The organism is Buttiauxella sp. 3AFRM03 (genome assembly GCF_003675305.1).
Lineage (GTDB): Bacteria > Pseudomonadota > Gammaproteobacteria > Enterobacterales > Enterobacteriaceae > Buttiauxella > Buttiauxella ferragutiae.
Window position 1 is genome coordinate 1,031,421 of the sequence record NZ_CP033076.1, and the last position, 230,686, is coordinate 1,262,106.

Consider the following 230,686-nt stretch of genomic DNA (forward strand, 5'->3'; position numbering starts at 1 on the left):
CTCGTAGGTCGCTTCCAGGTGATTGAGCATTTCGATGAGCAGCTCGAGTGTTTCGCTCTGCGTCACAATTTTTTGTGGTACAAGCGAAAGTGCCCAACGATTAAATGTCTCCATAGAGAAGTCACTGTCTGAATCAGTACGGCTGCGGGCCATCGTGGATTGATGTTCCTGAAGGAGCACTTTTTGCCAGTGGTCCAGCGAGCTTTCTGGCTGCCCGAGTAACGGATAACTGTTCAACATCAGCGCCAGTTGGCGATCCAGACGATTCAGAATGCTGTGGCGAATAACCGCACCGTCTTCATCCAGCTCAGGCCAGGCGGTTTGCCAATAGCGTTCGAGAAACGCTGCCAGAAACTGCGTTCCCTCCAGTAAACCCGCCAGGCCGTTTTGCTGAGTTAAACCCTCAACAAACCAGCAGGCGACCTGGAGATCTTTACTCTCCTTTTTCAAGACTTCGCGGCTCAGACGGATGACTTTGAGCCAGTCGGCCTTGCGTAATTCGGTTGCCCATTCACCCTGCGGCAAATAATCAGGATCGCTTTCGCGCGCCTGGCGAATATCGTCATAAATTTGTTGATATTCAACGTTGCGACCAGCGGGTTGCTCTTCACCGATCGGCACCAACAGTTCATCAAAATTTGTTTTCATTGCATCACACTCTAAGAAATCAAAACTGTTGGGCAGCCAACAACGATAGTGCCGCCGTGAGCCGTGCTGTCTCCCATCCGTGCGGCTGGCTTGCCACCAATCAGCACTTTGGTGCTGCCTTTAACCACTGAATCAGGAGGCCCGGCGCACACCGCCATTGAACCGACTGTTGCGGCAGGAACCCCGCCAATCAGCACCGTCGGAGAGCCCGGCGTGGTGATTGGCCCACCGACGTGGGGGATGGGCGGCAAACCGGGGGTGACCATCGGGCAAACGTGCATGTCACCGACTCGTGCAGCGGGCTGGCCCATTAATGACCCCCTTGCACGGTGTGCCATTGGGCAAGCAGGTTTTGTGCACCGATAAGCGGGGCGTTATCTGCCGCCAGCAGGACACTCAACTGTTTCAGCGCGCAGTGCAGCATCAACGGGGCTAAATGTGCTTCGGGATAAACAGCCTCAAATTCGTCGGGTGTCATGCTGCCCTGCATCCAGAACAGCGCCAGCCCTGCCGCACCGACTGGGGTATCAAAACCGAGGTTTTCCGCCTGCAGGAAAATATCCCGACGCAGCCCTTCATCGTGGGTTTTCAGCCACTGATTGATGTCGGCCACACACTGGAGAGCCGGTGGATTTAATGGCAACTGTGTGACTTGTTGCACCACCCAGCCGAGCACTTTTTCTGGCGTTTTATCAAGTACCAGGCTGGCAAGCGCATCTTCCCATTGGCCGGAAACCATCAGATTGAGTGCATTTTCATAGCCACTGTCAGCACTGCGATAACCGGCAAAAGCTTCTGGAGTCATTAATTTTTCTTTCATCATCATCGCCTTAACCAATCATGGTCACGCCACCCTTAATTTGCGTCATACCGCTGCCTTTAACTGTCACCATCGCGCCTTTCAGCTCTGCGGTTCCGCTGCCTTCAACCTTGATAGTGGTCGCGCTCAATGTGATGCCAGAAGGGGTGATAGATATCTTGCTGCTGCCCACTTTAAGTTCGATGCTTTGCGTCGATTCAATCACGCAGGCTTTATCGGCTTTCACCTTGCTGCCACCGCCGCTGATATCCATCTGATGTTCGCCACCACTGAGGCTGGCTTTTAAATTACCTTTGATATCAAGCGCGTAATCGCCACTTTTCAGCGTGGTATTGTGGTTGCCTTTTTCCAGCGTCAACGCACGATCGCCCTGTTTCAGGGTTAACGTTTCATTGCCTTTGGTAATTTCAGTTGCACGGCCTTCGCCGATGGTTTCGGTGACTTGTTTGGTGATTTCAGTGATGACGTTATTTTTCACCGTCAACAGCAGATCTTTTTGTGAGGTAATCACCAGGCGTTCTTCGCCTTTTTTATCGTCGAATCGCAGTTGATGGCTCTCTTCAACGCTGCCATCAAGCGAACTACGGGAAACGAATCCGCTGTGATTTTTTTCATCCGGCAGCGTCAGTGGCGGTTTGTTTTGCCCGTTAAATACCGTGCCGGTAACCAGCGGATAATCCGGGTTGCCATGAACAAAACTAACGATCACCTCGCTGTTAACCCGCGGCAGGAACATCGCGCCAAAACGGCCACCCGCCCAGGGTTGCGACACGCGAACCCAGCATGAACTACCGTCGTCTTTTTTGTTTTCGTTATCCCAGGGGAACTGGATTTTGATACGCCCGTATTCATCGGTATGAATTTCTTCCGATTTAGGGCCAACCACCGTGGCGGTCAAAATACCGGGAATATAAGGTTGAGGCGTGGTGTGCTCAGGCCTCCATGACACGCTGTCTTTCAGCAAATGAATCTGACAATGGAAATCCGGGGTGCTGTCATCAATACTGCTGCTTACCCGCAGATGAACCGATTTAATGCGGTAGTCGCCGTGGCATGACGGATGGTCAGTCAGAGTGAATTTTTCACCACAGTGCACCCAGAAAGCTGAAGTCTCTGCCAGATATTGCTGACTGTCGGCTTCCAGTTGCTCCATCTTAAGCCTGGCCTGCGCCTCAAGCAGAGAGCGGTTGTCGTGACCGTTGGCATCAACGTAACTGACCCCCTGAACCGCGTAATCCTGGTCGGCCACCTTCGACTCCCCTTCAATACTGGCTGCCTGCTCCATGTTGAAGCCTTTTAACAGCACGGAAGAAGCAGCGAGTGATGAGTGCGCCGACCAGCTTAAAATGCCGTTCCCCTCCCCCAAATCCGTCTGCGGCATAAAAGGCAGTTGCGCCGGTGCCGTGGAATGGTGGCAGGATGGATGGTCAGCCAGCACTAGTTGGTGCTGCCCCGCGGTATGGCTGAAGAAGTAGTAAATCCCCTCTTGTTCCAGCAAGCGGCTGATGAAGTCAAAATCTGACTCGCGGTATTGAATGCAATATTCACGAGGTTTATAGGTTGCACGCAGGCGTAACTCGATCTGGTTGATATTCTGCTGGCGCAACAGCTGGCACACTAAATCAGGCACCGTAATATTCTGGAACACTGCCAGATTACGACCCAGACGCAAGAAAGCCATACGTGGCTCGAGGCGGCCAACAAACGTGCTGATACCATCGGTATTATTCATTTCCACAATATGGGTGATGACGCCATGCACATAACGCTTGCGGCTATTGCGCCCAATCTCACAGGCGACTTCTTTACCGAGGAAACGCCCCATCTGCGCACTGCTTAATTCCGTACGAAACTGGATTTGGTAGCGGAAAGTGGATGAGAGTTGTTCCTCACCTTCAATGCTCATTAATGTCAGTGAATTAGCCGCATCCCCAACAAAGCGGATGAATCTATTGTTCTGCCCTAATACATTTGGCATGTCTTATTTTCCTTCCCGATAGACGGGTAATCGAATGGTGTGCTGGCCCGCTTCAGAGGCGCGCCCAAGACAAATATCCAGGCCAATTTGCCCCGTCCCCAGTTCAGTCATGCCGTTTGAGGTATTTTGGATGAGGATGTCGATATCAAAATCCAGCCCTGCGCCTACATAGTCGCGAATATGAGTCCACAGATTTTTGTAATGTCTGCCTTTTGACAGGAACAGACCGACATCCCGCAACGGCACAGGCCCAAGAGAGACGGTAAAATGCGATTGCCGATCCCAGTAGACACGCCCCAGCATCGGTGCTGAACCCAACGTTTGCGACGGTTGCCCAAGGCAGCAGCACAACGCCGGTTCCATCGATCGCCATTCCGCGGTAAACGGGGTAATTTTTGCCGGCACGGAGAAGCTATGTTTTAGCCACGTTTCTAAATTGAGCATCGAGCGAACCGAATGGGCGAACAAATCGGCATAGCGTAGTTGCTGAAAAGAAGATGGGCTTTGCATCACTCCCGCCAGCGCCTGAACCGCGTCGCTTAAAGGCAGCGTCGCCGAGAATTCGGCCATCGCGTAGTAGTGGTACTTTTGCCAGGCGAGGTAACGCAGGGTGTGCAGGCGGTGGTTAAAAATATCGAGAAACGCTTTAGCGGTTTTATCGCCATAGCGGTAATGTCGTTCAATCAACCATTCGGTGTAAACCGTCGGCAATGCGCCGAGCGCCCCGGTTAACCCAAAAGCCGCGACCTCCACCTGCCACTGATTTTTAGCTAATTGTTTAATCTCGCCGATTTCGCCTGACGGTGTATCAAGCGAAAGTGGGGAAATAAAACGCAGGTTATTTTCCAGTGCTTGCTTGCTTTCAAGCCCCTGTTTTTTCGTCAGATGGCGCAGCATGATGCGCACCTGCTGGAAAAAATTATGCGGGCTAAAACAGATATTCAGAGCCATGACAAGCGACCCGCACGAATCGGCCAGACACGCTGAGACTCCTCTTTGGATTCAATGGCCGTGACCACACGCGTAAAGCTGTTAACCGGTGCATACAACGCCAAAAAACAATCGATAAAGCGGCAAAACAGGAAGTATTCCGCTTCGGTGCTGGCTTCGCTGGCAAACGTAATGCGTATCTCAATACCGCGTGAAAGGGATTGCGGATCCTGCGGGACTAACCTTGCGACGACAGGGGCAGACTCAACGCGCAACAGCAGATTGATCAGACGGGCGATCCCTGGATTATCAACAAAGTTATATAACGCCAGCGTCTCTTTGAGCACGCGTACCCCTTCCGGCCCGCCGATCAGCATATGATTGAGCGAAAGTTGCGAGATTAAACGCCAGCGTGCAGCCTGTTTTAACGGCGGCCTGACCGGAATAGTCGGGCGCGTTAATGCGGTGATTTTCATCCCGGCAATCGGCAATTCCGACTCAAAATCGCCGTCTGGATCGCCGTTACGCATCGTCGAAGGAAGTTCACGATTCGTGCAGGTGAGATTCAGGCTGACGACGTCACTTCCTGGCGTCAAAGGCTGCTCACTGCGGTCGGAAAATGCGATAAACAACGCCGGGACACTTCCCTCGCAGCTGTCAGTTTCGCGGTGCATGCATTGCCAAAAAAGTCCGGGTTCACCATCTTGTGCAGAATGGTCTAAACCAAATAATGGATAAATGGGGCGGGAAAGCGTTTCATTACCTTGTTTACGCATCGCCGAAACGCTATCCACTGACCAGATTTCCATGGCGTTCTGATGGCGAATATCAGGGATCACCAGATACTCCGCAATTTCATGGTCTGGCGTGATGGGTTCAGCGCGATGCTCAAACAAATTAATCGCTGGCGTACAGTTCAACAAAAATAAATTCTCGTTGACCATGGCCGCCATTTTTTCCAGCTGATTGGCAATCGTGCAGCGGTTGAAGGCTATTTTCAGGGTAAATTCACTTTTGCTGCCCGCGACAAAACCGTCAGGTAACGGAATATCAATAAAATGAAATTTCTGAGGAAAGAAGAAATAATCCTGCAACAGGCTATGTGTCGGTGAAATTCTCGAGTCACCCGCGAGCAGATTTTGATTCTCACCAAAACCGATACCACAAATATGCTGGGCAGAAAGCTCATAGCGCTGTTCATCCTGCTGCAAATGAATCGACAGCACTTCACTGCATAACAGCGTGTAGAGAATGTTAACGATATTGTTAGCGCCACTCAGATGGACACGCAGAGAATTCGCGCTTAATGTCGCACCTGGCCAGGTTGTCAGTTTTATATTGAGGTTCCAGCATAACGTTACCTCATCGAGATTCAGATGAGCTTTTGTCAAACTAACCGGTTGAATCATCACTGGATAAACGGTGCGAAAACGACAACTTTGATTCTCACCATGACGAGAGAATAAATACGTTTTGGCCTCGATTAAGTTGCCAGAAGTCAGCGCACTGACTTTGACGTCAGGAGACATTTGTACGATACACACTGAGGGAAACGGCCTCAGCAATTGCGGAGCCAACACATTAAGCAACGCGTGGGTCACTTCAGGCATATCTTCATCAAGACGCTGCTGGATTTGCGCAGTCACCAGCGCGAAAGATTCGATTAATCTTTCGATGTGCGGATCTTCCGACATTCCTTCAGAAATACCTAAACGGCGAGCAACTTTAGGGAAATGACGAGCAAAAGCTTTTCCCTGGATTTTAAGGTAGCCAAGTTCTTTTTGATAATATGAAATGAGTTTATTAGCTAACATGATTAATGCTCTTTAATCCCGAAGGAAAAACTGATTCAACACGTCGTCCCACATGAGGTGATAACGGACATTACCTAAAAAACCTTCTGCTTCAATAACAAAGGAGTTGATATGTTTCTGCGTTTCACCAGGATAAACATTAATACTTTTAAGCCTTGGTTCAAATCGTTGTAATGCGAGTGTAATTCGCGCCTGCATAATAGATATTTTCTCAAGGCGTGAGGTATCGCTGGTGAACACATCACTGACCCCATAATTAATGATTGACTCATTAATTAATCGAATGTTCTCAACATGGTAATTCAGAGGGCGTGAAGACAAAAGAAGCAGTATTTCAGAAACTAATACATCGCTTTTGTCTTCACCCTCCGCATCGTCATATTGATCATTCGGATTATCATCCGCCAGGCGCTGTAGTAAAGAGTTCATATTTTCATCTCAGTAAAACAGTGTGCTTTGCACACTGTTTAATTTATTACAGCTTGGTATTTTCAGTGATATTCCAACCCACTGGACCATATTTCTTGGTTTTACCACCAGGATCGACCATCTGAGTTTCAAATTTAAAGCTGCTAAATACGAAGCTCAGAGTTTCTTGTGGAATATCCCCTGCACTCTGCGCACCGATACTATGACTGGTCAGAATGCAGTTTTCATAGGTCCAGCGAACCATTTCATTATCTTTGTCGTCAGTTTTAACGTTCATCGCAACAATGATTTTTTTAATATTGGTGCCCTGGGCAACCATATTAACCAAATCAGTTGAAGTTGCATCTAGCTCTTTAGAGAAAGAAACAGAATCAAAATTAACGCCATCGCTATTCAACTGACCTGAACCATTGCTAATTTTAGCTGTACTATAAACACCATTATTAACATGACCGATTGAAATCCAACCGTCATATTTTTTATCACTCACACAACCTTTAACACCGTCAATTTGCATGAATAGATTATCAGCACTTGCCATTGATATATTTCCTTTTAACTAATGATTATGCACCTGTAGATGCAGGGAGTTCTGCTACCAGACGCAGTGACATACTGAGTCCTTCCAGCTGAAAATGGGGTTTAAGATAAACCACCGCGCGGTAACTTCCTGGGCTACCAGGAACATCAACGACCTCTACTGTTGCCTCACGCAATGGATGGCTGGCTTTAATATGAGCACCAACATTATCGGAACCGACAACATATTGGTTAATCCATGTTTGCAGGAAATCCTGGCATTCGGATTTGGACATAAAGCTACCCACTTTATCGCGCACAATAGATTTCATATAATGTGCAAAACGCGATGTCGTCATAATATATTGCAGCTGACTTGAAAGTTTGGCATTGGCATTAGCCAATTCAGAATCATATTTACGGGGTTTATTGACTGATTGCACCGCAAAGAATGCGGCGTAATCGGTACCCTTACAATGAACTAATGGAATAAAGCCAAGGTCGGCGAGTTCTTTCTCACGGCGATCGGAAATAGCCACTTCTGTTGGGCACTGCATCACTTTTTCACCGGTTTGTGAAACAAAGCTATGTGTTGCCAGGGATTTCACCAGCCCACCGCCTTCTACACCACGAATTGCTGCGCACCAGCCATGTTCTTCAAAGGCTTCCACCATACGACCGGCTAACTCATAAGCGGCATTGATCCACAAATAGCTGGAGCCATCATTATTTTCGATAACTTTTTCTTCGAAATTAAACATCTCTACCGGAACTGTTTTCGCCCCATAAGGCAAACGACCGATAACACGCGGAAGTGTCAATCCAACATAGCGGGAATCATCGCTCTGGCGGAAGGACTTCCAGCGAGCATAATCTGAGGTATCAAACAATTTGCCGAGATCGCGTGGACGAGGCATCTCGGAGAAACTGCCCATTGAGAACATTCCCGGGTTAGCGGCCGTCAGGAAAGGTGCATGTGCAGCGGCTGCAACATGAGAAATCTGCTCCAGTAACAGAATATCTTCTGGCATTGCCTCAAATTCAAAATCACCGACAAATGCAGAATACGGTTCACCACCGAAGGTGCCATATTCGCTTTCGTAGATACTTTTAAATAATGACGACTGATCAAAATCTGAAGCTGATTTGAAATCACGTAACAGCTCTTTTTTAGTACAGTTGAAAACACGCACTTTGGTGTTTTCAGTCACGCTACTTTGTACCAGTTTGTGTAGACCACGCCAGGAAGACTCCATTTTCTGGAATTCTGGAGCCTGAATAATATTACTGACCTGCGCGGAAAGCAGTGCATCTATTGCGGCAATACGCATTTCAATGCTGCCGACTAAATCGCTGGAAATAACAACAGCACCAGAGGCAACTTCTGACAATAAGTTGTCCATCTGAACCTTAACTTTATTACGATCTGACTCACGGCGAATCGCCTGAGTATTATCAATAATTTGATCGAGGAAATCGCTTGTTTGTGCAACTTCTGCGGCATTGATGACTTGAATATCACTCATTCTGCCTCTCCTTCGTCAGAAGTTACTGCACCAGAAGCCGTATTTTGCTGCTGTATTAATTCAAGCAATTGCTCTTTCAGGCGATCATTACTGGCAGTACGGTTGCGCAAGTCACTTAATTGCTCACGCATTTCCAAAAGCTTACGTAACGGCTCTACCTGCATTGCGATATTTTCAGGAGAAAAATCATCAATAGAATTAAATTTAAGCGAAACCGCCAGTTGACCTTCTTTTTGAGGTAAAGCACTTTCAATTAACATGTCAACAGAGGGGTTCATCCCTTCCATAACATCATTAAAATTATCTTTATCGATATGAGTGAAGCGGCGTTCACGTAACGGTGCTTCGTCACTGGCAAAACTACCGACAACACCGATGACTAGAGGCAATTCTTTTTGGATTTGTGCACCACCTACTTCCACATCATAGGTTATTTGCACGCGTGGGGGGCGAGACTTACTTAATTTATGTTGAGTGTTACTCATGTGGTTAATTTACCGTTTGATATTAGTGCAGCAACTAGTAATCCACATACTAAGCGAGATAAACACAACACATCTACTTAATGAGTTATTAACTGTTTATAAAAATCACCTTCATTTCATACATCACCAAATGCCCCCTTACCATCAACACTCCTGCACTTATATTTACTAAGCAGGCAATCCTTGAACAGAAATTAAAAACAGCTTAACTATTTATTAAGCCAGCATTCATTCATGACAAATAATTAATGTCATTGATTAATATCTCCTGATTCAAGTTGTTGGTGCGCCTTAGTACTGGCGCACCAACAGAATACGGGTTTATAGATTTCTCAACATAGATGTGGGTATCGCTGACGCTAATCCACCCGACAACGGCTGATTATTTATCCTGACCAGTAACGGCAAGCTTTATGACTGGCTCAAGCAGTTTAGCGACCGCCGCAAAAGCAGGCACCACCACTGAATTACCAAACTGCCGATAGGCCTGAGTATCAGATACTGGAATACGGAACTTACTCCCCTGCACTGCCTCAAAACCCATTAAGCGCGCGCATTCACGCGGTGTTAAACGGCGTGGGCGACATTGCTGATTTTCCGCATTATCAAAATCTGCCTCTCCCAGCGATTTATCCCAACCACGATCCACGAGGATTTCTGCCCCGTCTTTGTAATAACGCGCGGATAACGTACGTGCCACGCTCACTGGGTTATTAGGATCAACCAGACCGTAGCCAAAACCATTACCCTTCGCCTGGTGTTTTTTCGCGTAATTATAGAGGTACTTCCAGAGTGTTGGCGTGAGAATATATTTCGCATCCACCGTCGGTTCCAGCAATTCACCAAACGTCGGGCGGCGTTGCGGATAACATTCGCTGAGTTTGCGCAGTGTAAAATCTTTATGCACATTGAGATCACGACGGAAACCGACCAGCACAATACGTTCGCGATGTTGAGGAAGAAAGTTTTTACCATCGATAATTTTAGGGTCACCCGCCCCCATGATTGCGGCATCAGAGACTTCATAACCCAGGCTATCCAGTGTTTCCATGATGACGCGGAAGGTGTTGCCTTTATCGTGACTTTTTAGATTTTTCACGTTTTCCAGCACAAAGATAGCTGGGCGTTTCGCGTCAATAATGCGTGCGACATCGAAAAACAGTGTGCCCTGAGTTTCACAGGCAAAGCCATGAGCACGGCCTAAAGCATTTTTCTTCGACACGCCTGCCAGGGAAAAGGGCTGGCATGGAAAACCGGCCAACAGTACGTCGTGATCCGGCATGATAGCCTGAATATGTGCAGTGGCCTGTTCATCGCTGACGTCAACACGGTGGCTGAGAGTAACATCGCGGATATCCTGATTGAACTGATGATTTTCAGGGCAACAGTACCAATTGGCTTTATAAGTGCGCACCGCGTATTTATTCCACTCGCTGGTAAAAACGCATTGCCCGCCAATGGCTTCAAACCCGCTACGAATGCCGCCAATACCGGCAAATAAATCGACGAATTTAAAGGCGTATTTCCCGTGGTGTGCAGGTAACTGCGGCAACATATTTTGCAGCATGGCGCTTTCTGCTGGTGTCAGCGTGCGAGGCGAAGATTTACGGTTATACCAGCGGTTTAGCGATTCACGTGTCCAGTCGCCGCTGACCTGGCGCAAATGATGGGCCACTGTTTTCTGGTCATAGATTTCCAGAATTCGGCTCACTAGCGCAAAGTCTTCTTCTAGTTGCTGTTGTTGCAGGCGTTGGGATTGTTGTGAGAGTTGCTCGGCAATGGCGTCGAAGTCGTTCATCATGAACCAGTTTAGGGAAAATAGAGTGCAACTCTATCACTGATTTGACCCAGAGAAAAACAGAACAGCCCGCAACCAATGCGGGCATCATTTTAGTTTTAGAACGAAATTTATGAGGACTGTTTGGGGGAGGCGAATTGCTCGACAACACCACGATCGATACCGCAATAATCGCCCTTCAGTTCTGCACACAGCTTGGCCATGTAGTTAACCAAAAAATCAGCATTGAGCCAGGCCAGTTTACGCCCTGCCTCAGTTTGCATGGATTCAGGGAGCTTCAGCAGTTTTTTCTGGAAATGGTCAAGTGCATATGTGGAGTCATCCAACTCACGCCCACACGCTAACGGATCTTCGCTATCAAACAATGGTCGCCCCAGCGAACCTGAAATATAAAACACTCTCGCCAGGCCAATTGCACCAAGTGATTCCAGGCGATCTGCATCCTGCACAATTTTCGCTTCAAGAGTTTGCGGCGCAATTTGAGCACTGAAACTGTGAGCACGCACCGCATGAGCAATCGCATCGTATAACGTGCGAGGGAAATCGGGAAAATGAGCGTCAAGAATACGTAATGTTTCTTGTGCCGCCTGTGTAGAAGCGAGATGCCGTTCGGGATGGTTCTTTGGCAAATTGACGATGTCATGGAAATAACAGGCGGTGAGTACCACCAGCCAGTCGGCTTCGGTTGTTTCCATGATCTGTTGCGCGGTTTTCCATACGCGTCTGAAGTGGGCCACATCGTGGGCTTTATCGTCCTGCAACCAGTTATGGTGCAAGTACTCTTCGAAACGCTCTTGCCAGTGGGCTATTGGCATACGTGCTCCTTACTTCACAGCGGGATCCGGTACTTAATATGAGTACAAGATCACAAAATTAGCAAGTATCACCGTGACAACAACCCACTTTGGCACGATTTATTCACCTGGCCCGCGTGTACCAGGCGAGCCCACCTAATAATGCGGCTACCGCTCCCAGAACCAGCAACCCCATTAATGCCCCGAGCAGTTTTCCAGCCATCGAACCCATGTCCCCGCTGGTGACATTGCTCACCACCCAGAAGTAACGCAGAACTGCCCAAACCATGTACAGGCAAAATCCATAAAACAACCATAATGCCAATTTCCCACCTGGTGTGCGGGCGGGTTTCGCGTCCATAACGTCTGACATAACTCTCTCAACTGTTTAGTTTGTGTAATGCGATGGATACCCATCCGCTGCATGTGATTTTTATCACATTTATGCCGTTTTATGACAGCCTAAAACCTCTCTATTTAATCCGGAAGATTCTCAAATTGGCAATATATCAGGCCACCCCTCATAATTTTAACAATAAAATTACATTTGTGTATTTATCAACCATTCCCACGTTATTTATTTTATACACCCTTAATATAAAATTTAGTGATAATTAAATACAAAAATAAAAAAACTTATTTTCTAAATGCCAATTCTATCACTCACAAAGACTCATCGATAAAAATGCATTGTGTTTTGATATAAAAAATAGCAAACACATACTCACAATGCATTGGAAATATCCTAAAAATTAATAATTTACTTATTTTTCAATAATATAACTTAAGAATACACTGAAATATTTAGTCAAATTTCAACCAATACAGTTACATGTTTATTTATAAATAAACTGAACTAAGTGTAATAAGATTGCTGTGGATGTTGAGGACGAAATATAAGTAATCATTCATAATAATTATGACTTAAAGGAATATATAAATGAAAAGAACAGCATTGGCATTAGTGATCCCTGCTTTATTGGCAATGGGTTCTGCGCACGCTGCGGAAGTTTATAATAAAGACGGTAATAAACTGGACCTGTACGGCAAAGTTGATGCTCGTCATGTGTTCTCTGATGATTCAGGTCAGGATGGCGATGACACTTATATTCGCCTGGGCTTTAAAGGTGAAACTCAGATTACTTCCGAACTGACAGGTTATGGTCAGTGGGAATATAACATTCAGGCAGACAGCACTGAAGGCGATAGCCAATCATGGACTCGTCTGGGCTTCGCTGGCCTGAAATTTGGTGACTACGGTTCATTCGATTATGGCCGTAACTACGGCGTAGTTTACGACATTGAAGCCTGGACCGATATGCTGCCAGTGTTCGGTGGCGACTCTTACACCTATAGCGATAACTTCATGACTGGCCGTGGCAATGGCATGGCGACTTACCGCAACACCGATTTCTTCGGTCAGGTTGAAGGCCTGAACTTTGCTCTGCAATATCAGGGCGCGAATGAAGGATCTAACGGAGCCTTTGATCAGGAAGGCACTAACAACGGTCACAATGACATCAATTCACAAAATGGTGATGGCTGGGGCTTGTCCACCACATATGATTTCGGCATGGGCTTCAGCGCAGGTGCAGCATACGCCTCATCTGACCGTACCAACGAACAGCAAACCGGCTCAACTGCTGGCGGTGAAGATGCAGATGTCTGGACTGTTGGCCTGAAATACGACGCCAACAATATCTATCTGGCCACCATGTATTCGGAAACCCGCAACATGACGCCGTTTGGTGATGTTGATGGGTTTATCGCCAACAAAACTCAAAACTTTGAAGTCACTGCACAATATCAGTTCGACTTCGGTCTGCGTCCAGAAATATCTTACCTGCAATCTAAAGGTAAAGACCTGGCACAAGACTACGCACCAAACAGCGACTGGAACGACAAAGACCTGGTTAAATACGTTTCTGTTGGCGCGAACTACTACTTCAACAAAAACTTCTCCACCTACGTTGATTACAAAATCAACCTGCTGGATGGCGATGACGATTTCTACGCTGCAACAGGCATCTCTACCGATGACGTTGTGGGTGTAGGCATGGTTTACCAGTTCTAATCTGATCTAACCCGTTATTGCTTTACCTCAAGGCTCGCGCAAGCGGGCCTTGCTCTTTTAATTCCCCCGCCTCGCACTCATTTCAATTAGCTACACTTCTACTGAAATTATTGATATATGAAATAATTTCTACCTCACCGCACAAGCTGTGACACTCGTCGTTGAATGGTGAACGGGTAAATGTTTGAATAATGTCACAGAGAATACACATACTCGTCTTCTCGCCAGCGCTGTTCAGATCGCTGGTCTGGTATTACAGTCACGGTATAGTAGTTTTCCGTTCAAGAGATGACTTTGCGAGCGAGTAACATGATTAAGTGGCCCTGGAAAGCAAGTGATTCATCTGCTGTCGCAGCACTGCCGTGGGAGCAGGCTTTATCTATTCCTGTTCTGGCGACACTCACGCCAGCTGAGCAAGAAAAGTTGACCCGTCTTGCGGATCGTTTTTTACAGCAAAAACGCCTGGTACCTTTGCAAGGTTTTGAACTTGATGAGCTAAAAAGTGCGCGTATTGCATTACTGTTCTGTTTGCCCATTCTGGAGCTGGGCATTGAATGGCTTGATGGTTTTCATGAGGTGCTTATCTACCCTGCCCCGTTTGTTGTAGACGACGAGTGGCAAGATGATATTGGCCTTGTGCATCATCAGCGCGTCGTACAGTCCGGGCAAAGTTGGCAGCAAGGCCCTATTGTCCTTAACTGGCTCGATGTGCAGGACTCTTTTGATGCCTCTGGTTTTAATCTGGTGGTCCATGAAGTGGCCCATAAACTGGATATGCGCAACGGCGACCGTGCCAGTGGAATTCCACTGATTGCCCTGCGCGATGTCGCAGGCTGGGAACATGACCTCCATGCGGCAATGAGCAACATTCAGGATGAAATCGACATGGTCGGTGAAAACGCCGCCAGCATTGATGCCTATGCCGCTTCGGAACCGGCAGAATGTTTTGCGGTGCTTTCAGAGTATTTCTTCAGTGCACCCGAGCTTTTCGCTCCTCGTTTCCCCTCACTTTATCAACGGTTTTGCCAGTTTTATTGCCAAAATCCATTGTTACGCTTGCGTGAGAGTGAAAACAGCCCGACATCTCACGGAAACACGGTGCATTAATTCAACAAGTTGAGCTTAATTTAATCATCTGAATCAAGGTGTTATTTTTGTTATTGACTCTTTTTGAACGTGACGTTACTATTTGCCTCGTTCAAACGATTCCTCTGTAGTTCAGTCGGTAGAACGGCGGACTGTTAATCCGTATGTCACTGGTTCGAGTCCAGTCAGAGGAGCCAAATTTAAGAAGCCTGCTTAGGAAACTAAGCAGGCTTTTTGCTTTTGTGACTTATTACTTTGAGAATCGCCCCCCTCTCCTGTAAGCCCTGCCACATCTGCCTGTGTGACACATCTAACCCTTCCAGTTAAAGTTGTGTAAATGTCGATATTCCACCCTCGCTCGCGATTGCAAACAATAGTGATTATCATTTATCTTGCGCCAGCCCGCAGGGATGCCTCTGCGCACTGAACCCCATTAGTTCAAATCACTCAGGGATACACAACGATGAATGAGTTTGTTCTGCCTCGCACTGGACTGCGCCGTATCACGCTTGCATCCGCACTGGTTTTCTCCGTCAGCCTGCCGGTTTTTGCACAAGACTCACTGACTCTCTACACCACCCGCGAACCGGGTCTGATTCAGCCATTGCTGGATAGCTGGACACAATCCAGCGGCGTGAAAGTCAACACGGTGTATATCAAAGACGGCATGCTTGAGCGCGTCAAAGCGGAAGGTAAAAATTCACCTGCCGACCTGCTGATGACCGTCGATGCAGGTAATCTCATTGATTTAGTTGAAGCAGGTGTGACACAGCCTGTGGATTCTGCGATGCTCAAAACCGCGATCCCAGCCAACCTGCGTGGTGAAGATAACCAGTGGTTCGCGCTATCAATGCGCGCACGCGTACTCTATGCAGACAAATCCCTGCCGATTGATAACTGGCATTACGAACAACTTTCCAGCCCGGAATACAAAGGCAAAGTGTGTATTCGTTCCGGACAACATCCGTATAACACCGCGCTGATCGCGGCGATGATTGCTCACCACGGTGAAGCGAAAACCGAAGAATGGTTGCGTGGCGTGAAAGCGAACCTGGCACGTAAAGCCACCGGTGGCGACCGCGATGTTGCCCGTGACATCCTCGGCGGCATTTGCGATATCGGCCTGGCGAACTCCTACTACATTGGCCATATGAAAAACGCCAAAGAAGGCAGCGATGCGCGTAAATGGGGCGATGCGATTAAAGTCGTGAAACCAACCTTCGAACAAGGCGGCACCCACGTCAACATCAGCGGTGCTGCGGTTGCCCGCTTTGCACCGAACAAAGCTGAAGCCGTGAAATTGATGGAATACCTGGTCTCCGCACCCGCCCAGCAGCTTTACGCCCAAGCCAACTTTGAATATCCGGTACTGAAAGGCGTCCAGCTTGATCCGGTAATTAGTGCGACTATCGGTGAAATTGACGTCGATAAAGTCCCGTTAACTGAAATTGTTAAATACCGTAAACAAGCGAGCCTGTTGGTAGATAAAGTTGGATTCGATCAATAAATCACTTCGTCTTCCGACGTTGCGCGGCCTGGTTTCCGGGCCGCAGTCATTATTAACACCGCTCCATCTTGCTGCGTTGTGTGTCGCATTAGGCGTGCTAATGCCTGTCGTTGCGCTTATCTGGCAGGCGACGCAGGCTGATTTTTCGCACTGGGATAATCTGGTCACATTTGTCCTGCCTTCGGTGCTAAAAAATACCGTTTTGCTGCTGGCAGGCGTGGCCGTGATAGTCGGCGTGATTGGTGTTGGCAGCGCCTGGGCGGTGACCGCCTGGGATTTCCCCGGGCGTAAAATTCTCAGTTGGGCGCTGTTACTTCCGTTGGCTATGCCGACCTACATCGTGGCCTTCGCCTGGCTCGATCTGCTGCACCCTATCGGCCCGCTGCAAACTTTCATCCGCTTCTTACTGGGCTTCGACAGCCCGCGCCAGTTCCGGCTTCCCGACTTACGCTCATTGCCTGGTGCGATTATTCTGCTGGGTCTGGTGCTCTATCCTTACGTTTACCTGACGACCCGCGCTATGTTTATCAGCCAGCCAGCACATTTGCTGGAAGCGGCACGTACACTGGGTTGCAGCGCTGCGGGGACCTTCTTTCGTGTCGCGTTGCCGATGGCTCGCCCGGCGCTGGCAGTGGGTATCAGCCTGGCGCTTCTGGAAACGCTCAATGATATTGGGGCGTCGGAATTTCTCGGCGTACAAACCTTAACCGTCACGGTTTACACCACCTGGATTTCACGGTCTGATTTGGCTGCCGCCGCGCAAATCGCCTGCATGATGTTGATGTTTATTTTCTGCATCCTGACGCTGGAATTTTATGGCCGTAAAAAGCAGGGGTTCAGCAGCCGTAGCCTGCGTGAGATTCAACCAACAGCAATACGCGGCTGGTGTGGTTGGCTGCTTGCCAGCGTTATCGCTCTGCCGGTCATTCTGGGCTTTGTCGCGCCCGTGATATTTCTGGCCTGGGAGAGCATGAAACGTTTTGGCGAAGAAAACCCACTCTCACCGGCGTTGCTTTCGGCATTGCAAAATACCTTGTTACTGGCGGCGGGAACCACACTAGTGGTGGTTTGTGTCAGTTTGCTGGTGGCGTGGAGTGCACGCCACAGTGCCGCAGACAACGCGCTGCCAGGTTTTCGCCGTGGCGTGATGCGCCTTGCGTCATTAGGCTATGCGGTGCCAGGTACGATTCTGGCAATTGGTTTTCTCACACCCGCCATGGCCGTAGACCGCTGGCTGGCAGATTTGCTGGAGGTGCGTGGCTTGCCGCTGATGTCTGCCGGGGTCTTGCTGGTTATCTGCTGCGCCATGCGTTTTCAGGCCATTGCCATTGGTGCGCTGGATTCCGGCCTGAGCCGCATTCCGCCCTCACTGGAACAAGCCTCCCGTTTGCTTGGCGAAAATGGTGCAGGGACGTTTGCGCGGATTCATCTCCCGTTGCTGCGCCCGGCACTAGTCAGCAGTGCGTTACTGGTCTTCGCCGATGCCATGAAAGAGCTGCCGACGACCCTACTTTTGCGCCCGGTGAATTTCGAAACGCTGGCGACACTGCTTTACGCTGAAGCCGCGCGCGGAACCTATGAAGAAGGCGCCATCGCTGCGTTGATGATTGTTCTCGCAGGCACGCTACCGGTTATTTTGCTGGTTCGTCACCAGATGACTCGCACAGGTTAAAGGAAATATTTATGTCAGAAATTGCGTTACGCCTTCAGGATGTGCGTGTGGCTTACGGCAACAGTCAGCAGCCGGTGCTGAAAGGGTTTTCGATGTCAGTACGCAAAGGCGAGCTGGCATGTTTGTTGGGGGCATCTGGCTGCGGGAAAACGACGGTATTGCGTGCAGTGGCAGGTTTTGAACGGCTGCAAAGTGGTGAGATTTATGTATCGCAACAGCGTGTTGCCGCAGCGGGTGTTCATCTGCCACCAGAAAAACGCAAGGTCGGGATGGTATTTCAGGAGTACGCGTTATTCCCGCATCTGACTGCCCAACAAAACGTGGCCTTTGGCCTGCGCCGCCTGCCGCGCGAGGAGCAACAAGCCCGCGTGACTCAACTGCTCAAAATGGTGGAACTGCATAGCCATGCCAGCCGTTATCCGCATGAACTCTCTGGCGGGCAACAACAGCGCATCGCTTTAGCGCGTGCGCTGGCGCCGAATCCTGAAATCCTGTTGCTGGATGAACCATTTTCCAGTCTGGATAAACAAACACGTGAACGGCTTGGGCGCGAGGTACGCGATATCTTACGCGAGGCCGGGCAAACAGCGTTGTTAGTGACGCACAGCGAGCACGAAGCGCAACTGATGGCTGACCATATCGGTTATGTGCAACAAGGTGAGTTTCGGGCGGGAGAAAAAACGGTGAGGGTCGAAAGCGTTTAACGCTAATCGCCCTCACGGGAGTTACGCTTCTACGGCATTCAAACGCACTAGCTGCAAAGGCTCAGCCAGCAACTCATCCATCTGCTGCACAAACGCCTGGAAATGCGGTAGCGCGATGTGTGCATCCAGCGCTTCCTGCCCTTTCCAGGATTCACGCATGTAAAACACATCTGGCGTATCTTCAAGCTGGAACAAGGCGTAATCCAGGCAGCCTTCTTCCTTGCGAGTCGGTGAAATCAGCGCCTGCAACGCAGATTTTAATTGCTCGCGTTGCCCGGCTTTCGCTTTCAGCACCGCAATAATCGACAGCGTATTATCAGCCACGTTTAGCACTCCGTTAAAATTTCGCTGAATTCGAGACGCGATTTTGGCAATGCGGCGTTGAAGTCTTCCACGCTGCGATAACCAATCGGCACGATAACCAGGCTGGTGAAACCTTTTTCACGCAGGCCAAATTCTTCGTCCAGAATGCGCGCGTCAAAACCTTCGATTGGCACCGCGTCGATATTCAGCGTGGAAACACCCAGCAAGAAGTTACCGACGTTGAGATAAACCTGCTTTTCCATCCAGTGCTGCGCATCTTTATAATCAAAGCGATGCATATTCACAAAATAGGAACGCCCTTTGTGCTGCCCCTCCATCGCCTGCTGGCTGGCAAAACGGCCATCGGCATTTTCCTGGTCCAACAGTTTAGAAAGATGCGTTTCATCAATCGCCGTTTTCGCGCAGAACACCACCACATGTGAAGCATCAAGTACTTTGCGCTCGTTGAACACATAGAAACCAGACGTTGCTTTGGCAATACGCGCTTTGGCTTCAGGTGTGCTGGCCAGAATAAAATGCCACGGCTGCGAGTTGGTGCTGGACGGGCTGAGGCGCAGCAAATCCTTCACTTTTTCGATGTTTTCAGCGGTGATTTTTTTGCTCGGATCAAACGCTTTAGTTGAGTAACGTGAAGCTGCTGATTGAATGATATCCATGATGTTTTCTCTATGATTTTTATGTAATTAGAAGCCTTCAAGCACGATTTTACCGACCGCTCGATTGCTTTCAATCAATTCATGGGCACGACGTAAGTTTGCCGCGTTAATCGTTCCGAAATGTTCGCCCAGCGTGGTTTGCAGCACGCGCTGGTCAATTAAATCGGCCACACGAGTTAACAGGCGGTGTTGCTCAATCATGTCGCGGGTTTCAAACATCGAACGGGTGAACATAAATTCCCAGTGCAGAGAAATGCTTTTCACCTTCAACGGACGCGCATCCAGCGTTTCCGGGTCGTCAATCAACGCCAGTTTTCCTTGCGGTGCCAGCACTTCAATCAGTTGGCTGTAGTGTTGTTCGGTTTGGTTAAGGCTGGCAACGTGAGTCACCTGCTTCACGCCAATCCGCGTCAGCTCTTCCGCCAGCGGCTTGCTGTGGTCGATAACATGATGCGCCCCTAAATCTGTCACCCATTTTTGGCTTTGCGGGCGTGAGGCGGTGCCGATAACCGTAATGTTGGTCAGCTTGCGCGCTAACTGAGTGAGGATAGAACCCACGCCACCCGCCGCGCCGACAATCAGCAGCACATCGTTTTCATTGCCCTTTTCTTTCACACCCAGGCGGTCAAACAACAGTTCCCAGGCAGTGATCGCGGTTAAAGGCAATGCAGCAGCAGAGGCGTTATCAATCGTTTTGGGTTTCAGAGCCACGATGCGCTCATCCACCAACTGGAATTCGCTATTGCTGCCAGGGCGCGTCAACGAACCGGCGTACCACACTTCATCGCCAGGCTTAAACAAGCTAACCGCTTCGCCCGTTGCCACCACTACCCCGACGGCATCCCAACCCAATACCCGTGGCTGGTCGGCTTTAAAACCGGCGCGAACTTTGGTATCTACCGGGTTCACCGAAATCGCTTTCACCTCGACCAGCAAATCATGGCCTGACGCGACCGGCGTCGGTACAGTTATCTCGTTCAGAAAGTCCAGATTGCTGCCATCCTGTGCGGCTTGGGTTATCGCGATTGCTTTCATGGGTGCTCCAGAGATTAAAGGGTTCATCGTGTGAATGAACTCATGGTACAAGGTGTGCTGCTGGCGAAAAACAGCCGTTAGAAAACAACACTTATACTCGGAGAGTTAAAATGCTCAGGTTGGAAGACCTCACTTTGTTTGTCAGGGCCGCCGCCTTAAACAGTTTTAGCGACACCGCGCGTGAAGCCGGCTTGCAGCCAGCACAGGTTAGCACCGCGATTAAACGCCTTGAACAAACGCTGAATATCCGCCTGTTTGCCCGTTCTACTCGCAGCCTGCGGTTAACGCCCGAAGGCGAAACCTGGCTGCCGTATGCCATTACCGCGCTGCAAACCCTGGAAACCGGATTTGAACAAATCCAGCCTGCGAGCGATGAAGTACGCGGCGTGTTGCAAATTGCGGTGCCGTCCGATCTCGGGCGTAATATGCTGCTGGGCGTATTTCAGGCATTTCGCCGTGAGCATCCGGCACTGCATCTGAAAATTCTGTTTTCCGACCAACTGACTGACGTATTTAAAGATCCAGTGGATGTCGCGTTTCGTTACGGCAATAACGACGATGCCTCATATGTGGCGCTGCCACTGGCACCGGATAACCATCGCGTGGTGGTGGCATCTCCGTCGTATCTTGAACGTTGTGGCGAGCCGAAAACCATCAGCGAACTGGTGCAGCATGAAGCCCTGACCTATGCGATTCGCGGGCGGGTTTATGACAAATGGACATTAAACCTGGATGGCGATGCGCATCATGTGGCGGTTAAAAGCGCGATGATCAGCGATGATGCCGAAGTGATACGCCGTTTAGCGGTTGCGGGGGAAGGGATTGCTTATAAATCATGGCTGGATGTCAGCGAAGATGTCAACGCAGGCCGTTTGAAGATTATTCTGCCGCAGTATCAGGGCGATAGTGTGCCGCTGAATTTGATTTGCCCGCATCGTAAACAGCTTTCAACCACAGTGCGGTTGTTACATCAGGCGGTGAAACAGCGTTGCGACGAGTTACAGATTTCGTCGCGAAAAGTGTAACTCGTCGGGTGGATAAGCGCTGTGTATGACCGGCCACATAGGTAACACATTCTGCCTAATCTATCCGGATGATACTTTGCTTACGTCTGTCGTAGTAAGCAAGGTCCATCTGGTTAAATATTATCGCTTCAAGCCCGTCGCTACGCTCTTCCAGCATCACATATTCCCCTCTCAGCGCCTGATTCAGGAACACTCGTTTCCCGATGTGTATCACCCCTTTGGGACCCACTCGGTACACTCTTGCCCCTTCCGGATAGCTCACCTCCGGTATTTTCCCGTCCCATCGCCTCGGCGACGGTACCCAGATACCGCCCGGCGTCAGGCCGCCCAGCGCTTCGTGCGGCCGCTCCTGATTAAACTCCCGGCGATAACTGTCGAACCAGGCCTGTTGTGCTTCGAGCGAAGCCCTCCGGTTACCGAAGCTCAGGCTGTGTTTCAGGGAGCGGTGCATGCGCTCATGGCGACCGTTCTCTTCAGGATGACCCTTACGGATGCGTTCCGGCCGGATACCGAGCTTAATCAGCCAGACTGCGAGGCGACTCAGCCCAGCGATACCGGTGCCGGCAAAAGGCTGACCGTTATCGGTTTTCAGTACCTCCGGCAGGCCGTATTCAAGGAACGCCCGCTCCAGGCAGCCCCGGACAAAGGACTCGCTTTCCCGGAACGTTCCCTCGCAGGACAGCAGATACCGGCTGTGGTTATCGGTCAGGGTGAAGGGGTGACAGTACTGCTGGCTTAGCAGGCGGAACTTGCCCTTGAAGTCGGCACTCCAGACCTGATTGACCTCGCTGATGGTCGTCAGTGGCTGCCGGTTTCCGGGTGTACGGCGACGATGAGTGCGGGGGATGACAAGCCCCTCACGCTTCAGGGTATCGCCGATAGTGCTGGCGGCTGGCACATCAAACGGCACCTGGTGATTAATCAGCCAGGCGCGGACTTTTTTAGGTCCCCAGTCGGGGTGTTTTACGCGAACATCGATAAGCTGCTGAATAATCTCAGGCGGCAGGCGTTCAGGATGTGTGAGCCGGGTACGGGGCTGGTCAAAAAGAGAGGCCGGGTCATCAGGGTTAAAGCGCTGCAGCCATTTATAGCCAGTTTTGCGGCTGATGCCGAAGCGGCGGCACAGAGTGGAGAAAGGCTCCGTGCCAGTCTGGCTGGCACGGATGAAATCAAGACGTTGCATGGGTCGGGTCTCAGTCCAGGGCATAGTGAGTCTCCTCTGCTATACCGTTTATAACTGTTACCCATGTGTCCGGTCTAAAGTGTTACCCATGTGCCCGGTTTGTACCCTAACGCTTACCCACCCTACAAAACACATTTATCACCCTTTGTCAGCAATCTGAGGCCCTGTTTTCCAACAGGGCCTTTTTTTTAGATTCGGAGTTAATGCTCAGAGGGCAGCGTCTTATTTATAAATAACCGCGGTACCGTGCAAAGTGTTTGGACCGGTGACTGAAGTAATACGGTATGAGCTTGCACCCATTTGATCTGCTTTTTCTGCCAGTTGATCTTCCAGAGAACCCAGGTTTGTCCCCCCAGTTGCCGTGATGGTACCGACTTTCTGTTGGCCATTTGGTGTTGCCTGAACTTCAACAGCGGCAAAGCTTGCGAAAGAGATTGAACTAAGAACCACAGCAGCGATGAGAGTTTTAACGTTTTTCATGATTTTTTACCTTGAGCAGATGATTTGTAAGGTCGTTAAGTTATTTACTTAACGATCGATAGGTAAATCATAAACGTGATCTTCATCACACGTCAAATTATTTTTATAACGCTCGTTAATTATTTTATAAACATACTATTTTTCATTACGATAGGATTAATTTATTTTTATCCTAAATGCCTATAGCTACTGAGTGTTATTATTTTTATAATGATCGTTCATTAAACAGACAAAGGTTAAACGGCACATATGTCATCTGATATAAGTTGCATCAAAAAAAGCCGTGGCCGTCCGAAGGTGTTTGACAGGGAAGCAGCACTCGACAAGGCCATGGCTTTGTTCTGGCAACACGGCTACGAAGCCACTTCTATGGCGCATTTAGTGGAAGCTACCGGCGCGAAAGCCCCGACGCTGTACGCCGAATTCACCAATAAAGAGGGGTTATTTCGCGCCGTGCTGGATCGTTATATCGCCCGTTTTGCGCAAAAACACGAAGCGTGTTTATTCTGCGAAGAACGCAGTCTCGAAGAGGCTCTGGAAGATTATCTGTCTCATGTTGCGAAGCTTTTCACCGACAAAGACACACCTGCGGGCTGCTTTATCATCTGTACTTCATCAGTGCTGGCGACCTCTTCGGATGATATTTCAGCCGTGATCAAAGCCCGCCATGCCATGCAGGAAGAAACGCTGATACGTTTTCTGAGCAAACGCCAGGCAAGAGGCGAGATTCCGTCTGAAAGCTGTGTCCGAAAACTGGCGAAGTATCTGTGTTGTATCGTTCAGGGGATGTCAGTCAGTGCGCGTGAAAATGCCAGTTATGAAGAGCTGTTGCAGATAGTGAATACCACGATGCGGCTGCTGCCAGAATTGAAGAAAGTTTAAACTGCGCTAAGGCGGATAACGCAAACTTATCCGCCTTAGCTAAAACACTGCTTTACCGTTGCCGCCCTTTACTCCAGTAAGCCATAAAGTTGATAGCATCATGGTTCACGCCACATTCTCCTATCAAATATCGCCGCAGCATTTTCACCACCGTCGACTCTGCCGCAACCCAGCCATAAAACGTATTGCTGGCGGTCGTGGCTTTATCCCACAGTAATTCACCTTCGGCTTCCTCATTGACCGTTTCAGCAACGCCCGCCGTTTTAGGCAGTTGTGCGTCGGTTCTGACTGCTTTTAGCAAGCACTCCCCGTGTCTCGCGTTAGAGGTTTTACGCGGCAACCAGTGAATGCTGGCAAAGCTATATGCGCTTAAATCCACACAATCGCCCTGCTCTGGCACCTCGAAAAATGCCTGTATTTGTGGTGGATTTGGCTGCGTCGCCAGCAGTTCAAGAATGCCTCGTGCCGCAGGCAATGCGGTTTCATCGGCAATAATCAGTGCCTGACGCAGGCCCTCAGGCGGCGTCCATTCATATCCACCACTGTCACCAGAATAAGCAGCATTCGGGGCGACAATTTGTATTTTGTCGCCAGCTTCAGCGGCAATCGCCCACGCAGAAGCCGGGCCTTCGGTACCATGGCTGACGAATTCAACCGTCACTTCCTGGCGCGCAGCATCGACGTGGCGCAAGGTATAAGTGCGCACAATAGGCCGCTTCTCTTTGGGCAATTCTTGCAGTAGCTGATACCACTGTGCTTGCTCTGGCAACGTTGGGATTGAACCGTCCTCTGACGGAAAAAGCATTTTGATGCGCTGATCGGGTGCATCACATTTCATGTTTGCAATGTCCGGACCGCCAAACACCAGGCTCAACAACGAAGGTGAAACTTGTGATTTATGCACTAGCTGCACATTAAACAATCGATAGCCTTGCCCCCCTGCCATTTCGACTCCTCTGCCGTCTCCGGCTACATCCACAAAAAGTAAACCACAGAAATCATGTGATTATTCATGAGATTAATTTGAGAAATACTATCAATTGAGATTGATAATGAGAACCGTTATCGGCAAAATCCAGCTCGTTCTTATTTCAAAACATTTATAAATGTTAATATTTTCCATCTAAGGAATGATGATGATGCATAAAAACGCGCGCTGGGTGCTTAACCCGTTGCTTCTGGCGATGATGGCTCCGGCTGTCGCGCAGCAAACTTCCGAAGAAAACATTCTGGTTTCTGCCAACCGTACACACCGTACTGTGGCTGAAATGGCACAGACCACCTGGGTCATAGAAGGCGCTGAGCTTGAACAGCAGATTCAGGGAGGAAAGGAGCTGAAAGACGCACTTGCACAGTTAATTCCCGGTCTGGATGTCAGCAGCCAAAGCCGCACCAACTACGGCATGAATATGCGTGGCCGCTCTATCGTGGTGTTAGTGGATGGCGTGCGCATGAACTCGTCCCGTACCGATAGCCGCCAGCTAGATTCCATTGACCCGTTTAACATCGAGCATATTGAAGTGATCTCCGGTGCGACATCACTGTATGGCGGCGGCAGTACCGGCGGCTTGATTAATATCGTGACGAAGAAAGGCCAGCCTGAAACCCAGCTGGAATTTGAAAGCGGGATTAAATCAGGTTTCAACAGTAGCAAAGATCACGACGAGCGCGTCGCAGGCGCGATTTCTGGCGGTAACGATCATGCATCAGGGCGTTTATCGGTGGCGTATCAAAAATTTGGTGGCTGGTATGACGGCAACGGCGACCAAACCCTGCTCGACAATACACAGACCGGTTTGCAGTATTCTGACCGTCTGGATGTCATGGGTACGGGCACATTAAATATTGATGAAACCCAACAGCTGCAACTGGTGACACAGTATTACAAAAGCCAGGGTGATGATGATTACGGCCTGGATTTAGGGAATAATTTCTCGGCGGTAACCGGCAATGGCAAGGCGTATGTCAGTGACCAGCTTAATTCAGACCGTATTCCTGGCACCGAGCGCCATCTCATTAGCCTGCAATATTCCAACAGCGATTTCCTCGGGCAGGAATTGGTGGGGCAGATTTATTATCGCGATGAGTCCCTGACGTTCTATCCGTTCCCGACGCTGACACGTAACACAGTCACCAGTTTCTCCGCCTCGCAACAAGATACCGATCAGTACGGTGCGAAACTGGCAATGACCAGCCAACCGCTCGACGGCTGGCAGATTACCTATGGTGTGGACGCCGATCACGAGAGCTTTACCTCGAACCAAATGTTCTTTGATTTAGCAAAAGCGAACGCCTCAGGTGGCCTGAATAACCAAAGCATTTACACCACCGGTCGCTACCCTGGCTACACCATTACTAACCTCGCGCCGTTCTTGCAAACCAGCTATGACATCAACGACCTGTTTACCGTAAGCGGCGGTGTGCGCTACCAGTGGACCGAGAATAAAGTTGATGACTTTGTTGGATTTACTCAGCAGCAAGGTATAGCGAACGGTATCGCAAAATCGGCCGATGCCATCCCTGGTGGCAGCACCGATTACGACAACGCGTTATTCAATGCTGGCTTACTGATGCACATTACCGAGCGCCAACAAGCGTGGTTCAACTTCTCGCAAGGCGTTGAATTGCCTGACCCTGGCAAATATTACGGCAACGGGACTTACCGCCTGGTTAATGGCCATTACCAGCTCGTGAACAGCGTTAACGTTGGGCAGTCTAAACTTCAGGGCATTAAGGTCGATTCTTATGAGTTAGGCTGGCGCTATACCGGTGATAGCCTGCGCAGCCAGATTGCGGCGTATTACTCGTTGTCCGATAAATCTATCGCCATCAACCGTGCAGATATGACCATCAATGTTCAGGATGATAAGCGTCGTATTTACGGTGTTGAAGGTGCGGTGGATTACTTCATTCCGGATTCAACCTGGAGCACCGGGATTAACTTCAACGTGCTGAAATCCGAAACCAAAGTTGACGGAAAATGGCAGAAATGGGACGTGATTTACGCCAGCCCATCGAAAGCCACCGCCTACGTTGGCTGGGCGCCAGATCCATGGAGCCTGCGTGTTCAAAGCCAGCAGACGTTTGATTTGACTGATGCCAGCGACAATAAAATCAACGGTTACAACACTATCGACTTTATTGGTAGCTATGCGTTACCCGTGGGTAAACTCAGCTTCAGCATCGAAAACTTACTGGATAAAGATTACACCACCGTATGGGGCCAGCGCGCACCACTGCTGTATAGCCCAACTTACGGCAGCCCATCGCTGTATGAATACAAGGGCCGTGGACGCACTTACGGTGTGAACTACTCTCTGCTGTTCTAAGGTGGTTTCTACAGGCCGGTCAAAAACCGGTCTGTTTTTACGCCCACAAACAAATTGGTACTCGACCCGAAATCGATAGTCATTTAAAACATAGGGACTCTAATTATAGGTACTATGAATATGTTGGCAGGTATCATTGGTTTAGGTTCGGTCATCGAAACCGCTTATCTTCCGGCTTTACGCCGTATGTCCCTTCCCGCTCTCGAACTTTATGGTTATGACGCTGACCCAGCGCGCCAGCTTGAGGGAATTAGCCGTTGTGATTCGCTTGATACGCTGCTGGCTAAACCGCTCGACGTGGTGCTAATCACCACTTCTTCGCTTCATCATTTACCCGTGCTCGAAAGGGTTTTGCAAAGCCGTGTTCCCGCAATCGTCGTTGAAAAGCCGGTTGCCGCCACGCTCACGCAACTTAAGAAACTCGAAACATTACTCGAGCAACCGCAAGCTGCCGCTCGTGTTCTGGCGCTGGATCACTGGATGATTCGCACTCAAGCTAGCGACTGCATTCACAACATCAGTGAAATAAGCCGCATCGAAGGTTTTTTGCAGGAACCCAGTGGGTTTAATGCCGCTGGTGAGCCTGCCGCGTTGAATTTTGCCACCGGTGAGGCGGATACCCGCCAGCTACGTCATCCTGACGGCGTGATTGTTGATATCGGCACGCATGTCCTCGCCATGATGCGCGAAACACTCTATCAGTTAGGTGGTAACCATCGGTTAGAGATTGAGTTGAGCTACGCACGTGACCGTCTGGGAAATGAGATTGCAGCAGGCGATTTTACCACCGCAGAAGGTGAAGCCCTGCTGACCGGCACCCTCAGCGATATTCCGTTCACTCTCCATCTTAATAAATATGCTGGCCCTGCGGGTGGGCAAAAAGGCATGCGTATCTATCTGCATGATGGGCGAGTCATCAATATCGACCGTGAAGGCCAGAATGAAGTGATTGAACGGACGACTGAGCACGAAACCAGGCGTCAAACCCTTGCAGGGCCGTTATATGACCGTTGTTTACATGACGTGGTGTTTGGTGAGAACAGGCTGTTTTTACGCTTACCCGAGGAGATCCCTGCTTACACTCAGCGACGGATAGCCGAAGTGACGGCGCTGCTGGAATTACAGCAGCAGTTACGTGGCCGCCATTAACAAAAAACCCATCTTTGCAGATGGGTTTACATTTTTTGGTGGATGACGCTATCGCTTATCCACCCTATGATACCGGCATGTTATCGGTTAGATTTTAGTCAAAACCAACTGGCCATTGTTATCCAGCGGGATCTGGTTGCCAGGGTCTTTATCCATGCGGATTTTCCCTTGCTGATCGCCGATGCGGTATGTGACGTCATAACCGAGCATTTTTTCTGACTTGTCGTACACGGTTTTACATTTTTGCTGTGTCGTGGTGTAGGTGTCGCGGTCCTGCATATTGCCTTGCACCTGGTTACCTGCGTAACCCCCACCTAATGCGCCCACCACTGTGGCAACATCTTTACCGCGTCCGCCGCCAAACTGATGACCAATCACGCCACCGGCAACCGCACCCAGTGCTGAACCGATGATGCGGTTTTCATCTTGTACCGGTCGGCGATGAGTCACCGCGACGTTCTGGCACTCTTTACGTGGCGTTTTTACCGTTTCCTTGATAGGTGTCGCTGACACCACCTGTGCGAACTGAGGACCACGGTCGAAAACGTTCATGCTGGCAACCGCCGCCACACCCAGTGCTGCGGCCACACCGATACCTATACCCGCTAACATTGATTTATTCACAGGACATCCTCCTGACTTTGCTATTGCTTACAATTTTGCAACCAGAGTAGGACCAGGCAAATCAGACAACGGATGAAAAACGCAGATTCTTACGGAGAAAACAGCTGTTTGAGAGAATTCCTAAGCAAGAAAAACCCGACAAGTGGTCGGGTTTGAATTTCATGCTGGCCAGACGATTAGTGCAGTTTCAGACGCGGACGGATCACGCGGTTGATGCTACCCACCAGCATCATCAGGCCGGTTTTGAAGTAACCATGAAGTGCAACCTGGTGCATACGGTACAGCGAGATATAGACGAAACGCGCCATGCGCCCTTCTACCATCATCGAGCCGCGCATCAGGTTACCCATCAGGCTGCCAACGGTGGAAAACTTAGACAGCGACACCAGCGAACCGTGGTCTTTATAGATGTAAGATTTCAGAGGCTTATCTTTCATCTGCGCAAGAATGTTGGTTAAAACCAGTGACGCCATCTGGTGCGCCGCTTGCGCACGTGGCGGCACAAAGCCACCTTCAGGGCGCGCACATGAAGCACAATCGCCAATCGCGTAAATATCAGGGTCACGCGTGGTTTGCAGCGTAGGCTCAGTCACTAACTGATTGATACGGTTAGTTTCAAGGCCACCGATATCTTTCATAAAGTCGGGTGCTTTAATCCCTGCCGCCCAGACCATCAAATCCGCTGCGATGTATTCGCCGTCTTTGGTATTCAGGCCGCCCGCGTCTGCGGAAGTCACCATGGTTTGCGTCAGAACACGCACGCCCAGTTTGGTCAGCTCGCTGTGTGCCGCCGCAGAAATACGTGGCGGCAATGCAGGCAGAATACGTTCACCGGCTTCGACCAGCGTTACGTTTAGCGCTTCGTTAGTCAGGCCTTTGTAACCGTAGCTGTGCAGTTGTTTCACCGCGTTATGCAGCTCAGCAGACAGCTCAACCCCCGTCGCCCCACCGCCAACAATAGCGATGTTAACTTTGCCGCTGGCACCGAGGTTTGCAGAATACTTGAGGAACAGATTCAGCATTTCGGAATGGAAACGGCGCGCCTGATGCGGGTTATCGAGGAAGATACAGTTGTCTTTAACGCCTGGGGTGTTGAAGTCGTTGGAGGTACTACCCAACGCCATCACCAGCGTGTCATAAGGAATTTTACGTTCAGGGACCAGCAGCTCGCCTTTGTCGTCACGCAGTTCTGCGAGCGTCAGAGTTTTGCTTTCGCGGTTAATGTCGACCACGGAACCAAGCTGGAACTGGAAATGATGGTTACGTGCATGTGCCAGATAGCTCAGCGCGTCTACACCTTCATCCAGTGAACCGGTTGCCACTTCGTGCAGCAGCGGTTTCCATAAATGGCTGTGGTTACGGTCGATAAGCGTAACCTTAGCTTTTTTACCACGACCCAGTTTTTTACCTAACTGAGTGGCCAGTTCAAGTCCGCCAGCACCACCACCGACAATGACAATCTTTCTTAATGGCGTAGTCAAAGTGACCCCCTTAAAATATTAACCAATTGTTAATTAAAGGTTATGTAAATAGCATTTAATTAACAACAAGTTAGCTAAACAAACTCACGAATATGACCAAAGAATAACATGGATGGTGTATTGGTCATACCAAAATTGATGTGCGTCAAATTTTTATGCCGAAAAGATAAACAAAAAGGGCCAGCACCTGGCTGACCCTTTCACTTTTTGCTTATTTAGCCCGCGGCTAGCCGAGAGTCTTGAACGCTTTAATCCGCTGCAAATGTGGTGAGATATTTTTGAATTTATGGGTCTGTTCCTGATCCCATACGATCTCATAGTAATGGTGCAGCAGTTCTGCGGCTCGTGCGTTATCCAGCGCTTCGTCATTACGCGACAAAATGGTCAGGCAACGGTCACGGTTTTTCTCGCGGAAATTCTGCACGCACTTGGTGGCAATATCGGTGTATTCCTCAGGACGGTCGATTTTCCCTTCCATATTCTCTTGCGGGAACAGATTTGGGTTAAAAATCACCTGGCGAATATCACACAAGAAACCAATACGCTCGGCCCAGAAACCGCCAAGCCCGACACCGCAAATCAGTGGCCGCTCATCGACACTGAGTTGCAACATTTTGTCTACTTCTTTGAGCAGATGCTGCATATCGTGTTTCGGATGCCGCGTGCTGTAACTGATAAGGCGGACGTCCGGATCGATAAACTGGAGTTGCAGCACCTTTTCATGGTTACCAGGACTATTAGAGTCGAAACCGTGTAAATAGATAATCATTGCATCCTCACCACACGAATTCAGGCCATTTGGCCTGATGAGTTAAAGACCCGCCTTGTGGGCTTCCCACTGCTCATGCAGCGCCTCAAGTTGCTGGTTTGCTTGCTTCCAGCGCGCTGACGACATCAGCTCCTGGCGGGTAAATGAACCTTTATGATACAAACCTGTAACACGCTCTGCTTTGACCGGAGACAGGTTATCTAACACGCTAACCGCACCATTACGATTATTGCAGACCAGGATCATATCGCAACCTGCATCCAAAGAAGCTTGCCCGCGTTCAGCGTAGCTCCCCATGATGGCAGCGCCTTCCATTGATAAATCATCCGAGAAAATAACGCCATTAAAGCCCAGCTCGCCACGCAAAACGGTTTTCAGCCAGTGCGGAGAACCACTCGCCGGAAGCGGATCGACGTCGGTATAGATAACGTGCGCCGGCATAATGGCGTCGAGTTTGTTATCAGTAATCAGACTGCGGAAAATCTGCATGTCGTGTTCACGGATCAGCGCTTCATCACGCGGGTCACGCGGGGTTTCTTTATGGGAATCAGCCGTTACCGCACCGTGGCCAGGGAAGTGTTTACCGGTGGTTTTCATACCTGCGGCGTGCATGCCGTCGATAAAGCGAGTCGCCATCGCCAGCGCTTTACGCGGTTCTTCATGGTAGGAACGCTCACCAATGGCGGCACTGATATGGCCGATATCCAATACTGGCGCGAAACTGATGTCGATATCCATGGCAATCATTTCGCTTGCCATCAACCAGCCTGCTTCTTGTGCCAGTTTCCCACCCAACTCCAGGCCATGTATTGCGGCAAAAGATTGTGCTGCTGGCAAACGGGTAAAGCCTTCACGGAAACGTTGAACTCGCCCACCTTCCTGGTCAACCGCAACCACCAGACGATTGTGAGAAGCTTCACGGATTTGACGAACCAGCTCACGGAGTTGCTCAGGATCGTGATAGTTGCGGGTAAAAATAATCAGCCCACCGACCAGTGGGTGCTTTAGAATTTCACGCTCTTCGGCATCCAGCTCAAAGCCTGCCACATCTAACATTACCGGACCCACATCAACCTCTCTTAATTAATCAAACGCTCGCAGACGGCACCATGCTTCGTCTGCAAGGGTTATAAATGTTCTGTCTTGCGTTTGTTGCCAGCGGCATTCATACCAGGATGCCATCAGCAAAATAACCCACGGTTGCCAGCGGCTGACCTGTCGGCGTAATTTATCCACCTGAATATGGTTCAATTGAGCATAAGCGCGAACCAAAGACTCGCCATCAATATTATTGGCCGCAATAATAGCCGCCAGCTCCAGCGCCACATCCCCATCACCGGCGTATTCCCAGTCGATGAGTTTGATACTTTGCACCTGATGCACCAGGTTACCGGCATGAATATCCATATGCAGCGCAGCAAGGCGCAGCGGTTTTGGCTCACCCTGCTTGTTCATCTTTTTAAGCCAACGCAACCAGGCCAGGCTTCTTCGCTCAGGCCCGGCCATTTGCCAATAGTGTTCCAGTAAAGGCAACAAATTGATTCGCCAGCCGAAACAAGGTTGATGATGTAAATCATACAGTAAGGAATTGAGCGAATGCAGTGAGGGTAGTTCCGATTTTACCTCCCCAGCCAGCCATTCAACGATTAACCAGCCATTCGCGAGGCAAACTGGACGTGACCCAATTTCGTGAGAAATTCGAGTTAACGCTCGATATTGCCGGGCGAGAGAAACACCCGGCATCGGGGTTTCAAGCTGTTGTCGCGCGACATACTCCCGCGTGCCAATGGTGAAATGCAGGCTCCCGCCGCTCAATCCTTCAAGAGGAGAAAAGCAACCGGCGGCCTGAGCCGCCGGAAGATACTTTTCAATCACACTTTGCAGTGTCGAATTATTGGGTTTGTTGAACAGCACTGCTGCCTGACCAAATAATTTCGCCGGTCTGTACCAGCATCAACTGCATTTTCAGCGTTGGTGCATTCACGTTGCCACTGGCATTGCTATACAGCACATATTGCGCACCAACGTTACGGGCAATACCAATCGCTTTAGTACGAGAACCCAGGCTGTCTTGTGGCGATAACCCGAGTTGTTGTTTTGCCAGCGAAAGCTGTTGTGGCGACACAAGGGTAAATTTGCCGTTGTTTGCCAACGCACCGTGCAGCGCTTCGGTCGCTTTACCAGTTTGCAGCGAACCATTGGTGTGATTGTTCACGCTATCCACCAGCAGAACGCCGCCGGCTGTCACGCCATCGGCTTGTAACATTTTGCCAACCATCGGCTGCATCGCGCTGCCCCAATCGTAGCTACGAACTTTAGGTGTGGCAGGAATAGTCGGCTGTGGCTGTTCAATTGGGCCTGGCTGAGTTGGCACAGTCGGCACCGTTGGAACAGTCGGTGGCGGTTCAACTGGCTGCTGCGGAACTGGCTTCACTTCTTCCACAGGAGCAGGAGCTTCACCACGGTTAATACACCCGGATAAAATCATCGCCGCGGCGATAATTACCAGGTAACGATGGATTCCCTTAATCAAAATTCACCCCTTATAAAGAGAGAGATAGACGAACTTGACGTGCGTCTGGATAACTGGCTATGGATGACACCGAAACGCTAGATTTTGCAGGTATCGTAATCGTGCGCGGCTGCTCGAGAGGATGAATTTCCAGCCCTTTGTCGTCATACCAATAAAAACGATAGCTGATGATGACTGGTTTAGACTGCTCATTATACAACTGGCTACGTGAAACAGTGGCACCGCTATCACTTGAAATATCAGGTTTTTCAGCACTAATCCCCGCCGCAAGCACCGAGGTTTCCATCACCAGCGTTTGATCATCGCTGACAGGAATCGCGGGTTTGGAACTGCATCCCACCATAAAAATGATGGCCAGTAGCGTTAACAGCGAGTTCGCTTTCATCAATTTATCCTTTATGCGCCAGCATCGGCCCAAGCACACGGCCACCCAGCAGGTGCATGTGAATGTGGTAAACCTCCTGTCCACCATGGCGATTGCAGTTCATGATCAGACGATAGCCGTCTTCTGCAATCCCTTCTTGTTCAGCAATTTTTGCTGCTGCGATCAACATGCGCCCTAGTGCCAGTTCATGCTCAGTAGTTACGTCGTTAACCGTTGGGATCAGCACATTAGGAATGATAAGGATGTGGGTTGGAGCCTGTGGCGATATGTCACGGAATGCAGTGACTAACTCATCTTGATAAACGATATCAGCCGGAATTTCCCGGCGGATAATTTTACTGAAAATGGTTTCTTCGGCCATGACGTTACCTTTTATTCATGTGTGGCGAACTTTATGTGACATAGCCCAAGAGTATGAGCGAGTTACACCTACTCTTTCAACCTTAACCTGTGAATTGTAGACGTAAAAAAGGGAGGCCAATGGCCTCCCTCAGTCTCCCCAACTTCTTATTAGCTGTTACGGATCCACTCATCCATTTCAGTTTTCAGGTTATCGGATTTAGTACCGAAGATTGCCTGAACACCTGAACCAGCTACAACTACACCTGCTGCACCCAATTTCTTCAGGCCAGCCTGGTCGACTTTAGAAATGTCGGCCACGCTAACACGCAGACGGGTAATACACGCATCCAGGTTAGTGATGTTTTCTTTACCGCCGAAAGCGCTAACCAGAGCTGGTGCCATTTCGCTTGTGGAAGTGGTAGTCGTCTCAGATGTTGCGTCTTCACGACCTGGAGTTTTCAGGTCAAGCGCTTTAATCAGCACACGGAACACGGTGTAGTAAATCGCCGCGTAGCACAGGCCAACAATTGGGAACAACCACAATTTGCTGCTGTTACCGCTCAGCACGATGAAGTCAATCAGACCGTGAGAGAAGGAAGTACCGTCACGCATACCCAGAAGGATACAGATTGGGAATGCCAGGCCTGCCAACACCGCGTGGATGATGTACAGGATTGGAGCAACGAACATGAAGGAGAACTCGATTGGCTCGGTAATACCGGTCAGGAACGAGGTCAACGCAGCGGAGATCATGATACCGCCGACTTTTGCACGGTTCTCAGGTTTAGCTGAGTGCCAGATTGCGATAGCCGCAGCAGGCAGACCGTACATTTTAAACAGGAAGCCACCAGACAGTTTGCCCGCAGTTGGGTCACCTGCCATGTAACGTGGGATATCGCCGTGGAAGACCTGACCTGCAGCGTTGGTGTATTCACCAATTTGCATCTGGAATGGAACGTTCCAGATGTGGTGCAGACCGAATGGTACCAGGCAGCGCTCTACGAAACCGTAGATGCCGAATGCCACAACCGGGTTCTGGTAAGCAGCCCACTGAGAGAAGGTCTGAATAGCCGTACCGATTGGAGGCCAGATGAAGGACAGCACAACACCCATGAAGATCGCAGCCAGACCGGAGATGATCGGTACGAAACGTTTACCCGCGAAGAAGCCCAGGTATTCTGGCAACTTGATGCGGTAGAAACGGTTAAACATGTAGGCTGCAATGGCACCAGAGATGATACCGCCCAGAACACCGGTATCAGCCAGGTGTTTTGCCGCGATCTCTTCAGCAGGAATATGCAGAACCAAAGGTGCAACAACCGCCATGGTCTTAACCATGATGCCGTATGCAACCACAGAGGCTAATGCAGAAACGCCATCGTTATTCGTGAAGCCTAATGCCACACCGATAGCAAAAATCAGCGGCATATTGGCGAATACTGAACCGCCAGCTTCCGCCATTACATGAGAAACGACTGCTGGCAGCCAGCTGAAGTTTGCAGAACCGACGCCCAGCAGGATACCTGCGATTGGCAGTACGGATACTGGCAGCATCAGCGATTTACCCACCTTTTGCAGGTTAGCAAATGCATTCTTAAACATATTGAGAGTGCTCCTGAGTATTTGTGCTTTTTTTTACGCGTTATGCGCATCGGACTGGGGGGAGATCCGGTCCATATACAGGCATCTTAAGTGCCCTTTGATTTATTACGCAGAGTAAAATAAATCGAAGATTTTTTGTTTGACGGCTATCACGTTTCTCTAAAAGCCATATGAAAAACTTTCATTAATTTACAAAACACGTTTCTAAACGTTACAAAAAGAGTCTGCACCACCCTTTTTGGGGTGGTGCACTGTACTCGCTTCGATCATTAATTACGAGCTTTAAAATAACTTAGACTTATCAAACGGATTGCAGGCGGGAGTCAGGAATATGGAACAAAGTGGCGAAGTTTTTTGTCGTCACAACGGCCAATTCCTCAAGTGAAACACCTTTCAGTACCGCCATATATTCCGCAACATCGCGCGTCATTGCCGGTTGATTTTCCTTACCACGATGCGGCACCGGAGCAAGATAAGGTGAGTCGGTTTCCACCAATATGCGATCCAGTGGCACATAGCGCGCCGCTTCCCTGAGTTGTTCGGCATTGCGGAAAGTCACAATACCGGAGAAAGAGATGTAAAAACCCATATCGAGCAATTTTGCAGCAGTTTCTCTGTCTTCTGTAAAACAGTGTAGTACCCCACCGCAGTCTGTCACTTTCTCTTCATGCAGAATGGCCAGGGTATCGGCGCGTGCATCTCGGGTATGAACAATCACCGGCTTGTTAAGTTCACGGCCAATCTGGATATGATGGCGGAAAGATTCCTGCTGGCGGGGTTTGGTTTCCGGGGTATAGAAGTAATCTAATCCCGTTTCCCCCAGCGCAACGACGCCAGGATCGGCGGCTAGGCGGCGAAGTTCCTCGACGTCATATTCTTCGTCCTGATTCAGCGGGTGTACACCGCATGAATAAGCGACATTGTGACGCTCACCAACTAATTGGCGCATATTGCGATAACCGTCGAGCGTAGTGGCAACCGCAAGGCAGAATTTCACATCACGTGCCGCCGCTTTTTCCAGGACGTCATCGACGCTTTTATGCAGGGATTGATAATCCAGGCCATCAAGATGGCAATGTGAGTCAACCAGGAACATACAGATACTCTTAAAGATGGAAGGAAGGAAGGACAGCACCTGGTTGCATTAAACGCTCCCAGGTGAGCAATTGTTCAGTCAGCAATAATTCGCGGTTCACACCTACGACACTCAGCAATGCTTCGCGGCAGGAAAACCAGCTATGCAAAATAGCTTGTAGCATCGCGGGGCTTGCGCTGTTGGCAATATTTGCCACCAATGTATGTTGATCATCATTGGTCAACCACGGCGTAGCACCCTGCTGCCATTTTAGTGCATCAACCAGCAGTGAGCATAACCAATGGACGCGAACGGTCGCATCATCACTGTTCAAAGCAGGCAATAACGCCAGCATGTTCTTTGTGGCGCAAGCTTCGTTGAGTTTCTCGCACAGTGTCTGGCGGTGCTTCCACTGTTCAGGTTGCAACAGAGCCAGCGCACCGGCGGGAGCGCCAGAACTCAGGCGCAATGCGGCGCGCAGCTGCGCGTTATCCAGCGTGATTTCCCGGGCCAGCCAGGCGAGAGCAAAGTTTTCGTCTGGGGGAGTCAGATACCAGTACAGGCAGCGACTACGCAGTGTGGCGGGTAAACGCGCAGGTTCACGGCACCCCAGAAAGAACCAGGTATTGGATGGCGGTTCTTCGAGTGTTTTCAACAACGCATTGGCCGCCGCCTCGGTAAGTAAACCGGCATCTTCCAGCCAGACCACTTTTGCTCCACCCTGCTGAGCGTGGCTGTAAAGCTTTTCAGTTATTTCACGAATAGCATCAATACCAAGACTGGATTTGCCCTTTTCTGGCGCGACCACGTAGCTGTCAGGATGTGTTCCCGCCTGCATCAACTGGCAACTGCGGCACTGGCCACAGCTTTTCGTTCCTTGCGGTTTCTGGCACATCAACCAGCGTGTGAGAGCGTAGATTAATGCGTCGTCCCCCATGCCAGACAATGAATGTAACAACAGTGCATGGTGCCCGCGCCCAGCCTGATACTGGCTGAGGATTTGCTCAAACGGCGCGCGTAACCATGGATACCATTTCATTACGCCAGCCCCTTAGCCCACTCAAGCACGGCGTTACGCACGTCTAGTGAAACTTTATCCAGGGTTTGTGTCGCATCAATGGTACGGATACGGCTGTCGCTTGCAGCAAGTTCCAGATAACGGGCGCGGGTGCGGTTAAAGAAGTCGATAGACTCCTGTTCGATGCGATCCAGTTCACCACGCGCACGGGCGCGAGTCAGGCCAACTTCCGGCGTGACATCAAGATAAATGGTCAGATCAGGATAGAAATCACCCAGCACGGTATTACGCAGTGCCATCAGTAATTGCTGGTCAATACAACGGCCACCGCCCTGATATGCTTGCGTCGAGAGGTCATGACGGTCACCAATAACCCATGCTCCGCGTGACAGCGCCGGTTTGATGACCGTTTCAACAAGCTGTACGCGTGCTGCGTAGAACATCAACACTTCAGCTTTATCCGTTACGATCTCATCGCCGATACCTTTGTTGTTCAGCGTCAACTCACGCAATCTTTCCGCAAGAGGCGTGCCGCCGGGTTCACGCGTGAAGACCAGATCGGTCACCCCCAGCTCTTTTAAAGTCGCAACCACCACATTATGTGCGTTAGTTTTCCCTGCCCCTTCGAGCCCTTCGATGACGATAAATTTACTGACCATTCTTGTCCTTCAGTGCTTTGAGATACACCTGCACAGCCTGATTATGACCTGCAAGGTTGGTATTAAATGTATGACCGCCCTTTCCATCAGCGACAAAATAGAGATACGGTGTTTTCGCGGGGTTTGCCGCGGCTTGCAACGAAGCGTTACCAGGAATCGCGATTGGGCCTGGCGGCATGCCACTAATCACATAGGTGTTATATGGCGTCGGCGTTTCCAGATCTTTGCGCGACAGCTTACCATTATAGCTCTCACCCATACCGTAAATTACCGTTGGGTCGGTTTGCAAACGCATGCCGATGCGTAAACGGTTGATGAACACCGAGGCGACTTGATCTCTTTCTGCTGCCACAGCGGTTTCTTTCTCGATTATCGAGGCCATGGTGACCAAATCGTTTTGCGTTTTGTACGGCAATCCGTCTTTTTTGCCATCCCATGCAGTCTGAACGGCTTTGACCATGCGCTCATGGGCGCGTTTTAACAGCGCAATATCGGTGGTGTTAGCAGTGTAAAGCCAGGTATCGGGGAAGAACCACCCTTCAACCCAATCTGGATGCTCAAGCTTTAAAACTTCGGCAACGGTGGCGTAGTTATCATCTTTAAGGGTGTGCTGAATGAACGGTGCTTCGCGCAATTGTTTTAGCCAGTCACTTAAACGAGTCCCTTCGACAAATCGAATAGGAAATTGAGCTTCTTTGCCACTGGCTAACAGTTTGAGCATATCTCGAACCGTCATTTGCGGGGTAAAGCGATAAGTGCCCGCTTTAAATTTAGCGAGGTCTGGCTCAACTTTTAACAGCCACTGGAATACTCGTGGGCGATTCAGTAATTTTTCTTCATATAACTGCTTACCCAACGCCAGGCGACCCGTGCCCGGCTTGAGCATAAATATGGTGTCTTGCTTGATGGTCAGATGGCTGTCGGCGAGTTGACGGACTTTATATAAGCCAACACCTGCCGCCACGCCAAGCACCACTAACAACAGCAGGAAGAAACGTAGCATCTTTTTCATTGATAATTGGTTACTCACAAAGTGGTGCTAAAAATTGATAAAGCTCATGCGATTTATATTGCCAGGATTCAGCCTGGTTCACAGGGATAATCGGCATCAATGCGTTGCAAATTAGCACTTCATCAGCCGTCGCCAGGCTGTCTAATCTTTCGCGCACTTCAGTCACCTGCCATGATGAATCAGCCAGACAGGCGATAATATGCTGACGCATGGTGCCGTTCACACCAGATTTATCTACATACGGCGTAAATACCTGTGTTCCTTTACGCCAGAATAAATTAGCGGCACAGCATTCCGTAAGCCACCCATCGCTGTCAAGAACCAGCGCCTCCTGGGCTGGCATCTGTTCAAGATGCGTACGAATCATTACTTGTTCGAGCCGATTCAGGTGTTTAATTCCGGCGAGATGTGGGTTGATACCCATCCGAATTGGGCTAAGCGCCAGGGAGATACCGTGTGCGCGCCACTGAGGATAAAAAGCAGGGTAAGCAGAAACCGACAATAAGCGAGTCGGCTGCACGCAATTTGCGGCGCTATAACCACGCCCACCGCTGCCTCTGGTTATGATCACCTTCAACACGGCTTGTTGTTCAACCGCCGCCATTTGCTGCATTTCATTTTCCAGCAGTGACCAATCGACAAATGGAATCAGGAGTTTTTCACAGGCTTGCTGCAATCGAGCGAGGTGTTGTTCTAAAAAACGAATGCTGCCGTTGCAAGCACGCGCCGTGGTGAAGCAGCCATCACCGAACTGCACAGCGCGATCGTTCGCCGCCAGATTTTCCGTTAACTCACCATTGATTAAATACATTACAACTCCTCAATGTTCTGTGAGTTAAGAGTGCCAGTGCGAAGGGTTTGCAGCAAGAGGGGACATTTCAGATGTATAAAGGGCCCGCAAGCGAGCCCTTTATAAGTAACGACTTAGATCTTTTTAAAGATCAATGAGCCGTTGGTACCACCAAACCCGAATGAATTACACAGAGTGTATTCCATTCCTTTCACCTGGCGAGCAACATGAGGAACAAAGTCCAAATCGCAACCTTCGTCAGGGTTATCAAGGTTAATTGTTGGTGGAATCGCCTGATCGCGCAGTGCGAGGACGGAGTAGATTGACTCTACAGCCCCTGCAGCACCTAACAGGTGACCGGTCATAGACTTAGTTGAGCTCACCAGAACACGCCTGGCATCTTCACCAAAAATAGTCTTAACCGCTTGTGTTTCAGCTTTATCGCCAGCTGGCGTTGAAGTGCCATGCGCATTCACATAGCCCACCATACCAGGGGTAATACCTGCATCACGCAGAGCATTTTCCATCGCCAGTGCAGCACCTGCACCTGACTCCGGCGGAGAAGTCATGTGATAAGCATCGCTGCTCATACCAAAACCAACGACTTCTGCATAGATTTTCGCGCCACGTTTCTTAGCATGTTCGTACTCTTCGAGTACCATCATGCCTGCGCCATCACCCAGTACAAAACCATCACGGTCTTTATCCCACGGACGGCTTGCCGCTTGTGGGTTTTCGTTACGGGTAGAAAGTGCACGTGCCGCACCAAAGCCACCCACGCCCAGCGGAGTACTCGCCTTCTCTGCGCCACCTGCCAGCATAGCGTCTGCATCGCCGTAGGCGATCATACGTGCTGCCTGACCGATGTTATGCACACCAGAAGTACAAGCTGTAGCAATGGAAATGCTTGGGCCGCGCAGGCCAAACATAATGGTCAAATGACCTGCTACCATATTCACAATAGTGGATGGTACAAAGAATGGGCTGATCTTACGTGGACCACCGTTGACCAACGAGGAGTGGTTCTCTTCGATAAGACCCAGACCACCAATACCAGAACCAATTGCGGCACCGATACGGATTGCATTCTCTTCTGTTACTTCCAGACCAGAATCCAGCATGGCCTGGTGGCCAGCAACAATTCCATATTGAATGAAGGCATCCATTTTGCGCTGTTCTTTGCGCGAAATGATGTCGTCACAGTTAAAATCCTTTACTAAGCCAGCAAATTTCGTTGCATAGGCGGTAGTATCGAAATGGTCGATTAGGCTGATGCCACTCTGACCGGCAAGGAGAGCTTTCCAGCTAGACTCTACGGTATTGCCGACAGGAGACAACATGCCCAGTCCGGTCACAACTACACGACGCTTAGACACGTTTGTCCTCCAGGGAGGGAAAAAATAATACTAGTGGGACAATTAGATAAAACTCAGGCGGTCGAATGACCGCCTGGAGATGTTCACTTACGCCTGGTGACCGTTGATGTAATCAATGGCAGCCTGAACAGTGGTGATTTTCTCAGCTTCTTCGTCCGGAATCTCAGTATCAAACTCTTCTTCCAGAGCCATTACCAGCTCAACGGTGTCAAGAGAATCAGCGCCCAGGTCCTCTACGAAGGAAGCGGAGTTGATAACTTCTTCCTGCTTAACGCCCAGTTGTTCGCCAATAATTTTCTTAACGCGTTCTTCGATAGTGCTCATACTCTTAAATTTCCTATCAAAACTCGCTTTCGCGATGGTTTTCGTAGTGTATAAAATGTTGAAAAAGATGCAACTAAATCCCGGCAGGTCATACCACGATTTTACGCTATTTTGCGGGCATTCGCCCAAATAACGCAAATATTTTGTATCGTGGTTAAACCATATACATTCCGCCATTGACGTGCAGGGTTTCACCAGAGATGTAACCCGCCTCGTCAGAGGCTAAAAATGCAACAGCACTGGCGATTTCTTTTGCGTCGCCTAAACGACCCGCTGGAACTTCCGCCAGTATACCCGCACGCTGTTCTTCAGAAAGCGCACGCGTCATGTCCGTTTCAATAAAGCCCGGAGCAACAACGTTTACAGTAATACCACGAGACGCAACTTCACGTGCCAGTGATTTACTGAAACCAATCAGACCCGCTTTCGCCGCAGCGTAGTTTGCCTGACCAGCATTTCCCATGGTACCAACCACGGAACCAATAGTGATAATACGACCATGACGCTTTTTCATCATAGCGCGCATTACCGCTTTTGACAGACGGAAAACTGATGACAGATTGGTTTCGATGATATCGTTCCATTCGTCATCTTTCATGCGCATTAACAGATTATCACGAGTGATACCGGCATTATTGACCAGAATGTCAACTTCACCAAATTCTGCGCGAATATTTCCTAAAACAGCTTCAATCGAAGCAGGATCGGTCACATTCAGCATATAGCCTTTGCCGTTATCGCCCAGATAATCACTGATCGCCTGCGCACCGCTTTCGCTGGTCGCAGTACCGATAACTTTCGCACCACGGGCCACTAGGGTTTCCGCGATTGCGCGGCCAATACCGCGGCTTGCACCGGTTACCAGCGCAATTTTTCCTTCAAAACTCATGGTCATCCTCGTCTTATTGCTCGAGCGCCGCTGACAGAGCTACCGGCTCGTTAATCGCCGATGCTGTCAGTGTGTCAACAATACGCTTTGTCAGGCCAGTCAATACTTTACCAGGCCCTACTTCCAGCAACTGGGTCACACCCTGTGCTGCCATAAATTCAACTGATTTAGTCCATTGTACTGGGCTGTACAATTGGCGCACCAGCGCGCTACGAATAGCTTCTGGTGATGTTTCGCACTTCACGTCCACATTGTTCACAACCGGAACAGTTGGCGCATTGAAAGTAATATTTTCCAGCGCGACTGCCAGTTTATCTGCCGCTGGTTTCATCAGCGCACAGTGAGAAGGCACACTGACAGGCAATGGCAGTGCACGTTTTGCACCGGCGGCTTTACAAGCTGCACCTGCACGCTCAACTGCGTCTTTATTACCCGCGATCACGACCTGGCCTGGTGAGTTATAGTTCACCGGAGAGACTACTTCGCCTTGAGCCGCTTCTTCACAAGCTTTGGCAATTGATGCATCATCAAGACCGATGATGGCATACATTGCACCTGTGCCAGCAGGAACCGCTTCCTGCATCAATTTGCCACGTAATTCAACCAGACGCACCGCGTCAGCAAAATCAATCACACCAGCACAAACCAGAGCAGAATATTCGCCCAGACTGTGGCCTGCCATCATAACAGGCGTTTTGCCACCTTGCTGCTGCCAGACACGCCATAAAGCAACAGATGCGGTAAGCAAAGCAGGCTGAGTCTGCCAGGTTTTGTTCAACTCTTCCGCAGGACCTTGTTGGGTCAATGCCCACAAATCATAGCCCAGAGCAGCAGAAGCTTCACGGAAGGTCGCTTCTACAACAGGGTTTGCTGCTGCGATTTCTGCCAGCATACCTGGTGCTTGCGAACCCTGGCCTGGGAAAACAAAAGCAAATTGAGTCATGGTTAAATCCCTAATAATCAAAAACGAACCAGTGCTGAACCCCAGGTAAAGCCGCCACCGAAGGCTTCGAGCAATACCAGTTGGCCACGTTGAATTCGACCATCACGAACAGCTTCGTCAAACGCTGCCGGTACAGAGGCCGCAGAGGTGTTGCCGTGGCGATCAAGAGTCACAACCACATTATCTAATGACATGCCAAGTTTCTTGGCCGTGGCACTGATAATGCGTAAGTTAGCCTGATGCGGCACCAACCAATCGAGATCCGAACGATCCAGATTATTCGCCTCAAGGGTCTCATCAACAATGTGTGCAAGCTCTGTAACCGCGACTTTAAAGACTTCATTACCGGCCATCGACAGGTGAATCGAATTTTCAGGATTCACGCGATCGACATTCGGTAGCATCAGCAGTTCACCATAGCGACCGTCAGCATGCAGGTGGGTTGAAATGATACCAGGCTCTTCAGAAGCACTCAGTACAACCGCCCCTGCACCATCACCAAAAATAATAATTGTGCCACGATCGGTAGGATCGCAAGTACGAGCCAGCACATCAGAACCAATAACCAGCGCATGTTTTACTGCACCAGACTTCACATATAGGTCTGCCACGCTCAGGGCGTAGGTAAAACCTGCGCAAGCGGCTGCAACATCAAATGCAGGGCAGCCTTTAATCCCTAACATTGCCTGCACCTGGCAGGCAGCACTTGGGAAAGCGTGCGTTGAAGAAGTTGTGGCAACGATAATCAGCCCAATTTCAGACTTATCGATTTCTGCCATTTCAAGCGCACGCGTAGCCGCAGCAAAAGCCATTGTTGCAACGGTTTCATCTGGCCCAGCAATTCGACGTTCACGAATACCTGTACGGGTGACAATCCACTCGTCAGAAGTATCCACCATTTTTTCCAGGTCGGCGTTGGTACGCACGTGTTCGGGCAAATAGCTGCCCGTACCAATAATCTTCGTATACATGTACGTCAGTCACTCTTGGGTAATACAGATTCCAGGCGGGCAGCAATCCGTGTAGGGACTTGCCGCGCCACCGCCTGCACTGCCTGTTCAATAGCGACAACAAACGCTCGCTGATTGGCCGCTCCGTGACTCTTAATCACTGTGCCGCGCAATCCTAACAGACAGGCGCCATTATACTGGTCGGGGTTGAGGTGACTGAATCGCCTGGTCAGGCTCTTTTGTAACCAATGCTTCAATATTATTAGCCACCACGACCTTTTTTTCCCTTCACCTTGAGATTTCAAAAGCGAAAGGAACATTCTGGCAACCCCTTCCATCGTCTTGAGGGTGACGTTACCGACAAAGCCATCACACACCAGCACATCGGTTTTTCCCGTCAACAGCTCGTTCGCTTCAAGATAGCCAATATAGTTGATAGAAGGCATTGTTTTTAATAAAGCTGAGGCATCACGAATACTATCGAGACCTTTAGTCTCCTCTTCGCCGATGTTCAGCAAAGCGACTCGCGGGGAGTTGATGCCGAGTACTTCTTCAGCCATCACAGAACCCATTATCGCGAATTGCACCAACATATTACTGTCACAATCAACGTTCGCACCGAGATCCAGCACGACAGTTTTACCCTTTTGTTGATGCGGTAAAACCGTCATCAACGCTGGGCGCTCAATCCCTTCAATCGGTTTGAGCAATAATTTAGCCAGGCCCATCAGCGCACCAGTATTTCCTGCACTGACACAAGCCTCCGCTCGCCCTTCTTTTACTAACTCAAGCGCCACTCGCATTGAGGTTCCGCGACTGTTACGAATCGCTTGCGAAACTCTTGCATCACTGGCAATAACCGATTCCGCAGGAACTATCTGCGCTCGTGAACGTTTTTCAAAATCAGCTTTGGCAAGTAATGGCGTGATGGCGTCGGGGTCGCCGACTAATAGAAGGTTTAGCTGAGAGTTAGAGTCCAGTGCCTGCAAAGCTGCAGGCACTGTCACGGAAGGACCGAAGTCCCCACCCATGGCATCTAACGCAAGGGTTAGACGTCTCAAGGTATCGCCAATTACTTAGCGATAACCTTGCGACCGCGGTAGAAACCGTCGGCGGTGATGTGGTGACGCAGATGAGTTTCGCCAGAAACTTTGTCCACGGACACTGCTGCTGTGGTCAGCGCGTCATGGGAACGACGCATGCCACGTTTAGAACGGGTTGGTTTATTCTGTTGTACGGCCATGGACCTTACTCCTCAATTACTTATGCTTTAAACTGGCTAATACGGCAAATGGGTTTGGTTTCTCCGCCTCGGAAGGCAGTTTGCCAAATACCATGTCCGCCTCGGACACTTCACAGTGTTCAGAATCATGCACCGGAACAACTGGCAAGGAGAGGATAATTTCATCTTCAACCAACGCCAGAAGATCGATTTCACCAAATTCGTTGACCTGAACTGGTTCATATCCTTCCGGGAGTGCTTCAGCCTGCTCGTCTTTGACGATCGGGCTAAAACAATACTGTGTGTAGACCTGATGGGCAAACGGCTTTCCGCAACGCTGACATGCCAATGTTACCGAAACCTTCGCATCACCGGTAAGAACCGCGAGGCGTTGGTTATCGATGGCAAATGACATATCGCATTCCACATCACTGTCTACACTGACTACAAATTCGGCGACACGCTCAACCTGAATAGGGGTGTAAACACCCGTGTAATCAAGGCGTTTTTGAGCCGTACGAACCGGATCGAGAGTCAGGGGTAATTTTACTTTTTGCATAGGGCGCGCATATTAACTTTGTAACGTCATAGAGTCAAAGAAAAAGCCTGTAAACAGCGCCTTTTCTACTTATTCGCACACATTGCGGTGGCATAGTTTAAAATGCCTTTTCTCGGATCGCTATCATTAATGAAAAAAATATGACGCAAATTGTTCTGGCTTCAACTTCGCCATACCGTCGAGAGCTACTAGAAAAGCTCGGTATCCCCTTTACTACCGCGTCTCCACAGGTCGATGAAACGCCGATTCCCGGTGAGAATGCCCGCCAGCTGGTCGTGCGACTGGCGCAAGCAAAAGCACAGGCGTTGAGCAAGGAATATCCAAATCATCTGATTATCGGTTCAGATCAGGTCTGCGTTTTAGAGGGAAAAATCGTCGGAAAGCCGCACACCGAAGAAAAAGCAGTGGAACAATTGCTTACTGCCCGCAACAGTATTGTCACTTTTTATACCGGGTTGGCGCTTTATAATTCAGCATCCGGAAATTTACAGGTGATTTGCGAACCTTTTGATGTTCATTTTCGTCATCTGAGTGAACAAGAAATCCGCAATTACGTGCGAAAAGAACAGCCGTTACAGTGCGCTGGAAGTTTTAAGAGTGAAGGTTTGGGGATCACATTATTCGACAGACTGTCCGGTAAGGATCCGAACACCCTGGTTGGGCTGCCGTTAATTAGCTTGTGCGAGATGCTCAACAACGAGGGATGTAACCCTTTACTCATATAGCTGACTTAGAGTGGAGACACCTTCGCGCCTCCACTCTAAACGGTTAGCCCGCGTTGCGTAACACCGTAAGACAGCGTTTCAATTGCTCATCCAGCGGCGCTTCAACACGCATAACTTCACCGGTATTGGGATGGGTGAAACGCAATGCTGCGGCATGCAAGAACAAACGATTCAGGCCAGTGCCTGCGAGTTGCTTATCAAATTCGCGATCGCCATAGCGATCATCGAACGCAATGGGGTGCCCGGCATGCAGCGTGTGCACGCGAATCTGATGGGTTCGCCCGGTGATTGGGCTGCAACGTACTAATGTGGCGAAAGCATAACGCTCTTCCACTTTAAAACGTGTTTCTGACGGTTTGCCTTCACTGTTGACGCGTACAATACGCTCACCGCTCTGCAAAATATTTTTTAGCAACGGAGCCTGCACCGCTTTGACATGCGACTGCCATTGGCCACGTACCAGCGCCAGGTAATCCTTCTGCATACCCTTTTCACGCAACTGCTCGTGCAGTGAACGCAGGGCGGAGCGTTTCTTCGCCACCAGCAAAATGCCCGATGTATCACGGTCAAGACGATGCACAAGTTCAAGGAAACGCGCTTCCGGGCGCAACGCACGCAAGCCTTCAATCACACCAAAGCTCAAGCCACTGCCACCGTGAACCGCAGTACCTGAAGGTTTATTCAATACCAGGATGTGATCATCTTCATAAATAATCGCATCCGTCAGCGCGGCGACTTTTTGTAGATGTGGCGATACGGCTTGTTCTTCACGTTCGGCGACGCGAACCGGCGGAATACGAATTTCGTCGCCATCCTGGATTTTATATTCAGGCTTAATGCGTTTTTTATTCACGCGCACTTCGCCTTTACGCAAAATGCGATAAATCATACTTTTCGGCACGCCCTTCAGGCGGGAGAGCAAAAAGTTATCGATACGCTGCCCAGCTTCATCAGAAGAAATGGCAACGATTTGTACTGAAGGTGTCGGAGTTTTCATGGTCGGCGATTCTAAATAGCGTGCGCGCATAGCGCCACTCATTTTTATGTGCTTAACTGAGAATCTGCCTGGTTTTAAGTCGCCTGACTGCCCTTTTTCAGATTTCTGCGACATGCAGCGAAAAAGTGAGTTAAAAAACTGTAAGAAACGAGGCATCAAAGGCAAAAGTCATCTTGCTATAATAAGGTTAGCAATGGAATAATGTTGCGGTTTTCCGTGTTGATACTTGTTAGAACAAGGAATTTTGCGGAATTACCAGTTTTGCCTGAACGTCCATCCACGCAGCAATGGCGTAAGACGTATTGTACCTTCAGGCAGTTAGCGGGCTGCGGGTTGCAGCCTGACCGGTAAATTGGAATCAACTCTTAAGAAATATTCTAAGGTTATTCCCACGATAATTGCGCTGTATTTCCGTATGAAATACAGGCTACCGACACTTTGCGCCTCTCAGCAAGCGACAACCGTGAGGTTGGCGACTTAGCGTTTAGTCACGAGGCCATCGGTTCACTCCCGGTCAGCGTCACCATGCCCGTAGCTTTGTCACCAATGTAAGAATAATGAGTAAGTTACGATGAAAAGAATGCTAATAAACGCGACTCAGCAAGAAGAGTTGCGTGTCGCCCTTGTAGATGGGCAACGTCTGTACGATCTGGATATTGAAAGTCCTGGACACGAACAGAAAAAAGCCAACATCTATAAAGGCAAAATCACCCGTATTGAACCAAGTCTGGAAGCGGCATTTGTAGATTACGGCGCGGAACGTCATGGTTTCCTTCCTCTTAAAGAAATTGCCCGCGAATACTTCCCGTCTAATTATTCATCACATGGTCGTCCGAACATTAAAGATGTTCTGCGTGAAGGCCAGGAAGTGATTGTCCAGATTGATAAAGAAGAACGTGGTAATAAAGGCGCAGCCTTAACCACCTTTATTAGTCTGGCAGGAAGTTATTTAGTACTGATGCCAAATAACCCACGTGCTGGTGGTATTTCCCGCCGCATCGAAGGTGACGATCGTACTGAATTGAAAGAAGCCCTTTCCTCTCTGGAACTACCAGATGGCATGGGTCTGATTGTACGTACTGCTGGCGTGGGTAAATCCGCTGAAGCACTGCAATGGGATTTAAGCTTCCGTCTGAAGCACTGGGAAGCGATTCAAAAAGCGGCAGAAAATCGCCCTGCTCCATTCCTTATCCATCAGGAAAGCAACGTTATTGTACGTGCTTTCCGCGATTACCTGCGTCAGGACATCGGTGAAATTCTTATCGATAACCCGAAAGTACTCGAACTGGCTCGCCAGCATATCGGTGCTCTGGGTCGCCCTGATTTCAGCAGCAAAATTAAGCTCTACACCGGTGAAATCCCGCTGTTTAGCCACTACCAAATTGAGTCGCAGATTGAATCCGCTTTCCAGCGCGAAGTTCGTCTGCCATCCGGTGGTTCGATTGTTATCGACTCCACTGAAGCGTTAACCGCCATCGACATCAACTCCGCGCGCGCAACTCGCGGTGGTGACATCGAAGAAACGGCGTTCAATACCAACCTTGAAGCGGCTGATGAAATCGCGCGCCAACTGCGTCTGCGTGACCTCGGTGGTTTGATTGTTATCGACTTCATCGACATGACCCCTGTGCGCCACCAGCGTGCGGTAGAAAACCGTCTGCGTGAAGCTGTCCGTCAGGACAGAGCTCGTATCCAGATTAGCCATATCTCTCGCTTTGGCCTGCTGGAAATGTCTCGTCAGCGTCTCTCCCCTTCTTTGGGCGAGTCCAGCCACCACGTCTGCCCGCGCTGTAGCGGTACAGGCACGGTGCGTGACAACGAATCCATGGCACTCTCCATTCTGCGTCTGATTGAAGAAGAAGCGCTGAAAGAGAATACCCAGGAAGTTCATGCGATTGTTCCGGTGCCGATTGCGTCTTACCTGCTGAACGAAAAACGTGATGCAGTTAGCGCGATTGAAACCCGTCAGGGCGGCGTGAAAGCCATCATCGTTCCTAACGATCAGATGGAAACACCACACTACTCCGTACTGCGCGTGCGCAAAGGCGAAGAAACTAAAACGCTGAGCTACATGCTGCCTAAGCTGCATGAAGAAGAGATGGCGATGCCTTCTGATGAAGAGTACGCCGAGCGTAAACGCCCAGAGCAACCTGCGCTCGCGACCTTCGTGATGCCAGACGTGCCGCCAGCACCGCCAGAATCTGCACCGGTAGCCACACCAGCTCCTGCTGCTAAACCTGCGGTCGCGAAAACGGCAACAGCTGAGCAACCTGGCTTGATTAGCCGCTTCTTCGGTGCGCTGAAAAACCTGTTCGCAGGCGAAGCGACTACTGAAAGCAAAGAAGTTCAGGAAGCGAAACCGGCTGAGACTGAAGGCCAGCGTCAGGGTCAGGGTCAGGATCGTCGTAATAACCGTCGCCAGAACAACCGTCGTGACCGTAACGATCGTGGCGATCGCAACAACCGCGATCGTGATAACCGTGGCGAAAGCCGTGGTGAAAATCGCAGCGAAAATCGTGATAATCGTGATAATCGTGAGCCGCGCGAAAACCGCGATCGCGACGATAACCGCCGTAATCGCCGCCAGGGTCAGCAGCAAAATGCTGAAGTCCGTGAAAACCGCCCGGCCGTTGCTGAAGAAGCTGAAAAGCCTAAAGCACGCGACGAGCAGCAGCCACGTCGTGAACGCAACCGTCGTCGTAGCGATGACAAACGCCAGGCACAGCAGGAAGTTAAAGTTCTGCAGCGCGATGAACCGGTAGAAGTTGAAGCTGATACCGAGCAGGAAGAACGCGTCCAGGTGATGCCTCGCCGTAAGCAACGTCAATTGAGCCAGAAAATTCGTTTCGAATCTGCAGCAGATTCCGTAACTGAAACTGTGACAACTCCAGACGTAGCCGAAGTGACCGCTGCACCTGCTGCACGTACCGAACTGGCGACGATTCCGTTACCAGCAGTTATCGAGAAACCCGTTGTTGAGCATGATGACAACAACGATTCACGTAACGATTCTAACGGTATGCCGCGTCGCTCTCGCCGTTCCCCACGTCACTTGCGTGTCAGTGGTCAACGTCGCCGTCGTTATCGTGATGAACGTTACCCAACGCAGTCACCGATGCCATTGATCGTTGCTTGTGCTTCTCCTGAACTTGCTTCTGGTAAAGCCTGGATCAGCTACCCGGTTGCCCGTTCCCAGGAAGATTCGCAGTACGAGAATCACGTTGATCATGCTCCAGTCTTTGTTTCTCACGAGCAAGAGCCTGTAGAAGTGATTATTGTTCCGCCAGTCGTTCAGGCAGCAGCGCAACCTGTAGCGGTTGAACCGGCACACGTTGAAACCACGCATCCAGAAGTGATTGCGGCTTCTGTCACTGAGCAGCCACATCTGATTGCCACTGAAGACGACGTTGTTGCTGAACAAGTGATTGACGAAGTTACGCCAGCTCAGGATGACGTTGCAGTTGAAACGCATCAACAGCAGGCAGCAGCAGTGGCTGAAGTTGCTCCAGTCGTAGTTGAAGAAACTACGCCAGAGGCTCCGGTAGAAGAAGTTAAGCCGGCAGTGACAGAGACTAAAGCTGAAGAGACTCCGGTTGCAGAAACCAAAGCTGAAGAGACGCCAGTTGAGAAAACTGTTGTAGCAGAAACTGTGGTTCCTGAAGTGAAAGCTGCACAGCCTGTTGTTGCTCATGTGACTAAACATGCAGCCGCGCCGATGACTAAAGCTCCGGCACCGGAATATACTCCGGAAGCACCACGCCAGAGCGATTGGGTACGCCCAACATATGAGTTCAGTGGCCGCGGTTCTGCTGGTGGAAACAGCGCAACTCACCAGGCAACAGCTCCAGCTACACGCCCGCAAAGCGCTGAATAATCGCTAAGCGTTGCGAAAAAGCCGGTCAGGAAACTGACTGGCTTTTTTATTTCTGAGAGTCTTGTGGGATAAGGCAAAAAAAAGCCCACTTCGGGGTAATGAAGTGGGCACATAAAGCGCACCCAGTTTCATGGCACGCCCCAAACGGTAAAGCTACTATTTATTCAGCTGGAACAAAGACATCCCCTGCATATCACTGAATGCTTTGTAAGACGCCTGAAGTGCTGCCTGCTGCATCACATAGGAAGATATCGCCGAGTTCCAGTCTACATCCACCAAATCACTCATTTGCTGCGACTGTCCCAACGCACGGTCATTACCTAAATCATCAAGCTTATCCAGCTCATTAAGCTGTGTGCCTAACTCTGCACGCACGGTCAGAACGTTATTAAGGGAGTTTTTCAGCCCACGGTTGGTTTTATCGATAGCCGCGGTTAAAAGATCTTTGTCGGCATCATCCAGGCCTTCAGCGGGTTTTCTCAGGGTGGCAATCGCAGAATCAAGCATGTTGAACAGATTGGTTTCCGAGTCACTGCCATCGGGTTCCGGCACCGCATTACTGGTCAGCGAGTTGAACACTTGCGTGCCTGTGTGGCCAATCGTCATGCTGCGTGCGGCATCAACAGACTGGGTCACAGCAGTACCACCGCCCGTATAAACGATGCTGTTTGCCCCACCGCTAAACGGTGCAGAATCCGTTTTATAGCCTGCAAAAATAAAACGCCCGTTGCCATCTGTGCTGTTGGCAAGGTTGAGGATCTGATTGCGGACACCTTCCAGATCGGTAGCCAGTGAAGCACGATCGTCATCGCTTAACGTACCGTTACCGGCGTTAACGATTTTCTCCTGCGCAGACTGAATCGCCGTGGTCACCTGCCCCAGTACGTTCTCTTCCAGCGACACTTTCTGTGTCGCAAAAGTACGAGCCAGCGCGTACTGGCTGTTTTGAGCCTGAGCCTGAGACAACACCACCGCTTGCGATGCGGCAATCGGGTCATCAGAAGGTTTAGTGACACGTTTACCCGTCGACATTTGCTCGCCGTAGCGCAGCCACTCACTTTGTGCGTTGGTCACGCCACGCATGTTTTGCTGGTACATCATTGCGGTACTGATACGCATACGCCAGATTCCTTAATTAACGGATGGACAGTAACGCATCAAACAGAGTTGATGCCGTCTGAAGAACCTGGGCATTCGCCAGGTAATACTGTTGGAAACGCTGCAAGTTACCGTACTCTTCGTCAAGGTTGACACCAGAGATGGACTGCTGTTGGTTACTCAACTGCGTGACCACATTATCTTGCGTGGTACTGGTGACTTTCAGCGTGCTGGTTTTGTTACCCACATCACTCACCAGGCTGGCATAGGCATCGTTAAACGATTTGTTGCCGTTGACGACTTTACTGCTCTGCAAATCCAACAGCGCCTGAGCATTACGGTTGTCGCTATCGCCACCCGAAGGATTGGCCGCTAATGCCAATTCACTTTCGTCGCTAATTAAGACGTTCATATTCACCACAACATCTGAAACCGGCTTAATAACGAAACTGTCATTCTTGGTCGCTGGCGTACCGCTAATGTCGATTTTTAAGCCGTCGAAACTCAGGCTCTTGTTGCCACTGCCATCAACGGCCTCGGTTGCGGTGAATTTCTTATTGTCCGACAAGCGAGTGATTTCCCAGTCAGGATCGTTAAACACAGCTTTATAGTCGCTGGCCTGAACCGCTTTGCTGTCAGTGACTTGTGCAGTCAGTACTGTCGATTGAGAGGCATTTTTACTGTTGCTTAAAACAGACGGGCCGCCGTAATCAAAGAAATCTTTCCCCACCGCGCCATTGGCATCAATGCCCGCGCTGTGCTGCTGATTAATCGCATCAGAGAACGCTAAAGCTAACTGCCCGAGGCGGTTACGCGCGCTGTCCAAATCCTGAGAACGGAAAGTCAACATGCCGCCAAGCGAGCCATTCTTCAGCTGGCTTTCAGGGATTTCAGTGGTGCCAGAAACCGGGTCAACATACGCCACAGTAATGCGTGACGGGTCAGAACTGGAGCCGACAGCCGCCAGTTGATTAGCTTTGTCGCCTTGCACCAGGGTTAAACCGTTGGCGATCGACACGTTATACGAGCCACCGTCCTGCACACTGACTTCAACACCGACAATCTGGTTAAGCTGGCTAACCAACTGGTCGCGCTGATCGAGCAAATCGTTTGGTGATGCGCCCGCGCCCACACCGGTAAGGCGTGAAATCTGATTATTCAGATTCGCAATCTGGCTGGCGTAATTATTGATTTGTTCCACGCTGCTCTGGATAGCGGTATTCACCTGCTTATCCTGGTCGCGCAGATACTGATCCGTCACCTTAAACTGGTTTACCAGGCCGCTGGCATTGCCAAGCAACGCCTGGCGAGCAGCCGGGTCTTCAGAATTACTGACCAGCGTTTGCAGGCCAGTAAAGAAACTTTGCATGGTGGTGGCGAGGGTGTTGGTGCTACCCGACAGCATATTGTCGATTTTCGACATTTGCTGATACTGAGTACTCAGACCACTGCTTTGCGTCTGTGCCGCGCGCAGTTGGTTAGTGATGAACGCATCATATTCACGTTGCACACCGCTGACTTGCACACCGTTGCCAATCCATCCTCCAGCACCCAGCGTACTTTTCGACTGAGATAACACGGTAGTCTGGCGGGTATAGCCTGTGACGTTGTAATTAGAAATGTTGTTACTGACAGTATTCAGTGCCGCCTGGGCAGCACCCAGGCCACTCATGGCACTGTTAATCAGGCTACTGGACATGAAATTTCCTTAGCGCATTAATCACGGTTCCTGTCAGTAAGTATCGGCAGTTCCCGGCAGGACTTGAGTATTTAATAGTGTGAACTTAGAAGAGATTAGACAGGTCGTTGCTATACGCTTTCGCCACTTTCTCACCCATCGCTTTCATCTGCTGAATCATGCCCGTCAGCTTACGGGCATAGTTCGGATCGGTGGCGTACCCCGCATTTTGCAACGCTTGTGCGCCCTGTTCTGCGGTATTGGCATTAGTCACGGCGGCGTAACGCGGGTTGCGTGTCAACAAGCCGACGTAATCAGAAAGCGCCTCCAGATAAGAGCTATACACGCGGAACTTGGCTTTTACCTTTTTCGCTTCACCGTTTTCATATTCGGTGGTGGTGATTTCAGTCACCTCCCCTTTCCAGCTACTGCTGGCTTTGACGCCAAACAGGTTAAAACTCGGCTCACCTTTTTCAGTCAGAATTTGCCGTTGCCCCCAGCCTGACTCCAGCGCAGCTTGCGCCAGAATCAAGTGATGAGGAATGCCGCTCTGTTCACTGGCAAGGCGTGCTGGTAACGAAAGCTGCGCCAGGAAGTCTTTGCTATCACCGGTTAGCGGTTCTTCGTTAGACGGTGCTTTCGGGATGGCCTGACGCACCATTTGCGTGATGGTCTGGTTCTGGAAGCTGGTCACCGTCTGCATATCAAACTTCATCGGTACTTTGCCAGCCTCTTCCGATGGGTCAGCATTGCCGCCCATTTGCTCCACCATCATGTCCGCCAGCCCAAGGCCTTTTGCGCTGAGCTGTTGGGCAATTTGCTGGTCATAGATGCTGGTGTACATGCGCGTTTGCTCACTGCTGAACAAGCCATCTTTCGGCAGCGCCTCGCGCATGCTTTTCAGCATCATCTGCACGAACATCCCTTCCACCTGGCGGGCAACCGACTTCATGTTGCCTTTCGGATCTTGCCCTGTTTTGGCTTTTAACTCGTTAAGAGAGTTAGCATCCCACGCCGCATTCGCCAGTGATTGGGACTCGTTAAGCATCAGATAATTTCCACTTTGGCCCGCAAACAACCCGCGGTTTGCATAGATTGCAGAATCGACATCAACTCCATTGGTGATGCGCCCAGCGTGTTCAAAGCACGAACCACGGTGTTCAGGTTGGCACTGGCGTTAACCCGTTGCAGCGCCCCGCCATTCTGGCGCAAGTCGATTTGCGTTTGCGGGGTGACAACAGTTTGACCGCCACCAAATGGTGTATCCGGCTGGCTCACCTGTGCCTGGCGGTTGACTGTCACCGACAAGTTGCCCTGCGCCACCGCACAAGTATTCAGTGTCACTTCCTGGTTCATCACCACCGAACCGGTACGTGAGTTGATAATCACTTTGGCGTCCTGTGCTGGCAGGTTCACTTCCAGGTTCTGAATATCGGCCAGCAAACGCACTTGCGAGCTGTTGCCGGTTGGGACACGAATCTGGATGGTGCGAGCATCAATCGCCGACGCGCTGCCAAAGCCACGCGAACGGTTAATGGTGTCGGTAATTTGCTGCGCCAGCGTGAAATCATCATTGTTCAGTTGCAGGCTGATGAGATTGCCTGAACCAAACGTTCCCGGTAATTCACGTTCGATGATCGCGCCATTGGTGATACGCCCGCCATTCAGTTGGTTCACCTGAACGCTGCTGCCACCCGCAGAAGCCCCCGCACCGCCGACCAGAATATTGCCTTGCGCCAGGGCATAAACCTGGTTGTCGACCCCTTTCATTGGCGTCATCAGCAATGTGCCGCCGCGCAAGCTTTTGGCGTTACCCATTGAAGAAACCACCACATCAATATTTTGCCCCGAGCGGGCAAACGCCGGGTACTTAGCCGTCACCATGACCGCAGCCACGTTTTTGAGCTGCATATTGGTGCCCGCAGGAACGGTAATCCCCAACTGCGAAAGCATGTTGTTCATGGTTTGCGTGGTGAACGGCGTTTGTGTGGTCTGGTCACCCGTTCCGTCAAGGCCAACCACCAGGCCATAACCAATCAGGGAGTTTTCACGCACGCCCTGAACCGTGGTCAGGTCGCGGATACGGTCAGCCTGCGCTAGCGTTGCCACCAGCATCAGCAATCCGAATAAATATCTGGTCATAAATCCCTCGCTTACATCGGCGATAAATTAAGGAAGAAGCGTTGCATCCAGCCCATGTTCTGCGCTTCGTTGATATAGCCGTTTCCGACATATTCGATGCGCGCATCCGCCACTTGTGTGGACGGCACGGTGTTGGAGCCACTGATGGTGCGAGGATTGACCACACCGGAGAAACGAATAAATTCGGTGCCCTGGTTAATGGCTATCTGTTTTTCACCCACGACGTGCAGGTTGCCGTTTGCCAGCACCTGATCGACCGTCACGGTTAAGGTTCCGCTAAAGGTGTTACTGGCATTCGCCCCACCTTTACCGTTGAAACTGTTGCCGCCTTCCACATCCACATCGGCGCGGTTATTACCGAACAGACCTTCGAGATAGCGCGGCGTGACGTTAAAGCCAAAATTAGTTTTGCCATCACGGCTGGCATTCGCCGACGAACTCTTACTGGCACTGACATTTTCCTGAAGCTGGATCGTCAACGTATCGCCAACGTTACGTGGGCGGCGGTCTTCAAACAGCGGTTGATAGCCATAGTTCAGCGGTTGTGCCGTCTGGAAAATAGAGCCATTAACCACAGGTGCAGGGCCAGGCACAGGTTGGGCCGATGTTGCCCCTTCCACCAGCGGTTTAGTTGGCACCAGTGCACAGCCACTTGTGGAGAGCACCAGAAACATCACGATAGGACGAAGAACCATTGGGTTTTGCATTGCTTTCATCTTCAGGTCATTCAGATAACGACAGCCGGTGCGAAACACTCACACCGGCAAACGTCTTACAACTGCGTCAGCTTTTGCAGCATCTGGTCAGTGGTTGAAACGGCTTTAGAGTTGATTTCGTAAGCGCGCTGAACCTGGATCATATTCACCAGTTCTTCAGCCACGTTCACGTTAGAGGTCTCAACATACCCCTGATACAAAAGCCCTGCGCCATTCAGCCCAGGTGTGCTTTCGTTTGGCGTACCGGAAGACTGGGTTTCGGCATACAAGTTTTCACCCAGGCTTTCCAGACCCGTGTCATTCATAAAGGTGGTCAAATTCAGCTGCCCCACCTGAACCGGCTGTGCCTGCCCCTGTTGCGTCACGCTCACAATACCGTCACGTCCAACGGTAATGGTGAGTGCATTAGCAGGGATAGTGATCGCTGGCTGAACCTGGAAACCGCCCGCGGTGACCAGTTGGCCGTTCTGGTCGACCTGGAAAGAACCATCGCGGGTATAGGCACTAGTGCCGTCCGGCAATTGCACCTGGAAAAAGCCCTGGCCTTTAATCGCCACATCTTTGCTGTTGTTGGTCTGCGACAGGTTGCCCTGGCTGTGCAGGCGCTCGGTAGCCACCGGACGCACACCCGTACCAATCTGCAAACCGGACGGTAATGTGGTCTGTTCAGAAGATTGCGCACCAGGCTGGCGAATCGTCTGGTAAAGCAAGTCTTCAAACACCGCGCGTTGACGCTTAAAACCATTGGTGGAGACGTTTGCCAGGTTGTTGGCAATCACATCCATGTTGGTTTGCTGGGCATCAAGACCGGTTTTAGCGATCCATAAAGAACTGATCATTTTTGATTCCTGTTAGATCTGTATTTCGTTTGTCGGATGAGGCTTCGCTTATCCGACCTACAAAAACCGTTCGGCTATCAACTCATCGCCAACAACTGATTGGCGCGCTGCTCGTTTTCATCAACGCTTGAAATAATCTTCATTTGCATCTCAAAACGACGGGCGTTCTCAATCATGTCGGTCATGGCTTCGACGGGCTTAACGTTGCTGCCTTCCAGCACGCCAGGCATCAACGAGATGCTGGCATCCGCCTGCAACGTGGCACCACGCGTAGCTTGCGCCAGCGCACTCGGGCGGAAGAAACCGTCATCACCGCGCACCACTTCCTGGCCGGTGGCTTTCACCAGTTTCAGGCGGCCAATCGGTGCCACGGTATTCGGCTGGTCACCCGCGTTCAGTGCAGAAATAGTACCATCTGCCGCGATAGTCAGTTGCGCGCCCTGAGGCACAGCAATCGGGCCACCTTCTCCCATCACCGGTTGCCCACCGATGGCCAGTTGCCCGGCAGGGCTAACCTGCATATTGCCGTTACGGGTATAAGCTTCAGTACCATCAGCACTTTGTACCGCCAGCCAGCCATCTTGTTGCAGGGCAACATCCAGCGGGCGTTGGGTGTAATCAAGCTGACCTTGCGACATATCCACGCCAGGCGTTGAAGCCGTCACCAGGGTGCGCGTCGGCAACGAAAGCCCTTCTATTGGCACCGAACGCAATGCGGTTAGCTGTGCGCGAAAGCCCGGTGTTGAAGCATTTGCCAGGTTGCTGGCAGTCACCGCTTGTTGATTCAGCGTCTGACTGGCCGCACCCATGGCGGTATAAATTGCGTGATCCATTAAGCTATCCCGTCAGTGCTTAACGCAGGTTAACCAGGGTGTTGAGGATCTGATCCTGGGTTTTGATGGTCTGCGCATTCGACTGGTAGTTACGCTGCGCGACAATCATGTTGACCAGTTCTTTACTCAGGTCGACGTTCGAAGACTCCAGCGCACCGTTGGTCAGGGTGCCGAAGTTACCGGAACCCGCCGTTCCCAGCAGCGCCACGCCAGAAGAATTGGACGCAGACCACACGTTGTTGCCCTCAGAGGACAAACCTTCCGGGTTGGCAAAATTCGACAGCACAATCTGGCCTAACAATTGGGTTTGCTCGTTGGAGTAATTGCCAACAAGGGTGCCGTCTTCGTTAATCTGGTAGCTCACCAGGTCGCCTGGCTTATAGCCATTTTGATTCGCGGCAACAATGTTGTTGGAGCCGGTGTTTTGCTGCATCGAGTTCAGGAAGCTCAGATCAAATGTCGCCGGAGTCGCACCATTGATAGTCCCGGTGGTCAGGGAGTTAGTGCCACCTGAAATCAGCGTGCCATTTGGGCTAAATACCATCGATGCGCCTTTGGTCGCTGGGCTACCCGCCACGCTGCTATCCTGGGTATATACATCCCAGGTGTTCGCCGTCGTCGATTTCACAAAAAAGACGTTCATATCATGGGCGTTACCCTGGCTGTCATAGACAGTGATAGAACCTTTCTTGTTGTAGGTATCGGAATCTGTCGCGCTGAACGGGGTTTTCGTTGGCGTTGGGTCGGTAGAGTTCAGGTTGATCTGCATCGACGCCGTGGTGGTGGTTTTCGCCGCCATCAAGGTATTTGGCACAGCCAGCCCAACTGGGTTTGCGCCTTCCTGAATCGTTGGCGGCGTACCGGTTGCCGGGTAACCGGTCAACTGCATCCCCTGCATGTTCACCAGATTGCGATTCTCGTCCAGTTTGAACTGGCCGTTACGGCTGTAATACACCGAGCCATTGGTATCGACCAGGCGGAAGAAACCATTCTGGCTAATCGCCACATCCAGGCCACGGCCGGTGTTAGTGGTGGTGCCGTCGTTAAAGTCCTGGGTAATGCCCGCAACTTTTACGCCGAGGCCCACTTTGGAGCCGGCAAACATATCGGCAAAAGAAACGGTGCCGGATTTAAAACCGTAAGTGGCGGAGTTGGCAATGTTGTTACCAATCACGTCGAGGTTGGTGGCCGCAGCATTCAATCCGCTGACCGCTTGAGAAAAGCCCATGTTTTACTCCTGCAAGGGTTGAAGGCTTAAATAATCTGCCTGATGTCGTCGAGGGTGGAGGTGCCGTAAGTTCCGAGGTCGAGCAAGGTCGTACCATTACTGAGTGTCACGCCATTGACCAACGCAAAATTCAGCGGTTGAGCCACCAGTTGTGTCCCGCCATTACTGGCGTTGATAGCGACGTTATAGGCCCCGTCCGGTGCGGTGGTGCCGTCCGTCATGCTGCCATCCCAGGTAAAGGTATGGACGCCTGCGCTAAGCGCCCCCACATCGAGAGTACGCACCACTTTGCCGCTACTGTCGGTAATGGTGGCGGTGACTTTATCTGCGGCCTGTTGCAGCTCAACACCAAATGGCGTGGTCGCTTCGCTGCCTGCCAGAATTTTACTGCCAGGGATCATCACGCCGTGGCCAATCAAGGCGCTGGCCTGCACAGACTGGTTATTGGTCAACTGACCGGAAACCGAACCGAGCGTAGTATTGAGTTTTTCAATGCCGCTCACGGTGCTGATTTGCGCCAGTTGCGTAGTCAATTCATTGTTTTGCAGAGGGTTGGTTGGGTCTTGGTTTTTCAGCTGCGCGACCAACAGCGTCAAAAAACTACTTTGCAGGTCAGCGGCGTTGCTGCCTGTCAGATTATTGTTACCCGAAGTCGCACTGACACCACTGGTGGTGGTGTCATTCATATTAACGGCGATGCCCATCAATCACTCCTTATTGACCCAGCGTCAGGGTTTTCAACATCATGCTTTTCACGGTGTTGAGGACTTCGACGTTGGCCTGATAGCTGCGTGACGCCGACATGCTGTTGACCATCTCACCCACCACATCCACATTCGGCATCCGCACATAACCTTTGGCATCAGCCAACGGGTTACCCGGCTGGAACACCAGTTTGTCCGGTGCCTGGCTCTCTTCAACGCCCGTCACTTTTACGCCACCCGTTTCAGCCCCCGGAGCGGCATCAACCTGGAAAATAACCTGCTTAGCGCGATAAGGCTGTCCGTCAGGGCCGGTGGCACTATCGGCGTTAGCCAGGTTACTCGCCGCCACGTTCATCCGCTTGGATTGGGCCGTCATCGCAGAGCCTGCGATATCAAAAATATTCAGTAATGCCATCTATTAGCCACCCTGTTGCAGCACCGACATCATGCCCTTGATTTGGCCACCGAGAACCGTAAGGTCGGACTGGTATTTCAGGCTGTTATCGGCAAATTGTGTACGCTCGCGGTCCATATCGACGGTGTTACCATCCATCGATGGCTGGTCCGGAACGCGGTAAAGAAGATCAAGCGAAGGTGCTGAGTGTGTTGCCGCAGGGATATGGCGCGCGGACGTGAGCGCAAGCGCAACACCGCTGCCTTCGGCACGACCCCGTTCCATCACTTTTTTCATTTCACTGGCAAAATCAATATCGCGAGCCTGATAGCCCGGGGTATCCGCATTGGCGATATTTGCTGCCAGAATTTCCTGACGCTGGGCGCGCAAATTTATCGCTTCTTGCTGAAATCGCAGCGCGGCATCCAGTTTGTCTAGCATGTTCCCTCCGCATAATTAGGATTTGTCCGACAGCTTAAAGCTCCTTACGCGTGCGTTATCGTTGGAATAGACGCAAAATGCGTCGCTATTTGTCGCCTTGATCATTTCGCTGTGCAGTTAAAATCACTGCCACCTGAACAAGGAGAAACGTCATGACCGGTCTGAAAATCTGGAGCACCATTGCCCTTTTGCTGGCTTGCCCGCAGGCATTAGCCAGCATTCTGGATGCGCCGTTGAGCCAGTTTTTCCAGCAGCGCCTGGCGGGCATGAGTGATGAAGTGTCGGTAATAGTCAAAACGCCTGATGCGCAATTACCTCCCTGCCCACTCCCTGATTTTTCTATGCCGGGGAATAGCCGCCTGTGGGGAAACGTGAGCGTGATGGCGCGCTGCGGTAACGACAAACGCTACATACAGGCCCAGGTGCAGGCCACCGGAAATTACGTTGTAGCCGCGCAGCCATTACCGCGCGGTAGCGTCATAGATGCAGGCCAGCTTCAGCTCAAACGTGGACGGCTCGATCAACTGCCACCACGCGCTATGCTCGATATCAACCAGGCCAGCAGTGCCGTGACGCTGCGCGACATCGCCGCAGATCAACCGATTCTGCTGTCAATGGTGCGCCAGACATGGCGAGTCAAAGCCGGGCAGCAGGTGCAAGTGGTCGCCGCGGGTGAAGGATTTAGCGTCAATAGCCAGGGCAAGGCACTGAATAATGCCGCCGTGGCACAGAATGCACGGGTACGAATGAGTTCGGGTCAGATAGTCAGCGGAGTCGTCGACACGGATGGGAATATTCTGATTAACTTATAAAATTCCGTTAGGGATTAAGAAGGTTTTAAAGGTTCCGTGATGTCTGCCGATAGTGTATTAACAGATGATAGATATTACCCCTCGATGAGGAATTAATAATGAGCATTGATCGCACGTCGCCTTTGAAACCGGTAAGCACTGTACAACCACGCGAAACGCCAGAAGCGCCGATTCAAAAGAGCCAACTGGAAAAAAGCACCACCCCGAAAAGCACCAATGTGACACTCAGTGACGCACAGGCTAAGTTAATTCAGCCGGGTAGCAGGGATATCAATATGGAACGCGTTGAAGCACTCAAAACAGCGATCCGTAACGGTGAGCTGAAAATGGATACCGGCAAGATCGCCGATGCGTTAATCCAGGAAGCTCAAAGCTCTATCTTGAGTAAATAATGGCATGAATCGTCTGTTAGAAGTGATGGATCAAATGACTGCGGTACTCAACTCTCTTAAAGAGGTGATGGACGCTGAGCAACAACAATTATCAGCAGGCCATGTGAATGGCAGTGCATTACAACGTATCACTGAAGATAAAAGCTCATTGTTAGCGACGCTTGATTATCTTGAGCAGCAGCGTCGTGCCGCACAGAAAGTCGAAAGTATCGGCAGCACTGATATTAGCCAACGTTGGCAGACGATTACGCAAAAAACACAGCACTTACGTGATATTAACCAGCATAACGGTTGGTTATTAGAGGACCAGTTAGCGCGCAATGAACAAGCGCTTGCGGTACTCAAACCACATCAGGAACCGAACCTCTACGGTGCCGATGGACAAGCAACGACAGTCAGTCGCGGTGGCAAAAAAATAACGATTTAAGTTCACCCTCATCCCGACCTTCTCCCAGAGGGAGAAGGGGAACCATATGCATCCCCTCTCCTTCAAGGAGAGGGTTAGGGTGAGGATTGTTTAGCCTTAACGAGGCAATGCCTTCAAAATCTTCATCGTTGTATCCACATCAATTTCATCTTCCGAAAAAATTAACGTTGATCCCTGGAAGGTGGTCACCGCCAGTTTCTTCAGCGTACGCATTTCGCCCGGCTTAGGTTCTGCTTTCGGGCGAATGCTGTTCATCAGCGCGCCAACAGACAGCACCGCGTTCTCTTTATCAATCTTGGTTTCGGCTGGCACTTCTTCGCTGTAAACCAGGAAGGATTTAATCGCCGTGATTTTGATGCGCTCGCCAGCAATAAAGATGTATTTGCTGTCTGGCTCAACTTTCACCGAAAAAGCTGATAAGCCTTTGTTGTTGGTGGTTGGCTCAAAAGTCACCGAGGCATCTTTCTTAATCAGCTCAGGGTTGGCGACCTTAATCACATGAAAATAACGATTGTCACCGTTTTCATCTTTGATAAAACCGAAACCTTTATCTTCAAACCAGGTTGTGATTACTCCGTGCATCGCTATTACCGCCTAATTAATCGTTCAATATGTCAAATTTTTGCAGCGCGCAGTTTAATGCAGAACGCGCCTGGTACCTAGTCTGTTTGCTAAATGGTGCGGCGGGCAAAGTCCTTCACCCTGAAGCCCAGCACCATCAGTGTTGCGAAATACGCCGCAATCCCGGCAACCACCACCGCCATCAGGCGCAGCAAGCGGTAAGGCATGGAGCCAAGATCCCAGGCTGGCATCACGTGCATCATGCCGAACAACACCGCAGCCATCACAACCACACCGGCAAACAAACGCCACAAGAACGCCCACCAGCCCGGCTGAGGCTGGAAAATATCCTGTTTCCGCAGTTGCCAGTATAGCAGGCTGGCATTCAGGCAAGCCCCCAGACCAATCGACAACGACAGCCCGGCGTGTTTGAGCGGGCCGATAAACGCGAGGTTCATCACCTGAGTCAGAATCAGTGTGACGATGGCAATTTTGACCGGCGTCTTGATGTCCTGGCGCGAATAGAAACCCGGAGCCAGCACTTTCACCACAATCAGCCCCATCAAACCGACGGAATAGGCCACCAGCGCACGTTGCGTCATCGCGGCATCAAAAGCGGTGAATTTACCGTACTGGAACAGTGAAACGGTGAGCGGTTTTGCCAGAATCCCCAGTGCCACTGCGCTTGGCAACGCCAGCAGAAAACATAAACGCAACCCCCAGTCCATCAGGCGCGAGTATTCGTCATGGTTGCCACTGGCAAAGCTCTTCGCCAGCGAAGGCAGCAAAATAGTGCCTAGCGCCACGCCTAACACGCCGGATGGAAATTCCATTAAACGGTCAGCGTAGTACATCCAGGAAACCGAGCCTGAGGCGAGGAACGAGGCGAAAATGGTGTTGATAATCAAAGAAATCTGGCTAACGGAAACACCGAGAATTGCCGGTCCCATCTGTTTGATAACGCGCATCGCACCGGCATCTTTCAGATTGACGCGCGGCAAAACCAGCATGCCAATCTTTTTCAGATGCGGTAACTGATACGCCAGTTGCAACACGCCGCCCACTGTCACCGCCCAGGCCAGCGCCAGAATCGGTGGGTTAAAGTACGGTGCCGCAAACAGCGCAAAGCCAATCATGCTGAGGTTCAGGAAAGTCGGCGCAAAAGCAGGAACGGAGAAACGGTTCCAGGTATTAAGAATCGCCCCGCATAACGAAGCCAGCGAGATCAGGAAAATATACGGGAAGGTTATCCGCAACAGGCTGGAAGTCAGGTTGAATTTATCTGCGGTATCGGCAAAGCCAGGCGCGGTGACCATAATCACCCACGGTGCCGCTATCATGCCGATAACGGTGACCACCGCCAGTGCCAGCGTGAGTAGCCCGGAAACATACGAGACAAACACGCGGGTGGCATCTTCGCCCTGCTTACTTTTGTACTCGGCAAGAATCGGCACAAACGCCTGCGAAAATGCCCCTTCGGCAAAAATACGACGCAACAAGTTGGGAAGTTTGAATGCCACGAAAAAGGCATCCGTCGCCATCCCTGCCCCAAAAACCCTTGCCACAATGGCGTCGCGCGCAAATCCGAGCACGCGAGAAAACATGGTCATCGAGCTGACGGCTGCCAGCGATTTTAATAGATTCATTATTATGTGGTTCCACAAACATCAACGCCTGCAAGGCAGGCGTTCAGCGCGTAAACAAAGAAGGAAAAAGCGTGGTTTTTCCTTCTTTGTGGTTATCAGCCGAAAATCAATAAATCGATTTTCCTTGTTTATTTATTTGGTGACATATGTTCGCTTTGCGAAAGAATGAGGTTTGTCATCAAACATCAACGCCTGCAAGGCAGGCGTTGGGATAACAGCAATGACGTCCAATTCATGTCGGATGTCGCTACGCTAATCCGACCTACGAAAGCCCCGCTAGTCTACCTATACACAGACGAAATACTACCGTGTTATTCACTCATGGCATCGCGCCACAGTTTCTCAACCACACGCTGGGCTATCAATGCTTGCTCGCCTGCGGTTTCAGGAACTGTCTGATTTGCCACACAATCGAGGAAATGACGGGCACAACCGACAAAACCGCGTTGTTCGAGCGTGGTTTGCCAGCCGGGAATGGGACGATTGACCACCCCATTGCCGCACTCTTCACGCCATTCGCGCATATCGGTCACGTCATATAAGCCGCCATCTGTCACCGCTTGTACTGACTCGCGTTGGCTACCGGCACGGCGGTGCATACTGGTGGTGATTTGCAGGTTGCCACTGGCAAAGTGGTGCTCAGCAAACAGCATGTGGCCGTGATCGTTGGTCAGCAATGTTCCGCTTTGTAACTGTGCTTCGCTCCCCCCCAACCACAACGCGGTATCAACAACATGCAGATAATCATCAAGCAAGGTAAAGCGCAGGTCATTTGGCCCGACGCTGTCAGTGCGATGTTTGTCCATCCGCAACGAGGCGCCGTTCGCCAGTTTCGTTTTCAGGTCACGATACAGCGGAGAAAAACGGCGGTTAAAACCGACCATCAAGGTGCGTTTTTTCTGCTGTGCCAGTTCCACTAAACGCTCCGCATCAGCAAGATTTTCTGCCAGTGGTTTATCCACACAGACATTGACGCCAGCCTGTAACAGTTCGCTGACTACCGCGTAGTGGCTGCTGGTGGCGCTGTGGACAAAGACCGCATCGCACTGTGCTGCGAGTTCGGCAATAGATGAAACATAAGGGATACGGTAGGCATCGCAAACCGGTTGGGCTTTGGCGCGGGTTGGGGAAAAAGCGCCTTGCACAGTCCAGTCATTAGAGGCTCCTAATACTGGCAACCACGCCTTTTGAGCGATGCCGCCCAAACCCACCACGCCGACGCGAAGTTTAGTCATCAATTAATCCCCAAGGTGTGCCAACAGCGAGTCAAGACGTTGCTTGAGTTCAGCGACTTCGCTTTCAAGTTGTTCCACGCGGGCAGTTAAATCATCCGTTGGTGCCATCGCACTTTCGGCGAGGTTGGCTGGTGATGAATCAACTTCGCCACAGAACAAGTGCATATAGCGGCTTTCACGTTTGCCCGGTTCACGTGGCAAACGCACCACAAATGGGCCATCTTCACGTTGGCAAGGTTTTCTAGCGTCGCTTCAACTTGCGCCATATCGCTGAATTCAAACATACGCGCGGCGCGAGAACGTAATTCACCCGGTGTCTGGGCGCCACGTAGTAACAAGTTGGTCACGACCGCCACTTCCGCCGCCGAGAGCTTCAGGTTGCCAAATTCGGAATTGCAGAAGCGCTGCTCGTACTTCGTCACGCGATTACCGAAACCGCTAATAGTGCGCAAAAAGTGGCGCTTGACCAGAGTATCCAGCGTTTCTTGCACACCATGTTCTTTCAGATCCATCACCGGTTCGCGGTTGGTTTTCTGATTACACGCCGCCACGACGCCGTTGACGGACATCGGATATTGTTCAGGCGTGGTCACCTGTTTTTCCAGCAGGGGAAAAAACAGCACTTAACCAGATGATAACACAATAAAATCCTTCACCTATCACCCTGCAAACATGCGTTTTTACTCGATAAATTTACTTAATAAAATCATGCTATTAAAAAACGTTTTGCTGAATGATTTTGGTATTCACTTGGTTAAAATGCAACCGTATAATATTGATACCCATTCACCAACACAGAGAATTAGTTAACCATCAGTGGCACATCATCTAAGACGTCATCATCCAGCGGTTTCCCCAGATACGGGGGTCGCTGCTGTAGTTATAGCGCCACCACTCTCTCCAGATTTTTTTAATCCATCGACAACCATGTGCAAAATATCGCGGCCATTTATAGAGTGGTGTTTTTTTGCCTCCTAGCCACCCAAGTATTTTTTATTGAGCCATTCTTGGCAAATTATCATGACTATTATCACAGGCTCGCATGCATCCCCCTGCAGATGCTGGATGCCATATTTAATTTAAGACAAAATAAAATCCATTCGCTTTATATGCTTTTTGTAGAATCAGGCGTTGTGGTTTCTTCTTTTTCCGTTTAATTAACTATCAGGCTCCCCAAATGAATTACAGCAAGCCCATGAATTGATTGAGTCTGAAATTAACATCCGGGATGACTCAGCCCTTTCACAACATATTCAGCTGGTTACACACCTGAATCAGCAAGAAGAACTTGCGGTTCAGCACCTGATAGCGAAGACTCTGCTTAAGCTTGCCAACTGGTTCGGTGCCAAAGGTCAGCCTGAGCAGGAAATGGAACAACTGCGCCCCCTAATCGCGCGCTTTCAGGATTCCACGGTCGAAGGTGTTCAGGTGCTGGTTGCAAAAGCCATGGACAACCTGTCATTCACCTATGGCACTCAGGGGCTGCCAGAACAGGAAACAGAACAACGGCACACACTGATTAAGCGCTTTGAAGATTCAGAGTTTGAAGGTGTTCAGGTGGTGGTTGCAGAGGCTATGTTCATTAACTTTCTCTATCTGGATCAGCCGGAGCAGGGAGCAGAACAACTGTGCACACTGATTAAGCGCTTTGAGGATTCAGAGTTCGAAGATGTCCAGGTTCATGTTGCGCAGGCTATGCTCAGTTTGGCGCGCACCTATGAGGCATTGGGGCTGCCAGAGCAGGAAACAAAGCAACTGCGTACGCTGATTGAGCGTTTTCAGGACTCCACTGTCGAAGACGTTCAGATTCGAGTTGCAAGTGCTATGTTTATCCTGGCATGCACTTATGGCGAGGTGCGGGAAACAGAACAACTGCATACCCTGATTGAGCGCTTTGAGGATTCAGAGTTTGAAGGTGTTCAGGTGGTGGTTGCAGAGGCTATGAACAACCTGGCGCTTACCTACCACGATCAGGGGCAAACTGAGCGGGAGATGGAGCAATATCGCTGTTTGATCGCACGTTTCGAGGACCTGCAGGTTCAGGTTGATGAAATTAAGGACTATGTCGATCACGCCAAATCGAAGGTCTCAGGACCGACAAAATCATGGTCAAAAAGACTCTTTGGGGAGTAAGTCTCCTATGTCTGCACGGTGTGATGAGAAAGAGCGTTGATTTTATGGGGTCATGCAAACAACTGGAGGCTTTTCGGAGCAGAGCCTGGCTCTAGGGCTGTATCCAGCATAAACTGTATGCTCACCTTTTCCAGATGGGGCAGGATCTATTGTACTGAGAACAGCCCGATAAAGTCCATTTTTCAGCCATCGTATCAGGTCAAAAAACCGACATTATTAGAGTGTCATATTTAATTTAAGACGAAATAAAATCCATTGTCTTTGTATGTGCTTAGTAAAATCAGCCGCTACTGGTACTACTTTGATATACAGGAAAGTTTGTCTAATGTTTTTTATAACTAATGGAATTGATAACTACAGGAAAATTTTTTGTTATAAAGGTGTGGCTAGCCGTAATAGTTATGTGTTTTTTTCGTTATTTCAAATACTACCTTTATTATTCCTGGATGCCATTGATATATTTTTTGACCTCGTTAGCCAAGTCACTGATTTGCTCCCAGAGAAAATCAGTGACTTGCTAGATATTGTTCTACGTGGTGGGGATATTGCTATTGGTATCATTGTTCTCCTTTCTTTACTTCTGGCCGACATATCTATCTCCGCTAGGCGGTTGCATGATATTGGTCTGAGTGGTTGGTTCACACTTGCCCCGGCGGTGATTATTCTTGCGGTGCAATTTATTGTTTTTTCATGGTTTGAGTTTGAACTTGAGGTTGGGATTTCGATTGGGATGGGGATTGTAATTGTGATTGACCTTGTTTTCCATCTGTTGCTTGCACTACCGAAGTCAAAAATAGAAAACAATAAATACCGACCAGCTGATTCTATTTTCACTCCGGCTACCGATGAGGCCGTGAGCTAATTTATGTGTAGCTAAACACTATTCACCGCCATCATGCTTATATGGTGCTCATGCAGGAATAATATATGACATTCGATTTAATTAAGTATTTAACAGAAAATTCAATTCCGTATTCCGTTTCACGGCATGGTTCTATTGATATACCTGGTAACCTTAATTTGGCAGATAAAAAAAACGTCGTCACACTGCCAGATAATCTGACTGTGGGTGGCTCGGTCTACCTAAGAGGAACCCAAATTACCACTCTGCCAGAGTACCTGACGGTCGGGCGAGATCTCAACCTCAGTGGAATCCAAATCACCACGCTGCCAGCGAGCCTAAGGGTTGGTAGTTGTATCGAACTAACCACACTACCAGAAAACCTAATAGTTGATGATAGATTCGTAATTAGTATATCCGGTAACCTTGATTTAGTGGATTATGAAAATGTCACCACACTACCGAGGAACCTCTGGGTTGGTGGCTGGTTTGACCTACGCGGTGCCCAAATAACCACACTGCCAGACAGCCTCATAGTAAATGGCTGGGTTGACCTGCGCGACACCCAAATCACCATGCTTCCAAAGGAAGAACTGAGAGTTGGTTCTTGGCTCAACCTGAGCGGTTCACAAATCACCACACTGCCGGAGTACCTGGACCTGGTGGTGGATGGATACCTCTGCCTGACTGATACCCAAATAACCAAATTGCCCAGCTATTTAACTTGCGGCTCCCTTTATCTTGATCCAGAACATTTCTCCAATGTGACTTTCCGTAAAAATTGCGGAGATAGCAACCGAACAATTTTTGCAGTCATGTCAGGTGAAAGATTCTATATTGCAGCAGGTTCTTTCTATGGACCTGTAGTGCAATTCGAAGATGCGGTTGATCGCAAATACTCCGGCGAAGCAGCAGAAGCGTACAAGCAAGCGGCTCGTGATTGTGTAGATGAACTGAAAGATAAATTAAGCAGCAATCAGTACTCACTGTGACACTTCCGACCACGACGGGTGGGATTATTGACTCGTATGCCGCGACCGGTCCATATTCCCCGGCGATGGCGTTTGCATAGATAGCGGGGCCGTGTGTTGTACTGTCTGCCGGTGATGCAGTGAACGGGAAGGATTTTCCGTTTACCGTGATAACACAGTCAATGGCGCGGTTGTCAGGCTTGCTGTAACGGCAATCAGTGATGGTCATTGCGCTGTGCGTCATCGACATGGCGGAAGGACTATTTCCTTGCATCCAATAGTGGAGTGCAATCAGCGTTTCAGCTCCATGCTGACTGACATCCCTTTACCCGGGGAGAGTGAAAAGGCAATGTTATCGACAATCCAGGAGCGGTCAGCCTGTGGATCAAACCCTTCGGTGGTAACGCTGCTTTCTGGCATCAATGCCAGCAGTTCAGGTGTAGCGGGCTGCGCAATTGACATGAACATGAGGTGTTCGGGCTTCGTCTTTGTCTGCCTGGCGTTTGCAGTGATACGGGCCTCAGTTTGTTGATGTGACCGAATGAGTTGCTCTGCTGCAGCCAGATTAGGTAGTGTGCGACCGGATGTCGTCGTGGGATCTCCGGAGCCGTATTTTAACTCTTTAGTCTCATTGGTTTCCGCATCGTTATATAGCACAACATACGTACCTTTATTACCGGCCACTGCCGCAGATGGACTCCTGGCTTTACTCCTGTGCGGAAACTGCCAGCTTGTCTTTCCATCAGGTGTAATGGTCACCGCAGGTAAGTCCTTACCACTTGCGCTCTTTCCTGAGCCCTGCACCATAAAGACCCAGTAACCGCCCGTTGCTTTACTGATGGCATCATATTGCCGCGCCAGTTTTGCCAGGAATTCGGCATCGTTTTCATAAAACTGATCAAGATGCCCGGGCATCTGGTTGTTAAGCTCTGGTGAGATGCTGGATAAAAGCCCATTTTCCGCCGCAATGGTTCTGACAATCTCTCCAACACTGATATTATCCCACGAGCGCGTTTTTTGACTCGGCATGTTATGGGTATGTATGGCGTTGCTACTCGGTACGGCCAGTTTTAATTTTGCGCCTTTTGCTGGCAGCATCATCGTGGGTGAAACCAGATTAATCGTCAGCTTATCCGATTGAGGGTCTTCTCCGGTTGCGCCGTAATCAATAAAGGTCAGGTCAGTGAGATATTTTGCGACCTCATGAGTAATATTTTTATCTTCGGCAATTAACGAAAATGTCGGTAAATAAGGATTAACGTTATTCATGGGTTCACCATAATGACGGAGTGTATATTGTGGGCCCTTCAGTAATAACCGGTAGTTTTATTTCAATACCTGCCTCATAATAATTACCCAATTCAGAAAGTCCGGGATTAACATTGAATACATCAATGAGATTTCTCGAATCACCATAAAATCGCCAACATATTTCATCAAGAATATCGCCATCACGGGTTATATATATTGTCACCATAATATTTTATTGCCCTTGTAAATTGCTGATGTTTAGGTATTTCGGCCATTAAAAATCTGTCTGCCGTATCGGAAAATTCAGAGACCACCCAATATCCCAGAATCTCACCTGTGCCGGATATCAGGAGTTTTGGTATAGCCACATCACCCAGCAGGCTCAGTTCATTGACCGGTTGAGTCCCCACAAACATCTTGCTCAGTTGCGGGGAGATGCGGCGATTATCCGTATACACCTCACCCGAGAAAGAGATGACTGGCGTGGATTTCCCTGTGTACTGGAGGCTGTCGCGCTGGCCAAAGCGTTGCTGCTCCACCCAACGCCAGGACAACGATCGCTGGATACTTTGATAGGTCGCATCATCGATGTTGAAATTAAAATCCCCAAGGGTCATCATCGTTTTGAAATTGTGCTTTACACCAATATCCAGAAGGGCGAAGGCGTCGCCAGTCGCGACGGTTGCCAGACCAAAAATATCCATCAAAAGCCCTCCCCGATAAAATCGGATAACGTCAGATTCTTAAAGTCGATGCCAGCAATGCCACCCGGCACTGAACTCAGGTAAACCATTAATGAAACGATATTAAGTGTATCGATACCATTTATCCGTCTGACGCCCTCACCCGGTATCAGCAGCATCTTCTCCTTTCCATTCACTGATCGCCTGTAATAGCTGAGCGCTAGGTCTATTGAAGTTGATTTATTCGCACGCCCAACGCTTCCGGTCGGGTCAGAGGAGGATCTCGATATGAACCCTTCAATCTCGTCTTCGATGCCTGCGACCCCGCCAGCCCCCTGGTAACCTTCGCGAATAACAGGCCGGTACTGACAAATGGCCTGAATCCGATGGCAGCGAGGTCATCAACATTCGCGCCACGGATCTTCAGGCTGGCAGTCAACGGCTGCATATCGCATCAGGATCGCCCGGGTCTATCAGCTGACGTGGGACGCCGTAATCGGCTGTTTTCACATCGAGGTCATTCCCTCCAGCAGTGGCCAGAAATGTTGCCCCACCGCCTCGTTGACCCGTACCCTGAGATTGCTTTCACGAAAAGCAACAGCCTCCCCCTGGATGTATGCCGGATCTGATTCAACCAGACCGGTATAGTTCGGGTCTTTGCTAATAAGTGACTGCGTCCACTCGACAATGATCACTTCCGGGTCAATCTCTTCAATAGCATCAGGCAAGGGGAGCTGTGATAAATCAATACTGTTTGTTGTCATCCTAACCTCACGCGACCGCTGCGGAAAAATGTACTGCTCTCAAGGTTCACGCCCTCAATGCCCACTTCGATAAATCCATTACCCGCCTCAAGCACATACACACGCTCTATCTTCAGGCGGGGTTCCCATTTATTGATGGCGATAGCGGTTTCTTTTCTAATATTCGAAACAAGTATCCCGTCCAGAGGGGAATCGATCAGATTAAAAAGATGACTGCCGTAATCACGGCGCAGGACACGTGTTCCCACCGGTGTGGTTAAAATATTAATGATGGATTGATTTAAATGAGCATCACCGCTGAGCGGTCGCCCGGTTTGTGCGTTCATGCCCTTCATATTTTCACCAATAAAAAACCCGCCGAAGCAGGTTTACGTATTTAACTGGAAATAATTTTCAGTTTAACTCGATGTATCTAGCACACATTCCTTTAGCTGTGGACCACCCATAACCTGACCATAACCAATACACCTCGCTGCAATTTTTTCCCCTTTTTTAATATTCATTAGCTTGTCTGTTTCTGTATCTACAAACTGGAGGTATGGCTTATTGAAACCTGCTACTTTCAAAACGACATAGGGTTTACCATTAACACCTGATTTAACTGCATTAACTACCCCTTCTATAGCTAGCGACTCCCCTTTGTATTTTTCATCAGCCGCAAGCTCATTGCTTGCATAGTCTGCAAAAATTTGCTCTGGTGTGACATAAATTTCACCTTCACTCAGAAACATTTCCGCCTCCACTGTGCAACTAATAAACAACAAGAACATAACAATTAAACCAAAAGACAAATCAAAATTACGCTTTTTCATTTTAAAATTTTCAATTTTTAGCTAAACAAATCATCACCACAATATATGGGTACAAATCATTTAAACACAGCTTTCATTAATCCAGTCAATAAGTTATCGACCTTCCATTATTTCGGTCATTGCTCTTTTTGGCAAAAATAGCAAGCTTTCACCCTGCTATCTACTCCTTCACCACAATGATTACATTTCACTATTTTAATAGCATCGCCATTATTAATGATTGTCATTTGATTATTTTCATTTTTCCCCATCATTGACCAGACTAGTGCCACTACCCATCCTAAAAAAGTCCATCCCAACAATATGTTGAGTGCCATCACTGCACCCATGTATTTGTGGTCCCTCACCGCAGCAACAACAGAAGGAATGAAATAAGATACAAATAAAATCGCCCCACCCATTGTGAGTAAATTTTCAACCATGACCAGTATCCATACAAACAAAAAGGATAGTTAGTTTACGTGCGTGACTAGTTCAAAAACTTGCCAAAAAGTGTTAGCAGGATGATTGATCCTCCACTGGCGGGGCATTACATCGGCTGATTCGGCGGCAATGTTACTGAATCCGTTTCATCATGATCATGGTTATTGAAGATTTCTCTCACGCCGGCCATCGTTCCTTTGCTGTCTGATAGCTCAGCCCTGGTGCCGATATTGCCTTCCGCATCGATAGTCTGTTTTGCGCAAACAGCATCTTCAAATGTAACCTTCCCTTTAAAAAACCAGCCTTCTGGTGAGGCGGTCAGACTGATTTCACCACCAGACAGCTCGATGGCCAGCACGGTAATACCATCAGCGGCGCGGATTCGGGCTTGCCCGGCCCCCACTTCAGGCCATACGGAGTCTCATCATCCCCCCATTTGAGAAACTGCTTCTCACCACAATGCGGGCAAGGAATGTGGAAGCGCAGCAGGTGATCAGACTCTCGTGCCGCTTTTTCAATCTGGCAGCTATCTTTTATTTTTGGTGTGGAACCACGGATGGATTTTGGCCAGATGGAACCTTCTATGCGCTTGTCGCCGAGTTGCGTCGGTGAGCCTTCTTTTTCAATATCCGCATCAAAGGCCGCCAGCTCGTCATACATCACCGCATCAACCGATTTCTCACGGTAGTTTTTTGCCGCCTTGCCACCAAGACACCACAGTCCCATGCCATGCGAAAAGCGCTTCATGGATAGAGTGTTGTCACGATGCTTCCTGCCGTACCAGGGAGCCAGGAGCTTCAGTGCCGGAACTTCCCTTATGGTAGGTTCAACATGTGACTTCATGAAGTTCTCAGCATCCGCATCCGTTGGCTGAAACATCAGACAATTACAGGTTTTATATTCCACAAAATAAGCCATCGCAGCTAACAACATCTTGGTATAACCGACGCGGGCGGATTTGATAAAGTTGACGGTGCGGATCCCATCATTACCCATGGCATTCATAATGGCCACCTGGAAAGGCAGCGTTATCCAGGCACCGGTGTTGTAGCTTGATTCTTTCGGCAAATAGTAACAGTCATCCGCCCATTCAACGGCCGTCATAGGTAAGGGGCGGCGCAAACTGGCAAGCCCTGCCGCAGCGGCTACGACCATATTTTCAACTTGCGCTGTCGATATATTCATCGAGCATCTCCGGGATTTTTCCGCTGGTTGTGGTGGCGTTATTCGTCGCTTTGGCGATCAATTTTTTCAGAAATTCAAGTTGCGCCTTACCAATGTCAACAAAGCGCCGCTGCATGGAGAGAGGGATGGAATCCAGAATGGAGGCAATATCATTTTCCAGCCTGGAGAGTGCAAAGGAGCAAAAAGCCGTATCAACAACCCCCCTTTCATCTCTCAGGTTTTTAAGTTCCTGAGCAAGGGCCTGCGCTTCAGTGAGGCGAATGCGAGCCTCCTGCAAACGGATCTCCCGCTCAATGTCATCACCTTGTTCGTCACCCTCATTTTCCGGTTCATTTGCCGGTTTGTTCAGGGGGTGTCCGGCGGGACTCTCTGCCTCAAAACATCAATGTAAAACAGACGCCATGCATCCATGTCGTATCCCGCACGCCCGCGTGGTTTGGGAGATCCAGCCAGTTTGGTGAGGCCCCGGAGCGTCCGTTCTGAAACATTAATATGGCGCGCTACCTCCTCTTGTGTAGACATAAAATCACCCCAAAAGAAACCGGCAAATACATTCCTTGAAAATTTTCATAAATAGCGCGCTTTTGCGCGTCTAAAACCCCTCGGTGTTTTTATTTCCCAGGAAGTACCTTTTCAGACTACTGAGAGTTGGATGTTTAAACCTGAGACCCCTCTACTATTGTTGCATCACGCCACAGTGTCGTATCCTGACCCGCATTATCCGGCCTGACACCATCAAAACTAAGACACCGCCGATCCTGAGTTCAGAATTGCGGAAGCAACTGGGCGGGTCGCGATCATGCAGAGTTTTACTTATTAGCGCGAAATACAGCTTTTGCGTTCGTTGCCGTGAGGCTAAACCTGTTTTCATTGGATATTTACCAGATTTTCCCTGACAAAGGATTTGTAATGAGCTCCGTTAAACACCCGTACTTCGGTACGTTGAACAGTCTAAACTCACACGGCCTCGATGTTGTGTGGGAAGGAAAGATCGCTATTAACAACACTGAGACCGATGCCATGGTTTGGATTGAAGGAAACACCTCTTTCCAGATGGCACAGTTGGATGCATTTGCTGCGCTACTAACAAACATATCCTCAGTCGACGCCCGTGCTCGCATTCAATTATGTAACCATCTGACCAGGGATGATCCATATTATCTTGAATATCATGTTAATGAGTTAGCGGAGAGCCCAGTCATTGCTGAGCTGATAAGGGCTAGTGCAGAAGGGATACCATCCGCCGATGCCTTTGTGCAAAAAATGCGACTACACAACATCGGACTATGGCATGGCCAAAAAACGCCACTTATTCTCGACTACATGATCGATTCAGATTACAGCGACGACATTCTTGCTGTAGGCATTAGCCTCGACGGGGAAGCTATCTATGTAAGCTGGGAGAGTTAAATGTAATCAGTTATTACAATACCCCCTCCCGGCACGATGAGCTAATGTCGGGAATTTTCTGTGATCTAAAAAACTATACATACCTACCCAGACGAGATAACAGTTTCTTTTCAAGCAAATTCACGACCGTTACGCCGGACCAGGATGATATTCCGCAAGCAACTGCCGTTCTGGTGTAGTGCCACTGAAAGCGCACGGCAAGCATCAGCACGAGTGCACTTGAAAATGTTGAGATGATGATTTGGCATACCGCGCCCCAGAACGACGTCGGAATGCCAGAAAGAATACTGTGGGCAATCTTCGATAACACACCGAGGCCCGTAAAAATGGCAACGAGGAAATACCCCGCAATTTCGTCTTCTGGCGGCTTGAATGGCATGGGATTTCGTCCATAAAAAAGCCCCGCGATAAGCGAGGCTTGAGGGTCATAGCATAACGACGTCAGTAGTTATGACTTGGTCATGTTTTAGCAATGAAAAAAGCCCCGCATGAGGGGCTGAGTAAAACGAGAACTCAATTCAGAAGGTTGCTAACGATACACAGATAAGTATCAGACTGAACACTGGGCGGTTGCGGTCGACCAAGAACGATAGTGCGTATTGGTTAATACCCAGCGTTCAGACTGATACGCTCTCCAGTCACTCAGGGTTACCCCATTTACGGAGACTGAAAAGCTATGTTCTGGAGCGGTCAGCGGGAATCGAACCCGCATCATCAGCTTGGAAGGCTGAGGTAATAGCCATTATACGATGACCGCTTTTTTTGGTGCCGACTACCGGAATCGAACTGGTGACCTACTGATTACAAGTCAGTTGCTCAACCCACTGAGCTAAGTCGGCTTTGGTGGCCCTTGCTGGACTTGAACCAGCGACCTGACGATTATGAGTCGCTCGCTCTAACCAACTGAGCTAAAGGGCCTGATATAAAAATCACTGCAAAGAGCAGCCAGTGGGAATCAAACCCACCCAGGCGCTCATTGAGGTGAAAACGCCTGAATATCAATTGACTGCACTGGTACCGGTTGATGGAGTTGAACCACCGCCCTTCTGATTTTGCAATCAGCCGTTCTGCCTGCTGAACTAAACCGGTAAAAAAAGCCCCGCAAGAGGGGCTGAGCAAATCCGGGACTCAAAAAAACAACTACGATTACCCTTCAATGTGTCACCTGCGAAGCAACGGGGTGGATCCTAAATTAATTACCGCGAACCACCAATGCTGAATCGATTTAATTTTGAATAATCATTTAAAGATAGATACTCAGCGTAAATGGGTCAGTACAGGGATGAGGCTTCGATATTTCCGTAAGCAGAAAAAAAGCCCCGCGATAAGCGAGGCTTGAGGGTCATAGCATAACAATGCCAGTGATTATGGTTCGGTTATGTTTTACTCCGCAAGTGCGGCTTGAGTGAAACCAACGCTCAATTCAACGAAGTTATAAGAAGTACAGTGGCGCACTGAGTTAAGCCATAAGTCGCTTCTGGTGAAGTGTTAGATCAACTCAACGTAAATCATTGACTTTGATTCCTCGATCGCGAAGTCTCTGTACAATATCCGCACCATTTGTTTTCCAGATAGTTCCTACTTCAAGCTCGATGGGAGGACTAAATATAGATTTTTGATGAGAATATGATGCAGTCCAGATTTCATGGATTTCTTTGCGACCTTTTCGCCCCCTCCGTTTCTCATTTGAAATTGTAACTGACGATAGGTCAGCCAATGGGAAACCCTTTCGTTCAATCAAGGTATTCTGCTCTAGCTTTTCATCGTCAAGGGTGACCTTGTCTGTGGCTACTGGGGGGATGGCAAGAAACCCAACACAGGCAACACCCCAGAGGATACGGTGGACACGAGGAGCGAACTTATTGCTCCGCTTGATGTAGAAGCCAATGGCTAATATTGAAACGGATGCAACACAGATAAGGAGAGGCCAATAGATTGGCAGTGAGTAGGTTATGGTCATTGCGTGTAGCCCTGAGTCTGATTTATAGATTAAAGATTGAATCGTTTTTCTCAACTTTTTTAAGACTGGCTTCAGGCTCAGAGCAGCATTGAAGTGCAATACGGTCTGAAAAGCAATTGGTGCGGCCGCGGGAATCAAACCCACCCAAGCGCTCATTGAGGTGAAAACGCCAGAATATCTATTGACCGCACTGGTACCGGTTGATGGAGTTGAACCACCGCCCTTCTGATTTTGTAATCAGCCGTTCTGCCTGCTGAACTAAACCGGTAAAAAAGCCTCGGACGAGGCCTAAGCAAATCAAAAAATCTAATTACGAGCCCTATGTGTTGCCTGCAAAAACAACGAGGCGAATCCTAAATCAATTCATGTGAGCTACCAATGCTGAATCGATTTAATTTTGAATAATCATTCAAAGATAGGTAACCACCAGTATAGGATCAGTACAGGATGAGGCTTCGATATTGCTTGTAAGCAAAAAAGAAAAAGCCCCGCGATAAGCGAGGCTGAGGGTCGTAGCATAACAATGCCAGTGGCTATGACTCAGTTGGGTTTTAGCAAAAAAAAGGTTCATCGCGGTTAAGCGTGAACCAATAGAAAACGGCGGTAAAAGTGGTTAGTTTTGTATTCGCCAAAACACTAACCTGCCACTCAACCGCCGTCTGCCATGAATGCTAATCTTTCTTCCCTCTTCTGGGAAGGTTTCACTATTGATTCTTTCACGCATCCTGCACCGGATGCTCTGCTTATTACTCTTCAGCCTGACTCCGATTTTGCGCCCTCCTGCCGCCGTCTGCGCTGCTCTCGCTGCGGGATTGCCACTGAGCACATCTCATGGTTGCCTGAACGCCAGCGTTACACGTCCTCGTTAGCCACCTGGGTGGAAACGCTCACCCGGTTATTGCCCATTAAACATGTGGCACAGTTGACGGGTCTGCACTGGCACACCATTAAAAATATCGACTGCCGACGCCTGCGGCGGGAACTCCGGGAGCCTGAACGGCATACTCTCCGCCGCCTGATAATGGATGAGTTCGCGCTGTTGCCACGGTTGTGGTGGATGCAGATACGCAACAGGTGCTGTGGGTTGGCGAAGTTCGGCCGGGAAGTCATCGACAGAGTGAGGGTCGACCAGGCAAATCAGCTGCGTGACGACAAAAAAGCACGGAAGGTCATTAAACGCAGCCGCTGGTTGCTGTTGCGTAATGCGGAGAATCTGCCGGACGGTCATGAGGTGAAACTGGCAGAGTTGCTGGCGGCGAACCAGCCGTTAAATACGGTGTACGTGATGAAAACGGCGCTGAAAGAGCTGTGGTATGCGCCGGATGAGGAGGTTGCGCAGCGTCGCTGGAATGAGTGGCACAGGCAGTCACAGGAAAGTGGCATTAAGGCGTTGCAGCAGTTCGCGGATAAGCTGAAGTGTTACGTGAGCGGCATAATCGCGAGTGCCACCCATCGTCTGAATACCAGCGTGCTGGAGGGGATGAACAACAGGATAAAAGTGATAAAAGTGATAAAAGTGATAAAAGTGATAAAAGTGATAAAAGTGATAAAAGTGATAAAAGTGATAAAAGTGATAAAAGTGATAAAACGTATGGCATATGGGTACCGGGATAACGACTACTTTTTTATGAAGATAAAAGCAGCGTTCCCCGGTAAGGCGCGATGAACAAAAAAAGCCCCACATGAGGGGCTGAGTAAAACGAAAACTCAATTCAGAAGGATGATAACGATACACAGATAAGTATCAGACTGAACGCTGAACGATTGCGGCCTACCAGGGAACGTGCGATACATAATTACCCAGCGCTCAGACTGATACGCTCTCAAGCCACTCAGGAATTATCCCGTTTTGTTGGCTGAAAAGCATTTGGTGCAGTCGGTGGGAATCAAACCCGCCCAAGAATCGAGGTGGCAAAACCTGAATATCAATTGACAGCATTGGTACCGGTTAGCGGAGTTGAACCGCTGTCATCCTGATTTTGCAAACAGGCGTTCTGCCTGCTGAACTAAACCGGTAAAAAAGGCCCCTCGACAGGGCCTGAGCAAATTCGAGACTCAAAACAACTACGATTACCCTTCAACGTGTCACCTGCAAAGCAACAACGCGGATCTTAAATTAATACATAAGAACAACCAATGCTGAATCGATTTAATTTTGAATAATCATTCAAAGATAGATAGTCAGCTTGAATGGGTCAGCCCAAGAATCCCTGCTGGTTATGACTTGATGTGGCGTGCCAAAAACGACAAAACCCGCCTTATGAGCGGGTCTTGCGTTATGTTTGTTCGCTTGTCGTCGCTGCCATCGTGGCGCAGCTTTGCTAAGCATGAGTGAGTCATTGACTTTTCTGGCTCGCTGTCAAGTTTTGTTCATTTCATTAGCACAATTAAACAATTTGAGTCATTTTTCGTACGGAAAGAAAAACTTTCGCCTGAAATATTTGGATGCACCAGCGCACTCTCTTTCTCGCTTAATTACTGGTGAGCCACGGCGCTACCTGTTGCAGTTCCCGCGCCAAATCAGAAATTTTCCTCCGCGTCGTATAGTAGTTAAGCCCTATGCAGTACACCGGGTCATCTGGCTTAAAGGCATTCAATACAGCCTGCTCAATTAAATCTGCATCATCACGCCGACTGGCCTCATCAATCATCTCACTCAGCGTGACCGCCCATAAAACAGTATGCGCGCGCCGTACAACCTCGCGCCCCTTGTATCCTTCCAGCCGAGCCTGCTTTAGTGCTGCCGTGATGTGGGATAACTGACTATCAGACCACTCTTCTTCTTTTGCTTTTGATACGAAACGATTGCAGTTCTCAAGCCTGTATTGCGCATGGGTTTTACCTCCAACGCATTCACCCCAGACCGTCAGGAGGGATTGTATCCACGCCGACTGGATGCCAGTGAGTGGGGTAAATCGCCCTAACCAGCGTTTGTGTGGCGCAGCTGCTGCGCGCTCAATTGCTGCGTTATGTGCTCGGCGTTCCTTCGGTGTCATTTTGCAGCTCCTGCTTTTAATCGTTTGGCGTGGTTCTGGATTATTCGGTAGTCCACCAGCAGTGTGCGGGCGGGTTGATACATTCGCAGGTGTGACCATCTGCGCTTCAGCTCAAAGATGATGATTGGGTGTGTCATACGGCCACCAGTTGCTTGAGTGCGCGCAGTTCTGCCCGGGCAGTGGCGCGGATGGTTGATAGTTCTTCGCGGGAATAACGATGGGTGTCGTTGTTGTTTTCCAGGCTTAATATGCGAGTCTCGCCAATTTTTTTGACGAGGTTGATGCGATAAAGCTCGATGTTGCCGGATTTGTGGACGTTGCAGGAATGGCACTGGAGATGAATATTGTCGTGATGGAAACGCAACTGGCTGGCGGCTGCTGTTGTGCGGTAATGACCAGCATGCCATGAGTCAGCATTATAAGTGCCGCAGGATATGCAACCCTCGCCGTTCGCCAGCCGGCGCGCAAACTCTGCAGCGTCAGTAACATCCAGGCTTTCAAGCAGATCACCATGGTGATGCGGGGCAATCATCGCCGTGACCTCCTTCCAGCCTTTCTGCATAGCCATCTGCTCAAGCTCAAGGGCGAGGGTTTTGATTTTCATGGCTCAGCCCTCATTGGTCTGGGTGTTAATCTGCTGATTAATTGGCAGACCAGATGTTGGATTTGGATGGATGTCTGGGCGCAGCTCATGAGGCGTTACCCCAGTGGCATAAAAAATGGCCAGCAAATGCTCCTTAGGAACTCTTCCACGCTTTTTCCAATGACTAATGGCCATGGAATGCTTCAAGTGTAAAATTTTTGCCAAAGCCACCGCAGAGCCTGCTGCTGAGATTGCCTTTTCGAGGGTGTCATAAACTTCTCCTTTAATTGGTGAAGGAGATTAAATATCAAGTTTAATATTTATGTCAGCTTTAAACTTATTTGATGAGTTAAACATTTTGTTTATAATTATGAAATGAAAGAGAAAAAATCATTATCAGCGTTTCAAACCAGAATGGATCTCTTCATGGAAATGAAGGGACTTAACAAATCCGATCTTGCACGAATTGCGGATGTTAGCCCTCAAGCTGTGAATGGCTGGTTCGTTCGCGGTGACATGGGAAAAATATCAGCCATGAAAATCGCTGATAAAACGGGGGTTTCTGTTGACTGGCTATTACATGGAGGAGCTGACCTTCACGAGCTTGCAAGCCATAGAGCAGAAAAACTTCAAAGCTGGATTCAAATTCATGGGTATCCAGAAAAAGAAAAAGAAGCTTTTGAGAAACTAATTTCTGGTGACTGACCCGTCCTAAATAGCGTTGACACATTTAACTCGCAGGCAGAGGAAAATGTGATGAACCAATATGTTAAACGCACACAACGCGATTACCCTCTATCCTTTAAACTGGCCGTTGCCGAACAGGTCGAAAAAGGGGAAATGACTTACCGTCAGGCGCAAGACCGCTACGGTATTCAGGGTAGCCACACCGTCATGACGTGGTTGCGCAGATACGGTCAACTCGACTGGCACTCCCCCTCTCTCGCAAGAAAGTGCGGAGCTACTATGCCCAAAATACCTCTTACTCCCGAACAACGGATCAAAGAACTCGAGCAGCAACTGGCTGAATCAGAAATAAAAGCCCAGTTTTTTGAAGCTGTCGTGAAGGTAATGAATACCGAGTTCGGAGCCACACTGACAAAAAAGCAGTTGGCCACCTTATCACGCAAGCACAAACGCCGGGACTCACAGTAATGCGTGCTTGCCGGTTCATGGGGATCAGCCGACAGGCGTGGTATCAATCCCTGCAACGTGAGCGCGGAAGAGAAAGACAGGCGCAGCATATCGTTGAACAGGTGACGACCATCCGGCTACACCAGCCCCGGCTGGGGACACGTAAACTGCATTATTTATTGCGACAGCAACCAGAGCCGGCACTCCATGTCGGTCGGGATCGTTTGTTCCAGATACTGCGTGGCGCACGATTACTGGTAATACCGAAACGGGCGTATCACAAAACGACTCAAAGCCATCATCGCTTTTATCGTCATCCTAACTTATTGAAGGCGGGAGAAAATCAGGTTGTTGCCAGCCGCCCGGAGCAGGTGTGGGTCGCGGATATCACGTACATTCCCCTGCGTAAGGGAACGGCGTACCTCAGTCTGATAACAGACGTCTGGTCGAGAAAAATCGTGGGATATCATGTGCATGAAAGTCTGCATACCCATCATGTGGCTAAGGCGTTCAGAATGGCGCTGGTCAGCAGGCGTACAGCACATCCACTGGTGCATCACTCAGATCGGGGTGTGCAGTACTGTTCAACAGAATATCAGGCACTACACCAACGCCATGGGGTCATCTGCTCGATGACAGACGGGTATGACTGTTATCAGAATGCGCTGGCGGAACGGGTAAACGGGATATTAAAAATGGAATATCTGCTCGGGAAGCCAGAAGATATCGGACAGGCAAGAAAGATGGTCAGGGAGTCGGTGGAAATCTACAACACGCGGCGGCCACATCTGTCGCTAAAATACAAAACGCCCGATGAAGTTCATCGGGCGTTGTAAGGCCGAAAAGTGTCAACCTATAGCAGGACTAGTCAACCTGGCATTTAGTTACCCTCATCAACAGCACAGCAGTGCTTCAGGTTCAACGTTCCGCTACCAACCACACGCGCTTCAACCGCAGTTAACTGATATTTCATTTCTCGTCCTTAACGACCAGGGGTCCATTCTTTGGTGGTGAGCGCAGTCAAAACATGATCGCGCCAGACACCATCAATCAATAAATATTCTTTGGCATAGCCTTCTTTTTCAAAACCGAGGCGGGCGAGGAGATCGCCGCTGCGCTGGTTATGCGGCATGTAGTTCGCCATGATGCGGTGGATATGCTGGCTGCGCTGCATGTAACGAATCGCGGTGGTCAGCGCTTCAAACATCAGACCTTGCCCCTGCCATTTTTCACCCAACGAGTACCCCAGATAACAGGCATGAAATGAGCCGCGCACCACGTTTGAAAAATTGGCGACGCCGCGAATCTCTTTCTCTTCAGGGTCGAGCAGCGCAAAGTAATAGGCACTGCCCTGTTTATGCATTTCGCTGATCATGCCCAGACGTGCTTGCCAGCCAGAAGGAAAGCAGTGGCTGTCATCTCGAATCGGTTCCCAGGGTTTCAGGAACTGACGGTTTTCGGCGTAATAATCTGCCAGACGCCAGGCATCTCGCTCATACACCAGACGCACCACCTGGCGGTCGGTTGATAAGCGTACTTTCGGCACGTTACTGCGGTAGCCAAACATGTTCACCCCTGCTCCTCACATCCCATATTTTCTTAGGCAACGTATTTACTATACCTGCGGCTGGCTGCGGAAGGAAAACAACAGCATGCAGATTTTTCACCTGCGCAAACTTTTTCGATTAAAGAGTTCAATCGAAGCCTCAGATTGATGAAAAAATATTGTCATATGCCTGGCTGTCAAAAACTCAAATAGCAGTAGAGAATAGAAGTTCATCACACTTTTAATATTCCCAGGAGGGGAGATGTCACGGGTAGCGCAGGCCAGGAGCCTGGGTAAATACTTCTTATTGCTCGATAACATGTTAGTGGTATTAGGCTTCTTCGTGGTTTTCCCTCTTATTTCCATTCGCTTCGTTGACCAAATGGGTTGGGCAGCGCTAATGGTCGGTATTGCGCTCGGCCTGCGTCAGCTCACCCAGCAAGGGCTGGGGATTTTCGGTGGCGCCATCGCTGACCGGCTGGGCGCTAAACCGATGATTGTCACCGGCATGCTGCTGCGAGCCGTCGGTTTTGCGCTGATGGGTATCGCCCATGAACCCTGGGTGTTGTGGCTATCGTGTTTTATTTCCGCTATCGGCGGCACGTTATTCGACCCGCCGCGCGCCGCGCTGGTAGTTAAACTCGTGCGCCCACATCAACGAGGGCGTTTCTTCTCAATTCTGATGATGCAAGACAGCGCGGGGGCGGTTATTGGTGCGCTACTCGGGAGTTGGCTGCTGCAATATGATTTCCGCCTGGTGTGTGCTGTTGGCGCGGTGATGTTTGTGATTTGCGCGTTCGTCAACGCCTGGTTGCTACCTGCCTATAAACTTTCCACCATCCGCACGCCGATGCTTGAAGGGATGGGACGCGTGCTGCGCGATAAACGCTTCATCACTTATGTGTTAACGCTGGCCGGATATTACATGCTGGCGGTGCAGGTGATGTTGATGCTGCCGATTATGGTCAACGAAATTGCCGGCACACCTGCCGCCGTGAAGTGGATGTATGCCATTGAAGCCGCACTCTCGTTAACGCTGCTGTACCCGATTGCGCGCTGGAGCGAAAAACGCTTCCGTCTGGAGCAGCGCCTGATGGCAGGTTTATTCTTAATGTCGCTGGCCATGCTGCCGATTGGCCTTGCCAATAATCTTCAGCAACTGTTCACGCTAATTTGTGTGTTTTATGTCGGTTCAATCATTGCTGAACCGGCCAGGGAAACGCTGAGTGCATCCCTTGCTGATTCCCGTGCTCGCGGCAGTTACATGGGCTTTAGCCGTCTGGGTCTGGCCATTGGTGGGGCATTTGGTTACGCCGGTGGCGGCTGGTTGTTTGATGCCGGGAAAAGTATCAACCAGCCATCGCTTCCGTGGGTAATGTTAGGGATTATTGGCTTCATCACGCTTATCGCGCTGTGGTGGCAATTCAGCACGAAACCTATTGAACCCTCGATGCTCGAACCCGGTAACTAGTTTGCGGCACTCACTTTTCTCCCCCATACTCAATAGTTGACCAACCTGGTTCGCTGATAAATATGGAGGAGAAACGTGAAGCTTTATATCTACGATCACTGCCCTTTCTGCCTTAAGGCACGCATGATTTTTGGTTTAAAGAACATCCCCATTGAGTTGAAAGTCCTGCTCAATGACGATGAAGCCACTCCGACCAAAATGATTGGTAAGAAAATGGCGCCGATCCTGCAAAAAGACGATAGCCGCTATATGCCAGAAAGCATGGATATCGTGCATTACGTCGATAAACTGGATGGCGAACCGCTTCTGACTGGCGCAACCAACGCCGCAATTAGCGACTGGTTACGCCACGTGAATAGCTATGTGCAGCAGTTGTTGATTCCGCGCATGGCGAAAGCGCCTTTTGATGAGTTTGCCACGCCACAAGCACGTGCTTATTTCGTCAACAAAAAGGAAGCGATGATCGGCTCGTTTGCCGACCTCCTTCACCATTCGCCAGGGCTAATCAAAAAAATCTCTGATGATTTACGCAAGCTCGATAAGCTGATTGTGCAGCCGAATGCGGTAAACGGTGAGCTGTCTGACGACGATATTCATCTGTTCCCACTGCTGCGTAACCTGACTCTGGTCGCGGGTATTGAGTGGCCAAGCCGTGTTGCGGCGTATCGCGATAATATGGCTAAACAGACACAAATTAATCTGCTGTCGTCCCACGCGGTTTAAATACACTTATTAATTCGAGTTACCAGCCCCAGGAGCTTACTCAAGTATGTGACTGGGGTGAGTAAACGCAGCCAACTCTGATGTCGCTCGAAGTATGACGGCTATTTCGGTTTTTTCCGGTGGCGTAGCCCGCCCTGGGACATCATAATGCTTTATGTCAGGATCTGTGTTCTATGCAGCATGTTAAGGAATTCCATGAAAAAGATTGTTTTCGCCGCAGCGCTAATGCTCAGCGGGTTAGTGGTGGGTTGCAATCAGTTAACGCAATACACGGTCAGCGAACAGGAAATAAACCAGGCGCTGCATAAACGTAATAACTTCTCTAAAGATATTGGCCTGCCAGGCGTTGCCGATGCCCATATTGTTTTAACCAATTTAAGCAGTGCGATTGGCCGTGAAGAGCCGAATAAAGTGACGTTGACTGGCGATGCCAATCTGGATATGTCGTCGCTGTTTGGTAATCAAAAAGCCACTATCAAGCTCAAACTCAAAGCATTGCCGGTGTTCAATAAAGAACAAGGCGCGATTTATTTGCAAGAAATGGAAGTGGTAAACGCGACGGTCGAACCTGAAAAAATGCAGACCATTGTCCAGACCCTGATTCCTTATCTGAATCAGTCATTGCGTAATTACTTCAATCAACAACCGGCTTATGTGCTGGGCGAAGACCGCAGTACTGGTGAGAACCTGGCGAAAAGATACGCCAAGGGACTTGAGGTTAAACCGGGCCAACTCATTATCCCATTTACTGATTAACCCGTTTTTCCTGGTCGGGGGCAACATTCCCCCGACAAAATCTCGATGAAAATGGTGCAAAGCGAAACGTTTGCGCTTATCCTTGCTCTCCGGCACAAATCATCGTTTTTTCCTTCCTACGCCGGAGCAATTTCATGACCGTATTACCCCAGGTATTAAAAATTCGCCGCCCTGATGACTGGCATGTTCACCTACGTGACGGTGAAATGTTAAAAACGGTGGTGCCTTATACCAGCGAAACTTATGGTCGCGCGATTGTGATGCCAAACCTGGTTCCCCCAGTGACAACGGTTGAAGCCGCCATTGCTTATCGCCAGCGTATTCTTGATGCTGTACCGCAAGGCCATAAATTTGAACCGCTGATGACCTGCTACCTGACCGATTCTCTTGACCCGAATGAAGTTGAGCGCGGGTTTAACGAAGGTGTGTTTACCGCAGCAAAACTCTACCCAGCCAATGCGACCACCAACTCAAGCCACGGTGTTACCAGCACTGCCGCGATTAAAACGGTGCTTGAGCGCATGCAGAAAATTGGCATGCCGCTGCTTATCCACGGCGAAGTGACTCACGCTGATATTGATATTTTTGACCGTGAAGCGCGCTTTATCGAAACCGTTATGGAACCTTTGCGCCAACAATTCCCGGAACTGAAAGTGGTGTTTGAACACATCACTACCAAAGATGCGGCGCAGTATGTGAAGGAAGGAAACTCCCTGCTGGCGGCAACCATTACCCCGCAACACCTGATGTTTAACCGTAACCATATGCTGGTTGGTGGCGTGCGCCCTCACTTGTATTGCCTGCCAATTCTGAAACGCAGCATTCATCAGGAAGCGTTGCGTGAGCTGGTTGCCAGCGGATGTGACCGCGTATTCCTCGGTACAGATTCCGCGCCTCATGCGCGTCATCGTAAAGAGGCCAGTTGTGGTTGCGCAGGTTGCTTTAACGCGCCTTCTGCTCTTGGCGCTTACGCGACGGTGTTTGAAGAGTTGAATGCGTTGCAGCACTTTGAAGCCTTCACTTCACTGAATGGCCCGCGTTTCTACGGCCTGCCTGTGAATGAAGAATCCATTGAACTGGTGCGTACTCCAGTGCACATGCCGGAACTCATCGAAACGTCCGATGACAGCATTGTGCCGTTCCTCGCCGGTGAGCAAGTGGCCTGGTCAGTAAAAGCATAATTTTTCATGCCCCCTGTTGCATAACCCAGAATATGACTGTATAAATATCCAGTATATTATACAGGGGGCTGTTATGCGTATTGAAGTCACTATTGCTAAAACTACATCTCTGCCGCCAGGCGCTATTGATGCGCTTGCTACTGAACTCTCACGCCGAATTACTCAACACTATCCTGAAGACTCAAATCACGTTCAGGTGCGTTACGCTGCTGCTAATAACCTTTCGGTGTTAGGGGCCAGCAAAGAAGATCGCGATCGTATTAGCGAAATATTGCAAGAGACCTGGGAAAGCGCTGACGACTGGTTTTCTGCGGATTAAAACTCATCATGGAAGGTGGCAGGCTGCTTGAGCCGCTGCTTATTTCAAATATAAGTTTCCCTCGTTATTTTTATGCCGGGTGTCGCCATCCGGTTTTTTTTATCGTTTAAAAATCACACTGCAAATAATTCCCTCCTGACACTGATTACTTAGAATCTTCTGATATTCACCAAGCACAACCTGCGGTTTTATTGAGCAACCAAGCACCTTTATGTAAAAAAAGTGTTGCGGGGTATTTATTTATCCGTCGAAATAGCTTAATCATTGATATACTTAACTGGCTTCACATTTAAAAAGAAACAAGAAACAAGCATTAAACCTCGCGAACCGTTGTCTTAAACACACGTATAAAAGGGGTTATGATGGAAAAAAATAGTGATGTTATCCAGACCCATCCCCTTGTTGGATGGGACATCAGCACCGTAGATAGTTACGACGCGCTGATGCTTCGCCTGCACTACCTGACCTCAAATACGCAAAAGCACGACGAAACTGAAATCGGTCAAACTTTATGGCTGACCACGGATGTTGCCCGGCAATTTATTTCTATTCTTGAAGCCGGCATTGCTAAGATTGAATCCAGTGATTACCAGGTAAGCGATTATCGTAAGCATTGATTATTGATGCTGCCCAAATAACGCACAAGGCACCGTAGAGGTGCCTTTTTTATTATTCCTCTTTCGCTCAATTGCCAGCCGACGGAGAATTAATTACCCTGCTATATAATTCATTTTTGCCAAAGAGAAGAGAAAAGCACCATGCATTATGACCTTATCATCGTCGGTAGCGGTTCTGTCGGCGCAGCAGCCGGGTGCTATGCCACTCACTCCGGCTTGAATGTGCTGATGATCGATAGTTGCCATCCCCCTCACCAACAAGGCAGCCATCATGGCGATACACGCCTGATGCGTCACGCCTACGGCGAAGGGGAAAAATATGTCCCGCTGGTATTGCGTGCGCAGGCACTCTGGGATGCGTTACAGGAAATAAGCGGCGAGAAAGTGTTTCACCGTACCGGCGTGATTAATCTCGGTCCGGCAGATTCAACGTTTATCTCAACCGTGCAACGCAGTGCGCAAAACTGGTCGCTGCCGCTTGAAACGCTGAGTGCTGAAGCAGTCATGGCACGCTGGCCACAGGTAACCGTTCCCGAAAACTATGTTGGTTTATTTGAGCCGAACTCTGGCGTGCTTCGCAGCGAGCTGGCGGTGGAGACCTATATTCGACTGGCCAATCAGGGCGGTTGCGCTCAACTGTTCAATTGCCCGGTGACTGATATTCGTCATACCGCTGAAGGGGTGGTTGTCGATACGCCAGAAGGTGAATTCACCGCGAGTAAATTGTTAGTCAGTGCAGGAACATGGGTCACTAAATTGCTACCGGAACTGCCCGTCACGCCAGTGCGCAAAATCTTTAGCTGGCATCAGGCCGATGGCCGCTACAGTGAAAAAAACCACTTCCCTGCTTTTACCGCCGAACTACCTGATGGTAGCCAGTATTACGGTTTCCCCGCGGGCGAGGATAACGAGCTGAAGCTGGGCAAACATGATGGTGGTCAGGTGATTAGTGAACCCGGTCAGCGCAAACCGTTTGGTGCAATCGCCACGGATGGAAGTGAAGTATTTAGCTTCTTGCGCCAGATAATGCCAGGTGTGGGCGTGTGTATGCACGGCGCGGCCTGCACCTACGATATGTCACCGGATGAAGATTTTATTATTGATACCCTGCCGGGTCATGACAACACGCTGGTGATTACCGGCCTGAGCGGACACGGATTTAAATTCGCTTCAGTGCTGGGGGAAATTGCCTGCCAGTTCGCACTGGGCAAAGAGTCAAGTTTCGACCTGACACCGTTCTCGCTTGCGCGTTTTAACTAGCGTTCGAGTGACAATAGGCGGAATAAAATGTTGCAGAGTGGATAAGCGGTACACGCCATCCACCATTTTCGCCTGTATTCACAGATGAAAACGTCGGATGGCGCTGCGCTTATCCGACCTGTGAAAGAGGTTTCCCCCTTTGCTTTTACTTAGGATCCGGGATCCCTAACGTAGTGTTGAGAACGCCACGGGATTTGTTGAAAATCTTATTGCCGTTTTCCCGCCCGGCACGACGACGGCGCTGTTCTTCCGGTGACAGAGCCAGTTCATCACGGCAAATGTCGCTACAGCAGCCAGCAAACTTCTCAGCGCAGCTCGGGCACTGAATAAACAGCAAATGGCAGCCGTCATTTTTGCAGTTAGTATGGCTGTCGCAAGATGTGCCGCACTGATGGCAATGGGCAATCACATCATCAGAAATACGTTCGCCCATACGCTCATCAAAGACAAAGTTCTTACCGACAAAACGCACCGGAATCCCTTGTTCACGCGCACGTCTTGCGTATTCGATAATCCCGCCTTCAATGTGGTAGACGTTCTTGAAACCGTTGTGCAACATCCAGGCACTGGCTTTCTCACAACGGATGCCGCCAGTACAGTACATTACGATTTTTTTGTCTTTGTCTTCCTGCAACATGTCGACCGCTTTCGGCAACTGCTCACGGAAAGTGTCCGCCGGGATCTCCAGTGCATCCTGGAAATGACCCACTTCATATTCGTAATGGTTGCGCATGTCGATAAACACCGCTTCCGGATCGTCGAGCATCGCATTCACGTCTGCGGCTTTGAGATAAGCACCGACCTGGCTGGCATCAAATGACGGGTCATCAATCCCATCGGCGACAATGCGGTCGCGGACCTTCATGCGTAATACCCAAAACGATTTGCCATCGTCTTCGAGGGCAACGTTGAGTCGCACACCGTTAAGTGCAGGATGGAAAGCGTAAAGTGTTTCGCGGAATCCATCCACACGGCTGTTTGGCACGCTGATTTGCGCGTTAATCCCTTCATGAGCGAGATAAACGCGACCAAATACATTTAGCGATGTAAACGCCTGGTAAAGCGCATCGCGCGTCGTTTGAGGGTCTTCAATGGTGAAATACTTATAGAATGAGATGGTAGTGCGAGGCTCAGTTTCAGCCAACATGCGCACACGCAGTTCATCATTCGATATGCGGTTGTGTAACACTGGCATGGTGTTCGCTCGGCTATCGTTGATAAAAAAGTGGGCTGCATCATATAGCAATTATCGTTAATTTACATCCCCGCATTTTGCGCTACATTTCCGTTATCTATCCGTACAAAACGCAACAATCGTTTGAATATCAAACACTCTGCTGCTGTTAATTTTGGCAGACCCTCAATTAATGTCACAATAGTCTGACTCAAGAAGATCCGGCATTTGCCGTCACAATAGGTTTTACATGACGAACTTACCGCAATTCTCGCGCGCATTACTTCATCCCCGCTATTGGGGAACCTGGTTTGGTATTGGCTTACTTTACTTAGTTACCCTGCTCCCCTATCCGGTGATTTATCGAGTCGGGCGTGGGCTTGGCCAACTTGCTATGCGGTTTATGAAGCACCGCGTCACGATTACCCGCCGCAATCTTGAACTCGCCTTTCCCCACAAAACCGCGGAAGAACGTGAGTATTATCTCGAGAAAAACTTCGAATCCGTTGGCCTCGGCCTGATGGAAACCGGCATGGCATGGTTTTGGCCCACCTGGCGTATTCGACGCTGGTGTGATGTTTCTGGTGTCGAGCATATTCACGCGGTGCAGGAAGCCAAACGGGGCGTGTTGCTTATTGGAATTCATTTCCTGACGCTGGAATTAGGCGCGCGCATGTTCGGTATGAACACGCCCGGTATCGGCGTTTACCGCCCGAATGACAACCCCCTGCTCGACTGGCTGCAAACCTGGGGCCGTATGCGCTCCAATAAAAGCATGATCGACCGTAAAGACCTTAAAGGCATGATTCGTGCGCTGAAACAGGGTGAAATCATCTGGTACGCACCGGACCACGACTACGGCCCGCGTGGCAGCGTTTTTGTGCCATTTTTTGGCGTTGACGAAGCCGCCACCACCGCAGGAACATACACTCTTGCACGTATGTCAGGTGCGGCAATCGTACCAATGGTGCCGCGCCGCAAGCCGGACGGTAAAGGTTACGAGTTGCTGATTCTACCCGCAGAGTTTTCACCACCGCTGGAAACCCCTGAAAGTACGGCGATCTGGATGAATAAAATCATCGAGCAGTGCATTTTGATGGCCCCGGAGCAATACATGTGGCTGCACCGCCGCTTTAAAACGCGTCCAGAAGGGGTTCCTGCGCGTTATTAACTTCTGTAAATCGGTGGCATTTTGCCACCTTTTTTCATTCTAAAATTGTGTTTCAGAAACATTGCCCCTCCCCGCCAACAAGCGCATAATTAGCAAGGTAATAATTCCATCACATGTCTTTTCTGCACTGAACTGGAGCGTTATGACTCTCCCCGAGAACCCGATCAACTGGAAACGAAATCTCACCGTTGCATGGCTTGGGTGTTTTCTTACCGGTGTCGCATTTAGCCTGGTCATGCCCTTCCTGCCGCTGTATGTCGAACATCTTGGCGTGACCGGACACAGCGCACTCAACATGTGGTCCGGCATCGTTTTCAGCATTACCTTTTTGTTCTCAGCCATTGCGTCACCTTTCTGGGGCGGGCTTGCCGACCGTAAAGGCCGCAAGATAATGCTACTGCGTTCAGCATTGGGGATGTCCATCGTGATGGTGCTGATGGGCTTTGCGAGCAATATCTGGCAATTTCTGGCGCTGCGCGCACTGCTCGGACTATTGGGTGGATTTGTCCCCAATGCAAACGCGCTCATCGCCACCCAAGTTCCGCGCCATAAAAGTGGGTGGGCATTGGGCACGTTGTCTACCGGCGGGGTAAGCGGTGCACTTCTTGGGCCGATGATTGGCGGTTTTCTGGCGGATACCTATGGCCTGCGTCCGGTGTTTTTCATCACCGCTGGCGTGCTATTTACCTGTTTTGTTTTTACCTTGTTCTGCATTCGCGAACAATTTACCCCGGTGCACAAGAAGGACATGTTGCACGCACGTCAGGTTTTAACTTCGCTCAAAAATCCACGCCTGGTGCTGAGTCTGTTTATCACCACCATGATTATTCAGGTTGCCACCGGTTCTATCGCCCCGATTCTTACGCTTTACGTGCGTGAACTGGCAGGCAATGTCAGCAATCTGGCATTTATCAGCGGGATGATTGCATCTGTGCCTGGCGTTGCGGCGTTAATCAGTGCGCCGCGACTGGGCAAACTGGGGGATAGAATCGGGCCGGAAAGGATTTTAATCTGCGCGCTGGTTATCTCTGTGTTGTTGCTGATCCCGATGTCGATGGTACAAAACCCATGGCAACTGGGGGTGTTACGTTTCCTGCTTGGTGCCGCCGATGGCGCACTGTTGCCAGCGGTACAAACACTGCTGGTCTACAACTCAAGCAATCAAATTGCCGGGCGGATCTTTAGTTACAACCAGTCATTCCGCGATATTGGTAATGTCACCGGTCCGTTGATGGGTGCCGCTGTTTCAGCAAACTATGGCTTCCGCACGGTATTTTTAGTCACCGGTTGTGTGGTTCTTTTCAATGCTCTTTACTCGTGGATAAGTCTCCGTCGCCCGACTGAACGTGTCAGTGTTTCTGGCGACTGACTCAGAAATCTCCGACATACTTGCAACTTTGCAAACAGCGTCAACAATTAACTTGAAATGGCGCCGTAACGCGCTCCCTGACCTGTACAAAGGAGATTACTATGAGTCTGTATGCGACGCTGGAAGAGGCCATCGATGCCGCACGCGAGCTTTTCCTTGTTGAGAACCCGGAGCTGGATGAAGAGAGTGCCAGTGTTCAGCAACTGAACATTCAGAAGTACATTCTTCAGGATGGCGACATTATGTGGCAAGCCGAGTTTTTCGCTGATGACAGCGGGGATGGCGAATGTCTACCGATGGTCAGCGGTGAAGCGGCGCAAAGTGTCTTTGACGGTGACTATGATGAAATCGAGTTACGTCAGGAGTGGATTGAAGAAAATACACTGCACGAATGGGACGAAGGTGAATTTCAACTTGAGCCGCCTCTGGATACCGAGGAAGGCCAGACTGCCGCTGATGAATGGGATGAACGATAAGTTTTACTCGTAAGGCCCATGGCTGGCATCAATCGGCAGCAAAAGTGTGTCGAACACCAGCGAAAAAGGTAAATCGAGCACAGTAATATAGCGCCATGCGCTGTCACGCACATCCCACTGCACACCGGGGTAATACTGATTACCATGTCCCTGCCCCGGTACAGCACGGCTAATAATACTCCCGCATCCGCTCAGTAAGCAGGCGAACAACGCGACCACAAGGATTCTTAACACAGTTTTACTCCAAAAAAATGCCGACCCGAAGGCCGGCATTGATGATGCGTTTCGCGCTCTATTTGGACGGTAACGCCTCAGGGTTCAGGCTAACCGTTTTGTAGCTATCTACCCACGAGGAGTAACGCTGCGGATTCGACCACACACGATAATGCAGACGAGACATAGTGACCGGATCGCTTAACAACACCAAACGACGATCGCGGTTCAGCTTGTCAGGCGTTTCGTTCAGTGCCTGCTCAACGTGACGATCGCGCGCAATTTCCAACACCTGGCTTGCACGGTGACGTGCTGTTGCCATCGCAGTTGCCAGGGCATTAAATGACGGGTTAAACACCGCGTGCATAAAGCCATCATCCAGCGTACGGCTGCGGTTCAGCTTCAGGTAATTGTCGGTATCGACCAGAACCTGCGGAGGAGAATACTCTTCCGGGATCAGGAACAACTTCCAACGCTTAGTACGCAAACCGATGGTCGCACGGCTCGAAATCACCGAGACAAATGGTGACAGAATCAGTGAGAAGACGATTGGCGCAAGCCAGAACAAGAAGCGCAAATCCAGCCATGCCATGCCGACAGCCCACACCAGACCCAACAGAAGTTGAGAACCGTGGCGCATAAACGCTTCACCCCATGGGGTTGAATCATCATCACGCTGCGGCGAGTTCCAGACCACTTCCCAACCGAGGAACGCGCTAACCACAAATACGGTGTGGAACAGCATACGCACCGGAGCCAGCAGCACAGAGAACAGTACTTCCAGCAGCAGGGAGGCCGTCACGCGGAAAAAACCGCCGAACTCTTTCGAGCCTTTGCACCAAATCAGAATGATACTCAGCAGCTTCGGCAGGAACAGTAACACCATGGTGGAAGCAAACAGCGCAATCGCCAGCTCCGGACGCCACTGCGGCCACACCGGGAACAGCTGGCGCGGTTGCAGGAAGTACTGCGGTTCTGTCAGCGCATGAACCACCTGCAATGCAGTTGATAATGCGAGGAACATAAACCACAAAGGTGCCGACAGATACGACATGACGCCCGTCAGGAACACCGCACGGTGAACCGGGTGCATGCCTTTTACCAGGAACAGACGGAAGTTCATCAAGTTACCGTGGCACCAACGGCGGTCACGCTTGAGTTCATCCAGTAAATTCGGCGGCAGCTCTTCATAAGAGCCCGGCAAGTCATAGGCAATCCATACCCCCCAACCCGCACGGCGCATCAAAGCGGCTTCGACGAAGTCGTGCGAAAGGATTGAACCGGCGAATGACCCTTCACCTGGCAGCGGTGCTAACGCACAGTGCTCGATGAACGGCTTAACGCGAATAATCGCATTGTGGCCCCAGTAGTGGGATTCGCCCAACTGCCAGAAGTGCAGACCTGCGGTAAACAACGGCCCGTAAACGCGAGTTGCAAACTGCTGGCAGCGCGCATACAGCGTGTCCATGCCAGACGCTTTTGGTGATGACTGAATGATGCCCGCATTCGGGTTAGCATTCATCAAACGCACCAGGTTGGTCAGACAGTCACCGCTCATGACGGAGTCAGCATCCAACACCACCATGTAGCTGTATTGGTTACCCCAGCGACGGCAGAAGTCATCGATGTTGCCACTTTTACGTTTCACACGGCGGCGGCGGCGGCGGTAGAAAATCTGCCCTTCGCCCTGCACTTCGTTGATCAGTTCCATCCACGCTTTTTGCTCGGCAACACAGATATCCGGGTTGTAGCTGTCGCTCAGGATGTAAACATCGAAGTGCTGCTGTTGGCCGGTCGCTTTTACCGATTCCCACGTCGCACGCAGACCCGCAAATACGCGGTCAACGTCTTCGTTACAAATAGGCATAATCAACGCAGTGCGGTTCGCCGGGTCGATTGGCTCATCACCCACTGTTGAGGCAGAGATACTGTATTTATCTTTGCCCATCAGTAGCTGGAGGAAGCCCATCAACGCGGTCCAGAAACCGGCTGATACCCAGCAGAACAGAATCGCAAACAGGATCAAGATGCCGGTCTGCAGCACATACGGCAGCAGCTGCATGAAGGAGACCCACAAATCCTGGTCGAGCATATCGGATGGATTGATCAGCGCCCAGCCCTGGTAAGGCAGAATGGTCTTCATGTACCAGGTCGCCACCACGGTCTGAGAAATGGTCAGCAGCAGCAGAATGTAACGTCGAATAGTCCCGACGGTACGCCATTTCTGCTCAGCTTCAGCCTCTTCTTTCGACATATAGCGAGGATTAACTTCCCGCCCGCGTAAACGATCCCAGAACCGACCAATTGGGTTGGTGCGCCACGGATCGGGGAACATCGAAGAACGCGTTGCTTTTGGCATTGCCTGCAACTGGGTGCGCCCTTCTTCATCCTTAATCAGTTGTTCCGCACCCAACGATCCAGGCCAGCTCGCTTCGAGCCGGGCCTTTACCGAGGCTAAAGGGGAATCATCGGCGCGGTCATAGTGGTGCTCTTGCGCATCCAGCGCCTCATGCACCGCTTGCAGATCCGATGCAGGTAGAGCCGCCTTCTGCTCAGCAGAAAGCGGGAGGGCATCAATATAATCAGACGCAGTATCAGTAAACTTATTCATTGGCAGGTAGCTGGTAGCTCCAGGTTTCACTCAACGTTTGCGAGCCATTGACCAGCGCTGCACGCATTTCAGTCGGTTTCTTCTCGTCTTTGACTTTCAGACGTACTGTCAAACGCCAGCCTTTAGTGACCGGGTTGTAACGTACCTGGCTGTCAACGATTTCGCCGTTGTCACCGATGCTGGTTTGCGCGGTAACCGGCGTATCTTGCGGCAGTTTTTTCATGTCCGCGCCGACGTAATCCACGACAAACGCAATCGTGCCGTCTGGCTGGCGAATCAGATTCGACTGCTTCACATCACCGGTTGAGCGGCGAGTCTGTGTCACGTACGCGTTATCTGGCGCGTGCATTTTGTCTTCGTCACGGCTGAAGGTAATGGTGTATTTGAAGTTCATCTCTTTGCCGGGTTCCGGGAGCTGATCCGGCGTCCAGTAAGCCACGATGTTGTCATTGGTTTCGTCGTTGGTTGGAATTTCCACCAGTTCGACGCGACCTTTACCCCAATCACCTTGCGGTGCAACCCAGGCGCTTGGACGCTGATCGTAACGATCATTCAGATCTTCAAAACGAGAGAACTGACGGCCACGTTGCAGCAAACCAAAACCAACCGGATTTTCTGTCGCGAAGGAACTCACGGCCAGATGTTTCGGGTTGTTCAGCGGACGCCAAATCCACTCACCGTTACCAGCATGGATAGACAGACCGTTAGAGTCATGTAATTCAGGACGGTAGTTGATGCTTGGTGACGGCTGATTTGGCCCAAACAGGAACATACTGGTCAGCGGTGCAACGCCCAGTTTGCCTACTTTGTCGCGCAAATAAACTTTTGACTGCACGTTGACCACGGTGTCACGCCCAGGGGTAATCACAAAGCGATAGGCACCTGTTGCACGTGGGGAGTCGAGCAACGCATAGAGGGTCAGCGTTTTGTCGCCAGTTTTCGGGCGCTCAATCCAGTACTCACGGAAACGGGGGAACTCTTCACCAGATGGCAAAGCAGTATCGATAGCCAAACCACGAGCAGACAGACCATAAACCTGACCTGAGCCAATCACACGGAAATAACTCGCCCCGAGCATGCTGACAATTTCGTCGTTTTTATCTTTGCTGTTGATCGGATAGAGCACTTTGAACCCGGCGAAGCCAAGATCTTTAACGGTGTCTTTATCGTGTTTTACATTACCGAAATTAAAGTAATCCGGGTTGTACTTGATCTTATGAACCGCAGTCGCTGTCACTTCGTTGATAGCAACCGGGGTGTCGAAGTACATACCCTGATGATAAAATTCAAGCTTAAATGGGGTCTTTAACTTGCTCCAGTAGGCTTTGTCGTGATTGAACTGGATCTGCTGATAATCCGCATATTTCATGTCGCGGAAGAGCGAAGGCAGATTGCTTTTCGGTGCTTCGTAGCTTTTGCCCGCTAATGTTTTCGCTTGTTTTGCGACATCATCGATGGTGAAGGCCCAAACCGAGGTGGTATAAAGTGACAACATTACTGCCGCACCGAGCCCACACATTTTCATCATTTTTAGTTTATGTTTCATATTAACCAGCACATCCCCCTTTGTGTGCTTAAATCAATCCAATCCATTTTAATGGAAACTTCTGCTTTCCGACAACCAAATACCCGCATTGTTCAGCACGCTGGCTCAGCCTTTAAGCAAAAAAAGACAACTGCTTACGCTTTCAGAGCCCATCCTGGAGACAGGATGTCATGGTTAGTGTAGGGTTGCCACGGAATTGATACCGTTCGGGACTTCAAGCCTATTGGGATATGTTCTTAAGGATAAGGCGATTCGTCCGATAATGTCTGGAGTATTATGAGTAAAGCACCACAACAACGCGAGTTTTTCCTGGATTCTATCCGGGCCTGGTTAATGCTTTTAGGCATTCCGTTTCATATCTCGCTCATCTATTCAAGCCACCACTGGCATGTCAACAGCGCTGAAGCCTCCTGGGGATTAACCCTTTTTAATGACATCATTCACTCCTTCCGGATGCAGGTGTTTTTTGTCATTTCCGGTTATTTCTCCTATATGCTTTTTCTGCGCTACCCGCTTAAACGCTGGTGGAAAGTGCGTGTTGAGCGTGTCGGCATCCCAATGTTGACAGCAATTCCCTTGCTGACGCTACCGCAATTTTTAATGTTGCAACACGTTAACGACAAAGCAAAAAACTGGCCTGGGCTCACCCCTTACGAGAAGTACAACACGCTGGTTTGGGAACTGGTTTCCCATTTATGGTTCTTGTTAGTGATGGTGGTGTTGACGACAGTTTGTTTATTTTTGTTTCAACAAATGAAAAACCGCCTTGAGAAGGCACCCGAAAATAGTGCGTCAACCATTACCCTGGGAAAACTCTCAATTTATTTCCTTGGGTTCGGTTTTTTATACGGTGCCATTCGCCGCACGATTTTCATTGTTTACTCTCCAATATTAAGTGACGGCTTGTTTAACTTCGTGGTGATGCAGACGCTGTTTTATCTGCCGTTCTTCATGCTCGGGGCTTTAACGTTTGTGCGCCCGCAACTGAAAGCCCTGTTTACCACGCCATCGCCATGGTGCGCTGCGGGTGCTGTGCTGGCATTCGCGGCTTATTTGCTCAACCAGCGTTACGGCAGCGGCGATGCCTGGATGTATGAGACTGAAAGCGTTATCACCATGGTTTTAGGCCTGTGGATGGTTAACGTGGTGTTCTCACTGGGCCACAAACTGCTGAACTTCCAGTCTAAGCGTGTCACCTATTTCGTGAATGCATCGCTATTCATTTACCTGGTTCACCATCCACTGACGCTATTCTACGGCGCGTTTATCACGCCACATATCACGTCCAATGCGCTGGGCTTTATTACGGGACTGGTCTTTGTGGTGGGGATTGCGGTGATTCTGTATGAAATCCATCTGCGAATTCCACTGCTGCGCTTCTTGTTCTCCGGCAAGCCGCAGAACGTGGCGGTTAAAGTTTCGTAGATCGGACTCCGGTAATTTATGGTGGATGACGCTGGCGCTTATCCCCCCTACAACTTCCCTTCGTAGGTCGGACAAGCGAAGCGCCGCCGACAGAGACTTTAGAGCAACCATTCAATAGGTAACCGATAAACCAGTCTCACCAGCACCCGTTGCCAAAAACGGGTGTGCGGTTCTTTCTTCCAGATAATCTCTTTGCCATCACGATTTTCTACCCAATTCACCCGCCCCCATTTGTCCAGACGTAATGCCCAGGCGGCCTCTTTCTGGCTCTGGGTAAAACGCTGGTGAATATCTTCCGCGAGTGCGGCGCTTTCAATCACGAAGCCCATTTCGGTATTCAACATCGCCGAGCGTGGGTCAAAATTGAATGAACCGATAAACACTTTCTGCTTATCGACGCTGAAGGTTTTGGCATGCAGGCTGGAACCAGAATTACCGGTTAACCCCCTGTCTCGCGGCCTGCGGGGGCTATTGTTTTCTGACTTTAGTTCATACAGCGCGACACCGTGGCGTAACAGTTTCTTACGCCAGCGGGCATATCCGGCATGTACTACCGCCACATCATTGGCCGCCAGCGAATTAGTGAGAATGGCGATTTTCACCCCTTTACGCACCAACCCGAGAATTTGCGCGATGCCGGCGCGAGTCGGGACAAAATAGGCAGAAATTATGTCTATTTCCTGCTTTGGCAGGCCAATCACGTTGATCAGACGTTGCGGTAACAAGGTGTGATGATGCGCCCTTCCCTGCCCCTTACGCGGGTCATCACTCAGCAAACGGGTCTGAGCCCAGTACATATTTAACCTGCGAGCCACAAGATCCGTCGCAAACTGGCTGGTGGTCAGGCGATCCAGATAGCGCCGAGCTTTTGGGTCGTTGCGCCAGTCGTCTGGCAGTTGTACCCGTTGCTGTAACACCCCGGCGTCAACATCCAGCACCGTTGCCAGCGTCGAAACACACTGGCTTTCCCAATAGCGCTGAAAATCCTGACTGACTTCTGCAACCACCGGGCCAATCGCCAGCACGTCTAAATCTGAAAACAACGGCTGTTTACCGACACCAAAATAAGCATCGCCAACATTACGCCCACCAACAATCGTCGTTTCACCATCAACGGTGAAGGACTTGTTGTGCATGCGGCGGTTCAGGCGGGCAAAATCAGTCAGATAACCGATGGCGCGAAACAAGCGAAATGAAAAGGGATTAAACAGGCGAACTTCAATCTGAGGATGGGAATTAAGCAGCTCTAAAATATCATCCAGCCCGTTGGTGTTATTATCATCCAGCAACAGCCTGACTCTCACCCCACGGTCGGCCGCAGCCAGTAACGCACTGAACAACAACCGCCCGGACATATCGTCCTGCCAGATGTAGTACTGCACATCGAGGGTATTTTCCGCCATGCCGCACAACAGATAACGCGCTGCGAACGCATCAAGGCTATCCGCAAGAGGATGGATACCGCTCACGCCAGGATGCTCAGCAAGCGCCGGGATAATCGCTTTCCCAAGGCGGGTAGCGTGAGGGTTCTTCACGTTAGAGTTGGGCAAGCAGTTGCTGGTAAATACGGGTGTTTTCGTCATCAAAACAGATGAAAACCACTTGTTCAGGCAGCGGGCGCAGACCGATATATCGATAAACCGTATCGACGGCTATTTTTGCGGCTAGCTCTTTTGGGAAAGCGTAGGCGCCGGTGCTGATGGCTGGAAACGCGATAGTGCGGTAACCATTGGCAGCAGCCAAATCGAGACAGTTGCGATAGGTTTGTTCAAGCAATTCAGCTTCGTGATTTTCACCACCCTGCCACACCGGGCCAACGGCGTGGATCACAGCTTTAACGGGGATGTTTCCGGCTTCGGTAATCACGGCATGCCCGGGGGCGCATTCACCTTGCTGTTGGCGAATCACTTTGCAGGCCGCCAATAGTGCAGGCCCTGCCGCGCGATGAATGGCACCATCAACACCACCGCCACCTAGCAAGGATGAATTCGCTGCATTGACGATTACATCAACCTCAGCATGGGTGATATCACCTTGTATCACCGACATTCTTTCGCTCATCAGGAAATCTCCAGTTAGTCTTTGAGAGTAGTCTAAATCAGGCGTACATCACTTCCTAATAAGAAGTTGAGGAGAGAAATCGTCAGGAAATGGCTGTTCACCGCAACAAGCGATCAGCGACTCGTCCACGGTGACATGCTGCAAAAAGCGGCCTGGCGGGCAAAGTGTGTGTAATGGCAGCTCCAGCTGGCTCATTTGCCAGACAGTCCCGCCTCGCTGTTTAAGCACCGCTTCGTGTGCCGTCCAGATACGCCAGAACTGCACGATTTGCTCAACTTCCGACAGAGATTCCAGCCAGTCACACAAATGCGCGGCAAAACTGTAACGGGCAATCGCCATAAAACGCGACCGTGGGCGGATTTGCTCAACATCACAACCAACTTCCCCACTACCCACCAGCACCGCAACGCGGGTCGCATGGTTACTGATGTTAAATTCGGGGAGCGATGGATGATAAGGTTTACCTTGTGCTGCGCGGGCTAGTTTGGGCAAAGGACCGTCATTGAGCAGCATCGCCAGCAGGATCCTCGCAGCAATCCAGTCTGCGCGACGGTGGCCCACTGGCGCATCCTGTAACAGTTCAGGCGACAGCCAACGCGAAGTGGACGCGTCATTCGATACACACGCCACCTCGCCGAACGCCAGCTGATAATCGTTTACCGCCAACGTCGCATCACCAGTGAAGTGTTAATGCCACCAAAGGCAAAATTATTGCTCTGCACAAATTCAGTCTCGATTTTGCGCGCTTCACCCATGATGTAATCCAGTTCACCACACGCCTCGTCCGGCTGAATCAAATTCAGCGTTTCGGCAAACCAGCCTTCACGCATCATTTCGATACTCATCCAGGCTTCCAGCGCACCACACGCGCCAAGCGTATGACCCAGATAGCTTTTCAGCGAAGAGATTGGCGTATTAGTGCCGAAAATTGCCGCCGTCGCCTGGCTTTCCGCAATGTCACCACGGTCAGTTGCCGTGCCATGCGCATTGACATAGCCAATGTCGCGGGCCTCAAGCCCCGCCGAATACAGACCGCGTTCAATACAAATCTGCATGGTTTCTTTCTGTGGCTGGGTGATATGTGCCGCATCGCAATTGGTATGGAACCCGACGATCTCGGCATAAATGGTGGCACCACGCGCCAGTGCATGATCCAGATCCTCGAGGATCAATGTCCCCGCACCTTCGCCAATCACCAGACCATCACGTTGCTTATCAAACGGTGATGGCGTGCTCTTTGGCTGGTCATTGCGTTGGCTGGTTGCAAACAACGTGTCAAACACCGCCGCTTCCGAAGGACATAACTCCTCAGCACCTCCCGCGACCATGACCGTCTGGTAGCCGTGACGAATAGCTTCCCAGGCATAACCAATTGCCTGGCTGCCTGATGTACACGCACTTGAGGTCGGGATCACTCGGCCACGTAAACCGAAGAACAATCCGGTATTCACCGCAGCGGTATGCGGCATCATCTGGACGTAAGTGGTGCCGGTAATATTACGCGTGTGCTTTTCGGTCAGCATGGTGGCGAATTCACTCACTGGCCCCGTACTGCCGGTGGATGAACCGTAAGCTATCCCCGTTTCACCGCAAGTTAAAATCGGATCGTCGAGTAAACCGGCCTGGGTTAATGCCAGTTCAGTGGCTCGAGTCGCGAGCAAAGAAACGCGTCCCATCGCCCGAATACGCTTACGCGTGTAGTGTTCGGGGAGCGTGAAATTATCTATCGGCGCGCCGAGCATGGTGTTTAGCCCATCGTAGATTTGCCATTCTGGCATGTTGCGCACTGCATTCTGGCCGGACTTCAGCCCCGCAGCCACATCCTGCCAGTTATCGCCAAATGCCGTCACACCGCCCATTCCGGTAACCACCACCCGGCGAATCACAACATGCCTCCGTTGATGGAGATAACCTGGCGTGTGACGTAAGCGGCCACTGGCGACATCAAATAACGTGCAAGCCCAGCCACTTCTTCTGGCTGGCCCATGCGCTGGAGTGGAATCAGGCGCATGGCTTCGTTGAGCGCGGCCGCTTCCATTTCAATCATGCCGGTATCAATCAGACCAGGTGCTATGCAATTCACGGTGATTTTGCGTTTCGCCAGTTCGATTGCCAGCGCTTTTGTAGCACCAATAATGCCCGCTTTTGCAGCACTGTAATTCACTTGCCCACGGTTGCCCATCAGGCCCGAAACCGAGGAAAGCGTGATGATACGCCCTCCCGCACGCAGGCCAATCATCGGCATCACACACGGCTGAATCACGTTGTAAAAACTATCGAGATTGGTGCGGATTACGCCGTCCCAATCATCATCAGTTAATGCGGGAAATGCGCCGTCACGCGTGATACCAGCATTGTTAACCACGCCCCAGTAAGCACCGTGGGCTTCGATGTCCGCTTCAATCACACTACGGCATTGCTCGCGGTCTGCGCTATCGAACTGCATGACGCGCCCCGTTCCACCCTGAGCCGTTATTTGCTCAAGCGTTTGTTGTGCGCCCGCTTCGTCGCGATGGTAGTGCACCACCACGGCAAATCCGTCGGCCGCCAGCCCACAGGCAATCGCCTTGCCGATCCCCTTGCTGGCACCGGTTACTAATACCGTCTGTGTCATCTTGCTGCTATCCCATTAAAATACCCGTCATACTTCAAGCTGCCTCTTTGTTGCCTGCGCTCACTCGCCCGAATCACTTACTTATGTAAGCTCATCGGGACTTGTTCTCTTGCCGCCGCGATGCAACTCGAATTATTTTGGGTATGACTCATTATTATAAGTTTCGTAGGGTGGATAAGCGTCAGCGTCATCCACCATTTTCATCCGCGTTGTCGGGTGCGCTGCGCTTGCCCGACCTACAAAAAAACTCCTTTAAAAAAACTTCTCTAATTCATTATTATCAGGCTGATAGGTATTGACCCGCCCGCTCGCCAGTACGTTACCGTCCGCGAGAATTTGTCCTTCAAAACTACCAATTTTTTCATCACGCATTAGTAACGTGACATGACATTCCAACTGCAAACCTTGTGCAAGATACCCGGCTGGGCAGCGCAACCCTCGCCCCCCCAGCAACATCCCAACACGGCTGGCTTCTTCGCCGTTATTCATGGCGTGCCAGCCAGACCACACCCCTACCGTCTGCGCGATAAGCTCGATGGCAAACCAGCCAGGTAAATTCCCCTGCGCATCGAGAAACGGTGCCAGTACCCCATGGTGGCTGACCGTGACCCGACAATGGGCACTTTCTTGTTCCACCGCCACTACCGACTCCAGCAGGCACATGGGTGCTTCGTGCGGCAAATAGTGGTGTGGGGCAAGAAAATCAGTCATGAGATACTCCAAAAATCAGGCTGGCATTGTTACCGCCAAAAGCAAATGAGTTCGACAACATTATTGGTTTGGTAAATGGCTGAGGTGCGCTGAGTAAACCACAAGGCGCAAGGGTGAGGTCTTGATGCGCATCAGTGAAGTTCTGTGCTGGCAGCCTCAGCCCTTGCGATAACAGTAAATAGCAGAGCACCGCTTCACAGGCTCCAGCCGCACCTAACGTGTGGCCGGTCAGATGTTTTGTCGAGCTGCAAGGAACGCTTTCGCCGAACAGTTGATTCACCACTTTGGCTTCGATTTCGTCATTAAGACGCGTGGCGGTGCCGTGCATATTAATATAGCCAATGTCTTGTGCCGTGAGTTCAGCCTCACGCAGCGCCATTTCTATGGCGCGAATCGCGCCCACGCCTTCCGGATGTGGAGCCGACATATGCCAGGCATCTGACGATTCGCCCACGCCCAGCAGTTGTACTTTCCCCGGTTCTTTGGTCAGCAAAATCAGCGCTCCGGCCTCACCGATAGTGATGCCGTTGCGTGCAGCACTAAAAGGTTTACAGCGCGTGCTGCTCAACGATTCCAGGCTGTTAAAGCCGTTAACCGGCATGCGGCTGAGGGTATCTGCCCCGCCGACAATCGCCGCATCAACCATGCCGGATTCAATCAGCCGTTGGCCGGTAATAATGGCACGCGCACTTGAAGAACAGGCGGTTGAAACCGTCAACGCTGGGCCAAACAGTTGCAGATAATCACTGAGAAAACGCGAAGGATCGCCAAGTTCTTGCTGACCATAACGATAAGACGCAGGCGGTTTGCCCGCATGAGTGCCGCTCACCATGCGGTCACCTTCATCCAGCCCGGACGTACTGGTCCCCAGCACTACCGCCACACGTTCGTTGCCGTAACGCACAATCGCTTCATCTACCTGTGGGCGAATTTGCGCCAGTGCCGCCAGCAACAAGCGGTTGTTACGGCTGTGGTATTGCACCATATCTGGCGGGATTTCCGGTAACTCGCCGGTAACACGCCCGACCCAACATTCGCCTTGCTGCAACCAACCGTCGGTATCCGGCACCATGCCAGGTGCAGTGTTAGCCTGCAAATTTTCGGCGATTTCGGCAAGGTTATTGCCTAACGCATTGACCATTCCGGCAGCCGTTAAAGTAATCATGATTAGTTTTCCAGGTGCTGAATGCTGATGACATAACCGAAACGGTGGTGACGCACGCTGACTGGCTGGCGGTTTCCGTCACGGGTCAGGTAATCGATCGTTTCGATGATTTCACCCTGGTCGTCACGTAATTCACGTCGTGAATCGATATCTTTTAGCGTCCACCCCGCAGGGAGTTGCGGCTGCCAGGCGCTTATCGGCCAGTAGCTCAACATAATATCGGCAAGCACCTGGCTGGCTGGCGGTAATTCCGGCAACGTAATCGACTGCTCGGTTTTAACCCCTGTTTGATCGTAGGTCAGGCGGAATAAACGGATCCCTAAAGGTGATAAACCTGCCAGCATCACTTTTTGCTGGTCGGCATTCAGCAGCACCATCAGCGACTGCGTTTTACCTTTGACCTGGGCGCTCAGCAGCTGTTGTTCGGTGATTGACGGCGAAATCCCCGGCGCGGGTAGCGTCACCAGGGTGCCCGGTTTTAACCAGGCTTGCGGACGGGAGTTATCAGGTTTTGGCGTGCTGCACGCGCTAAGTAAAAATGTGCCCAACAGTAAGGCCAATATCGGTAATTTTTTCATTATTCTCTCTTTCCCTTTCCCTGGGTGGATGGGGGCAAGGCTAGTGGTGCGGTTAAAAATGCGCAGAAGATCCCGCAGCTCAACACAATACCGAAACTGGCAATGGCTTGTGTCTGGCTAAACACCAGCATTCCTAAGGTGAAAAGTGTGGTCAGCAAGGCCACGCTGATGGCGAGCAACGACGTAAGCGCAGTCCCACGCGGATTACTAAAGAACAGGGTGTAATTGATGCCGATGCCCAGAACCAGCACCAACGCCAGCAACGAAAACAGATTCAGTGCGTGGCCGCTAAACGCCAGAGCAGCAAGGCCACCGCCGAGTGATAACAGCGAAGGCACCACACTCAGCAGGCCACGTTTTACGCCGAGACGCAGCACATAACTCAACGCAATCGCGGCCACTGCGGCAGCCAACAGCCCCGCTAATAAACTGCGGAAATGGCTGAACAATTCATTGAACATCACTTTTCTGTCAACCCAACTGACGCCCGGCAGTTTTGCCGCCAACCCCGCCAGTGCCGCGCTATCACGAACCCCACTGACCGGCACCAGCGCGCCACTTTTACCGTCCGGCAATGTGAGCCACAACAAGCGCCAGCCACTGCTAATAACACTTTTTTGCCAGAGTTCAGGCGTCACCGCCATTTGTTGCAGATTGGGCGCACTGACGGTAATCCCGCTTTCGGCGAGGCGTTTTTGTAAAACCGGCGCGGCTTCGCGCAGCAATCGCAAATCCGCCTGTTGCTGTTCAAGCGAGGCGAGCGGGATCAGTCGATAACTGTCGATAAGTTTATTCTTTTGCGCGCTTGCCAGGACTGGGGCCAGCTTTTCGAGGCGCTGCAAGGTTTGTTCGGCTGTATCGCCATAAACCACAAACCATTTTTGATCCATGCCCTGCCCGGTCAGCGCGGTAATCGCCTGTTCTTCACGCACCAGATCCTGCGGCAACGCCTGGAAGCTGGCAATGTCATCGTTAATTTTTAATGAAACTATTCCGGCCAGGCTAATGACCAGCAACGCCAGTGGTATGCCAAAACGCACCACTTTATTGTTTTGCCACGCATTCAACCAACCGTTAAGCAACCTGCTACAAGGCACCGGTCTGACGGGCAAACCGCGCACCGCAAACGGATACCAGCACACCACCGTCAGACAAGAGGCGATTAACCCACTGGCGGCGAACACTGCAAGCTGACGAATGCCAGGGAATGGCGCGAGGATCATAATGAGATAAGCGATCGCCGTCGTCGCCAGCGCCAGCAATAGCGCGGGAAGCACTTTGCGTAAACTGGCGCTCGGCGAATTTTGCGCGCCGTGCACCATACGTTCTGTCAGGTAATAGAGCGTGTAATCTGCCGAAACACCAACGATGCTCATGCTCATCACCAACGTCATCAGGTGCAATTCGCCAAAGCAGAGCAGCGTAATTGCCGTACCCGCCAGCGCACCAATGGCAACTGACGTGGCGCATAACAGTAATGGGCGCAGCGAACGAAACACCAGTAACACCAGCAGCAGTACGCCAATCACCGTTGCCAGACCCAGCGTTGAAACATCATGCTTAGCCTGCTGGCTGGCGTAATCACTGTAGAATAAGGTGCCGCGCGACATCACCTGTGCATCCGGGAATTGTGATTTCAGCTTTTGTTGTAAAGCCCGCAGTTGTTCAACTACCACACGCCCTTGCTGCATATCAAACGAGGAACCCTTGAGTTCGCCATGCAGCAAATACCAGTAGCGACCTTGTTTATCACGCGCCACCAGCCAGCCGTTTTGCAGGCGCATTTGGCTGGCAGTTTGTTGCAGCGCCAGTTGCGAACCGCGCACCAGCATCAGCGGATCGTTAGTCAGCTCTTTACCGCTGACGCCGGAAAACGCCGAGTAAAGTTGCGATAACACCCACTGCGCCTGCGCTTCACCGCCATTTTGCAAACGGCCGCGGGTCTGGTTATCCAGCAGGCCATTGCGGTTTTCGAAGTAGAATTTCCCCCACTCCTGCTGGCTTTTAGCCTCCATCGGCCCCTGCACATTTTGCAGGAACGGTTGCTGTTGCAGTTGTGTTTGCCACCACTGCGCAGCAGCGGCATCCGGTTGGTTACCGGGGCTGACCATCCACATCATCTGTTTGTCCAGACGTTGCAGAAAACCGTTCTCAATTTGCGGCGGGACTTTCCCAAGGCTGCTGGCAGGCAGCAGCGACAATACGCTGCTGTCGAGCCGCGCCCTGGGGAGCAAGAGTGCAAGCAACACCACCAGCAAGGTGACTACCGCCAGCCAGCCCCACGCCAGGCGACGATACACGTCAGAAAGCGAAGCGCTGCTGCTCTTCATTCGTGAGTTTTCGCGGTTCTGGTCGGTGGTTACTAAAGATGATTTCAGTGAAATCGCCCTGCAAATCGTTCAACGCAATGCGCTTCAGATACTTATCGCCCTGCAAAGTAATGGTGCTAAACAGCTTATCGAGCGGCGTTGTTGTCGGCGTTAATACCAGTTGCCATTGGCCTTTGCCCTGGTCGGTAAAGACGCTGGAAAAGTTCTCATCGAGCACTTTACGGTCAGCCTGGAATAGCGCACGCAACAAATGGTTGAACTGGAACATTTGCGGGTTGCTGTCAGCGGTGATGATTTGCGGTGGCTGAGTGCCCATTTTTTGTGCCATATGGCTGTCATCCAGCACCAGCGTCATCGGGAAAGGATGCTGTTGTTGCCACCACAAGCCTTTGCTTTTGGCGATCAACACTTCACCGCTGGAATGGAGCGGTTGCGCCATGCCGCTAATTTGCCGTTCTTGTTGGAATTTAGCCCGAACCACCGGCTGCGAGGCAAAACTGCGCTGCACATCATCAAGTGTGATGGCGCTCGCCGTAAAGCTGATAAGCAGCAAGGCCATTAAAAAATCTTATTCATGACTCAAACCCATACGTTCAAAAAGTACTGGAGGGGAAACAAAACACAGCTCTCCGCTGGTTGCCGAAACAGCAACCTGAATGGTGTAACCCGTGGTGGTGCGTTTGCCACTTTGCGCATCGACAATTTCATAGCCGATTTTCAGACGGTTTTCGTATTCCAGTACCGTAGCGCGGACCAGAATCTGTTGTTCAAATTTCACCACATCACGGTATTTGACGCGGGTGTCGACTACTGGCCAAACGTAACCGGACTCTTGCATCGCCCGATAGCCATAAGAAAATTGGCCAAGCAACGCCTCACGCGCCACTTCAAAGTAACGGAAATAGTTACCGTGCCACACCACACCCATTGCATCGACATCATGGAATGGGACTTTGATGCTGATCTCCACAGAGAAACGTGGGTCATTTAACATCCGGACTCCTTTTCTGGCGGTAACTGCCAGAAATCATAAAAATTAAACCAGTCTAGTGGCGAACGCAGTGCGTAAAATTCCAGGCGCTGCGCGTAGCGATCAATGATGTCTTGTAGAGACTGAGAGCGTGTGGTTCGCGGTAGCAACAGCGGATCGGCAAAGTTTTCGGCGTGAATACGCAACTTGCCCTGCTCACGCAATACCATCATAAGAATGACTGGGCATCGTAATGCGGCAGCCAGGATAAACGGGCCTTGTGGAAATGGCGCGGGGCTGCCCATAAACTGGCTCCAGCAGATGCGCCGTTCCCCGCCGCGCTGCGAGTTCACCGCAATTCGGTCACCCACAATCGCCACCCATTCACCAGCGTCAAGTTTGTCTTGTAATAACATTGCTGTCTGCGGCCCAATATGGCTGACAGGGAGTAAGTTCACCGCCGCCTGTGGGGCAATTTCTTCAATAATCTGACGAAAACGTTGGGCATGGTCAGTAAATACCAGCGCATTAATAATCAGCCCGGCCTCCACTTGCGCCAGCGCGCGGCTGGCCTCGATGTCACCGAGATGAGCGGCAAGGATTAGCTTCCCCTGCCCGGCCTGTGGTTGTAAAACTTCACGGCTGCCTGGTGCAAATTCAATGTCACGTCCCCAGACAATATCACCCCGCCAGGCCGCAATCTTATTGAGCATCGCATCCCCGAAACGTAAGAAATGGCGATAGCTATTTAAACCTTGTGGCAAGGTTATTTGCTGGCTTTCTGCCTGTTGCCTGACGCGTTCCAGCCACTGCTGTGAGGCTTTACGCTGCGCGCTTCCGCTCAGCCACATCCACGCCACCACCGGATAAAGCAAGACGTTGAATGCCCGACGCCCTAAACGCTGGTAAATGTTGAGCATTAAACGCATTCCCGCCAGCCCTTTACGCTCGGGGATTTGTGCCCAGTGAGCAGCGTTGCGACGGCGCGTGAGCAACGCCGGAATGCGCGGCAACATGCCAAAAAACAACCGAGTGTGCATCCAGGAGATACGCAAGTTATCGTGCAGCGCATCAAAGTGCGACACACCATCCGCTGGATAGATAACCCTGGTACGCAAAAATCGGCTGTCGGTTCCCGCCCAATACAAACGCACCATGATTTCGGTATCGAAATCCATCCGTTTACCCGGACGGTGTTTCTCAATAATCCCGAGCGTGGCCGCCAGCGGATAGACACGAAATCCACACATACTGTCTTTTAATGACAGCGACAATGTTTCAATCCACACCCAGACATGCGTGACATAACGCCCGTAAAGGCGCGATTTTGGTACTGATTCGTCGTATTCCGGCGTGCCGGAAATCAGGCTTTCGGGATGGGCTCGCGCTTCATCTAAAAAACGTGGCACATCTTCTATGCAGTGTTGCCCGTCGGCATCAAGCTGGACTGCGTGGGTAAAACCCGCCTGCGCCGCCGCTTCCAGGCCGGTAATCACCGCCTCTCCCTTCCCCTGATTAGTGGGAAGACTGATATGCGTAACGCCGGTTAATTGTGCCAGTTGCAGTTTGGTGGCTTGTTCACTGCCGTCATCGACAATAATGCAAGGCAGGCCAAACGGTTGCAGGCGTGCCAGCACCGCCGACATCGTCGCGCCGTGGTTAAAACACGGGATCACCACACAGGGGCGAAAAGCCGCAGGTGTTACGGGCATAATTTAATCTTCCCGCTGCTGGCCGGAATGCCGCCATCTTCAGTCAACAAGGTGTAGGAAAAACTCAGCACGTTACGCGTAGCATCCCATTGCAGATTCAGTTCCAGTTCGCTTTGCGGAACAATCGGGCGCTGGAATTTAACGTTATCAATCGCACTAAAGCGCATATCCGGCGCAAGTTCTACACCGTAGGCCATCACCCAATCGAGTTGCGCGACCCCAGGTAACAGCGGTTGTGTGGGGAAATGCCCGGCAAACCAGCCTAATGTTGGCGGAACCGCAAGCCGCAAACACAGTTTGCCCGCTTCGGGTTGCGCACGCTGTAACTCAACGGGTTTCATCAAATAACTCCTGTAATTGCGCCCACGCGCGCTTGCTCTGGCTATTGAGCGGGATGCGCTCGACGATGCGCCAGTAACGCGGAATGGCGATTGGCTCAAGCCAGGCACTGAGCGCTTCTCGCCACTGTTGCTTGCAGGCTCCTTGCGCCGTGGGTGCCACCACTACGGCACCAAGTGCGATGCGACTCCCTCGAGTGACCGGGACCAAAACCGCGTCTTCAACACCTGGCAAAGCCAATAATCGACGCTCAACTTCACTCAGCGAGATACGTTTTTCTTCAATTTTAACCACACGGTCACGTCTGCCAATTAAACGAAACCGCCCTTGCGAGGTAAATTCCAGAATATCGTCGAGTTGCCCGTGAAGGTGATGAATCAAGGGTGATTCCACGTGCCAGACATCGTCTTGTTGAGTAAACCGCACCGCCGGAAAGGCTTGCCATTCCGGAGCAGTCTGCACATGTTCACGCCATGCCAGCACACCGGTTTCAGTGGTGCCGTAAATTTCTGATACTGGCGTTTTCAGCCAGGCCAGTGCCTGTTGAGCCGTAACATCATCGAGTTTCCCGGCAGCGGAAATCACTCGTTTGAACTGCGGTGCGGCAAGGTTAATATCTAGCCGTTTTAAAAATGCCGGGCTACTGATAAACAGCAATGGATGTGAGGCACGCGCCGCTAATTGTTCCGGGAAGTGAATCATCGCAGCATCACCCGCCAGGCCAAGCGCCATCGGCAACATCACGCGGAAGGTGAAACCATAAAGGTGCTGATGCGACACCGACCCCACTACGCGACAATCACGCAGGCTATCGCCCCACAGCGCCGCCAGCCAGGCAATTTCCTCATCCAGTGCACGCAGCGTTTTGTAGATTTGTGCCGGTTCCCCAGTCGAACCTGAGGTAAAGAACACCACGCCAGCCTCTTCGGGGACCGGTTCAAACGGCTTGAACGCGGAGTAATTCAGTGTTTGCGGGTTCAGCACCGGGCAACTGAGATTTAGCGGAGTATCACTGAGCACGCCGCAAAAATGTTCTTGCTGCTCACGCAGTTGGGCTTCACGATTATGCCCTGGTAAAACCGGTGTTTTACCCGCGTGCAGCGTCGCTAATAGTGCAGCGATAAAGTCATAACTGTTATCAAAACAGAGTGCCCAGCGCTGGCCGGGCTGGCGCTGTAGCCAGTCATAAATACGCTGCACATCTGTAATTAAATCGCTCTGCGTGAAGCATTGCTGCCCGGCAAACGCCACCACATGCTGCGGATGACGGCTACCATTAAGCCAGAGCGCCAGCGCTAACGGGCTATTCATAGCGACGTTTCACTCGCACTCTGACCAGCCATTCGGCAGCAAATAACATGCCCATGAACAGGTAACTCACCATTCCATTCCATAGAGTCCACCAATGAATGTTGCCCGCAAGGCACGTCCATAGGGCGACACTGCCGTTAAAAATAAAGAACAGGCACCAGACTTGTGTCACACGACGGGTGTAACGCACGCCCGCAGGCGGCAGATCCCCTTCGCGCCAGCGCGCCAGGCGCTCGATAAGCGACATCGTCGTAAACAATGATGACCCAAACAAGGTCAGCATTACCGCATTGACGACCACCGGATACCACAGTAGCAGTTGCGCTTCTCGCATCCAGATACTGGCGAGTGATAACACCGCCCCAGCCCACGCAAGACCTTTAAAAGCCCGGCTTAAAGCACCAGTTTTTCCACGTAACACACATAAACGCAGCACAAAACACAGCGCAAGGATCGGCAGCAAAATGTGTAATTTTGGGTATGAGATCGCCAACCAGACGGCAAAGGGCCAACCAATTACGGCTAGCCCCCCCGCTATCGTCAGTGCTTGTTTTGCCCGCACGCTTTACGGCTCGCTATGCAAACGCTCAACCGCGTCTACAACATCCTGTACTGTGCGTACCGATTTAAAATCTTCCGGTTTAATTTTTTTACCGCTGCGCTTTTGTAGATGAACAACCATATCTACAGCATCGATACTATCGAGATCCAAATCTTCGTATAAACGAGATTGCGGAGTGATTTGTTCAGGAGAGAGTTCAAATAACTTAACCAGTAACCCGGTGACTTCCTGATAAATATCTTCTTTCTTCATAACGTACTCGTGGTTTCAATCAGGCGCTGTGCGCAGGGTTTTGACTTTTAATAAATGCGGCGAGATTCGCGACAGAATAAAAATGTTCGCGCATCGCTTCGTTTTCGGCGGATAACACCACACCATAACGTTTTTTAACCGCCAGTCCTAATTCCAGTGCGTCAATGGAATCAAGGCCAAGGCCGTCATTACCAAATAACGCGGCCTCACTTTCAATCTCATCAACGCTTATCTCTTCGAGATTCAAAGTATCGATAATGAGTTGTTTAATATCGGTCTCTAAGGATTCCATATAACCATCCGAGTCTTAACGAGAATCAGGAACCAGTTCCTGACATAAATATTGGCTAAGACGGCGCGCCGCTAAGCCTGGGGCATCGTCTAAATTGACCATAAAGCTCTGGCTGTCGATCCGCTGTTTGACACTCACAGTAATCATTGGCTTGTGCTGTGGGATCTGATACCAGCGGCTGTGTTTATCGAGATACCGCTGGTCGCAATGAATATGCACTAGCCGCAATTCACATCCACTGCGCACCGCAATATTGGCCGCACCGCGCTGGATAACCAGCGGTTCCCCTGGGCGTGTGCGTGTGCCTTCCGGGAAAATCAGTATCGCCTCCCCTGCTGCCATACGCTTCTGGCTTTCAGGAAGTAACGTTTCGCCCTGACTGTTAACCAGATAATCGGCTGCACGTATCACGCCTCGAAAACAGGGATTGTTTACCAAACTGGCTTTCACCAGGCAGCCAATATGCGGCGCCTGAGAAGCAATAAATACGTAATCCAGCAACGTCGGATGGTTGGCAACAATCAAACACCCATGATCGTTTGTTAACTGCTCGCAATTTTCGAAGCGATAGTCGAACACACCGAGGCCGCGACCGATGCGTAAAAACAATCGGAAACTGGCGGCAATGCTTCGACGTGCAATCTCACGGCGCTTGCCATTATCACGCACAAATAATAGTAGTAAATTAAACCAAACCAGCGACAGCACCAGGCCACCACTACCAAATAAAACAAATAACCAGCCGGTCATAAGCACCCGCCAGCCCCATTTCAAACGCGCCCACATTAGCAGCGGCTCCAGCACCAGGCGAGGCGTTCACCGGCAACAGTAAAAGTGGGCTGCGAGCTTAACCAGCTGTGCAAAAATGCCAGTCCCTGCGGTAAAAATTGCCCTTCGTTCATTGGACTCGGTGTGGTTTGGCATTGAATTTGCGAACCACTTTCCAATAACAGTGCAACGGAAAATGGCAAATTGACCACGTCACCGGCCAAATGCGGGTGATAAAACTCGGGGATCAAACCATCGAAATCGACCAGCAAAACGCGCTTATACCCGGCATGATGCAGCGATGTGACTTCTATTAATGCCTGGGAAAATGAGTCATAGCCCGCAGAAACAGACGATGACACCAGGGCTTTTTTGGCTGCAATGGTGGTATTACCTACTGACGAGTTGTGTACCGACATCGCAAAATCCGTTGGCGAGAGGCTTTCTTGTTCCGCCAGCGCAGTTAACATTCGAAAGTTTCTTTCAAGTTCACCGTGACGGCTGGCAAAAACCAGCGCATCAACTGACTGTCGGGACAATATTGCCAGTGCACAATCAACGGCAAGACGGCTTCCTGATGACAAACGACGCGCCGTCATCATCGGTAAGTAGCGGCTTTTTGCAAGCGGAGCTGAAATATCAACGGCGCCGGGGGTTTGGCTCCATGCCTGCCACTCCTCGGTTTCAGATAAACCAGGGGCTCGGGCCTGCCAGTCGACAACGTTAAACGCTAACTTCATGCTCGATACCCATATTCATCTAATCGCCCGACAGATTTTAATCCCGGGACAGTTGCCGACTATCAACTAAGTCTTAATTTTAAGAATTTTCGCTCAAGTTTTGATATTTCGTGCGCTATGGCTTCTCCAGCGGCTGAGAATTGTAACAAAAAAGGCGATTAAATAAATACTTGAGATAAATCCTCTGGCCCGCGGAACAGCAGGCCGTGGATTTTAACGGTAGGTCACTTCCAGAACGGCAAGTTTGCGCTGGGGATCAAGATAATGAATTTGCGTCGTTAGCGGGACGTTGTTATCAGGTTTGTAGTTATTGAGTTGGTTGAATGCGACTGTTCGCACCACTGGTTTTCCGTCTTGTGTGCAGGACAATTTAACGGATTGTTCTCTTTGTGAAAAAGTACAGGGAGCCTCTACTATAGAGCCCCGAAAATGAATCACACCATCGCTGGCATGTGCGTTAAGTAAAGGGACACAGACAGCAAGCATGGGCAAAAGCATGAAACATCTTAGGCTTGATATTTTCACGTCAGGAACTCCTCAACCAGGTTATATGAGGGTTATCGGCACCAGGTGACCAGAACTACAGTTAAACCCTGGTATATAGATGAAAGAATTTCTACCTGCCGCGAAATTAATTAAACGCTTCCTGGTGATGCCCACTGTTTTTCAAGATGAATATCTTTTCCATCCGTTATAGTGACAGTAATCGTCACGCTGTCTCCTGGAGAAATATTCAGGCTCAGGCGTGAAAGTTTGGCTGGTTCATTGGCCTTGATAAAAACATGGCTACTCTGGCTGCTATTAGTTTGCCCGCCAGAGCCTGAACGTAACGCCGTCATTTTGAAGGTACATTGGCAATCCTCGGTTAAGGTCGCCACTGGCACAATAGTGTAGATTTCCCCTTGTTGCTGGGTATCAAAGGTAAGTTGATTACTGAGTGCGGCAAGCAATAATAAGGTGTGCATATTTCTTCCCTCTCCCACTATAAAAAGAAAAACAGGGCCAGGGCCCTGTTTTTATATAATTCAGAAAACCTGTTAGTGCTGCTGAAGGTTAGCGTGGTTGTTGAAGCCAGCTTGAGTCAGCGTAATGGAAGAATCACTAGCAGTTTGATTAACATTTGCTCCATTCAGTCCACCATATTGTTTCACGTCAATAGTGGAATCTTCAGCACTCCATTGAGCGATGGTGGCATTGTTTCCAAAACCATCTTGCAGAAGTGTGATTGTTGAATCGTCAGCACCCTGACCAACATTCGCGCCGTTTGACACGCCATATTGTTTGATATCAACAGTCGAATCTTTGGCATCAGCTTGTAGCGCAGTAACGTTGTTACCCGCACCTTGCTGATACACTTTCATTGTAGAATCTGGACCATGGCTAGGGAATTGTGGGAATACTGCCATTGCGCTACCTGAAACAACCACTGCTGCTAATGCTGCGATTTTGAAAAAGTTCATGGTAAAGCCCCCATCGTATTGAGAATGTAAGTCTAAATGGTCGTGTATTATCGTTGAATAACGCGTACCGCCATTTGAGACTGTTTCTGAACTACAACTGCCGACTTCTGTGTGCCTTGTTGAATAATGCTTGCCTTATTACCCGAGCCTTGCTGAATAATAAGAGCGGCATTACCAAATGACGTTTGCTGTATATCTGCATCATTGCCGTAGCCTGATTGCGCAACATAAGCAAAGTTATAACTCCCTGATTGGTCGACGTTAGCTCTGTTCCCAGACCCAGTCTGAGAGACCAGTGCTACTTGCCGGGTTCCATTTTGGTCAACATTGGCATTATTATTGTTGCCATGTTGCCCAATTATTGCTGCCTGATTTAACGATGCTCTACTTAATTCGTTAATCGCAAAGTTATATTCTGATTTTGCAAGATCTGGATTACTCGCAATAACATAACCAGGCGCACCCAACAATGCTAACATCACTAATAACGATCTGTTTTTCATGTTGTCACCCTGGGCCTGAATACATCTACTAATTGCATCTTAAAACATCACACATTTACTTTTGTTAACGCTAACGATGAAAAGTTATTTCTGCGTTACGGAACTGAGTATGTCTGGCGAAACATTTAAAATATCTCACCCGCACGTTGTATTTTTATATTTCCACTCATTACAAAGTATGAGTCGTATAAAAAAAATCAAATACAACAAAGGGTTCAGGATTGATCATATTAATTAGCTTGCAAGCTTTTAAACCGCCTCGCCAACCACACTGTATTTTGCCGCCTGGTTGGGTTTCCCGCGGCGTTCCAGGCAATTTTTAAGGGGGCCCTGTCACGAAGATTATTCTCCTTAAGAATCATCCTAACGCGCAATGTAACATTCACTATTTACATATGTTAAGACCAGTCACGCTCAAAACAAAAATCAAAAACTTGATTTAATTCAATTATATACAATCATTTGTATGATTTTTAAAACTATGCAATTTATAATATGTGTACAACTTTAGTATTAAAACTAAATAACAAAAAAACTGGATTGCAACATTTTAATATCTACAGTTACATTTTGTAACAGCTTTAACACTTGCTTTAAGATTAGTAACCGCTAGATTGAAATCAGCAGTAACATTTTGTTTAACACATTAAGTCAGGACGCAACTTAGCGTTATTTGACCGTGTTACATTAATTTCAAACACAGCAGTGCAGCATCTATCAGTACCTCTGGTGAATTAACTTTCTGTTAATTCAGCTGGTTGATGCGCAAACTCGGATGGAGTTTCATCATGTTTAATGAAGTCCATACAATGAATAGCCAGGCGTTAAATGCTCAAACTTTATTGTTGATCACTAAACCCTCGCTACAAGCGACTGCGTTATTACAGCATCTAAAGTCTTCACTCTCTATCAATGGGAAACTCCATAATATTCAACGCTCTCTTGAAGATGTCGTGGGTAATTTAGTGGTGCTTTTCGATATGGTTGAAGCCGATAAAAAGCTGATTAACTATTGGCAAGATAACTTAAGTCGCAAACATAACAGTATTAAGCTGTTGTTACTTAACACTCCTGAAGAGTATCAATTCCGTGACATAGAAAACTGGCCGCATATAAACGGCGTATTTTACATGTCAGAGGAAGAGCCACGTGTGGTAGAAGGTATTCGAGGCGTAATGGCCGGAGAGTGCTATTTTTCTCAGAAATTAGCAAGTTACCTTATTAATCACTCAGGGAACTACCGTTTCAATAACGTCGAGTCATCTCTTTTGACTCACCGTGAAAAGGAAATACTTAATAAATTGCGTATTGGGGCATCTAATATTGAAATCGCCCAGTCGTTATTTATAAGTGAAAACACGGTAAAAACGCATCTCTACAATCTTTTCAAGAAGATATCTGTAAAAAATCGCACTCAGGCTGTTTCCTGGGCAAACGATAATCTCAGGCGATAAGGCGATGAAATTACAAACTGCTTTACTGCTAGCGTCAGTATTAGTCTGGACCTCCAACGGCGTTCGCGCCGTTGAAGTCGAGGTTCCTGGATTATTAACGGATCATACCGTTTCTTCGGTGGGGCATGAGTTTTATCGTGCCTTTAGTGACAAGTGGGAAAGCAGTTTTACCGGAACCTTAACCATCAATGAGCGCCCCAGTGCCCGTTGGGGGAGCTGGATAACCATTACCGTTGATCAGGACGTCATATTTCAGTCGTTCTTATTCCCCTCTAAACGTGATTTTGACCGTAATGTCACTATCGCACTGGTCCAAACCGCAGAAGCGATTAAGCGCCGACAAATTGACAAAACATTGTTAAGTACCGGTGATTTAACCAGCGACGAATTTTAGGAGGCTGTCATGCGTATCACTCATGCAGTTATTTCTTTACTGCTGATATCCCCTTTGTCCTGGGGAGGCAATATGACTTTTCAGTTCACTAACCCAAATTTTGGTGGCAACCCCAATAATGGGTCCTTCTTACTTAATGAGGCGCAAGCTCAAAACTCGTATAAAGACCCTAGTTATGACGATGATTTTGGTATCGAAACACCGTCAGCACTGGACAACTTTACTCAAGCTATTCAGTCACAACTTCTTGGCGGGTTGCTAAGCAATATTAATACTGGCAAACCGGGTCGCATGATCACTAATGATTTTATCGTCGATATTGCAAACACTGACGGACAGCTACAGTTAAATGTCACTGACCGTAAAACAGGAAAAGTATCGACTATCCAGGTTGCAGGCTTACAAAATAATTCCACTGATTTCTAGTGGAAATTAAATAATCAAAAAAGTATTTAAGGATAAACATCATGCAGCGTTTACTTCTCATCGTAGCAGTGTGTTTATTAAGTGGTTGTTTAACGGCACCACCTAAAGAAGCTGCGAAACCTACACTTTTGCCTCGTGCGCAAAGTTATCGTGACTTAACCCATTTGCCACCAGCAAAAGGGAAACTGTTTGTCTCGGTATATAATATTCAAGATGAAACTGGGCAATTTAAACCTTATCCAGCAAGTAACTTCTCGACCGCGGTACCACAGAGTGCAACATCCATGCTGGTCACAGCATTAAAAGATTCTCGCTGGTTTATTCCTCTGGAACGTCAGGGCCTGCAAAACTTGCTCAACGAACGTAAGATCATTCGTGCAGCGCAGGAAAATGGAACTGTAGCCGAGAATAACCGTATGCCTTTGCAATCACTGGTTGCGGCAAACGTAATGGTTGAAGGTTCAATCATCGGTTATGAAAGCAATGTGAAATCAGGCGGTGTTGGCGCGCGGTACTTCGGTATCGGTGGCGAAACTCAATATCAACTGGACCAAATTGCCGTGAACCTACGTGTGGTTAACGTGAGTACCGGTGAAGTGCTTTCATCGGTGAATACCAGTAAAACGATTTTGTCTTATGAAGTGCAGGCTGGGGTATTCCGCTTCGTGGATTACCAACGACTGCTGGAAGGTGAAATCGGCTATACCACCAATGAACCGGTGATGATGTGTCTGATGTCAGCGATTGAAACAGGAGTTATTTATCTGGTTAATGATGGTATTAACCGTGGATTGTGGGATCTGCAAAATCCGCAAGATGTTAACAACCCGGTACTGGCTAAATACAGAGAGATGTCAGTCCCTCCAGAATCCTGATAATTATCAGATAAGAAAAAACCAGCCGCGGCTGGTTTTTTTATTTATTCGGTTATCACCTGTGACTCAGGTTTTGCTTTTCGCGCCGCTAACCATAATCCGCTGTTTTTCATCGCAAACCCAAATACTAAACCCAGCAGTAACGACGGAACGACAAGACGCCATTCTCCCTGGTTGGCAAAGGTCGCGCAGGCACCGATAAAAGTACCTGGTACAAATGACAGCAGCATATGTTTTGCCTGAACGCACATCAGAAATGCCACGACGCCCGTTACCATATAGCCCAGAATCTCCAGATGCGGAGCCAGTGCACTGCCGTGGATAATCACTTCCGCCCACAATACGCCGCTACATAGCGTGCATGCAGAAATAACAAGGCCCTTGATTCCGCCCTGCGGACACGCAAAGTACGCGGTACAACCGAGGAAGCCAGCCCAACTGAGAAGGCCAAGACTCACCGCAACCCAACCCCAAAGGCCTGAGAGAATACCGGTAGTCAATGCCAGAGAAATAAGTATGTTCATAGCGGCGTATCATAGCAGAGCCTTATGGCTCGACTACGATCTACCGCACAATTTTTGTAAATCAAAAATCAACGTTACATTTTAAATGTGATTCAAATCACACTTATTCATCACTTTCTTCTTCCAGCTCATCACGCATCGCCTGAATAGCTTCACGGCTAATTAATGCCAACGTACGGTAGAAAGCCGTGGTCGAATGCGCTTCCACTTTGCCCAGGAACGTCCCCGCCCATGGCATTATGTACTCATCAAATAAACGCACCTGGGCTTCAAATTCGTCTTCTTGTGATTGATCTTCCAGCCACGAAGCGGCCAGCAACAAAGTGCCAAAATGATCAGCAGGAGTTTCTGCAAGCGGCATGCCGCGTTGTTTCAAGAACTCACGAACGTCACCTTCGTGGCTGCCCGCTTCCCACGCTGAACGATATGGCGGTACGCTGCACTCTTCGCCGACAAACAGGGCATTGTAATCAGCAGCTAACAGCTGAGGATCGCAGCTTTGTTGCAGGCGAGTCAGTAATTCATCCTGCTCCAGCGGCCAATGCTCTGCCAGCTTGCCTTCACGGATCATCGTCAACAATGGAACCAAAAGCGGATCCTGGGGTTGGCGGTAAAACAGCGATCCTAAGATGCGACAAATAATTGAAAACTCATTCATGCTAGTGGTCCATTAAGTAGAGATTTATTGAGTAAAAACTGTGGTGTGAAAGCTAAAGTGTGGCAAATTCTTCGATTGGCTTCATACCACGGGATTCAAGGAAACCAAGCATCCGGCGCACAGAAACATTGAGAATGCGCGCTTCCGGGAATTCAACTTCTGCCAGAATTTTGCGACATTCATCGAAATCACCAAGGGTGAATGCAGTATGGGAATCAGAACCCAGCGATAACCACCCACCCGCATCACGCACCGCTTCGGCGATAGCACGGCAGTTCGGGCCACTGCCCTTGCGCGAATGAGTAAATGAGGAGTTATTCAGCTCCAGTGCGACCTGATATTTTGCTGCTGCTTGTGCAATGGCAGGAATATCTACCGGGAATTTCGGGTTACCTGGATGGCTGATGATATGAACGTTACCGCTCGCCATGGCAGCGATCATTGCTTCTGTGTGTGTAGCGCTATCTTTTGGGGGAAATACAGGCTCATGAAAACCGGCAATAATAAGATCCAGTGAATCCAACATTGGGCCAGTGCAGTCAATTTCCCCGGCAGTATTTTTAATGTTGGCTTCAATACCACGCAAAATACCAACACCATCAACCATTCGTGGCCAAATACACATGTTCACAAAATGCCAGTAATGTGGGGCATCAGCCATATCCGGGCCATGATCGGTGATGGCGAACAGTTGGATGCCTTTGCTTTTCGCAATCGCAATATAGTCGTGAAGGGTGCTATAGGCGTGGGTGCTAGCGACGGTGTGCATATGCAGGTCAACGGGATACATGGCTCTCTCCTTTTATCTCTTTCCCGCAAGGATAGCAGTTATCGCCATTGTTTTTTAGCCCGACACTGGCCGGGCTTAGCATTAATAGCCGTTATGCAAAGAGACCTGTCCGCTCGGTGATTCACCTTTTTCAATTTCACGAATGGTTTTTGCAATGTACTCCATGGCTTCTTGCGGCCGAGTCACCGCCGCCAGATGCGGAGTGATGGCAATGCGAGGATGCTTCCACAACGGGCTGTTTTCAGGTAGAGGTTCTTTAGCAAATACGTCGAGCATTGCAGCTTTCACTTTGCCACTATCCAGTGCAGCCAGCAGATCGTTTTCGACCAGATGTACGCCCCGCGCAAGGTTCATAACATAAGCCTCATCGGCCAGTTGATTGAGCATTTGGCTGTTAATAATACCGACGGTTTGTGGCGTATTGGGCAACAAGTTAATAAGCACGCGGGTGCCATTCAGGAAATCGCTCAGTTCTTCGTTCCCGGCATAGCTTGTGATACCTGGATAATTTTTCTTGCTGCGACTCCAGCAACGAACCGGGAAATCCCAGGCAGCGAGGCTTTCTGCCACTTTCCCGCCTAGCACGCCCGCGCCGAGCACACCAATGGTAAAATCTTCACGGCGATAATCTTCCAGTGGCAACCATTTGGCCTGCAGCTTCAATGCCTGATAATCATCGAAACGGCGGAACCAGTGCAGCACCTGGCTGACGGCATATTCCTGCATTTGTAGCGCCATGCCGGTATCTTCGAGGCGAAATAGCGGCACGCCTTCGGGCAGCATATCCGGATGCGTCTGTAGTTTACTCAGAATGGAGTCCACACCTGCACCTAACGCAAACACACCTTTCAGCTCACTATGCCCGCTGAGCATCTCGACCGGAGGATGCCATACCAGAGCGTAATCAGCTGGCTGGTTATCGCCAGGACGCCACTGGCGAACCCTGGCATCGGGAAAGAGCTGCTGCATACCGTCGAGCCAAAATTGCGTATCAAATGTCGGGTGGTGAAAAATAATATCCATGCTTTCTCCATTTATTCTTGTACTTACGCGTAGCGTTTAACAATACAGTAGATGAATGTAATAAAAAATCACCTCAGCGTTGCTGTTTTAAGAAGCAAGTTGTTTGAAGTTTGGCTAAACGCACCGACTTTGCTTAAAAGTGAATTGACGCAGCCCCCAGTTTTCCCTACATTAGCGCCCGTTCCGGCAGGTAAGGAACAACAAAACGGTGAGGTGTCCGAGTGGCTGAAGGAGCACGCCTGGAAAGTGTGTATACGGCAACGTATCGAGGGTTCGAACCCCTCTCTCACCGCCACATTTGAAGAAGAGCTCGTATGCAAATACGGGCTTTTTTTTCGCCCGTAACCCGTGGAGAGATGGGTGAGAACCCTCGACCCGAGGTTTGAGAAACACATTAGGACGTCAAGCATCATGTCCGCACAGCGGGCACACAAATACCCTTGAGCACCTGAACTCAAAAATTCAGGTGCTTCAGATGTAATATGAAATGTGAGAAATGCAGACTTAGCTATACTCCAATCCTGTATAAGAGCCTGGAGTAATAGCTTGTTCAAAATCTTCCATTGGCAAAATACAATGAAGGTTCTCATATCGCGAATACGATTCACTGAATGTGATCGATTCTTTTTTCGCCGCCATGATGATGTCATAAACAGCTTCGTGTGCCTTTGCCTTCCCTAGTCCTCTTTTGCATAACTCCATCATGACATTTTCACCATTAATCATTCCTTTGGTGATATTTAAATTTCTTTCCATGGCTGCTTTATCAATAAAGAGGTCTTTTAAAAGAACTTCAGTTTTTAAAATTATTTCATGGGTAAGTAAATTAGCTTCTCTTAATAAGCTATCAATAACTAAATTACTACAACCATCAGCTTCAAATGGCCTTACTGCCATATTTAATATAGTTCCTGGCAAACTAAATAAAACCTTTGAGTTGCCTATAATTCCATAACATAAGGCAGGATTGATTTTCTGCGGCATTGTACTACTTCCAACCTGCCCCTCAGAAAAACCTTCGCTCATTTCAGAATATTCTTCAGATGAGCTGATATATACTTCTTCAGCTATTTTCGCGCAAACATGTGCAATCAAAGTCAAATTGTTCACATATTGGCACATATGTACCCTGATTGACCTGCTGGGAATTTTCATTTCTCCCATACCTAACATATCAGCAACCCGCGATTGCATTTCAGGTCCTACATCAGGCAAAGTATGAAATCCACCTACTGCTCCGCCCATCATAACTTGAAAGATACCGTTGGCAGAGGTGATGAGAATGTCTTTACATCTTAAAAGCTCATCTTCCCATACCGAAAATTTAGTATTCAATAATATTGGCAAGGCATGTTTTGAGTGTGTTCTGGCCGCAATTACAACGCCTTCATTACGCCTTTTAAGTTCGCCAATATTGATAACCATCTTATCTATTATAGAAATAAATTCCTGATGAAACTTCTTACATATATAAAGCTCGGCTGTTTGCTGAATATTTTGCGTAGTTATTCCATAATGAATATATTTAGCCGCATCATCACCAACAATCCGTCCTAGTTCATTGAGCACAGGGACCAATGGATGTTTTGTCTTTATATATCCCTGGATGATATTTTTTTTATCAAGAAGAGATATATCACAGTGTTTAACAATAATGTCCCCTTGTTGTTGAGGTATGATACCCAACTCAATCTGAACCTTTGCTAATACAGCTTCAATGTCTAACCAAACTTGGTAAATGCTGGTATCTTGATATATATTCTCAAAACCATTTCTGTTCAGGGTATAACTTGTTGGATCATAACATGTGGTCATTGCGAGACACCTTTAAGCAAAAATAAGTTGGGTATAAAACAGGGTGGAAAATATACCTACAACACAAGGGATAGCTGCTCTTTTCAGCACTTCAAACGGGCTAACCTTTGCCGCAACAGCTACTGCAATTACTACCGCCGCCACCGGGGATAATGAACGTCCAAAACCAGCAGCATGTTGCATCGGTACCAGCATTTGTACTGCTTTGACGCCCGCTGCGCTTGAAAGCTCATTACCCAAGCTCGCAAAGCTAACAAATGCGGCACTGCCTGACCCTGTTAACATCGCAGTAAATGCGATAATTGACATACCGAAAATTGTAATAAGGATGTAGTGAATATCTCCTGCTAAGATCATGGATTTTAAAGCAGTGATCGCACCAATGGCATCCAGACCTAAAGTAAACATAGTTGCTGCAACAATTAAAACAACAACCGTACTAAATGCACCAGCCATGCCTTTGAAAAATTCGAAAGAATGCTCCAGAGCTAATTGTAAATTTCGTTTTTTACACGCATCAATTGCAACGATCAATATTAACGAGGTAAACATCGCAATCGGCGCATTAATTTTAATACCGTCAATACCGATATCAGAAAATATCATTAATAATGCTAATGGCAGGAACGGAAGCACTGCATAAAATTTAGGGATGGAAATGCCTTTTTCTTCTCCAGTAATGTTATCTACTCTTTGTTGATTTTTATGACCATCTCTTTTATCAAACCATTTTTGGACAAAGAAATGTGATACGGCAACTGTCAGCGTCACAGGTATAGCAACTAAGATTTCTGTAGTTGCAAAATACTCTGTTATCGACATGTCTAACAATTCTGCAGCGACATTTGAGTTTCCAGAACCCGGCCCTAGATCCAGGGAGCCACATGTTCCAATGACTACAGCAGCAGAAAGTGGGCTTACCCCTGCTTGTATCAGAATAGGATAAAAAGAAATTAATAACAGCATGGCAAGCCCTGCGGGACTTGGAATAACTAAATTTAACGTTTGGCCAATGATAAACGCCATCGCCAAAATCAAATATGGCTTATTAATTATTTGTAGTGGTTTAGCGCAAGCTTTAACCAAGCTATCAGCCGCACCTATTTTACTCATATATGCAGCAAAACCAGCTGATGTCATAGCAATCATACCGATCGTTGCTGTGCGTTCAGACATAATTGCACTGAATGCTCCGAACAAATCAAAAAAGGTTGAGCCAGTCGTGGTGAATTTATATTGTGCCCCCATAAATTCAGCTATACCGCCTTGAGTGAATACCACTCCGATAGTCAGCATTAAAAGACCTGAAATGGTCAATGTTGTATGAGTCTGATAATTTTTTATAATCATATACATCGTAATAAACACAACCGGCACAGCCATATATGCAATCATTTTTTAGTATCCATATTTATTCATAGTAAAGTTTTCATATTTCTATGCGGAAATTTACGACCAAATGCTCACGTTAATAACAAATTGCAATTATGTATATTTCACTATTTACTCATTACCAACTCGATATTGCTTAGGTGATAAATGGAAATAACGTTTAAATTGTTTAGAAAATTCATACTGAGATGAATACCCTAGTTCATTTGAAATTTCTAACACCCTGAGATTTGTAGTCCTCAGTAAAGTACATGCTTTATCCAGACGACGCCGGACCATATAGTTCATAAGTGACAGGCCAGTCTGTTCTTTAAATTCTTTTCTGAAAACTTCATAATTCAATAAGTTACTCTCACAATATGATTTAAGGTCAATACGTTGATTAAGAAATTTATCTAAATCTAACTTCACCTGATTAATACTTTCATTTTCATATTGCGCATGGAAAGCTGGTGTTTTATTAAATATACTATTCAGTAACTCTATGAATTTTATATAAACACTTGGCATATCCACTTCACTTGCTTTTTTGATAAACTCCATAAAACTGGTAAAATTATCAATAATTTCTAATGGGCATGAAGTTTGATAAACAACTTTCTTGTTGTCAGGCAGTAAAAATGATGACAAGTGTTTATATAAATTTAGATCACAGTCTAAATAATATTCCTTCCAGGATGGCTGGCTTTCGCAATGACTGGAGTGTTTGTATTCTGGTTTTCTTAAAAAAACAGAACCTTTCTTCAAATGATGCAACTGCTCCTGAGAGTCAACATAAGTACCCTTACCTTCTATAACAAGGACTAATGAGAAGTAAGGGAACGTTACATTGATATGTTTTTTTGTTTTTCCTTCTCTGTCAATATAACCACACCCAATCCAACTACCACTATTGCCAAGCGCTTTTGAATAGTTCACGGATGCCGTTGTTTTTGAAGAACTCTCAAGTGGTTCAATAAATGGGACTTTAATCTGATATTTATGTCTGTTTTCCATTTCTCATCTTTTCAACATATTGAATATAGAAAATTAACTTGTCCAATTACATTTATTTACGGCTTTCAAGCATTAGAATACTTTATATACTACGGGCTTTTATTCAACAAAAAAATATCACTCCTGGGTTTAAAGATATGCTCATTGGGACATTTCAATATACAGATCACACATTTAAAACTTTATCTAAAATTAAACGAATTCACCGCGCTTACCACCCCCTCTTGAGAAACCAATCATCCACATACTGTTCGCGGTACGGAAAGGGCATCTTTCAGATGTTAGAGTTACCTTCAGCATCTATGCTGGCGTTTTATTCACCTCATTCTCAAGCATCGTTCACACCTTAACCGAACGGTACATAAACCAAAGATTAAACTTGACCGAATGAGGTTGAATCCCTATAGTAGCGCCCCGTTGCCCCCAGAAGTTGGCAACAAAAACAAAACGGTGAGGTGTCCGAGTGGCTGAAGGAGCACGCCTGGAAAGTGTGTATACGGCAACGTATCGAGGGTTCGAACCCCTCTCTCACCGCCATATTTAAAGAGAAAGTCTGAATTCACGTTCAGACTTTTTTTTCGTCTGTAGTTTGTGGTTTTGTCGGATAAAAAAACCCGAACCTAAGTTCGGGCTTTTACATGTTAGTCAGTGTTACCTTTGCTAAATCGCTCTCGTATCACCACAAAGAACACCGGTACGAAGAAGATAGCCAACAGGGTTGCGGATAGCATCCCTCCCATCACGCCGGTCCCAACCGCGTTCTGCGCACCACTGCCGGCACCACGGCTAAGAACCAAAGGCATCACCCCTAAAATAAACGCTAATGATGTCATCAGGATTGGGCGTAAACGCATTCGCACTGCATCCAGCGTGGCTTCCATTAACCCTTTACCCTCTTTTTCCATCAAGTCTTTGGCGAATTCAACGATCAGTATCGCGTTCTTCGCTGATAGCCCAATCGTCGTCAGCAACCCGACCTGGAAATAGACGTCATTATTCATGCCGCGCATTGCCGCCGCTAACAGTGCCCCAAAAACGCCAAGTGGCACCACCAGCATCACCGAGAACGGTATCGACCAGCTTTCATAAAGTGCTGCGAGGCACAAGAACACCACCACCAAAGAGATAGCGTAGAGTGCAGGTGCCTGGTTTCCAGAAAGCCTTTCCTGATACGACATTCCGGTCCAGTCATAGCCGATACCGGACGGTAATTGAGATGCCAGTTGTTCCATCAGTATCATCGCGTCACCGGTACTTTTACCCGGAGCAGCCTCGCCTAATATTTCCATTGATGGCAAACCGTTATAACGCTCCAGACGTGGTGAACCGTACATCCAGTGAGATGAAGAGAATGCTGAAAGCGGTACCATTTGCCCGCTGCTACCGCGAACATAGAGGTTGTTGATGTCCTTAGGCAGCATGCGGAAACGGGCATCAGCCTGCACATAAACCTTCTTCACACGGCCATGATCGATAAAATCGTTCACGTAAGTGCCGCCCAATGCACTAGCAATGGTCTGGTTGATATCCGTAATGCTTACACCGAGTGACTGTGCTTTTTCCTGGTCGATTTCCAGTTTGTACTGTGGAGTATCTTCCAGCCCATTCGCACGAACACGAGTGAGGATATCAGGATGTTTTGCCACCATGCCCATCAGTTGGTTACGCGATTCAGTCAGTTGCTGGTGCCCAAGGTTTGCCTGGTCAATCAGTTCAAAGTCAAAACCTGTGGCGGTACCCAGTTCCATGATGGCGGGTAAGTTAAACGGGAATATCATGCCATCACGAATTTTGCCGAACGCTTTGGTCGCACGTTCAACGATGGCGCCAACCGCATTCTCCTTGCCGGATCTTTCATCCCACGGTTTCAGGCTAATAAATGCAATCCCGGAGTTTTGCCCCTGCCCACTGAAGCTAAAACCGTTTACGGTAAATACCGATTCAACATTGGCTTTTTCGGTACCAAGATAATAGTCAGTAATCTGATCGAGCACTTTCTGCGTTCTTTCCTGGGTTGCCCCCGCAGGTAATTGCACCATCGTCATAAACACGCCCTGATCCTCCTCGGGCAAGAATGAGGTCGGCAAGCGCAGAAACAGAAACGCCATACCGGCAACAATAATCAGATACAGCAGCAGATAGCGCCCAGTATTACGCAAAATGTTGCTGACACTGTTGGTGTAGTGATTGGTGCTGTGATTAAACTTTTCGTTAAACCAGCCAAAAAAGCCCGTTTTGTGATGCGTTTCGGCAGTAACCGGTTTTAGCAATGTGGCACACAATGCCGGAGTAAGGATCAGTGCCACCAGTACCGACAGCGCCATGGCTGAAACGATGGTAATCGAGAACTGGCGATAAATAGCGCCGGTCGAACCGCCAAAGAAAGCCATCGGAATAAAGACCGCCGACAATACCATCGCGATCCCGACCAGCGCCCCTTGAATCTGGCTCATCGACTTCTTAGTGGCTTCTTTTGGCGAGAGATGCTCTTCAACCATCACGCGTTCGACGTTTTCCACCACTACAATCGCATCATCTACCAACAGGCCGATCGCCAGCACCATACCAAACATGGTGAGCGTGTTTATCGAGTAGCCAAACGCGGATAAAACTGCAAATGTCCCCAGTAACACCACCGGTACTGCAATCGTTGGGATTAAGGTCGCACGGAAGTTTTGCAGGAACAAATACATCACCAGGAATACCAGGATGATGGCTTCGAACAACGTTTTCACCACTTCATGAATGGAGATTTTCACAAACGGTGTAGTGTCGTACGGGTAAACCACTTTCATCCCTTGCGGGAAAAAAGGTTGTAGCGAGACCAATTTCGCTTTGATCCCTTCAGCGGTATCCAGCGCATTTGCACCTGTCGCCAGCTTAATACCCAAACCAGCAGCGGCCTGCCCATTAATTTTCGCCACTGTGTTGTAGTTTTCCCCCCCTAGCTCAATACGGGCGACATCACTTAAATGCACCACCGAGCCATCCGGATTCACTTTCAGCGTCACTTTGCCGAACTGTTCCGGGTCACGCAGACGCGTCTGGGCAATAATCGAGGCGTTAAGCTGCTGGTTTTTCACTGCAGGCGTGCCACCGAGTTGCCCCGCAGCAACCTGGTCGTTCTGCAGTTTTAACTGATTCACCACATCGCCCGGGTTGAGCTGGTATTTGTTCAACGCCCCCGTATCCAGCCAGATACGCATCGCATACTGCGCACCAAACAACTGCACATCGCCAACCCCGTTGGTCCGGCTGATAGCATCTTTGAGATTCGACGCCACATAATCGGAAATGTCATCCTGGGTCAGGCTTGGGTTGTCAGAGATAAAGCCCGCCACCAGCAAAAAGCTGCTGGAGGACTTTTCAACGCTAATGCCCTGCTGCTGCACTTCTTGCGGTAATAACGGCATCGCCAGTTGCAGTTTATTTTGCACCTGAACCTGGGCAATATCCGGGCTGGTGCCTGATTTAAAGGTCAAGGTGATCGTCACGCCACCAGCGGAGTCACTGGTAGAAGACATGTACATCAGGTTATCGATACCGTTCATATTCTGTTCGATAACCTGCGTCACAGTGTCCTGCACCGTTTGCGCATCCGCACCCGGATAGGTTGCCGTTACCGCAACCGCCGGAGGTGCAATCGTCGGATACTGCGCGACCGGGAGTTGTAATATCGCAAGCGCGCCAGCAATCATCAAAATGATCGCCAGCACCCAGGCAAATATTGGTCGTTCAATAAAAAAATTAGCCATTTTCCAGAACCTTAGCGTGTTTGGGTAGCAGCGCTATCCTGTACCACCTGTACAGCAACACCGGGACGAACGCGTTGAAGCCCACTAACGATGATTTTCTCACCAGGCTTAATGCCTTTTGTCACCAGCCATTGATCTCCAATCGCCTGAGGTGCGGTCACTTCGCGGACTTCTGCTTTGTTATTCTGATCAACCACCATCACGGTGGCGTCACCGCGAGGATTACGCGTCACACCTTGTTGCGGCACTAGAATCGCGTCCGGCTTAATGCCTTCGTCAATTTTTGCGCGCACATACATACCCGGCAGTAACTGGTGCTGCGGATTCGGGAATACGGCACGTAAAGTAATGGAACCGGTGGTTTGATCGACCGTCACATCAGAAAACTCCAGCTCGCCGTTTATCGGGTAAAGCTGGCCATCTTCCATCAGCAGTTGCACCGCAGTTTTTCCATTAGCTTTCTGCAGACTACCCTGCTCAACCGACTGCTTTAACTGCATAAAGTCATTGCTGGATTGCGTGACATCGACATAAATCGGGTCAAGCTGTTGAACCGTTGCCAATGAAGAAGCCTGACCATTAGTGACCAGCGCCCCTTCGGTGACATTCGACTTACCAATGCGCCCGTCGATAGGAGAAGAAACTTTGGTATAGGCGAGATTAATCCGCGCATTTTCTACATCCGCTTGCGCCGCTTTCACTTCTGCATCAGCTTGCTGAGCGGTTGCGACTGCCTGATCGTATTCCTGTTTGCTGATGTAATTGGTGCCAAGCAATGGCACATAACGTTTCACCGTCAGATGCGCAATATTCGCAGCGGCTTTTGCTTTAGCGAGCGCCCCTTGCGCACTGTTCCATGCAGCCTGGTAAGGAGCAGGATCAATCTGGTAGAGAGAGTTTCCCGCAACAATATCGCTGCCTTCGACAAAATTGCGCTTCAGGATGATGCCACTGACCTGCGGACGAACTTCCGCCACGCGGAACGCGTCAGTACGCCCAGGAAGTTCAGTCGTCACCGCCAACGGAGCCGCTTTAGCGATATAGACATTGACCTGCGGCGCAGGCAATGCAGCCTTTTCGTCGCCTTTATCATTACAACCCGCCAGAATTCCCGCTGCGACCAGAAGTACCGAAGGCAGGATGATGAACTTGCCATATTTCTTCATTACGATTCCTTAAAGCATGATTCTTGAAGTAAAAACTTGCAGTCCGGGGGCAAAGAAAAGCGCCCCTGACAATGAAATCCTGTTATTTCGCCTTACCAAAACGGCGACTTATCACGACGAAAAATACCGGGACAAAAAAGATCGCCAGCAGCGTGGCAGAAACCATGCCGCCCATCACGCCAGTGCCCACGGCATTTTGCGCACCACTTCCCGCGCCATCGCTGATAACCAGCGGCATCACGCCCAGCATAAAGGCCAGCGAAGTCATCAGAATGGGGCGCAGGCGCATGCGTACCGCATCGAGCGTGGCTTCAATTAACCCTTTGCCTTCTTTGTCCATCAGGTCTTTGGCAAACTCGACGATAAGAATCGCGTTCTTCGCCGACAGTCCGATAGTGGTCAGCAGCCCAACCTGGAAGTAGACGTCATTGTTCAAACCACGCAGCGCGGCGGCCAGCAGTGCACCGACCACACCAAGCGGTACAACCAGCATGACTGAGAAAGGGATCGACCAGCTTTCATAGAGTGCAGCGAGGCACAAGAAGACGACTAATAATGAGATGGCGTACAACGCCGGAGCCTGGTTGCCAGATAGACGTTCTTGATAAGACATTCCCGTCCAGTCAAAACCGATTCCAGTGGGGAGTTTCGCCGCCAGATCTTCCATTAGCAGCATCGCTTCACCAGTACTTTTACCCGGTGTGGCTTCACCCAGAATTTCCATAGAAGGCAGACCGTTGTAGCGTTCGAGGCGTGGAGAACCATAAATCCAGTGCGCGCTGGCAAATGAAGAGAATGGCACCATTTGCCCACTGCTCCCACGCACGAACCAACTGTTAATGTCCTGCGGTAACATGCGGTTCTCCGCACGCCCTTGCAGGTAAACTTTCTTCACTCGCCCGCTATCAATAAAGTCATTAACGTAGGTACTGCCGAGGCCGGTAGCGATCGTCTGGTTAATATCGGAAATGCTCACCCCCAGCGACTGGGCTTTCTCCTGATCGACTTCCAGCTTAAATTGCGGGGTATCTTCCAGCCCGTTCGGGCGAATACGAACCAGCATATCCGGACGTTTTGCGATAGATGCCAGCAACTGGTTTCGCGCCTCGGTCAGCGCTTTATGCCCAAGGCTCGCCTGGTCGATTAACTCAAAGTCAAAACCGGTGGCGGTTCCCAGCTCGGTAATCGCAGGTAGGTTGAAGGCGAAAACCATGCCATCGTGGATTTTGCTAAATTCACGAGTGGCACGCCCGACAATCGCCCCCACTTCATTCTCTTTGCCAGGGCGTTTATCCCAGTCTTTCAGGCGCACAAAAGCCAGACCATTGTTCTGACCTTTACCGCTGAAACTAAAGCCGTTAACGGTAAATACCGAATCAACGTTTGCGGATTCTTTGGTCAGATAGTATTGGGTTATCTGATCCATGATTTTTTCGGTTCTGGCTTGTGTTGCCCCGGCAGGCAACGTCACCATAGTCAGGAACACCCCCTGGTCTTCTTCGGGTAAAAATGACGTAGGTAAGCGCATGAACAATACCGCCATTCCGACTACAATCAGGACATAAAGCAGCATGTAGCGCCCGGTGCGGCGCAAGATCAGCTTTACGCTGTCGGTATAATGATTGGTGCTTTGTTCAAAGCGAGCGTTAAACCAGCCGAAGAACCCAGTGGTTTTACCATGACTGCCTTTAGCAACCGGTTTGAGCAAGGTGGCACACAGGGCCGGTGTCAGAATTAGCGCGACTAAAACCGAAAGCGCCATCGCCGAGACAATTGTTATCGAGAACTGGCGATAGATAACGCCTGTAGAGCCGCCGAAAAAGGCCATTGGGATAAATACTGCCGACAGCACCATGGCAATCCCCACCAGCGCGCCCTGTATTTGCCCCATTGATTTTTGTGTCGCTTCTTTCGGTGAAAGCCCCTCTTCCACCATCACGCGTTCGACGTTTTCCACCACCACAATGGCATCATCCACCAACAAGCCTATCGCCAGCACCATGCCGAACATCGTCAGTGTGTTTATCGAATAACCAAACGCGGCCAGAATGGAAAAGGTCCCCAGCAACACCACCGGCACGGCAATAGTCGGGATAAGCGTAGCGCGGAAGTTCTGTAAAAACAGATACATTACCAGGAACACCAGCAAGATAGCTTCGAGCAGAGTTTTGAACACTTCGCGAATGGAGATTTTGACGAATGGCGTGGTGTCGTAGGTATAGACAACGTTCAAACCGTGTGGGAAGTAACTTTGAAGTTTAGCCATTTGCGTCTGCACCGCTTTGGCGGTATCCAGCGCGTTAGCGCCAGTGGCTAATTTAATCCCCAGACCGGCGGCAGGTTTGCCATTGTAGCGGGCGATCACGTTATAGTTTTCGCCGCCTAGTTCAATCCGCCCGACATCGTGCAGTTCAACCCTGGCACCATTCGGCTGCACTTTAAGTAAAATGTGGCCAAACTGTTCCGGATCGCGCAGACGGGTTTGGGCAATAATAGAAGCATTGAGTTGTTGGTCTGCAATGGCGGGCGTTCCGCCAAGTTGCCCGGCAGCAACCTGTGCATTCTGAGTTCTAATCTGGTTAATCACATCTAGCGTGGTTAACTGGTATTTATTCAACTGATTAGGATCGAGCCAGATCCGCATCGCATACTGCGCACCAAAAAGCTGCACATCGCCAACCCCTGCGGTACGGCTGATCGGGTCTTTGATATTAGAAGAAATATAGTCGGCAATATCGTCCTGACTCATGCTGCCATCTTGTGAGATAAACCCAGCCACCATCAGGAAACTGCTGGAGGATTTTTTAACACTGATCCCCTGTTGCTGGACTTCCTGTGGCAACAAAGGCATGGCGAGCTGAAGTTTATTTTGTACCTGTACCTGAGCGATATCCGGATCGGTACCTGACTTAAAGGTCAGGCTCACCGTCACGCTACCCGAGGCATCGCTGGTTGAGGACATGTACATCAGGTTATCCAGGCCGTTCATGTTCTGTTCGATAACCTGGGTCACTGTATCCTGAACGGTACTGGCGTCCGCCCCCGGATAGGTTGCATTAATGGCAACAGCTGGAGGGGCGATTGTCGGGTACTGCGCCACTGGCAAATTAATGATGGACAGCACGCCAGCCAGCATCAAAATGATCGCCAACACCCAGGCAAATATGGGGCGCTCGATAAAAAACTTCGCCATGTGAAGAGTTCTCTGTTAAAGGTCTAATTCTGTGACGGATATAGTGACCGGAAGCTTAACAGAGGCTATTAAGATTAATGATTCATGCGTGTATGTATAAACTTATATTCCTGGACTGGACTTCGAAAAAATTAAAGCACACAATAATTTCGCTTTTTACCTGAATCTCTACTAATAGAAAAACAAATCGTTAAACATGTTAATTCTTGTAACTAATATCCACAAAGAGTTAATTTATCATGGCAAGAAAAACAAAATCAGAAGCGTTAAAAACACGTCAACATTTAATTGATGTCGCGATCACACTATTTGCTAAAAAAGGCGTTTCGACAACAACACTGGCAGACATTGCTGATGCGGCTGGCATGACGCGTGGCGCGATTTACTGGCACTTTGACAGCAAAGTGTCACTGTTTAATGAAATCTGGAATCTTCAATCCAGTTTTGCACTGGAAATAAGACGTAAACTCAAAACACAAACTCATGACAACGATTTACAATTATTCCGTGAAATCATCATTGAAACATTAAAATTCATTTCAACCGATCATCGCCAGCGTGAGTTACTACAAATTCTTTACCATTCGTGCGAATTTAATGGGGAGATGTATTCCGAGCGGGAAATAAGGGAGCGTATTTGGTTTAATCGGGAAAGAATGAAAAAGTTATTGCGCAATTGTATATCAAAAGGGTTAATTCCTGTTAATACCAATATAGAACTCATGATTACCATTATTCACGGTTATCTCAGTGGTATTGTCAAAAACTGGCTGATGCGACCGGAGAATCTTAATCTCAATGAACAAGCCCCAGAAATCGCCGACAACCTGTTGGTGATGCTGAGAAAATCTGCCTGAATGGGTGATAAAAAGGTGATAACTGTTGGATGACGCTACGCTTATCCAACCTACGTTTTGTAGGGTGGATAAGCGTAGCGTCATCCAACAACAGAAAGTCTTACAAATCCTTGAACGACCCTAACCGATAGCCGCGTTCCGCTATCGCATATTTAAGTGAAGCAGAAGTTAATACATCCAGTTCAGCCAGACGTGGGTAGCAATATTTGCTGGCCAGAATAGTGTTATCGATAAATGAAGGATGGCACATCACTTCAAGCGACAGCTCACCGCGCGCCATAGCCCGATCGAGGGTGTCGAGAAATAGCATTTCGGATATCGAGTCACCATAAAAACCACTGTCAAAGCCCTGAGTGGTTTTTACACCCAGCGGCTCCAGCCCATCGGCTTTAGCGGCATCATAGTCAAAGCGCAGCGGAATGCCTTTCGCCTTCGCGAATGCTTCAACAATTGGGTAGATTTGCGGAATCATATGCACATGATGATGGCTATCGATATGCGCAGGTTCGCGGCCAAATAACTCGACGAATTTCGCAAACTGGCAAGCCAGTTCATGTTCAATTTCCGCCAGCGGCAACGTGCCTTCCTCAGCGCGTTGCCAAATCCATTTGCCCAATTCACCCTTCTCATCCACCAGCCCCGGCATGGCAGACAGCGGACGGCCTAAAGTCAGCACAAAGTGCATACCAATCGCCAGACCAGGATGTTTTGCGCTTAGCGCAACGGCGTGTTCAATCCCCTGGCCGTTAACCATCGCGGTGGTCGACGTCACCACGCCATTGGTGAAAGCATCGATAATTCCGTAATTTTGCGCTTTACACAGCCCAAAATCGTCCGCGTTAACAATTAATAACTTATCCATTGTCGCCTCGGTAAGCTGCCTTCCCCATTCAGGGAAGGCCTCCGGTTATTTAAGTGCAGCAATTGCCTGCGCAAAGTTTGGCAGATTTGCTTCGTGCGCAAGCAACAGGTCGCGGGCAATTTTCTCTGCGTCTTTATCTGAGTGGATAAGCGGGCTTAAATTCAGTGCCAGCAGCACGTCGTTAAAGTTACCGCTAATTGCCGCTTCGCTTGCTGCGACTTCAAAGCCTTTGATGGTGTAAATCAGACCCAGCACTTTCTCATCAAAATGCGTGATGCGTGGAGTGGGTGTTGCGCCATCGCGACCGATAGTACAGGTCATTTCTACCGCCCAGTCAGCCGGAATATTATCAACATGGCCGTGATGCGGCACGTTAACGTAATGCTCACTTTGCTTGTCGTTGTAAATGTCGCTAATCACTTCGCAAGCGGCGTCAGAGTAGTAAGCCCCACCGCGCAATTCCAGCTCTTTTGGCTTCACATTCAGAGCCGGATCTTTGTACAGTTCGAACAGTTGTTTCTCAACTTTCTGGACAACAGTAGCGCGCGCGCCGCCTTTGTAAAACTCGCCCATTTCGATAGCCAGCATCTCTTTTTGCTTGAAGTAGTAGAGCAAATAAGAACACGGAAGCAGACGCAGAGAACGAATCAGACCTTCACTGAATGGCAGATCAAAGATATTTTTCACCGAACCTGCGGTAAGCGTACCTGACGCCACACCATCAAGTAGTTCATCAAAGCGAGAAGTGCCATTAACGATGACATCTTTGATGAACACCATGTGGTTCAGGCCGAACAAGTCGATATTCAATTCATCGGTTGGCGCGAGTTTTAACACATCTTTAATGAACATCTTCATGCCCACCGGAATGTTACACACGCCAATGAATTTCTTGAAATCTGTGTGGCGATAAACCGCTTCAGTCACCATACCGGCTGGGTTGGTGAAGTTAATCACCCAGGCATCCGGACAAATTTCTTTCACATCATTAATGATGTCGAAAATTACCGGAATAGTACGCAGGCCTTTAAACAGACCACCGGCACCGTTAGTTTCCTGGCCCAAATAGCCATAACTTAGCGGGATGCGCTCATCCAGTTCACGGGCTTTCAATTGGCCAACACGCAATTGGGTAGTGACAAAGTCGGCGTCTACTAGCGCTTCACGGCGGTCGAGCGTTTTATACAGCGCAATCGGCACAGCAGCGCGTTCAATCATACGCAAGCAAAGATCAAAGATAATATCTTGTTTCTCTTTACCAGCTTCAACATCGACCAGCCATAATTCAGTAATCGGCAATTCTTCGTAACGTTTAATAAAACCTTCGAGTAATTCAGGGGTATAGCTGCTACCACCACCGATTGTAACGACTTTCAATTTTTTACTCATGAGGACTCCGGTACAAGTTTATTGCACTGTAAATTAAGACAGCGATATAGATGTATTATTGAGGGTTATATCCGACGATTGTCATATTGGATATAGTTATCAACCCTCACTAATACATTCACAGGTTATTAATATAATCACTTAATGCTGTATAACTGCTTCCGATAATGCTGAGGTGTAAACGACGTTAACTTTTTAAAGTTTTTGATAAACATACTGGCACTACTATAACCTGACTCGAAAGCAATATCGGTGACGGAATAGTTGGTAATCTCCAGTTGCTTCTTGGCAAAATTAATTCTTATCTCATTGATGATCTGCATCGGCGTTTTGCCGTAATGGCGTTGCGTGGCACGGGTTAGATATTCTTGCGACTTACCGGCCAACTCCACCATATTAACTAGTGCTTTATCACCAAACATTGACTTACCGTGCATCTGCTCGACAGTGTTTTTCAGCCAGACAGGAATATCCCCCCCTGACTCTGATTCTTTGTGATGGCGCAGACGATTAACAATATAAAACGTCACCATTTCCAGAAACTCATTAAACTCACCTTGTCGGAAGTTTAATGATGCCGTAACAGATTCGATATAAGTCAGAAATTCATTCTTAATCTGATAAACCTGTGAGGCAATAAAATAAGCTGGAAATAACGGTAAATAGTGCTGTTCAAAAAAAGCTTTGCTGATACCGACATTCAGGATTCGCGTCGCACCAAAATCATAAAAGCTTTGATGGTAAGAACCGAGTGGAATAAAAACAAAACTTCCTCTTTCCAGCAGCACGCGTTTACCGTTGATTTCCTGGTAATAACGCCCTGTCAGCACTACCGTAAATTCGTAGTAATCATGCTGGTGCAGCCCGGAGACACTTTCAACTTTGTTGTGGATGAACATGTGGAAATGTTGACCATCAAAAAGTTGGCTCTCACGTGCCGTGTTGATTTCCATACTGATTACCGGTGGCTGCATAAGGGACTCCAACTTATTTTATTTTTTCGTGAAGCTCAATAAGTTCTGTCACCAACTCACGTGCCAGCATCGAGGTCATCAGGTGGTCCTGCGCATGAACCAGTACAAGACTCACTTTGGTTTTGCCTTCGCCCTGGTCACCTTCAATCAGTTTGGTTTGCACCAGGTGGGCTTCGTTCAGTGCTTCACGAGACTGCCCCATCAACTCCCAGGCTTTTTCGAAATCGCCCGTTTTAGCGATTTTCAGTGCTGCATACGCCAGGCTTCGCGCCTGACCGGAATTGATGATTAAGCCCATCACCACTTCTTCAAGATCGTTAGTATCGACTTCGTTATCTACTGCGTTATCTAAGTTAAACATCAAAATCTCTCCCGGTACTTTTAAAGTGGTTGGGGACGCAGGGGCCATCCCCAACCAAAACTATTCAGAATTTAAGATTAGAATTTCAGTGCGTTAGCAATATCTTCTTCGCTTTCTTCTTCTTCAATCACCGCCTGCGCTTTGTTCGACAGGATAACGAATGGCATGTAGACACATGTCGCGACACCCAGGTTAAACAGAGCCACTAACAGTGCTGCGATACTACCGTTACTGTTGAAGAAGGCACCCAAACCGGTAGGCATGGTCCACGGAGCCAGGTTAGTGACCGGTGGAATGATTCCCAGTGAGTAAGCCGCAAGTGTAATTGCTGCCAGAATCGGCTGAACCAGGACAAACGGGATAAACATAACCGGGTTCATGATGATTGGCAGACCGAACAGAATAGGTTCGTTAATCTGGAAGATGCCTGATGGCAGTGCCAGTTTCGCTACCTGACGGTGATCTGCACGGCGCGAAACCATGAAGATGGCGATAATCAGACCCAGTGTCGCACCAGAACCACCCAACAGGATGTAGGAGTCGAGCATTGGTTTGGCCCAGAAGTGGAACTGTTTGCCTGCATCAATCGCAGCCTGTACAGAACCGTACTGGTTGTAGAGAGCGATGTTTTCCAGCGCCCACGGAGTCATAATTCCGTTGTCCAGCGCGGTCAGCGCCAGTGAACCATGCACACCGAAGAACCACAGCAAGGAGTTGAAGATAACGTACGCCCAGCCCACTACCGCACCCATCGACGCCAGCGGCGTAGAGATGGAATCCATAATGATCTGGTGGAAGTTGCTACCGTGATTCGCCAGCAGCCAGGAAATAATCCCGAAAATAGACAGGATCAGGAAACCTGGAATTAATGCTGAGAATGACCTCGATACCGAAGTCGGTACGCTATCAGGCAAAGTAATAACCCAATTGCGGCGGATAACAAAAGTAAATAGCTCCGCGACGACAAGGCCAATAACAATACCGGAAATAATATTCTGACCACCTAACCAGTTAGCGCCGACAGCATAAGCTTCGCCTACGCTATATGGAGTCACAGTCATAAATGCCGCTACGGATAATAAACCGGCTGCAAGTGGATCAACTTTACGTTCTTCAGCAAGTGCCATACCAATGAAAAAAGGAGCCATTAGCGACATAATACCTAACGTACCGTTATATACGTTGCCGCCAATGGCTTTTAACCCATTAAGGGTTTCAATGGTCGAGGGGTCTAAACGAATACCTAAAGAATAGAAAAATGAACCGGCACCAAAACTCAGAAAGACGTTATTGATTAATACAAACATGGCCCCGGCAAGGGTCAATGGCATTAATTTGATGAAACCATTTTTAATTGCGTTGACGTGCGGTTGCTTCCCAATTTTCACTGCGAAAGGAAGCAATATCTTTTCAAGTGAATCAATGACTTTACTCATTTGGAATTTCCTTTATTGCCGCAAGTTTCTTGCGGCCAGGTTGTGTAAGGTCGTTCTTTGACGGAAAAATAAAACAAAAGGTAAAAAATTAACTATTAGCTGCTGCTTTCTTGATTGATGCGACGGCTGCTTTCAGCACGCCTAATCCATCAATTTTGCCGTACATTGCCGAATCAATAACTTCGACAGTTTTACCAGGTAATACTTTTTGAATTTCTGGAAGCATATAAGCGATTTGTGGTCCAAGTAATACCAAATCTGCATCCTTGCCTTTTTCCGCCGCCAGAGTTTCAGGCCAGGCTTCAATAACAACGGGTACTTCGTACTTCTCTGCCTGCGCCTTCATTTTTGATACCAGTAATGAAGTGGACATTCCAGCAGAACAAAATAGGTAGATACGTTTTTTAGTCATAATAGTTTCCTCACGTTGCAATGGCCTGCATGTCGGATATCAGCACACCCCACACCTGCAAAAGCAAATCATCATTGGTAAGTTCTGATTGTGTCTGGTTGTAAGGAGTATACGGCAACATTCTGGCGGGGAATAATTTTGAGGAGCCTATAATTGTCTCTCCTTGACCATCCGTTTTGATACCCTTCACATTTTGGGTAAATAATTCGCGCAAAGAAAAAAGCCCAAACAGGGTTTGGGCTTTAGAATTCAATTACACCAGAAATCAGTCGTAGGCATTCAACGTGCGCTGGCAAAGGGCTGAGCGCACACAATCTTGTTTGCCAAATCGGACGACACCGATCATTTCATCTTCTTCAAAACGTGCCAACGCATCACTCAGGCCGGACTGAACACCACGTGGTAAATCACATTGCGTGATATCGCCATTGACGATCACCGTCACGTTTTCCCCAAGGCGCGTTAAGAACATCTTCATTTGCGCTGCGGTGACGTTCTGCGCCTCATCCAGAATAACCACCGCATTTTCGAAGGTACGTCCGCGCATATAGGCGAACGGCGCGATTTCTACTTTACCGATTTCGGGACGCAGACAGTACTGCATGAAAGACGACCCTAAACGTCGCACCAGGATGTCATACACCGGGCGGAAATAAGGGGCGAATTTTTCCGAAATATCCCCGGGTAAGAAGCCGAGATCTTCGTCAGCTTGCAGGACCGGGCGGGTAACAATAATCCTGTCGACATCCTTATGTATCAGGGCCTCAGCGGCTTTTGCCGCACTGATATACGTCTTGCCGCATCCCGCTTCGCCGGTGGCGAATATCAGCTGTTTTTTCTCGATGGCATTAAGATAGTGCTGTTGAGCCTCATTTCGCGCCGCTATTGGTGAATTATCACGGCAATCCCTGGCCATGCCGATAGATTCAACGCCGCTCATCTGCACAAGCGATGTGACCGATTCCTCTTCGCGTTGTTTGTGGCTACGCGAATCCCGTCTCAGCACACGTTTTGCTTCACGACGAGCTTTGATCACTGCTTTCTGTCTTCCCATGGATGGCACCTTACAGTTGGTTTCATTTCCCGCGTCACTTTCAGTCACGCGATTATGCTTACTAACGGATGAGGTTTGGCTTCCTTTTAAGCCATGAACTGCCGGTTGAGAGGATGCACCAGTTAGACGAAATACGCCGCTTAGCGCATCGTTGACACTTTGAGTTGTTAAGGAATTTGGGTTTTTAGCGGTGAAGACAGCGAAGCCGGAGGAGAAGCCTCCGCGCTGGATGGTGCGGGTAAGATGTCTCGTTAATCGTCCAGTACAGGACCCTACCATGCGCTGTCTCCATTGTGATTAAAATTCACAGCCGGGAACTACCGCTCGTGCTTTAAGTACATCAAATTTTATCTTAAATGCAACACTTATTTTACTTTAATTCAACATTAGCGTTTCGTCATGCGCTGAGTCAATTTATGCCACAGAAATATTACACTTTTATATCAGCCGCATAGTCATAGGAAATGGGGATGAATAGCTGGTGTGTGAATTGTTAGCAAATGAAACATTAGCAGGAGAAGGAATTGCCCTCTTGCAAGATAGCTGTCTCTTAGACACAACTCTCCCTGGCAATCTTGTCAGGGTGAGATCTGTAAGCCTCGCTGATTTTCCGTTCACCCGTGTGTTCAGTTATCTCTTTAATTCCCGCAAACGGTGAACGTATCAAGGGGTTAACGCCAACCCCTTGATAATCCAGGCGCCCGGCAAATCAATCGCCGCTAAAGCGGTAAACACCGTTTTTCACCCAACATTCGGGGTCGTTCGCGATTCGTTCCAGACGATCGCTCTCTCACGTGGTTCCCGACCACGTGACCCCAACTGAAGGGTAAAAAACGGCGCGATTGAAGCCGGGGACAAGGTCAAAACCGCCCTGGCTTTTGACTTTGACTTTGACTTTCGGGTCCGGCTTAAATCGCCTCCATTTTGACTCGAGGTGGCAGGGTCCAGCCGTCGGGAACGGCTGGAGGGCGCGATCGTCGGGAACGAATCGCAACCGACCCTGACACGGAGGCAAAATGGAGGTTTACCGCTTGCGGCGATTTATTTGCCGGGAGTCCGGGTTCTTAGGGTGGCGACGGTGGCCACCCTAAGACGTTCACCGGTTCCGTGGCGACATAAATACACTCTCGCCTGGTGAACGGAACCTGCTCCGGATCGGCAGGGACCGCCCTTCAAAGATGTGTATCACAGACAGCAAGAGAGGGAGAGCACCAGACAGTCCCTTCTCCCTCAGGGAGAAGGTTAGGATGAAGGTGGTTTCAACATCACCAAACTATGCCTCCAACAACCCCTGCCCTAAATAATGCTGACTATCCTTAACGCCAGGCAAAACAAAGAAGTAACCGCCGCCAATCGGCTTCACATACTCCTCCAGCGCCTCGCCATTCAGACGTTGTTGCACCGCCAGAAAACCTTTCTCAAGGTCGTGCTGGAAGCAGACAAACAACAATCCCATATCCAGCTGGCCTGATTTGGAAACGCCCAACGAATAACTGTAACCGCGACGCATCATCAGGTTTGATTGGGTTTCTTTGGTGCGCGGATTTGCCAGACGAATATGTGCATCCAGCGCAATCACGTTACCGTCAGGGTCGGCGGCATAGTCAGGCTCGTCATGCTCGTTTTTCATACCGAGCGGTGCACCACTGTGTTTATCGCGACCAAAAATAGTTTGCTGCTCTTTAAGCGGCGTTCTGTCCCAGAACTCAACATGGAACTGAATGATGCGTACCGCCTGATAGCTGCCGCCCACCGCCCATGCTGGTTCCTGCTGGTTGCCCGTCACCCAAACAACTTCATCCATCAGCGGTTTATTGCCGCTGTCTGGATTGGCGGTTCCATCTTTAAATCCCAGCAAGTTGATCGGCGTTTCTTTACCGCGGCTACGCGCGGCGTGACTGGAGATAAACCCTTCACGCTTCCAGCGCACGCTGAGCAAATCTGGCGTGTGCTTGATGATGTCGCGCAATGCGTGGATAACCGTATCTGCGGTATTCGCGCAAATCTGGATAAGCAAATCACCATGACACAAGCTGGCGTCCAGCGAGTCGTTAGCAAAGCGTTCCATTTTTTGCAGTTTTGTTGGCTTCAGCCCTTTCAGGCCAAAGCGTTCATCAAACAGTGACGTCCCCGCCGACAACGTGAAAGTCAGGTTGTCAGGGTAAATTTCGGCACCGAGGATCCCGGAGTCCATGGGTGGCATCCGCGGATTCGGGGTGTCCGGTGCCGGGCCGCCAGTGGTCAGGAAATCGAAACGCGCAGACAGCAATTTGAACAAACGTTCAAGCTCAGCTTTATCACTTGCCAGCACATCAAAAGCCACCAGCATCATCGCCGCTTGCTGTGGCGTCAGCACGCCTGCCTGATGCACTCCGTAGAACGGTTGTTTTTCCATGCGCGCATCAGGCGGCAGCGTGCCGGGAGAAGTTTCCGGTTTTGCCGCATGTGCCACAGGGCAACCACCCGCAACGGCAAGGGCGCCACCAAGCGCGCCCAAACCTTTCAGTAACCGACGGCGCGCCGGAAGGTGGCCGCCGTGTTTGCTATTTTCATCCATAAAACTTAATCCAGACCCAGTACGCCACGCAGTTGTGACAAATCTTCAGCCAGCGCCGTGACCGGCCCTTTCAGTGCATTACGGTCAGCGTCGGTCAACTTGTCGTAAGTCTCAAAACCGTCTTTGGTGCGATATTTCGCCAGGATGGCGTCAACTTTCTTGAAGTTGGCATCCACTTTCGCCAGCAACGGTGCGTTATCTTTCACCAGTAAAGGACGCAGCAAGTTGACGATTTTCTGTGCACCATCGACGTTAGCCTGGAAATCCCACAGATCAGTGTGGCTGTAACGGTCTTCTTCTCCACTGATTTTGCTGGCAGCGACTTCTTCAATCAGGCCCGCTGCACCACCAACCACTTTACCTGGTGGGAAGGCCAGTTCAGAGATGCGGGTTTGCAGATCCAGCACGTCGCTATTGAGCTGATCGGCATATTTTTCCATGCCTTTGGTGGAGTTATCACCAAACAGTGCTTTTTCCAGACGATGGAAACCGGTGAATTTCGGGTCGTTAGCTTTCTGCTCATAATCGTCTTCACGGGCATCGATGCTGCCGTCCAGATCGGAGAACAGTTCGGCAATCGGTTCGATACGTTCGTAATACTGACGGGTTGGTGCATACAAGGATTTAGCTTTTTCTATGTCACCGGCTTTCACTGCGTCAGTAAAGGCTTTGGTACCTTTAACCAGCTCGGCCACTTGCGCAGTGACGTAGGTTTTATATTCGGTAATCGGGCCGGATAACGCCATCAGGTCGTTTTTCGGTGCGGCCTGGTCGCCAGCAGCTTTAACAATAAGTTTGCCTTTTGGGTTGCTGAGCAGGCCGCAAGTCATGTCGTACTCACCGGCTTGCAGGTTGGCCGTCATTTTCTGAGAGAAGCCCGGCGCGATGTTCTCACGCTCTTCGACTACCATCACCCCTTTGAGGATTTCCCACTCCAGCGCTTTCTGGCTGTTGTTCTGAATAATGAACTGGGTTTTACCGGCGTTAACCGTAATGTTCATCGGTTCGCACTGTTTATCAGTAACGGTGACTTTTACCTGAGGAACATCGGCGGCTTGCACCGCAAAGGCTGAAGAGGCAAGCGCAAACAACGCAGCATGCAGGGCTTTTCGACGAAAATGTGTAGTCATGGCCAATCCCTTTAAAACATCAGTATGTTGTAACTAAGAGGCGATTTCTCGCCACAATATTATTAACGAACGCTATTTGTCGCCTGGCTACCCAGACGTGGGGGAATGAAGAACAGCACCAGCGCGGGAATCAGGTAAATAAAGTACATCGCCACTTCGCTGACGCTAGGCGCTTCCTGATAACCAAAAATGCCCTCAAGCAGCGTGCCAGTCAGGGAATGCGTTGAAAGAACATTACTCAGGTCGAAAGCGATATCCTGGAAATGGTTCCAAAGCCCGGCTTCATGGAATGCACGAACCGCACCCGCAGCAAGACCGGCGGCGACCAGTAAAATAAACAAGCTGGTCCATTTGAAGAACACGGCAAGATTCAGGCGGATGCCGCCCCAATAAAGCAAGAAGCCCAGCACGATGGCGGTGCCAAGACCGAGCATCGCACCAAGTGGCGGCATAATGCCGACGTCCTGCTGGAATGCCGCCAGCAGAAAGAACACCGATTCCAGCCCTTCGCGGGCGACGGCGAAGAACACCATCATAATCAACGCCCAGCCGTGGCTGCCTTTGCTATGCAGCGCTTCATCGACCTTCTGCTCCAGCTGCCCTTTGACGTTGCGCGATACTTTGCGCATCCAGAACACCATCCAGGTCAGGATGAATACGGCGATGACGGCGACAATGCCTTCAAACATCTCTTGTTCTTTTTGCGGGAATTCGCCGGTCGTTTCGTTGATGAAGATGCCTAAGCCTAAGCAAAGCGCTGCGGCTGCAACCACCCCAATCCACATGACGCCAATCCACTGGCCGCGTTGTGTGCGCTTCAGATAGCTGGCTATTAAACTGACAATCAACGCGGCTTCCAGCCCTTCGCGTAACATAATGAGAAACGGAACGAACATTCCTGATACTCCAACTGTGAACTCAGGTCAAAAGACGTAAAGAAAAGTAAAACCAGAACGATTGTGATTATCATTACCATAAAAATAAACACAAGCAGAGAATTTGAATTTTTGTGTATAGCTGTAAAAAAGGCCGCTATTAGCGGCCTTCAGATTGCTGGCAAAGGGTGATAAACGTGTTTTGTAGGGTGGATAAGCGTTAGCGTCATCCACCATTTGCGCGCGTTGTGTCGGATGACGCTGCGCTTATCCAACCTACGAAGAGGTTTGTCAGCAGAATTACTCGACCTGTAACTTTGACGGTGGAGCGGTGTGATAAATCTCATCCGCTTGTGCAAAGCGTTTTTGCATCGATGTACTTGGCGCTTTGCCAAGCAGGCTAACAACCACAATACCGATGCTGCCGAAGATGAAACCAGGAATGATTTCGTACAGACCCAACCAGCCAAACTGTTTCCAGACGATGACGGTCAAGGCACCGATGATCATCCCCGCAAGCGCGCCATTACGCGTCATGCGTGACCACATGACCGAGAACAGCACAACCGGGCCAAACGCGGCACCGAAGCCTGCCCAGGCGTAACTCACCAGACCAAGAACGCGGTTTTCAGGGTTAGCCGCCAGTGCGATGGCAATCAGCGCAACCAGCAGCACCATGAAACGCCCTACCCACACCAGCTCTTTCTGCCCGGCATCTTTACGGAAGAAGGCTTTATACAAGTCTTCAGTAATGGCGCTGGAACATACCAACAACTGGCAGCTCAGCGTAGACATCACCGCCGCTAAAATCGCTGACAACAAGATGCCTGCAATCCATGGGTTAAACAGTAATTGCGCCAGCTCGATGAACACACGCTCGCCGTTCTGGTTAACAGAGCCTGCCAATGACGGGTTGTTGTTGAAATAAGCGATACCGAAGAAGCCCACCGCACACGCACCCGCCAGGCACAGCACCATCCACGTCATACTGATGCGACGCGCTTTGACGATGGTGTGATGTGAATCTGCCGCCATGAAACGCGCCAGAATATGTGGCTGGCCGAAGTAACCCAGGCCCCAGCCCATCAGCGAGATAATCGCCACAAAGTTCAGGCCTTTGAGCATATCGACGTTTTCAATACTTTTTTGCTTGATAACCGCCATTGAATCGTCAAAGCCGCCCACTGCGATAACCACCATCACCGGTGTCAGGATCAGCGCAAAAATCATCAGGCTAGCCTGCACGGTATCGGTCCAGCTCACTGCCAGGAACCCGCCCACGAAGGTATAAATGATGGTTGCCGCTGCACCCGCCCACAGTGCGGTTTCATAGCTCATGCCAAAGGTGCTTTCGAACAGACGAGCCCCCGCCACGATGCCAGATGCACAATAGATAGTGAAGAACAGCAGGATAACCAACGCTGAGATAATACGCAGGATGCGGCTTTTATCTTCAAAACGTCCGGTGAAATAATCAGGCAGCGTCAGTGCGTTGTTGTTCACCTCGGTGTGAACACGTAAACGTCCGGCGACCAGTTTCCAGTTGATATACGCGCCAACCGTCAGGCCGATGGCAATCCAGCTTTCTGAAATACCAGAAAGGAAGATGGCGCCAGGCAGCCCCATCAACAACCAACCGCTCATATCGGATGCGCCCGCTGACAACGCCGTGACCACGCTTCCCAGGCTACGACCGCCCAGAATGTAGTCGTCAAAATTCTTGGTAGAACGCCAGGCGATAAACCCTATCAATATCATGCCAAAGATATAGATAAAGAAAGTCACCAGCATTGGTGTGCTCATGGTCATGCAGATCTCCAAATTTTTATCCATGCCGGAACGCAGCACGGGGATATAGTCATTTTTATTCGCAAGCGTTTTAACACACTATTCACAATAAATTCACCGTACAAAAAATAGCTTTTTGCAGGAGGTTGCACTCGCTCACGCTTTTTACGGTTGCACCTATGGAAAGTGTTAACTATGTCGGTAATTTCGCCCTGTCAGCAAATGATTAGCCAGACAACTTCCTTATTTCTTATTTAACAATTCACTCTTTTTTCAGCTTGCTATCTGGCTCACATTTAACAAGGTTGCACAAAGTTGCAACATGATAGATATTGCCGGATAACTTTTATCAACCCTATATGTACTCACCCGATTAATAACGGGTAAACAGGAGCACTAATGGCCACCACCATGGGCGTCAAACTCGACGACGCAACCCGCGAGCGCATCAAAGAAGCCGCATCACGTATTGACCGCACACCGCACTGGCTAATTAAACAGGCGATTTTTAATTATCTGGAACGTCTCGAAAATAATGACGAATTACCAGAACTGCCGGCCCTGTTAGCGGGTGCAGCAAACGAAAGTGATGAAGCCGCTCCGCACGTTGACGAGGCGCACCAACCGTTCCTCGATTTCGCTGAACAAATTCTGCCGCAATCGGTTACCCGTGCCGCCATTACTGCCGCATGGCGTCGTCCAGAAACCGACGCGGTGCCGATGATTCTGGAACAGGCTCGCCTGCCGCAAGCTATCGCCGAACAAACTCATAAACTGGCTTATCAACTGGCCGAAAAACTGCGCAATCAGAAGAGCGCCTCTGGTCGGGCGGGCATGGTACAAGGTTTGCTGCAAGAATTCTCGCTTTCCTCGCAAGAAGGTGTGGCGCTAATGTGTCTGGCCGAAGCGTTGCTGCGTATCCCGGATAAAGCCACGCGTGATGCGTTAATTCGCGACAAAATCAGCAACGGCAACTGGCATTCGCATATTGGCCGTAGCCCGTCGCTATTTGTCAACGCCGCCACCTGGGGTTTGCTGTTTACCGGCAAACTGGTGTCCACCCACAATGAAGCCAGTCTGTCGACCTCCCTGAACCGCATCATCGGGAAAAGCGGTGAACCGCTGATCCGTAAAGGTGTGGACATGGCGATGCGTTTAATGGGCGAGCAGTTTGTCACCGGCGAAACCATTGCCGAGGCGCTTGCCAACGCCCGCAAACTGGAAGAAAAAGGTTTCCGCTACTCCTACGATATGTTGGGTGAAGCGGCATTAACCGCCGCCGATGCGCAGGCTTACATGGTTTCTTACCAGCAAGCGATTCACGCGATTGGCAAAGCTTCTAATGGCCGTGGCATTTATGAAGGCCCGGGCATCTCAATCAAACTTTCTGCGCTGCATCCGCGCTATAGCCGCGCGCAGTATGACCGCGTGATGGAAGAGTTATACCCACGTCTGAAATCTCTGACGCTGCTGGCTCGCCAGTATGACGTGGGGATTAACATCGATGCGGAAGAAGCCGACCGTCTGGAGATCTCCCTCGACCTGTTGGAAAAACTCTGTTTCGAACCGGAACTGGCAGGCTGGAACGGCATCGGCTTCGTCATTCAGGCCTACCAAAAGCGCTGCCCGTTTGTCATTGACTACCTGGTTGACCTCGCTTCCCGTAGCCGTCGCCGCCTGATGATCCGCCTGGTGAAAGGCGCATATTGGGACAGCGAAATCAAACGCGCACAAATGGACGGGCTGGAAGGCTATCCGGTATATACGCGTAAGGTTTACACCGATATTTCCTACCTCGCCTGCGCCAAAAAGCTGTTGGCAGTGCCGAATCTGATTTACCCGCAGTTCGCCACACACAACGCGCACACCCTGGCGGCAATCTACAACCTGGCCGGGCAAAACTATTACCCAGGCCAGTATGAATTCCAGTGCCTGCACGGCATGGGCGAACCGCTTTATGATCAAGTGGTCGGCAAAGTTGCCGATGGCAAACTGAACCGCCCTTGCCGCATTTATGCACCGGTCGGCACCCATGAAACGCTGCTGGCTTACCTGGTGCGCCGCCTGTTAGAAAACGGTGCCAACACCTCGTTTGTTAACCGTATTGCCGACAACACCTTGCCGCTCGACGAACTGGTTGCCGACCCGGTAACCGCTATCGAAGCTATCGCGGCAAAAGAAGGTCAGCTTGGCTTGCCACATCCAAAAATTGCCACGCCAAAAGAGTTGTATGGCGCGGGTCGCACCAACTCCAGCGGCCTGGACCTGGCGAACGAACATCGTCTGGCGTCACTCTCCTCTGCCCTGCTCAATAGCGCAGCCCAGAAGTGGCAAGCGCTGCCAATGTTAGAACATGCCGTTGCGGCGGGCGACATGGTGGCCGTGAAGAACCCAGCAGAACCGACTGACATCGTCGGTTTCACTCGCGAAGCCACGCCAGAAGAAGTTTCTCAGGCGCTGGAAAGTGCGGTGAACAACGCGCCAATCTGGTTCGCCACCCCGCCACAAGAACGCGCCGCGATTCTTGAACGTGCAGCCGTGATGATGGAAGGCCAGATGCAGCAATTGATTGGCATTCTGGTGCGCGAAGCTGGCAAAACCTTCAGCAACGCGATTGCTGAAGTGCGCGAAGCGGTGGATTTCCTGCACTATTACGCCGGTCAGGTGCGCGATGATTTCGATAACGAAACCCACCGTCCGCTCGGCCCGGTGGTCTGTATCAGCCCATGGAACTTCCCACTGGCCATCTTTAGCGGCCAGATTGCTGCCGCCCTTGCCGCGGGTAACAGCGTGCTGGCAAAACCGGCTGAACAAACTCCTCTGATTGCTGCGCAAGGCGTTGCCATTCTGTTGGAAGCTGGTGTGCCTGCGGGTGTGCTGCAATTGCTGCCAGGCCGTGGTGAAACGGTTGGCGCACAGTTGACAGGCGATCCTCGTGTCCGTGGCGTGATGTTTACCGGTTCCACCGAAGTCGCGACACTGCTGCAACGCAACATTGCTGACCGTCTGGACCCGCAAGGCCGCCCAACACCGCTGATTGCTGAAACTGGTGGTCTGAACGCGATGATCGTCGATTCTTCGGCGCTCACCGAGCAAGTCGTGGTTGATGTGCTGGCCTCGGCATTTGATAGCGCCGGACAGCGTTGTTCTGCATTGCGCGTGTTGTGTATTCAGGAGGATGTTGCCGAGCACACGCTGCAAATGCTGCGCGGTGCGATGGCGGAATGCCGCATGGGCAACCCAGGCCGCCTGACGACCGACATCGGCCCGGTTATCGACGCCGAAGCGAAAGAGAATATCGAGCAGCATATTCAGACGCTGCGCAGCAAAGGCCGCAAAGTATTCCAGGCGGTGCGTGATAACAACGTGGATGCGAAAGAGTGGCAAAGCGGTACGTTCGTTGCACCAACATTGATTGAGCTGGAAAGCTTCGACGAGATGCAAAAAGAAGTGTTTGGTCCGGTGTTGCACGTGGTGCGTTACAACCGCAGCAACCTCGAAGCATTGATTAAGCAAATCAATGCTGCCGGATATGGCCTGACGCTGGGTGTGCATACCCGTATCGATGAAACCATCGCTCAGGTGACCGGTTCAGCACATGTCGGCAATATGTATGTGAACCGCAATATGGTCGGTGCGGTGGTCGGCGTGCAGCCATTCGGCGGCGAAGGTTTATCGGGGACTGGACCGAAAGCCGGTGGCCCGCTGTATCTGTACCGCCTGCTGGCGAACCGCCCGGACAATGCGCTGCAAACGACGTTTAATCGCCAGGATGCTGAATTGCCGGTGGATACCACGCTGAAGGCCAGCTTGCAGGAATCCCATCAGGCACTAACGCAATGGGCGGCCAACAAAGGTGAATTGCCAGCCGTGTGCGAACGTTTCGCGCAACTTGCGCAAAGCGGCACGCTGCGCCAATTGCCGGGGCCAACCGGTGAGCGCAACACCTACGCCTTAATGCCACGTGAGCGCGTATTGTGTATCGCCGATAACGAGCAAGATGCGCTGGTGCAACTGGCGGCGGTGACTAGTGTTGGTAGCCGTGCACTATGGGCCGATGACAAGCTGCATCGTGAACTGGCAAAAGCCCTGCCTGCGCGGGTGCAAAAGCACATCGATTTTGCCAAAGAAGATGCCCTGCTCGGCCAGCCGTTTGATGCGGTGATTTACCACGGTGATTCCGACCAGTTGCGTGCGCTATGCGAAAAAGTCGCGGCCCGCAATGGGGCGATTGTTTCGGTGCAAGGCTTTGCGCGCGGAGAAACCAATCTGTTGCTGGAACGTTTGTACGTTGAGCGTTCGCTGAGCGTGAACACCGCAGCCGCCGGTGGTAATGCCAGTCTGATGACAATCGGCTAAGGTTTCACTAAGCTTTCGGGAATAATTTGTATGGCCTTATAGGGTGGAAAAGCGATAGCGCCATCCATCCTGTAAAGGCCTTTTTCTTCGAGGAATGATGATGAAACGCGTTTGTTTACTGATTACGGGATTGCTGCTGAGCGCTAACGTACTGGCTGACAGTTGCGATAACGAAACATCTCAGGCCGGGCTGAATGAGTGTTATGGCAAAGAATTTAAGAAGCAGGATGATTTGCTCAACCACGCTTATCAGCAGGCGATGAAACTCGCCACCGACACCCAGAAAACACAGTTAAAAGCAGCGCAAAATGCGTGGATTGCTTTTCGCGATGCCGATTGCGCGTTTTTAACTTCAGGGGCTGATGGCGCATCTGTCGCGCCAATGGTGCACGCCCAGTGTATGACGGACAAAACCCGCGAGCGCACTGAGCTGCTGAAAAGCACGCTGCAATGCGAAGAAGGTGATGTCAGCTGTGTTTTCCATTCAAGCCCGAATTAACGCACCCGAATCCCTTCAATAATCATCCGCTGCACGTTCTCGACCGTGCGGCGGAAAAATTCTTCGTCTTGTAAATTGCTCCCTGCCACCGCTTCAACCTGGCTGGCAAAGTCGGCGTAGTGTTGCGTCGTCGCCCACAGCATGAAAATCAGATGGTGTGGATCAACCGCCGCCAGTTTCCCGCTTTCTACCCAACCGGCAATGATCGCCGATTTCTCATCGACCAGCGACTTCAAATCGCCGCTCAACTCTGCTTTCAACAACGGCGCACCTTGCAACATTTCCAGGCAGAACAAGCGTGAGGCTTGCGGATAATCACGGGAAACTTCCAGCTTCAAACGGATATATTCGCCGATCGCCACCAGCGGCTGTAAATCTTCACGAAAGGCGCGCAACGGGGCGAGCCAGATATCCAGAATCTGTTTAAGCACCGCAACATAGAGCGCTTCTTTTGAGGGGTAATAATAGAGAAGGTTAGTTTTAGAAACTTCAGCTCGTTCCGCCACCTGTTCAATACTGGTGCCGTGAATGCCGTATTGTGAGAAAAACTCCAGCCCTGCCGCCAGAATAGCCTGCTTTTTCGCCGCTACTGCGCGAACACGCCGCCCGGTCTCTTTCGTTGCTGCCGCACCTTGTGCCATGCGCTCTCTCCATGCCGTTTTGCCCGACAGCATAACAAAACCTACCTGCGACAACGATCAGTTTGCACGTCATTTGCACCCTGAAAGCGCAATGGCGCCTGTTTTTTGTGCACTCATTTTGACCAAACAGTCTGATTTTAACGCATCAAAAATAGAAACCTATATTCAACATTATGATAACAAACCAATTTACCAACCTGGCATCCGGCTTGCAAAGACACAAATGACAAATCAATACCCATTAGCATTCGAGTTGCAGCAAGGCGCAAGGACGATTGTCCCCAGGAGCTTACTTGAGTTAGTGACTGGGGCTAGCGTCTGCAGCCAACGCCGCTGCGGCTTGAAGGATGATGGGTATACCACCTGTGATGAGAGGCCTGAGATGAAAATTGGTGTATTCGTCCCTATCGGTAACAACGGCTGGTTAATTTCCACTACCGCGCCGCAATACATGCCCACTTTTGAGCTGAACAAAGCGATTGTGCAACAGGCGGAGTACTACGATCTCGACTTTGCCCTCTCAATGATCAAGCTGCGCGGTTTTGGCGGCAAAACAGAATTCTGGGATCACAACCTGGAGTCGTTCAGCCTGATGGCAGGTCTTGCTGCCGTCACCTCACGCATTCAAATCTATGCTACCGCCGCCACGCTGACGTTGCCCCCCGCCATTGTGGCGCGAATGGCATCGACCATTGACTCCATTGCCCCAGGGCGTTTTGGCGTCAATCTGGTGACCGGCTGGCAAAAACCGGAATACGAGCAAATGGGGATCTGGCCGGGTGACGAATACTTCGCACGTCGCTACGACTACCTTGCCGAATACGCTACGGTGCTGCGTGATTTGTGGGGAACCGGACACAGCGATTTAAAAGGCGAGTTCTTCACTATGAATGACTGCCGTTTAAGCCCGCGCCCGGCCAAAGCGGTAAAAATGATCTGTGCCGGACAAAGTGACGCCGGAATGGCGTTCTCTGCCGAATACGCTGACTACAACTTCTGCTTTGGCAAAGGTGTCAATACGCCGACCGCTTTCGCCCCCACCGCCGCACGCATGGTTGAAGCCGCCGAAAAAACCGGTCGCGAAGTCGGTTCCTACGTGCTGTTTATGATTATTGCCGATGAAACCGACGAAGCCGCACGCGCCAGGTGGGAACACTACAAAGCCGGGGCTGACGAAGAAGCGCTGGCGTGGTTAACCGAACAAAGCCAGAAAGACACCCGTTCTGGTGCTGACACCAACGTGCGCCAGATGGCGGATCCCACCTCGGCGGTGAATATCAATATGGGCACCTTAGTGGGTTCTTACGCCACCGTTGCCCGACTGCTGGATGAAGTGGCCACCGTGCCAGGCGCAGAAGGAGTCTTACTGACTTTCGATGATTTTTTAGTGGGCATCGAAGCGTTTGGTGAAAAAATCCAGCCGCTAATGCAGTCGCGCGCTCACCTTTCACCTTCAACGCGTGAGGTGGCGTGATGAGGAAAATAACGCTCGAGGCGCGCCCCGAAGCGATGAGTTTCAGCGTTGAACAAACCGCGCTGATCGTCGTCGATATGCAAAACGCCTATGCCAGCAAAGGCGGTTATCTCGACTTAGCCGGATTTGATGTTTCGGCTACCCAACCGGTGATTGAAAATATCAAAACCGCCGTGGCCGCCGCGCGCCAGGCGGGCATGCTGATTGTCTGGTTCCAGAACGGCTGGGACAGCGAATACGTTGAAGCGGGCGGGCCTGGCTCGCCTAACTTCCATAAATCTAACGCACTGAAAACCATGCGTAAGCAACCAGAACTACAGGGAACACTGCTGGCAAAAGGCAGCTGGGATTACCAACTGGTGGATGAACTGGTGCCGCAGGCGGGCGACATTGTGTTACCCAAACCTCGTTACAGCGGTTTCTTTAACACGCCATTGGATAGCCTGCTGCGCTCACGCGGCATTCGCCACCTGGTCTTTACTGGTATCGCCACCAATGTCTGCGTGGAATCGACGCTACGCGACGGCTTTTTCCTTGAATATTTTGGTGTGGTACTCGCCGATGCCACCCACCAGGCGGGGCCAGCTTTTGCGCAGCAGGCCGCATTATTCAATATCGAAACGTTCTTTGGATGGGTCAGCGATGTCGGCACATTTTGCCAGGCATTGCAGCCACAATCCCTTGCCCGAATTGCCTGAACAGGAGAAAAACGATGCCGAAATCAGTGATTATCCCCCAGCAACCAGCACGCCTATCGCCCCGTTTGTACCCGGTACGCTGGCTGATGGTGTGGTGTATGTTTCCGGCACCCTGCCGTTCGATAAGCAGAATAATGTGGTGTATGTCGGTGATGCCAAAGCCCAAACCCGCCATGTGCTGGAAACCATTAAGTCAGTGATTGAAACCGCTGGCGGCACCATGGATGACGTGACGTTTAATTCGATTTTTATTACTGACTGGACGAATTACGTCGCCATCAACGAAGTGTATGCCGAGTTTTTCCCCGGCGACAAACCAGCACGATTTTGTATCCAGTGTGGTCTGGTCAAACCGGACGCACTGGTCGAAATCGCCACCGTCGCCCATGTAGGGAAATAGCCTATGCAGATTGAACTGGCTCGCGCGCCCTTCCCTGGCGCGCCTGTATTACTGCTGGTTGCCGGGCTGGGAGGCAGCGGCAGTTACTGGCTGCCACAACGTGCGGCACTGGCCGAGCACTACCAACTGGTGGTGTATGACCAGCGCGGTACGGGGGCCAATCAGCAACCGCTACCTGCTGATTACTCGCTTGCGGATATGGCGCAGGAGATCCACAGCGCCATGTTGCATCACGGCATCGAACATTACTGCGTACTCGGGCATGCATTGGGCGGGCTGGTTGCCATGCAGCTGGCACTGGATTACCCGACTGCCATTGATGCACTGGCGGTGATCAACGGCTGGTTGCAGCTCAACGCCCACACGCGGCGCTGTTTTGCAGTGCGTGAAACGCTGCTGCGCGATAGCGGCCCCGCCGCCTATTTGCAGGCTCAACCGCTGTTTCTCTATCCGGCAGACTGGATGGCCGCCCATCAACCACAGCTGGAAGCTGAAGAAGCCCTGCACAACGCACATTTTCAGGGGCAAGAGAACCTCACCCGCCGCCTGAATGCGTTAAAAACCGCCGATTTTTACACCACCGCCGCCAACATCCGTCAGCCAGTGCTGGTGATTTGTTCCCGCGACGACTTGCTGGTGCCGTGGAATTGCTCGCAGCAGTTGCATCATGCGCTGCCGCATAGCGTGCTGGAAATCCTGCCGTGGGGCGGGCATGCCTGCAACGTCACCGCCGCCAGTGAATTTAACCCGATGCTGATTGCGGCACTTGCCGCGCTGCTCACCACCGAATCCGCTTCGCATAAGGAAATTGTATGACTCAAGCCATCACCTCCGAAGCACTGGAAACCTTGTTCACTGGCGCACGAACCCACAGCGCGTGGCTCGATAAACCGGTGAGCGATACCCAACTTAGCGAAATTTACCATCTGCTGCGGCTTGGCCCGACGTCCGCCAACTGCTCGCCCGCGCGCTTTTTGTTTGTGCGCAGCAGTGATGCCAAAGCCCGCCTGAAACCGGCGTTGTCATCAGGCAATATCGACAAAACCATGAGTGCCCCCGTTACCGCCATCGTGGCGTGGGACCCGGCATTCTATGAGCAGTTGCCCACACTGTTCCCTTACGCCGATGCCCGCGCGTGGTTTACCTCAAGCCCGGAACTGGCTGAAGAAACCGCCTTTCGTAACAGCTCGATGCAGGCGGCGTACCTGATTGCCGCCTGTCGTGCGCTCGGTTTAGACACCGGGCCGATGTCTGGCTTTGAGCGTGAAAAGGTCGATGCGGAATTTTTTAGCGCGAACGGCTGGAAAAGCAATTTGCTGATTAACATCGGTTATGGCGACCCGGCAAAAGCCCATACCCGCTTGCCACGTTTAGCCTTTGACACGGCCTGTAGCCTGGCCTGAGGAATGAATATGGTCGAAAAATAAGTCTTTCGCGATGCGATGTCTTGCCTGGGGGCAGCGGTGAATATCGTCACCACCGATGGCCCGGCGGGACGCGCCGGATTTACCGCCTCGGCGGTGTGCAGCGTTACCGACGACCCGCCGACGCTGCTGGTTTGTCTTAACCGTAGCGCCTCCGTGTGGCCCATTTTCAGCCGCAACCAGGCGTTGTGCGTCAACACATTAGCCGCCGGACATGAAGCCCTCTCAAATTTATTTGGCGGCAAAACGGCCATGACCGAGCGTTTCTCCGCTGCTCGCTGGCACCACGGTGCCACTGGCTGCCCGCAGTTGGAAGGGGCCATTGTCTCGTTCGACTGCCGCATCAGCCAGGTGGTGGGGGTCGGCACTCATGACATTTTATTTTGCGAATTAGTAGCTCTTGAACGTAACGACGATACCCATGGCCTGGTGTGGTTTGACCGTGGCTACCACCAACTGATGCGGCCTGCCTGTTAGCCGAAACAACACTCTGCTGGAGAGACTTATGGCGAATACCTGGTTTCCAAAATGGCATAAAAAATCTGCGGTAACGGAAGGCGGTGTCATAGCACCCGATGAAACTCTGCCGCTCGGCCAGACGCTGGTGATGGGTGTGCAGCACGCGGTGGCGATGTTTGGTGCCACGGTGTTAATGCCACTGTTAATGGGGCTTGATCCTAATTTGTCGATTTTGATGTCGGGCGTCGGCACCCTACTGTTCTTCCTGGTGACCGGTGGACGGGTGCCGAGTTATTTAGGTTCAAGTGCCGCGTTTGTCGGCGTGGTAATTGCGGTCACCGGGTTTAATGGCCAGGGGCTGAACCCACATTTGAGCGTGGCACTCGGCGGTATTATCGCCTGTGGACTGGTGTACACCTTAATTGGTTTTGTGGTGATGAAAGCCGGAACACGCTGGATTGAACGGTTAATGCCGCCAGTGGTGACCGGTGCAGTAGTGATGGCAATCGGCCTGAATCTGGCGCCGATTGCCGTGCGCGGCGTGTCGGCCAGCAGTTTTGATAGCTGGATGGCGGTCATGACAGTGCTGTGCATCGGCCTGGTGGCGGTGTTTACGCGCGGCATGATTCAGCGCCTGCTGATACTGATTGGCTTGATCCTCGCTTGCGTCATTTACGCGGTGCTGGCAAATGGTTTTGGCTTTGGCAAACCGGTGGATTTTGCGTTGCTCAGTCGTGCTGCCTGGTTTGGCATACCGCAAATCACCACACCAACATTTAACGCGCAGGCGATGATGTTGATTGCGCCCGTGGCGGTGATTTTGGTCGCAGAAAACCTCGGCCATTTAAAAGCCGTCGCCGGAATGACGGGGAAAAATATGGACCCGTACATTGGCAAAGCGTTTGTTGGCGATGGCCTGGCGACTATGCTTTCAGGTTCGGTGGGTGGTAGCGGCGTGACCACCTACGCGGAGAATATCGGCGTCATGGCGGTGACCAAAGTCTACTCAACACTGGTGTTTGTCGCCGCCTCTGGCATCGCCATGTTACTGGGTTTCTCGCCAAAGTTTGGCGCGTTGATTCACACCATTCCCGCAGCAGTTATCGGTGGGACATCCATCGTGGTGTTTGGTTTGATTGCCGTGGCGGGTGCCAGAATTTGGGTACAGCATCACGTTGATTTAAGCCAGAACGGCAACTTGATTATGGTGGCAGTGACACTGGTTTTAGGCGCGGGCGATTTTGCCTTAACGCTGGGAGGCTTCACGTTAGGTGGCATCGGGACGGCGACGTTTGGCGCCATTATTCTTAATGCCATTTTGAGCCGCCGCCCACAGATTGTCAGCGACAGCGCCGCACTGCCTCAGGATTCCTGACGTTGTCATTCATTCTCAGGCACCGCCAGCGGTGCCGCTTTCTTACGCTGAAGCTTGCGTTTGAGTTTCAGCTCACTAACCAGAACGCCCAGCACAATCAACGCGCCGCCCAGTAACGCCAGCACCGGTAATCGCTCGCCGGCTAAGCGCCCAAAAATCCCCGCCCATACTGGCTCGCCGGTATAAATAACCGTGGCGCGAGTCGGTGAAACGCTGCGCTGTGCCCAGTTCATTGTCACCTGAATAATGGCGCTGAATATCCCCAGCCCTAACGCAATCACCAGCAGACCAGGCGTGAAGGCAGGCACGCTTTCGCCCGCCGGGATCATGGTGGCAAACGCAACAATGGAGGCAGTGGCAAGCTGCACAATAGTTACGCGTTTTATGTCGACTTTACCGGCCCAGGCGCTAATCAGGATAATTTCAGCGGCAATCGCCAGCGCGCTGATTAGCGTGATGATTTCACCGGCTCCCAGCGTGAGCGATGTGCCGTCTGGCCCGGCGAGGAAAATCAGGCCGATAAAGGCAAGCCCAACACCAATCCAGGACATCATTCCCGGCATTTTACCCAGACAAATCCATTGCAACACCGGCACTAGCGGAACATACATCGCAGTGATAAAGGCCGATTTGCTGCTGGGAATGCTCTGCAGACCCCAAGTCTGCATGCTGTAACCGATAGCAATCGAAATACCAATAAACACCCCAGCTTTCACTTCAAGCCAGGTCAGTCCGCGTAACGTTTTCAACGACAGTAGCGCCACTGCCAGCGCTGCGGTGGCAAAGCGTAGACCGACAAAGAAGAACGGCCCACTCAGCGTCATGGCGTATTGCACCGCAAGAAACGTCCCACCCCAGAACATGGTGATGAGGATCAAAATGGCTTCTTGAGGTTTGATAGCAAGCGAGTAACGGCGCAATAAAGCAGACATGGAAATACCAGGAAATTCGAGCGTGACAAAGAAGGCCACTAGTTTGCGTGCAGGCGTTATGTGCTGCAATGGGAGTGAGAAAATAAAAACCGCCGGTCATAACCGGCGGTGGGGATGGCAATCAGCTATCTAAGAGGGAAAACAGATAACTTAGCGAATTGCGAAAGCCTGGCAGATTTACTTGCTGCTGCCTTTGCCGTGACTATTTTTGCCCCCTTTTTGGCCTGCTTCTGAGGCGCGTTGCGGGTCATTCTTGAAGTTCCCGCCACTATGCTGGCCACCTTTACGACCTGCTTCTGATGCTCTTTCACGGTCTTCAGCGAAATTACCTGAACCACCACGATGGTTTGCCATTTCTAACCTCCAGATTGGTGAAATAGTTAAGTCATCATATTGCATTCAGTCAAAGAGTAATCTTTCACCGCGCGGCTTCAAATGGACAACGTATTACCTGCCGCGTGGGGATAAGCTTAGTGCAGACTGGGTAATTCACCAGTTAACCGTAATATTTTGCAACATGTCATCGCCGGAATGGGTGATTTTTTTGCCGCTCAATCCATAAGATATTCTTATTTTTAATGAAATAGTCACCATATGAAAATGTGACGTAATGCGACATTCCTCCCGTTTGCATCGCAGATTGTTAAAGATCAACTAATTGGCACTCCGGTTTGCAGTTCCTGCCACAGCACATATCTTTAATTCAGTGCAGCAAACGCTGCGTCAAGACAGGAGTGATGCGAAATGGCTAAAGTTCTGGTGCTTTATTATTCAATGTATGGACACATCGAAACCATGGCACAAGCAGTGGCAGAGGGGGCGCAGAAAGTTGATGGTGCGGAAGTGACGGTAAAACGCGTCCCGGAAACCATGTCAGGAGAGGCTTTCTTAAAGGCTGGGGGTAAAACGCAACATGCTCCGCAAGCCACCCCACAAGAGCTTGCCGATTACGATGCTATCATTTTTGGCACCCCTACCCGCTTTGGCAATATGTCCGGCCAGATGCGCACCTTCCTCGATCAGACCGGCGGCCTTTGGGCATCAGGGGGTCTGCACGGCAAGCTTGCCAGCGTATTTAGCTCGACTGGCACCGGCGGCGGCCAGGAACACACCATTTCATCCACATGGACAACTCTTGCGCATCACGGGATGGTGATTGTCCCAATCGGTTACGCTGCGCAAGAATTGTTTGATGTTTCGCAGGTTCGCGGCGGTACGCCATATGGTGCCACAACGATTGCCGGTGCTGACGGTTCGCGCCAGCCAAGCCAGGAAGAGCTGTCGATTGCGCGTTACCAGGGCGAATACGTGGCAGGTTTAGCAGTTAAATTAAATGGTTAATGGAGGAGAACATGCAGAATCAACAATCCAAAGTTCATCATGTAGGTGAATGGGCCAGTTTGAGAAACACATCTCCTGAAATAGCAGAGGCTATTTTCGAAGTGGCAAAATACGACGAAAAAATGGCTGAGAAAATTTGGGAAAATGGTAGCGACGAGGTGCTGTCGCTGGCATTTGAAAGAACAGATAAAGACTCGCTGTTTTGGGGCGAGCAAACCATCGAGCGCAAGAACGTGTAGCCAGATTCCCCCGCTGGTGCGGGGGAGTTTATCCCTGATCTATTTCACCTGATTGACACTCTGCGCCAACACCTCAGTAAATTTATCCCACGGGCAAAAACCATTCGCATCCGTCGGGCAACCATTGAGTTGCAGCGTCACACGCTGTGGCGGTTGTTGCAGGCTTAACACCTCGGCTTTGCGTAATTGCTCGCTACTTTGATACACGTATTCCACCTTCATCAAATCACGATTGGTGTTGGCATCGTGCCAACGCTGGAACATGATTTTCCCACCAATAGGCGTGCGTTCATATTGTCCAGGCAATTGATAAGGTTTGAAATCCAGTGCCGTTAGCATGGAGGCAATATTAGAGTCATGCCCCACCAGCAAGGTGATTTTTGGCCCTTTTGCCGCCGAACCGGTGAAGGCTTTCTCGATATATTTAATCAACGGTGCCGCCACGTTGCGCGCGACTTGTGGTGAGGTAAACAAAGTATCCTGATAGCCATTTTTCAGCTGTGATAATACTCGCCATTGTTCAGCCGTTTTAATTTGCCCCCAGGCAACGTTATCCAGCGGGAAGCCTTCGTAATATTGCAGGGTAAAGGCATCAACTAGTGAATTACCCACTTTTAGCGGGCCACTCACACCCGGCTCTTCCTTCACATTGGCGCTAAATTTATCTTTCTCGGCGGTCAAATCGCACTGCTGTTTTTCTTTACAAGCCGGAGAGTCTTTGAAGCCGACGATCTGCTCAAGAAGCTGATAGCTGTCGTTAAGTTTGTAGTGCTCGCGTTGGGTTTCCATCGCCTGCAAGGCGGCTTGTTTAAATTCCGGTGAATCATTGGTAATGACAGGATTAAAGGTCGGGTCCATGGTGCCCATTTTTTCCTGATGATGGACAGGAATATCACAACCAGGAAACGCCCCCGTGATAAAGAACTGCGCAGTAGCAACGGTACGCTGCAAGCTGTTAGCGTAAGCGTACACGCTTTGTGGCGTTGGGCATTCGCCGCTTTTCACAAGTTCCTGCTCCGCCAGCCACTCGCGCATGTAATGCCCCATATACACTTCCAGCACGCCGCCTTTGGTGGTCAGCTGGCCGCCAGGAACATCCCATTGCGGCCAGGATTGCGCGGTGGACTGCTCCAGTACGCTGCCATTATTCGCCAGCGGTGCCCGCAAGTTATGGCGGCTCATTAATAACACTTGCTGGAGTTGGTAACCCTGCGGGGGAGTTTCGGCTTGCGCCAACGCAGGAGCGAAATAAGCCATTGCCAGTAAAACCGCTATCGTTTTTTTATTCATCCCTTAATCCTCAAGATGTTATTACACAAAAGCGCAGCATTCATTTTGGCAGAAAAAACCCAAATCGCCTTATGAGCCGATCGCAAAATGGGCAATGAAGAAAGGAAAACTACTCAGCCCAGAAAATAGGTTTTATAATAAAACTATCTGGCTGTTTGCCAATGGAGGATTTATGAAACGCAAAAGTATGGAAGGCAGTATCTGTCCGGTTGCCCGCTCGCTGGATATTATTGGCGACTGGTGGTCGCTGCTTATCGTGCGCGATGCTTTAAATGGCCTGACACGTTTTGGTGAGTTCCAGAAAAACCTCGGTATCGCCAAAAATATGCTCACGCAACGGCTTAAACAACTCGTGGAGCAGGATATTTTGACCGTGCGCCCGGCCGCTGACGGCAGCGCGTGGCATGAATATGTGTTGACGGAAAAGGGCCGTGCGCTGCAAACCGTGCTGGTCGCTCTGGCGCAATGGGGTGGCGATTATCTGTTTGATAGCCACGAAAAATGCAGTGTGCTGGTTGATGATGAACTCCATCAACCGCTGCGCAAATTGATGCTGCAAGCGCAGGATGGCCGTGTGCTGACACCCGCCGAGGTGGTTGCCCAGCGCCCGGATGTTGCGGTAGAGCCAACATAATGTCGAAAGACGCGGCATTTATCCGACCTGCCTGGGATGGATTAGCGTAAGCGACACCCACCCCTTCCCTTTTATTATCAATCTCTTAATCCTCCTGTAAGCATTCAATCTAATGCAGAAATAAAAAAAGACACGTAATTTGGTTGCATTATGAAACCACTCAAACTATTTTTAATGTAGTTTCATTATGAAACCAACTTACTTTCACCGACGAGGATTTACCATGAGCACTTCACCTTCTGTTGCAGTTATTACCGGCGCATCTTCTGGCATTGGCGCGGTTTATGCAGAGCGCTTCGCCGCTCGCGGATACGATCTGTTGTTGGTTGCGCGCCGCGAAGATCGCTTGCGTGAACTGGCCAGCAAACTGGAAGCGTTGCATGGGATTTCCGTTCAAACACTCCCCGCAGATCTTGCAGATGAAAGCGGTATTCAGGCAGTGGAAGAAGCGTTACGCAGTAACGAACGCATAGAAATATTAGTTAATAATGCCGGAACCGCGCATATCGCGCCGTTTACCGCCGGCAGCGCCGAGTTACATCAGGCGGACATTATGTTGAATATCACCGCGTTGACCCGCCTGAGCCTCGCCGCACTCGCCCGTTTTCAGGCACAAGATAGCGGCACCATTATTAACGTCGCGTCGGTGGTTTCATTGCATGCTCGCGCGGGTAGCGCGGTGTATAGCGGCACCAAAGGTTATGTGTTGAATTTCACCCGTGCTTTGCAAGAAGAAGTCGCTGGAAGTAACGTGCGTGTTCAGGCCATGTTGCCAGCAATAACCGCAACGGAAATTTGGGATGTCTCTGGTGTATCAATGGAAGACCTGCCACCTGCTGCCATCATGAGCGGCGAAAACCTGGTCGATGCTGCGTTACTGGGGCTGGATAAAGGTGAAGCGGTGACAATCCCTGCGCTCCACGATTTAACTCTTTGGGAAACTTACGAAAAAGCTCGTCTGGCTATTTTCGAAAGCTGTCTGACCGGCGTTCCCGCTCCGCGTTATCAGGAAAAATAAGCCCAAACGGCGGGATTCGTCCCGCTGTTTTGCCTACCTGATGTTTTGAATAATTGTGTAAAAGTCAGCTCGTTTAATTGAGGTTCAACAGCGATTGATATAATTAGTAACAACATTCACTGTTGCCAAAAAATGTCATGAAAATGTTTAATTACTCTGCTATCGCTGCACTGATGCTGATCCTGATGTTTTGGGGCGCACTCCTGCTTGATACCAACAACATTCTCCATCACCTTTCGGAAACGGTGCATTTGATCGAGAACATACTGAAAGTAGACCTGGATTAATCCCCCTCGACGTAAACGTTTTACTTCAGCATCTTGCTAACTCCCTTCTGGCTTTTCTCAATTCAATGGCTATTACGTTTTTTATTAAATGAATTAGTTGCAGCAAGCGGCTCTCTTTTTGATGAAAATACCTCCCTGCCAAAACGGAAATATCAATTTTTGCATTTTGAATCCCCGTACTGGCGCGATTCACCGATATTGAGGATTTACCATGAAAAAATCTCTATGGATGCTGCTTGCGTGTACCACTCTGATGACCGCTATTCCTGCACAGGCAACCGAGCAGGCCGGCCAACGCCGTGACGCGCGTGATTTGCGCCAGGACGTTCGTCAGGAATCACGCGAAGTTAAACAAGATTGCCGTAATGGTGTGTTCGGTAATGCCGATTGCCGCCAGGACCACCGCGAGAATAAGCAAGATGGCCGTGATGCCGCTCGCGATGTGAAGTACTGATTTCCTACCCGCACCGATTGAGTATTTATCGCAATGGCTAAGGTTTAGCCATTGCGAGTTCACAACTCCATAACACTCCGATTACCCTCCCAATTTCACCATGCTAGTCTGCGCCGATGTGCCTCTTTTATCGGACTCCGCAGCAAATTGTATGAAACGCAGATTACCTTTTCAGGTGAAACTCTTTTTATCTCTGGTGGGGTTTTCATGCCTGCTGTTAGCCATGTTGGGCGCCATCTTATTTCATGTTATTGACCGCCAACAGCATCGCGACCTTGGGCAGCGCGCCCGCGTTCAGGCCAGTGAAATTGCGTTGATGCCAGGGCTTGCGGATAAAGTTGCCGTTCGTGATGTCGCAGGCATTGCGCGTTTGATTCAGCCGTTACGCAATCAAAGTGATGCCAGTTATATCGTGATTGGCGATGTCCGTGAGAACCATCTGTATCACTCAGAATCACCGGAGCGCCTGCATCTGCCGATGATTGGCGGTGATAACGCCGAGGTTTTACAGGGGAAAACCATTATTTCGATGCGCAAGGGCGGCATCGGTGTCTCTTTGCGCAGTAAAGCCCCGATTCTGGATGCCAATAATCAAGTAATTGGCATTGTTTCAGTCGGCTATCTCACCTCTTATATTGCCAATATTAATGCGCGACTGCTGTGGCAAGCGGGGTTATATGGCCTGTTGCTGTTAATCCTGTTGTTTATTTTTTCATGGATATTTAGCCGCAATGTGAAGCGGCAAATGTTCTGGCTTGAACCGAAAGATATTGCACAACTGGTGCTACAACAAAAAGCCCTGCTGGAAGCAATGTATGAAGGAATATTTGCGGTTAACGCCGAGAAACAGCTGATCTTAATTAACCGTGCCGCCAGGGAATTACTGGATATTCGCCAGCCGGAAAAAGATCTTATCGGCAAACCGCTTGAAGACATTTTGCAAACGCCGCCCACCTTTTTCGCACAAAGCGACAGGGCAGGAAACGGCAGTTTCCATGACCAAATCATCGTGTTAAATCAGCGCCAGGTGATAGTCAACCGGGTGCCTATTGAACTGGAACCCGGTACTGAAAGTGGTTGGGTGTTTAGTTTTCGCGACAAAAACGACATCAATACGTTAAGCAGCCAGTTGAGTCAGGTAAAGCGTTACGCCGACAACCTGCGCATCATGCGCCATGAACAACTGAACTGGACCGCAACACTGGCGGGTCTGTTGCAAATGCAGCGTTATGACGATGCGATGCGCTACATTCAGGCGCAATCGGAAGGCGCACAAGCAGTGCTGGATTTTGTCTCGGCACGCTTCACCTCCCCGGCTTTGTGTGGCCTGTTATTGGGCAAATTCGTCAGCGCGCGGGAAAAAGGGATTGAGCTGGCGTTTGACCCGGCTTGCCAGTTAAGCCGCATTCCTGCCAGCATTAACGAAACGGCATTGATGTCAGTGATTGGCAATTTGCTGGATAACGCCGTGGATGCCACGTTGAAAGCACAAAACAATTCCGCGCCGGTAGAGCTTTATATTTCGGACCGTAATCAGGAATTAGTGATTGAAGTGGCCGATCAGGGCGTCGGCGTGGATGACGCGCTCAAGCCGCATATCTTTGAGCAAGGTGTTTCCAGCAAACCGTCCAATCTGCATGAAATGGCAGGTTCCGATCATGGCATCGGTTTGTATCTGGTGGCGGGATACGTTCACCAGGCCTGCGGCAGTATCGAAGTCACAGACAATTCACCGCAAGGTACGATATTTTCAGTGTTTATCCCGTTCCCGGCTACTGTTTCCCCAGGACAGCACCATGAATAACCACAGCGCGTTTGATGTCGTGATTGTCGAAGACGAACCGTATCTCGCCGGTTTGCATCGTGATTTTATCGAGCAAAACTTTCGGCTGAGCGTAGTGGGAATCGCCGCGACGCTTGAGCAAGCACGCAGTCTGTTGGAGTTACATCAACCACGATTAGTGCTTCTCGATAACTATTTGCCCGATGGCCAGGGCGTGGAGTTAATGGATAGCCCGCTGCTGAAAAGTTTCGATTGTTCAGTAATTTTCATCACCGCCGCCAGCGATATGCAGACCTGTAGCCACGCGATGCGCAGCGGTGCGTTTGACTACATTATCAAGCCGGTTTCATTTCACCGTTTGCGCAGTTCGCTCGAGCGTTTTATGCAGCTGGTCGAGACATTGCGCCATGTGAAAGTCGTGGATCAAACCGCGCTGGACAGGCTTTTTAACCTGCCCACCATCAATACCCCGTCGGCTCCGTCAACCAAAGGGATTGAGCCAAGTACGCTGGATCGGGTGCAGCGTATTTTTACCGCAAAGCCGGATATGACATGGGCTGTAGAACAGGTGGTGGAAGAAGTGGGGATCAGCAAGACAACCTGCCGCCGTTATCTGGAGTATTGCGTGGAGATGGGGTTTATCGAGGTTGAGATGCAGTACGGGAATATCGGCCATCCACGGCGGTTGTACCGCAAGGCGTAAACCCTGTTTCGTGGTTTTAATGGTGTTAATTGCCTAAAAAAAGCCCCGAATCACAATTCGGTAAGATAAAAAAATCCCCCTATTGCCTGTGATTTGCTTTGCGATATGTTGGCCTCTAGTTTCTCAAATGTAACTAGAAGGTTAAAAATAATGTCGAATAAATTACGCATCTCTCTGATTACTGCCGCTGTACTCATGTCTTCCTCTGCCATGTCTGCGTTACCTCAAGGCTACCCGGCTGACTACCAAAAAGTGGTCGATGCGGCGACTAAAGAAGGGAAAGTGGTTATCTATTCCACCACTGATACGAAAGCCGCAGGTCCGCTGATTCAGGGGTTTGAAGCCGCTTATCCAGGGATTAAAGTTGAATATAACGATATGAACAGTACTGAACTGTACAACCGTTATATCAGTGAACAGGCTGCGGGTGGCACCAGTGGTGACGTGGTCTGGAGCTCTTCGATGGATACCGCGCTGAAACTGGCAGTCGACTACGCGCAGGAATATAAATCCCCTGAGCAGGGCCAGTTGCCGAAATGGGCCATGTGGAAAGACAAAGCCTACGGCACCACTTATGAGCCGGTGGTATTTATCTATAACAAACGCCAGATCCCGGCAAATGAAGTTCCAGATTCCCATACCGCACTGGCAAAACTGATTGCCAGCCAGCCCGACAAGTTCAGCAAAAAAGTCACCACCTACGATATCGAGAAGTCTGGCCTCGGCTTTATGCTTTCGGTTCAGGATTCCAAAGCCGATGCGAATTATTTCAAAACGCTGGCTGATGTCGCCAAAGGTGGCTTAGCGGTTCAGTCATCTACCGGCACCATGATGGAACGCGTGTCTTCCGGCGAAAACTTGATTGGTTTTAACATCCTCGGTTCTTATGCCGAAGCCCGCGCTAAAACCGACCCATCGCTGGGTATCTCTTATCCAAAGGATTACACCCTGGTACTGTCGCGCGTTTCGTTCATCAGCCAGCAGGCGCAAAACAGCAATGCCGCGAAACTGTGGCTGGACTATGTGCTGTCTGAGAAAGGACAGAGCATTCTGGCAAACCAGGCTGACATCCCGTCAATTCGCAATGATATCGAAGGCAAAAACGACATTGATGGTATGACCAAAATGTTAGGTAAAGCGCTCAAACCCATCCCGGTTGACGAAAGCCTGCTTGAGTATCTGCAACCTAAAAAACGCCTGGATTACATCAAAGAGTGGCGTACCGCAGCGGCCAAATAATAGACAAGTGGTGGATGGCGCTTAGCTTATCCACCCTACAACGGCCAGTCGTAGGTCGGATTAGCGTTAGCGACATCCGACATTCATGCTAAGGGAAGTCATATGAGTGCATTGCTCAGAAAATGGCAGAGCCTGCCGCGCGGTGTTGTCGTGTTGCTAACCGCGCTGGTTATCTACATTCCGCTGTCGTTTATCGTTATCCAGAGCTTTCTTTCCGCGCCGTTCTTTGCGCCATCTAAAGAGTGGAGCCTCGAATCCTTCGGCTTTATTTTTACCGATCCGGATTTCTATAAAGCGCTAAAAAGCGGTTTTATTCTGGCATTCGGGCTGGTGATTATTGCCATTCCGCTGGGCGGTATTCTGGCGTTCCTGATGGTGCGTACCGATTTACCCGGCAGACGCTTGATTGAGCCACTGATCCTGGTGCCGATTTTTGTCTCGCCGATGGTGCTGGGATTTGGCTATGTCGTTGCCGCCGGTCCGGTGGGTTTCTTTTCGCTGTGGGCGCAGTCGATTCTCGGTTTCGTGCCGTGGAATATCTACGATATGTCGAGCATCGTGGTTATCGCGGGCCTGACGCACGTTCCGCACGCCTATTTATATATCTCCTCGGCACTGCGCAGTGTGGGTTCAGATGTGGAAGAAGCCGCACGCATAGCAGGCGCATCGCCGTTGCAGGTGATGACGGCAGTCAGCTTGCCGATGGTGCGCCCTTCTATTCTCTATGCTTCGGTGTTGCTGTTCTTCCTCGGTCTGGAAGTATTCGGCCTGATGCTGGTGCTGGGCGACCCGGAAGGCAATATGGTGCTGGCGACCTATCTGTACCAGTTGACCAATAAACTTGGCACCCCGTCATATCACTTGATGGCCGCCGTTGCGGTGGTGCTGATTTGCATCACCATCCCGCTGGTGATGTTGCAACGCCGCCTGATGCGCACCGCCAACCGTTTCGTCACCGTGAAAGGTAAAGCGTCCCAGGCTCGGGCATTGCCGTTGGGTAAATGGCGCTGGGTGGCGGGTGCGGTGGTGGCATTCTGGCTGACCGTCACCATTGGCGTTCCGTTGCTTGGCGTAGTACTGCGCGCCTTTATATCTAACTGGGGCGTCGGTGTTTCCATTTGGGATGAGCTGTCACTCAACACGTTCCGCAGTATCTGGGAGCAACCGAATCTGCTGCGAGCCATCGTCAACTCGATGGCGATTGGTGTGATCGGCGGCGCGTTAGCGGTGGGATGTTATCTGTTTATCGGCATCGCCATGCACCGAAAACCAGACAACATCACACGTTTTCTGGATTACAGCGTGCTAGTGCCACGTGCGGTTCCGGGGTTGTTGGCGGGGCTGGCATTCCTGTGGGTGTTCCTGTTCTTGCCGATGTGGCTCGATAACGCGCTGAAATCTGGCTGGCTTTCCGGCATGCCGTGGTCGCAATGGCTGCGCGATAACCTGGTAGTTTGGTTACGTTCCTTGCGCAGCACCATTTTCAGCGTCTGGCTGGCGTACACCGTGGTGTGGATGGCTTACGGCTTGCGCTTGATTTCCTCAACACTGCTGCAAGTTGGGCCAGAGCTTGAAGAAGCGGCGCGTAGTACCGGGGCCACACGTGGGCAAATTACGCGCCACGTGACGATTCCGTTATCGCGCTATGGCCTGATTGGTTCATGGCTGCTGATGTTCCTGATTTTCGAGCGCGAATATTCAACCGGTGTGTACCTGCTTTCGCCAGGGACTGAAACCATCGGTTCGATGCTGGTTTCCCTGTGGGCAGCCGGTGCCATTGATATTGTCGCCGCACTTTCGTTTATTAACATCCTGCTGGTGGTAGTAGGTCTGGGGATTGCCCTTCGCTTTGGAGTCAAATTACATGATTGAATTATCGGTCGACAATCTGCATTTAACCTACGGCGACAACCCGGTGCTGAAAGGCGTTTCGATGAATTTGCAACGTGGCGAAGTGGTTTCTTTGCTCGGCCCTTCTGGCAGCGGAAAAACGACTTTGTTGCGTGCCGTCGCGGGGCTGGAAAAGCCCACCCAGGGCGCTATTGTCATTGGCAACAACAAAGTCTACGACGGCACACCGCGCAGTGAGATCCCTGCCGAAGAACGTAATCTCGGGCTGGTGTTTCAATCTTACGCGTTGTGGCCGCACAAAACCGTGTTTGAGAACGTGGCTTATCCGTTGAAACTGCGCAAAGTGGCGTCCGCTGAAATAACCCAGCGTGTGCAGGCGGTGCTGGATCAACTGGGCCTGGGTCATTTGGGTAAACGCCATCCGTATCAGCTTTCCGGTGGGCAGCAACAGCGTGTGGCGATTGGCCGGGCGCTGGTGTATAACCCGCCGGTTATTCTGCTGGATGAGCCGCTTTCCAACCTGGATGCCAAATTACGCGAGGAAGCCCGCGTATTCCTGCGCGAGCTGATTATCAAACTCGGCTTGTCGGCGCTGATGGTGACCCACGATCAGAACGAAGCGATGGCGATTTCCGACCGTATTTTGCTGCTTAACAACGGCAAAATCGAACAGCAAGGTACGCCACAGGAGATGTACGGCTCACCGAAAACGCTGTTTACCGCAGAATTCATGGGCAGCAATAACCGCATGCACGGCAAAGTCACTGAAGTCCGCGATGGGAAAGCACGTATTGAAGGCAGCGGTTGGGCGTTGTGGGGGCTGGCTGGGGCTGGTGTACAAGCCGGCCAGGAAGGCACTGCGGTTATCCGTGTGGAACGAGTAGAACTGGTGAGCGGGCCGGGTGAAAACCAACTCGAGTTACCGTTGTTAACCAGCATGTATCTCGGCGACCGTTGGGAATATCTGTTCCGTACTTCAGGCGACGATTTTGTTATCCGTGCCTATGGCAATGAGGTCCGCGATCCGCAGTATTGCCATCTGGCCTTGCCTGAAAAGCATGTCTGGATTTTCCCTAAATCCTAAAGTCGCGACAAGCGCCCTTCGCGGCGCTTTTTTTTGCTGTTAATCTGCGTCATCGAGAATAAAGGAGTTCACAACTCCTGACCTTAGGTGGCCTACATGAAAACAATTACCCTCAGCGATATGCAGCAGCAAAGTGAAGCGGCAGCAAAATCCCCCGCTTGCGTGCGCACCGTAATTTTCACCCTGAATTAACTGACCCGGTGCAGCGCCTTGCCGTGGCTATGGAGCCTGGCACTTACGTTCGTCCGCATCGTCACCCACACACTTTTGAGCTGTTGTTCGCTTTAAGTGGACGCTTCCTGGTGTTGAATTTTGATGACCACGGGACTGTGACTCATCGCGTTGTTTTGGGTGAGAAGTGTAAGGCGCTGGAGATGAGTGCCGGAACCTGGCATGCCGTGCTGTCTTTGGATAGTGGCGGAGTGATTTTTGAAGTTAAGCAGGGTGGCTATCAACCCGTTGCGGAACAAGATGCAGCCAGCTGGGCGCCTGCTGAAGGTGAAGAAGGAACAGCCGAGTTGATGCAGTGGTACGCACTGGCGCAGGTTGGCGATCGTCGTTTTAGCGTGTAAGAAACAATCAGCGCGGAGTGAGTGTTCTCCTCCGCGCCAGTCTTAATCCGCCAGCACGCAGGCATGGCCGGTCACTGCCAGTTTCACCTGCATACCCACTTGCCATCTTTGCTGGCTGACCGTTTTTATCTGTATCGGCGTGGACCATTCAAGAGAGACGAGCTTCAGTGTCGACAAGTAACCGGTAAAATCCACATCGCTAATGGTCACGCTATGGTCATTGCCAGTCTCGGCTTGATGCGCAGAAATAATGATTTGTTCCGGACGCAACATAATGCGTTTATTACCGGTAAATTGCGGGTTATCTGCCGGAATTGTGCCCAACTAACAGTGCGCAAAACCGTTGTTGACCCGTGCTGAGAAAATCAGTGCATCGCCGAGAAACAAGGCTGTGGCTTCATCTACGGGTTGCGAATAAACCTCGACGGGCGAGCCAACCTGGGTAAAGCGACCTTCGCGAATCACCGCAATCTGGCTGGCGAACGATAGCGCTTCGTGCTGATCGTGAGTCACCAGAATCGTAGCGACTCCTGCATGAGCCAATAATTCAGCTGTGGCTTTTCGGGTGGCGGCACGCAGGCCGGTATCCAGCGCCGAAAAAGGTTCATCAAGCAACATCAGCATGGGTTCCTGTGCCAGTGCACGGGCCAGCGCCACACGTTGCTGTTGCCCGCCAGAGATTTCATGTGGCCAATGGTTTTGCAGACGATAGTCGAGAGAAACCAGTTCCATAAGTTCAGCAACGCGGCGGTGGTTTTCATGATGCGACCCGGTAAGACCGTAGGCAATGTTGTCCCCCACTTTCATGTGTGGGAAAAGTGCGCCCTCCTGCGGTACAAAGCCTATTCCACGCTGATGTGCAGGGACAAATGTGTTTTCATCAAAAAGCGTTTTACCCGCAAGCGTGATTCGTCCGCTATCAGGTGTTTCAAACCCGGCCAGAATGCGCAGTAAGGTGGTTTTCCCCGAACCCGATGGCCCGACAATCACCGTCCTGCTGGCTGGCAATACCGATAAACTCAGGTTTTCCAGCACGGATGTCTGGCCGAATTTTTTAGAAATATTTTCTAATTCAATCATCTTACAGACCTGCCAGTTTTTGAGACTGCACATACAGAATACCGGTCAACGGCAGAGAAATAAGAACCATCAACAGCGCATAAGGTGCTGCGGCAACGTAATCAATTTCACTGGTCAGCGCCCAGAAGCTGGTCGAGAGCGTCCGCGTGCCTAACGGCGAAAGCAAAAGTGTTGCAGTTAGCTCATTCGTCACCCCGAGGAATACCAGTGCGGCCCCCGCAGCGGCACCCGGTGCGGCAAGGCGCAGGGTTATGCTCCAGATGGCGCGAGCCTGGGTTTTGCCTAAACTGCGGGCTACGTTTTCTAATTCGACCGGAGCCTGAGCTATCCCTGCTCGTAGGTTGATTAATGCTCTTGGCGTAAACATCAGCATATAAGCCAGAAACAGTGTGATTTCAGTTTGATAGATAGGACGCATGTAGTGAATCGTCACGGTGACCAGCGCCAGAGCAACGACAATACCGGGTAATGAACTGGTAAAGTAATTGCCCCCTTCCAGCACGCGAAACAGTGGGCGTGGATGGCGCACCGAGAGCCAGGCAATAGGGATCCCGGCAAGAATAATCACCATTGCGCCACCTGAGGCAAGCAACAATGTCTGGCGCAGAGAAGACCAGAGATCGGGCTGATTCCAGTTTTCTATCCCACCCAACCATATCCAGCGGAACAGCACCGCAAGTGGCACGACTAAAGCCAATAGAATAACGGTGAACGAGAATAGCTGGCCTAATGCGCTGAGCAACAAACTCAGCCGGCGGTGATTTTGCTCACGCGGCGAACCCGACCCTACTCGCGCGTAACGTGCTTTACCACGCGTTGCACCTTCAATGGTCAGGAACACCAGACAACACAATGCCAGCACACCCGCCAACATATTCGCGGCAGGGCCACTAAAAGTGGACTGGAACTGGTCGTAAATTGCCGTGGTGAAGGTATCGAAGCGGATCATGGCGTACAGCCCGTACTCCGCCAGTAAATGTAGGGTCACCAGCAGGGCTCCGCCCCAAATCGCGAGCTTGAGTTGTGGCAGGACGATACGGAAAAATACCGCCCGGGGCGGGGTACCGAGTGAGGCGGCGACATCTTCTAAAGTAGGGTCAAGGCGACGAAGTACAGCGGCGACAGGCAGATAAATAAACGGGTAATAAGCCAGTACCGACAAAAAAACGCCTGCGGGTAAGCCGTGTAGCGATGGAACTGCGCTGACCCACGCATAACTTTGCACAAAAGCCGGGATCGCCAGCGGGGCTACAGCCAGCATCGACCAGATACGTCTTCCGGCAAGTGTGGTTCTTTCGGTCAGCCAGGCGAGGAACGTGCCGGTGATGACACTAAGTGGCACGGCAATCACCACCAGCAACAGCGTGTTGCCGAGAAGCTCAGCAACACGAGGGCGGAAAATGAGTGCCTTTACTGTTTCCCAGCCCGTATCAAATCCAATCACGATAACGAACGCTGGCGGTATCAGCGATAACATCGAGAAGAAGATCGCCAGCAACACCATCACAAACGCCGGACGCCGTTGTAAATCACGGGTCTGGACGTTTGGGCTTTCTGCAATATTAACCACTGACATCAGGTACTCACCGCTGCATTAATTAAAGAAGGCCAGCTTCAGTCATTAAATCAATGACTTTCTTGCTATTAAGCGAGGACGGTTCAACTTTCGGTGCATCAAGGTCTTTCAGCGGAACCAGTTTCGGGTTAGATGCAGCGTTCACGCCAACGGCATATTCAAACGCATTGTTGGTACGCAAGCTGTCCTGGCCAGATTTACCGGTTACCCACTTAATAAAGGCCTGAGCCTGCTGTTGATGCTTACTGGAAGCCAGAACGCCACCACCAGAGATACTGACGAATGCACCTGAATCCTGATGTTTAAAATAGTGCAGTTGGGTGTTTTTACTGTTTTCACCGGTTTTAGCCTGGTCAACAAAACGGTAGTAGTGGTAAATCACCCCGCCATCAATCTGACCAGCATTCACCGCTTTCATCACGGTGCTGTTGCCTTTATAAGCTACGAAGTTAGTTTTCATCGCTTTTAGCCAGTCCAGAGTGGCTTTCTCACCTTTCAGTGCCAGAACCGCGCTGACGATAGCCTGGAAATCTGCACCTGACGGAGAAGCCGCCCAACGCCCTTTCCACTCAGGTTTAGCCAGGTCCATTAAAGATTTAGGCAGTTGAGCTTCGCTGAGTTTTGCCGGGTTATAGACAAACACGGTGCTTCGGGCGGCAATGCCAATCCAGCGACCATGATCAGGACGATAGGCAGGAGCCACTTGCGCCAGTGTTGCAGCATCAAGCGGTGCGAATAATTTAGCGTTATCAACCAGCACCATCGCTGGTGAGTTCTCAGTCAGGAAAACATCCGCAGGCGATGCACTGCCTTCCTGCACCAGTTGGTTCCCCAGTTCGCTGTCGCCACCGTTACGCAGAGTAACTTTGATGCCTGTCTCTTTGGTGAAACCATCAACCCACGACTGGACCAGATTTTCATGCTGCGCGTTGTAAACCACGATGCCTTCGTTGTTATCCGCCGCGCTGGCGAATGACGACAGCAAAATGGAGGAAGTCACTACTGCGATGCTGCACAGGGACGATACGCCAAATTTCATAAGTTAATCCTTGATAAAAATGAGTACATAACACCAGAGATACATAGCGACGCGGATTAAACCACAGCAAAACGAGAACGCTAATGAAAATGGTTATCATTTTTAAAGAATAGTGAAAAATATGGTGGTTCGGGGAGTGACTAAAATATAAATCCTGCTTGAGAACTATTGAGGTTAAGAAGCTTAATAAAACCTTAGGAACAATTGATGGAAGGGGTAAAGGGATGGATAGCAGTGGTTTTCAGTTAGTGACTAACATGACAGGCGGCTGACTTAAGCTGTGATGGTTTTTTGGGGAGAACTGGAAAAGAAAATTTCATGATATAAAAGCAAAAAGGGGTCACCTTTCGGCAACCCCTTCGAATGTTGGTGGAAGCGTAGAGATTCGAACTCTAGAACCCTTTCGGATCGCCGGTTTTCAAGACCGGTGCCTTCAACCACTCGGCCACGCTTCCAACGAGGCGAACTATAAACATCCCGATACTTTCTGTAAAGTGCGATTTTGTTCGTTCGCCTGAAAAATCATCAAATCTGGTTTATTTGCGTGAAACATCGACAACCAGAAGCAAACAAGCAGAAACGAAAAAGCCCCAGCTTATTTCTAAGCTAGGGCTTGAATGTTGGTGGAAGCGTAGAGATTCGAACTCTAGAACCCTTTCGGATCGCCGGTTTTCAAGACCGGTGCCTTCAACCACTCGGCCACGCTTCCAACGAGGCGAACTATAAACATCCCGATACTTCCTGTAAAGCACGATTTTGTTCGTTCGCCTGATAAATCACCAAACCTGTGTTGTTTGAGTGAAACTCCAACAATTTGATTAGTTTAACATCACAAATCATTGCGAGATCGGCGTCCCGCAATGAAATGGGCTTTAGTGTTTTTTGATGTACATATCTTTGGTGTAGTACACACCGCGGTTGTTTGGCGCGTATCCGCCGACAAACGGTTTCACTAGCTGGGCTAAGACATAGTGATAAACCGGAATTGCTGGCACATCTTCCGCCAGTTTGTCCTCAGCTTGCTGATAGAACTTACCCCGTTCCTCAACGGTGCTAGCTTTTGCCGCGTTTAGCAGTGCTTCATCGTACTGCGCGTTACTGTATTTCGAGTTGTTCTCACTATTACCTGTACGGAAGGTATTGAGGAAGGTAGAGGCATCATCGTAATCAGCTACCCACGCATAGCGCACAACATCGAAAGTCCCGTTGTGCATAGTATCAAGCATGGTTTTCCATTCCTGGTTTTGCAGCTTCGCTTCTACGCCCAGATTTTTGCTCCACATTGAACTGACGGCGATGGCAATCCGTTTGTGGTTTTCTGAAGTGTTGTAGAGCAAGTTAAAGCTCAGCGGATGTGAAGCATTGAATCCCGCCTCTTCCAGTAGTTTTTTGGCTTCAGCGACGCGCTTCTCGTGGCTCCAGCTCGCATATTCAGGAGATTTTATCTCCACCCCGCCGATGTTCTTCTGGCTGACAACCCACGCAGGCGTTTGCCCCTGCCCTAAAACTTTCTCGGCAATGATGTCTTTATCGAGCGCCATGTTCAGCGCACGACGTACACGTGGGTCATTGAACGGGGCTTTAGTGGTGTTGAACTCGTAATAGTAGGTCGCCAGTTTCGGCGTAACATGAACCTGGTCTGGAATGGATTTTTTGAGCGAGCCAAATTGCGTTTGCGATAAGGTATAAACAATATCAATCTCACCTGCTTTATAACGATTGATGTCTGCCGTTTCTGAAGCGATAGGCAAATAAGTCACTTTATTAATAACTGTGTGGCTGTCGTCCCAGTATTGTTTGTTACGCTCGCCGATCACTTTCTCGTTCACTACCCATTGCGCCAGTGTATAAGCACCGCTGCTGACGAAATTACCCGGCTGCGTCCATTTATCACCAATCTTCTCAACCACTGCTTTGTCGACAGGCACCATAGACGGGTGCGCCAGCATGGCAAGAAACGCAGCTGTGGGTTGAGTCAGCGTAACTTGTATCGTGGTGGCATCAAGAGCCTTAACCCCCAGCGTATCAGGTGACTGCTTTCCAAGTGCAATATCCGCAGCGTTGGCGATGTGCATCCCACCGGGATAACTGGCATAAGGTGATGCTGTTTTCGGGTCAACCAAACGCTGCCAACTCCAGACCACATCTTCAGCGGTTATCGGCTCACCGTTAGACCACTTAAGGCCGGGGCGAAGATGGAACGTCCAGATAGTGTTGTCCTTCTCCTCCCATCGTTCAGCTAGTCTCGGCTCAATCGAACCGTCGTTACGCACAGACACCAGCCCATCAAAAAAATCGCTAATGATGTTAAATTCAACGTCACTTTCGACTTTATGAGGATCAAGCGAGGCAGGTTCACTGCCATTGTTACGCACCAATTCTTGTTTTGCAGCCAGTTCCGTACCCGCGGGTACGTTCGCGGCCCACGCCCCAGAAACTGCGCTAGCCAATCCAATAGCGATAATCGATTTAATAAAAATGTTGTGGTTATTAGCTTTCATTACACACGCCTTATTTGAGTTATTAACGACGGTACGGTTAACACTCTTAGCAACAGTATTAATTTAAGCAATAATTTTCAGCCACATATAAGTGAATTTTATGACGTATGTCCGGTCTGTTATGCAAATAAGGCAAGGTAAAGATGGGTAAAAGGGCTTTCTTGCAATAAAGGAGACTATTATTCTCAGCCACTATAACCACCTGCCATAAGAGAGAGTTTCTGAATGGATCGCATAATTACTTCCTCGCGTGACCGTTCGTCACTGCTGAGTACCCACAAGGTACTGCGTAATACCTATTTCCTGCTCAGCCTGACGCTGGCATTTTCTGCGATTACCGCAACCGCCAGCACCGTGTTGATGCTGCCATCTCCGGGCCTGATTTTGACGCTGGTCGGCATGTATGGTCTGATGTTTTTAACCTACCGTCTGGCTGATAAACCAACGGGCATTCTGGCAGCATTCGCGTTCACAGGCTTCCTGGGTTATATCCTCGGGCCGATGCTTAACTCATATATTTCCGCCGGTATGGGCGATGTGATTGGCATGGCGTTGGGGGGTACCGCGTTGGTGTTCTTCAGCTGTTCGGCGTATGTGCTGACCACCCGTAAGGATATGTCCTTCCTCGGCGGCATGCTGATGGCGGGTGTCGTCGTTGTGTTGGTCGGTATGGTTGCGAATATCTTCCTGCAATTACCTGCCCTGCACCTGGCAATTAGCGCGGTGTTCATTCTGATCTCATCCGGCGCCATTTTATTTGAGACCAGCAACATCATTCGTGGTGGCGAAACTAACTATATTCGCGCAACAGTGAGCTTGTATGTTTCTCTGTACAACATCTTTATCAGCCTGTTGAGCATTCTGGGCTTCGCTAGCCGCGATTAATCATCGGTTGTGGTGCCAATAAAGCCTCGCTTAATCGCGGGGCTTTATTTTTTCTGACACCTTAAAATTTGCTACACTGCGGCCAGTTTGTCTGGAGCAAAGAATAATTATGTTGATGTTTGAAGGCCGAGAAATCGAAACCGATGCCGATGGTTATCTGAAAAATAGCCACGAGTGGAGCGAGCCGCTTGCCGAAGTGATTGCGGCAAACGAAGGCATTACGCTGGCAGTAGAGCACTGGGAAGTAGTGCGCTTCGTACGCGAATTTTACCTGGAATTTAATACTTCTCCGGCTATTCGTATGCTGGTCAAAGCGATGGCGAATAAATTCGGCGAAGAGAAAGGTAATAGCCGCTATCTATACCGTTTGTTCCCGAAAGGGCCGGCCAAGCAGGCGACAAAAATTGCCGGTCTGCCAAAGCCGGTGAAGTGTATTTAGTAGCGAATACTAAAGTCTGTCCCTTGGCGGTCGGGTTGGTGAGGCTCAGTCAGCACTTTATCAACCCGGGCACTGCGCGGCCCTCCTGCTTTTAGCCACGCGATAAGCTTTTCAACCTGTGGTGCATCACCGCAGGCTAATACCTCAACGCTACCATCATCCATGTTACGGGCATAACCGGTTAAACCCAGTTTTAGTGCCTCACGTTGTGTGCTGTAGCGAAAACCAACCCCCTGAACCAGGCCGTGGACCCAGGCAAGTGTGCATACTGTGGTCATAACTTCCTCCGTTTCGGGTTCTTACGTTGCATTTAGCCGGTGTTAACCGGAAAATGACGCCCAAATCTTAGCAAGAAAGCATAGCAAATTATGAGTGTACGTTTAGTGTTAACCAAAGGGCGCGAAAAATCGTTATTGCGCCGTCATCCGTGGGTGTTTTCTGGTGCCGTCGCACGTATGGAAGGCAAAGCTAATCTCGGCGAAACAATTGATGTTGTCGACAGCCAGGGAAAATGGTTGGCACGTGCCGCCTATTCTCCTTCTTCGCAAATCCGTGCGCGCGTCTGGACTTTTGATGCCAACGAAAACATTGATATTGCCTTCTTCACTCGCCGTTTGCAGCAAGCGCAGCAGTGGCGCGAATGGCTGGCGACTCGCGATGGGTTAGACAGCTATCGTTTGATTGCCGGCGAATCTGATGGCCTGCCAGGTGTGACGATTGACCGCTTCGGTAATTTCCTTGTACTGCAATTGCTGTCCGCTGGCGCAGAATACCAACGCCCTGCTCTGGTCGCTGCACTGCAAAATCTCTATCCAGAATGCGCTATCTATGACCGCTCAGATGTTGCGGTGCGTAAGAAAGAAGGCATGGAATTGACGCAAGGCCCAGTGAGCGGTGAATTGCCACCTGACTTGTTGCCAATCGAAGAACATGGCATGAAGCTGCTGGTTGATATTAAAGGTGGCCATAAAACTGGTTACTACCTTGATCAGCGCGACAGTCGCTTTGCGACTCGCCAGTATGTGAAAGATAAGCGTGTGTTGAACTGCTTCTCTTATACCGGTGGTTTTGCAGTTTCCGCACTGATGGGCGGATGTCAGCAGGTTGTCAGTGTTGATACCTCTCAGGATGCTCTGGATGTTGCAAAGCAAAACGTTGAGCTGAACAAACTCGACCTGAGCAAAGCCGAATTCGTGCGTGATGATGTGTTCAAACTGCTGCGCAAATACCGCGATCTGGGTGAGAAGTTCGACGTTATTATTATGGACCCACCTAAGTTTGTCGAAAACAAGAACCAGCTGATGGGCGCTTGCCGGGGTTATAAAGATATCAACATGCTGGCAATCCAGTTGTTGAATCCGGGTGGCATTCTGATGACGTTCTCCTGCTCAGGTTTAATGACGACAGATTTATTCCAGAAAATCATTGCCGATGCCGCCGTAGACGCCGGGCGTGATGTACAATTTATAGAGCAGTTCCGTCAGGCCGCCGATCACCCCGTGATCGCCACCTATCCGGAAGGGTTGTATCTGAAAGGGTTTGCCTGTCGCGTCATGTAACTTGAAAAGCAGGAAGTTGCCCGCACATTAATTGCAGGTAATGTTTCTCAGGAGGTGACTATGATTGCCAGCAAATTCGGCATTGGCCAGCAAGTAAGACATTCTTTGCTGGGATATCTGGGAGTGGTGGTCGATATCGACCCAGAATACTCTCTGGATGAACCCGCAGAAGATGATCTGGCCGACAATGATGCCCTCCGTCGTGCACCCTGGTATCATGTAGTAATGGAAGATGATGATGGCCAGGCAGTGCACACCTATCTTGCTGAAGCCCAGTTAAGTGGGGAGTCACAAGACGAGCATCCCGAACAACCGTCAATGGATGAATTGGCGGCTTCGATACGGCAACAGCTTCAGGCACCTCGCCTGCGTAATTAGCAAAAACCCCGCAATTGCGGGGTTTTTTAATTATTTAGCCAGGCCTAAGCGAGGAATTTCAATTGCCGGGCATTTGTCCATCACCACGTTTAAACCGGCATCCTGTGCCAGCACGGCAGCCTGCTCATTGATGACGCCTAACTGCATCCACAACGTTTTTGCACCGATAGCAATAGCTTCTCTCGCAACTTCCCACGCAGCCTCTGAATTTCTAAAGACATCGACCATATCCACTTTCTGTGGAATATCTGCAAGAGATCCATAGCCTTGCTGCCCCAACAGCGTTTTACCGGCCACTTTTGGTGACACGGGAATCACTTCGTATCCTTGATCCAGCAAATATGCCATCACCCGATAGCTTGGGCGATCTGGTTTATCACTGGCTCCCACCAGTGCAATTGTTCGGGTGCTTTTTAAAATAGTTTCGATATCTGCCTGTTTCATCACACTCTCCGCTGGGACTTCGTTATCAAAAGTGTATGCCATCCGCTACTGACTCACCATCTTTCCCATACACAGGTAGTAGAGCAATTTTGGAAAATATGTCTATATGTTAATGAACTGTCCTTATGAAAAATTTTGATACATTCAGTAAGGGATAGTCCCATTTACCCATGGCAGGAGAAATTGATGAGAACGGTGTTCTTTATCGCAATATGTTGGATCTCTCTTTTGCCGCTTGAATTGCGGGCAACAACATTACGTTTGTCCACAGATGTAGATTTGCTGGTGCTTGATGGGAAAAAGGTTTCAAGCTCTTTGTTAAGAGGGGCTGATAGTCTTGAGCTGGATAACGGGCCGCACCAGCTGGTATTCCGCGTTGAGAAGAATATTCGTACCAACACACGTGAACAACGTCTTTATATATCCCCACCTTTAGTTGTAAGTTTCGACACTAAGGAGGTCAGCCAGGTCAATTTTAATTTACCCCGTATTGAAAATGATAAAGAGAGTGATGAGTTTGACCGTACTCCGCATCTCCAGTTACTGGACGGTGGTGCCACAGTCATCCCTCTGAAAGTTGATATCCTGCCAGTAAAAGTGACGCCACAAGGGATTGATTACGAGCAAGATACCCAGTTTTACAACAAATCTGGGAAGGTCGCATCAATAAAAGGATTCGCCACGATGATGGCTGATGATAGTACATTGCTGTCGCGCACATCCGAACTTGATACACCGCCGCCGCAGTCAGAAACATTAACCGAACAGCGTCTCAAGTACTGGTTTTTACAAGCAGACAAACCCACTCGTGACCGTTTCTTACAATGGGTGAAAGATAAGCCTGAGCAATAATTACCTTTCTGTTCCCGCATTTTTACCACCCTTCTCTTGCAGCATCAGTGGCTTCCAGTAAGCTGTAGGCATTATTAATTACTCAGGATTAACCAATGGAATTAACGAGCCGCACCCTGGCGGAAAAGAAGCATGTCGCGCTGGTCGCGCACGATCACTGCAAAGATGCGTTGTTAAAATGGGTTGAACGCCACAAGGCAGTACTTGCCCAGCATGTACTGTACGCAACCGGTACCACCGGGAATCTGATCCAACGCGGCAGCGGTCTGGATGTCAATGCCATGCTAAGCGGCCCAATGGGCGGCGATCAACAGGTGGGCGCATTGATTTCCGAAGGGAAAATTGATGTGCTAATTTTCTTCTGGGACCCGTTGAATGCCGTTCCACACGACCCGGATGTTAAAGCATTACTGCGTCTGGCGACGGTGTGGAACATTCCTGTGGCTACCAACTTATCCACCGCCGATTTTATTATTCAATCGCCGGGGTTTAATCAGTCAGTAGAAATTTTGATCCCTGACTATGCACGTTATTTGGCTGAGCGACTGAAGTAACTACGGCCGATTGGCAGCGGGCACGCCAAGATGTTTCAGGATATCAACAAAACTGGATGGTTCTTTTTTGTTGAATAACAGCCAGACACGATGACGGGCCCGCGTCATCGCCACATACAGTAACCGCCGCTCTTCAGCATCCGGATAATCTTCTGGTTGTGGCAGTAACACCTCTTCCATGACCGATTCGCGCGCCACAGCCGGGAAGCCATCTTTCCCCTGCTGTAATCCCAGTATCACAACATAATCAGCTTGTTGCCCTTTACTGGCGTGAATAGTCATGAAATCAATGGCCAGTTTTGGCCAACGCGTCGCAGCCTTTTCCAGAATTACCGGACGTAAATGATGGTAACGCGCCAGCACCAGAATGCGCTGTTGGGGCTGTACATATCCGCTCATCTTATCGAGTAACGCTTCAAGCTGGTCATCGGCTAATAATGTGACAGCTTTTTTATCACCTTTAGATAAGCTGTTTAATGGTTTAGCAAGTTGATGCGGGTTCTGCTGCACGAATCGATTCGCGATTTCACCGATGCGGTCATTGAAGCGGTAAGTGGTATCCAGTGCACACTGGTCCGCCTCACCAAAATGTTGAGTAAAGGCGGTCGTCAGCGACATTTCTGCACCGCTGAAACGATAAATCGCTTGCCAGTCATCGCCCACGGCATACAAAGAAGTATGCGAGTTTTGTTTTCTCAGTGCCGCCAGCAATGCAGCTCGCTGAGGCGAGATGTCCTGAAATTCATCAACTAAAATATGCTTCCATGGGCTAATAAAACGCCCTTTTTCCAGCACATTCACAGCCTGATGAATCAGACCTGAAAAATCGACCGCTTCTTCGGACTTCAGCGCCGTTTTCCAGGCTTTTAATAGCGGAGCCATGAGCTTGATGCGTTTAGCGAACACATCACGAATATCCTCAGGCGCAGAGGCAATCATTTCAGCCTGAGAGCCCCCATGCATACGCATTAATCCCAGCCATCTGTCTAAGCGGCTGGCGAGGCGTTTTGCTAAACGTTCATCCTTCCAGTATTCACCTTCCGGCACATGCCATTGCAACTCGTCACTCAGCCACTCGCGCCAGCCTTTAGCCTGCGCTTTTTTCTCACGGCATTGTTGCTGCCAGCTTTCAATCAGCAATTGATGGCGTGCATCGGTATCAGATTCCAGTTCGCTAACACGTGGCACCTTTTTGCTGCCTTGCTGAATAATATGCAGCGCTAATGCGTGGAATGTACGGGCTGAAATCGCATCGGTTTGGAGGCGTTCAGCGATACGCTCGTCCATCTCCTGCGCGGCTTTGCGGCCAAATGCCAGCAATAAAATTTGATCTTCACTGGCCTCGCCACGTTGCAGCAACCAACCTGCACGAGCAACCAGAACAGAGGTTTTTCCACTTCCCGCTCCTGCCAGAACTAATAACGAATCTTCGCCATTAACCACGGCGCGAGCCTGAGAGGGATTCAGTGGCGAGCTTTCTATTTTCTGGAAGAAATCAGCATACTTTTCAAGCATGTGATTGGTGAAAGAGGTATTGCGTTGATGTCGGCGTTGCTCGCCTTGTTCAAGCCAGGCTTTGCACTGCAGCCAAATTTCACGACAATTTTCGAAATCTTCCAGCCGGGCTTGCGGCATAGGTAATGCAGAAAACGCAGCACGCACGTTTTGTTGTAATGCCTGCATGTCGCTGCGCCTGAACCATTTTTCCTGCTGAATCCTGCGCGTAATCTCAGCGTGCTGCTGGCGTAAAACCTGAGCCGCAACTTCGCTCATTTCGGCACTCCAGTTTTGCCAAAGCTCATCGAGATGATGATAAAAGCGCTGCGTTTCGCTCCATTCAGTCCCATGCAGACGCACCACTTTGTCATCAGGCAGGACAAACTCAAGTTCCCCCCACACCAAGCCGCGCTTGCAATTAATGGCTATTAACTGATTGAATGGAATAAGATATTCATGGCGTTCGCCCTTTACCTCGACACCAGCAGCCAGCAATCTCACACGATTATAGGGATGTTGTGCTAAATGTTTGCCCAGGGAGGTTGCTTTCAGTTCCATTACGCTTTGCCTGATCCAAAATAGAGGTTGTGGTTAAGTTTACTCGCCGAAGGAATGACGCTCCAGGGTAAAAACGCGTTACAATTGTTGTGGTTATTCATTTGTCTACATTCATACCAACGAAGAGTGATTATGCGTACAGTCCTTAACATCTTGAACTTTGTACTGGGCGGTTTTTTGACTACCCTATCCTGGTTGCTGGCCACTCTTGTCAGTATCATTTTTATTTTCACGCTTCCGCTGACTCGTTCCTGCTGGGAGATAACCAAACTCTCTTTCGTACCGTATGGTAACGAAGCCATTCATGTTGATGAGCTCGAGCCGCAGAGCAAAAGTGCCATCATGAATACCGGTGGTACCTTGCTGAACATTGTTTGGCTGGTATTTTTCGGATGGTGGCTCTGTGTGCTGCATATCTGCACCGGGATTGCACAATGCGTCACTATTATCGGCATTCCTGTGGGAATCGCTAATTTCAAAATTGCTGCTATCGCGCTTTGGCCGGTTGGCCGCCGTGTGGTTTCCGTTGAAACTGCGCAGGCTGCACGTGAAGCAAACGCCCGTCGTCGTTTCCAGTAAATCAGACAAGGATAGTGAGTATTAATGCTTAGTCCAATTCTGCGCCGCTATACCTGGAACAGCACCTGGCTCTATAACCTGCGTATTTTCATCGCACTGACGGGCACTGCTGCCCTCCCCTGGTGGCTGGGTGACGTTAAGCTGACTATCCCCTTAACGCTCGGCGTAGTTGCCGCCGCACTCGCAGACCTGGATGACCGGCTCACCGGGCGTTTGCGTAATCTGCTGATTACTTTGATTAGTTTCTTTATTGCTTCAGCATCAGTTGAGTTGTTGTACCCGTGGCCAATCTTTTTTGGCATCGGGCTAATGGTTTCCACTAGCGGGTTCATTCTGTTGGGCGGACTGGGCCAGCGTTACGCCACCATTGCCTTCGGGGCGCTACTTATCGCCATTTATACCATGCTCGGTATTTCTTTATACGAGCACTGGTATCAACAACCAACACTGCTGTTGGCTGGCGCTATCTGGTACAACGTGCTGACACTTGCCGGGCATCTAATCTTCCCTATTCGGCCTCTTCAAGATAACCTGGCGCGGTGCTATGAAAGTCTCGCACGTTATCTCGAGGTCAAAGCCATGCTGTTCGACCCCGACATTGAAGAAGAAAACCAGGCCCCCATGCTTGAGCTTGCGATGGCCAACAGTCAACTGGTCACGATGCTCAATCAGACCAAAGGCTCACTCTTGACTCGTTTACGCGGAGATCGCGGACAACGCGGCACACGTCGTACATTGCATTACTATTTTGTTGCGCAGGACATTCACGAGCGCGCGAGCTCTTCGCATATCCAGTACCAGGCGCTACGCGATAAATTCCGCTACAGCGATATTATGTTCCGCTTTCAACGACTGCTAACTATGCAGTCCCAGGCTTGCTTGCAACTTTCGCGCTCAATTTTATTACGCGAGAAATACCAGCACGACCCACGTTTTGAACGTGCGTTTACGCATCTTGATGCGGCGATTGAAAGACTGAATGCCGACCAATATCTGGCTGGTGAATTAAAAGCGCTTGGCTTCCTGGTGAGTAATTTGCGTGCCATCGATGCGCAATTAGCGACAATTGAATCCGAGCAAGCTCTTGCCGCACCTCACAGTGATATCGAAAACCGCCTTGCGGATGATCGCATTACCGGCTTTGGCGATGTCTGGCAGCGTCTGAAACGCAACTTAACACCGGAGTCAGCGTTATTTCGCCATGCGGTTCGTATGTCGGTAGTGCTTTGCGTCGGCTACGCATTCATACAGTTTACCGGGCTAAAACATGGATATTGGATCCTGCTGACCAGCCTGTTTGTCTGCCAGCCTAACTACAATGCCACTCGTCGACGTTTAGCATTGCGTATCATCGGTACTTTAGTGGGTGTGGCGATAGGGCTACCGGTGTTGTACTTTGTACCGTCAATTGAAGGCCAGCTTGTCTTAATCGTGATTACTGGCGTGCTCTTTTTTGCCTTTCGCAATGTGCAATATGCACATGCCACCATGTTTATCACGTTACTGGTGTTGTTGTGTTTCAACTTGCTGGGTGAAGGGTTTGAAGTCGCTATGCCTCGTATCTTCGATACGCTGCTGGGATGTGCTATCGCCTGGGCTGCGGTGAGTTTCATCTGGCCGGACTGGCGTTTCCGTCGACTACCATTGGTTGTTGAGCGCGCATTTAATGCGAACTGCCGCTATCTGGATGCGATTCTTGAGCAATACCATCAAGGCCGGGATAATCGTGTTGAATATCGAATCGCGCGCCGGGATGCACATAACAAAGATGCAGAACTGGCATCTGTGGTGTCCAACATGTCATCTGAGCCGCGCGTTTCGCGAGAGATGCAAGAGACTGCATTTCGTTTGCTATGCCTAAATCACACATTTAACAGCTATATTTCAGCGTTAGGTGCGCACCGCGAACAACTGACCAACGAAGATATTTTACTGCTGCTTGATGATGCGGTGTGTTATGTCGATGATGCCCTTCATCATTTGCCTGCCGATGAAGCACGGGTGCACAAGGCGCTGCATGGGCTTACTGAGCGTATAACCTCGCTTGAGCCACAGTCGGATAGCAAAGAGCCGTTAGTGCTTCAACAAATTGGCCTGCTGGTTGCGCTGTTACCAGAAATATCACGTCTCCAACAACTTGTGTCGCAGCAACATACTTAACGGGTGTGTCGTTGCGCGTAAAGATGCCCCCACTCGACCAACTCCCGGCGCGTTGCCGCCGGGAGTGCGGCTTCATGAACACCACAAATAGCCCCTGCTAAAGCCAACAAGACTTGTACCCCTAGCCCTTTCTTCAAATGTCTCAGTTTTATCCACGACCGTTTTGCACCATAAGCATGAAGGGTGCGCACGTCAGCAATCCCGACTTCCCACAACATCATCTCCAGGCTGTGAGTTAAATTAGGTAAATCTTTGAGACGTTGTTGCGCCTTCAGGCGAGATTTCTCACGGCGAGCGCTAAACAATGCATCGGTTGAAAGCTGCAACAGCTTTTGCCGATCACGCCACAGTCCTTCATCGACATGATAATAATTGAGCGCAATGGCTCGTCCACGTTTGTTATAAACCAGAGACTCTGACGCTCTTGCAACAAAGTAAACTTCCGATTGTTCGCAGGCACGTAGATACAATTCTCCCTCAGAAACCATGGCAAACACCACATTTTCGACGGTCAAACTATAGCCACCAAATAGCGAGCGATAATTTATATCACCTAATGGCGCTAGATATTCTTTTGATTGATGAATCCTTGCATAAGACCGGCTCTTCATGAATATATCCTTAAATATCAATCCATAACATATCATCACAATGTGTAACTGCATCCAGTAATATGAAAATAGGTAACATGATGAGCGACGGCAATCACATTCTTACTTTCCGCAGATTTACATGTCGAAATTGCGATATGCTTTCCGAAATTTAGATTGATCTTTGTCCGAACTGGCATTACTGTATATTCATACAGTAACCCATCAGGCGGGATTAACTATGCAATCACATAACGTTCTAACTCACGTTGCCACTGTTCCAGGTTCTGCGTCTTCATTGGCTCAGTCATCAGCAGGTAACAACATTAAAGGGTTGATCAGTGAAGTGATCTACAGCGAAGATCAGCCCTGGATTACACAGTTAGTGTTGCTGCCCTTGCTGCAACAGCTTGGTCAGCAATCTCGCTGGCAGTTGTGGTTAACGCCACAACAGAAATTGAGTCGTCAGTGGGTGCAGTCAGCTGGTCTTCCGCTGACAAAAGTGATGCAGGTAAGCCAGTTAGATCCACTTTTTACCGTAGATGCTATGGTAAAAGCATTGCAGACAGGAAATTACAGTGTTGTTATTGGTTGGTTACCGGAAGAATTGACCGACGAAGAGCATTTTCAGCTATCATCAGCAGCTGAAATAGGTAAGGCAATTGGCTTTATTATGCGTCCAACTCGTACCTCAAAAACAGGATGTCGACCACGAAGTGGTCTAAAAATTCATTCTAGTTTGTATCATTAAGTAAATTTAAGAGAAATCCTGGAACTTTTTCTTCTCTGCTGACAATTCATTGTGAATTATGAAGAATCCCCGCTGCAAGCCGCTCCAGGCGGCATTCCGCCAGTTTTAAGAAGCCTATTTTTCGCGCAAAGTTGTTAAAAAGTGTGTACTCAAATCGTTTTTTTTCATATGCCTGAGGGACTTCACACTTGTAAGTTTTCAACTACGTTGTAGACTTTAGCTCGCCAGGGTTGCTCTTCCATAACACCGATTGATCGGTAGAGTAACAAGTGAGCATAAACTCGGGCGAAGGATTTAACCCTGGGCTTTAGAGCGATTTTAAAGCTCATGGCCTTTTTGGATGATAATGAGGCGCAAAAAATGAAAAAGACAGCTATCGCGATTGCAGTGGCACTGGCTGGCTTCGCTACCGTAGCGCAGGCCGCACCGAAAGATAACACCTGGTATGCAGGTGGTAAGTTGGGTTGGTCCCAGTTCCACGACACCGGTTTCTACGGAAACGGTTTCCAGAACAACAATGGCCCAACTCACAGCAGCCAACTGGGTGCTGGTGCATTCGGTGGTTACCAGGTTAACCCGTACGTTGGTTTCGAAATGGGTTACGACTGGTTAGGTCGTATGCCTTACAAGGGCAGCGTTGATAACGGTGCTTTCAAAGCGCAAGGCGTTCAACTGGCTGCTAAACTGAGCTACCCAATCAACGACGATCTGGATATCTACACTCGTCTGGGTGGTATGGTATGGCGTGCAGACGCTAAAGGTAACTACGCTTCTACTGGCGTTACCCGCAGCGAACACGACACTGGCGTTTCCCCGCTGGCAGCAGTTGGTCTTGAGTACGCAATCACCCGTGATATCGCAACTCGCCTGGATTACCAGTGGGTTAGCAACATCGGTGATGCGCAAACCGTTGGTACTCGTCCAGACAACGGCATGCTGAGCCTGGGTGTTTCTTACCGTTTCGGCCAGTATGATGCAGCTCCAGTTGTAGCTCCGGCTCCAGCTCCAGCTCCAGAAGTACAGACTAAGCACTTCACTCTGAAGTCTGATGTTCTGTTCAACTTCAACAAAGCAACTCTGAAACCAGAAGGTCAGCAGGCACTGGATCAACTGTATACTCAGTTGAGCAACCTCGACCCGAAAGATGGTTCTGTTGTAGTTCTGGGCTTCACCGACCGTATCGGTTCAGACCAGTACAACCAGAAACTGTCTGACAAACGTGCACAGTCTGTTGTTGATTACCTGATCTCTAAAGGTATCCCAGCTAACAAGATCTCCCCACGCGGTATGGGCGAATCTAACCCAGTTACTGGCAGCACCTGTGATAACGTAGCTCCTAAAGCTAAACTGATTGATTGCCTGGCTCCAGATCGTCGCGTAGAGATCGAAGTTAAAGGTATCAAAGACGTTGTAACTCAGCCTGCGGCATAAGTTACCGTTATAAAAAAACCCCGCTTCGGCGGGGTTTTTTGTTTTTAATGTTCTGGAACAGAAAAGCAAAATGAATCACTGCATCAACTCAACTGCGCTCTATTATTTGCCGAGCATTGCCTGAAGATCTTGTTTCAAAGAAGACATCTGATTGGCGTATTGTTCTTTACGCTCAGCATCTTCAATCAATTGCACAATAGTTTCTGAGAGAGTGCACCCTCGCCGATGAGCAAGCCCTGCTAACCGCTGCCAGACCAGATACTCAAGGTCGATGGACTTTTTACGCGTATGTTGATGTTCGGCATTAAAGTGCCGTTTACGACGTGCGCGGATAGTTTGTTTCATGCGGTTGCGGAGTTCTGGATTCATATGCTGCTCTATCCAGCTCAACACGTGCACAGGCTCATTTTCTAAGCGTAGCAGTTCATCAACGGCTTCTTTCGCAGCACTCGCCTCGATATAACGCGTGATAAGCTCGCCTTCACGGTGTTTTTTAACCAGATACTTCCACTTCCAGCCGCTCTCGAGATTTTCCAACTGTTGATATTTCATTGTTGTCTCAGTGTGACCGTGTAACTCATTTCAGAATAACAGTTTTTTTTATTTTCGCTTACCTGAAAAATGAAAGCTGTGAGCTAAGTAAACTTGCCGCTCCGCATAAACCGTGTGCTGCTTCGCCTATTCTTGTATAATCGCGCCTTTGACATCTAATTAATAAATAGCGACTTTGACGACTAATCGACTTGAATGGCGTGCTCTTGTACCTGATACCGAAAGTTATCAGGAAATTTTCGCACAGCCTTATGATTCCGAAACTGCCCCTTTCTCCGCTGTGCAACCTCGTCTGACTTATGGACTGATGCAGCTCAGCCAACCGGTAGCCTCGGCCGATCTGATGCTGGTAAAAGCCGCTGAAGAAGCCGAATACCTTAATCTTATTGCTAACGCAGCGCGCGAATGCTGGTCTCCGGATATCACACTGACCGGCGGACATTATCTGATCGAAGGCTCGCGTATCACGTTACGCCCGGCTGAATCTGCTGAAGACAATTTTGCTGGTCAATCCGAGGTCGTCGTAGCTGACTGGATTGAAGCTGAGCAATTATTTGGCTGTGTTCGCCAGTTTGCCGGGGAAATCACACTGACTCCGGGTTTAGTTCACCAGGCAAACGGTGGCATTCTGGTGCTGTCGTTGCGTAGTGTGTTAGCACAACCGTTGCTATGGCTACGTCTGAAGCAGATGGTCATTCAGGGCCGCTTTGACTGGATCTCACCTGACGAAACACGGCCGTTGCCTGTTAGCATCCCGTCGTTACCCTTGAGCCTGAAATTGGTCCTGGTGGGTGAACGTGAATCTCTGGCTGACTTCCAGGATATGGAACCAGAGCTGGCGACCTGCGCAATCTACAGCGAATTTGAAGAAAACCTGCAAATTACTTCCGCCGATGATATGGCATTGTGGTGTCAGTGGATTTACGCCGTTGCGAAATCTAAATCGCTACCCGCACCTGCAACGGATGCCTGGACTACATTTATCCGTGAAGCTGTACGCTACACGGGTGACCAGGAAACACTGCCGCTATGTCCATCGTGGATAGGCCGCCAACTGCGCGAAGTCGCCTCATTTACGGAAGACGAAACCTTCAGCGCAGCTGAACTGACACAAATGCTGGCGCAGCGTGAATGGCGTGAAGGTTATCTGGCTGAGCGCATGCAGGATGAAATTCTGCTTGAGCAAATCCTGATTGAAACCGAAGGTGAGATGGTTGGCCAAATTAACGCATTGTCAGTGATAGAATTCCCGGGTCATCCACGCGCATTCGGTGAGCCTTCTCGAATTAGTTGCGTCGTTCATGTGGGTGATGGTGAATTCACTGACGTTGAGCGCAAAGCGGAATTGGGTGGCAATATTCATGCGAAAGGCATGATGATCATGCAGGCATTTTTGATGTCTGAATTGCAGCTCGATCAGCAAATCCCCTTCTCTGCATCTCTGACTTTTGAACAGTCATATAGTGAAGTTGATGGTGACAGCGCCTCAATGGCGGAACTGTGCGCATTAATCAGTGCGCTGGCGAATGTGCCAATTTATCAGCACATCGCAGTAACCGGTTCAGTCGACCAGTTCGGGCGCGTACAACCGGTTGGAGGCCTAAATGAGAAGATTGAAGGTTTCTTCCACATCTGCCAGGAACGTGAGTTCACCGGCAAGCAAGGCGTGATAATCCCACTGTCCAACATTCGTCACCTGTGCCTGCACCAGGATGTTCTGGATGCTGTGGAGCAAGGACAATTCACGATTTGGGCCATCGACGATGTCACTGATGCGCTACCATTATTAACAAATCTGCCCTGGGATGGTGAGGGGCAAAATACGCTCATGCGTGCGGTACAAGAGCGGATAGCTCAGGCATCGGCGCAAGATATTCGGCACCGTTATCCATGGCCACTGCGTTGGCTCAACTGGTTCACACCAAACTGATCGGACTTGTTGAGCGTACACGTGTTAGCTAACATGCGTGCTTCATTATAAAAAGGCTTACTGTAAACATGGTAGATAAACGCGAATCCTATACAAAAGAAGATCTTCTTGCCTCTGGTCGTGGAGAACTGTTTGGCGCTGAAGGCCCACGGTTACCTGCGCCATCCATGCTGATGATGGACCGCGTGGTCAAGATGACCGAAGACGGTGGTAACTTCGATAAAGGTTACGTTGAAGCAGAATTAGATATTAATCCTGATCTGTGGTTCTTTGGCTGCCACTTTATCGGCGATCCGGTAATGCCTGGTTGTCTGGGCCTTGATGCGATGTGGCAGCTGGTCGGTTTCTACCTGGGCTGGCTCGGTGGTGAAGGTAAAGGTCGTGCTCTGGGTGTGGGTGAAGTTAAACTCGCGGGTCAGATTCTGCCAACTGCGAAGAAAGTTACCTATCGTATTCATTTCAAACGCGTCATCAATCGCCGCCTGATCATGGGCCTGGCAGATGGTGAAGTACTGGTTGATGGCCGTGTCATTTACACCGCTACCGATCTGAAAGTGGGTCTGTTCAAAGATACCACTGCTTTCTAGCCCTCTATACCCGTTAGCATTCAAGTTGCAGCCAACACCCCTGCGGCTTGAAAGATGACGGGTATAAACGCGAAACCTCCGCTGTGCGGAGGTTTCTTTTTCTAAAGAGACAGTGATTACGCGGTAACCGCCCTGTCTTCCATGGCTTCTCGCCAGCCTCCCATCCAGTACGACCTCTGATTCAGTGTCTGATAAGGACACATCTCTTTGGAGCGTCCGACGATACCTGCTTGATAACCACGCTGATGAGCCCGTTCCAGGCGATCTCGTTTTTGTCTCTTCATGCCTCGTTTCCCTCATTTCTTTAATCTGGTGGAAAGAAAACAGTGGCCACAAAACGTGCAACCACATATAACGAATACCTCCAAAACACGCCACCGTCAATGCGCAAAATTCACGCCAATGTCATATTTGTGAGCTACATGTGATGCGATTTGAGAAAAAAGTGTGAACAATGACTGGTAACGAGCTCATGCCAAAAGAAAAGCTGCGCCCGCGTTGATAGCGAATGGCGCAGCTTTTTTGTGCTACTGAAGTGATTAATTAATGCGTGTTAACTGACCGGCAATACTTTGCGCTTCTTGTTGCCAGGCCTGAGCTAAAGTTTTCACCATCGCATCATAACCATCAGCTTGCTGTTTTAACTCAAGATGAAATGGCCGTTTAGTCAACTGCCCTTCGTGGTTAAGCAACCATTCACCGCTCACAATGACCTTGCCATCATAACGACCGTGGAAACCCGTCACGTTGACACTCAACGTATCCTGAACGCTACCGAGCGGTTGTGAAGCCACCACCCAACCTGGCAATGCGCTGCTCAGATTACTGACCAGAGTATTACGTAGTTGCTGGTCTAACGGGCTTGCCCACAAATTGTTGGTCGCAATCACGTATTGCACATCGCTGGTCTGATAAACCACGCCGTTTCCGGCGAGGTAGTCAGGAACCGCAACTTGCTCCACCCATAATAAACGGCTGCCAGACTGGCTCACAGCCTGCATAGCAGGCGTTGAGCTTTGAGGCAGCTGATAATACGTCTTTCCCGGATCGCTGCTACAGGCCGTCAAAACAAGAGCTGCAATTATCGGAAGCCATTTTTTCATTATTGTGCCCTCTTCGGCTGGGGATCTTTTTTATCCTTCGCTTCAAAGATCAGCGAATTGCTCTTATCGTTCAACGTGCGCAACACAGGTTGCAGTTCGCGCAGCACCTGATCAAGACGCTGCATATCGGCCACCATCTTGTTGTAAGCCGCAGAACCTGGCTGGAAGCCCTGCATGCTGCGATTGAGCTCACGTAGCGTTGTCTGCATATCTTCAGGCAACGATTGCATTGATTTATTCGACGTAATCTTATTCAGATTATCCAGCGTCTGCTGCAAGCGCTTCATGGTTCGTTGGCTTTCAGCAAGCGAGTTGGTTGTCTCTTCAATCATTGGATTCAATGGCAAGTTATTAATCTTATCCAGTGTCTCCAGCAAACGTTGTTGAATTTGCGCCAAACCACCGCTCATCGTTGGAATGATTGGATACCCATCAAAGGTCGGCAAATCGGTCACCGGCGGAGCTTTAGGGTTGAAATCAAGATCGATAAACAGAGCGCCAGTCACCAGGCTGCCGGTTTTCATCGTGGCCCGCAAACCGCGTTTAATCAGCGATGCCATATTGTCCTCAATTCGGACATCATCACCGACGAGATTTTGTAAACGTTCAGGCTCAAGGCGGATTAATACTGGAATACGGAAGTCATCATTAATTTTCTGACGCATACCTGCGGTAAAGAATGGCACCTTCGCCACGGTTCCCAGACGAATGCCACGGAACTCAACAGGCGCACCTGGCTGTAAGCCACGGACGGAATCTTTGAAGAACATCAGGTAATCAATGTGATCGGTATACAAGGAGTCCTGGGTGCTTTTCTGGTCGTCAAATAGCTTGTATTCACTACCAGGTGCGGCGGCCTTGCCAAGCTCCCAACCTTCTGGCACATCAAAACTCACACCGCCGCTAAACAGCGTGGTAAGCGAGCCCATTTCCACACGCATCCCCTGGGAAGACATATCAACGGCAATACCGCTGTCTTTCCAGAAACGCACATTGGTGGTGACCAGGCGATCGTTAGGCGCACTAATAAAGAGTTGATATTTAATGCTACGTTTTGCCGCATCAAAAGTACTGGTTTCCACTGACCCAACGCGATAACCGCGGAACAGTACCGGATCGCCCGGTGCAAGCTGCCCTGCCTTATTACTCTCAAGCGTAATGCGGATACCCTTCGCATCAGGTGGGGCCAGAGGCGGGGCATCCAGCAAGTCATACTTACTGCTTTTTCCCCCTTTAGTACCCGGTTGCAGCTCGATATAAGCGCCGGAAAGCAAAGTTCCAAGCCCTGAAATACCTTCACGCCCGACCTGCGGTTTCACCACCCAAAACGCCGAATCTTTATGCAGCAGTTTTTCCATCCCGGAATTCAGACGTGCAGTGATTTCGACGTGCAGTAAGTCATCAGACAACACCGCACTTTCCACCACGCCAACATTCACGCTTCGGCTTTTGATGGTAGTTTTCCCGCCTTCAATACCCTCGGCATTGGTGGTAATTAGCGTAACGACCGGTCCCTGATGGCTATAGTGATAGAACAAGATCCATGCGCCAATAAGTACGGTGACGATAGGGAAAATCCACACTGGGGACCAGTTTTTGACCTTGGTAACTTTTGCTTCCCCGCTTTTATTTTCCATGCTCAGAAGACTCCTCGTAAGTTGAATCCGGTGCGCGATCCCAGGACAAGCGAGGGTCAAAGGTCATCGCTGCAAACATTGTCAAAATAACTACTAATGCAAACATAACGGCACCAATTGCCGGGTAGATACTCATCAATCCTCCCATGCGCACCAGCGCCGATAAAACTGCAATGACGAATACGTCTATCATTGACCAGCGTCCAACAAACTCGACCACTTCGTAGATCAAGTGCATTCTTTCACTGTCACGCTGCCCGTGACCTTTTGCATCCCAACATAGCCATGCAATGGCTAACATTTTGAGTGTTGGAACCAAAATACTGGCGATGAAAATCACCGCGGCCACCGGATAAGAACCTTCACTCCACAACAAAATTACCCCGGCAATAATCGTTGAGGGAATTTTGCTGCCCAGTACTTCGGTAATCATGATGGGTAATATGTTCGCAGGTAGATAAAGCATAATTGAAGTCAGCAACAGAGCGACTGTCCATTGCAAACTATGGCGACGACGCACATAACCCTTGGTTTCACAACGCGGGCAAATTTCCTGATCTTCAGGGACGATTGCGGTACAGCACGGGCATGAGCGCAGCCCCTGGCGAATGCCTGATACACCGACTTTCAGCGGTGCCGCAATGACCGGTTCAGGGGCAATATCATCCCATAGCCAGCGCCGGTCCACGCACTGGAAAGCGCGTAACTGCAACACACAAAACAAACACCAGGGAATAAAGCTGCTTCCTACGCCAATGTCACCATAAGCCATCAGTTTGACGAAACTCACCAGGATGCCAGCAAGAAAGATTTCCGCCATTCCCCAGGATTTTAAATGAAAGAAGAATCGAGCCAGCCACTTTTTAAGCGCAAGGGGCATCGCCACCTGGTTAACCAGTAACAAAATGGTGATCAGACAGAGCACGGGCACCGCTTGCACAAAAGCCATGAAGAACATGCCAAGGCTTGCGTAATCTTCATTAAATAACACGCCAGGAATTTCAAGCAGCGACACTTCGCTGCTGATACCGGCAACTTTCATGCTAATAAAAGGAAATAGATTCGCCAGTAGCAACATAAACAGAGCTGCCAGCGAATAAGCTGTAGGGCGTTGTCGCGCTGAGGACCACTGAGTCTGCAACGTGGTTCCACAACGAGGACAGACGGCCTTATGGCCGTCGTCTAATTCAGGCAGAGCGACCAGTAAGTCGCATTGCGAACACAATATGTGTGAACGATGGTGATGCGTGGCACACATATCGTGTCTCCTTGAGTTACGCGCCGTTTTTCAGAGCTTCAAGATATTCCCAGCGTTCAAAAGCCTCTTCCAGTGCTTTTTCTGCTGTAGAAAGGTCGCTCAAGGTTTTTTGCGTGACGTCATGCGGCTGATTAAAAAACTCAGGGTCTCCGACCTTCGCTTGAATCGCTTCCAGTTCGGCCTCAAGTTGTTCAAGACGTTGTGGTAATTGCTCTAGTTCACGCTGCAGGTTATAGCTTAGCTTGCTACTTGCGCGTTTAACAACTTCCACTTTCGCAGCTACGGTGTTTTGCGCTTTATCTGCCACAGACTGGCGCAAAGAATGAGCAGAAGCCTGTTGGCCCTTCGCATCATGGTAGCCCCCAACATAGCGACCAATTTTTCCTTCGCCTTCGAAAATCCAGCATTCGGTCACGGTGTTATCGACGAATTGACGATCGTGGCTGACCAACATCACGGTGCCTTGATAGCCGTCAATCAACTCTTCGAGCAATTCGAGCGTTTCGACATCCAGATCGTTGGTCGGTTCATCGAGAATCAATAAGTTACTTGGTTTCAGGAATAAACGAGCCAGCAATAAGCGGTTACGCTCACCGCCAGATAACGCACGCACTGGCGTCATTGCACGTTTTGGATGGAACAAGAAGTCCTGCAAATAACCCAGCACATGGCGCGGTTTACCGTTCACCATCACTTCTTGCTTCCCTTCCGCGAGGTTATCCATCACGGTGCGGTCCGGATCAAGCTCAGCACGATGCTGGTCGAAGTAGGCCACTTCCAGCTTGGTACCGCAATGTACGCGACCGCTGTCCGCTTGCAACTGATCTAACATCAGTTTCAGCAGTGTGGTTTTACCGCAGCCGTTTGGCCCCACCAGCGCGATTTTATCGCTACGTTGAACCTGAGCAGAGAAGTCTTTAACCAGAGCACGTTCAGCAATCGCGTAGCAAACATCTTCCATCTCAAAGACGATTTTGCCGGAACGAGCGGCTTCTTCGACCTGCATTTTGGCGCTGCCCAGCACTTCACGACGTGCGCTGCGTTCGTTACGCATCGCTTTCAAGGCACGAACACGGCCTTCGTTACGGGTACGGCGCGCTTTAATGCCCTGACGAATCCAGACCTCTTCCTGCGCCAGTTTGCGATCGAATTCAGCGTTTTGCAGATCTTCAACGCGCAACGCTTCTTCTTTTGCCAGCAAATACTGATCGTAATCGCCAGGATAGGAAACCAGTTTGCCACGATCAAGATCGACAATACGGGTAGCCATATTGCGGATGAATGAACGGTCGTGGGAGATAAACACGATGCTGCCCTGGAACTCTTTCAGGAAGCCTTCCAGCCAGTCAATCGCTTCAATATCCAGGTGGTTAGTCGGTTCATCAAGCAACAGCACGCGCGGAGAACTCACCAATGCGCGGCCCAATGCGGCTTTACGCAACCAGCCGCCAGACAACGCAGACAGTTCGGTATCGGCATCCAGGCCTAATTGCAGCAGCACTTCATTGATACGGCTTTCAAGCTGCCAGAGATTCTGGTTATCGAGGATTTCCTGAATGCGCGCCATCTCATTGAGATTTTTGTCGCTTGGATCGGTCATCACTTTATGAGAAATATCGTGATAAGCCTTAAGATGCACGGCCTGCTCTTCGACGCCTTCAGCAACGAAATCGTAAACCGTTCCCGCGACATTACGCGGCGGATCTTGCTGCAAACGCGCCACGATCAGATCTTGTTCGTAAATCATGCGCCCGTCATCCAACGGAACTTCACGATTCAGGATCTTCATCAGCGTGGATTTGCCTGCGCCGTTACGGCCAACCAGACAGACGCGTTCGTTTTCTTCAATATGGAGTTCGGTGTTATCTAATAACGGTGCGTCGCTAAACGACAACCAGGCACCGTGCATACTAATTAATGACATGACAATTAATCCTTGGCTACGTGAGTCACGAGCCAGCAGTTATGAATTTGGCGATTACGGGCAAAGTCTTGCGACTGGGTTTTCTGCGTGATTTCCTGAGCGTTCAGACCCAGGTTCGCTAGCCCATCAAAGTCCATTTTGAAGCCACGTTTATTGTTGGAGAACATGATGGTGCCGCCCTGGCGCAACAGGCGCTTAAGGTCTTTCATCAGCACCAGATGATCACGCTGGACATCAAAAGATTCTTCCATACGTTTTGAGTTTGAGAACGTTGGTGGATCGATAAAAATCAGATCAAACTGTTCATCGGTTTCACGCAACCAGCCCAGGCAATCAGCCTGAATCAGGCGGTGAGCGCGACCGCTCAAACCATTGAGACGTAAGTTACGCTCAGCCCACTCCAGATAAGTACGCGACATATCTACGGTAGTCGTGGTTTTAGCGCCGCCTAAGCCTGCGTGAACCGTTGCACTGCCGGTATAAGCAAAGAGGTTAAGGAAGTCTTTCCCTTTGCTCATTTTACCCAACATATGGCGTGCAATACGGTGGTCGAGGAATAAACCAGTATCGAGATAGTCAGTCAGGTTAACCCACAGGCGAGCGTTATATTCACTCACTTCCATGAAGTCACCCTTCTCATCCATTTTCTGATATTGGCTTTTCCCTTTCTGACGTTCACGGGTTTTCAGAATCAGACGATTAGATGGTAATTCCAGCACCGCGAGCGTTGCTGCAATGACGTCAAACAGACGCTGGCGCGCTTTATTCGCATCAACGGTTTTCGGTGGTGCATATTCCTGCACCACCACCCACTCGCCATAACGGTCAACGGCGACATTATATTCCGGCAGGTCAGCATCGTAAATTCGGTAGCATTCAATGCCTTCCTGACGTGCCCATTTATCGAGTTTTTTGACGTTTTTGCGCAGACGGTTCGCGTAATCATCAGCAATCTGGCCTGATGCCGCACCGGTGCTGTTTTCCGATAACTGGTAGTTTTTCTGCACACAATCCAGCGGGCCGTTCTTCGCTTTAAACTGGCGTTCAGCACGCAATTGCAGGCAGCTGAGCAAATCTGGGGAAGCACTGAACAGTGATAAATTCCAGCCACCGAAATGGTTCTTCATGTTACGGCCCAGCAGGCTGTGCAAGGCAATCAGCGCAGGCTCGCTATCCAGACGTTCGCCGTAAGGCGGGTTGCTGATCACCGTCCCCACAGGCCCTTCCGGCAGCGGGTTAGTCAGTTTAGCGACGTCTTTCACTTCGTAGCTGATGATATCGGCCAGACCTGCACGACGGGAGTTAGCGCGAGCGCGTTCAATCACCCTTGAGTCGTTATCTGAACCGAAGAAACGTGATGTGTATTCGCCAAGGCCTTTACGCGCACGAACCTGTGCTTCGGTGGTAATTTCTTTCCACAGCTCCACATCGTGATTTGCCCAGCCGAGGAAGCCCCAATGTTTGCGATGCAAACCAGGTGCACGATCGGTGGCGATCATTGCCGCTTCAATCAGCAACGTACCGGAACCACACATTGGATCGAGCAGCGGCGTACCCGGCTGCCAGCCTGAGCGCATCACAATGGCGGATGCCAACGTTTCTTTAATAGGAGCAGCACCGGTGCTGTCGCGGTAACCGCGCTGATGTAGGCCTTCACCGCTCAAATCCAGCGCGATGCTGGCGGTGTCTTTATTCAGCCAGACGTTAATGCGCAAGTCAGGTTGCTCGCGTTCGACATTCGGACGCGGCAAGTTTTTGCGAGTAAAGGAGTCGACGATGGCATCCTTCACTTTTAACGCGCCGTACTGGCTATTACGGATAACCTCGTTCAGGCCGCTGAAATGCACCGCGAAGGTCGCATCCGGGCCAAACAGCGCAGGCCAGTCGATGGTCTGTACGCCAAGATACAAATCGAGATCGCTGTAAACACTGCATTCGTTTAAAGGCAGCAAAATGCGGGACGCAAGGCGGCTCCACATCAAGCTTTGATAGAGCAGACGTGAGTCCCCCTGGTAATGTACGCCGCCCTGAACCACCTGGCATGCTTGCGCACCAAGGCCCTCCAGTTCAGTTTTTAATAGCTCTTCAAGCCCACGCGCCGTACTGGCAAACAGAGAATTCATATCGTCACTTAATCAGGTATAAAAAGAAAATTGTGGCGCATTATAGCCAATCTGCCACGCATGTCATAAAGTTGGCCTCTTATATTGTTTATTTATTCGTTTATGCCGAGGGAGCGCAATGATCACCCTATCCCAACTCTATATTCACCCGGTGAAATCGATGCGCGGTCTTGCCCTCTCGCATGCTCAGGCAAGCAGCAGCGGTTTAGCCTTTGACCGCATTTTTATGGTCACCGAATCTGATGGCACTTTTATTACCGCGCGTCAGTTCCCGCAAATGGTGCTTTTCACCCCGGCGATTACCCACGATGGCTTATTTCTGAGCGCACCCGACGGCAGTTCTGCCAGCGTGCGTTTTGCTGATTTTCAACCTCAGGCCGAACCGACCGAAGTGTGGGGTAATCATTTCACAGCACGGATAGCGCCGGATGAAATTAACCAGTGGTTGAGCGGATTCTTTTCGCGCCCGGTGCAGTTGCGCTGGCTGGGCGAAACGTTGACCCGTCGCGTGAAACGTCATCAAGAGGTACCACTGTCATTTGCCGACGGTTATCCATTCCTGCTGGTTAACGAAGCTTCGTTACGTGATTTACAAAACCGCTGCCGGGCAAGCGTCAAAATGGCGCAATTCCGCCCAAATATCGTGGTCACTGGCGCACAAGCCTGGGCTGAAGATAGCTGGAAAGTGGTGCGTATTGGTGGTGTGACGTTTGATGTCGCGAAACCTTGTAGCCGTTGTATTTTTACCACCGTCAGTCCAGAGCGTGGCCGTAAACATCCTGGCGGCGAACCCCTGGTAACGCTGCAACAATTCCGCACCGCTCAAGATAATGGCGACGTCGATTTCGGCCAGAATTTAATTGCCCGCAATAGCGGCATTATTCGAGTGGGCGATGAGCTGGAAGTGCTGGCGACCAAACCAGCAAAAGCTTATGGCGCAGGGGCCACCGAAGAAGAGCCAGAACCTTTTGAGCAGCAAGAAAGCAATGTGGCAATTGACTGGCAGGGCCAACAATTCCGCGGCAACAATCAGCAAGTGTTACTTGAGCAGCTAGAACAACAAGGTATCCGTGTGCCCTATTCTTGCCGGGCCGGAATTTGCGGCAGTTGCCGAATTAAATTAGTCAGCGGGGAAGTCAAGGCGTTGAAGAAAAGCGCAATCAATGACGATGGCACAATCCTGTGTTGTAGTTGTATTCCTGCGGGCGATGTGGAATTAGCGGGAAATTAAACAGCTTGATCGAGACTGAGGTCGTTGCCCAAAGGTTGCGGCCTTAATCTGTCATTCATCACTTTAATCGCATCGCCAAGTTGCATAGTGCGGCCTGCCAGTTGTAAACCCGGTTGGGCGAGTAAACAGAGTGCAGCATTGTTGCCCGTTTCGACCACCAGCAGATTCACTTGCTGCATATCATCACTCAAACAGACACAAGCCGCGTCGCCAGGGACCGGCTGCCAGCATTCGCCATGAGAGATAAAGTGCCAGCTTTTTGGCATTTGTGGTTTCAAATAACGAATCGCTACCAGCGCATTTAATACCAGTTCAGCACGCTGATCTTTACTTAAAATAAGGTCGCGACATTTTTCTTCGAAGGTGAAGAAAAGAGCGGCATCATCTACACAAAAGCCTGTATTTTCAAAGGCATCTGGTGTGAGCATTTTACGAGGGAACCGTGAACGGAATAGCATACCATTGGCTAAATCGAGCATCATACGATCATGCTCTTCATCAAAATACCAACGCCAATTATCGTCCGGTTTTATCCGCATAACTATTTGCCCTTTCGTTTATTCCCACGATTTAAAACATCCTTATCGCCGCTTCGTTAATGAACACATTTAATAAAAGACCAATATGTATAATTTAGCAACAGTGGTGGAATATAAAACAACCAGGGCTGAAAATAAAGCCCCGGTTGTCTGAAAGGAAAAATGTTTACAGCCCAGTGATGATTTCTTTAATCAGCGGTGGGCCTTTAAATATGAATCCAGAATATATTTGCACCAGTGAGGCACCCGCCGCCATCTTCTCGCGAGCAGCAATCAGCGAATCAATACCGCCAACACCAATAATAGGTAAGCGACCATTTAATTCTTGCGACAAGCGGCGAATAATTTCTGTGCTTTTAAGTTGAACCGGACGGCCACTTAATCCACCCATTTCGTCACAATATTTCATACCCTGAACCAGGCTACGATCCAATGTGGTATTGGTCGCAATGACCCCATCGATATTATGGCGAACTAAACTATCAGCCACCTGGATCAATTCTTCCTCAGAAAGATCCGGCGCGATCTTCACGGCAACTGGCACATATTTATGATGCAATTCCTGAAGCGCTTGTTGCTTATTTTTAATCGCCACTAACAGATCATCTAACGCTTCACCATATTGCAGCGTGCGTAATCCAGGGGTATTTGGCGAGGAAATATTGATCGCGACATAACCCGCATACGGATAAATTTTATCCATACAGATCAAATAATCATCTTTGCCCTGCTCTACTGGCGTGTCTTTATTCTTGCCAATATTGATACCCAATACCCCATCAAAATGGGATTTTTTAACGTTCTCAACCAGGTTATCTACGCCGTGGTTATTGAAACCCATGCGGTTGATCAAGCCTTCTGCTTCTACCAGACGGAAGATACGCGGCTTGTCATTTCCTGGTTGTGGGCGAGGCGTGACGGTACCAATTTCGATGGAGCCAAAGCCCATGGCACCCAGTGCATCAATACACTCACCGTTTTTATCTAAACCGGCAGCAAGACCCAGTGGGTTCTTAAAGGTCAGACCCATACAGGTCACCGGTTTAGAGGGCACATTTTGCCGCACCAGCCATTCGAGAGGTGTACCTGTTACACGACGCAATTGCTGAAATGTCACTTCATGAGCGCGCTCGGGATCGAGCTTGAAAAGGGCTTTACGAACGAAGGGGTAGTACATGAACACTCCAGAATTCCCAGTATGCAAACTGGGGCAGTATTATTAACGATAACGGACGTGAATGGAATTGACCTGCAACAAAAAAGACCGAATCAGCGCAAACGTTTTCTTCCCTCCATTTTGTTATTCAGTTTTTGGCAAATGATTCCCGGATAAATCATTTAGTGGATTACCACTTCTGCGCGACTATCACACTCAATTGTTATCAATGTTACCTAAAAGCAAACAATTAGTTATAAGGAAACGATATGCGTGTGATCACCCTTGCCGGAAGCCCGCGCTTCCCTTCTCGTTCAAGTGCTCTACTGGAATATGCCCGCGAAAAATTAAGCGCTCTGGATATCGAGGTGTGTCACTGGCATCTACAGAATTTCGCGCCAGAAGATTTGCTGTACGCCCGTTTTGATAGCCCTGCGCTGCTCGCTTTAAATGAACAATTACAGCAGGCCGATGGCGTGATCATTGCGACTCCTGTTTATAAGGCTTCCTTTTCTGGCGCGCTGAAAACCCTGCTCGACCTGCTGCCTGAACGTGCGCTGGATAAAAAGGTCGTGCTGCCATTAGCTACCGGCGGAACAGTGGCACATATGCTGGCGGTCGATTACGCGCTGAAACCCGTCCTTAATGCGCTGAAAGCGCAGGAAATTCTACATGGCGTGTTTGCTGATGACAGCCAGATAGCGGATTACCAGCACAAACCGGTATTCAGCAACAACTTACAACAACGTCTCGATAACGCGCTGGAAACCTTCTGGCAGGCTCTGCACCGCCGGGATTTTATTGTCTCTTCCCCTTTTAAGACGCAAGGAGTTGCCCATGTTTAATTTTCTGAAACGAACCGCGCCGTGGCTTGCACTCGCAGGAACGTTAAGCCTGAGCGCCACGCTTCACGCGGCAGATACGGGGCCAGAGCAGTTGCGCATTGGTTATCAAAAAGGCTCGGTCAGCATGGTACTGGCGAAAAGCCACCAGCTTCTGGAAAAAGAGTATCCAAATACTAAGTTCCAGTGGATTGAATTTCCGGCTGGCCCACAAATGCTCGAAGCCCTGAACATCGGTAGTATCGATCTCGGTAGCACGGGAGATATTCCGCCAATCTTCGCGCAAGCTGCGGGCGCGGACCTGGTGTATGTCGGTTCTGAACCGGCAAAACCAAAAGCCGAAGTGATTCTGGTGCCGGAGAATAGCCCACTGAAAACCGTGGCGGATCTTAAAGGGCATAAAATCGCTTTCCAGAAAGGTTCCAGCTCCCACAACCTGGTACTACGAGCACTGCAAAAAGCAGGGCTGAAATTTACTGATGTCCAGCCTGCTTATTTAACGCCAGCTGATGCGCGCGCCGCATTCCAGCAGGGCAACGTTGATGCCTGGGCAATTTGGGACCCGTACTATTCAGCTGCACTGTTGAATGGCGGCGTGCGCGTCTTAACCGACGGCAGCGAGCTAAATCAAACCGGTTCGTTCTACCTCGCTTCACGCCCTTACGCGGAACAAAACGGTCCGTTCCTGCAACACGTATTGAAAACATTTAGCGATGCCGACGCGTTAACTCGCACCCAGCGTGACGCAAGCGTTGCGCTACTGGCAAAAACCATGGGGTTGCCGGAAAACGTGATTGCTACCTATTTCGACCATCGCCCACCAACGGTGATTACCCCGGTCAGCGCCGAGACTGCCGCCAAACAACAGCAAACCGCAGATCTGTTTTATGACAACCACTTAGTGCCTAAGAAAGTCGATATTCGCACCCGCATCTGGCAACCCGCTAAAGGAGATAAATCATGAGCTTAAACTTATTCTGGTTCCTGCCGACTCACGGTGACGGCCACTACTTAGGCAGTAACGATGCAGCACGTCCGGTTGACCATGCCTACTTGCAACAAATTGCTCAGGCGGCAGACAGAATCGGTTTTACTGGTGTACTGATCCCGACAGGCCGTTCTTGCGAAGACGCCTGGCTGGTTGCGGCATCGATGATTCCGGTAACGCAGCGTTTGAAATTTCTGGTCGCACTGCGCCCAAGCGTGACGTCGCCAACCGTGGCTGCACGCCAGGCCGCGACGCTGGACAGGCTTTCCAACGGGCGTGCTTTATTTAACCTGGTGACCGGTAGCGACCCGGAAGAGTTAGCCGCAGATGGCGTGTTCCTCAATCATCAGGAACGTTACGAAGCTTCAGCTGAATTTACCCACATCTGGCGTCGCCTGCTGGAAGGCGAAACGGTGGATCACGAAGGCAAACATATTCAGGTCAAAGGGGCAAAACTGTTATTCCCGCCTGTGCAGCAGCCTCGCCCACCGCTCTACTTTGGCGGTTCTTCGGATGTGGCACAGGATTTGGCTGCTGAACAGGTGGATCTCTACCTGACCTGGGGCGAACCGCCACATTTAGTGAAAGAAAAAATTGAGCAAGTCCGTGCGAAAGCCGCGGCTCATGGCCGCACGGTACGTTTCGGTATTCGCTTACATGTGATTGTGCGTGAAACCAATGAAGAAGCGTGGGATGCCGCCAATCGCCTGATTTCGCAATTGGATGATGAAACCATCGCCAAAGCACAGGCCGCTTTTGCCCGCACTGATTCTGTCGGCCAGCACCGCATGGCGGCGTTGCACGGCGGCAAGCGTGACAACCTGGAGATCAGCCCAAACTTGTGGGCAGGCGTCGGCCTGGTGCGTGGCGGTGCAGGCACTGCACTGGTAGGTGATGGCCCAACCGTGGCGGCTCGGATTAATGAATACGCCGCACTGGGTATCGACAGCTTTATTTTCTCCGGTTACCCGCACCTGGAAGAAGCTTATCGCGTCGGCGAACTGCTGTTCCCGCACCTTGACGTCACGATTCCACAAATCCCACAGCCGCGCCAGATTCATGAAAAAGGCGAAGTCGTGGCGAATGACTTTATCCCGCGCAAAGTCGCGCAAAGCTAAGGAGCCGCCAATGACCCCTTCAACGCACAAACTGTTGCTGAGAGTGGCACCGTGGGTCTTGCCGGTGGCGGTTATCGCCATCTGGCAACTATCCTCGAGCGCAGGCTGGCTCTCGTCGCGCATCCTCCCCTCTCCGGAAGGGGTGGTGGTTGCATTCTGGAACCTCTCAGCCAGCGGTGAATTGTGGCAACACCTGGCGATCAGTTCATGGCGTGCGGTGATTGGTTTCAGTATTGGTGGCTCATTAGGCCTGGTTCTCGGCCTGATTAGCGGGCTTTCGCGTTGGGGGGAGCGTTTGCTGGACAGCTCGATTCAGATGCTGCGTAACGTTCCGCACCTGGCGCTAATCCCGCTGGTCATTTTGTGGTTCGGCATTGATGAATCAGCGAAGATTTTCCTCGTGGCTCTCGGCACGCTGTTCCCGATTTACATCAACACCTGGCACGGCATCCGTAATATTGACCAGGGCTTGCTGGAGATGGCCCGCAGTTATGGGTTGTCAGGCTTTAGCCTGTTTGCCCAGGTGATTCTGCCAGGGGCTTTGCCTTCGATTATGGTCGGCATTCGTTTCGCACTTGGCCTGATGTGGCTAACGTTAATCGTTGCCGAGACGATTTCGGCAAACTCCGGAATTGGCTATCTGGCAATGAACGCCCGTGAATTCCTGCAAACCGATGTGGTTGTCGTCGCCATAATTTTGTATGCCCTGCTCGGCAAACTCGCTGACATCAGCGCGCAATTACTCGAACGAGTCTGGCTGCGCTGGCACCCTGCTTACCAGTTACAGGAGGAGAACGCATGAATACCGCACGTTTAAACCAGGGGACTCCCCTACTCCTTAACGGCGTGACCAAACGCTACGGCAATAAAACAATTCTTGATGAGCTGGAATTACATATTCCTGCCGGGCAATTTGTTGCGGTGGTCGGGCGCAGTGGCGGCGGTAAAAGTACGTTGTTACGACTACTGGCAGGGTTGGAAAATCCCAACGGCGGGTCACTGATTGCCGGAAATGCCCCACTGCGCGAAAGCCAGGATGAAACACGTTTAATGTTCCAGGATGCGCGTTTGTTGCCGTGGAAATCAGTGATAAATAATGTCGGTCTGGGGCTGAAAGGAAACTGGAAAGACGCGGCGACGAAAGCGCTGGAAGCGGTTGGGCTTGCCAATCGCGCTACCGAGTGGCCGGCCGCCCTGTCCGGCGGCCAGAAGCAGCGTGTGGCGCTGGCTCGGGCGCTGATTCATCGCCCACGGCTGTTATTGCTGGATGAACCTTTGGGCGCGCTGGATGCCCTGACGCGTATCGAAATGCAGGAGTTGATTGTCTCTTTGTGGCAGGAACATGGCTTTACGGTGTTGCTGGTGACGCACGATGTCAGCGAAGCCGTTGCGATGGCGGATCGCGTGTTATTGATTGAAGAAGGAAAGATCGGTTTGGATCTCACGGTTGATTTGCCTCGCCCACGTAAGCTCGGCTCTGTGCGGCTGGCTGAACTGGAAGCGCAGGTGTTAGAACGTGTAATGAAGCGGCAGGTTGTGGAGGAACCGGAGCGCGTGGTGCGCACCGGTTAAGTTTGTTCGCCCTCACCCCGACCCTCTCCCCCAGGAGAGGGAGAGCTCCAGGTGATCCCCTCGCCCTCAGAGGGAGAACTCCAGGTAATCCCCTCTCCCTCAGGGAAAGGGAGAACACCGGGTAATCCCCTCTCCCTCAGGGAGAGGGTTAGGGTAAGGGTGGTTTTTAAGCTAACGCCTTGCTGATCTTCTCGAACAAATCGCCCGACAAGTTTTCCAGCCCTTTCAGCTGTTCCAGCGCTGCACGCATCATCTCCTGTCGTTTTTCATCATAACGTTTCAGTCGAATTAACGGCTCAATCAGACGTGACGCCACCTGCGGGTTACGGTGGTTCAGCTCGCTGAGCATTTCCACCATAAACTGATAGCCGCTGCCGTCGAGTGCGTGGAACGCTGACGGGTTAGCCGCCGCGAATGCACCAATCAGCGAGCGAACACGGTTCGGGTTACCGAGGCTAAACGAACGGTGGTTCAGCAATTCACGCACTTTACTCAATGTGTCTGCCGCCGGACTAGTGGCTTGCAACACAAACCATTTGTCCATCACCAGACCGTCCTGATGCCATTTCTCATCAAACGCAGCCAGTAGTTCTGTGCGGCACGGCAATTGTGCAGCTACAGAAGCAGACAATGCGGCGATAGAGTCCGTCATGTTGTCTGCACTTTCATACTGCTTACGCACCAGTTGCTCGGCAAGCTGTTGATCACCAAACGCCAGATAACGCAGGCAAGTATTACGCAGCGCACGTTTGCCGATATCCGCATGTTCTACGCGATAAGCATCGAGCTTGTTGGCGTTATAAACTGCCAGGAATTCATCGGCCAGTTCGTTTGCCAGCGTGCGCGTTAACGCTTCATGCACGGCAGCAATCGCCTGCGGGTCAATTTTCTGGAACAGCTCGGCAATTTCGTTTTGCGATGGCAGCGTCAGAATTTCTGCCGCCAGTGCCGGGTCAATTTTCTCATCCAGCAAAATAGCGCGGAAAGCATCGGCAACATGCAGTGGCAGCGACAATGGCTGGCCCTGTTGGCTGCGGTTGACGTTCAACTTGATGTACGTCGCCAGCAGACTTTGCGCGGCATCCCAACGGGAAAAATCGTTGCGTGCATGGCGCATCAGGAACGTCAGCTGCTGGTCGCTCCATTTGTATTCCAGTTTCACCGGTGCTGAAAACTCACGCAGCAATGACGGAACCGGCTGGAAATAAACGTTATCAAAGACAAACGTCTGCTCTGCCTGAGTCACATTCAGCACGTGATGAATCGGGTGGCCATTTTTCTGTAACGGAATAACTTTGCCTTCGTTGTCATACAGTTCGATGTCGAACGGAATATGCAACGGCTGCTTTTCCTGCTGTTCAGCGGTTGGCGGCGTGGTTTGGCTGATGGTAAGCCGGTACAGCTCATTTTCCGGGTCGTAATCATCACGCACGGTGACCACTGGCGTCCCCGCCTGGCTGTACCAGCGGCGGAAATGCGACAGGTCAACGTTTGACGCATCTTCCATTGCCTGCACGAAATCATCACAGGTCGCCGCACTGCCGTCATGGCGCTCAAAGTATAGTTGCATGCCTTTCTGGAAATTCTCTTCACCCAGCAAGGTATGCAGCATACGGATAACTTCAGAACCCTTTTCGTACACGGTCAGGGTGTAGAAGTTATTCATTTCGATAACTTTGTCCGGGCGAATCGGGTGCGCCATCGGGCTTGCGTCTTCAGCAAACTGTGCGGCACGCATGGTGCGCACGTTCTGAATACGGTTTACTGCACGTGAGCCGAGATCCGAGCTAAATTCCTGATCGCGGAACACGGTCAGCCCTTCTTTCAGGCTTAACTGGAACCAGTCGCGACAAGTCACACGGTTGCCGGTCCAGTTATGGAAATATTCGTGACCGATAACACGTTCGATGTCGAGATAGTCTTTATCTGTCGCAGTTTCAGCACGGGCCAGCACATATTTGGAGTTAAAGACGTTCAGTCCTTTATTCTCCATCGCACCCATGTTGAAGAAGTCCACGGCGACAATCATATAGATGTCGAGGTCATACTCGAGACCGAAACGGGTTTCATCCCATTTCATGGATGCTTTCAAAGAAGTCATCGCCCAGCTTGCACGGTCAAGATTGCCACGGTCAACGAACAGCTCCAGCGCTACATCACGGCCAGATCGCGTTTTGAAGGTATCGCGTAATACATCGAAATCACCTGCCACCAGCGCAAACAGGTAACACGGTTTTGGGAACGGATCTTGCCATTGTACCCAGTGACGGCCGTTTTCCAGTTCACCTTCAGCGATACGGTTGCCATTAGATAAAAGGAAAGGATATTGCTTTTTATCCGCAATGATTTTGGTGGTGAAACGCGCCAGAACGTCTGGTCGGTCGAGATACCAGGTAATGTGGCGGAAACCTTCAGCCTCACACTGAGTGCAAAGTGCATCGCCAGAAAGATAAAGTCCTTCCAGCGCAGTATTCGTGGCAGGGCTAATTTCATTAACGATAGTCAGCGTGAAGGTTTCTGGCAGTGACTCGATGATCAATGCACCCTCGTCCTGGCGATAATCTTCCCAGGTAGTGCCGTTTACAGCAACAGACACCAGCGTCAGGTCTTCGCCATCAAGACGCAGAGGCGCGCCTGCTGCACCCTGGCGGGTGATCTGGCTAATAGCTGTGACCAGGGTTTTTGCGGCATCAAGGTCAAAGGTCAAATCGATATCGGTAATCGTGTAATCCGGCGCACGGTAGTCGTGGCGATATTTGGCTTGTGGCTGTTGTGTCATAAAAAACCTTATACATCATCCGTAAGTTTGCGGAGTTCAGTCTATTCCTGTTGCCCGAATGTTGCCACGCAGAATCTTCAACTTTTCTGGGCTTCTCACGCGAATTGCTACATTTATATAACAAGCGGCACAAATTGCTATCGACCAGAAAATGTCCGTGTGTTGTGATCCAGGTTTAATAAACAGATAATCAGGGTATACTCCTGCGTCTTTTATCTGCTTAGCCCTTGATGGAAACGCTCCTGTGAGAGGATGCTGCAACGCGCCATGACACGACACGCTTCCCCGATTTTGCAAACGCTACTGGATACTGACGCCTATAAGCTTCATATGCAGCAGGCCGTTTTCCACCGTTATCACGACGTGAACGTCGCGGCCGAGTTCCGTTGCCGCGGTGATGATCTGCTGGGCATTTACGCAGACGCCATTCGTGAGCAGGTTGATTTAATGCAACACCTCTCGTTAAGTGACGAGGAGTTCGCGTTTCTGGAAACTCTGCCATTCTTCCAGGCCGATTACCTCTGCTGGCTGCGTACTTTCCGCTACGACCCCACTCAGGTGCACATCAGCAATAACAACGGCCATTTAGATATTCGTCTAACCGGTTCGTGGCTGGAAGTGATTATGTGGGAAGTGCCATTGCTGGCGGTGATCAGCGAAGTGGTGCATCAACACCGCTCGCCAGGCGTGACCACGCAAATGGCGCTAGAGAGTCTGGAAAGCAAACTGGTTCAGTTCAAAGAATTGACGGCAGATATCGATCTTTCTGCTTTCCGCCTGATGGATTTTGGCACTCGTCGCCGCTTCTCGCGTGAAGTTCAGGAAGCTATTGTAAGCCGCCTGCAACAAGAATCATGGTTTGTTGGCACCAGCAATTACGACCTCGCGCGCCGTCTGAATTTAACCCCGATGGGCACTCAGGCTCACGAATGGTTCCAGGCACATCAGCAAATCAGCCCGACTCTCGCAAACAGCCAGCGCGCAGCGCTCCAGGCCTGGCTTGATGAGTACCCGGATAAACTTGGCATCGCGCTGACCGACTGCATCACAATGGATGCCTTCTTACGCGACTTTGATCTTTCATTCGCCAGCTGGTATCAGGGGCTGCGCCACGATTCAGGTGACCCGTTTGAATGGGGCGAAAAAGCTATCGCGCATTACGAAAAACTCGGCATTGATCCAAAAACCAAAGTATTGGTATTTTCGGACAATCTCGATTTGCCAAAAGCCATCGAGCTTTATCGCCATTTCTGCACTCGCGTGAATCTCAGTTTCGGTATTGGCACGCGCCTGACATGCGATATTCCGCAGGTGAAGCCACTTAATATTGTCATCAAGTTGGTTGAGTGTAACGGCAAGCCGGTCGCTAAACTGTCCGACAGCCCAGGCAAAACGATTTGCCACGATAAAGCTTTTGTCCGCGCACTGCGTAAAGCTTTCGATTTACCACTAGTCAAGAAAGCCAGTTGAGCCAATAAACCTGTGGGTGATATTCATCGCACCCATAGGTTTCTTTCTTTATATCTGTGACTCCCCTCTTTATGTATTTCTTCGTTTCCTTTGATTTTTCTGCTTGTCTGAAAGCTGGCTACAGGTAACATAGATAACCCCCGAATGTGGGTTATTTTTTATTGTCACTGACCATTTAATAGAGAGAAAAATATGAGCGTTGTGCCTGTAGCCGACGTACTCCAGGGCCGCGTAGCCGTTGACCAAGAAGTCACCGTGCGCGGATGGGTGCGTACTCGTAGAGATTCAAAAGCTGGTATCTCCTTCCTCGCCGTCTATGACGGTTCCTGCTTCTCTCCTGTACAGGCCGTCATTAATAATTCTCTGCCTAATTACAATGATGACGTACTGCGCCTGACAACCGGTTGCTCCGTTGTCGTGACTGGTAAAGTTGTAGAGTCTCTTGGTCAGGGCCAGAGCTTTGAAATCCAGGCAAGTGAAGTTGAAGTGACTGGCTGGGTTGATGATCCTGATACTTATCCGATGGCGGCAAAACGTCACAGCATTGAGTATCTGCGTGAAGTAGCTCACCTGCGCCCACGCACCAACATGATTGGCGCCGTTGCCCGTGTGCGTCATACCCTTGCTCAAGCCTTACACCGTTTCTTCCATGAAAATGGTTATTTCTGGGTATCCACACCGCTGATTACTGCATCTGATACCGAAGGCGCTGGCGAAATGTTCCGTGTATCTACGCTGGACATGGAAAACCTGCCGCGTACCGAAGCGGGCAAAGTTGATTTCGATAAAGACTTCTTTGGTAAAGAAGCGTTCCTGACCGTATCCGGTCAGCTGAACGGCGAGACCTACGCGTGTGCGTTATCAAAGGTTTATACCTTCGGCCCAACCTTCCGTGCAGAAAACTCCAACACCAGCCGTCACCTGGCTGAATTCTGGATGCTGGAGCCAGAAGTGGCTTTCGCCAATCTGGACGACGTCGCGGGCCTGGCTGAAGCCATGCTGAAGTATGTCTTCAAAGCGGTGCTTGACGAGCGTATGGATGACATGGAGTTCTTCGCTGAACGCGTTGACAAAGATGCAGTGGATCGTTTACAGCGTTTCATCGATGCCGATTTTGCGCAGGTTGATTACACCGATGCGGTTACAATTCTCGAGAATTGCGGTCAGAAATTCGAGAATCCAGTGTACTGGGGTGTAGACCTTTCTTCCGAGCATGAGCGTTATCTTGCTGAGCAACACTTCAAAGCGCCGGTAGTCGTGAAAAACTATCCAAAAGATATTAAGGCCTTCTATATGCGCCTTAACGAAGACGGTAAAACCGTTGCCGCAATGGACGTGTTAGCGCCAGGTATTGGTGAAATCATCGGTGGTTCTCAGCGTGAAGAACGTCTGGATGTACTGGATGCGCGCATGGCTGAGATGGGTCTGAATAAAGAAGACTACTGGTGGTATCGCGATCTGCGTCGTTACGGCACCGTTCCACACTCCGGTTTCGGTCTTGGCTTTGAGCGCCTGATTGCCTATGTAACAGGTGTGCAGAACGTTCGTGACGTGATTCCATTCCCACGTACACCACGTAACGCTAGCTTCTAAAACCGCTATTTTTCTAAGGCCAGCATTGCTGGCCTTTTTTACATCTACTGCCTGAACGTCTTTTTTCTTCAACGAAAGTTAAACAAACGTCAATTTCAACCCCATTCCACAACTACCCCGTTACTAAGTGTGTCTATGACACAGACAAACACAAAATAACCACACTTACCGCTAGCACTCTCTCTACCAGCATTGACTTAGCATATTCGGATAAAACTTGCTCAGAAGTCTGGATGTCCAGAAGTCACTCAAATAATGTACAAATGTAAGCAAAATATACACAATATTTTTCTCATTCTAAATTAAACATAAGTAATTCATATATATAGATATAAATAGGTGTTTTTTTAGGCGAAGCGGCAAGGAAGTTTGAGATAGTTCACAAAGTTCCACAAAATACACATTTAGTTACATATAGTTTCTTTTTGTAACCAAGTCTCGATGTTTGTAGCACTTTCTGGCTAGCGAAACGGTTTCATGGATGGAAAGATGCCTGACAGATACAGAAAGACACCAAACTCTCATCAATAGTTCCGTACAGAATTATTGACGGCAGTGGCAGGTGTTACAAAAAAACCTAATGAGGGTAATAAATAATGATGAAGCGCAATATTCTGGCAGTGGTAATCCCTGCTCTGCTGGTAGCCGGTGCAGCAAACGCTGCAGAAATCTATAACAAAAACGGCAACAAACTGGATTTCTACGGCAAAGCTGTAGGCGAGCACGTATGGACCACTACTGGTGACACTTCTAGCAATGACACCACATATGCTCGTATCGGTTTCAAAGGTGAAACTCAGATCAATGACCAACTGACCGGTTACGGCCAGTGGGAATACAACATGAATGCCTCCAACGCGGAAGGCACTCAGCCTACTAACACCCGTCTGGCATTTGCTGGTCTGAAATTTGGTGATGCAGGTTCCCTGGATTACGGCCGTAACTACGGCGCAATCTACGACGTAGCGGCTTATACCGATATGCTGGTTGAGTGGGGCGGCGATTCTTGGGCTGCTACCGACAACTTCATGAACGGCCGTACTACTGGCGTTCTGACTTACCGTAACAACAACTTCTTCGGTCTGGTTGATGGCCTGGCATTTGCTCTGCAATACCAGGGTAAAAACGAGCGTAGCAACGTAGTTGCTCCAAGCCTGGACGAAAACGGCGTGCCTACTTTAGGTCGTGCTGGTAACGGCGCTAAAGCTAACGGCGACGGCTACAGCACCGCTGTAACTTATGACATCGGCGAAGGCTTCAGCGTTGCAGCTGGTTATGAGTCTGCAAACCGTACTTTCGAACAACGTGAAGCAGCAACTAATGCCAACTGGGCAAGTGCTGGTGGCGACCGCGCTGAAGCATGGTCTACTGCTGCTAAGTACGATGCAAACAACGTCTACGCTGCAATCATGTATGCTGAAACTACTAACATGACTCGCGAACCAGACAATAACTTCGCAAACAAAACTCAGAACTTCGAAGCTGTAGCTCAATACCAGTTCGACTTCGGTCTGCGTCCATCCATCGCTTACGTGCAGTCTAAAGGTAAAGACCTGAAGGCTCGTGGCACCTTCTCCGGTGGCGATGCTGACCTGGTTAAATACATCGAAGTGGGTACCTGGTACTACTTCAACAAAAACATGAACGTGTATGCTGCATACCAGTTCAACATGCTGGACGACAACGAGTATAGCGAATCTGCTAAACAAGCAACTGGCGACCAGGCTGCTGTTGGTATCGTTTATCAGTTCTAATTATCCAGCAACATTGTTGTCAGGATGATTTAAAAACAGGGCTTCGGCCCTGTTTTTTTATGCCCGGAGAGGTGAAAAAAATAACTTGTGACGAGAGCAGTTTCTTTTTGTTGCAAACGGTTGGCATTTACTAAAACAGCAGTTAACCTGAGTGCGTTACTCCCCTCGATATCACAATGGAAACTCGTCATGTTTGAGAACATTACCGCTGCTCCTGCTGATCCAATTCTTGGTTTGGCCGATCTGTTTCGCGCCGATGACCGTCCGACTAAAATTAACCTTGGTATTGGTGTTTATAAGGATGAAACGGGTAAAACTCCGGTTTTAACCTGCGTTAAGAAAGCGGAGCTGTATCTGCTGGAAAATGAGAACACCAAGAACTACCTCGGTATTGACGGTATTCCAGAATTTGGTAGCTGTACCCAGGAATTGCTGTTCGGGAAAAATAATGCTCTGAGTGCAAACAAACGTGCTCGTACGGCTCAAACCCCTGGTGGTACTGGTGCACTGCGTGTTGCCGCTGATTTCCTCGCCAAAAATACCACCACCCAACGTGTGTGGGTGAGCAATCCAAGCTGGCCAAACCACAAAAGCGTCTTTAACTCTGCTGGGCTGGAAGTGTGCGAATATGATTACTATGACGCGCAGAACCACTCTCTGAATTTCGATGGCCTGATTAACAGCCTGCAAGCTGCACAAGCAGGTGACGTGGTGTTGTTCCACGGTTGCTGCCATAACCCAACCGGTATTGATCCAACGGCTGAGCAGTGGAAAACTCTGGCAGAAATGTCACTGGCTAAAGGCTGGTTGCCGCTGTTTGACTTCGCCTATCAGGGCTTTGCCCGTGGTCTGGAAGAAGATGCCGAAGGTCTGCGTATCTTTGCTGCAAGCCACAAAGAACTGATTGTTGCCAGCTCTTACTCTAAGAACTTTGGCCTCTACAACGAGCGCGTAGGTGCTTGTACTCTGGTTGCTGCTGATGCGGATACCGTGGATCGTGCGTTCAGCCAGATGAAGGCTGTGATTCGTGCTAACTACTCTAACCCGCCAGCACACGGCGCCTCCGTTGTTGCTACCATTCTGAGCAATGACGCGCTGCGTACAATTTGGGAACAAGAGCTGTCAGACATGCGTCAGCGTATTCACCGTATGCGCCAGTTGTTCGTCAATACCCTGCAAGAGAAAGGCGCTAACCGCGACTTTAGCTTCATCATCAACCAGAACGGTATGTTCTCGTTCAGCGGCCTGACTAAAGAACAGGTGCTGCGTTTACGTGAAGAGTTTGGTGTGTATGCGGTTGCTTCAGGGCGTGTGAACGTTGCAGGCATGACGCCAGACAATATGGCTCCGCTGTGCGAAGCGATTGTTGCTGTGCTGTAAGCCATCAGCAGTGACTAGTCCTGCTATAGGTTGACACTTTTCGGCCTTACAACGCCCGATGAACTTCATCGGGCGTTTTGTATTTTAGCGACAGATGTGGCCGCCGCGTGTTGTAGATTTCCACCGACTCCCTGACCATCTTTCTTGCCTATCCGATATCTTCTGGCTTCCCGAGCAGATATTCCATTTTTAATATCCCGTTTACCCGTTCCGCCAGCGCATTCTGATAACAGTCATACCCGTCTGTCATCGAGCAGATGACCCCATGGCGTTGGTGTAGTGCCTGATATTCTGTTGAACAGTACTGCACACCCCGATCTGAGTGATGCACCAGTGGATGTGCTGTACGCCTGCTGACCAGCGCCATTCTGAACGCCTTAGCCACATGATGGGTATGCAGACTTTCATGCACATGATATCCCACGATTTTTCTCGACCAGACGTCTGTTATCAGACTGAGGTACGCCGTTCCCTTACGCAGGGGAATGTACGTGATATCCGCGACCCACACCTGCTCCGGGCGGCTGGCAACAACCTGATTTTCTCCCGCCTTCAATAAGTTAGGATGACGATAAAAGCGATGATGGCTTTGAGTCGTTTTGTGATACGCCCGTTTCGGTATTACCAGTAATCGTGCGCCACGCAGTATCTGGAACAAACGATCCCGACCGACATGGAGTGCCGGCTCTGGTTGCTGTCGCAATAAATAATGCAGTTTACGTGTCCCCAGCCGGGGCTGGTGTAGCCGGATGGTCGTCACCTGTTCAACGATATGCTGCGCCTGTCTTTCTCTTCCGCGCTCACGTTGCAGGGATTGATACCACGCCTGTCGGCTGATCCCCATGAACCGGCAAGCACGCATTACTGTGAGTCCCGGCGTTTGTGCTTGCGTGATAAGGTGGCCAACTGCTTTTTTGTCAGTGTGGCTCCGAACTCGGTATTCATTACCTTCACGACAGCTTCAAAAAACTGGGCTTTTATTTCTGATTCAGCCAGTTGCTGCTCGAGTTCTTTGATCCGTTGTTCGGGAGTAAGAGGTATTTTGGGCATAGTAGCTCCGCACTTTCTTGCGAGAGAGGGGGAGTGCCAGTCGAGTTGACCGTATCTGCGCAACCACGTCATGACGGTGTGGCTACCCTGAATACCGTAGCGGTCTTGCGCCTGACGGTAAGTCATTTCCCCTTTTTCGACCTGTTCGACAACGGCCAGTTTAAAGGATAGAGGGTAATCGCGTTGTGTGCGTTTAACATATTGGTTCATCACATTTTCCTCTGCCTGCGAGTTAAATGTGTCAACGCTATTTAGGACGGGTCACAGATATGAAAAGAGCCGCTCAAAGCGGCTCTTTTTATTTAGCTTAACAAACTTACCAGACCGGTAATTCGTCTTGCAGGAAGGGATTGTGCAGGCGTTCATAACCCAAAGTGGACAACGGCCCGTGACCTGGAATAAACGTCACATCATCACCTAATGGCAACAGTTTACGTTTAATCGAGTCAATCAGCGCCGCATGGTCGCCACGCGGGAAGTCGCTACGCCCTACTCCGCCTTTGAAAATCACATCGCCGGAAATCAGTAACTGAGATTGCGCATCAAAGAAAACGACGTGACCAGGAGTATGGCCCGGGCAATGCAGCACCTGTAAGGCTACATTTCCCACTGACACACTATCACCCTCGTTCAGCCAACAGTCTGGCGTCAGCGGCAAACACTCCTCAAGCCCAAACATTTGGCTTTGCGCGGGTAAACCCTGCAACCAAAATTCGTCTTCTTTTTCCGGCCCAACAACAGGAACACCGTAATGTTCGGCCAGTTCAGCAGCAGCCCCAACATGATCAAGATGACCATGCGTTAACAGGATTTGCGTAATAGTCACGCCCTGCGCCGCCACTTGCTGCTTGATCTTTTCGGCTTCGCCACCGGGATCAACCAGTGCTGCCTGTTGAGTTACTTCACACCAAATCAGCGAACAGTTTTGTCCGAATGCGGTGACCGGAATTATGTGATAGTTCATGACACTCCAATACCGGCAACCATCGCCGGATTCCGTTGTTTTACCAGCGCCTTAATGGCCCGGTATCAATATGCACAAAGTTGCTGCTGGGGTAGTATCCTACACCACCTGCGCGCATAGATAATGCTGCTTTGCGAACATTGCTCAACGAAATCCCTTCAATATGGAAATCCATGGCCTGGCCTTTGGTGTGGTAGCTTTTTTTCGCAACCCCACGACTGTGAGCACGAAGCTCATTATTGGTGTCCAGAGAGCGATAGCCAGAGACCAGTTGCACCGGTTTGTTGGTCCCCAACAAGCCTTGCAGGCGATATAGCTGGTCGAATAATTTGGGGTCGATGGATTTAATTTTATTCGCGCGATAATCGCGGAAGAAATGATTAAGCCTTGCTAATTCATCCTGAATATAGCCTTTACCATCGAAAAATTCAGCCTTCAATGACTCCCCTGTATGCAGGTTATTCAGAGTCAGAACGCGTGGGCGCGGTGTTGATAGCATGGCAAACGCTTGTGTTGGTAACAGCGAGGCACCTAAAGCCACGCCACCCAACGCCAGCAGCTTGCGGCGGTTTGCGTCAAATTTGTCCATGATGTCCAGGTCTACAGGTAAAAAACGATCGAATAATATGCACTTCAGCGCACTGCCTGGCACCTTAACTGCCAAAACAAAGCGAGTCAAGGTGTGCAAAACCCAGCAAAATCGGGCCATGTAGAGGACCCGGCTGGGTATCGCAATTATTACGACCGCTAATTCATTAGAATTACTGCATTTAGCGAATCAATAGTTCAGCTTTTGGAAGAATTTGTGCGCCAGATCGCGCGGTAAGATCGTAATTGTAAATATCGGTTCGGTACTGTGTACGTCCATCTTCACCGACAAACGCCGTCAAATAGTAAAGATTGACCGGAATGGTCTGGCGAATATTGACATACTTGGTGCTGCCGTCTTTCAGTTGACTTGAAATCCGGGCATCGTTCCAGCCAGCATCCTGCAATAACATATTTGCCAGTTCAGACGCTTTATTCACGCGTACGCAGCCAGAACTCAGCGCTCGTGCATCTTTCTGGAACAGGGTGTGGTTTGGCGTGTCATGCAAATAGATAGCGTCAGAACTCGGCATATTAAACTTGTAACGCCCTAACGAGTTCTGCACCCCTGGTTTTTGCTGGAAACGGAATGGCAGATTGCTGGCTGTGATAGTTTCCCAATCCACACGCCACGGGTCGATAGCTTCAGCATTGTTGCTCCAGCCGCGTAAAACGCTGTAACCATGGCGATCAAGATAACCCGGATCCTGACGGACTTTTGGCAGGATATCGTTGCGTGCAAGCGTTGGCGGCACATTCCATGGCGGGTTCACCACCACGTTATTAAGCGCACTGCTCATCATTGGCGTTTTACGGTCAGGACGCCCGACAATCACCCGCGAAGCCAATACTTCACTGCCGTTGAGGTAATAGCTCAGCGAATAGTCAGGGATGTTCACCATAATACCGGTGTCGAGTTTCTTCGGCAGCAATCGCAAACGTTGGATATTTAATGCCACTAACGACGCACGCTGCTGTGGCGTGACATTCAGCCAGTTACGCGTTAATTGCCCAATGGAGCCATCCACACCCAAACCCTGCCATTTCTGGAAACGTTTCACCCCTTCCACCAGTTCGTTGCTGTAAACGCTTCGCACAGCAGGCGCTGATTTCTTTTTCTTCCCGGCAACCGCTTCAGGAGTCTGTTGCGCCACCTGCTCACTGTCTAGTTGAATGGCCGATGGACTGATTGCAACGACAGTATTAGATACACTATCCCGTTCTTTAAGCGGTATTGCAGGTTCAGCTTGCAGCATGCCGGTACGGGCCAGAATTTCTCTCAGTGCTGGCGTATCGTTGCTCCACTGGCCAGGACGGAGCGTTTCACTGCCGGTCAGTTGCGGCCACGGACGTGAGTCACTTAACAAATGCACCAGTGATTGATGCAATTTGGCGTATTGCGGATGCTGAGGCGCAAGTGTTTCGATAAAACTCACCAGCGTTCCCTGGTCAACCGCCACCTGCCATTGGTTAATCACGGAAATAGGCGGAGTTTGCAGCTTGTATGGCTTAGTGCTGTACAACCAGCGGTTACCTTCCGTTGGGATACCATACACAAATTGCAGATATCCCATCATCGCATCTGACAAAACGATGTCTCGCGCCAGACCCGTGACGGCAGGGTCGGTGAGCAGCTCAACCCAAGTGGTAAATTGCGGCTGAATACCGGCAATGGCCAGTTCCGCAAGCTGTTGTTGGAAAGCTTTCACCGCATCGCGATTTTCCCACATCGGTTTCATTTCACGGGCGGCATAGAACGCTGAAAGCGCATTGAGGTAAACCGGCGTATAACCCGCAGGCATTTGAGCCACCAGCTGCGTGCGACTTTGTGCGGCAGACATGCCGGTTGAGTTGAGCGGCAACACTCCCACCATATTAGCGGTCGCGGTAGATTGTGGTAATGGCTGGTCAGGTGAGCTTGCGGGTTCAATGCTCACCGCAGAGCTATCTGATGGAACAACCTCTGGCTCATCGGCCTGCGCCATAAACAGTGGAGCGAAACTGAGTGCCAGTCCCAACGTAAGCGCTGACACTCGAAAACTGTGCAATTTTTTAAGCAACATCCCTTGCCCCCTGTTTTTAAAACTTTCTAATTAACCCAAATTATCTCACTGGGCTTAAATATCAGTATATAAACAGCAAAAACTATTTGCCCGCATAAATGTAAATAAAATTAAAGAATAAGAACTTTCGAGCCAAAGAAAACGCGGGCCGTAGCCCGCGTTAATTATGACGCTTCAGTCATGTCAGCCGACGGTTCAGGAAGCGGAGGCGCAAAGCCCCGCAGCCCAACAACATGAACGTGTTCATGGTTCTGAACAACCTTACGCACCAGCTTATAGGTAGTGCCTTTTTCTGGGCTAATGTTCTCCGGCGCTGCAATGATCAGTTGCATTTCAAGACGTTCGCATAGCTCAAACAACGTGGCAATCGACTTCGCATCCAGACGCGCAGCCTCATCGAGGAACAGCAAACGGCATGGGGAAATGTCTTTCCCACGTAGTCGACGAGACTCTTCTTCCCAGCTCTGAACCACCATGACCAGAATCGACATCCCGGTACCGATCGCTTCACCGGTTGACAGCGCGCCACTTTCCGCACGAAGCCAGCCATCTGAACCACGGTTAACTTCCACTTCCATTTCGAGGTAATTACGATAATCGAGCAGCTCTTCACCGATGGTCTGTGGTGTGCGCTGGCCCATATCAATTTGTGGATTCAGGCGTTGGTACAGTTTCGCTAATGCTTCAGAGAAACTCAGACGGTTGCTGTTGAACAGATCCTGATGCTGCTCATGTTGTTCTGAAAGGACATTCAGCAACATGGCATGAGTTTCACGCACGTTCACGTTCAAACGCACGCTATTCACCTGACCGAAGGAGACACTTTGCAGACCCTGGTTCAGCATGCGGATACGGTTTTGTTCACGCTGAATAGTCTTACGAATGATATTCGCCACGCTGCGAGAACTGATCGCCAGTTTTTGCTCGCGTGAAGTGAGTTCCTCCGTCAGACGACTCAGTTCAATCTCCATCTGCTCGATGGCTTCAACAGGGTCATCAGTACGGATAATGTCCTGGCGAATACGTTCGCGAAGATGCTGATAAACCGCCACAAAGAACTGAATCTTACGTTCAGGGCGTTTTGGATCTTCAGACATACGCAGTACATCGCGCAGATGTTCGTTGTCCGCAACCGCCAAACGCAGCGCACCCAACGCTTTATCCGAGATAGAACGCAATTCATCAC

The 230,686-nt window shown here is 50.0% G+C and carries 224 protein-coding genes, 11 tRNA genes and 7 pseudogenes (2 of these 242 only partly in view); 83 read left to right on the forward strand and 159 right to left on the reverse strand.

What is annotated here, in order from left to right:
- The 13 genes from tssA to drpB form a co-directional block, all read right to left on the reverse strand.
- Window positions 1-648, reverse strand: the 5' portion of a protein-coding gene (gene tssA, locus D8682_RS06330; RefSeq protein WP_121813837.1) for a type VI secretion system protein TssA. Its footprint begins 408 nt before the window's first position; only the first 648 of its 1,056 coding nucleotides appear in the window; the start codon lies at window positions 646-648; its stop codon lies off the left edge, out of view.
- Between the two features lie 11 nt (window positions 649-659).
- Window positions 660-959 carry a PAAR domain-containing protein gene (locus D8682_RS06335; protein ID WP_121813838.1) on the reverse strand — a complete coding sequence of 100 codons (300 nt, stop codon included), beginning with the start codon at window positions 957-959 and terminating at the stop codon, window positions 660-662.
- Window positions 959-1,468, reverse strand: coding sequence for a hypothetical protein (locus tag D8682_RS06340; RefSeq protein WP_121813839.1), 510 nt, complete (start codon window positions 1,466-1,468; stop codon window positions 959-961). The genes D8682_RS06335 and D8682_RS06340 overlap by 1 nt, the downstream gene beginning before the upstream one ends.
- 10 nt (window positions 1,469-1,478) lie before the next feature.
- Entirely contained in the window at window positions 1,479-3,446 is a 1,968-nt protein-coding gene (locus D8682_RS06345) for a type VI secretion system Vgr family protein (RefSeq protein ID WP_064545463.1), read from the reverse strand.
- Window positions 3,447-3,449: 3 nt separating this feature from the next.
- A complete protein-coding gene (gene tssG / locus D8682_RS06350; protein WP_121813840.1) occupies window positions 3,450-4,397 on the reverse strand; it encodes a type VI secretion system baseplate subunit TssG in 948 nt (315 codons plus the stop codon).
- Entirely contained in the window at window positions 4,388-6,190 is a 1,803-nt protein-coding gene (gene tssF, locus D8682_RS06355; RefSeq protein ID WP_121813841.1) for a type VI secretion system baseplate subunit TssF, read from the reverse strand. Before tssF ends, tssG begins: the two co-directional genes overlap by 10 nt.
- 12 nt (window positions 6,191-6,202) lie before the next feature.
- A complete protein-coding gene (locus tag D8682_RS06360) occupies window positions 6,203-6,619 on the reverse strand; it encodes a hypothetical protein (RefSeq protein ID WP_121813842.1) in 417 nt (138 codons plus the stop codon).
- 46 nt (window positions 6,620-6,665) lie between these two features.
- On the reverse strand, window positions 6,666-7,160 hold the full coding sequence (locus D8682_RS06365; protein ID WP_064545455.1) for a type VI secretion system tube protein Hcp: 495 nt from the start codon (window positions 7,158-7,160) through the stop codon (window positions 6,666-6,668).
- A gap of 25 nt (window positions 7,161-7,185) precedes the next feature.
- Window positions 7,186-8,664, reverse strand: coding sequence for a type VI secretion system contractile sheath large subunit (gene tssC / locus D8682_RS06370; protein WP_121813843.1), 1,479 nt, complete (start codon window positions 8,662-8,664; stop codon window positions 7,186-7,188).
- On the reverse strand, window positions 8,661-9,149 hold the full coding sequence (gene tssB / locus D8682_RS06375; protein WP_121813844.1) for a type VI secretion system contractile sheath small subunit: 489 nt from the start codon (window positions 9,147-9,149) through the stop codon (window positions 8,661-8,663). Before tssB ends, tssC begins: the two co-directional genes overlap by 4 nt.
- 382 nt (window positions 9,150-9,531) lie before the next feature.
- Window positions 9,532-10,947 carry a DNA cytosine methyltransferase gene (locus D8682_RS06380; protein WP_121813845.1) on the reverse strand — a complete coding sequence of 472 codons (1,416 nt, stop codon included), beginning with the start codon at window positions 10,945-10,947 and terminating at the stop codon, window positions 9,532-9,534.
- A gap of 110 nt (window positions 10,948-11,057) precedes the next feature.
- Complete coding sequence (locus D8682_RS06385) at window positions 11,058-11,762, reverse strand: phosphohydrolase (RefSeq protein WP_121813846.1); 705 nt, start codon at window positions 11,760-11,762, stop codon at window positions 11,058-11,060.
- A 103-nt stretch (window positions 11,763-11,865) separates the two neighbouring features.
- Entirely contained in the window at window positions 11,866-12,102 is a 237-nt protein-coding gene (gene drpB / locus D8682_RS06390; RefSeq protein ID WP_064545583.1) for a cell division protein DrpB, read from the reverse strand.
- Between the two features lie 579 nt (window positions 12,103-12,681).
- Here drpB and ompC point away from each other — a divergent pair.
- The 6 genes from ompC (at window position 12,682) to D8682_RS06420 (ending at window position 18,784) form a co-directional block, all read left to right on the forward strand.
- Window positions 12,682-13,815: a porin OmpC gene (gene ompC / locus D8682_RS06395; RefSeq protein WP_121813847.1), complete on the forward strand. Its 1,134-nt coding sequence runs from the start codon at window positions 12,682-12,684 to the stop codon at window positions 13,813-13,815.
- A 309-nt stretch (window positions 13,816-14,124) separates the two neighbouring features.
- Window positions 14,125-14,922 carry a DgsA anti-repressor MtfA gene (gene mtfA / locus D8682_RS06400; protein ID WP_121813848.1) on the forward strand — a complete coding sequence of 266 codons (798 nt, stop codon included), beginning with the start codon at window positions 14,125-14,127 and terminating at the stop codon, window positions 14,920-14,922.
- A 100-nt stretch (window positions 14,923-15,022) separates the two neighbouring features.
- Window positions 15,023-15,098, forward strand: a tRNA-Asn gene (locus D8682_RS06405).
- A gap of 266 nt (window positions 15,099-15,364) precedes the next feature.
- Window positions 15,365-16,408 carry an extracellular solute-binding protein gene (locus tag D8682_RS06410; RefSeq protein WP_064545440.1) on the forward strand — a complete coding sequence of 348 codons (1,044 nt, stop codon included), beginning with the start codon at window positions 15,365-15,367 and terminating at the stop codon, window positions 16,406-16,408.
- Entirely contained in the window at window positions 16,392-18,080 is a 1,689-nt protein-coding gene (locus tag D8682_RS06415; protein WP_121813849.1) for an iron ABC transporter permease, read from the forward strand. Before D8682_RS06410 ends, D8682_RS06415 begins: the two co-directional genes overlap by 17 nt.
- 11 nt (window positions 18,081-18,091) lie before the next feature.
- The gene (locus tag D8682_RS06420; protein ID WP_064545436.1) at window positions 18,092-18,784 is read left to right on the forward strand and encodes an ABC transporter ATP-binding protein; all 693 of its coding nucleotides are present in this window, start codon (window positions 18,092-18,094) and stop codon (window positions 18,782-18,784) included.
- 21 nt (window positions 18,785-18,805) lie between these two features.
- Here D8682_RS06420 and D8682_RS06425 read toward each other — a convergent pair whose 3' ends face one another.
- The 3 genes from D8682_RS06425 to D8682_RS06435 are packed head-to-tail and all read right to left on the reverse strand — an operon-like array spanning window position 18,806 to window position 20,799.
- Complete coding sequence (locus D8682_RS06425; RefSeq protein WP_121813850.1) at window positions 18,806-19,108, reverse strand: putative quinol monooxygenase; 303 nt, start codon at window positions 19,106-19,108, stop codon at window positions 18,806-18,808.
- Between the two features lie 2 nt (window positions 19,109-19,110).
- Window positions 19,111-19,764: an oxygen-insensitive NAD(P)H nitroreductase gene (gene nfsB, locus D8682_RS06430; RefSeq protein ID WP_064545432.1), complete on the reverse strand. Its 654-nt coding sequence runs from the start codon at window positions 19,762-19,764 to the stop codon at window positions 19,111-19,113.
- A 27-nt stretch (window positions 19,765-19,791) separates the two neighbouring features.
- The gene (locus D8682_RS06435; protein WP_064545431.1) at window positions 19,792-20,799 is read right to left on the reverse strand and encodes a zinc-binding alcohol dehydrogenase family protein; all 1,008 of its coding nucleotides are present in this window, start codon (window positions 20,797-20,799) and stop codon (window positions 19,792-19,794) included.
- A gap of 110 nt (window positions 20,800-20,909) precedes the next feature.
- On the opposite strand from D8682_RS06435, the gene D8682_RS06440 reads away from it, so the two are divergent.
- Complete coding sequence (locus D8682_RS06440) at window positions 20,910-21,824, forward strand: LysR family transcriptional regulator (RefSeq protein ID WP_121813851.1); 915 nt, start codon at window positions 20,910-20,912, stop codon at window positions 21,822-21,824.
- A gap of 55 nt (window positions 21,825-21,879) precedes the next feature.
- Here D8682_RS06440 and D8682_RS06445 read toward each other — a convergent pair whose 3' ends face one another.
- Together D8682_RS06445 and bhsA are read right to left on the reverse strand one after the other, a co-directional pair.
- On the reverse strand, window positions 21,880-23,031 hold the full coding sequence (locus D8682_RS06445; RefSeq protein ID WP_121813852.1) for an integrase core domain-containing protein: 1,152 nt from the start codon (window positions 23,029-23,031) through the stop codon (window positions 21,880-21,882).
- Between the two features lie 198 nt (window positions 23,032-23,229).
- The gene (gene bhsA / locus D8682_RS06450) at window positions 23,230-23,487 is read right to left on the reverse strand and encodes a multiple stress resistance protein BhsA (protein WP_064547777.1); all 258 of its coding nucleotides are present in this window, start codon (window positions 23,485-23,487) and stop codon (window positions 23,230-23,232) included.
- A 249-nt stretch (window positions 23,488-23,736) separates the two neighbouring features.
- Here bhsA and D8682_RS06455 point away from each other — a divergent pair, with 249 nt between their 5' ends.
- Window positions 23,737-24,369, forward strand: coding sequence for a TetR/AcrR family transcriptional regulator (locus tag D8682_RS06455; RefSeq protein ID WP_121813853.1), 633 nt, complete (start codon window positions 23,737-23,739; stop codon window positions 24,367-24,369).
- A 52-nt stretch (window positions 24,370-24,421) separates the two neighbouring features.
- On the opposite strand, the gene D8682_RS06460 is transcribed toward D8682_RS06455, so the two are convergent.
- Window positions 24,422-25,315: a siderophore-interacting protein gene (locus tag D8682_RS06460; protein ID WP_121813854.1), complete on the reverse strand. Its 894-nt coding sequence runs from the start codon at window positions 25,313-25,315 to the stop codon at window positions 24,422-24,424.
- 193 nt (window positions 25,316-25,508) lie between these two features.
- Between D8682_RS06460 and iutA the strand changes: the two genes are divergently transcribed.
- Window positions 25,509-27,698 (forward strand): ferric aerobactin receptor IutA, encoded by a 2,190-nt coding sequence (gene iutA / locus D8682_RS06465; RefSeq protein ID WP_064547996.1) that lies wholly within the window; start codon window positions 25,509-25,511, stop codon window positions 27,696-27,698.
- Window positions 27,699-27,818: 120 nt separating this feature from the next.
- Window positions 27,819-28,847, forward strand: a complete 1,029-nt coding sequence (locus D8682_RS06470; RefSeq protein ID WP_121813855.1) for a Gfo/Idh/MocA family oxidoreductase — start codon at window positions 27,819-27,821, stop codon at window positions 28,845-28,847.
- A gap of 87 nt (window positions 28,848-28,934) precedes the next feature.
- Here the strand turns inward: D8682_RS06470 and D8682_RS06475 are convergent, their stop codons facing one another.
- The 22 genes from D8682_RS06475 to yceD all read right to left on the reverse strand — a co-directional run bounded on the left by D8682_RS06475 (window position 28,935) and on the right by yceD (window position 47,400).
- Window positions 28,935-29,471, reverse strand: coding sequence for a glycine zipper 2TM domain-containing protein (locus D8682_RS06475; protein ID WP_064547785.1), 537 nt, complete (start codon window positions 29,469-29,471; stop codon window positions 28,935-28,937).
- A gap of 176 nt (window positions 29,472-29,647) precedes the next feature.
- The gene (locus D8682_RS06480) at window positions 29,648-30,952 is read right to left on the reverse strand and encodes an NAD(P)/FAD-dependent oxidoreductase (protein WP_064547787.1); all 1,305 of its coding nucleotides are present in this window, start codon (window positions 30,950-30,952) and stop codon (window positions 29,648-29,650) included.
- 226 nt (window positions 30,953-31,178) lie between these two features.
- The gene (gene ycfP / locus D8682_RS06485; protein ID WP_121813856.1) at window positions 31,179-31,721 is read right to left on the reverse strand and encodes an alpha/beta hydrolase YcfP; all 543 of its coding nucleotides are present in this window, start codon (window positions 31,719-31,721) and stop codon (window positions 31,179-31,181) included.
- Between the two features lie 42 nt (window positions 31,722-31,763).
- On the reverse strand, window positions 31,764-32,789 hold the full coding sequence (gene nagZ / locus D8682_RS06490; RefSeq protein ID WP_064547791.1) for a beta-N-acetylhexosaminidase: 1,026 nt from the start codon (window positions 32,787-32,789) through the stop codon (window positions 31,764-31,766).
- Between the two features lie 15 nt (window positions 32,790-32,804).
- Window positions 32,805-33,635, reverse strand: coding sequence for a thiamine kinase (gene thiK / locus D8682_RS06495; RefSeq protein WP_121813857.1), 831 nt, complete (start codon window positions 33,633-33,635; stop codon window positions 32,805-32,807).
- Window positions 33,613-34,209: a penicillin-binding protein activator LpoB gene (lpoB, locus tag D8682_RS06500; protein ID WP_232886550.1), complete on the reverse strand. Its 597-nt coding sequence runs from the start codon at window positions 34,207-34,209 to the stop codon at window positions 33,613-33,615. The genes thiK and lpoB overlap by 23 nt, the downstream gene beginning before the upstream one ends.
- A gap of 55 nt (window positions 34,210-34,264) precedes the next feature.
- Window positions 34,265-34,639 carry a YcfL family protein gene (locus tag D8682_RS06505; protein WP_064547798.1) on the reverse strand — a complete coding sequence of 125 codons (375 nt, stop codon included), beginning with the start codon at window positions 34,637-34,639 and terminating at the stop codon, window positions 34,265-34,267.
- A 4-nt stretch (window positions 34,640-34,643) separates the two neighbouring features.
- The gene (gene hinT / locus D8682_RS06510; protein ID WP_064547800.1) at window positions 34,644-35,000 is read right to left on the reverse strand and encodes a purine nucleoside phosphoramidase; all 357 of its coding nucleotides are present in this window, start codon (window positions 34,998-35,000) and stop codon (window positions 34,644-34,646) included.
- 149 nt (window positions 35,001-35,149) lie between these two features.
- The gene (ptsG, locus tag D8682_RS06515) at window positions 35,150-36,583 is read right to left on the reverse strand and encodes a PTS glucose transporter subunit IIBC (protein WP_064547802.1); all 1,434 of its coding nucleotides are present in this window, start codon (window positions 36,581-36,583) and stop codon (window positions 35,150-35,152) included.
- 301 nt (window positions 36,584-36,884) lie between these two features.
- The gene (locus D8682_RS06520) at window positions 36,885-37,679 is read right to left on the reverse strand and encodes a metal-dependent hydrolase (RefSeq protein WP_121813858.1); all 795 of its coding nucleotides are present in this window, start codon (window positions 37,677-37,679) and stop codon (window positions 36,885-36,887) included.
- 10 nt (window positions 37,680-37,689) lie between these two features.
- On the reverse strand, window positions 37,690-38,697 hold the full coding sequence (holB, locus tag D8682_RS06525) for a DNA polymerase III subunit delta' (RefSeq protein WP_121813859.1): 1,008 nt from the start codon (window positions 38,695-38,697) through the stop codon (window positions 37,690-37,692).
- Window positions 38,697-39,335 carry a dTMP kinase gene (gene tmk, locus D8682_RS06530; RefSeq protein ID WP_064547808.1) on the reverse strand — a complete coding sequence of 213 codons (639 nt, stop codon included), beginning with the start codon at window positions 39,333-39,335 and terminating at the stop codon, window positions 38,697-38,699. The genes holB and tmk overlap by 1 nt, the downstream gene beginning before the upstream one ends.
- Window positions 39,325-40,347: a cell division protein YceG gene (gene yceG, locus D8682_RS06535; protein ID WP_121815653.1), complete on the reverse strand. Its 1,023-nt coding sequence runs from the start codon at window positions 40,345-40,347 to the stop codon at window positions 39,325-39,327. The genes tmk and yceG overlap by 11 nt, the downstream gene beginning before the upstream one ends.
- Before the next feature lie 10 nt (window positions 40,348-40,357).
- Complete coding sequence (gene pabC, locus D8682_RS06540) at window positions 40,358-41,158, reverse strand: aminodeoxychorismate lyase (protein ID WP_121813860.1); 801 nt, start codon at window positions 41,156-41,158, stop codon at window positions 40,358-40,360.
- A gap of 113 nt (window positions 41,159-41,271) precedes the next feature.
- Window positions 41,272-42,513: a beta-ketoacyl-ACP synthase II gene (fabF, locus tag D8682_RS06545; RefSeq protein WP_064547812.1), complete on the reverse strand. Its 1,242-nt coding sequence runs from the start codon at window positions 42,511-42,513 to the stop codon at window positions 41,272-41,274.
- 87 nt (window positions 42,514-42,600) lie between these two features.
- Window positions 42,601-42,837, reverse strand: coding sequence for an acyl carrier protein (gene acpP / locus D8682_RS06550; protein WP_034456161.1), 237 nt, complete (start codon window positions 42,835-42,837; stop codon window positions 42,601-42,603).
- A 154-nt stretch (window positions 42,838-42,991) separates the two neighbouring features.
- Window positions 42,992-43,726, reverse strand: coding sequence for a 3-oxoacyl-ACP reductase FabG (gene fabG, locus D8682_RS06555; protein WP_064547814.1), 735 nt, complete (start codon window positions 43,724-43,726; stop codon window positions 42,992-42,994).
- Between the two features lie 13 nt (window positions 43,727-43,739).
- Complete coding sequence (fabD, locus tag D8682_RS06560) at window positions 43,740-44,669, reverse strand: ACP S-malonyltransferase (protein ID WP_064547817.1); 930 nt, start codon at window positions 44,667-44,669, stop codon at window positions 43,740-43,742.
- Window positions 44,670-44,686: 17 nt separating this feature from the next.
- Window positions 44,687-45,640 (reverse strand): beta-ketoacyl-ACP synthase III, encoded by a 954-nt coding sequence (locus D8682_RS06565; protein WP_064547819.1) that lies wholly within the window; start codon window positions 45,638-45,640, stop codon window positions 44,687-44,689.
- A 5-nt stretch (window positions 45,641-45,645) separates the two neighbouring features.
- The gene (plsX, locus tag D8682_RS06570) at window positions 45,646-46,680 is read right to left on the reverse strand and encodes a phosphate acyltransferase PlsX (RefSeq protein ID WP_121813861.1); all 1,035 of its coding nucleotides are present in this window, start codon (window positions 46,678-46,680) and stop codon (window positions 45,646-45,648) included.
- 11 nt (window positions 46,681-46,691) lie between these two features.
- On the reverse strand, window positions 46,692-46,862 hold the full coding sequence (rpmF, locus tag D8682_RS06575; RefSeq protein WP_034456167.1) for a 50S ribosomal protein L32: 171 nt from the start codon (window positions 46,860-46,862) through the stop codon (window positions 46,692-46,694).
- Window positions 46,863-46,878: 16 nt separating this feature from the next.
- Window positions 46,879-47,400, reverse strand: a complete 522-nt coding sequence (yceD, locus tag D8682_RS06580; RefSeq protein ID WP_034456169.1) for a 23S rRNA accumulation protein YceD — start codon at window positions 47,398-47,400, stop codon at window positions 46,879-46,881.
- 140 nt (window positions 47,401-47,540) lie between these two features.
- Here yceD and D8682_RS06585 point away from each other — a divergent pair, with 140 nt between their 5' ends.
- Entirely contained in the window at window positions 47,541-48,125 is a 585-nt protein-coding gene (locus D8682_RS06585) for a nucleoside triphosphate pyrophosphatase (RefSeq protein WP_121813862.1), read from the forward strand.
- Between the two features lie 43 nt (window positions 48,126-48,168).
- Here D8682_RS06585 and rluC read toward each other — a convergent pair whose 3' ends face one another.
- Window positions 48,169-49,122 (reverse strand): 23S rRNA pseudouridine(955/2504/2580) synthase RluC, encoded by a 954-nt coding sequence (gene rluC, locus D8682_RS06590; RefSeq protein ID WP_167558332.1) that lies wholly within the window; start codon window positions 49,120-49,122, stop codon window positions 48,169-48,171.
- Between the two features lie 571 nt (window positions 49,123-49,693).
- Between rluC and rne the strand changes: the two genes are divergently transcribed.
- The gene (rne, locus tag D8682_RS06600) at window positions 49,694-52,996 is read left to right on the forward strand and encodes a ribonuclease E (RefSeq protein WP_121813863.1); all 3,303 of its coding nucleotides are present in this window, start codon (window positions 49,694-49,696) and stop codon (window positions 52,994-52,996) included.
- Between the two features lie 156 nt (window positions 52,997-53,152).
- On the opposite strand, the gene flgL is transcribed toward rne, so the two are convergent.
- The 11 genes from flgL to flgB form a co-directional block, all read right to left on the reverse strand.
- Window positions 53,153-54,115, reverse strand: coding sequence for a flagellar hook-associated protein FlgL (gene flgL, locus D8682_RS06605; protein ID WP_064547830.1), 963 nt, complete (start codon window positions 54,113-54,115; stop codon window positions 53,153-53,155).
- Between the two features lie 16 nt (window positions 54,116-54,131).
- The gene (gene flgK, locus D8682_RS06610) at window positions 54,132-55,793 is read right to left on the reverse strand and encodes a flagellar hook-associated protein FlgK (protein ID WP_064547832.1); all 1,662 of its coding nucleotides are present in this window, start codon (window positions 55,791-55,793) and stop codon (window positions 54,132-54,134) included.
- An 85-nt stretch (window positions 55,794-55,878) separates the two neighbouring features.
- Window positions 55,879-56,820, reverse strand: coding sequence for a flagellar assembly peptidoglycan hydrolase FlgJ (gene flgJ / locus D8682_RS06615; protein WP_064547834.1), 942 nt, complete (start codon window positions 56,818-56,820; stop codon window positions 55,879-55,881).
- Window positions 56,820-57,914, reverse strand: coding sequence for a flagellar basal body P-ring protein FlgI (locus D8682_RS06620; RefSeq protein WP_064547836.1), 1,095 nt, complete (start codon window positions 57,912-57,914; stop codon window positions 56,820-56,822). Before D8682_RS06620 ends, flgJ begins: the two co-directional genes overlap by 1 nt.
- A gap of 11 nt (window positions 57,915-57,925) precedes the next feature.
- Window positions 57,926-58,621, reverse strand: a complete 696-nt coding sequence (locus D8682_RS06625) for a flagellar basal body L-ring protein FlgH (RefSeq protein WP_121815654.1) — start codon at window positions 58,619-58,621, stop codon at window positions 57,926-57,928.
- Window positions 58,622-58,686: 65 nt separating this feature from the next.
- Window positions 58,687-59,469, reverse strand: a complete 783-nt coding sequence (flgG, locus tag D8682_RS06630; RefSeq protein ID WP_064517889.1) for a flagellar basal-body rod protein FlgG — start codon at window positions 59,467-59,469, stop codon at window positions 58,687-58,689.
- Between the two features lie 77 nt (window positions 59,470-59,546).
- On the reverse strand, window positions 59,547-60,302 hold the full coding sequence (locus tag D8682_RS06635; protein WP_121813864.1) for a flagellar basal body rod protein FlgF: 756 nt from the start codon (window positions 60,300-60,302) through the stop codon (window positions 59,547-59,549).
- A gap of 19 nt (window positions 60,303-60,321) precedes the next feature.
- Window positions 60,322-61,530, reverse strand: coding sequence for a flagellar hook protein FlgE (gene flgE, locus D8682_RS06640; RefSeq protein ID WP_121813865.1), 1,209 nt, complete (start codon window positions 61,528-61,530; stop codon window positions 60,322-60,324).
- A 26-nt stretch (window positions 61,531-61,556) separates the two neighbouring features.
- Window positions 61,557-62,234 (reverse strand): flagellar hook assembly protein FlgD, encoded by a 678-nt coding sequence (gene flgD, locus D8682_RS06645; RefSeq protein ID WP_064547842.1) that lies wholly within the window; start codon window positions 62,232-62,234, stop codon window positions 61,557-61,559.
- Window positions 62,235-62,244: 10 nt separating this feature from the next.
- Window positions 62,245-62,649 carry a flagellar basal body rod protein FlgC gene (gene flgC / locus D8682_RS06650; RefSeq protein ID WP_121813866.1) on the reverse strand — a complete coding sequence of 135 codons (405 nt, stop codon included), beginning with the start codon at window positions 62,647-62,649 and terminating at the stop codon, window positions 62,245-62,247.
- A gap of 3 nt (window positions 62,650-62,652) precedes the next feature.
- Entirely contained in the window at window positions 62,653-63,069 is a 417-nt protein-coding gene (gene flgB, locus D8682_RS06655) for a flagellar basal body rod protein FlgB (protein ID WP_064547847.1), read from the reverse strand.
- 152 nt (window positions 63,070-63,221) lie between these two features.
- On the opposite strand from flgB, the gene flgA reads away from it, so the two are divergent.
- The 3 genes from flgA to flgN all read left to right on the forward strand — a co-directional run bounded on the left by flgA (window position 63,222) and on the right by flgN (window position 64,700).
- Window positions 63,222-63,881: a flagellar basal body P-ring formation chaperone FlgA gene (flgA, locus tag D8682_RS06660; RefSeq protein ID WP_121813867.1), complete on the forward strand. Its 660-nt coding sequence runs from the start codon at window positions 63,222-63,224 to the stop codon at window positions 63,879-63,881.
- A 98-nt stretch (window positions 63,882-63,979) separates the two neighbouring features.
- Window positions 63,980-64,273 carry a flagellar biosynthesis anti-sigma factor FlgM gene (gene flgM, locus D8682_RS06665; RefSeq protein WP_121813868.1) on the forward strand — a complete coding sequence of 98 codons (294 nt, stop codon included), beginning with the start codon at window positions 63,980-63,982 and terminating at the stop codon, window positions 64,271-64,273.
- A 4-nt stretch (window positions 64,274-64,277) separates the two neighbouring features.
- On the forward strand, window positions 64,278-64,700 hold the full coding sequence (gene flgN, locus D8682_RS06670) for a flagella biosynthesis chaperone FlgN (protein WP_064547854.1): 423 nt from the start codon (window positions 64,278-64,280) through the stop codon (window positions 64,698-64,700).
- 96 nt (window positions 64,701-64,796) lie between these two features.
- On the opposite strand, the gene D8682_RS06675 is transcribed toward flgN, so the two are convergent.
- From D8682_RS06675 to D8682_RS06690, 4 genes and pseudogenes are all read right to left on the reverse strand, one after another.
- Window positions 64,797-65,288: a cold shock domain-containing protein gene (locus tag D8682_RS06675; protein WP_121813869.1), complete on the reverse strand. Its 492-nt coding sequence runs from the start codon at window positions 65,286-65,288 to the stop codon at window positions 64,797-64,799.
- Between the two features lie 83 nt (window positions 65,289-65,371).
- Window positions 65,372-66,907: a murein biosynthesis integral membrane protein MurJ gene (gene murJ, locus D8682_RS06680; RefSeq protein ID WP_064547892.1), complete on the reverse strand. Its 1,536-nt coding sequence runs from the start codon at window positions 66,905-66,907 to the stop codon at window positions 65,372-65,374.
- 311 nt (window positions 66,908-67,218) lie between these two features.
- Complete coding sequence (locus D8682_RS06685) at window positions 67,219-68,142, reverse strand: Gfo/Idh/MocA family protein (protein WP_121813870.1); 924 nt, start codon at window positions 68,140-68,142, stop codon at window positions 67,219-67,221.
- Window positions 68,143-68,145: 3 nt separating this feature from the next.
- Window positions 68,146-68,765 (reverse strand): annotated as a pseudogene (locus tag D8682_RS06690) (YceH family protein).
- A gap of 745 nt (window positions 68,766-69,510) precedes the next feature.
- On the opposite strand from D8682_RS06690, the gene D8682_RS06695 reads away from it, so the two are divergent.
- The 3 genes from D8682_RS06695 (at window position 69,511) to D8682_RS06705 (ending at window position 72,108) form a co-directional block, all read left to right on the forward strand.
- Window positions 69,511-70,275: a tol-pal system YbgF family protein gene (locus D8682_RS06695; protein WP_162302991.1), complete on the forward strand. Its 765-nt coding sequence runs from the start codon at window positions 69,511-69,513 to the stop codon at window positions 70,273-70,275.
- A 325-nt stretch (window positions 70,276-70,600) separates the two neighbouring features.
- Window positions 70,601-71,137 carry a DUF805 domain-containing protein gene (locus D8682_RS06700; RefSeq protein WP_162302992.1) on the forward strand — a complete coding sequence of 179 codons (537 nt, stop codon included), beginning with the start codon at window positions 70,601-70,603 and terminating at the stop codon, window positions 71,135-71,137.
- 65 nt (window positions 71,138-71,202) lie between these two features.
- The gene (locus D8682_RS06705; RefSeq protein WP_121813873.1) at window positions 71,203-72,108 is read left to right on the forward strand and encodes a hypothetical protein; all 906 of its coding nucleotides are present in this window, start codon (window positions 71,203-71,205) and stop codon (window positions 72,106-72,108) included.
- A 270-nt stretch (window positions 72,109-72,378) separates the two neighbouring features.
- Here D8682_RS06705 and D8682_RS06710 read toward each other — a convergent pair whose 3' ends face one another.
- From D8682_RS06710 to D8682_RS06760, 11 genes and pseudogenes are all read right to left on the reverse strand, one after another.
- Window positions 72,379-73,356 (reverse strand): contractile injection system protein, VgrG/Pvc8 family, encoded by a 978-nt coding sequence (locus tag D8682_RS06710; protein ID WP_121813874.1) that lies wholly within the window; start codon window positions 73,354-73,356, stop codon window positions 72,379-72,381.
- A gap of 4 nt (window positions 73,357-73,360) precedes the next feature.
- Window positions 73,361-73,564 carry a tail protein X gene (locus D8682_RS06715; protein ID WP_121813875.1) on the reverse strand — a complete coding sequence of 68 codons (204 nt, stop codon included), beginning with the start codon at window positions 73,562-73,564 and terminating at the stop codon, window positions 73,361-73,363.
- Complete coding sequence (locus D8682_RS06720) at window positions 73,539-74,042, reverse strand: phage tail protein (RefSeq protein WP_121813876.1); 504 nt, start codon at window positions 74,040-74,042, stop codon at window positions 73,539-73,541. Before D8682_RS06720 ends, D8682_RS06715 begins: the two co-directional genes overlap by 26 nt.
- Complete coding sequence (locus tag D8682_RS26695) at window positions 74,042-74,200, reverse strand: hypothetical protein (RefSeq protein ID WP_162302993.1); 159 nt, start codon at window positions 74,198-74,200, stop codon at window positions 74,042-74,044. Before D8682_RS26695 ends, D8682_RS06720 begins: the two co-directional genes overlap by 1 nt.
- Window positions 74,201-74,527: 327 nt before the next feature.
- Window positions 74,528-74,785, reverse strand: coding sequence for a hypothetical protein (locus tag D8682_RS06730; RefSeq protein ID WP_121813878.1), 258 nt, complete (start codon window positions 74,783-74,785; stop codon window positions 74,528-74,530).
- Window positions 74,782-75,111 (reverse strand): GPW/gp25 family protein, encoded by a 330-nt coding sequence (locus D8682_RS06735; RefSeq protein ID WP_238392826.1) that lies wholly within the window; start codon window positions 75,109-75,111, stop codon window positions 74,782-74,784. Before D8682_RS06735 ends, D8682_RS06730 begins: the two co-directional genes overlap by 4 nt.
- A gap of 72 nt (window positions 75,112-75,183) precedes the next feature.
- Window positions 75,184-75,597, reverse strand: coding sequence for a hypothetical protein (locus D8682_RS06740; protein WP_121813880.1), 414 nt, complete (start codon window positions 75,595-75,597; stop codon window positions 75,184-75,186).
- Between the two features lie 116 nt (window positions 75,598-75,713).
- Window positions 75,714-76,019: a superinfection immunity protein gene (locus tag D8682_RS06745; protein ID WP_121813881.1), complete on the reverse strand. Its 306-nt coding sequence runs from the start codon at window positions 76,017-76,019 to the stop codon at window positions 75,714-75,716.
- A 107-nt stretch (window positions 76,020-76,126) separates the two neighbouring features.
- Window positions 76,127-76,378: a hypothetical protein gene (locus tag D8682_RS06750; protein WP_121813882.1), complete on the reverse strand. Its 252-nt coding sequence runs from the start codon at window positions 76,376-76,378 to the stop codon at window positions 76,127-76,129.
- Window positions 76,345-77,205 (reverse strand): annotated as a pseudogene (locus D8682_RS06755) (phage terminase large subunit family protein); the annotation flags it as partial. The gene D8682_RS06750 and the pseudogene D8682_RS06755, both read right to left, overlap by 34 nt.
- Window positions 77,180-77,482 carry a terminase small subunit gene (locus D8682_RS06760; RefSeq protein WP_238392827.1) on the reverse strand — a complete coding sequence of 101 codons (303 nt, stop codon included), beginning with the start codon at window positions 77,480-77,482 and terminating at the stop codon, window positions 77,180-77,182. The pseudogene D8682_RS06755 and the gene D8682_RS06760, both read right to left, overlap by 26 nt.
- 632 nt (window positions 77,483-78,114) lie before the next feature.
- On the opposite strand from D8682_RS06760, the gene D8682_RS06770 reads away from it, so the two are divergent.
- Window positions 78,115-78,615 carry a DUF2004 domain-containing protein gene (locus D8682_RS06770; RefSeq protein ID WP_121813886.1) on the forward strand — a complete coding sequence of 167 codons (501 nt, stop codon included), beginning with the start codon at window positions 78,115-78,117 and terminating at the stop codon, window positions 78,613-78,615.
- Window positions 78,616-78,688: 73 nt separating this feature from the next.
- Here the strand turns inward: D8682_RS06770 and D8682_RS06775 are convergent, their stop codons facing one another.
- From D8682_RS06775 to D8682_RS06805, 7 genes are all read right to left on the reverse strand, one after another.
- Window positions 78,689-78,994, reverse strand: a complete 306-nt coding sequence (locus D8682_RS06775) for a hypothetical protein (RefSeq protein ID WP_121813887.1) — start codon at window positions 78,992-78,994, stop codon at window positions 78,689-78,691.
- 303 nt (window positions 78,995-79,297) lie between these two features.
- Window positions 79,298-79,372 (reverse strand) — tRNA-Gly (locus tag D8682_RS06780).
- A gap of 6 nt (window positions 79,373-79,378) precedes the next feature.
- Window positions 79,379-79,454 (reverse strand) — tRNA-Thr (locus D8682_RS06785).
- A 2-nt stretch (window positions 79,455-79,456) separates the two neighbouring features.
- Window positions 79,457-79,533, reverse strand: a tRNA-Ile gene (locus D8682_RS06790).
- A gap of 94 nt (window positions 79,534-79,627) precedes the next feature.
- A tRNA-Cys gene (locus D8682_RS06795) sits at window positions 79,628-79,704 on the reverse strand.
- Between the two features lie 409 nt (window positions 79,705-80,113).
- On the reverse strand, window positions 80,114-80,731 hold the full coding sequence (locus tag D8682_RS06800) for a hypothetical protein (protein ID WP_121813888.1): 618 nt from the start codon (window positions 80,729-80,731) through the stop codon (window positions 80,114-80,116).
- A gap of 35 nt (window positions 80,732-80,766) precedes the next feature.
- Window positions 80,767-80,843 (reverse strand) — tRNA-Cys (locus D8682_RS06805).
- 396 nt (window positions 80,844-81,239) lie between these two features.
- On the opposite strand from D8682_RS06805, the gene D8682_RS06810 reads away from it, so the two are divergent.
- On the forward strand, window positions 81,240-82,241 hold the full coding sequence (locus tag D8682_RS06810; RefSeq protein ID WP_121813889.1) for a transposase: 1,002 nt from the start codon (window positions 81,240-81,242) through the stop codon (window positions 82,239-82,241).
- Between the two features lie 273 nt (window positions 82,242-82,514).
- On the opposite strand, the gene D8682_RS06815 is transcribed toward D8682_RS06810, so the two are convergent.
- The 5 genes from D8682_RS06815 to D8682_RS06835 form a co-directional block, all read right to left on the reverse strand.
- Window positions 82,515-82,591 (reverse strand) — tRNA-Cys (locus D8682_RS06815).
- Window positions 82,592-83,046: 455 nt separating this feature from the next.
- Complete coding sequence (locus D8682_RS06820) at window positions 83,047-83,571, reverse strand: hypothetical protein (protein WP_370090822.1); 525 nt, start codon at window positions 83,569-83,571, stop codon at window positions 83,047-83,049.
- The gene (locus D8682_RS27330; protein WP_121813890.1) at window positions 83,568-83,708 is read right to left on the reverse strand and encodes a YlcG family protein; all 141 of its coding nucleotides are present in this window, start codon (window positions 83,706-83,708) and stop codon (window positions 83,568-83,570) included. The genes D8682_RS06820 and D8682_RS27330 overlap by 4 nt, the downstream gene beginning before the upstream one ends.
- Window positions 83,705-84,175, reverse strand: coding sequence for a recombination protein NinG (locus D8682_RS06830; RefSeq protein WP_121813891.1), 471 nt, complete (start codon window positions 84,173-84,175; stop codon window positions 83,705-83,707). The genes D8682_RS27330 and D8682_RS06830 overlap by 4 nt, the downstream gene beginning before the upstream one ends.
- A gap of 3 nt (window positions 84,176-84,178) precedes the next feature.
- Window positions 84,179-84,442: a YdaS family helix-turn-helix protein gene (locus D8682_RS06835; protein WP_121813892.1), complete on the reverse strand. Its 264-nt coding sequence runs from the start codon at window positions 84,440-84,442 to the stop codon at window positions 84,179-84,181.
- Window positions 84,443-84,529: 87 nt separating this feature from the next.
- On the opposite strand from D8682_RS06835, the gene D8682_RS06840 reads away from it, so the two are divergent.
- Together D8682_RS06840 and D8682_RS06845 are read left to right on the forward strand one after the other, a co-directional pair.
- Window positions 84,530-84,859 (forward strand): helix-turn-helix transcriptional regulator, encoded by a 330-nt coding sequence (locus tag D8682_RS06840; RefSeq protein WP_162302994.1) that lies wholly within the window; start codon window positions 84,530-84,532, stop codon window positions 84,857-84,859.
- A gap of 51 nt (window positions 84,860-84,910) precedes the next feature.
- A pseudogene (locus tag D8682_RS06845) lies at window positions 84,911-86,147 on the forward strand (IS3 family transposase).
- A 123-nt stretch (window positions 86,148-86,270) separates the two neighbouring features.
- Here the strand turns inward: D8682_RS06845 and rimJ are convergent.
- Entirely contained in the window at window positions 86,271-86,855 is a 585-nt protein-coding gene (rimJ, locus tag D8682_RS06850) for a ribosomal protein S5-alanine N-acetyltransferase (RefSeq protein ID WP_121813894.1), read from the reverse strand.
- 241 nt (window positions 86,856-87,096) lie between these two features.
- Between rimJ and mdtH the strand changes: the two genes are divergently transcribed.
- The 7 genes from mdtH (at window position 87,097) to solA (ending at window position 93,161) form a co-directional block, all read left to right on the forward strand.
- Window positions 87,097-88,305 (forward strand): multidrug efflux MFS transporter MdtH, encoded by a 1,209-nt coding sequence (gene mdtH / locus D8682_RS06855; protein WP_121813895.1) that lies wholly within the window; start codon window positions 87,097-87,099, stop codon window positions 88,303-88,305.
- A 75-nt stretch (window positions 88,306-88,380) separates the two neighbouring features.
- Window positions 88,381-89,028: a glutaredoxin 2 gene (gene grxB / locus D8682_RS06860; RefSeq protein WP_064547902.1), complete on the forward strand. Its 648-nt coding sequence runs from the start codon at window positions 88,381-88,383 to the stop codon at window positions 89,026-89,028.
- A gap of 195 nt (window positions 89,029-89,223) precedes the next feature.
- Entirely contained in the window at window positions 89,224-89,784 is a 561-nt protein-coding gene (locus tag D8682_RS06865; RefSeq protein ID WP_064547904.1) for a lipoprotein, read from the forward strand.
- Between the two features lie 134 nt (window positions 89,785-89,918).
- Complete coding sequence (pyrC, locus tag D8682_RS06870) at window positions 89,919-90,965, forward strand: dihydroorotase (protein ID WP_064547907.1); 1,047 nt, start codon at window positions 89,919-89,921, stop codon at window positions 90,963-90,965.
- Window positions 90,966-91,038: 73 nt separating this feature from the next.
- Window positions 91,039-91,284: a DNA damage-inducible protein I gene (gene dinI, locus D8682_RS06875; protein ID WP_064547909.1), complete on the forward strand. Its 246-nt coding sequence runs from the start codon at window positions 91,039-91,041 to the stop codon at window positions 91,282-91,284.
- A 362-nt stretch (window positions 91,285-91,646) separates the two neighbouring features.
- Window positions 91,647-91,901 (forward strand): biofilm formation regulator BssS, encoded by a 255-nt coding sequence (gene bssS, locus D8682_RS06880; protein ID WP_064547911.1) that lies wholly within the window; start codon window positions 91,647-91,649, stop codon window positions 91,899-91,901.
- A 141-nt stretch (window positions 91,902-92,042) separates the two neighbouring features.
- Window positions 92,043-93,161, forward strand: coding sequence for an N-methyl-L-tryptophan oxidase (gene solA, locus D8682_RS06885; RefSeq protein ID WP_121813896.1), 1,119 nt, complete (start codon window positions 92,043-92,045; stop codon window positions 93,159-93,161).
- Window positions 93,162-93,306: 145 nt separating this feature from the next.
- Here the strand turns inward: solA and D8682_RS06890 are convergent, their stop codons facing one another.
- Window positions 93,307-94,356 (reverse strand): rhodanese-related sulfurtransferase, encoded by a 1,050-nt coding sequence (locus tag D8682_RS06890; protein ID WP_064547915.1) that lies wholly within the window; start codon window positions 94,354-94,356, stop codon window positions 93,307-93,309.
- Window positions 94,357-94,585: 229 nt separating this feature from the next.
- Here D8682_RS06890 and D8682_RS06895 point away from each other — a divergent pair, with 229 nt between their 5' ends.
- The 3 genes from D8682_RS06895 to D8682_RS06905 all read left to right on the forward strand — a co-directional run bounded on the left by D8682_RS06895 (window position 94,586) and on the right by D8682_RS06905 (window position 97,351).
- Window positions 94,586-95,506 (forward strand): Kdo(2)-lipid IV(A) acyltransferase, encoded by a 921-nt coding sequence (locus D8682_RS06895; RefSeq protein WP_064547917.1) that lies wholly within the window; start codon window positions 94,586-94,588, stop codon window positions 95,504-95,506.
- A gap of 142 nt (window positions 95,507-95,648) precedes the next feature.
- Entirely contained in the window at window positions 95,649-96,875 is a 1,227-nt protein-coding gene (gene mdtG, locus D8682_RS06900) for a multidrug efflux MFS transporter MdtG (protein WP_064547919.1), read from the forward strand.
- Between the two features lie 101 nt (window positions 96,876-96,976).
- Entirely contained in the window at window positions 96,977-97,351 is a 375-nt protein-coding gene (locus tag D8682_RS06905) for a MysB family protein (protein ID WP_064547921.1), read from the forward strand.
- Window positions 97,352-97,354: 3 nt separating this feature from the next.
- Here the strand turns inward: D8682_RS06905 and D8682_RS06910 are convergent, their stop codons facing one another.
- The 3 genes from D8682_RS06910 to mdoG form a co-directional block, all read right to left on the reverse strand.
- Complete coding sequence (locus D8682_RS06910; protein ID WP_370090861.1) at window positions 97,355-97,576, reverse strand: YceK/YidQ family lipoprotein; 222 nt, start codon at window positions 97,574-97,576, stop codon at window positions 97,355-97,357.
- 67 nt (window positions 97,577-97,643) lie between these two features.
- On the reverse strand, window positions 97,644-100,175 hold the full coding sequence (mdoH, locus tag D8682_RS06915; protein ID WP_064547925.1) for a glucans biosynthesis glucosyltransferase MdoH: 2,532 nt from the start codon (window positions 100,173-100,175) through the stop codon (window positions 97,644-97,646).
- A complete protein-coding gene (gene mdoG, locus D8682_RS06920) occupies window positions 100,168-101,703 on the reverse strand; it encodes a glucans biosynthesis protein MdoG (RefSeq protein ID WP_121815655.1) in 1,536 nt (511 codons plus the stop codon). Before mdoG ends, mdoH begins: the two co-directional genes overlap by 8 nt.
- A gap of 294 nt (window positions 101,704-101,997) precedes the next feature.
- On the opposite strand from mdoG, the gene mdoC reads away from it, so the two are divergent.
- The gene (gene mdoC / locus D8682_RS06925) at window positions 101,998-103,146 is read left to right on the forward strand and encodes a glucans biosynthesis protein MdoC (protein WP_121813897.1); all 1,149 of its coding nucleotides are present in this window, start codon (window positions 101,998-102,000) and stop codon (window positions 103,144-103,146) included.
- Between the two features lie 98 nt (window positions 103,147-103,244).
- On the opposite strand, the gene D8682_RS06930 is transcribed toward mdoC, so the two are convergent.
- From D8682_RS06930 to csgB, 23 genes are all read right to left on the reverse strand, one after another.
- The gene (locus D8682_RS06930) at window positions 103,245-104,732 is read right to left on the reverse strand and encodes a phospholipase D family protein (RefSeq protein ID WP_238392828.1); all 1,488 of its coding nucleotides are present in this window, start codon (window positions 104,730-104,732) and stop codon (window positions 103,245-103,247) included.
- On the reverse strand, window positions 104,683-105,207 hold the full coding sequence (gene ymdB, locus D8682_RS06935; protein WP_121813899.1) for an O-acetyl-ADP-ribose deacetylase: 525 nt from the start codon (window positions 105,205-105,207) through the stop codon (window positions 104,683-104,685). Before ymdB ends, D8682_RS06930 begins: the two co-directional genes overlap by 50 nt.
- Window positions 105,208-105,255: 48 nt before the next feature.
- Window positions 105,256-105,873 carry a 4'-phosphopantetheinyl transferase superfamily protein gene (locus tag D8682_RS06940; protein ID WP_121813900.1) on the reverse strand — a complete coding sequence of 206 codons (618 nt, stop codon included), beginning with the start codon at window positions 105,871-105,873 and terminating at the stop codon, window positions 105,256-105,258.
- Complete coding sequence (locus D8682_RS06945; RefSeq protein WP_121813901.1) at window positions 105,864-107,093, reverse strand: beta-ketoacyl-ACP synthase; 1,230 nt, start codon at window positions 107,091-107,093, stop codon at window positions 105,864-105,866. Before D8682_RS06945 ends, D8682_RS06940 begins: the two co-directional genes overlap by 10 nt.
- Window positions 107,090-107,821, reverse strand: a complete 732-nt coding sequence (locus D8682_RS06950) for a 3-ketoacyl-ACP reductase FabG2 (protein WP_064547936.1) — start codon at window positions 107,819-107,821, stop codon at window positions 107,090-107,092. Before D8682_RS06950 ends, D8682_RS06945 begins: the two co-directional genes overlap by 4 nt.
- A gap of 252 nt (window positions 107,822-108,073) precedes the next feature.
- The gene (locus D8682_RS06955; RefSeq protein ID WP_121813902.1) at window positions 108,074-108,532 is read right to left on the reverse strand and encodes a 3-hydroxy-fatty acyl-ACP dehydratase; all 459 of its coding nucleotides are present in this window, start codon (window positions 108,530-108,532) and stop codon (window positions 108,074-108,076) included.
- Window positions 108,525-109,697: a beta-ketoacyl-[acyl-carrier-protein] synthase family protein gene (locus tag D8682_RS06960; RefSeq protein ID WP_121813903.1), complete on the reverse strand. Its 1,173-nt coding sequence runs from the start codon at window positions 109,695-109,697 to the stop codon at window positions 108,525-108,527. Before D8682_RS06960 ends, D8682_RS06955 begins: the two co-directional genes overlap by 8 nt.
- 2 nt (window positions 109,698-109,699) lie before the next feature.
- Window positions 109,700-110,275, reverse strand: a complete 576-nt coding sequence (locus D8682_RS06965; RefSeq protein ID WP_121813904.1) for a DUF3261 domain-containing protein — start codon at window positions 110,273-110,275, stop codon at window positions 109,700-109,702.
- Window positions 110,275-112,605: an MMPL family transporter gene (locus tag D8682_RS06970; RefSeq protein WP_121813905.1), complete on the reverse strand. Its 2,331-nt coding sequence runs from the start codon at window positions 112,603-112,605 to the stop codon at window positions 110,275-110,277. Before D8682_RS06970 ends, D8682_RS06965 begins: the two co-directional genes overlap by 1 nt.
- Complete coding sequence (locus D8682_RS06975) at window positions 112,577-113,164, reverse strand: outer membrane lipoprotein carrier protein LolA (protein ID WP_121813906.1); 588 nt, start codon at window positions 113,162-113,164, stop codon at window positions 112,577-112,579. Before D8682_RS06975 ends, D8682_RS06970 begins: the two co-directional genes overlap by 29 nt.
- A 9-nt stretch (window positions 113,165-113,173) precedes the next feature.
- The gene (locus D8682_RS06980) at window positions 113,174-113,599 is read right to left on the reverse strand and encodes a thioesterase family protein (RefSeq protein ID WP_064547949.1); all 426 of its coding nucleotides are present in this window, start codon (window positions 113,597-113,599) and stop codon (window positions 113,174-113,176) included.
- Entirely contained in the window at window positions 113,593-115,287 is a 1,695-nt protein-coding gene (locus D8682_RS06985; RefSeq protein ID WP_121813907.1) for a glycosyltransferase, read from the reverse strand. Before D8682_RS06985 ends, D8682_RS06980 begins: the two co-directional genes overlap by 7 nt.
- Entirely contained in the window at window positions 115,278-115,628 is a 351-nt protein-coding gene (locus tag D8682_RS06990) for a hydroxymyristoyl-ACP dehydratase (protein WP_121813908.1), read from the reverse strand. The genes D8682_RS06985 and D8682_RS06990 overlap by 10 nt, the downstream gene beginning before the upstream one ends.
- Window positions 115,615-116,937 carry an AMP-binding protein gene (locus tag D8682_RS06995; protein WP_121813909.1) on the reverse strand — a complete coding sequence of 441 codons (1,323 nt, stop codon included), beginning with the start codon at window positions 116,935-116,937 and terminating at the stop codon, window positions 115,615-115,617. The genes D8682_RS06990 and D8682_RS06995 overlap by 14 nt, the downstream gene beginning before the upstream one ends.
- The gene (locus D8682_RS07000; protein WP_064547958.1) at window positions 116,930-117,499 is read right to left on the reverse strand and encodes a hypothetical protein; all 570 of its coding nucleotides are present in this window, start codon (window positions 117,497-117,499) and stop codon (window positions 116,930-116,932) included. The genes D8682_RS06995 and D8682_RS07000 overlap by 8 nt, the downstream gene beginning before the upstream one ends.
- Window positions 117,500-117,502: 3 nt before the next feature.
- Window positions 117,503-117,751, reverse strand: coding sequence for an acyl carrier protein (locus D8682_RS07005; protein ID WP_064547960.1), 249 nt, complete (start codon window positions 117,749-117,751; stop codon window positions 117,503-117,505).
- A 19-nt stretch (window positions 117,752-117,770) separates the two neighbouring features.
- On the reverse strand, window positions 117,771-118,043 hold the full coding sequence (locus D8682_RS07010) for a phosphopantetheine-binding protein (RefSeq protein ID WP_064547962.1): 273 nt from the start codon (window positions 118,041-118,043) through the stop codon (window positions 117,771-117,773).
- Window positions 118,044-118,058: 15 nt separating this feature from the next.
- Window positions 118,059-118,829 carry a 1-acyl-sn-glycerol-3-phosphate acyltransferase gene (locus D8682_RS07015; RefSeq protein WP_064547964.1) on the reverse strand — a complete coding sequence of 257 codons (771 nt, stop codon included), beginning with the start codon at window positions 118,827-118,829 and terminating at the stop codon, window positions 118,059-118,061.
- Complete coding sequence (locus D8682_RS07020) at window positions 118,829-119,551, reverse strand: beta-ketoacyl synthase chain length factor (RefSeq protein ID WP_121813910.1); 723 nt, start codon at window positions 119,549-119,551, stop codon at window positions 118,829-118,831. The genes D8682_RS07015 and D8682_RS07020 overlap by 1 nt, the downstream gene beginning before the upstream one ends.
- Before the next feature lie 213 nt (window positions 119,552-119,764).
- Window positions 119,765-119,890, reverse strand: a complete 126-nt coding sequence (locus tag D8682_RS27335) for a hypothetical protein (protein WP_255424168.1) — start codon at window positions 119,888-119,890, stop codon at window positions 119,765-119,767.
- Window positions 119,891-120,186: 296 nt separating this feature from the next.
- Window positions 120,187-120,516: a curli assembly chaperone CsgC gene (gene csgC / locus D8682_RS07025; RefSeq protein WP_121813911.1), complete on the reverse strand. Its 330-nt coding sequence runs from the start codon at window positions 120,514-120,516 to the stop codon at window positions 120,187-120,189.
- Window positions 120,517-120,588: 72 nt separating this feature from the next.
- Complete coding sequence (gene csgA / locus D8682_RS07030) at window positions 120,589-121,011, reverse strand: curli major subunit CsgA (RefSeq protein ID WP_064547971.1); 423 nt, start codon at window positions 121,009-121,011, stop codon at window positions 120,589-120,591.
- Between the two features lie 47 nt (window positions 121,012-121,058).
- On the reverse strand, window positions 121,059-121,514 hold the full coding sequence (csgB, locus tag D8682_RS07035) for a curli minor subunit CsgB (RefSeq protein WP_064547973.1): 456 nt from the start codon (window positions 121,512-121,514) through the stop codon (window positions 121,059-121,061).
- 788 nt (window positions 121,515-122,302) lie between these two features.
- On the opposite strand from csgB, the gene csgD reads away from it, so the two are divergent.
- Genes csgD through csgG form a run of 4 tightly spaced genes read left to right on the forward strand, consistent with a single transcriptional unit; the run spans window position 122,303 to window position 124,663 of the window.
- Entirely contained in the window at window positions 122,303-122,968 is a 666-nt protein-coding gene (csgD, locus tag D8682_RS07040; protein WP_064547975.1) for a biofilm master transcriptional regulator CsgD, read from the forward strand.
- A gap of 4 nt (window positions 122,969-122,972) precedes the next feature.
- Complete coding sequence (csgE, locus tag D8682_RS07045; RefSeq protein ID WP_064547977.1) at window positions 122,973-123,362, forward strand: curli production assembly/transport protein CsgE; 390 nt, start codon at window positions 122,973-122,975, stop codon at window positions 123,360-123,362.
- Between the two features lie 9 nt (window positions 123,363-123,371).
- A complete protein-coding gene (gene csgF, locus D8682_RS07050) occupies window positions 123,372-123,788 on the forward strand; it encodes a curli production assembly/transport protein CsgF (protein WP_064547978.1) in 417 nt (138 codons plus the stop codon).
- Window positions 123,789-123,829: 41 nt separating this feature from the next.
- Window positions 123,830-124,663, forward strand: a complete 834-nt coding sequence (csgG, locus tag D8682_RS07055; protein WP_064547980.1) for a curli production assembly/transport protein CsgG — start codon at window positions 123,830-123,832, stop codon at window positions 124,661-124,663.
- Window positions 124,664-124,707: 44 nt separating this feature from the next.
- On the opposite strand, the gene D8682_RS07060 is transcribed toward csgG, so the two are convergent.
- From D8682_RS07060 to ghrA, 4 genes are all read right to left on the reverse strand, one after another.
- The gene (locus D8682_RS07060) at window positions 124,708-125,187 is read right to left on the reverse strand and encodes a DUF1097 domain-containing protein (protein WP_064547982.1); all 480 of its coding nucleotides are present in this window, start codon (window positions 125,185-125,187) and stop codon (window positions 124,708-124,710) included.
- A 103-nt stretch (window positions 125,188-125,290) separates the two neighbouring features.
- Window positions 125,291-125,845 carry a molecular chaperone gene (locus D8682_RS07065; protein ID WP_064547984.1) on the reverse strand — a complete coding sequence of 185 codons (555 nt, stop codon included), beginning with the start codon at window positions 125,843-125,845 and terminating at the stop codon, window positions 125,291-125,293.
- A 52-nt stretch (window positions 125,846-125,897) separates the two neighbouring features.
- Entirely contained in the window at window positions 125,898-126,635 is a 738-nt protein-coding gene (locus D8682_RS07070; protein ID WP_121813912.1) for a phosphatase, read from the reverse strand.
- Between the two features lie 81 nt (window positions 126,636-126,716).
- Entirely contained in the window at window positions 126,717-127,658 is a 942-nt protein-coding gene (ghrA, locus tag D8682_RS07075) for a glyoxylate/hydroxypyruvate reductase GhrA (RefSeq protein ID WP_121813913.1), read from the reverse strand.
- A 207-nt stretch (window positions 127,659-127,865) separates the two neighbouring features.
- Here ghrA and D8682_RS07080 point away from each other — a divergent pair.
- Window positions 127,866-127,953, forward strand: a tRNA-Ser gene (locus D8682_RS07080).
- A 209-nt stretch (window positions 127,954-128,162) separates the two neighbouring features.
- On the opposite strand, the gene D8682_RS07085 is transcribed toward D8682_RS07080, so the two are convergent.
- From D8682_RS07085 to D8682_RS07095, 3 genes are all read right to left on the reverse strand, one after another.
- Complete coding sequence (locus tag D8682_RS07085) at window positions 128,163-129,473, reverse strand: lyase family protein (protein ID WP_121813914.1); 1,311 nt, start codon at window positions 129,471-129,473, stop codon at window positions 128,163-128,165.
- Between the two features lie 12 nt (window positions 129,474-129,485).
- Entirely contained in the window at window positions 129,486-130,868 is a 1,383-nt protein-coding gene (gene dcuC / locus D8682_RS07090) for a C4-dicarboxylate transporter DcuC (protein ID WP_064547992.1), read from the reverse strand.
- A gap of 108 nt (window positions 130,869-130,976) precedes the next feature.
- Window positions 130,977-131,861, reverse strand: a complete 885-nt coding sequence (locus tag D8682_RS07095; protein ID WP_121813915.1) for an AraC family transcriptional regulator — start codon at window positions 131,859-131,861, stop codon at window positions 130,977-130,979.
- Window positions 131,862-132,310: 449 nt separating this feature from the next.
- Here D8682_RS07095 and D8682_RS07100 point away from each other — a divergent pair.
- A tRNA-Ser gene (locus D8682_RS07100) sits at window positions 132,311-132,398 on the forward strand.
- Window positions 132,399-132,502: 104 nt separating this feature from the next.
- Here D8682_RS07100 and D8682_RS07105 read toward each other — a convergent pair.
- From D8682_RS07105 to D8682_RS07115, 3 genes are all read right to left on the reverse strand, one after another.
- A complete protein-coding gene (locus D8682_RS07105) occupies window positions 132,503-135,616 on the reverse strand; it encodes an efflux RND transporter permease subunit (RefSeq protein WP_121813916.1) in 3,114 nt (1,037 codons plus the stop codon).
- Window positions 135,617-135,627: 11 nt separating this feature from the next.
- The gene (locus D8682_RS07110; protein WP_064548018.1) at window positions 135,628-136,782 is read right to left on the reverse strand and encodes an efflux RND transporter periplasmic adaptor subunit; all 1,155 of its coding nucleotides are present in this window, start codon (window positions 136,780-136,782) and stop codon (window positions 135,628-135,630) included.
- Between the two features lie 82 nt (window positions 136,783-136,864).
- Window positions 136,865-139,975, reverse strand: a complete 3,111-nt coding sequence (locus D8682_RS07115; protein ID WP_064548019.1) for an efflux RND transporter permease subunit — start codon at window positions 139,973-139,975, stop codon at window positions 136,865-136,867.
- A gap of 239 nt (window positions 139,976-140,214) precedes the next feature.
- Here D8682_RS07115 and D8682_RS07120 point away from each other — a divergent pair, with 239 nt between their 5' ends.
- Complete coding sequence (locus D8682_RS07120; protein ID WP_064548021.1) at window positions 140,215-140,832, forward strand: TetR family transcriptional regulator; 618 nt, start codon at window positions 140,215-140,217, stop codon at window positions 140,830-140,832.
- A 100-nt stretch (window positions 140,833-140,932) separates the two neighbouring features.
- Here D8682_RS07120 and chbG read toward each other — a convergent pair whose 3' ends face one another.
- The 12 genes from chbG to putP all read right to left on the reverse strand — a co-directional run bounded on the left by chbG (window position 140,933) and on the right by putP (window position 153,691).
- Window positions 140,933-141,694 carry a chitin disaccharide deacetylase gene (gene chbG, locus D8682_RS07125; protein ID WP_064548023.1) on the reverse strand — a complete coding sequence of 254 codons (762 nt, stop codon included), beginning with the start codon at window positions 141,692-141,694 and terminating at the stop codon, window positions 140,933-140,935.
- 45 nt (window positions 141,695-141,739) lie between these two features.
- The gene (locus D8682_RS07130) at window positions 141,740-143,083 is read right to left on the reverse strand and encodes a 6-phospho-beta-glucosidase (RefSeq protein ID WP_121813917.1); all 1,344 of its coding nucleotides are present in this window, start codon (window positions 143,081-143,083) and stop codon (window positions 141,740-141,742) included.
- Window positions 143,084-143,220: 137 nt separating this feature from the next.
- Entirely contained in the window at window positions 143,221-144,057 is an 837-nt protein-coding gene (chbR, locus tag D8682_RS07135) for a transcriptional regulator ChbR (protein ID WP_064548025.1), read from the reverse strand.
- 13 nt (window positions 144,058-144,070) lie between these two features.
- Window positions 144,071-144,418, reverse strand: coding sequence for a PTS N,N'-diacetylchitobiose transporter subunit IIA (gene chbA / locus D8682_RS07140; protein ID WP_064548027.1), 348 nt, complete (start codon window positions 144,416-144,418; stop codon window positions 144,071-144,073).
- A 77-nt stretch (window positions 144,419-144,495) separates the two neighbouring features.
- Window positions 144,496-145,854 (reverse strand): PTS N,N'-diacetylchitobiose transporter subunit IIC, encoded by a 1,359-nt coding sequence (chbC, locus tag D8682_RS07145; RefSeq protein ID WP_121813918.1) that lies wholly within the window; start codon window positions 145,852-145,854, stop codon window positions 144,496-144,498.
- An 88-nt stretch (window positions 145,855-145,942) separates the two neighbouring features.
- Window positions 145,943-146,266 carry a PTS sugar transporter subunit IIB gene (locus D8682_RS07150; RefSeq protein WP_064548032.1) on the reverse strand — a complete coding sequence of 108 codons (324 nt, stop codon included), beginning with the start codon at window positions 146,264-146,266 and terminating at the stop codon, window positions 145,943-145,945.
- A 10-nt stretch (window positions 146,267-146,276) separates the two neighbouring features.
- Window positions 146,277-146,519 (reverse strand): hypothetical protein, encoded by a 243-nt coding sequence (locus D8682_RS26700; RefSeq protein WP_162302995.1) that lies wholly within the window; start codon window positions 146,517-146,519, stop codon window positions 146,277-146,279.
- Between the two features lie 12 nt (window positions 146,520-146,531).
- Window positions 146,532-147,320: a phosphate starvation-inducible protein PhoH gene (gene phoH, locus D8682_RS07155; RefSeq protein WP_202914377.1), complete on the reverse strand. Its 789-nt coding sequence runs from the start codon at window positions 147,318-147,320 to the stop codon at window positions 146,532-146,534.
- Window positions 147,321-148,593: 1,273 nt separating this feature from the next.
- On the reverse strand, window positions 148,594-149,877 hold the full coding sequence (gene efeB / locus D8682_RS07160; protein ID WP_121813920.1) for an iron uptake transporter deferrochelatase/peroxidase subunit: 1,284 nt from the start codon (window positions 149,875-149,877) through the stop codon (window positions 148,594-148,596).
- Between the two features lie 5 nt (window positions 149,878-149,882).
- Window positions 149,883-151,007 (reverse strand): iron uptake system protein EfeO, encoded by a 1,125-nt coding sequence (gene efeO, locus D8682_RS07165; protein WP_064548039.1) that lies wholly within the window; start codon window positions 151,005-151,007, stop codon window positions 149,883-149,885.
- A 62-nt stretch (window positions 151,008-151,069) separates the two neighbouring features.
- Complete coding sequence (efeU, locus tag D8682_RS07170; protein WP_064548041.1) at window positions 151,070-151,903, reverse strand: iron uptake transporter permease EfeU; 834 nt, start codon at window positions 151,901-151,903, stop codon at window positions 151,070-151,072.
- Between the two features lie 279 nt (window positions 151,904-152,182).
- On the reverse strand, window positions 152,183-153,691 hold the full coding sequence (gene putP / locus D8682_RS07175; RefSeq protein WP_064548043.1) for a sodium/proline symporter PutP: 1,509 nt from the start codon (window positions 153,689-153,691) through the stop codon (window positions 152,183-152,185).
- Window positions 153,692-154,069: 378 nt separating this feature from the next.
- Between putP and putA the strand changes: the two genes are divergently transcribed.
- Together putA and D8682_RS07185 are read left to right on the forward strand one after the other, a co-directional pair.
- The gene (gene putA, locus D8682_RS07180) at window positions 154,070-158,029 is read left to right on the forward strand and encodes a trifunctional transcriptional regulator/proline dehydrogenase/L-glutamate gamma-semialdehyde dehydrogenase (protein WP_121813921.1); all 3,960 of its coding nucleotides are present in this window, start codon (window positions 154,070-154,072) and stop codon (window positions 158,027-158,029) included.
- Between the two features lie 100 nt (window positions 158,030-158,129).
- Window positions 158,130-158,528 carry a lysozyme inhibitor LprI family protein gene (locus D8682_RS07185; RefSeq protein WP_121813922.1) on the forward strand — a complete coding sequence of 133 codons (399 nt, stop codon included), beginning with the start codon at window positions 158,130-158,132 and terminating at the stop codon, window positions 158,526-158,528.
- On the opposite strand, the gene rutR is transcribed toward D8682_RS07185, so the two are convergent.
- Window positions 158,525-159,169: an HTH-type transcriptional regulator RutR gene (gene rutR / locus D8682_RS07190; RefSeq protein WP_121813923.1), complete on the reverse strand. Its 645-nt coding sequence runs from the start codon at window positions 159,167-159,169 to the stop codon at window positions 158,525-158,527. The genes D8682_RS07185 and rutR overlap by 4 nt on opposite strands.
- A 382-nt stretch (window positions 159,170-159,551) precedes the next feature.
- Here rutR and rutA point away from each other — a divergent pair, with 382 nt between their 5' ends.
- The 7 genes and pseudogenes from rutA (at window position 159,552) to rutG (ending at window position 164,999) form a co-directional block, all read left to right on the forward strand.
- Window positions 159,552-160,643, forward strand: a complete 1,092-nt coding sequence (rutA, locus tag D8682_RS07195) for a pyrimidine utilization protein A (RefSeq protein WP_121815656.1) — start codon at window positions 159,552-159,554, stop codon at window positions 160,641-160,643.
- Entirely contained in the window at window positions 160,643-161,341 is a 699-nt protein-coding gene (gene rutB / locus D8682_RS07200) for a pyrimidine utilization protein B (protein WP_064548053.1), read from the forward strand. The genes rutA and rutB overlap by 1 nt, the downstream gene beginning before the upstream one ends.
- A gap of 14 nt (window positions 161,342-161,355) precedes the next feature.
- A pseudogene (rutC, locus tag D8682_RS07205) lies at window positions 161,356-161,741 on the forward strand (pyrimidine utilization protein C).
- 3 nt (window positions 161,742-161,744) lie between these two features.
- Window positions 161,745-162,557: a pyrimidine utilization protein D gene (rutD, locus tag D8682_RS07210; protein ID WP_064548057.1), complete on the forward strand. Its 813-nt coding sequence runs from the start codon at window positions 161,745-161,747 to the stop codon at window positions 162,555-162,557.
- On the forward strand, window positions 162,554-163,144 hold the full coding sequence (locus D8682_RS07215) for a malonic semialdehyde reductase (RefSeq protein WP_121813924.1): 591 nt from the start codon (window positions 162,554-162,556) through the stop codon (window positions 163,142-163,144). Before rutD ends, D8682_RS07215 begins: the two co-directional genes overlap by 4 nt.
- A gap of 39 nt (window positions 163,145-163,183) precedes the next feature.
- Window positions 163,184-163,642, forward strand: coding sequence for an NADH-dependent FMN reductase RutF (gene rutF / locus D8682_RS07220; protein ID WP_121813925.1), 459 nt, complete (start codon window positions 163,184-163,186; stop codon window positions 163,640-163,642).
- Window positions 163,643-163,670: 28 nt separating this feature from the next.
- Complete coding sequence (rutG, locus tag D8682_RS07225) at window positions 163,671-164,999, forward strand: pyrimidine utilization transport protein G (RefSeq protein ID WP_121813926.1); 1,329 nt, start codon at window positions 163,671-163,673, stop codon at window positions 164,997-164,999.
- Between the two features lie 5 nt (window positions 165,000-165,004).
- On the opposite strand, the gene D8682_RS07230 is transcribed toward rutG, so the two are convergent.
- Together D8682_RS07230 and D8682_RS07235 are read right to left on the reverse strand one after the other, a co-directional pair.
- Window positions 165,005-165,931, reverse strand: a complete 927-nt coding sequence (locus D8682_RS07230; RefSeq protein ID WP_064548065.1) for a DMT family transporter — start codon at window positions 165,929-165,931, stop codon at window positions 165,005-165,007.
- Window positions 165,932-166,108: 177 nt separating this feature from the next.
- Window positions 166,109-166,285 carry a general stress protein gene (locus D8682_RS07235; RefSeq protein ID WP_034456279.1) on the reverse strand — a complete coding sequence of 59 codons (177 nt, stop codon included), beginning with the start codon at window positions 166,283-166,285 and terminating at the stop codon, window positions 166,109-166,111.
- A gap of 390 nt (window positions 166,286-166,675) precedes the next feature.
- On the opposite strand from D8682_RS07235, the gene wrbA reads away from it, so the two are divergent.
- The gene (gene wrbA, locus D8682_RS07240) at window positions 166,676-167,272 is read left to right on the forward strand and encodes an NAD(P)H:quinone oxidoreductase (protein ID WP_064548067.1); all 597 of its coding nucleotides are present in this window, start codon (window positions 166,676-166,678) and stop codon (window positions 167,270-167,272) included.
- A gap of 11 nt (window positions 167,273-167,283) precedes the next feature.
- On the forward strand, window positions 167,284-167,511 hold the full coding sequence (locus D8682_RS07245) for a YccJ family protein (protein WP_064548069.1): 228 nt from the start codon (window positions 167,284-167,286) through the stop codon (window positions 167,509-167,511).
- A gap of 39 nt (window positions 167,512-167,550) precedes the next feature.
- Here D8682_RS07245 and agp read toward each other — a convergent pair whose 3' ends face one another.
- Entirely contained in the window at window positions 167,551-168,801 is a 1,251-nt protein-coding gene (gene agp, locus D8682_RS07250) for a bifunctional glucose-1-phosphatase/inositol phosphatase (protein WP_064548071.1), read from the reverse strand.
- Between the two features lie 172 nt (window positions 168,802-168,973).
- Between agp and D8682_RS07255 the strand changes: the two genes are divergently transcribed.
- The 10 genes and pseudogenes from D8682_RS07255 (at window position 168,974) to D8682_RS07295 (ending at window position 178,426) form a co-directional block, all read left to right on the forward strand.
- Window positions 168,974-169,435 carry a helix-turn-helix domain-containing protein gene (locus tag D8682_RS07255; protein ID WP_064548073.1) on the forward strand — a complete coding sequence of 154 codons (462 nt, stop codon included), beginning with the start codon at window positions 168,974-168,976 and terminating at the stop codon, window positions 169,433-169,435.
- A 223-nt stretch (window positions 169,436-169,658) separates the two neighbouring features.
- Window positions 169,659-170,453, forward strand: coding sequence for an SDR family oxidoreductase (locus D8682_RS07260; protein ID WP_121813927.1), 795 nt, complete (start codon window positions 169,659-169,661; stop codon window positions 170,451-170,453).
- Between the two features lie 137 nt (window positions 170,454-170,590).
- On the forward strand, window positions 170,591-170,740 hold the full coding sequence (locus D8682_RS26705; protein ID WP_162302996.1) for a hypothetical protein: 150 nt from the start codon (window positions 170,591-170,593) through the stop codon (window positions 170,738-170,740).
- A gap of 211 nt (window positions 170,741-170,951) precedes the next feature.
- On the forward strand, window positions 170,952-171,194 hold the full coding sequence (locus D8682_RS07265; protein ID WP_064548077.1) for a hypothetical protein: 243 nt from the start codon (window positions 170,952-170,954) through the stop codon (window positions 171,192-171,194).
- Window positions 171,195-171,345: 151 nt separating this feature from the next.
- Window positions 171,346-172,998, forward strand: coding sequence for a sensor histidine kinase (locus D8682_RS07270; protein ID WP_064548079.1), 1,653 nt, complete (start codon window positions 171,346-171,348; stop codon window positions 172,996-172,998).
- Window positions 172,991-173,680 carry a response regulator gene (locus tag D8682_RS07275; RefSeq protein WP_121813928.1) on the forward strand — a complete coding sequence of 230 codons (690 nt, stop codon included), beginning with the start codon at window positions 172,991-172,993 and terminating at the stop codon, window positions 173,678-173,680. Before D8682_RS07270 ends, D8682_RS07275 begins: the two co-directional genes overlap by 8 nt.
- Before the next feature lie 150 nt (window positions 173,681-173,830).
- Entirely contained in the window at window positions 173,831-174,919 is a 1,089-nt protein-coding gene (locus D8682_RS07280; RefSeq protein WP_064548083.1) for an ABC transporter substrate-binding protein, read from the forward strand.
- Window positions 174,920-175,021: 102 nt separating this feature from the next.
- Window positions 175,022-176,791, forward strand: coding sequence for an iron ABC transporter permease (locus D8682_RS07285; protein ID WP_064548085.1), 1,770 nt, complete (start codon window positions 175,022-175,024; stop codon window positions 176,789-176,791).
- Window positions 176,784-177,854 (forward strand): ABC transporter ATP-binding protein, encoded by a 1,071-nt coding sequence (locus D8682_RS07290; protein ID WP_121813929.1) that lies wholly within the window; start codon window positions 176,784-176,786, stop codon window positions 177,852-177,854. Before D8682_RS07285 ends, D8682_RS07290 begins: the two co-directional genes overlap by 8 nt.
- A 96-nt stretch (window positions 177,855-177,950) precedes the next feature.
- Window positions 177,951-178,426, forward strand: a pseudogene (locus D8682_RS07295) (WbuC family cupin fold metalloprotein).
- A 42-nt stretch (window positions 178,427-178,468) separates the two neighbouring features.
- On the opposite strand, the pseudogene D8682_RS07300 reads toward D8682_RS07295, so the two are convergent.
- The 6 genes and pseudogenes from D8682_RS07300 to D8682_RS07325 form a co-directional block, all read right to left on the reverse strand.
- Window positions 178,469-179,506, reverse strand: a pseudogene (locus D8682_RS07300) (ABC transporter ATP-binding protein).
- 1 nt (window position 179,507) lies between these two features.
- Complete coding sequence (locus D8682_RS07305) at window positions 179,508-181,010, reverse strand: iron ABC transporter permease (RefSeq protein ID WP_121815657.1); 1,503 nt, start codon at window positions 181,008-181,010, stop codon at window positions 179,508-179,510.
- 94 nt (window positions 181,011-181,104) lie between these two features.
- Complete coding sequence (locus tag D8682_RS07310) at window positions 181,105-182,121, reverse strand: iron ABC transporter substrate-binding protein (RefSeq protein WP_121813930.1); 1,017 nt, start codon at window positions 182,119-182,121, stop codon at window positions 181,105-181,107.
- Window positions 182,122-182,488: 367 nt separating this feature from the next.
- A tRNA-Ser gene (locus D8682_RS07315) sits at window positions 182,489-182,576 on the reverse strand.
- A gap of 166 nt (window positions 182,577-182,742) precedes the next feature.
- Window positions 182,743-182,830, reverse strand: a tRNA-Ser gene (locus D8682_RS07320).
- A 163-nt stretch (window positions 182,831-182,993) separates the two neighbouring features.
- Window positions 182,994-184,622, reverse strand: coding sequence for an ABC transporter substrate-binding protein (locus tag D8682_RS07325; RefSeq protein WP_064548134.1), 1,629 nt, complete (start codon window positions 184,620-184,622; stop codon window positions 182,994-182,996).
- Window positions 184,623-184,847: 225 nt separating this feature from the next.
- On the opposite strand from D8682_RS07325, the gene yccA reads away from it, so the two are divergent.
- On the forward strand, window positions 184,848-185,507 hold the full coding sequence (gene yccA, locus D8682_RS07330) for an FtsH protease modulator YccA (protein WP_121813931.1): 660 nt from the start codon (window positions 184,848-184,850) through the stop codon (window positions 185,505-185,507).
- A 109-nt stretch (window positions 185,508-185,616) separates the two neighbouring features.
- The gene (gene tusE / locus D8682_RS07335) at window positions 185,617-185,946 is read left to right on the forward strand and encodes a sulfurtransferase TusE (protein ID WP_064548138.1); all 330 of its coding nucleotides are present in this window, start codon (window positions 185,617-185,619) and stop codon (window positions 185,944-185,946) included.
- On the opposite strand, the gene yccX is transcribed toward tusE, so the two are convergent.
- Complete coding sequence (yccX, locus tag D8682_RS07340) at window positions 185,943-186,224, reverse strand: acylphosphatase (RefSeq protein ID WP_121813932.1); 282 nt, start codon at window positions 186,222-186,224, stop codon at window positions 185,943-185,945. The genes tusE and yccX overlap by 4 nt on opposite strands.
- Window positions 186,225-186,314: 90 nt before the next feature.
- On the opposite strand from yccX, the gene rlmI reads away from it, so the two are divergent.
- Both rlmI and hspQ read left to right on the forward strand, forming a co-directional pair.
- Window positions 186,315-187,505 (forward strand): 23S rRNA (cytosine(1962)-C(5))-methyltransferase RlmI, encoded by a 1,191-nt coding sequence (gene rlmI, locus D8682_RS07345; protein ID WP_064548142.1) that lies wholly within the window; start codon window positions 186,315-186,317, stop codon window positions 187,503-187,505.
- Window positions 187,506-187,565: 60 nt separating this feature from the next.
- Window positions 187,566-187,883: a heat shock protein HspQ gene (hspQ, locus tag D8682_RS07350; protein ID WP_064548144.1), complete on the forward strand. Its 318-nt coding sequence runs from the start codon at window positions 187,566-187,568 to the stop codon at window positions 187,881-187,883.
- Window positions 187,884-187,913: 30 nt separating this feature from the next.
- Here hspQ and D8682_RS07355 read toward each other — a convergent pair whose 3' ends face one another.
- Window positions 187,914-188,327 carry a CoA-binding protein gene (locus D8682_RS07355; protein WP_121813933.1) on the reverse strand — a complete coding sequence of 138 codons (414 nt, stop codon included), beginning with the start codon at window positions 188,325-188,327 and terminating at the stop codon, window positions 187,914-187,916.
- 186 nt (window positions 188,328-188,513) lie between these two features.
- Between D8682_RS07355 and D8682_RS07360 the strand changes: the two genes are divergently transcribed.
- Entirely contained in the window at window positions 188,514-189,179 is a 666-nt protein-coding gene (locus D8682_RS07360) for a DUF2057 family protein (RefSeq protein ID WP_121813934.1), read from the forward strand.
- Window positions 189,180-189,274: 95 nt separating this feature from the next.
- Window positions 189,275-189,733: a methylglyoxal synthase gene (mgsA, locus tag D8682_RS07365; RefSeq protein ID WP_064548147.1), complete on the forward strand. Its 459-nt coding sequence runs from the start codon at window positions 189,275-189,277 to the stop codon at window positions 189,731-189,733.
- Here mgsA and helD read toward each other — a convergent pair whose 3' ends face one another.
- The gene (gene helD / locus D8682_RS07370; protein ID WP_121813935.1) at window positions 189,734-191,788 is read right to left on the reverse strand and encodes a DNA helicase IV; all 2,055 of its coding nucleotides are present in this window, start codon (window positions 191,786-191,788) and stop codon (window positions 189,734-189,736) included. It lies immediately after the preceding gene.
- 132 nt (window positions 191,789-191,920) lie between these two features.
- Between helD and D8682_RS07375 the strand changes: the two genes are divergently transcribed.
- Window positions 191,921-192,367, forward strand: coding sequence for a YccF domain-containing protein (locus tag D8682_RS07375; RefSeq protein WP_064548151.1), 447 nt, complete (start codon window positions 191,921-191,923; stop codon window positions 192,365-192,367).
- A 24-nt stretch (window positions 192,368-192,391) separates the two neighbouring features.
- Window positions 192,392-194,527 carry a YccS family putative transporter gene (gene yccS / locus D8682_RS07380; protein ID WP_121813936.1) on the forward strand — a complete coding sequence of 712 codons (2,136 nt, stop codon included), beginning with the start codon at window positions 192,392-192,394 and terminating at the stop codon, window positions 194,525-194,527.
- Here yccS and D8682_RS07385 read toward each other — a convergent pair.
- Window positions 194,524-195,138: a TfoX/Sxy family DNA transformation protein gene (locus D8682_RS07385; RefSeq protein ID WP_064548155.1), complete on the reverse strand. Its 615-nt coding sequence runs from the start codon at window positions 195,136-195,138 to the stop codon at window positions 194,524-194,526. The genes yccS and D8682_RS07385 overlap by 4 nt on opposite strands.
- Before the next feature lie 220 nt (window positions 195,139-195,358).
- Between D8682_RS07385 and sulA the strand changes: the two genes are divergently transcribed.
- Both sulA and ompA read left to right on the forward strand, forming a co-directional pair.
- Entirely contained in the window at window positions 195,359-195,868 is a 510-nt protein-coding gene (gene sulA / locus D8682_RS07390; protein ID WP_121813937.1) for an SOS-induced cell division inhibitor SulA, read from the forward strand.
- A gap of 360 nt (window positions 195,869-196,228) precedes the next feature.
- The gene (gene ompA, locus D8682_RS07395; protein ID WP_121815658.1) at window positions 196,229-197,299 is read left to right on the forward strand and encodes a porin OmpA; all 1,071 of its coding nucleotides are present in this window, start codon (window positions 196,229-196,231) and stop codon (window positions 197,297-197,299) included.
- Between the two features lie 102 nt (window positions 197,300-197,401).
- On the opposite strand, the gene matP is transcribed toward ompA, so the two are convergent.
- The gene (gene matP, locus D8682_RS07400; RefSeq protein WP_064548160.1) at window positions 197,402-197,851 is read right to left on the reverse strand and encodes a macrodomain Ter protein MatP; all 450 of its coding nucleotides are present in this window, start codon (window positions 197,849-197,851) and stop codon (window positions 197,402-197,404) included.
- A 175-nt stretch (window positions 197,852-198,026) separates the two neighbouring features.
- Here matP and D8682_RS07405 point away from each other — a divergent pair, with 175 nt between their 5' ends.
- The gene (locus tag D8682_RS07405) at window positions 198,027-199,781 is read left to right on the forward strand and encodes a Lon protease family protein (protein ID WP_121813938.1); all 1,755 of its coding nucleotides are present in this window, start codon (window positions 198,027-198,029) and stop codon (window positions 199,779-199,781) included.
- A gap of 68 nt (window positions 199,782-199,849) precedes the next feature.
- On the forward strand, window positions 199,850-200,368 hold the full coding sequence (fabA, locus tag D8682_RS07410; protein ID WP_034456318.1) for a bifunctional 3-hydroxydecanoyl-ACP dehydratase/trans-2-decenoyl-ACP isomerase: 519 nt from the start codon (window positions 199,850-199,852) through the stop codon (window positions 200,366-200,368).
- A gap of 116 nt (window positions 200,369-200,484) precedes the next feature.
- On the opposite strand, the gene rmf is transcribed toward fabA, so the two are convergent.
- From rmf to rlmKL, 6 genes are all read right to left on the reverse strand, one after another.
- Window positions 200,485-200,652, reverse strand: a complete 168-nt coding sequence (gene rmf, locus D8682_RS07415; RefSeq protein ID WP_034456319.1) for a ribosome modulation factor — start codon at window positions 200,650-200,652, stop codon at window positions 200,485-200,487.
- Between the two features lie 255 nt (window positions 200,653-200,907).
- On the reverse strand, window positions 200,908-201,471 hold the full coding sequence (gene pqiC, locus D8682_RS07425; RefSeq protein ID WP_064548163.1) for a membrane integrity-associated transporter subunit PqiC: 564 nt from the start codon (window positions 201,469-201,471) through the stop codon (window positions 200,908-200,910).
- Window positions 201,471-203,108 carry an intermembrane transport protein PqiB gene (gene pqiB / locus D8682_RS07430; RefSeq protein WP_121813939.1) on the reverse strand — a complete coding sequence of 546 codons (1,638 nt, stop codon included), beginning with the start codon at window positions 203,106-203,108 and terminating at the stop codon, window positions 201,471-201,473. Before pqiB ends, pqiC begins: the two co-directional genes overlap by 1 nt.
- Entirely contained in the window at window positions 203,098-204,366 is a 1,269-nt protein-coding gene (gene pqiA, locus D8682_RS07435; protein WP_064548167.1) for a membrane integrity-associated transporter subunit PqiA, read from the reverse strand. Before pqiA ends, pqiB begins: the two co-directional genes overlap by 11 nt.
- 16 nt (window positions 204,367-204,382) lie before the next feature.
- On the reverse strand, window positions 204,383-206,290 hold the full coding sequence (locus D8682_RS07440) for an ABC transporter ATP-binding protein (protein ID WP_064548170.1): 1,908 nt from the start codon (window positions 206,288-206,290) through the stop codon (window positions 204,383-204,385).
- Window positions 206,291-206,295: 5 nt separating this feature from the next.
- Window positions 206,296-208,413, reverse strand: coding sequence for a bifunctional 23S rRNA (guanine(2069)-N(7))-methyltransferase RlmK/23S rRNA (guanine(2445)-N(2))-methyltransferase RlmL (gene rlmKL / locus D8682_RS07445; RefSeq protein WP_064548171.1), 2,118 nt, complete (start codon window positions 208,411-208,413; stop codon window positions 206,296-206,298).
- Window positions 208,414-208,531: 118 nt separating this feature from the next.
- Between rlmKL and D8682_RS07450 the strand changes: the two genes are divergently transcribed.
- Window positions 208,532-209,644: a YcbX family protein gene (locus D8682_RS07450; protein WP_121813940.1), complete on the forward strand. Its 1,113-nt coding sequence runs from the start codon at window positions 208,532-208,534 to the stop codon at window positions 209,642-209,644.
- On the opposite strand, the gene zapC is transcribed toward D8682_RS07450, so the two are convergent.
- Together zapC and pyrD are read right to left on the reverse strand one after the other, a co-directional pair.
- The gene (gene zapC, locus D8682_RS07455) at window positions 209,641-210,183 is read right to left on the reverse strand and encodes a cell division protein ZapC (RefSeq protein WP_121813941.1); all 543 of its coding nucleotides are present in this window, start codon (window positions 210,181-210,183) and stop codon (window positions 209,641-209,643) included. The two genes, D8682_RS07450 and zapC, sit on opposite strands and share 4 nt — an antisense overlap.
- A 166-nt stretch (window positions 210,184-210,349) precedes the next feature.
- Window positions 210,350-211,360, reverse strand: a complete 1,011-nt coding sequence (gene pyrD / locus D8682_RS07460) for a quinone-dependent dihydroorotate dehydrogenase (RefSeq protein WP_121813942.1) — start codon at window positions 211,358-211,360, stop codon at window positions 210,350-210,352.
- 248 nt (window positions 211,361-211,608) lie between these two features.
- Between pyrD and ssuE the strand changes: the two genes are divergently transcribed.
- The 5 genes from ssuE to ssuB are packed head-to-tail and all read left to right on the forward strand — an operon-like array spanning window position 211,609 to window position 215,859.
- Window positions 211,609-212,184, forward strand: coding sequence for an NADPH-dependent FMN reductase (gene ssuE / locus D8682_RS07465; RefSeq protein ID WP_064548180.1), 576 nt, complete (start codon window positions 211,609-211,611; stop codon window positions 212,182-212,184).
- A complete protein-coding gene (locus D8682_RS07470) occupies window positions 212,177-213,145 on the forward strand; it encodes a sulfonate ABC transporter substrate-binding protein (RefSeq protein WP_064548182.1) in 969 nt (322 codons plus the stop codon). The genes ssuE and D8682_RS07470 overlap by 8 nt, the downstream gene beginning before the upstream one ends.
- Complete coding sequence (ssuD, locus tag D8682_RS07475) at window positions 213,142-214,287, forward strand: FMNH2-dependent alkanesulfonate monooxygenase (protein WP_064548184.1); 1,146 nt, start codon at window positions 213,142-213,144, stop codon at window positions 214,285-214,287. Before D8682_RS07470 ends, ssuD begins: the two co-directional genes overlap by 4 nt.
- Before the next feature lie 10 nt (window positions 214,288-214,297).
- Window positions 214,298-215,089 carry an aliphatic sulfonate ABC transporter permease SsuC gene (ssuC, locus tag D8682_RS07480; protein WP_121813943.1) on the forward strand — a complete coding sequence of 264 codons (792 nt, stop codon included), beginning with the start codon at window positions 214,298-214,300 and terminating at the stop codon, window positions 215,087-215,089.
- On the forward strand, window positions 215,086-215,859 hold the full coding sequence (ssuB, locus tag D8682_RS07485) for an aliphatic sulfonates ABC transporter ATP-binding protein (protein ID WP_121813944.1): 774 nt from the start codon (window positions 215,086-215,088) through the stop codon (window positions 215,857-215,859). Before ssuC ends, ssuB begins: the two co-directional genes overlap by 4 nt.
- 166 nt (window positions 215,860-216,025) lie before the next feature.
- Here the strand turns inward: ssuB and pepN are convergent, their stop codons facing one another.
- Entirely contained in the window at window positions 216,026-218,638 is a 2,613-nt protein-coding gene (gene pepN / locus D8682_RS07490) for an aminopeptidase N (protein ID WP_064548189.1), read from the reverse strand.
- 267 nt (window positions 218,639-218,905) lie between these two features.
- Between pepN and pncB the strand changes: the two genes are divergently transcribed.
- From pncB to D8682_RS07515, 4 genes are all read left to right on the forward strand, one after another.
- Window positions 218,906-220,108, forward strand: coding sequence for a nicotinate phosphoribosyltransferase (gene pncB, locus D8682_RS07500; RefSeq protein WP_121815659.1), 1,203 nt, complete (start codon window positions 218,906-218,908; stop codon window positions 220,106-220,108).
- A gap of 192 nt (window positions 220,109-220,300) precedes the next feature.
- The gene (asnS, locus tag D8682_RS07505; protein WP_064548192.1) at window positions 220,301-221,701 is read left to right on the forward strand and encodes an asparagine--tRNA ligase; all 1,401 of its coding nucleotides are present in this window, start codon (window positions 220,301-220,303) and stop codon (window positions 221,699-221,701) included.
- Between the two features lie 596 nt (window positions 221,702-222,297).
- Window positions 222,298-223,455: a porin gene (locus D8682_RS07510; RefSeq protein ID WP_064548194.1), complete on the forward strand. Its 1,158-nt coding sequence runs from the start codon at window positions 222,298-222,300 to the stop codon at window positions 223,453-223,455.
- Between the two features lie 189 nt (window positions 223,456-223,644).
- Window positions 223,645-224,835, forward strand: a complete 1,191-nt coding sequence (locus D8682_RS07515) for an amino acid aminotransferase (protein ID WP_064548196.1) — start codon at window positions 223,645-223,647, stop codon at window positions 224,833-224,835.
- A 23-nt stretch (window positions 224,836-224,858) separates the two neighbouring features.
- On the opposite strand, the pseudogene D8682_RS07520 reads toward D8682_RS07515, so the two are convergent.
- The 5 genes and pseudogenes from D8682_RS07520 to mukB all read right to left on the reverse strand — a co-directional run.
- Window positions 224,859-226,095: pseudogene (locus D8682_RS07520) on the reverse strand (IS3 family transposase).
- A gap of 106 nt (window positions 226,096-226,201) precedes the next feature.
- A complete protein-coding gene (locus D8682_RS07525) occupies window positions 226,202-226,849 on the reverse strand; it encodes an MBL fold metallo-hydrolase (RefSeq protein ID WP_064548198.1) in 648 nt (215 codons plus the stop codon).
- 40 nt (window positions 226,850-226,889) lie between these two features.
- Complete coding sequence (locus tag D8682_RS07530; RefSeq protein ID WP_064548200.1) at window positions 226,890-227,438, reverse strand: YcbK family protein; 549 nt, start codon at window positions 227,436-227,438, stop codon at window positions 226,890-226,892.
- Between the two features lie 181 nt (window positions 227,439-227,619).
- Window positions 227,620-229,500 (reverse strand): L,D-transpeptidase, encoded by a 1,881-nt coding sequence (gene ldtD / locus D8682_RS07535; RefSeq protein ID WP_064548202.1) that lies wholly within the window; start codon window positions 229,498-229,500, stop codon window positions 227,620-227,622.
- 164 nt (window positions 229,501-229,664) lie between these two features.
- Window positions 229,665-230,686, reverse strand: partial view of a chromosome partition protein MukB gene (gene mukB, locus D8682_RS07540; protein WP_064548205.1) — the 3' end only. It continues 3,427 nt past the right edge of the window; only the last 1,022 of its 4,449 coding nucleotides appear in the window; its start codon lies beyond the right edge, outside the window — the gene reads right to left on this strand; the stop codon is at window positions 229,665-229,667.

Bases quoted from the DNA above. Each gene is read 5' to 3' on its own strand.
- D8682_RS06335 (WP_121813838.1), bottom strand. From the start codon at position 959: ATGGGCCAGCCCGCTGCACGAGTCGGTGACATGCACGTTTGCCCGATG.
- D8682_RS06340 (WP_121813839.1), bottom strand. From the start codon at position 1,468: ATGAAAGAAAAATTAATGACTCCAGAAGCTTTTGCCGGTTATCGCAGT.
- D8682_RS06345 (WP_064545463.1), bottom strand. From the start codon at position 3,446: ATGCCAAATGTATTAGGGCAGAACAATAGATTCATCCGCTTTGTTGGG.
- tssG (WP_121813840.1), bottom strand. From the start codon at position 4,397: ATGGCTCTGAATATCTGTTTTAGCCCGCATAATTTTTTCCAGCAGGTG.
- tssF (WP_121813841.1), bottom strand. From the start codon at position 6,190: ATGTTAGCTAATAAACTCATTTCATATTATCAAAAAGAACTTGGCTAC.
- D8682_RS06360 (WP_121813842.1), bottom strand. From the start codon at position 6,619: ATGAACTCTTTACTACAGCGCCTGGCGGATGATAATCCGAATGATCAA.
- D8682_RS06365 (WP_064545455.1), bottom strand. From the start codon at position 7,160: ATGGCAAGTGCTGATAATCTATTCATGCAAATTGACGGTGTTAAAGGT.
- tssC (WP_121813843.1), bottom strand. From the start codon at position 8,664: ATGAGTGATATTCAAGTCATCAATGCCGCAGAAGTTGCACAAACAAGC.
- tssB (WP_121813844.1), bottom strand. From the start codon at position 9,149: ATGAGTAACACTCAACATAAATTAAGTAAGTCTCGCCCCCCACGCGTG.
- D8682_RS06380 (WP_121813845.1), bottom strand. From the start codon at position 10,947: ATGAACGACTTCGACGCCATTGCCGAGCAACTCTCACAACAATCCCAA.
- D8682_RS06385 (WP_121813846.1), bottom strand. From the start codon at position 11,762: ATGCCAATAGCCCACTGGCAAGAGCGTTTCGAAGAGTACTTGCACCAT.
- drpB (WP_064545583.1), bottom strand. From the start codon at position 12,102: ATGGACGCGAAACCCGCCCGCACACCAGGTGGGAAATTGGCATTATGG.
- ompC (WP_121813847.1), top strand. From the start codon at position 12,682: ATGAAAAGAACAGCATTGGCATTAGTGATCCCTGCTTTATTGGCAATG.
- mtfA (WP_121813848.1), top strand. From the start codon at position 14,125: ATGATTAAGTGGCCCTGGAAAGCAAGTGATTCATCTGCTGTCGCAGCA.
- D8682_RS06410 (WP_064545440.1), top strand. From the start codon at position 15,365: ATGAATGAGTTTGTTCTGCCTCGCACTGGACTGCGCCGTATCACGCTT.
- D8682_RS06420 (WP_064545436.1), top strand. From the start codon at position 18,092: ATGTCAGAAATTGCGTTACGCCTTCAGGATGTGCGTGTGGCTTACGGC.
- nfsB (WP_064545432.1), bottom strand. From the start codon at position 19,764: ATGGATATCATTCAATCAGCAGCTTCACGTTACTCAACTAAAGCGTTT.
- D8682_RS06435 (WP_064545431.1), bottom strand. From the start codon at position 20,799: ATGAAAGCAATCGCGATAACCCAAGCCGCACAGGATGGCAGCAATCTG.
- D8682_RS06440 (WP_121813851.1), top strand. From the start codon at position 20,910: ATGCTCAGGTTGGAAGACCTCACTTTGTTTGTCAGGGCCGCCGCCTTA.
- D8682_RS06445 (WP_121813852.1), bottom strand. From the start codon at position 23,031: ATGCCCTGGACTGAGACCCGACCCATGCAACGTCTTGATTTCATCCGT.
- bhsA (WP_064547777.1), bottom strand. From the start codon at position 23,487: ATGAAAAACGTTAAAACTCTCATCGCTGCTGTGGTTCTTAGTTCAATC.
- D8682_RS06455 (WP_121813853.1), top strand. From the start codon at position 23,737: ATGTCATCTGATATAAGTTGCATCAAAAAAAGCCGTGGCCGTCCGAAG.
- D8682_RS06460 (WP_121813854.1), bottom strand. From the start codon at position 25,315: ATGGCAGGGGGGCAAGGCTATCGATTGTTTAATGTGCAGCTAGTGCAT.
- iutA (WP_064547996.1), top strand. From the start codon at position 25,509: ATGCATAAAAACGCGCGCTGGGTGCTTAACCCGTTGCTTCTGGCGATG.
- D8682_RS06470 (WP_121813855.1), top strand. From the start codon at position 27,819: ATGTTGGCAGGTATCATTGGTTTAGGTTCGGTCATCGAAACCGCTTAT.
- ycfP (WP_121813856.1), bottom strand. From the start codon at position 31,721: ATGATTATCTATTTACACGGTTTCGACTCTAATAGTCCTGGTAACCAT.
- lpoB (WP_232886550.1), bottom strand. From the start codon at position 34,209: ATGATTTTATCCGGGTGTATTAACCGTGGTGAAGCTCCTGCTCCTGTG.
- D8682_RS06505 (WP_064547798.1), bottom strand. From the start codon at position 34,639: ATGAAAGCGAACTCGCTGTTAACGCTACTGGCCATCATTTTTATGGTG.
- hinT (WP_064547800.1), bottom strand. From the start codon at position 35,000: ATGGCCGAAGAAACCATTTTCAGTAAAATTATCCGCCGGGAAATTCCG.
- ptsG (WP_064547802.1), bottom strand. From the start codon at position 36,583: ATGTTTAAGAATGCATTTGCTAACCTGCAAAAGGTGGGTAAATCGCTG.
- D8682_RS06520 (WP_121813858.1), bottom strand. From the start codon at position 37,679: ATGTTCCTGGTTGACTCACATTGCCATCTTGATGGCCTGGATTATCAA.
- holB (WP_121813859.1), bottom strand. From the start codon at position 38,697: ATGAAATGGTATCCATGGTTACGCGCGCCGTTTGAGCAAATCCTCAGC.
- tmk (WP_064547808.1), bottom strand. From the start codon at position 39,335: ATGGTCAGTAAATTTATCGTCATCGAAGGGCTCGAAGGGGCAGGGAAA.
- yceG (WP_121815653.1), bottom strand. From the start codon at position 40,347: ATGAAAAAGATGCTACGTTTCTTCCTGCTGTTGTTAGTGGTGCTTGGC.
- pabC (WP_121813860.1), bottom strand. From the start codon at position 41,158: ATGTATTTAATCAATGGTGAGTTAACGGAAAATCTGGCGGCGAACGAT.
- acpP (WP_034456161.1), bottom strand. From the start codon at position 42,837: ATGAGCACTATCGAAGAACGCGTTAAGAAAATTATTGGCGAACAACTG.
- fabG (WP_064547814.1), bottom strand. From the start codon at position 43,726: ATGAGTTTTGAAGGAAAAATTGCGCTGGTAACCGGTGCAAGCCGCGGT.
- fabD (WP_064547817.1), bottom strand. From the start codon at position 44,669: ATGACTCAATTTGCTTTTGTTTTCCCAGGCCAGGGTTCGCAAGCACCA.
- D8682_RS06565 (WP_064547819.1), bottom strand. From the start codon at position 45,640: ATGTATACGAAGATTATTGGTACGGGCAGCTATTTGCCCGAACACGTG.
- rpmF (WP_034456167.1), bottom strand. From the start codon at position 46,862: ATGGCCGTACAACAGAATAAACCAACCCGTTCTAAACGTGGCATGCGT.
- yceD (WP_034456169.1), bottom strand. From the start codon at position 47,400: ATGCAAAAAGTAAAATTACCCCTGACTCTCGATCCGGTTCGTACGGCT.
- D8682_RS06585 (WP_121813862.1), top strand. From the start codon at position 47,541: ATGACGCAAATTGTTCTGGCTTCAACTTCGCCATACCGTCGAGAGCTA.
- rluC (WP_167558332.1), bottom strand. From the start codon at position 49,122: ATGAAAACTCCGACACCTTCAGTACAAATCGTTGCCATTTCTTCTGAT.
- rne (WP_121813863.1), top strand. From the start codon at position 49,694: ATGAAAAGAATGCTAATAAACGCGACTCAGCAAGAAGAGTTGCGTGTC.
- flgL (WP_064547830.1), bottom strand. From the start codon at position 54,115: ATGCGTATCAGTACCGCAATGATGTACCAGCAAAACATGCGTGGCGTG.
- flgK (WP_064547832.1), bottom strand. From the start codon at position 55,793: ATGTCCAGTAGCCTGATTAACAGTGCCATGAGTGGCCTGGGTGCTGCC.
- flgJ (WP_064547834.1), bottom strand. From the start codon at position 56,820: ATGCTTAACGAGTCCCAATCACTGGCGAATGCGGCGTGGGATGCTAAC.
- D8682_RS06620 (WP_064547836.1), bottom strand. From the start codon at position 57,914: ATGACCAGATATTTATTCGGATTGCTGATGCTGGTGGCAACGCTAGCG.
- D8682_RS06625 (WP_121815654.1), bottom strand. From the start codon at position 58,621: ATGCAAAACCCAATGGTTCTTCGTCCTATCGTGATGTTTCTGGTGCTC.
- flgG (WP_064517889.1), bottom strand. From the start codon at position 59,469: ATGATCAGTTCTTTATGGATCGCTAAAACCGGTCTTGATGCCCAGCAA.
- D8682_RS06635 (WP_121813864.1), bottom strand. From the start codon at position 60,302: ATGGATCACGCAATTTATACCGCCATGGGTGCGGCCAGTCAGACGCTG.
- flgE (WP_121813865.1), bottom strand. From the start codon at position 61,530: ATGGGCTTTTCTCAAGCGGTCAGCGGATTGAATGCTGCGGCCACCAAC.
- flgD (WP_064547842.1), bottom strand. From the start codon at position 62,234: ATGGGCATCGCCGTTAATATGAATGACACCACCACCAGTGGTGTCAGT.
- flgC (WP_121813866.1), bottom strand. From the start codon at position 62,649: ATGGCATTACTGAATATTTTTGATATCGCAGGCTCTGCGATGACGGCC.
- flgB (WP_064547847.1), bottom strand. From the start codon at position 63,069: ATGCTAGACAAACTGGATGCCGCGCTGCGATTTCAGCAAGAAGCGATA.
- flgA (WP_121813867.1), top strand. From the start codon at position 63,222: ATGACCGGTCTGAAAATCTGGAGCACCATTGCCCTTTTGCTGGCTTGC.
- flgM (WP_121813868.1), top strand. From the start codon at position 63,980: ATGAGCATTGATCGCACGTCGCCTTTGAAACCGGTAAGCACTGTACAA.
- flgN (WP_064547854.1), top strand. From the start codon at position 64,278: ATGAATCGTCTGTTAGAAGTGATGGATCAAATGACTGCGGTACTCAAC.
- murJ (WP_064547892.1), bottom strand. From the start codon at position 66,907: ATGAATCTATTAAAATCGCTGGCAGCCGTCAGCTCGATGACCATGTTT.
- D8682_RS06685 (WP_121813870.1), bottom strand. From the start codon at position 68,142: ATGACTAAACTTCGCGTCGGCGTGGTGGGTTTGGGCGGCATCGCTCAA.
- D8682_RS06695 (WP_162302991.1), top strand. From the start codon at position 69,511: ATGGAACAACTGCGCCCCCTAATCGCGCGCTTTCAGGATTCCACGGTC.
- D8682_RS06700 (WP_162302992.1), top strand. From the start codon at position 70,601: ATGTTTTTTATAACTAATGGAATTGATAACTACAGGAAAATTTTTTGT.
- D8682_RS06705 (WP_121813873.1), top strand. From the start codon at position 71,203: ATGACATTCGATTTAATTAAGTATTTAACAGAAAATTCAATTCCGTAT.
- D8682_RS06710 (WP_121813874.1), bottom strand. From the start codon at position 73,356: ATGAATAACGTTAATCCTTATTTACCGACATTTTCGTTAATTGCCGAA.
- D8682_RS06715 (WP_121813875.1), bottom strand. From the start codon at position 73,564: ATGGTGACAATATATATAACCCGTGATGGCGATATTCTTGATGAAATA.
- D8682_RS06720 (WP_121813876.1), bottom strand. From the start codon at position 74,042: ATGGATATTTTTGGTCTGGCAACCGTCGCGACTGGCGACGCCTTCGCC.
- D8682_RS26695 (WP_162302993.1), bottom strand. From the start codon at position 74,200: ATGCTGCTGATACCGGGTGAGGGCGTCAGACGGATAAATGGTATCGAT.
- D8682_RS06730 (WP_121813878.1), bottom strand. From the start codon at position 74,785: ATGACAACAAACAGTATTGATTTATCACAGCTCCCCTTGCCTGATGCT.
- D8682_RS06735 (WP_238392826.1), bottom strand. From the start codon at position 75,111: ATGAACGCACAAACCGGGCGACCGCTCAGCGGTGATGCTCATTTAAAT.
- D8682_RS06740 (WP_121813880.1), bottom strand. From the start codon at position 75,597: ATGAAAAAGCGTAATTTTGATTTGTCTTTTGGTTTAATTGTTATGTTC.
- D8682_RS06745 (WP_121813881.1), bottom strand. From the start codon at position 76,019: ATGGTTGAAAATTTACTCACAATGGGTGGGGCGATTTTATTTGTATCT.
- D8682_RS06770 (WP_121813886.1), top strand. From the start codon at position 78,115: ATGAGCTCCGTTAAACACCCGTACTTCGGTACGTTGAACAGTCTAAAC.
- D8682_RS06775 (WP_121813887.1), bottom strand. From the start codon at position 78,994: ATGCCATTCAAGCCGCCAGAAGACGAAATTGCGGGGTATTTCCTCGTT.
- D8682_RS06800 (WP_121813888.1), bottom strand. From the start codon at position 80,731: ATGAGCGCTTGGGTGGGTTTGATTCCCGCGGCCGCACCAATTGCTTTT.
- D8682_RS06810 (WP_121813889.1), top strand. From the start codon at position 81,240: ATGAATGCTAATCTTTCTTCCCTCTTCTGGGAAGGTTTCACTATTGAT.
- D8682_RS06820 (WP_370090822.1), bottom strand. From the start codon at position 83,571: ATGACACCGAAGGAACGCCGAGCACATAACGCAGCAATTGAGCGCGCA.
- D8682_RS27330 (WP_121813890.1), bottom strand. From the start codon at position 83,708: ATGACACACCCAATCATCATCTTTGAGCTGAAGCGCAGATGGTCACAC.
- D8682_RS06830 (WP_121813891.1), bottom strand. From the start codon at position 84,175: ATGAAAATCAAAACCCTCGCCCTTGAGCTTGAGCAGATGGCTATGCAG.
- D8682_RS06840 (WP_162302994.1), top strand. From the start codon at position 84,530: ATGAAAGAGAAAAAATCATTATCAGCGTTTCAAACCAGAATGGATCTC.
- rimJ (WP_121813894.1), bottom strand. From the start codon at position 86,855: ATGTTTGGCTACCGCAGTAACGTGCCGAAAGTACGCTTATCAACCGAC.
- mdtH (WP_121813895.1), top strand. From the start codon at position 87,097: ATGTCACGGGTAGCGCAGGCCAGGAGCCTGGGTAAATACTTCTTATTG.
- D8682_RS06865 (WP_064547904.1), top strand. From the start codon at position 89,224: ATGAAAAAGATTGTTTTCGCCGCAGCGCTAATGCTCAGCGGGTTAGTG.
- pyrC (WP_064547907.1), top strand. From the start codon at position 89,919: ATGACCGTATTACCCCAGGTATTAAAAATTCGCCGCCCTGATGACTGG.
- dinI (WP_064547909.1), top strand. From the start codon at position 91,039: ATGCGTATTGAAGTCACTATTGCTAAAACTACATCTCTGCCGCCAGGC.
- bssS (WP_064547911.1), top strand. From the start codon at position 91,647: ATGGAAAAAAATAGTGATGTTATCCAGACCCATCCCCTTGTTGGATGG.
- solA (WP_121813896.1), top strand. From the start codon at position 92,043: ATGCATTATGACCTTATCATCGTCGGTAGCGGTTCTGTCGGCGCAGCA.
- D8682_RS06890 (WP_064547915.1), bottom strand. From the start codon at position 94,356: ATGCCAGTGTTACACAACCGCATATCGAATGATGAACTGCGTGTGCGC.
- D8682_RS06895 (WP_064547917.1), top strand. From the start codon at position 94,586: ATGACGAACTTACCGCAATTCTCGCGCGCATTACTTCATCCCCGCTAT.
- mdtG (WP_064547919.1), top strand. From the start codon at position 95,649: ATGACTCTCCCCGAGAACCCGATCAACTGGAAACGAAATCTCACCGTT.
- D8682_RS06905 (WP_064547921.1), top strand. From the start codon at position 96,977: ATGAGTCTGTATGCGACGCTGGAAGAGGCCATCGATGCCGCACGCGAG.
- mdoH (WP_064547925.1), bottom strand. From the start codon at position 100,175: ATGAATAAGTTTACTGATACTGCGTCTGATTATATTGATGCCCTCCCG.
- mdoG (WP_121815655.1), bottom strand. From the start codon at position 101,703: ATGATGAAAATGTGTGGGCTCGGTGCGGCAGTAATGTTGTCACTTTAT.
- mdoC (WP_121813897.1), top strand. From the start codon at position 101,998: ATGAGTAAAGCACCACAACAACGCGAGTTTTTCCTGGATTCTATCCGG.
- ymdB (WP_121813899.1), bottom strand. From the start codon at position 105,207: ATGAGCGAAAGAATGTCGGTGATACAAGGTGATATCACCCATGCTGAG.
- D8682_RS06950 (WP_064547936.1), bottom strand. From the start codon at position 107,821: ATGACACAGACGGTATTAGTAACCGGTGCCAGCAAGGGGATCGGCAAG.
- D8682_RS06955 (WP_121813902.1), bottom strand. From the start codon at position 108,532: ATGACTGATTTTCTTGCCCCACACCACTATTTGCCGCACGAAGCACCC.
- D8682_RS06960 (WP_121813903.1), bottom strand. From the start codon at position 109,697: ATGATTACTTTAACGGCTGCCGGAATGGTCAATGCGTTAGGCAATAAC.
- D8682_RS06965 (WP_121813904.1), bottom strand. From the start codon at position 110,275: ATGAAAAAATTACCGATATTGGCCTTACTGTTGGGCACATTTTTACTT.
- D8682_RS06970 (WP_121813905.1), bottom strand. From the start codon at position 112,605: ATGAAGAGCAGCAGCGCTTCGCTTTCTGACGTGTATCGTCGCCTGGCG.
- D8682_RS06975 (WP_121813906.1), bottom strand. From the start codon at position 113,164: ATGGCCTTGCTGCTTATCAGCTTTACGGCGAGCGCCATCACACTTGAT.
- D8682_RS06980 (WP_064547949.1), bottom strand. From the start codon at position 113,599: ATGTTAAATGACCCACGTTTCTCTGTGGAGATCAGCATCAAAGTCCCA.
- D8682_RS06985 (WP_121813907.1), bottom strand. From the start codon at position 115,287: ATGCCCGTAACACCTGCGGCTTTTCGCCCCTGTGTGGTGATCCCGTGT.
- D8682_RS06990 (WP_121813908.1), bottom strand. From the start codon at position 115,628: ATGAAACCCGTTGAGTTACAGCGTGCGCAACCCGAAGCGGGCAAACTG.
- D8682_RS06995 (WP_121813909.1), bottom strand. From the start codon at position 116,937: ATGAATAGCCCGTTAGCGCTGGCGCTCTGGCTTAATGGTAGCCGTCAT.
- D8682_RS07005 (WP_064547960.1), bottom strand. From the start codon at position 117,751: ATGAAGAAAGAAGATATTTATCAGGAAGTCACCGGGTTACTGGTTAAG.
- D8682_RS07010 (WP_064547962.1), bottom strand. From the start codon at position 118,043: ATGGAATCCTTAGAGACCGATATTAAACAACTCATTATCGATACTTTG.
- D8682_RS07015 (WP_064547964.1), bottom strand. From the start codon at position 118,829: ATGTGGGCGCGTTTGAAATGGGGCTGGCGGGTGCTTATGACCGGCTGG.
- D8682_RS07020 (WP_121813910.1), bottom strand. From the start codon at position 119,551: ATGAAGTTAGCGTTTAACGTTGTCGACTGGCAGGCCCGAGCCCCTGGT.
- csgC (WP_121813911.1), bottom strand. From the start codon at position 120,516: ATGCACACCTTATTATTGCTTGCCGCACTCAGTAATCAACTTACCTTT.
- csgA (WP_064547971.1), bottom strand. From the start codon at position 121,011: ATGAACTTTTTCAAAATCGCAGCATTAGCAGCAGTGGTTGTTTCAGGT.
- csgB (WP_064547973.1), bottom strand. From the start codon at position 121,514: ATGAAAAACAGATCGTTATTAGTGATGTTAGCATTGTTGGGTGCGCCT.
- csgD (WP_064547975.1), top strand. From the start codon at position 122,303: ATGTTTAATGAAGTCCATACAATGAATAGCCAGGCGTTAAATGCTCAA.
- csgE (WP_064547977.1), top strand. From the start codon at position 122,973: ATGAAATTACAAACTGCTTTACTGCTAGCGTCAGTATTAGTCTGGACC.
- csgF (WP_064547978.1), top strand. From the start codon at position 123,372: ATGCGTATCACTCATGCAGTTATTTCTTTACTGCTGATATCCCCTTTG.
- csgG (WP_064547980.1), top strand. From the start codon at position 123,830: ATGCAGCGTTTACTTCTCATCGTAGCAGTGTGTTTATTAAGTGGTTGT.
- D8682_RS07060 (WP_064547982.1), bottom strand. From the start codon at position 125,187: ATGAACATACTTATTTCTCTGGCATTGACTACCGGTATTCTCTCAGGC.
- D8682_RS07065 (WP_064547984.1), bottom strand. From the start codon at position 125,845: ATGAATGAGTTTTCAATTATTTGTCGCATCTTAGGATCGCTGTTTTAC.
- D8682_RS07070 (WP_121813912.1), bottom strand. From the start codon at position 126,635: ATGTATCCCGTTGACCTGCATATGCACACCGTCGCTAGCACCCACGCC.
- ghrA (WP_121813913.1), bottom strand. From the start codon at position 127,658: ATGGATATTATTTTTCACCACCCGACATTTGATACGCAATTTTGGCTC.
- D8682_RS07085 (WP_121813914.1), bottom strand. From the start codon at position 129,473: ATGACCACATGTTATGATCCAACAAGTTATACCCTGAACAGAAATGGT.
- dcuC (WP_064547992.1), bottom strand. From the start codon at position 130,868: ATGATTGCATATATGGCTGTGCCGGTTGTGTTTATTACGATGTATATG.
- D8682_RS07095 (WP_121813915.1), bottom strand. From the start codon at position 131,861: ATGGAAAACAGACATAAATATCAGATTAAAGTCCCATTTATTGAACCA.
- D8682_RS07105 (WP_121813916.1), bottom strand. From the start codon at position 135,616: ATGGCTAATTTTTTTATTGAACGACCAATATTTGCCTGGGTGCTGGCG.
- D8682_RS07110 (WP_064548018.1), bottom strand. From the start codon at position 136,782: ATGAAGAAATATGGCAAGTTCATCATCCTGCCTTCGGTACTTCTGGTC.
- D8682_RS07115 (WP_064548019.1), bottom strand. From the start codon at position 139,975: ATGGCGAAGTTTTTTATCGAGCGCCCCATATTTGCCTGGGTGTTGGCG.
- D8682_RS07120 (WP_064548021.1), top strand. From the start codon at position 140,215: ATGGCAAGAAAAACAAAATCAGAAGCGTTAAAAACACGTCAACATTTA.
- chbG (WP_064548023.1), bottom strand. From the start codon at position 141,694: ATGGATAAGTTATTAATTGTTAACGCGGACGATTTTGGGCTGTGTAAA.
- D8682_RS07130 (WP_121813917.1), bottom strand. From the start codon at position 143,083: ATGAGTAAAAAATTGAAAGTCGTTACAATCGGTGGTGGTAGCAGCTAT.
- chbR (WP_064548025.1), bottom strand. From the start codon at position 144,057: ATGCAGCCACCGGTAATCAGTATGGAAATCAACACGGCACGTGAGAGC.
- chbA (WP_064548027.1), bottom strand. From the start codon at position 144,418: ATGTTTAACTTAGATAACGCAGTAGATAACGAAGTCGATACTAACGAT.
- chbC (WP_121813918.1), bottom strand. From the start codon at position 145,854: ATGAGTAAAGTCATTGATTCACTTGAAAAGATATTGCTTCCTTTCGCA.
- D8682_RS07150 (WP_064548032.1), bottom strand. From the start codon at position 146,266: ATGACTAAAAAACGTATCTACCTATTTTGTTCTGCTGGAATGTCCACT.
- phoH (WP_202914377.1), bottom strand. From the start codon at position 147,320: ATGGGAAGACAGAAAGCAGTGATCAAAGCTCGTCGTGAAGCAAAACGT.
- efeB (WP_121813920.1), bottom strand. From the start codon at position 149,877: ATGGATGAAAATAGCAAACACGGCGGCCACCTTCCGGCGCGCCGTCGG.
- efeO (WP_064548039.1), bottom strand. From the start codon at position 151,007: ATGACTACACATTTTCGTCGAAAAGCCCTGCATGCTGCGTTGTTTGCG.
- efeU (WP_064548041.1), bottom strand. From the start codon at position 151,903: ATGTTCGTTCCGTTTCTCATTATGTTACGCGAAGGGCTGGAAGCCGCG.
- putP (WP_064548043.1), bottom strand. From the start codon at position 153,691: ATGACCATGAGCACACCAATGCTGGTGACTTTCTTTATCTATATCTTT.
- putA (WP_121813921.1), top strand. From the start codon at position 154,070: ATGGCCACCACCATGGGCGTCAAACTCGACGACGCAACCCGCGAGCGC.
- D8682_RS07185 (WP_121813922.1), top strand. From the start codon at position 158,130: ATGAAACGCGTTTGTTTACTGATTACGGGATTGCTGCTGAGCGCTAAC.
- rutR (WP_121813923.1), bottom strand. From the start codon at position 159,169: ATGGCACAAGGTGCGGCAGCAACGAAAGAGACCGGGCGGCGTGTTCGC.
- rutA (WP_121815656.1), top strand. From the start codon at position 159,552: ATGAAAATTGGTGTATTCGTCCCTATCGGTAACAACGGCTGGTTAATT.
- rutB (WP_064548053.1), top strand. From the start codon at position 160,643: ATGAGGAAAATAACGCTCGAGGCGCGCCCCGAAGCGATGAGTTTCAGC.
- rutD (WP_064548057.1), top strand. From the start codon at position 161,745: ATGCAGATTGAACTGGCTCGCGCGCCCTTCCCTGGCGCGCCTGTATTA.
- D8682_RS07215 (WP_121813924.1), top strand. From the start codon at position 162,554: ATGACTCAAGCCATCACCTCCGAAGCACTGGAAACCTTGTTCACTGGC.
- rutF (WP_121813925.1), top strand. From the start codon at position 163,184: ATGTCTTGCCTGGGGGCAGCGGTGAATATCGTCACCACCGATGGCCCG.
- rutG (WP_121813926.1), top strand. From the start codon at position 163,671: ATGGCGAATACCTGGTTTCCAAAATGGCATAAAAAATCTGCGGTAACG.
- D8682_RS07230 (WP_064548065.1), bottom strand. From the start codon at position 165,931: ATGTCTGCTTTATTGCGCCGTTACTCGCTTGCTATCAAACCTCAAGAA.
- D8682_RS07235 (WP_034456279.1), bottom strand. From the start codon at position 166,285: ATGGCAAACCATCGTGGTGGTTCAGGTAATTTCGCTGAAGACCGTGAA.
- wrbA (WP_064548067.1), top strand. From the start codon at position 166,676: ATGGCTAAAGTTCTGGTGCTTTATTATTCAATGTATGGACACATCGAA.
- D8682_RS07245 (WP_064548069.1), top strand. From the start codon at position 167,284: ATGCAGAATCAACAATCCAAAGTTCATCATGTAGGTGAATGGGCCAGT.
- agp (WP_064548071.1), bottom strand. From the start codon at position 168,801: ATGAATAAAAAAACGATAGCGGTTTTACTGGCAATGGCTTATTTCGCT.
- D8682_RS07255 (WP_064548073.1), top strand. From the start codon at position 168,974: ATGAAACGCAAAAGTATGGAAGGCAGTATCTGTCCGGTTGCCCGCTCG.
- D8682_RS07260 (WP_121813927.1), top strand. From the start codon at position 169,659: ATGAGCACTTCACCTTCTGTTGCAGTTATTACCGGCGCATCTTCTGGC.
- D8682_RS26705 (WP_162302996.1), top strand. From the start codon at position 170,591: ATGAAAATGTTTAATTACTCTGCTATCGCTGCACTGATGCTGATCCTG.
- D8682_RS07265 (WP_064548077.1), top strand. From the start codon at position 170,952: ATGAAAAAATCTCTATGGATGCTGCTTGCGTGTACCACTCTGATGACC.
- D8682_RS07270 (WP_064548079.1), top strand. From the start codon at position 171,346: ATGAAACGCAGATTACCTTTTCAGGTGAAACTCTTTTTATCTCTGGTG.
- D8682_RS07275 (WP_121813928.1), top strand. From the start codon at position 172,991: ATGAATAACCACAGCGCGTTTGATGTCGTGATTGTCGAAGACGAACCG.
- D8682_RS07280 (WP_064548083.1), top strand. From the start codon at position 173,831: ATGTCGAATAAATTACGCATCTCTCTGATTACTGCCGCTGTACTCATG.
- D8682_RS07285 (WP_064548085.1), top strand. From the start codon at position 175,022: ATGAGTGCATTGCTCAGAAAATGGCAGAGCCTGCCGCGCGGTGTTGTC.
- D8682_RS07290 (WP_121813929.1), top strand. From the start codon at position 176,784: ATGATTGAATTATCGGTCGACAATCTGCATTTAACCTACGGCGACAAC.
- D8682_RS07305 (WP_121815657.1), bottom strand. From the start codon at position 181,010: ATGGTGTTGCTGGCGATCTTCTTCTCGATGTTATCGCTGATACCGCCA.
- D8682_RS07310 (WP_121813930.1), bottom strand. From the start codon at position 182,121: ATGAAATTTGGCGTATCGTCCCTGTGCAGCATCGCAGTAGTGACTTCC.
- D8682_RS07325 (WP_064548134.1), bottom strand. From the start codon at position 184,622: ATGAAAGCTAATAACCACAACATTTTTATTAAATCGATTATCGCTATT.
- yccA (WP_121813931.1), top strand. From the start codon at position 184,848: ATGGATCGCATAATTACTTCCTCGCGTGACCGTTCGTCACTGCTGAGT.
- tusE (WP_064548138.1), top strand. From the start codon at position 185,617: ATGTTGATGTTTGAAGGCCGAGAAATCGAAACCGATGCCGATGGTTAT.
- yccX (WP_121813932.1), bottom strand. From the start codon at position 186,224: ATGACCACAGTATGCACACTTGCCTGGGTCCACGGCCTGGTTCAGGGG.
- rlmI (WP_064548142.1), top strand. From the start codon at position 186,315: ATGAGTGTACGTTTAGTGTTAACCAAAGGGCGCGAAAAATCGTTATTG.
- hspQ (WP_064548144.1), top strand. From the start codon at position 187,566: ATGATTGCCAGCAAATTCGGCATTGGCCAGCAAGTAAGACATTCTTTG.
- D8682_RS07355 (WP_121813933.1), bottom strand. From the start codon at position 188,327: ATGAAACAGGCAGATATCGAAACTATTTTAAAAAGCACCCGAACAATT.
- D8682_RS07360 (WP_121813934.1), top strand. From the start codon at position 188,514: ATGAGAACGGTGTTCTTTATCGCAATATGTTGGATCTCTCTTTTGCCG.
- mgsA (WP_064548147.1), top strand. From the start codon at position 189,275: ATGGAATTAACGAGCCGCACCCTGGCGGAAAAGAAGCATGTCGCGCTG.
- helD (WP_121813935.1), bottom strand. From the start codon at position 191,788: ATGGAACTGAAAGCAACCTCCCTGGGCAAACATTTAGCACAACATCCC.
- D8682_RS07375 (WP_064548151.1), top strand. From the start codon at position 191,921: ATGCGTACAGTCCTTAACATCTTGAACTTTGTACTGGGCGGTTTTTTG.
- yccS (WP_121813936.1), top strand. From the start codon at position 192,392: ATGCTTAGTCCAATTCTGCGCCGCTATACCTGGAACAGCACCTGGCTC.
- D8682_RS07385 (WP_064548155.1), bottom strand. From the start codon at position 195,138: ATGAAGAGCCGGTCTTATGCAAGGATTCATCAATCAAAAGAATATCTA.
- sulA (WP_121813937.1), top strand. From the start codon at position 195,359: ATGCAATCACATAACGTTCTAACTCACGTTGCCACTGTTCCAGGTTCT.
- ompA (WP_121815658.1), top strand. From the start codon at position 196,229: ATGAAAAAGACAGCTATCGCGATTGCAGTGGCACTGGCTGGCTTCGCT.
- matP (WP_064548160.1), bottom strand. From the start codon at position 197,851: ATGAAATATCAACAGTTGGAAAATCTCGAGAGCGGCTGGAAGTGGAAG.
- fabA (WP_034456318.1), top strand. From the start codon at position 199,850: ATGGTAGATAAACGCGAATCCTATACAAAAGAAGATCTTCTTGCCTCT.
- rmf (WP_034456319.1), bottom strand. From the start codon at position 200,652: ATGAAGAGACAAAAACGAGATCGCCTGGAACGGGCTCATCAGCGTGGT.
- pqiC (WP_064548163.1), bottom strand. From the start codon at position 201,471: ATGAAAAAATGGCTTCCGATAATTGCAGCTCTTGTTTTGACGGCCTGT.
- pqiB (WP_121813939.1), bottom strand. From the start codon at position 203,108: ATGGAAAATAAAAGCGGGGAAGCAAAAGTTACCAAGGTCAAAAACTGG.
- pqiA (WP_064548167.1), bottom strand. From the start codon at position 204,366: ATGTGTGCCACGCATCACCATCGTTCACACATATTGTGTTCGCAATGC.
- D8682_RS07440 (WP_064548170.1), bottom strand. From the start codon at position 206,290: ATGTCATTAATTAGTATGCACGGTGCCTGGTTGTCGTTTAGCGACGCA.
- rlmKL (WP_064548171.1), bottom strand. From the start codon at position 208,413: ATGAATTCTCTGTTTGCCAGTACGGCGCGTGGGCTTGAAGAGCTATTA.
- D8682_RS07450 (WP_121813940.1), top strand. From the start codon at position 208,532: ATGATCACCCTATCCCAACTCTATATTCACCCGGTGAAATCGATGCGC.
- zapC (WP_121813941.1), bottom strand. From the start codon at position 210,183: ATGCGGATAAAACCGGACGATAATTGGCGTTGGTATTTTGATGAAGAG.
- pyrD (WP_121813942.1), bottom strand. From the start codon at position 211,360: ATGTACTACCCCTTCGTTCGTAAAGCCCTTTTCAAGCTCGATCCCGAG.
- ssuE (WP_064548180.1), top strand. From the start codon at position 211,609: ATGCGTGTGATCACCCTTGCCGGAAGCCCGCGCTTCCCTTCTCGTTCA.
- D8682_RS07470 (WP_064548182.1), top strand. From the start codon at position 212,177: ATGTTTAATTTTCTGAAACGAACCGCGCCGTGGCTTGCACTCGCAGGA.
- ssuD (WP_064548184.1), top strand. From the start codon at position 213,142: ATGAGCTTAAACTTATTCTGGTTCCTGCCGACTCACGGTGACGGCCAC.
- ssuC (WP_121813943.1), top strand. From the start codon at position 214,298: ATGACCCCTTCAACGCACAAACTGTTGCTGAGAGTGGCACCGTGGGTC.
- ssuB (WP_121813944.1), top strand. From the start codon at position 215,086: ATGAATACCGCACGTTTAAACCAGGGGACTCCCCTACTCCTTAACGGC.
- pepN (WP_064548189.1), bottom strand. From the start codon at position 218,638: ATGACACAACAGCCACAAGCCAAATATCGCCACGACTACCGTGCGCCG.
- pncB (WP_121815659.1), top strand. From the start codon at position 218,906: ATGACACGACACGCTTCCCCGATTTTGCAAACGCTACTGGATACTGAC.
- asnS (WP_064548192.1), top strand. From the start codon at position 220,301: ATGAGCGTTGTGCCTGTAGCCGACGTACTCCAGGGCCGCGTAGCCGTT.
- D8682_RS07510 (WP_064548194.1), top strand. From the start codon at position 222,298: ATGATGAAGCGCAATATTCTGGCAGTGGTAATCCCTGCTCTGCTGGTA.
- D8682_RS07515 (WP_064548196.1), top strand. From the start codon at position 223,645: ATGTTTGAGAACATTACCGCTGCTCCTGCTGATCCAATTCTTGGTTTG.
- D8682_RS07525 (WP_064548198.1), bottom strand. From the start codon at position 226,849: ATGAACTATCACATAATTCCGGTCACCGCATTCGGACAAAACTGTTCG.
- D8682_RS07530 (WP_064548200.1), bottom strand. From the start codon at position 227,438: ATGGACAAATTTGACGCAAACCGCCGCAAGCTGCTGGCGTTGGGTGGC.
- ldtD (WP_064548202.1), bottom strand. From the start codon at position 229,500: ATGTTGCTTAAAAAATTGCACAGTTTTCGAGTGTCAGCGCTTACGTTG.